The organism is Parasphingorhabdus flavimaris, from assembly GCF_013371215.1.
GTDB classification, from domain to species: domain Bacteria; phylum Pseudomonadota; class Alphaproteobacteria; order Sphingomonadales; family Sphingomonadaceae; genus Parasphingorhabdus; species Parasphingorhabdus flavimaris.
The window spans coordinates 57672-280676 of record NZ_JABWMH010000005.1 but is presented as its reverse complement, the minus strand read 5'-3'; the positions used below and the strand labels follow the sequence as shown (position 1 = coordinate 280676).

The following is a 223005-nucleotide window of genomic DNA, read 5'->3' as shown; positions in this document are numbered from 1 at the left end:
CGTGCCAAAATGGAGCAAATGGCGCGAATAAAGGGGATTGGATTGCAGCGCTGGCGCAATCCGCAGGATTTCTCTAGGGACTGCAATTGTTATGACAGATAGAATCAACGGAAATTTTCAGCTCGGTGACGATCTGACGGGAAAGCGCATCGTCGTTGCCATGTCGGGCGGCGTCGATTCGAGCGTGGTCGCAGCTCTCGCGGCGCGAACCGGTGCGGAAACCATCGGCATCACCCTGCAGCTATATGACCATGGTGAAGCGGTCGGCCGCGTCGGAAGCTGCTGTGCCGGACAGGATATCCGCGATGCGCGTGCCGTGGCCGACCGGCTTGGCATCGCGCATTATGTTTTTGACCATGCCAGCCGGTTCAAGGATTCGGTGATGGATGTCTTCGCCGACGAATATATGGCCGGCCGGACACCGATCCCCTGCGTGCAGTGCAATATGGGAGTCAAATTCACCGACCTGCTGCAATTGTCCCGCGAGCTGGGTGCCGACTGTCTGGCGACCGGGCATTATGTCCGCCGCGTCGCGACTCCGGAAGGATCAGAATTGCACCGGGCCCATGATCCTGCGCGTGACCAGAGCTACTTCCTGTTTGCGACCACCCAGGATCAGCTGGACTATCTGCGATTCCCCCTCGGCGACATGCCCAAGACACAGGTTCGCGAAATCGCCGAAGACATGGGGCTGGCGGTGGCATTCAAACCCGACAGCCAGGATATCTGTTTCGTTCCCAATGGTGATTATGCCAGCGTCGTCCGGAAATTGCGGCCGGACGCCGACGATGACGGGGAGATTGTCCATATCGACGGCACCGTGATGGGGCGGCACAAGGGGCTCATCCATTATACAGTCGGACAGCGCAAGGGACTGGAGATTGGCGGGCAGGCCGAGCCGCTCTATGTCATCCGGCTGGAACCAGATGCAAAACGCGTCATTGTCGGGCCGAAAGCGGCGCTGGCGGTTGCGTCGGCTTCTCTTCGCGACATCAACTGGATCGGCGGTGACTATGCCGGACCGGTCGAGGTAAAGGTCCGTTCAATGTCCAAGCCGACCCTGGCGCGTCTGGAGGGCCAAAAACTGGAATTCCACAATCCGGAATTCGGAGTGGCGCCAGGCCAGGCTGCGGTTTTCTATCACAAGGAACGGGTTCTGGGTGGTGGCTGGATCGAATCGACCGATGCGGTCGAGCAGCAATGGCTGGCGGGCGTGGAAGTCTAGGTTCAATCGGCCTGCAGCGCGGCCTCGGTCAGCATCACGCAGCCCCAGCCTTCTCGAAATTCAGCCGTGGCCGAGGCAATCATTAGCGCGGACGCCGTCACCCTTTTGCGCTCGTCATCCAGCGACAGGCCGACGACTTCCATGCCGGGCTCAAAATCCTTGCGACAGTCCTCGATATCCCGTCCGCCGACATAATGGCAGGAACAAGCTACGCGGGCACCATAAGCGGTGCCGACTCTCATCTGGCCTTTGATGAAGCTGAAATTATACGCCAATAGCGCGATCAGGATGAGCAGGAACAGGCTACCGACATATAATGCGATGCGTTTCCTGGTGAGGGGTGCGCGCGAAGTGCCTTTTACAGTTGCCATAGCGGCTTCTATTGGTGCAACGTCGCAAAATGCACAAGATTAAAGTCGCTTTCATACCATCCCTGATGCTTGCCCTCTCCGCGTGCGGAGCGACCGGCGAACCCGAGGCGGCGCCCCAAAAAACTGCGGCGGAACTTGCCTATATCTCCGATGAGACACCGATCCCGAAATCACGGCTGGATGCCGCAATCGCCCCGCTTTTCGACGACCCGGCAATGGCCGAGACGCGAGCGTTGCTGGTGATGTATCGCGGGCGGGTCATCGCTGAACGCTACGGCGAAGGATATGACGAGGACACAAGGTTCATCAGCTGGTCGATGGCCAAAAGTTTCACCGGTGCATTGATCGGGTTTCTGGTTGCCGACGGCCGGCTGGTGCTGGACGACCCCGCGCCGGTGCCCGCCTGGCAGAGGCCCGGCGATCCGCGCGGCGATATCACGCTACGGCATTTGCTGCACATGTCTTCCGGGCTCGATCATACCGAGGGACCCGAGGAAGACGGGAAGACTGTGTTCGAGGCGGATACCAACCGGATGCTGTTCATGGATGGCGCGCAAGACACCGCGGCTTATGCCGAGGCCCGCCCGATGGAGGCCAAGCCCGGCGAGAAGTTCGAATATAGCAGCGCCACCAGCATCATTCTTGCCGACATCATTACCCGCACCCTGACCGAGAGCACCGACCCGCTGGTCCGGCGTGACGTGACATTGCGCTTTATCCGCGGGCGACTGCTCGAGCCGCTGGGGATGGACGGCACTTACCCGGAATTCGATCAGAATGGCACATTTCTGGGTGGCAGCTTCGTTCATGCGACCGCGCGCGACTATGCGACATTCGGCGAATTTCTGCGCCACAATGGCGCCAAGAAAGGCGCGCAGCATTTGCCGGTCAGCTGGGTCAGGTTCATGAAAAAATCATCGCCAAACGATCCGGCCTATGGCGGTCATATCTGGCTCAACAACCAGCGACCCGAAGGCCGGAACACGGTGCTGTTCCCCGACAATGGTCCGGACACCATCTTCGCCGCCCTGGGCCATCTCGGTCAGCAGATCGTGGTCTCACCCGAGCAACAGTTGACGGTGGTCCGGCTCGGTAAGACCCAGGATGATGTTCTCGCGCCGATGCGCGCCCAGATCGGCAAGATCATGGCGCTGTTTCCGATCAGGGGTTAGGCGCCCGCCGGGGGTAGCCGAAATATCCCTTCAACCACCGTCACGCATCGCCCGCCGAGCCACGCCCGGTCACCGTCGAGACGGCAATTGACATAACCCCCGCGTTGGCTTGCCTGATAGGCGGTGAAATTGTCCCGACCCAATTTGCTGGCCCAAAAAGGCGTCAGCACCGCATGGGCCGATCCGGTCACACTGTCTTCGTCGACGCCGCCGCCCGGCACGAAAACCCGGCTCAGCACATCGGTGTCCTTGCCCGGCGCGGTGCAGATAAACTGCGCATTGCCAAGCGCGGCGAGGGCCTTCAGGTCCGGCCTGAGGGCCAGCACCTCATCTGCGCTAGCATAGCGAAGGACATGATAGCGCCCTTCATGAAACTGGGTTTCGACCGGGCTGCCGCCGAGCAGGGCGACGATTTCCGGCATGGCTTTCGGCGCGGGCGGATAGGCCGGCAGGTCGAGCGCATAGCCTTCACCGTCCCGTTTGACCGTCAATGTGCCGGCCTGGCGAGTCCGGAAGGTCACTTGCTGCCGTTCCGGATCTTGCGACAGGATGATATGCCCGCTGGCAAGCGTGGCATGACCGCAAAGGGCGATTTCCACCGTCGGCGTGAACCAGCGCAGTTCGTAATCCGCGTCGCCGCTGTCATCGGGCAGGTAAAATGCGGTTTCGGCGAAATTATTCTCCTCGCCAATCGCTTGCAGGACCGCATCATCCGGCCAGCTGTCGAGCGGCATTACCGCTGCCTGATTGCCGGTAAAGGGGCGGTCGGCAAATGCGTCGACGTGATAATAAGGCAGGTTTGTCATGGGTAGAGCAGTCCTTCTGTCCAGGCATCACCATCAGGTGAAAATATCCGGCGCTCGTGCAGGCGGTGCGCCTGGTCTTGCCAGAATTCAAAATGTGCCGGTGTGAGGCGATAGCCCGACCAGTGCGGCGGACGCGGTACTTCGCCGCCTTCAAAGCGCTTGGTCATTTCCGCAAAACGGGCTTCGAAGGTTGCGCGACTGTCGAGCGGGCTGGATTGGTCTGATGCCCATGCTCCCAGCTGGGAATCGCGGCCGCGGGTCGCAAAATAGGCATCCGCGGTGGCGTCCGGCACGCGGGAAAGAGACCCTTCGATCCGGATCTGGCGGCGCAGGCTTTTCCAGTGGAACAATATCGCCGCCTTGGGGTTTTCCGCTATATCGCCTGCCTTGCGGCTTCGCTGGTTGGTATAGAAAATGAAACCGTCAGGGCCATGACCTTTCAGCAATACCATTCGCGCGGACGGCTGCCCGTCGGCGTCGGCGGTGGCAATCGTCATCGCATTGCTATCATTGATCTCGGTTTTGCGCGCTTCGGCAAACCAGTTATCGAACAGGGAAAAGGGATCGGTCATGGCATGGCTCTAACATTCCGCGATGCGCTCGCAAACAAACAAAATTTTGCCCGGCGACAAGAGCGCATTATCTGCTAGGATCGTCGCAAACAGGGGGCGTTATGAACTGGGATCTGATTTTCACAATTACCAATAATTATGCGTTGCTGATGTGGCTGATACTTGCCTTCGCGCCACGTCGCACCCCGATCATGACGGCTATATTCTATGGCGGTGTGGGGCTTCTGGCCGGCGCCTATGCGGTGATTGTCATTCCCATGATGACAGGCCTGATCGACGGCGGCAGTGGTGGCATCCCTGACTTTTCCACCCTCGCCGGCGTCCAGCAACTGCTCTCGAGTCCGGGCGGCGCGACCATAGGGTGGATCCATTATCTCGCCTTTGATCTGTTCGTCGGTCTCTGGGTCGCACGCAATGCGGACAAATACGGGTTTGCGCGTTGGCTTCAGGTCCCTATCCTGTTCTTCGTGCTGATGCTCGGGCCGTTGGGGCTGGTTCTCTACCTGCTTTTACGTTTCACCCGGCATAACAAGGTTGCGGATGCCGTTATACCCGAATAAAACACTGGAGTTGAAAATTGGCGGGAAATACCAATCTCGGCATGGTAAGGATTTGAAAAAGGTTAGATAATGATAGATCCCTATCAAGCATTGGGAGTTGCCAAAGGCGCGGACGAGAAGGAGATCAAATCCGCCTATCGCAAGCTCGCCAAGGAACTGCACCCCGACAAGAACAAGGACAACCCCAAGGCGACGGAACGTTTTTCCGACGTCACCAAGGCCTATGACCTGTTGTTGGACAAGGACAAGCGCGCGCAATATGATCGTGGCGAGATAGACGGGGAAGGAAATCCAACCTCGCCATTCGGCTATGGTAGCGGAGGCGGCTATCAGCGGGGGCCGGGCGGCCAGCAGCATGATTTCGGCAATGGCGGCGCGGATTTCGGCGATATTTTTGAAGGTCTTTTTGGCGGCGGCGGTCGCAGCGGCGGCTCGCCGTTCGGTGGCCATCAGCGCAGCGCGCCGCCACCCAAAGGCGCGAATGTCGCTTATCGGCTGAAAGTCGAATTTATCTCGGCAGCCACGCTGCAAAAACAACGGATCACGCTTGAAGATGGCAAGACCATTGACCTCAGCCTCCCCAAGGGTGTCGAGGAAGGCACGCAAATGCGGCTCAGCGGCAAGGGCCGCCCCGGCCCGGGTGGCAATGGTGATGCGATTGTCACCATTCACATCAATCCCCATCCCTTTTATGATCGTGATGGCGACAATATTAGGCTGGAACTGCCGATCAGTCTCAAGGAAGCGGTGGAGGGAGCCAAGATCAAGGTTCCTACGGTTGACGGGCCGGTCATGCTTTCGATCCCGGCCGGATCGGATTCGGGCAAGACATTGCGGCTGAAGAACAGGGGCTTTCACAACAAATCCGGCGTGCGGGGCAATCAGCTGGTGACTTTGATGATCACCCTGCCGAAAAAGGATGAAAAACTCGAAGCCTTCGTGAAAGACTGGGCCCCCAAAGACAATCCGCGCGCCAGCATGGGTGTATAGGCTTGGCCCGGATCCGCCATGTCTGAACTATCGCCCGAGGCGCGGCGCCGCGACAGGGGCGGCCGAAGCATACTAGGCATTCGAGCCAGCGAGCCGCTGGCGGATGAAAGTCTGGCACGCCGTGCCTTCATGGTTCTCGAACGCACCGCAGTGGGCGTCTATTATGACGGCTTCACCTTTGCCGGAAATTTCGCCTATCTGTCGCTGCTTGCCGTCTTCTCTTTCTTCATCGTTGCCGCTGCCGTCGTCGGCGGTTTTGGCCAGACCGCTGTCGGTATTGAAATTGTGGAAGCTTTCCTCGTGACCGTCCCGCCGTCGGTCGCGCGTGCGCTTCACGATCCGATCAATGACGCGATGACTGCGCGGACCGGGCCGTTGCTCTGGTTCAGCGCGATCGTCGGGCTGTGGACGACCACCAGCCTGATCGAAACGATCCGGGAAATTCTCCATCGCGCCTATGGGGTGCAGGCGCAGCGATCATTCTGGGAATATCGACTGACATCCACCATACTCATTCTTTTCTCCGTCTTTTTCGCGATGCTGGCGCTCAGCGCGCAATTTATCGTTGCCGGTATCACGGGGTTCCTCGGAACTTTTTTCCCTGCGGTCGAGACCGATGCCTTGTGGCTTTCGCTATCCAATGCAATTCCGTTTCTGGTACTGTTTGCAACGCTCTATCTTCTGTTCCGCCTGCTCACGCCGCGCCAGTATCGGCCGCGCCAATATCCCAAATGGCCGGGAGCGGTGTTCATCAGCGGCTGGTGGCTGTTGATCACCGGTTTGTTGCCGGTTTTCCTCAAATATGCCGCGAACTATCAGCTGACCTATGGCAGCCTTGCCGGGGTCATGATCACGCTGATCTTTTTCTATCTGGTCGGCCTTGGCATGGTGATCGGAGCAGAAATCAATGCCGCCCTCGCCGACCGTCCTGCGAGCAAGGAAGTTAGCGAATGATCCGCTGGAAAATCATCCGGATACAGTTTATTGGCGACAACAATCGGAATTCAGGAGATATCGGCAATGAGTGATTTAATGAAGGGCAAGCGAGGCTTGATCATGGGGCTTGCCAATAACAAGTCACTGGCATGGGGTATCGCACAGCGCCTGGCGGCCGATGGCGCCGAACTGGCGATCAGCTATCAGGGTGAAGTCATGGCCAAGCGGGTCAGGCCGCTGGCCGAACAGCTGGACTGCGATTTCCTGATCGACTGCGACGTCAGCGATATGGACCAGCTCGATTCCGCATTTGCGGAAATCGAAAAGCGCTGGGGAAAGCTGGATTTTGTCGTCCATGCGATCGGCTTCACCAACAAGGAAGCGTTGCGCGGCAAATATTACGACGTGACTCTCGATGATTTCCTGATGACCATGAACATCAGTGTCTACAGCTTTACCGCGGTTGCAAAGCGCGCCGCTGCGCTGATGAGCGCAGGAGGATCGATGCTGACCTTGTCCTATTATGGTGCCGAGAAGGTGATCCCGCACTATAATGTCATGGGCGTAGCCAAATCCGCGCTTGAAACCTCGGTCAAATATCTCGCGAATGATGTCGGTCCTGACGGCATCCGCGTGAACGCTATTTCTGCCGGGCCGATCAAGACCCTGGCCGCTTCCGGAATCGGTGACTTCCGCTACATATTGAAATGGAACGAGCTGAATTCGCCACTGCGGCGCAATGTCACGATCGATGACGTGGGTGCATCGGCTCTCTATTTCCTCTCCGATCTCTCTGCTGGCGTCACCGGCGAGACCCATCATGTCGATGCCGGCTATCATACGGTGGGCATGAAGCAGGAAGACGCGCCCGACATAGCGCTGGATTGATCATTTCCGTTTTTTGGTGAATGATCGTTTTACACATAGAATTGAACCTATCAACGCGGAGAGCGGGTCTTGAGTTTTAACGTCTTTGGTCACGCCTTCCGCTTTTCCACCTGGGGAGAAAGCCACGGACCTGCGCTTGGCGCAGTGGTCGACGGCTGTCCTCCCGGGCTGCCGTTGAGCGAGGCCGATATCCAGCCGTTTCTCGATGCGCGGCGGCCCGGCCAGTCGAAATATACGACCCAGCGGCAAGAGCCTGATCAGGTCAGAATCCTCTCGGGTGTGTTCGAGGGCAAGACCACCGGTACACCGGTCTCGTTGATGATCGAAAATGTCGATCAACGGTCCAAGGATTATAGCGAGGTCGCCAAAGCCTATCGTCCCGGCCATGCCGACTATGCCTATGACCAGAAATACGGCTTTCGGGATTATCGCGGCGGTGGACGGTCGAGCGCCCGCGAAACCGCGGCCCGTGTCGCTGCTGGCGCTGTTGCCCGGCTGGTGATTCCGGAAGTGACGGTCCGGGCATGGGTTGCCGAAATCGGTGGCGATGCCATCGATCCTGCGAATTTTGATGCCGGTGAGATCGGCAACAACCCGTTTTTCTGCCCCGATCCGGTGGCGGCGAAGCGATGGGAAGCGCTGGTCGACAGCGCGCGCAAGGATGGCAGCAGCATCGGCGCGATTATCGCGTGCGAAGCGACCGGCGTCCCCGCCGGATGGGGCGCGCCCGTTTATGCCAAGATGGATAGCGAAATCGCCGCTGCAATGATGACCATAAATGCTACCAAGGGTGTCGAAATTGGCGACGGCTTTGCCGCCGCCCGTCTGCGCGGCGAAGACAATGCCGACGCGATGCGACCCGGTAAAAGCGGGCCCGAATTTCTCGCCAACCATAGCGGTGGCACAGCTGGCGGGATATCAACCGGCCAACCGATTTTCTGCCGGGTTGCGTTCAAGCCGACCAGTTCGATCCTGACTCCGGTTCCGACCATCACGCCCGATGGCGAGGCGACCGAAATATCGACGAAAGGCCGCCACGATCCTTGTGTCGGTATTCGCGGGGTTCCCGTCGTCGAGGCAATGATGGCGCTGGTTCTCGCGGACCAGAAACTGATGCACCGGGCGCAATGTGGATGAACGGGATGTTGAAACCGGCCGTCGCGGTTATCTGGCCCGGCGAACTTTATAGAAGGTTGTTCCTGATCAATGGTTGACCTCATTCTCCATATTCTCAACGAATATATCCAGGCCCACAAGGCGATCATCGGGCTCGTCATTCTCGGCTTCATGTTCGCCGGTTTCGTGATGGAGCGCTTTCCGGCTGCAGTGGTCGCGGTGCTTGGCGCATGTATGTTCTTGTTCCTCGGCATCATCGATTCTGACGGACTGTTCTCGGTCTTTTCCAACACCGCACCGATCACCATCGCGGCCATGTTCATCCTTTCGGGAGCCTTGCTCAGGACCGGGACGATTGACGCGATCGCCGGGTTCATCATCAAACGGGCCAAGCAACACCCCAAATTGGCGGTCGCGGAGATGTTTCTGGGCGCCTTTGTCGCCTCCGCCTTCATGAACAACACGCCGGTTGTGATCGTCCTGATTCCGATCATCATCCGCCTGTCGCGGGCGACCGGCTTCTCGTCCAAGAAATTGCTGATCCCGCTGAGCTTCATCTGCATATTGGGCGGTACGACCACCCTGATAGGAACCTCGACCAACCTGATTGTCGATGCGGTTGCCCGCGATCAGGGGCTCGCCGGGTTCGGGATTTTCGAGATCACGCCTTATGGCCTGATTGCCGCGACCGCCGGCACCGTCATGATGGTCCTGTTCAGCAGCTGGCTGCTTCCCGGCGGCCAAGTGCAGGGCGAGTTCGACAGCAACGACGAAAGCGCCTTCCTGACCGAACTGACGGTCCGCCGCAAGGCCACCATAATCGACAGGCAGCTCTCCACCGTTCCCGAATTGCGCCGGGCTGGTCTGGAGGTCACTGCGGTGAAAAGATTGAGCAGCTATATTCGTCATGACCTTGATTCCCACATATTGCGGGCGGGTGACCGGGTGGTGGTGCAGCTCGATCTTGCCGAACTGATCTCGCTGCGAAAATCGGAAGATTTCAAGATCGGAATCGTCCACAAGGGTGATGTCGGGGCGCTGGGCGAAGAGCTGGTCGAGGCGACGGTGGCCCCCAGCCATCCCAGCATCGGCAACCGGCTCTATGACATTCCCTTTCTGTCGCAGCTGAACGTCCGCGTTCTCGGGATGACCCGCTATCGCAACCTGCCGCGGTCCGATCTGACCAATGCCCGTATCCACGCGGCCGACCGCTTGCTGGTGACCGGTTCCAGCGAAGATATCCGCCGCATGTATCAGAACCCCAATCTGTTCGGGGTCGGGCAGACCAAAATCCGTGCCTTTCGCCGGGACCGTGCGCCGATTGCGATCGGTGCACTGGTCGCGGTGGTGGTTCTTGCTGCGCTCAACGTCATTCCGCTTGCGGTCGCCGCCATATTGGCGGTGGGCGCAATCCTGTTGGCCCGTTGTATCGATGCGGAAGAAGCATGGGGTTCGATCGACGGCAATGTTCTCGTCCTGATATTCGGGATGCTGGCCGTGGGTCTTGGTCTGGAACAGGCCGGCAGCGTCAACCTGCTGGTTGCCGAACTGACACCGTTTCTCCGCGAGGTGCCGCCCTGGGGGCTGGTATTTGCAATCTATATCCTGTCGGTGATCATGACCGAAATCGTGACGAACAACGCGGTCGCGATCATCATCACGCCGATAGCGATAGCGCTGGGCACTGATCTGGGCGTCGATCCACGGCCGCTGGTGATCGCGGTGATGTTTGCCGCTTCGGCCAGCTTTGCGACGCCAATCGGCTATCAAACCAACACATTGGTCTATGCGGCCGGCAATTACCGGTTCACCGATTTCTTCAAGGCCGGTATTCCGCTCACCTTCGGGGTTGGCCTGTCAACCTGCCTGGCGATTAGCTTCTGGATGTAGCACGGCTCTAAACGCTTGCCGCCCTCTGTTGCGGAGGATAGATATGCGCAGGGACAAAGGGGAATAATTCAATATGCTGGCTTTCTGGTTCAAGATTCCGCTTTGGCAGCGGGTCATCGCGGCGCTCATACTCGGTGTTGTCACCGGACTAATCTGGGGGCCCGAGTCAGAAACCATCAAATGGATCGGCGATTTCTTCATCAAGGCGATCAAGATGCTGGTCGTCCCCCTGATCTTCTTCTCGCTGGTTGCCGGCGTCGCGGCGCTCGGCGATCTCAAGAAACTGGGCAGCGTGGGTGGACGGGCGATGCTCCTGTTCGTGATAACCGGACAGATTGCCGCCTGGCTGGGGCTGGCGCTCGGGACATTCTTCCAGCCCGGAAAGGGCGTCGATACCGACGCCATCGAAATGGGCGATACGCCTGCGCCCAATGATACCACCGCCGTCGACATGATTCTCTCGATCGTTCCCGACAGCCCTGTTCAGGTTATGGCCGATGTTCGCGTATTGCCGCTGATCGTCTTCGCCCTGCTGATCGGCATCGGCATACTGATGGCTAAGGAAGATGGAAAGCCGCTGGCCAGGATCTTCGATAGCGGTGCCATCGTGATGCAGAAGGTCACGATGATCGTGATGGAACTGACGCCTTTTGGTGTGTTCGCGCTGATGGCCTGGGTCGCCGGCACATTGGGCATAGATGCGCTGCTCTCGCTGGCGCAGCTGGTCGGGCTCAATTATCTCGGCTGCCTGCTGATCATCGGCATCGTCTATTCGGGAATGATCAAATTCGTCGCGAAACTGCCGGTAATCGATTTCTTCCGCGGCATCGTCGATGCGATAGCGGTCAGCTATTCTACCGCCTCCTCCAACGCGACCCTGCCGGTCACGCTGCGCTGCGTCGAACGCAATCTGGGTGTCCGCAATTCCGTGGCGAGCTTCGTCGTTTCCCTTGGGGCGACGATCAACATGAATGGCACCGCCATGTATCTCGGTCTCGCGACCCTGTTCGGCGCGCAGATTTTTGGCGTCGATCTCAGCTTTGGCGATTATGTCCTGATCTCGATCACTTCAACTCTCGGCGCGATCGGCGCAGCGGGCATCCCGGGAGCGGGCCTGATCATGATGGCGCTGGTCTTTGGCAGCGTCGGCGTGCCGCTCGAAACCATCGCCTTTGTCGCCGGCGTCGACCGGATCATGGACATGATGCGCACGACCACCAATGTCTCGGGAGATGCCGCAGTCGCGGTGACGGTCGCCTCGATGACCGGAGAGATCGACCGGGCGGAAATGATCTCCGCGGACGACGTCTAGGATATTAGTAGGGAGGGTCTTTTCTGGAGCGCTGGGCCTTGGCGGCTTCGGCCCACCACCTCAGATCGTCCGCAAATTTTGGAAAATTGCGGGCGAGCCGATCTCCGTCACTGCCCGTGGGTGCCCCCGTTTCGTCGAAGGCCTTGTGGACGCCGCCCAGTGCCAGGGGCATCGACGTCACAACCATTCCCATTTCGCCCAATATCGCGCGCCAGTGCATCATGGAGCGAACACCGGCAAACGGGCCCGCAGAATAGCTGGCAATCGCTGCAGGCCGCCAGAACCATTCTTCCAGAAAATGGTCCGTAAGATTCTTCAGTCCCGGCTGGACACCCCAATTATATTCGCCTGCGACAAACACAAATCCGTCGGCATTTCGAATGACGGATGCGACTTTCTCCATCGATTCCGGGGCTTCGCCCGCCGGATATTCCTTGTACATCCGGTCAAGCATGGGGAGGTCAACCTCCTGCGCATCGACCAGGTCAACGCTGTCTCCGCCCTCGGCAAAGCTTCGGGCAAGATATTGAGCATAGGCAATGCCATTGCGATCTCGTCGATATGAACCGTAAAAAACCGCAATTTGCATATCAATGTCCTTATGCTTTTAATCCGCAAACGGATCGGTCACCAATATCGTATCTTCACGCTCCGGCGAAGTGCTCACCAAAGCCACCGGACACTGGATCAATTCCTCGACCCGCTTGATATATTTGATCGCCTGCGCCGGCAAATCAGCCCAGCTGCGCGCGCCTGCGGTGGATTCGCTCCAGCCTTGCATGGTCTCGTAAATCGGTTTGACCGCGGCCTGATCCTGATGGTGCGGCGGCAGATAGTCATAGGTCATGCCATTCAGATCATAGCCGACACAGATTTTCAGTTCCTTGAAGCCGTCGAGCACGTCGAGTTTGGTCAGGGCGATGCCATGGACACCGGACACGGCCAGAGCCTGCCGGACCAGTACCGCATCGAACCAGCCGCAACGCCGCTGCCTGCCGGTAACCGTTCCGAATTCATGGCCACGTTCGCCAAGCCGCTGGCCGATATCGTCGTCCAGCTCGGTCGGGAAGGGGCCGGAACCGACGCGGGTCGTGTAAGCCTTGGTGATACCGAGGACATAGCCGGTACCGGATGGTCCGATGCCGGAGCCGCCAGCCGCCGTGCCCGAAATGGTATTGGAGCTGGTGACAAAGGGATAGGTGCCGTGGTCGACATCCAGCAGCACGCCCTGCGCGCCCTCGAACAATATGCGCTTGCCGTCGCGCCGCGCTTCGTTGAGCCGTTTCCAGACCGGCTGGGCATATTGCAATACGCTGTCGGCAATTTCCTTCAGGTCGTTCAGCAGACGCTCGCGGTCAACCGGCGGTTCGCCAAAGCCGGCGCGCAACGCGTCATGATGGGCGCAGAGCCGGTCGAGCTGCGGGCCGAGATCGTCGAGATGGGCGAGATCGCACACCCGGATCGCCCGGCGGCCGACCTTGTCTTCATAGGCCGGGCCAATGCCGCGCCGGGTCGTGCCTATCTTGCCCTTGCCGCTGGCGTCCTCGCGCATGGCATCGAGATCGCGGTGGATCGGCAGGATCAGCGGGCAGGTTTCGGCAATGCCGAAATTGTCTGTATTGATAGCGACGCCCTGGCTTTCCAGCTTCGCAATTTCCTCCCGCAAATGCCACGGGTCGAGGACCACGCCATTGCCGATGATCGACAACGCGCCGCGCACGATACCCGAGGGCAGCAGCGACAATTTGTAGACGGCACCATCGACAACCAGCGTGTGGCCGGCATTATGTCCACCCTGGAAGCGGACGACAACGTCGGCGCGTTCGGACAGCCAGTCGACAATCTTGCCCTTGCCCTCATCGCCCCATTGCGCGCCGATTACCGTTACATTGGCCATGGATTCACTTTCCTATAATGGTTCCGGCTGATCGCCGTTCAAGATATGCGTACAACCAAGCGCCTGCGCCTGATCCTTGTCGGACAGAGCCGCGACCGTGCGCCAGCCAGCGTCACGCAGGCGGGCTGCCGCTGCGCGGTCATGTCCGACAGGCAAGAATATCTGGTCGCGGAGCTGCGCTCCGAAGCCGGCGTCGATCAGCGGATTGGGGTAAAGCGAAAAGCCGACTGCAGCTTCGGTGTTGCCATCGGGACGATTGATCTGATAGCTGCCGCCGCGTCCCAGCGCGCCTATAAAAGTATCGGCATAGAGCGTGAAGCCGAACCAGTTCTGATATTCAAATCCGTGTCGTTCGGTCGGGTCCAGCGTGAGGCTCGCCTTGCCCTTGATGCTTGCCGCGATCTGCGAAACACCGTCCAGCCGCGTGTCGAGCAGTCCATCGGTATCAAACGCGCGCAATCTGGCCATCGCCTCGTCAAACGGGCCGGTTGCTTCAATCAGCGGCAGATAGCCGGTTGCGCCGATCGCGCTGAGGCCGCCGGCATCTTTCATGTCCAGTTCGCTGCGTACCTCGTCGATCTGGGTCTGGTTCAGCGGCAACGGGCCCGCCGCCAATATGTCAATCAGGTCGGGCAGGGTGAAATCAACCGTGATGCCGGTGACACCCGCTCGTTCCAGCGCTTCGATCGCGACCGAGACAATCTCGCTGGCGGCGATGACGCTGTCGTTGCCGATCAGCTCTGCCCCGATTTGCAAACGGCTGCGTTCCGGCTGCAACTGGCCGGAGCGCAGTTTCAGAACCTGGCCCGAATAGCTCAGTCTCAGCGGGCGGGGCCGGTCGGCAAGGCTTGTGGTCGCAATCCGGCCGATCTGTACCGTCATGTCCGGCCGCAATGCCAGCGTGCGTTGCGAAATCGGATCGACAAAACGCATCAGGTCGCTGCTCGACGCACCCTGCATCCGCTCGGCCAGGCCGTCCTCATATTCCGCGAGTGGCGGCGACACACGGGCATAGCCATGGCTGGCCAGCGTATCGAGTACATCGCGCTCCAGTCGCGATGCCGCCTCGGCAAAAGGCGGCAACGCGTCATGGAATCCTTCGGGCAAGAGATTGGATGGCGTTCTCATGGCCTGCTCCATAGCCCAAGCAAAGGCTCAGGCCATCCTTTTTCTTGGCTTTTGGCCGTTCAATCTAAAAGCGCAGGGCCTTGACCGTTTTGACGCCTTCCAGCTGACAAACGGACCAGAGCACTGGCTCTTCAACCGGCGAATCGATCGAAAGCAGCAACACCGCTTCGCCACCCGGCGCATCGCTGCGACGGCCGAGGTGGAAGGTACCGATATTGACGCCGGCTGCGCCAAGCGTCGAACCGACGCTGCCGATAAAGCCGGGCTGATCCTGGTTGACGACATAGAGCATGTCGCCTTCGAGATCGGCTTCGACCTTGATGCCGAACATCTCGACCAGCCGCGGGCCGGAAGATCCGAACAGGGTGCCGGCAACCGATTTTTCGCCTTCGTCGGTGGTCACGGAAACGCGGACCAACGTGTGATAGTCGCCTTCACGCTCGTGGCGGATTTCGCGAACGTCAAGGCCGCGTTCTTTCGCCAGATAGGGCGCGTTGACCATGTTGACCGTGTCGCTATAGGCGCGCATCAGGCCGGCCAGCACCGCTGCCGTAATCGGCTTCTGGTCCAGTTCGGCGGCCGCGCCTTCCACTTCGACGGAGACACCCTTGATCTGGTCAGCGGCGAGCTGGCCGACAAGCGAACCCAATTGGGTGGCAAGCGTCATATAGGGTTTCAGCTTCGGAGCCTGTTCGGCGGAAAGGCTGGGCATGTTGAGCGCGTTTTCGACGCCGCCGTTGACCAGATAATCGGCCATCTGCTCGGCCACCTGGATTGCGACATTGACCTGGGCTTCGCTGGTGGAAGCACCCAGATGCGGCGTACAAATAAGGTTTGGCGCGCCGAACAACGGGTTTTCCTTCGCCGGCTCCTGGGCGAACACATCGAGCGCAGCGCCCGCGACATGGCCTGATTCCAGAGCATCCTTCAACGCCGCTTCGTCGATCAATCCGCCGCGCGCGCAGTTGATGATACGAACGCCCGGCTTGGTCTTGGCCAGCGCTTCGGCAGACAGGATATTGCGCGTCTGGTCGGTGAGCGGGGTGTGCATGGTGATAAAGTCGGCGCGGGCGAGCAGATCGTCCAGCGAGACTTTTTCGACACCCATTTCAACGGCCCGCTCTTCGGTCAGGAACGGGTCATAGGCCACAACCTTCATCCGCAGGCCAATGGCGCGTTCGGCGACGATCGAGCCGATATTGCCGGCACCGATCAGGCCAAGCGTCTTGCTGGTCAGCTCGACGCCCATGAATTTGGACTTTTCCCATTTGCCGGCTTGGGTCGACGCGTCGGCGGAGGGAAGCTGGCGCGCGAGAGCGAACATCAGGGCGATGGCATGTTCTGCCGTGGTGATGCTGTTGCCGAACGGGGTGTTCATGACCACAACGCCCTTGGCGGAGGCGGCAGGAATATCGACATTGTCGACACCGATTCCGGCGCGTCCAACCACTTTCAGATTGGTTGCCGCTTCCAGTATTTCAGGCGTGACCGTGGTCGAGGAGCGAATGGCAAGGCCGTCATATTCGCCGATGATCTTCATCAGCTCTTCTGGCGTCTGGCCGGTGATTTCGTCAACTTCGCAGCCACGCTCGCGGAAAATCTCGGCGGCTTTCGGGTCCATTTTGTCGGATATAAGTACTTTTGGCATGATAATGTTCCTTGTCGGAATGATCGCACCGGCACGGGCCGGCTTAAAGACCAATGGCGCTATCGCAGGACATTGGTCTGGCCCCGGCTCTCGCCGGGGCGACACAAGTTCAGGAAAGTTCGGCTTTCACCTGAGCATAAGCCCATTCGATCCACAGCAGCAGACGGCGAATGTCTTCCTGCTCGACCGTCGAACCGCACCAGATGCGCAGCGACGGCGGTGCATCACGATAGCCGTTGAAGTCGTAGGCAATGTCCATTTTCTCGAGCATTGCGGCGATCTTCTTGGGCACGGAGGCCTTGGCATCGTCGTCGAGACCGTCATACCAGTTGCCCTGGAACACCATGCAGACGCCGGTGTTGGTCCATTTTGCCGGATCGCTGACCATGTTGCGCATCCACGGCGTGGCTTCGATCCAGTCGTGAACGGTTTTCGCGTTGCGGTCCGCGCGGGCATGCAGTTCGGGCAGGCCGCCGATCGACTTGGCCCATTCGAGCGAAGCGATATAGTCTTCGGTGGCAAGCAGCGATGGCGTGTTGATCGTCGCGCCTTCAAAGATCGCGGTATTGAGCTTGTCGCCCTTTTTCACCCGGAAGATTTTCGGCAGCGGCCAGGACGGGCTGTAGCTTTCGATCCGTTCGACGGCGCGCGGGCTGAGGATCAGCATGCCGTGACCGGCTTCCGATCCCATGACCTTCTGCCAGCTGTAGGTGGTGGCATCGAGCTTGGACCAGTCCATCGGCTGGGCAAAGACGGCGCTGGTTGCGTCGTTGATCGTGACACCTTCGCGGTCGTCGGCGATCCAGTCGGTGTTTGGAATTTTCGCGCCCGAGGTCGTGCCGTTCCAGGTGAAGACAATATCGTCACCCTTGTCGATCGAGGTCAGGTCGGGAATTTCGCCATAATCGGCTTCAAGGACGGTCAGATTGGCAGGTTTGAGCTGCTTGACGGCGTCCTGAATCCAGACATTGCCGAAGCTTTCCCATGCGGCAACGGTCACCGGGCGGGCGCCCAGCATGTTCCACATCGCCAGTTCGACGGCGCCGGTATCGGAGGCCGGCACGATGCCGATCAGATAGTCGTCGGGGATGCCGAGCAGCTCGCGACTAAGGTCGATCGCATATTTCAGACGCGCCTTGCCGGTCGCGGAACGGTGCGAACGACCCATGGCGATGGTGTTGATCTTGTCGAGGGACCAGCCGGGGAATTTGGCTGTCGGACCCGAAGAAAAATTCGGGCAGTCAGGACGCAATTCTGGCGTCGGTACATTGGTATCAGTCATTTAAACGCTTCTCCTTACAGAGAGCTCGCGCGGCGTTGGGACCGCGTGGCCCGGCGCCGCTTTGTATGGTGCGGCGCAGCATGTCAAGCGCGATCTTGGTTGCGAATGATACCGTCTATTGCTTGCGGAAAAGAATCTCGCCGCGGCGTGAAACCAGCAGTTTTTCGAGCGATACAGGGTGGAAATAGGCTTCTACGCGGTCACCTTCGGGGGTGGTGCCATAGACTTCGTAGCAGCCGCCATCGATCTTCGATTTTTTGATCGTCCAGCCTTTTTTGACCAGATCGGCTTTCAGCTCGTCCTGCGTTTTCCAACCGGATTGCGGACCCGCTTCGCAGCTCATCTTGCCGGTCGCAAGGGCAGGGGAGGACAGGCCTGCGGTGGCGATCAAGGCAGTCGCAGCAGCGGTGATTACAGAATATTTCATTGTCAGTTTCTCCAGATCAATTCGGTCTACAGCGATTCGCGCTGCGTCAGTCCATTATTTCTTCTGCCATATATGATAATGACTCTCAATAGCTCCAATAGCAGAAGCGGAATAAAATGTGCCAGGGCCCCGCCTACGCCATCGTGGATTAACAGCCAATGAGCAAGCGTCAGCAGCGCGGCGATATAGACCAGTCGTTGCAAATGCTTCCAACTTTGTTTCAGGCGCCGCATCGACAGGTTGTTGCTGGTCACAGCCAGCGGCACAAAGACTAACAGGGCCGCCCAGCCGGTCCAGATGCCCGGCGCCCAGAATTCGGCCAATATGGGCTCGAGAGCCTCCATGTCGATGATGTAGAATATCAGGTGGAGCATGCCATATCCAAAGGCAGCAAGTCCGAAGGACCGGCGTCGCTTCATCATCCATGCGATCCACTGCCGGTTCCCGAATATAACGGATAGCGGTGTGATGATCATGGCGACGATCATGAACCGGGCCGAGAATTCTCCCGTCGGATGGAGCATGTCCATCGCGATGATATCGCCGGCCAAATATCCGCGGACCATCAGAATTGCCGGTATCGACAATAATATCCAGAAGACCGGCAGGCTGTTCAATTTCCGCAAAATTTTCATGCCATTGTCTTGGATATTGCGGGCCGGATGGTCCAGTATAAAATTGTCGCAACTTGTCGCCTGGCCGGTGTGACGCCGTGGAAGGAAAAAATTAACCACGGCCATCAGGCTAAAATTAACCATCTTGTGCCATAGATAAGAACATGAAATTCACCTTAGACGACAAACGCCGAGGGCGAACAATCGCGACTCTGGGACTGGTCTCGCTGTTGCTCAGCGCCTGTGGAGCGATACCCTCCGGAAACGGAAGCGGGTCGCAACGGCCTCAGGCCTCCGCCGGTCTCGGCTCTTTCGATCCATCGCCTTCCGCGCGGCAATGTTTCAGTGACCTCGGAAAGGCAAATGTCCGCTTTTCACCGCTGCCCAATCGGCAGTTCAGCGGCGGATGCAGCCAGATCGACAGTATCAAGCTGCTCGATGTCGGGGCGGATGTGACCAATCTCGGTCCGGTCAAATGCGAGCTGGCAAGCAAATTTGCCGCATGGACCGAATATGCCGTCAAACGCGCAGCCCGCCAGTATCTCGGCAGCGATCTGCAGCGTATCGAAACCATGGGCAGCTACAGTTGCCGGAACATCGCTGGCTCGGGTAAATTGTCGCAACATGCGCATGCCAATGCGATTGACGTATCCGCCTTCGTGCTGACCGACGGGCGGCGAATCACGGTTGAAAACAACTGGCAGAGCGGACGCCGCGAAATGCAGTTTCTCGCGGCGATCCACGACAGCGCCTGCAAGCGTTTCGGTACCGTGCTCAGCCCCGATTATAACGCCGCCCATCGCAACCATTTCCATCTCGACATGAGCGGCAACGGATATTGTCGTTAGGCTCGACAAGGCCACTGGCCAGTCGTTAATCTATGCGTTAGGGCTGGCCGATGACAAATAAAGATCTCCACGACCACCGTTTTCACCACGCCAAGCAGGAAGCCGAATTCGCCGAAAAGGCAGCGGTCAGCACGGCTCAGACCCGGGACCCGGCCTATCGGCTGGCCTTTCAGGATACCGAGTTTCTGCTCCGCGAAGAATTGCGTCCGGTCCGGTTCCAGCTCGAACTGCTAAAGCCCGAAATGCTGCTTGACGAAGCGAACATCGGATCGACACTGGTGATGTACGGTTCCGCGCGCATCCCCGAGCCCGACAAGGCCGATGCGCTGATCGAGGCGGCGCCGGACGAGGAATCCCGCAGGATCGCCGTGCGCCTCAAAGAAAAAGCCAAATATTATGACGAAGCCCGCAATCTTGCTCGCTTGGCCAGCGCCTGCGGCATTTCCAGCGACGGCAAGCGCGACTTCGTCGTCTGCTCCGGCGGCGGGCCGTCGATCATGGAGGCGGCCAATCGCGGCGCTGCCGATGTCGGCAAAGAGTCGATCGGTCTCAACATTGTCTTGCCGCACGAGCAAGCGCCCAATGAATATGTGACGCCTTCGCTCAGCTTCCAGTTCCACTATTTCGCTCTGAGGAAGATGCACTTCCTGCTCCGGGCGAGAGCGGTAGCCGTGTTTCCGGGCGGATTTGGCACGCTGGATGAGTTTCTCGAACTGGTTACGCTGGTCCAGACCGGCAAGATGGAACCGCTTCCGATATTATTGTTCGGCAAGGACTTCTGGAACCGGGTGGTCAACTTCGACGCCCTGGCCGACGAGGGCACGATCAGCCGCAAGGATCTCGAGCTGTTCCAGTTTGTCGAAACCGCGGACGAGGCCTGGGATGTTATCCAGAAATTTTACGAACTGGACTGCGGCTAGAGCAATAAAGGCGGCCTGCGTTTGGGCCGCCTTATTCCTTGCCAGCTATTCTGCGGTTGCCGCTGCGTCTGCTTCTACCGCTTCAACGGCTTCGGCGTCCGTGCCAGCTTCCGCTTCGGCGGCTTCTTCCGCCGGTGCTTCTTCGATCACCGGTGCGGCTGGCAGGGCTATGTTCGATCCCTGCGCGTTCAGATAGACCATCAAATTGGCGCGATCTTCCGCCTTGCCGAGACCGGCGAAGGTCATCTTTGTGCCATCGGCATATTTGCGAGGCGACTTCAGCCACGCATCCATATTCGTCCAGTCCCAATTGCCTTCTTTGCTTTTCAAAGCGTCGCTATAGGCAAAGCCGGCGACATGGGCGTGCGGCTTGCCCATGGTGTCCCAGAGATTCGGACCGATGCCATTGGCACCGCCCTGGTTGATCGTGTGGCATGCTGCGCATTTGGCGAAAACTTTTTCGCCTGCGGCGGCATCGGCGGTTTGCAGCAAGGTCTCGATCGACGGACCGGCATCAGCAGCGCCACCTGAGGATTCAACGCCTTCGATTTCGAAACCCATGACTTCTGGGCGCTCGTGCTTTCCGGCGTGAAAATATTTTCCGCTAACGATGGAAAATCCGAGGGCGGCGATGCCGCCAGCCAGTACCCAGCCTGCGATGGTGTTGCTGTTGCTCATATATTCTCTCAAACCCCTGAGTGAGCGGCGGCCGAGGGCCTGCCAAATTTGTGCTGTCTGTAAAGAGGCCTACGAACCAAAGCAAGGCCTCAATTGCCGCCAAACATGCAATTGTGGGTGTAAAATATCGATCGTCACATTCATCGGGCCAGTAATTTCTTGCCCCGCGCGGTCCCGTTCGACTATCGCTTCGCTGCAAAAGAGGGGCATGATGGACAGCTTTCCGAAAAACGCATTGGGCATGGTCAGGAAAATGACCGAAAAAGGCGCTGAAATGCCGGAAAAGGCGATTGCCTTTCAGGGCGCGCCCGGTGCCAATTCCCATCTCGCTGCGCTCGATTATGCGGCTGACGGCCTCCCGGTTCCCTGCTTCTCCTTCGAGGACGCCATCGATGCGGTCAAACAGGGCACCGCAGGCTGCGCGATCATCCCGATTGAAAATTCGCTCCACGGCCGGGTTGCCGACATTCACTTCCTGCTGCCCGAATCGGGCCTCCATATTGTCGACGAATATTTCATGCCGATCGCACATTGTCTGATGGCGAAATCTGCCGATGCCGAAATCAGGACGGCGATGAGCCATCCCCAGGCGCTCGGCCAGTGCCGCCATTATCTGCGCAAGCGCGGGATCATTCCGGTAGCCTATGCCGACACGGCTGCGGCGGCAGCATTTGTGGCCCAGTCCGACGACCCCCATGCCGCGGCTATCGCGCCCCGGCTCGCCGCGCAAATTTACGGCCTGCAACCGCTCGAGGATGCGATCGAGGATTCGCCGGACAATATCACCCGCTTTGTCATATTGGCGCCCGAGGCGACAATGCCCGAAGCCGATGGTCCGTTGATGACGACCTTTGTGTTCGAGGTAAAAAATATTCCGGCCGCCCTGTATAAGGCGATGGGCAGCTTTGCGACCAACGGCGTCAACATGACCAAGCTGGAAAGCTATCAGCAGGGCAGCAGTTTTGCGGCGACTGAATTCTACACCGATATCGAAGGCGCTCCCGGCGATCCGGCGGTCGATCGGGCGCTTGAGGAACTCGGCTTTCACTGCAATAGCGTACGGATATTGGGAACCTACCGGCAGGCCCGGCCCCGGACGGTGGCAGGCTAGCGTCCAGCCAGTTTCTTCGCTTCTGCCAGATGGGTCCGACCGATACGGATTTCCGTGTCACATTTGAGACAGGCGATCCACACGCCGCCGCCGTCATGGCGCAGGCCGGCAATCCAGTCGCGCCGGACCAGATGCGAGCGGTGGAGACGGATGAATTCTTCCGGATTGAGCCTTTCTTCCAGGCCGGTGATCGTCTGGTGCAGCAGATAGCTGACGGGGCCGACGTGCAGCCGCATATAGTCGCGCTCGGCCTCGACCCGGTCGATTTCGGTGGCGACGATGCGTCGCAGTTCGGATTTATACGGTACCCAGAATTCTTCCGCCCAGGGTGAATCTTCCGCCTCGTCGTTGCGGGGTTCGGCGGTGCGTTCCCTTACCCGCGAGATCGCCAGGGTCAGCCGCTCGTTCTCGACCGGTTTCAGGACATAGTCGATGGCCGCAACATCAAACGCCTCGACCGCAAAACGATCAAAAGCTGTTACGAATATGATTGCCGGAGCATCGCTCTTGCCGGACAATGCCCGTGCGACATCCAGCCCGTCCTTGCCCGGCATGGCGATGTCGAGCAGCAGCAGATCCGGTTGCAACTGTTCGGTCAGGCGCAGCGCCGCTTCGCCATCGCTGGCGGTGCCGATCAGGTCTATGTCGGCTTGCCGCGCGCAAAGCAGCTGCAGCCGTTCGATCGCAAGCGGTTCATCGTCGACAATCAGGGTCTTGAGCGGGCGGGCTTCGATATCGTCCATCATGGGTTATCCAGCATCAGTGGCAAGGTTAATTGGGCAATATAGCCGCCTTTTTCCGGACGGACAGTCTGCAGGCTGGCCTGTCGGCCAAAGCGGGTTTCCAGACGATCGCGGACATTGGCGAGGCCGATTCCGCTGCTGGGACCATTGTCATCCAGATCGACCGGACGCCGGTCCCCGTCATCGGCAACCGTCAGGATCAGATTGTCACCCTCGGACCGCGCGCTGATCGAAATGGTCACCGGGCGCTTGCTGTGGGCGACGCTGTGCTTGATCGCATTTTCGACCAGCGGCTGGAGGATCAGGCCGGGTACCAGCACGCCGAGCAGTTCGTCGGGAATGCTGACGCTTGTTCTGAGCCGTTTGGGAAAGCGGACCGCCTCGATATCGAGATAGAGATTTTGCAGGTGCACCTCTTCCGACAAGGGCACATCCTCGAGCGGGTCGCCCGACAGGCTGGTGCGATAGAATTTCGACAGGTTGAGGATCATTTCCTCCGCCTCTTCCGGCTGACTGCGCATCACCAGTGTGCTCAGGCTGTTGAGGGTGTTGAACAGGAAATGCGGATTGACCTGATAGCGCAGCGACCGCAGTTCGGCATCCTGGGCTGCCTGGGCAAAACGTGCCGCCTTGCGCTCCACCTGCCGGACTTCCCCGGCATAGCTCAGGGTCAGATACAGGGACGCCCAGCTGATGACGAAGAAAAAGCGCGAGGTGGCATCTTCGGAAATGGATTTCAGCGCAAAATTGTCCTGCGCGAGATATTCCCGCATCTTCTCGACATGGGCCTCGTCCCACAGGTTCTCCGGATAATAGATATTGAAGACATAATGGTTCATCGAAGCGATGATGATGGCGCAGGGAATGGATGCGGCGAATGCCGTGATGATCCGGGTCGATAGCGCCTTGTCCTCGAATTGCCGGAGAAACAAGTACAGCAGATAGGTGATGCCAATCCCGAAGATCGTCACGATGACCCTTCGTGACGCCATTTCACCCTGGGCCGGCCAATCACCGATTGAGACCCGCAACGTCAGGATGATCACATAGAAAAGCCAGAATCCCAGAATCGACAGGATAGCAACCTGATGTCCGACCGACGGCTTGTGGCTTCCAAGTTCAAATTTTCTCATATGCATTCAGTTCATGGTTCGTACGCAGCTTAGGACAATATGGTATCAATTGTCTCTAGGGGAATCGTGACCGGTCGAAACAGGCTTGCGGTTGGTCGAAACTTTCTAAGCCTGGCGCGCAATATTCCAATTTTTGCCGCCTCCCGCCAAATAAAGGCGCGGGATTTTAATCAATTGCTAACCATATTTTGGTCAAGTGTCGGGGTGGGATGATCCAGAGGGAGTCGAGCCGACATGACCAAGGAAATACAACCCGTTCCCGGAGCGATGACTCTGGCGGAGATGAAAGAATTCGCGAGCTTCAGCTCGGCAACCCAACGCTATATCCGGCGTTCGCTTGATGTCGGGCTTGATCGCTCGGATGCCGTCGAGACATGGTCGCGTGATACGGTCGAAGAAGCGGGTATCAAGGTCCAGATGTCCTTGTACCGCCGCCTCGATGCTATTCGCCGGGACATTCCGGAAGATTGCGCCATCGACAGTATCGAGGCTTTCATGCCATCGCTGATCTCGCTGGCCGCCTTCGATCTCGGCCAGGGCCGTATCCACAGCTTTCCGGCCTTTCGCTTTCTCTACGAGCGCCTGCTCGGCCCGGAATCGCGCCCGTGGTTGCCCGGAGCCTTTTGTGCGGCGGCATCGCTACCGCATCTTCATCCGAAAACCCGCAAGGGCTTGCTGCAATCGATCAGCGAAGCGGCCGCAACCGCCCCCGGCTGGTCCAACCGCGAACCCAGTTTCTTCCCCGAATGGGTAGAAAAAGTCGATGTAAGCAAAGCGGCGCACTGACCGCCAATATCTGAAAACGCTATCTAGGCGGTCGCCGGTCGTCCGGTTATCGCCGCTTCATATTCGCTTTCGGCCCGCTGGATCAAATGCCGGTCATCCTCGTTCCACGGATGGAATCCGGGCAGGAAGAATTTGAACCAGGGGATGATGATCGCTCGCGCAATACCGGGCTTGAACAGCAGAAATTTCAGCAGCTTCAATTTTACCCGCCATCCGCTAATGCCGTCCTGCGCAAGCAGGTCGAGCGTGTCGCGCCAGCGGTTGCCCCAGAAATTGCGGGTGATGAGCAGCATCATCAGCGCTTTTACCTGCCAGCGTTTCCGGCGGCTCCAGTCCCTGGTTGCATATAGCCAGGTGTCATAGGCGACGCCCTTGTGCTCAATCTCTTCCAGAGCATGCCAGCACCAAAGGTCGGTGGTTTCCGGATCAGAGCCCTCCCAATGTTTGGGATTGGCGAGAAATTGCTGCGCCATGATCGCGGTGAAATGCTCGAGAATCATCGTTGCCGCCAGATTGGTGATCTTGGGCCGGTCCTTGGTCATTGCCAGCGATTCGGTGATCCGCTTCTCGATCCGGCTCGTGTCATATCCATTTTCCTCGACCCGGCGGTTGAGCGCCAGATGTTCCCGGCTATGGATGATTTCCTGTTTCACAAAGGCGCGGATTTCATTTTGCAATTTGGCGGGCGTACAATCCCGAAATTCCTTGACGCTCTCGATGAAAAAAGCCTCGCCGCGCGGAAAGGTGAGCGACAGGCAATTGTAGAAGGCGGTCGCAACCGGATCGCCATTTTGCCAATATTTTCCCGGCTTATAGTCCGCATCCCGTCCGAAACGGCGGTCCCGCGGAGTAATATCATGGCCCGCCGGTGTCGGCGTGTGAATGGTTTCCGGTTCGGAGCTAAGGGAGCTAAGCATATTCATCAGATGTTTCCATAATGGGAAATGCGGCTTATAGCCGATTGAAGAATAATGAAGGTTACTTACATAAATGTCAATAGCAAAGAGACGTCTATCACCGGAAGCAAGTCGTGGCATGGCGCTCGCGGCCGCCCGCGATTTGCTGATTGAATCCGGCCCGCAATCGGTCACTCTGAAGGCGGTCGCCGGACGGATCGGGCGTACCCATGCTAATTTATTGCACCATTTTGGGTCGGCCTCGGGCCTGCAAAAGGCGCTCGCGGCCTATTTGTCCGACGAAGTATGCGGCGTGATTGCGCAGGCGATCATGAAAACCCGCAGCGGAGAGGGGACCGTGCGAGACATTGTCGACCTCACCTTCGACGCTTTTGACAAACAGGGAGCCGCGGCGCTCTGGTCCTGGATGATGCTGACCGGCAACGAAGACGCGCTCGATCCGATTGTCGATGCGATTCACGCTCTGGTCGACGATATCGGCGAAGGTGGGCACGAAGACCACGAAATGCATGAAGACACGCTGGCGCTGGTTCTGATGGCGCTGGGTGATGCGCTGATCGGTGAGCGCCTGTCCGGTTCGCTGGACCTGGCACGCAATTCCGCCCGTGATATGGCTGAACGCCAGTTGGGGCACGCCCTCGAACGCTGGCAGCAGGAGCATGAAGCCTAGGCTTCAATCACCGGTCTAGTCTTTTGCGAATAGCTGATCGTCGCTGGCAAAGGCCTTGAACTCGAGCGCGTTGCCGCTGGGATCACAAAAGAACATCGTCGCCTGCTCGCCGGCCTGTCCCCTGAAGCGGACCGTCGGGGCGATGACAAAGTCGGTGTCTTTCGCGATCAGCCGGTCGGCCAGCGCCTGCCAGTCGGGCATCGTCAACACGACTCCGAAATGGGGAACCGGTACCTGTTCGCCATCGACCGGGTTGAGCAGTTGGCGGCCATCCATATGCTCGTCGAGATGGGTGACGATCTGGTGTCCGTAGAGGCTGAAATCAACCCAGTGACTGTCGCTGCGGCCTTCCGGGCACCGCAGCAGGTCGCCATAAAATGCGCGCGCTTCGGCAATGTCACGTACCGGGAAGGCGAGGTGGAAGGGGCGTAGCGGACTCGACGGTTCAGTGCTCATATTTGCGGCCTTTGTCTTCGGGTGCGGCGAGGGTGAAACAATGATCATAATCGAGGTCGGAACCCTGGCCGAGCGCCTCCTGTTGCCTGGCATCGGCCAGCATCGTTTCGCGCTCCTGCGTCAGCAGGATATCGCTTTCCTGACCGCTGAGCCCTTCCGCGCGCATCTTGTCGCGGGCGCGACTGTCGAGAACTGCGGCGAGAGTCTTGAGATCCTGCGCCGTCTTGGACAGACCTTCGCGGCTGTGAACCTCTTCATATGCCAGTTGCAGCATCCCGGCGCACTGGTTGAGGTCGGGCTTGGGCCTGGGCGGTATCGCGATATCGAGCAAGGGCAGGCATTGCGCCATTTCCGTTTCGAAGACCTCGTCTGCGGCGGCACCATTGCCGCCCTTGGCTTGTTGCGCCGCGACCGCGGCCACAATCTCCTGCCGGACCTCTTCTCTGCTCCTGCCCGTCTCGCTCATGATCCGTTCCCCGACCAGCCCGGCATAGGTCGCGCCGCGTTCGATAAGCAGTGGATAGTCGAGAGCGCTGGCAACGCCGCGCTCCTGTTCGGATGCGATGATCGCGAGGACGGCGACACAGGTGAGGTCGCGGCTCTGCGTTTCGGTGAGCGGCGTCGCTTGCGCCGTGGCCGGTTGCGAGAGGGCGAGCATCAGGAGAGCGATCAGGTTCATCGGCATGCAATAGCAATGAAATCCATGTTCCGGCAATTAGCAATTGAATGGCGACACCGAACACGGCAAAAGCCGCCGGTGTCAAAACTTCAAGATATGATCACCCGCCATCCTTACGGAATTTCGCTGCTTGCCGGCGGAATCAGCGCGACCGGCTTTGCGCCGCTGAACCTGTGGCCGCTGACGCTGCTGATGCTGGCTCTGTGGATCGCCATATTGATCCAGGCGCAGAGTCGCAAAGCCGCCTTTTTCGCCGGCTGGCTTTTCGGCCTCGGCCATTTCATCATCGGCCTCAACTGGATCGCCAAGGCCTTCACCTTTCAAGCAGCGATGCCGGGATGGATGGGCTATGTCGCGGTGGTGCTATTGTCGCTCTATCTGGCGGTGTTCCCGGCCTTGGCTGCTATTATGGCATGGTCGCTCGGCAGGAAGAGCCCGTGGGCCTTCATCCTCGCCCTGGCCGGAGCATGGATCGTCACCGAATGGTTGCGTAGCTGGGTGTTCAGCGGGTTTATTTGGAATCCCCTGTCCGTGACATTGCCTTCTGGCCTGTGGGCCGGCTCTGCCCTTGTCGGTACATATGGTCTCGCGGCGGTCGCTATAATCGTTGCGGGGCTCTGTTTGCAGATCGCCGTCGCTGCGAGCGGCCGGCGCTGGCGGCAGGCGTCGATCATGGCGCTGCCCGTCATTGTCATTCTTTCGCTGGCAGCAGTTATGTCGCCCCGTGCGGGCGCGGGCAAAGCGCAGGATGGTTCCCCCATCACCATCGTCCAGCCCAATATCGGCCAGCAGGACAAATGGAAGGCAGGCTATGAGGCCGAAAATCTTGCAAAACTTGCTGGACTGACAACAAGAAAAGATAGCGAACCGCGCATCCTGTTCTGGCCGGAAGCAGCAATCCCCGATTATCTCGAGACCGGATATCCGGCCCGCTATTATTACGGCCGCCCGCCCGAAATGGTGCGCCAGCAACTGGGTGCGTTGATGAAGCCCGGCGACGTGCTGGTGCTGGGTGCGCTCAAACTCGAATTTGACGAAGCCGAAGGCCGAGCGGTCGGCGCGCGCAACAGCGTCTTTGCGATGGATCAGCAGGGCGAACTATTGGGACGCTATGACAAGAGCCATCTGGTGCCTTATGGCGAATATCTGCCGATGCGGCCGCTGTTGTCGGCGATCGGCCTGTCCCGTCTGGTGCCCGGTGATTTTGATTTCTGGCCGGGGCCCGGACCCCGTTCGCTCGATCTCGGCAAATTTGGCAAGGCCGGGCTTCAGGTCTGTTACGAGATCATATTCTCGGGACAGGTCGTCGATCGCGACAATCGGCCGGACTTCATCTTTAATCCCTCGAATGATGCCTGGTTCGGAGAATGGGGACCGCCGCAGCATCTGGCGCAGGCGCGATTGCGGGCGATCGAGGAAGGCTTGCCGGTCATCCGCTCGACCCCGACCGGCATTTCAGCCCTGATCAATGCCGACGGCGCCATCGTGGCGAGTGTGCCGATGGGTCAGGCGGGCAGGATCGATGCAAATCTGCCGCCGGCCAAGTCACCCACGGTTTTCGCGCGCTACGGACAGATATTGCCGCTGGCTCTGGCGATATTTTTGCTGTTGTCTGCCATTGCCATAAGGGTTCGCGGTCGCTAAAGCACATATAAACTTTTCCTTATGTCCCATAGGTCGACCCCATTTGCGACCATAATTCAGGATTTAGCTATGCGCTCAGAATTTATTTTCACGTCCGAATCGGTCTCTGAAGGCCATCCTGACAAAGTATCCGACCAGATTTCAGACACCATCGTTGATCTGTTCCTGTCCAGGGACCCCGAAGCGCGGGTGGCTTGCGAAACCCTGACCACCACCGACCGGGTGATTCTCGCGGGAGAGGTTCGCGGCGAGGGCATGATCGATACCGACGGCAATTGGGCGCCGGGCGCTCTGGAAGAAATCGAGAATGCTGTCCGGCAGACGGTCAAGAAAATCGGCTATGAGCAAGACGGCTTTCACTGGCAGAACCTGACCTTCGAAAACCATTTGCACCCGCAATCCGCCCATATCGCCCAGGGCGTTGACGAAAGCGGCAACAAGGATGAAGGCGCCGGCGATCAGGGGATCATGTTCGGCTATGCCAGCGACGAAACACCGGATCTCATGCCCGCGACATTGCAATATTCGCATCAGATATTGAAACAGATGGCCAACGACCGCCACAGCGGCAAGGCGCCGTTCCTCGAGCCTGACAGCAAAAGCCAGGTAACCCTGCGCTATGTCAACGAAGTGCCGGTAGAGGCGATTGCCCTGGTGGTGTCGACCCAGCACGCGCCAGGCTATTTCAAGGACAGCGACAATCCTGCACTTTATCAGGAATTGCGCGACTATGTGATGGGCGTGTTCCACTCGGTGTTGCCCGAGGGCTTCATCACCGACAAGACCGTGATCCACGTCAACCCGACCGGCCGCTTTGAAATCGGCGGGCCCGACGGCGACGCCGGCCTCACCGGTCGCAAGATCATCGTCGACACCTATGGCGGCGCGAGCCCGCATGGCGGCGGCGCTTTCTCCGGCAAGGATCCGACCAAGGTCGATCGCTCCGCAGCCTATATTACCCGCTATATGGCGAAGAATATCGTCGCAGCCGGCCTTGCCAAGCGTTGCGCGATCCAGCTTTCCTACGCCATCGGCGTCGCCGAACCGCTGTCGATCAACGTAGATCTGCACGGCACCGGGACGGTCAGCGAAGAGAAGCTCGAGGAAATCTTGCCAAAGCTCGTTCGCCTCACGCCCAAGGGCATCCGCACCCATCTTGGCCTGAACAAGCCGATCTATAGCCCGACCGCCGCTTACGGCCATTTCGGTCGCAAGGCAGAAGGTGATCTGTTTACCTGGGAACGGACCGACCTGGTGGACGCGCTCAAAGCCGCGGTCTGAACAAGCTCTTGTCGGCAGAAATCTCAGCGTCATGACCGCAAATAACGAAGGTGATCCGACCACGATCCGCCAGCTATATGGCCGCCGTCAGGGTCATGCGCTGCGCGACCAGCAGGTCGAGCTGATCGAGAAACTGCTGCCGCAAATCGCTGTCCCGGTCGAAGGTCCGGTGTCATCGAAAACGTTATTCGACGGCGATCGGCCGATGCATTTCGAAATCGGTTTTGGCGCCGGGGAGCATCTGGCCACCCGTGCGGACATGCTTCCCGATCACGGCTTTATCGGTTGCGAGCCCTATCTAAACGGCGTGGTCGGCGCATTGCAGCATATTCGCGATAAACGCTTGGCCAATGTTCGCCTGCACATGGGCAATGCGCTGGATGTGCTGGAAAGAATTCCGGACGGCTCGCTGAGTTTTGTCTATCTGCTCCATCCCGATCCATGGCCAAAGGCGCGCCACGCCAAGCGGCGATTCATGAATCACGGGCCGGTCGACATGATTGCCGCAAAGCTGAAGCCGGGCGGGGAATTTCGGTTCGGCACCGATCATCCGGTCTATCTGGAATGGGCCTGCATGATCATGAACCAGCGCAGCGAGTTCGAATGGCTGTGCGACGGTCCGGAAAGCTGGACGAACCGCCCGGGTGGCTGGCCGGAGACACGTTATGAAGCCAAGGCCCGGCGTCAGGGTCACGATGTCTGGTATTTCCGCTACCGTCGCATGTAAACCAATGGGTTTCAATCTGCACCTTATCAGATGCTTGAAATTCCGCCATTTCCGGCTGTGGTAACCAATTTTCAACCATGATCGTTAGGCATGTTGCCATGCCGAACCTTAACCTTCCTTGTCTAGAAAACGCTTAACCAGAACCATCGGTTGGGTCGCTACCAATCAAGACAAGAGGTTTAAAAACATATGGACAGAATTCCAGCGACGGCCAAATCACCGACCGATGCCGAGCGCCCCCAAGAAACCGACGCCCGAAAAAACCCGACGCCGATCGATCTCAATATCCAATGTCGCAACCGGCATTTTGCCAGCGCGGTGATCGAACGCCGCCGCTGGATCGGTGGTGACCCCTATGCGTCGGCATTTTTTAATTGCCTGTCGGCGATCTTCCCCAAGGGTGAGGCGCTGTTTATCGAGGTGCTGAAGAAATATCGCGACCGTACGCCACCCAAGTTGCAGGGCGAGATTCGTTCCTTCATCCAGCAGGAAGCAACCCACAGTCGCGAGCATCATTTTTTCAACCAGCATCTGGCTAGTTGCGATCTGGATATCTCGCGGCTTGAAGAGTCGATCAGCAACGTTGTGTCATATATCAGGGCGCAGCCGGAGATAATCCATCTCGTCGCGACCATGTGTATCGAACATATCACGGCGATTCTGGCCGCCGAGGTGATTGCCAATCCGCGGCATTTCGAACATGCCGACGAGGAGCAACGCAAGCTCTGGCTGTGGCATTCCTCGGAAGAGGTCGAGCACAAGGGCGTGGCCTATGACACCTGGCTTCACATAACCAGGGACTGGAATCCGCTGAAACGCTGGTATGTACGCAGCGCGTTTATGGCCAAGATCTCCCTCGGCTTTACGATAAACCGGACCAGGGGCGTGATCGATCTGCTGCGCCAGGATGGCATCACCGGATTCCGCGCATGGATCGGGCTTGCCCATTATGCGCTGGTCGGCCCCGCTCCTCTGCGGCGGACGATATGGCCGTGGTTGCAGTTTTTCAAACCCGGCTTCCATCCGTGGGACATCGATGATCGCCACCTCATTCAGCTCGCCGAGAGCGAATATGAAGCGGCGATCATGGATCAACCGCCGGTGACTGTCGCCGCCCTGGTCCCCAAAGATGCGCCGGTCGAGGAATATGTTAAAAAAGTAGCCTGACCGGCTCTGATGGAATCAGGCTGCCATCGGTCGCATGATGTCGCTATCGTCATCCGCGGCCAATTGCAGCCTGAACTGGACCGCGTCCACTTTTTCGCCCCGTCCCTTCGAATAGCGCGGCGCAATCTGGCCAGTGGGCCTGAAACCGAGCTTTCTCAAGACTTTTCCGGACCCGGGATTGTCGACAAAATGCTCCGCCAGCATGTCGCGATGACCAACAGCCCGGGCAATTTCTATCGCTGCACGGCCCGCCTCGGTTGCATAGCCGCGTCCCCAATGACCGCGGGCAATCCAGTAGCCGATTTCAAGCTCTCCGGCACCCAGATCGCCAAATCCGATCGACCCGACCAGCTGCGGTGATCCGGCAGTCCGCCGGAAAATAAGGAAATTGGGTTGAAGGACAGGCCTTTCCATGGACAGGAACTGCTCGGCATCCTCGCGTTCATAGGGCCAGGGGGCCGACCCGAGGTTGCGGACGACCGCCTGATCGTTGATCGCGGCATGAACGGCGGGCGCGTCTTCGGGCCAGCCTGGTCTCAATAATAATCTTTCGGTCCGTGCAAACATTTCGACTCTCCACAGTCTGCTATCGTCTGCCCCTATGTCGTGACCGGCCACTAGGAGGGAACGGTTACAGCATGGAGACATTCTTACAGGGAGAGACAAAAAAAGGGAGAGGATGACCCTCTCCCTGAAATTGGTGGTTCCTTGGAACCTGCCGGGTCATCCTGCTGGAGGACAACCCTTTATCGATTGTCCGGTTATTCTGCGGCTTCCGCCATAAGGTCGACGGACACATATTTGCGACCGAGCTTGCCCTTGTGGAATTCCACTTTGCCGTCAACGAGCGCAAACAGGGTATGGTCCTTGCCCATACCGACATTGCGACCCGCATGGGTCTGGGTTCCGCGTTGGCGGATGATAATATTTCCGGCGACAACAGCTTCGCTGCCGAATTTCTTTACGCCCAGACGACGACCTGCTGAGTCGCGTCCGTTGCGGGATGAACCACCTGCTTTTTTATGTGCCATGGTTTAGTCCTCTTTCTTCGCAGCCGGCTTTTTGGCTGCTGGCTTTTTAGCTGGAGCCTTCTTGGCAGCAGCTGGTTTGGTTTCTGTCTTTGCAGCAGCCTTTTTGGCTGGTGCCTTCTTGGCCGGAGCAGCTTTCGCTTCTGCGGCTGGCTTTTCAGCAGCAGGAGCAGCTTCTTTCTTCGCTGCAGCCTTGGCCGGAGCCTTTTCGGAACCGATCGCGCTGATCTTCAGCACGGTATGCTGCTGGCGATGGCCGTTTTTGCGGCGATAATTGTGCCGGCGACGCTTCTTGAAGATGATGACCTTCTCGCCTTTTTCCTGGGCGATAATTTCAGCCGCAACGGTCAGGCCCTTGAGGTCCTTCATGTCGCCACCGTCTCCGGCCAGCAAAACGTCGTCCAGAGTGATCGAATCACCAGCTTCACCGGCTAGTTTTTCGACTGCGATAATATCTCCTGCGGCAACCCGATATTGTTTGCCGCCGGTGCGCACAATTGCGAACATGGCTTTTTTTCCGTTTCAAATTTGTGGTTCCAGCGCACAAGCCCGTTGACGCGAGTCTCTCGGCCCACGCTGGAAAGAGTGGGCAGCTAACCGATGAGGCTGGCGCTGTCAACCGGCTTAAGGCGATTTTGGCTATTCGGCGGACCTGGCAATGTTCCGTTCGATCCTCGGATATTCGCCGTTGCAGAGGGGATAAGCCTAACCTAAAGACAGAGCAATGAAAAAACTCTCAGCTTCGATGACGATTATCGCTGTTACGCTGTCCGGTTGCGCGATGAGCGAGGGCGATTTTCCATCGCTTCAGAAACGGCCCTATGAAGATGGTGCTGCCATAGCTGAATCGGAGACGCTTCCTGCCGTCGAGATCGCACTGCCCGCTGACGTCCAAAGCGATCTGAACGCCGCAGTGGCGCGAAGCGGGGCGGCGCACAGCCAGTTTCAGTCCCGACTTCCAGCCGTCAAGCGGCGAGTCGATGCCGCGCGCAATGCCGCGGTATCCAGCGAATCATGGGTCGCCGCGCATGTGGAACTGGCCGCGCTCGAGGGCGACCGGAGCCCGTCGGTCGAGGCCTTGGCCGATATAGACGCGCTTTTTCGGGGCCAGCTCGAGCGGGAAACGGTTGCAGGCGAATCGGGTGGTACGACCATCATCGCCCGGCAGCGCGATGTCGTGCAGGCGCAGGTGGACCGCCAGCAAACCGAAATCGACGCCATGATGAACCGGCTGCGCTGATTCGAAACTGATCTGCAGCCGATTCGCCCTGCAAGCGATGTGCTGCTTCTGTCAGCCGCTTACCTCCAGCACCATATTGGTCGGGGTTTCGGTTGCGCGCCGTACGGATGAAAAGCCGGCTTGATCGAGAACTTCCGTCAAACGCTTTTGCCCGGCCTGTGCTCCGAGGCCCAAGCCGACTTCTTGCGCCAGTGAAGCCGGGGTGCAGATGGTCGTCGAGAAAGCGTAGAAAATTTGGCCAAGGGGATGGAGATTGTCTTCCATCCGGTCTCCTGCGAGCGGCTCGACCAGCATGAACGTGCCGTCCGGCCGCAGCGCCTTGCGAATATGCGCGGCCGCACCCACTGGATCTCCCATGTCATGCAAGGCATCGAAAATACAGGCGAAGTCAAAACCATCTCCTGTGAAATCCTGCGCCTTGGCGACCTGGAATTCGACATTGGTCACACCCGCCGCTTTGGCTTTTGCCCTTGCCTCGATGATCGACGGTTCATGAAAGTCGATGCCGTGGATCACCGAATCGGGATAGGCCTGCGCCATCAGCACTGTCGATGAACCGTGGCCGCAGGCGATGTCGGCAACCTTGGCTCCGGCCTTTAACTTGGCCTCGACGCCGTCCAGAGCAGGAATCCACTGATCGATCAGGCAGGCTTCATAACCGGGCCGGAAAAACCGGTCGGTGCCGCAGAAGCAGCATGTCGAATGATCCCCCCAGGGCCTGCCTTCGCCGGACTTGAACGTTTCGACCGCTTTTGCCTGGGTTTCAAACTGGGATACGACACTCTGGAAAAATCCCTGCATGCAGGCCGGTTGGCCTTCGCGGGAAAGGACCAGAGCCTGTTCGGGGCTTAACGAAAAAAGATCACCGTCCGAATGATGGGTGACATAGCCTGCCGCCGCATTGGAACCGAGCCATTGGTATAGATATTTCGGGTTCAGGCCTGTTTTTGCGGCCAGCGCGTCGACGGACAGGGGGCCGGCGCCATCCATCGCTTCATATACGCCCGCCTGATCGCCGAGATAGGACATGAAAATCGCCATCGCACCGGCGACGTCACCAATGACTTTGCCCGCCAGCTGCTCGACTTTGTTTGTATCTATATGTTCAGTCATCTCGCCGTCTCCCAAAAACAGCGACCCGGTCAGAGGACTAACATATTAGGTCAGCAACTTACAGGGCGTCGATGGCTGCCTTGTGCGCCTTGGCATTCTCGACATAATGGGCAACGCCCATGCGCATGCCGGCAATCGCCGGTTCGGTCAGATCGCGCATATATTTGGCTGGCGAACCGGCCCATAGCTGCCCCGCAGGGATGCGCTTGTTGGGGGTCAGTATCGCACCGGCGGCGAGCATCGCGTCGCCTTCTATTACACAGCCGTCCATGACCGTCGTGCTCAGGCCGACGAAAGCGCGGTCTTCCAGCGTCGCGCCGTGCAGCATCACCATATGACCGACCAGTACGTCATCGCCGATGATCGTCGGGTTGCCATTGGGCGTGGCTGGCGTCGCGCTGTCGCAATGGATGGTGGTGCCGTCCTGGATATTGCTGCGCGCACCGATGCGGATGAAATTCACGTCGGCGCGAATCACGCAATTATACCAGACGCTCGATTCGGGACCGATTTCGACATCGCCGATAATCTTGCAGCCCGGTGCAATAAAGGCGCTGGGATGGATTCTGGGAGTTTTGCCATTGAACGGCAGGATGAGGGGGGCTGTCATATTCCGGAGTTCCATTCGTCAGCTGTGATTTTGTAGACAATAGTCGGATTCAGCTCTGGGCCATAATTGGGATCGTGAAAATCCAGTTCGGGATGGTGTCGCATGCCGAGGCGCTTCATCAACCCCCGGCTCGGCTCGTTGCCCGAGACCGTCAGCGCGACGACATAGGGCGCGTTCCAGCGGGTAAAGGCGGCGTCCATGCAGGCGGTGGCGGCTTCCTTGGCATAGCCTTTGCCCCAGGCATCTTCACGCAGGCGCCAGCCGATTTCATGGGCGCCGGTCAGCTTCGGCTGCGGCGCGTTGACGCGTTTCAGGCCGCAAAAGCCGAGAATTTCCTGATCGGACTTGCGCTCGATGATCCAGAATGTGTGCCCGAAGTCGCGATCATAGCCCTGCAGCCGTTCCATCGCTGCGTCGAATGTTTCCCGGTCCTGCACGCCACCCAGCCACCGCATCACGTTGCGGGTATTGAGATGTTCCATGAACGGATCAATGTCGCTCTTGCGCCATTTGCGCAGCAGCAGCCGTTCGGTTTCCAGAACAATATCGGCGGCTTTGTCAGCCATTGAGCAAGCGCGCGGCATCGGCCGCAAAATAGGTGAGGATACCGGAGCATCCTGCGCGTTTGAACGCGATCAGTTTCTCCATCATCAGCGCGTCATGATCGCCGACTCCGGCTGCGGCACCGACCTTGATCAGCGCATATTCGCCGGACACCTGATAGGCGAAGACCGGCACATTGAATTGCGATTTCGCGCGATAGATGATGTCGAGATAGGCAAGGCCCGGCTTGACCATGATGCTGTCGGCGCCTTCGGCAATATCAAAGGCGATTTCGCGAATCGCCTCGTCGCTGTTGGCCGGATCCATCTGGTAGGTCTTCTTGTCGCCTTTCAGCAGCCCGCCGGAACCCACGGCATCGCGGAACGGGCCGTAGAAGGCGCTGGCATATTTGGCGGAGTAGGCCATGATCTGGACATTGTGATGATGGGCCAGTTCGAGCACGTCGCGGATCGCGCCGACCCTTCCATCCATCATGTCCGACGGCGCGATGATATCGGCCCCGGCATTGGCCTGGTTCAGCGCCTGCTTGGTCAGCATGTCGAGCGTGCGGTCATTTGCGACATAGCCCTTGTCGTCGAGCAATCCGTCCTGGCCGTGGCTGGTATAGGGATCGAGCGCGACGTCGGTAAGAATGCCGATATCCTCGCCCAGCGCGTCCTTCACCGCTCTGGTGGCGCGGCACATCAGATTGTCGGGGTTGAGCGCTTCCTTGCCGTCATCGCTGCGCTTGTCCGCTGCTGTGTTGGGAAATAGAGCAAGGCAGGGAATGCCCAGGTCGCGGGCTTCCCGCGCCCGCTCTACGATGCCGTCGACCGACCAGCGCGAAACGCCGGGCAGGGCGGCGACCGGTTCCTCGACGCCCTTGCCTTCGGTGATGAACAGGGGCCAGATCAGATCGGATGGCGACAGATGCGTCTCCCGGACCATCGAGCGGCTCCAGCCATGGGTGCGGGTACGGCGCAACCGGCTGTGCGGGAAGGAGGCTTGCTGTGACATGGGCAATGCTTAGCTTAGCAGGCAGCGGCGCTCAACTCTTCTGTGCAACTGTTTGGAAGCCCGCTGCCGGGCCTAGCTCTTGAGCGGCTTGTTGAGCCGGTTGATCTCGCGTTCGGGCGCGGCTTGTGCCGTGGTACTTTTCAGCGTGCCCAATGCGGCGCCCGGCACGACAAGTTTCAACTTCTGCAACTCGCCCTTGAAGCGGCGCAATTCCCGTCCGCCCAGCTGGGCGCGTTCGACAAATTTGACCGAGCTGGGATTGATCGCCCGCCCACCGCGATAGAGTTCATAGTGGAGGTGCGGGCCGGTCGACAGGCCCGTCGAACCGATATAGCCTAGGATCTGGCCCTTGCGGACCCGCCGTCCGTTGCTCACCGCAATCCGGCTCATATGGGCATAGCCCGAGGCCAGCCCGCCGCTATGTTGCACTTTGACAAAATTGCCGAAGCCGCCCTTGCGTCCGGCATAGGTGACGGTTCCGTCGGTCACGGCATAGATGGGAGCGCCATAGCCGCCGCCAAAATCCATTCCGCTGTGCATGCGCTTATAGCGCAGGATCGGATGGCGGCGCATGCCATAGCTGGAGGTGATCCGTCCGTTGGTTGGCCGGGCCAGTTCGCCATTCGACTGGCCGACGCCTGATGCCTCGAACCAGTTGGTCCGGCCACCGCTTTGCCATTTCAGCATCTGCGCCGCGGGCTTGCCGTCACGGTCGAGGCCGGCATAGACCAGGTCACCCACCTCGACCTCGCCGGTTTCGGCGCGGCGATAGGATATGATGATGTCAAATTCGTCCGTCGCGCGGATATCGCGGGACACGGACATTTTCGAGCCGATGACCTGGAGATATTTCTGGACCGCATCGGCGGGGGCTCCGGCGGCACGCGCCGAGCGATAGAGGCTCGATCCGACCGTGCCCTTGATCCGCAGCGGTGTATCATCGACCAGTATCGGCTTGCGGTTGAGTTTCAGCCGGGCGTTATCGCGGAGTATCTCGAGATTGAGGTCGAAGCGCGCGCGAAATGCCAGTTGGTCGAGTGGCCGGGCCTGATTTTTCGCTGGGCGACGGCCAAGAATGATATCGATCTTGGTGCCCGGCTTGATGTCGCCGAGCGAAACGGCACCGCTGACCAGATCATTGACCTGAGCAGCTTCGTCGCTGGCGACACCGGCGCGTTGCAGCACCCGGCGCAGGCTGTCGCCCCGGCCGAGCGTGGCGACCAGTTCGACCGAAGGTCGTTCGGGGCTTTCCGCCAGCGGCCGGACCGCATCGGTCGCGGCCATCCGGATGCCGGTGTCGGACCCGTATGCCAGCGGCGCGATCATCTGCGACCGGGCCTGGTCGGCGCGAAACCCGCTTAGCGGATCGGCGCGATGTCCGGCAATCGGTCCAAAATCGGGAAGCGCGCTGATTGCAAAGCCGCTCAACGCCACCAGTGTGACAAGACCGCGGAACCAGGACGGGCTGCCGATGTCGACGCCAAGATCGGGGACCCAGTCGACTTCTGCAAAATATTCACGCGCCTGGGCGAATTTTTCCCTGAAAGAAGGCAAGGGGGGCAGCGACGAGCCAAGGGAATCTGCCGCGATGGTTGCAGATCCCTGACCTTGGATGTCGATATCGTCGATACTCTTGAACAAACGAACCCCTTGGCGATACAATATAGCCTTGCATCTTATATATGAGCAACCTCTGTGCAGGAACTTGGTTAAAGTCAAATTAACCCGCCGTGCAGGCCGTTTACATGCGGCGAGTCGTGCAAAATCGCGGCTGTCCGGTCCGCGTTTGCGAAATTTTATACCATGGCGCTTGCAACTCTGTGTCTGATCGTCTGTTGTGCTGGCAATGTCCCGGTTATCCCAGTCGTCCCTTGTCGCCGTTCTCGGCCCGACCAATACCGGCAAAACCCATCTTGCCATCGAACGCATGTGTGCCCATTCGAGCGGTATGATCGGCTTCCCGCTCCGCTTGCTGGCGCGGGAAGTCTACGACCGTGTGGTTGCGCTCAAGGGGGCCAACCGGGTGGCGCTGGTCACCGGCGAAGAGAAAATCATCCCGAAGCAGGCGCAATGGTTTCTGTGCACCGCCGAAGCCATGCCGATGGACCGCGAATTTGCCTTTGTCGCGATCGACGAGGCGCAGATCGGTATCGATCCGGAGCGTGGCCATATATTTACCGACCGGATGCTTCATGCCCGCGGCCGGGAAGAAACCATGATCCTCGGGTCGGAAAGCCTGCGCCCGCTGATCGAGACCTTGCTGCCCGATGCCGAGATCATCACCCGGCCCCGCTTCTCCACCCTGAGCTATGCCGGATCGCGCAAGCTGTCCCGGCTGCCGCGCCGCTCGGCGATCGTGGCCTTCTCGCTGGAGGATGTTTACGCGATTGCCGAAATGCTCCGGCGCCAGCATGGCGGGGCGGCGATCGTCATGGGATCGCTGTCGCCGCAAACCCGCAACGCGCAGGTCAAAATGTATCAGGACGGCGAGGTCGACTATCTCGTCGCCACCGATGCCATCGGCATGGGGCTCAACCTCGACGTCACCCATGTCGCCTTTGCCGCGCTGCGCAAATTTGACGGCCGCCGCAGGCGGCGGCTGACCCTCGCTGAGATCGGGCAGATTGCCGGGCGCGCAGGTCGGCACCAGAAGGACGGGAGCTTCGGCACATTGTCCGGGCTGGATTCCTCCGACGAATTGCAGGCCGAGGATATCGAACGGCTGGAAGAGCATCGCTTCCCCGGGCTCGAGTGGTTATACTGGCGCAATGCCGAACCCGATTTCGGATCGCTCGACTGGCTGATCGGCTCGCTTGAGCAAAAGCCGCGACGCCAGCGCCTGCATCCCGCGCCGGAAGCCGTGGACCTCGCGGTGTTGAAGAAACTCGGACAGGACCCTGTGGTTGCCCGGCACGTCCGGTCGCCGGAGATGGTGCGGCTGCTCTGGGAAGCGGCCTGCATCCCAGATTTTCGCAAGGTCGGCGCGGACCATCAGGCCCGTTTCGTTGCTTCGCTCTGGCCACATCTCGCCAGCGGTTCGGGCCGAATTCCGCACGCCCGGATGGCGCAGGAAATTGCGCGGCTGGAAAATGTCCAGGGCGATATCGCCACGCTCGGCGCGCGCATCGCCGCTGCCCGCAGCTGGAGCTATATCGCCCAGAAAGCCCGTTGGGTGGAGCAGCCCGAGGTGATGGTCGAGCGCACCCGGGCGCTGGAATCGCGGCTCAGCGATGCGATGCACAGCCAGCTTACCCAGCGCTTTGTCGACAAGCGGACGCGGATTTTGATGCGCGGCCTGCTCAAGGACACGCTATCTCAGGATGTCAGTATCGACGGAGACGGTATGGTGCTGGTCGAGGGGCAGGAAATAGGAACACTCAAGGGCTTCCAATTTGTCGTGCCTTCCGATAGCCGGAGCGAGGACCGCAAGATGCTGCTTGCGGCAGCAGAAAGATATTTGGGACGTATTATGACGGAAAATGCAGACGCTCTAGCCAAGGCACCGGACAGCGTATTGACGCTGGAACCCGACGCGACCGGAACGCCAGCCATACTCTGGGGCGAATCCCGGCTCGCGATGCTGACCAAGGGCAAGTCTCTTTTGCAACCCGAGATCAAATTCGACCACGCGATCAAGGACATGACCCCCGAAGACGGTCAGAAAGTGATGGATCGCGTCAAGCTCTGGGTCGACGCGATGAAAGCCAAGCATCTTGACGGCCTGGTGAAAATAGACGCGCTGGCCAACCAGCCGGAAACGCCCGCAGCGGTGCGCGCGCTGTTCGCGCAGATTGTCGATGCCGGCGGCATATTGTCGCGGCGCGAGATCGATCAGGCGGTCCGTGCACTCGATAATGATATGCGCGGCCATGCCCGCCGCGCCGGTCTCGTGTTCGGCGCGCTGGATATTTTTCACCATGCGCTGATGAAGCCCGGTGCCGTGCTATGGCGTACCGCACTGTTCGCCGCATATGACGCGCAACCAATGATCGAGCGGACCCCCGACAATGCGGTGCATCTCAAGCAGGACGCCTTTGCCGCAGCGGACAATGCACCGCGGCTCGGCTTTCGCAGGATTGGCGGAGAATATATCCGCGTTGACATGGTCGAACGGTTAATCAAACAGGCCCATGAAGCCCGGCAGAAAGGGGCTGTATTCGCCATCGATCCTGCGCTGGCGACCTCCCTGGGCCTGTCGCAAAGCTGCCACGAAGCGTTGCTCGATCTTGCCGGTTTTGTTAAAACCAGTGACAAGCCTGCACTAGTGGAGCCGACCATTGTCGCCGAAGGTGCGGCGCCGGCGGCCGCTGCCGACAAGGCAAAAGCCGAAGCCGAACAGCCTGTTGTGCCGGACGCTGCGCCGGCGGCGGAAGCGCCGCCTGCACCAGAAACGGACGACAAGCCGGCGGAAGCAACGGCAAACAGCAATCCGACAGTGGAAGAAACCACCGCCGTCCAATATTGGCGGTGGAAGGGCATGGCGCGGAAGAATAATCGCGATCATGGAAAAAACCGTGGAAAACCGCAAAAACATGCCAAGGGCGCGCCCGCCAAACGCAATGCCGAGCCGGTGCTTGCGACCGCCGGCGGTGCCTTTGCCGAACTGGCTGCGCTCAGGGACAGTATGAAAAAATAGGATAGCGGCCTGGGCGGCAACGCCATCCTGGCGCAATCCGGTTATGAATTATCGCAAACCGACAATCGAAACAGCGGCTAAACCAACTGTTGACGTGTCAGAAATTGCACAATAGCTAGGGTCGGATTGACGACCTAAAATAGCCCACTGGTATAGGGGAGTTCGCGACCAGATGACTTATGTTGTTACCGAAGCCTGCATCAAATGCAAATATATGGACTGTGTCGAAGTCTGCCCCGTGGATTGCTTCTACGAAGGTGATAACATGCTGGTCATCAACCCCAGCGAATGCATCGATTGCGGTGTCTGTGAACCCGAATGTCCGGCTGAAGCGATTCTTCCCGACACCGAAGACGGGCTGGAAAAATGGCTTGAGGTCAACACCAAATATTCCGAGGAATGGCCGAATATTACGGTTTGCCGCGAACCACCGGCCGACGCCGACGAGTTCAAGGGCATGGAGGGCAAGTTCGAAGCGTTCTTCTCCGAGAAACCCGGCAAGGGCGACTAGTCTTGCATCTGACCCGGAGGGACTTGATCGTCCGTCCGGATCAACTGGTACGCCGCGCCTGAGTCATGAAATCCTGAAAACCGGCCGCCAGAGACAGGCGTTTCCGGTCAGGATCAGTTGTGCACTGCAACGAAAAATTGCTTTTTCGTTCCGAATCTGTTACACAATAGTTGCAATCGACTGAACACCTGAGCGTGCGGGTGGTGTTCGGTCGTTAAATATATGCACGAAAGGGTTATTTCGTCAGGCTATTACGAAATTCGAACGTGACCAGCGTTCTTTTCCATTGATTCAAGAAAGGCTATTTATGGCTGCTAATGTGCTGTCCTTTGATGTGGGCGATTATGTCGTTTATCCGAAACATGGTGTTGGCCGGGTTATTGAACTGCAAAATGAAGAAATTGCAGGCATGCAGCTCGAACTCTATGTTTTGCGTTTTGAGAAAGAGCGGATGACCTTGCGGGTTCCGACCAACAAGGCAGAAGGCGTAGGAATGCGCAAATTGTCTTCCGACAAGACGCTTCGTGAAGCGCTCGAAACCCTGAAAGCCAAGCCCAAGGTCAAGCGTTCCATGTGGTCGCGCCGGGCGCAGGAATATGAAGCGAAGATCAATTCGGGCGATCTGGTCTCGATTGCCGAAGTGACCCGCGATCTGTTCCGGGCCGACGACCAGCCGGAACAAAGCTATTCCGAACGGCAGATTTTCGAAGCGGCATCCAGCCGCCTTGCCCGCGAGCTCGCGGCCATGGAAGAAACAGACGAGCCGACCGCTCTGACAAAAATCCTCGAGATACTCAATATTGCTGCACCGCAATATTACGAAGTCAAGGAAGACTGATCGATAGATCAACGCCGTTTGTCGAAACAGGAAAGGGGTTGCCGCAACGATGTGGCAGCCCCTTTTTTTTTGTCCGTGCGGGAGGCAGAAGATTTGGGTTGATCTCCGTCGGAGGAGGGCGTATTAGTGCATTAATACAGCAACGGAGGTTTGGATGAAAAATATAGTGTTCTTGGCGCCACTACTGGCTCTTGCAGCTTGCGAAGGCTCTATCATTGACGCTGTCGGCGATGCCGCGTCCAGCACCAGCAGTTTTACGGACGGTAATCCGATCGGGACCAGTGCCAGCGACCCCGGCCCGTTCGAGGGCATAACGCTCGCCGGACCTGACAATATCGTCTTCACCACCGGAACGGAATTTTCCATCCGGGCCGAAGGGGATTCCGAGGCAATAGAGCAATTGCGCTACAGCATTTCCGGCGGCCATATTAAAATCGGCCGGGAAGGCAAGGGCATGTCGTCGAGCGATGGCGGCAAGGCGACGGTATTTGTCAGCGCTCCCTCTCTGCAAAGCGCGAAGCTCGCCGGTTCGGGCGACATGGAAATTGACTCGATGACCTCCGCCTCGACCAGGCTGAGCATCGCCGGATCCGGCAATATCCGGGTCGCCAATATCGAAACCGACTCGCTCGAATCCAAAATAGCAGGATCGGGCGATCTCGATCTGGCGGGAAGCGCCGAATCCGTGGACATATCGATCGCCGGTTCGGGTCATATCAGCGGCAAGGATCTGAAGGCCGCGAGCGCAAGCATATCGGTCGCCGGCAGCGGTGATGTCGAGCTGTCATCCGACGGATCGGTGGATGCCAAGGTGATGGGTTCGGGAGATGTCCGGATCCATGGCAATGCCAAGTGCACGTCACGCGCGATGGGGTCCGGCGATATAAGCTGCGGCTAGCCGCCACGGCAACATGCTGAAATCGCTTGGCGATCTGCCTGTGCTGTGGCAGATTTGCATGCGATGGCAAATCTCTGGGAAAAATACGCGGTTCCGAAGCTGATCCGCGCGGCATGCTCGCAGCCCGCGGTGATGAAAGACCGCAGCAAAATCGTCCCAAGGGCCGAGGGCGAGGTGCTCGAACTCGGCTGCGGTGGCGGGATTAATCTGCAATTTTACGACCGGTCGAAGGTCACCAGCCTGACCGGCCTCGATCCGTCTGCCGAATTGCTCGACTATACCCGCAAGGAAGCTGGCGATCGCGGGTTCAAGATGACGATTGATGCCGGCATCGGCGAGGCCATGCCCTATGCCGACGGCAGTTTTGACACCGTGCTGACCACTTTCACGCTCTGCTCTGTCCAGGATGGCAAGCAGGTGCTGTCGGAAATGCGCCGCGTGCTCAAGCCGGGCGGGAAAATCCTGTTTCTCGAACATGGCCGGGCGCCCGACAAGGGGCCCGAAAAATGGCAGCGGCGGATCGAGCCGGTCTGGAAACATATTGCCGGCGGATGCCACCTTCATCGACCGGTTTCGACCCTGATTGAAGCAAATGGGTATCAATTGGTCGAAAATGGGGGCCATTATGCACCAAAAACGCCGCGCTGGCTCGGCTGGATGGAATTTGGAGAGGCGCGACCGATATGAGAAATTTTTCCCTCTTGCTGCTTTCGGCAACGCTGCTGCTTTCATCCGCAGCCCAGGCGGCGGAACGCAAATTCTCGATATTCGGATTTGACGATATCCGGATCGGCAACGGGGTCAATGTTGTCCTGACCTCGGGCAAGGGGCCATCCGCCCGCGCGGAAGGCGAAACCCGCGAATTGCTGGACAGGGTTTCGCTGCAGAAAAATGGCAAACAGCTGACCGTTTCGGTGCAGAACAAATCGCTCAGTGGCGACAATTACGAGGCAGACGCGCCGGTCACGCTTTACCTCAGCAGCTATGCCATCACCAATATCACCCATCTCGGCTCGGGTTTGGTGACACTCGACAAATTGTCCGGCCGCATCCCGCGCGTGCGGCTCGGCGGCTTCGGGACTCTGCGGATCGATTCGGTCGATGCCGACCGGCTCGATGTCTCGATGGCCGGCGGTGGCCAGATCGTCATGTCCGGAAAGGCCCGCGACGCGGTCCTCCAGCTGCAGGGCGCCAGTATTTTTGAAAGCCCCGGTCTCACCGCGGAAAAACTCACTTTGGCCCAGCGCGGCCCGGCGCGCAGTCAGCTGGCCGTGAAGCGCGAAGCGGTGATCACCAACCATGGGGCTGGCCAGATCGACATAGCCGGCAAGCCCAATTGCATGGTCCGGACCGACGGTGCCGCCGATATCATCTGCAATCCCGACCGCTAGAAGAGACCGTCAGATCAGTGGACGGTCCCGATCGACTGATCGATCGAAAGCAATACGCATAGCCGTTCCACCTGCCGCCATTTGCAATAGTGGAGATGATTGCCGACCGATCGGCTCTTGTCCGCGCGATTGGCCGCTTCCAGACCGGCTTCTTCGCCATAGTTGGAAATCAGCGTCTCTGCGTCGTTATAATGGGTAGAGTCTATAAATACGGGTAGTTGCATCTTAAGGCTCCTGTTTCAGGAAGCGACCCTGCCTCCGTTCTGAACCTTGGACAGTAGGATTGACGAGTGGAAATATCTTGAAAAGCTGAGGTTAACAGCGAGTTGACCATATCTTGAACGGGAATCTCTGGCCATGGGCCCCATCGTCGTTTAAGGCCTTTTTCATGAACCCCGAGACACCAAAACATGCTTCCAATTCTTCCAGTGACGGATCGGAAAACCGTCTGGGCGGAGGCGTGTTCATCGCGATTGGCGCGATCGTCGGCGTATTTGCCGGAGGCTTTCTGGGCCAGCCTTCAGCCGGTCTGCTAGCCGGCCTGGCACTGGGCGCAGCCGCTGCGCTGCTTGTCTGGCTCAAAGGCCGCTGAACCTTACAGACCGCGCTTGTCAGGACCTTTGACGCCATCTATTATCGCGTCATGTTGAAACATATCAGAAATGTCGCGATTCTGCTGATCGTCCTTGGCGTCGGCGCAGGATATTATTTCACGCGTGGCGATACCGCTCGCTTGCCGCTGGAGGCAACCACCGGGGTTGAACCGACGTTAAGCGATGTCCGTTCGGAAAACTTTCCAACCATCAATATTGCGAAGGCCGAACCCTGGGGCGAAGGCGAAGGTCCAGTCGCCGCGGAAGGGTTGGTCGTAGAACGCTTTGCCGAGGGTCTGGATCATCCGCGGAGCATGTTCCGCTTGCCCAATGGTGATCTTCTGGTCGCCGAGACCAACAGCCCGCCACGGACCAACAAAGGTATCGAAGGCTGGGTCATGCGCAATCTGATGAGCAAGGCCGGGGCAGGCACCGAATCGGCGAACCGGATAGTCCTGCTACGCGACAGCGATAAGGACGGTAAGGTCGACGAGCGTTTCCCGTTTCTTGAAAATCTCAATTCTCCGTTCGGCATGGCGTTGATCGAAGACACGCTTTACGTCGCCAATACCGACGCGGTCTATGCCTATCCTTATGTCGAGGGCGAAACCGCAATCACCGCCGAAGGACGCAAGGTTGCCAACCTCAATGCAAAGGCACCGAATAACCACTGGACCCGCGATTTGCTTGCCAGCCAGGACGGTAAATATCTCTATGTTTCGGTCGGATCGAACAGCAATATCGGCGAAAACGGCATGGACACCGAAAAACAGCGCGCCGCCATATTGCAGGTCGAACTCGCGACCAACAAGAAGGCGATCTACGCCGCCGGGATGCGCAATCCGGTGGGCATGGCATATCTGCCCGGCACCGACAAATTCTACACCGTGGTCAACGAGCGCGACATGCTCGGCAGCGACATGGTCCCGGATTATCTCACCGAGGTGCGCTGGGGCGCCCATTATGGCTGGCCGTGGCATTTTTGGGGCGGCTATGTCGATCCGAGGGTCGACCCGAAGAATCTCGACCACCGGCAATATGAGCGGCGTCCGGACTATGCGCTGGGTGCCCATGTCGCACCGCTTGGCCTTGCCTTTTCGCATGGTCAGGCGCTGGGCAAGCCATTTGCCAGCGGTGCGATAGTCGCACGCCACGGCTCGTGGAACCGCAAACCGCTGGCGGGCTATGACGTGGTCTATGTCAATTTCAACCTGCGCGGCGAGCCGGAAGGCAAGCCGGTCACGATTCTGAGCGGCTTCACCAGTGAGGATGACGTGGCGCGGGGTCGTCCGACGATGGTGGCTTTTGACCAGACCGGTGCATTGCTGGTCAGTGACGATGTCGGCGGGATCATCTGGCGGGTGTCGCGCAAGGACGCAGCCAAAGCAGACGCCAAGGCAGCGCAATAGGCTAGGTCAGAGGCTTTCCGGTTCGTCCGGCCAGTTCAACGATATATTGCCACGCGACACGGCCCGACCGGCTGCCATGCTGTTTCGCCCACAGAAGGGCGTCTTCGCGTTCGAGGCTCAGGCCATGGGCCGCGGCATATCGGGTGATGATCGCCAGATAGTCCTCCTGAGACGCGGCATGGAAGCCGAGCCGCAAGCCGAAGCGATCAGACAGCGCCAACTGGTCATCGACCGCGTCGCGCGGGTTGATCGGATCATCCTGCTCGCTCATCTGGCGTGGAACAATGTGGCGACGGTTCGAGGTCACATATAGTCGAACATTGGCTGGACGCTGGCTCGCGCCGCCCTCGAGCATGGATCGGAGAATGCGCGGCTCGCTGCTGCCTTCGACAAATCCGATGTCGTCGACGAACAATATGAACCGGCGCTTTTCGCGTGCCAGAAGGTCAAATAGCGCAGGCAGACTTGCGAGTTGGTCGGATGCGGCCTCGACCAGAGCAATATCGTGCCCTTGCTGCTGCAGCGCCCGGACCACCGCCTTTGACAATGCCGACTTGCCCATGCCACGCGAACCCCAGAGCAGCACGTCATGGGCTGCGTGGCCGTTGGCGTGGCGGCTGCTATTGTCTAGCAGACGGGCTTTCTGGGAATCGATGCCGGTGAGCAGATCGATGTCGGTCGGTTCAAATGGTTCGATCTCTCTGGCCCCGGCAGTATCCCAGAAAAAGGCATCACCGGATGCCCAGTCAGCCGGTCGGGCAGGTGGCGGCGCAAGCCGTTCCAGCGCATCGGCAATGCGCTCCAGAACGGCCTTGTTGCCCTGTTCGGTCACGATCAGCCAGCCAGTTCGGCGCTGCTGAGGCGATAGAGAATATCCGCTCCGCCCATCGCAGCAGCCTTGAGGCCCAATGCTTCCGGAACGATATGGTCGAGATAATAGCGGGTCGTCACCAGCTTGGCCTTGAGGAACGGGTCATCGCCGCTTGCCAGTTCGGCACTTGCAATCCGGTGCTGTTTCTTCATCAGCATGCCGCATGTCGCGGTCGCCAGCATGGTCATGAATGCATAGCTGCCGGCCAAACGGTCGTCGATGGATGCGTCGCCGCTTGCCATCCAGCGCATTATATCCTCGCAGGCGTTTGCCAGTGCCAGCAGATTCTCGTCTTCCCTGGCTTCGGACCGGATATCGGCAATCAGCGTGGCCATCGCCTCGCCACCATCGAGGCCCAGTTTACGGCCCACGAGGTCGGCGGCCTGAATGCCATTGGTACCTTCATAGATCGGTGCAATCCGGGCATCGCGGAAGTGCTGGCCGGCTCCGGTTTCCTCGATGAAGCCCATGCCGCCGTGCACTTGCACACCGATAGACGCGACTTCATTGCCGATGTCGGTGCCATAGCCCTTGATCAGCGGCGTGAGGATTTCGGCGCGGGATTTGGCGCCTTCGATGCCCAGGGTCGCGCGATCGACGCTCGACGTTGCATAATAAAGCAATGCCCGTGCTGCCTGTGTCAGCGCCTTGGACCGCAGCAACATACGGCGTACGTCGGGATGCTCGATTATCGCGACAGGGGCCTTGTCGCCACTGCCTGCACGGGCGGATTGTATGCGTTCTGCCGCGAACTGGCTGGCCTGCTGGGTTGCCCGCTCGGCAATCTGCACGCCTTGCGAGCCGACATTGATGCGGGCATTGTTCATCATCGTGAACATCGCCCTCATGCCGCCAAATTCGCCGCCGATCATCTCGCCAATACACTCGTCCTGCTCGCCGTAAGCCATGACGCAGGTTGGTGAGGCGTGGATGCCGATCTTGTGTTCGATCGAAACGCAGGTCACGTCATTGGGGGCACCGGGCTTGCCGTCCGCATCAAGATGATATTTGGGCACGATGAACAAGGAAATGCCTCTTGTCCCTTCCGGAGCGTCCGGTGTCCGTGCAAGCACGAGATGGACAATATTGTCGGTCAGATCATGTTCGCCAAAGGTGATATAGATTTTCTGACCCTTGATCCGGTATTTGCCGGCATGTTCGCCCTCAGTAATCGGCTCTGCGGTAGAGCGCAGGGCCCCGACATCGGAACCAGCCTGCGGCTCGGTCAGATTCATCGTGCCGGTCCAGGCGCCGGAAATCAGGTTTGGCAGATAATGCGCTTTCTGTTCGTCCGACCCGTGCACATGGATCGCCTCGATCGCGCCAAAGCTGAGCATCGGGCAAAGGGTGAAGGCGAAATTGGCGGCGCCGCAGGTTTCGAGGATCAATGCTGACAGCGAGTAAGGCAGGCCCTGACCGCCAAAATCTTCCGCTCCGTCAATCGACGCCCAGCCGCCTTCGACAAATTGCGCATAGGCCTGTTTGAACCCCTCGGGCATCGTGACCTTGCCGTCATCCCATTTGGCGCCGACGGTGTCGCCAATCCGGTTGATCGGCGCAAATTCACCTGCTGCAAACTGGCCGATGCCTTCGACAATGGCTTCGACCATATCGTCGCTCGCACCGGCAAAGCGCTCATGTTCAGCCAGCTCGCCAATTTCGGCAATATGTTTGAGGACAAAATTTTGTTCGCGACCGGGGGCTGTAAAACTCATGAATTTGCTATCCGTTGTTGCCTGATTTTCCGCAGCGCTATAGCGCAGGGTCATGTCTGGCTCAAATGATCATATTGGTGAACAGGCGCGCCGCTACGGCACCGCGACGATCGGCGAAGCTGTGGCGCGTTTGCGCGAAGGAGGGCTGGTCGCCGTTCCGACCGAAACCGTCTACGGTCTGGCTGCCGATTCGACCAATGCAGCCGCTGTTGCGGAGATATACCGGACCAAGGGCCGCCCGGATTTCAATCCGCTGATCGTCCACGCGGCCGATCTGGATTCAGCGAGGACGCTCGGACAATTTGGTGATCTCGCGACCCGGTTCGCGGAGGCTCTGTGGCCAGGGCCTTTGACACTTGTCGTCCCCAGAAACGAAAATTGTCCGGTTGCCGCGGCGGTGACTGCCGGGCTTGATACGATAGCCTTGCGCTGTCCGGCGCATCCGGTGATGCGCGAATTGCTGATGGAATCGGGCCTGTTTCTCGCGGCGCCATCGGCCAACCGCAGCGGCGGGATCAGCCCGACCACGGCGGATCATGTTGAACGCAGTCTGGGCGATAGCGCGCCGTTGATCTTGGATGGAGGTGCCTGTGAAACGGGCATTGAATCCACGATCGTTGCCGTTGATAATGGGAATTACCGGATATTACGACCGGGGCCGGTTACGCAGGCGGAACTTGAGCAAATCGCAGGTAAACCACCCACTATCGCGGATGGGGGTAAAATCGAAGCGCCTGGTCAGTTGGCGTCGCATTATGCACCCGAGAAACCGCTTCGCCTCAATGCAGCGACGGTTGACGATGATGAATATCACATCGGCTTTGGGCCAATCGCGGGCAACCGCAATCTGTCGCCGCATTCGGATTTGGCGGAAGCCGCCAGTCTTTTGTTCGCCGCGCTGCACGACGCTGACGCGAGTGGCAAAGCCAGGATCGCGGTGGCTCCCATCCCTGACAATGGTATCGGTGTCGCCTTGAATGACCGCCTCCGTCGTGCGGCTACGCCCGTATAATAGCCAGTTTACATACTATTACAGGTCCTCATCTTGGAGGTAATGTCCGTTTACTGTACAGTGAATATGGGTAGCACAGAAAATCTCCGTGCGAGACACGGAGCGGGAGGGATATTATGACAACTGTACAAAAATCATTAGCAGAATTTCTCGGGACATTTTGGCTTGTATTTGGCGGGTGTGGCAGTGCGGTAATATCCGCAGCTTTCCCCGAAGTCGGAATTGGGCTTCTAGGCGTTTCTCTGGCTTTTGGTCTTACGGTTGTCACAATGGCTTATGCCATTGGTCATATCAGCGGATGCCACCTCAACCCGGCCGTAACCGTCGGCCTGTGGGTGGGGGGACGTTTCCCGGCCAATGAAATCCCAGTCTATATTATAGCCCAGGTTTTCGGTGCGATTGCAGCCGCAGCGGCGCTTTACTGGATTGCATCAGGCAATCCGGAATTCGATCTTGCCGTGAACGGACTGGCCGCGAACGGATTCGGTGACAAATCACCTGGAGGCTATGCGATGGGAGCCGGGATCGCGATCGAGGTTTTGCTGACATTCTTCTTCCTGCTGATCATATTGGGTGCAACCGATGGTCGTGCTCCGGTCGGTTTCGCCCCGCTCGCGATCGGCCTGGGACTGACGCTGATTCATCTGATCAGCATTCCGGTGACCAACACTTCGGTCAACCCCGCAAGAAGTACCGGCCCTGCGCTGATCGAAGGCGGCATTGCATTGTCACAGCTCTGGGTTTTCTGGATTGCGCCGATCGGCGGTGCCATATTGGCTGGTATCGTATACAAGATCGTCGGCGGGTCGGGTCAAGATATTGTCGGCACGGAAGGCTGATACTGAATCTTTTATGGCACAATAACGGGGTCGGGTTTCACAATCCGGCCCTTTTTGGTTTCATTTCACAATTTTCTATTTGTCATGCCCGGATAGCCACCTAAGAAGACCATAGGGGTGGTGGTTCGCGATATGAGGCTTGGTAGAACGATAATATCGATTTCCGTCGGTCTGGTTTTGTTGTCGGGATGTGGCGTCAGTGAACCGGAGGCCAAGCCGCAATCCACCGATGCCATTCCGGTGGCCGTTTCCATTGTCCAGCCGGCCAGCGAAAATGAATTGATTGTCTCCGCGGGCACCGTTCGGCTGCGCCGCGAAACATCACTAGGTTTTACGACCGGCGGCCAAGTCGCTTCGGTCCGGTTCGAGGAAGGGGACAGGGTGAAGCGCGGCGCGGTTCTCGCCGCTCTCGACAATAGCAATGTTGCAGCGGACCTTGGCGCAGCGCGAGCGGAACGTGATCGCGCCGAATCCGAATTCGGTCGTATCGAGAAATTGTTCAAGGACGGCTGGGTAACCAAAGCCCGGCTTGAGCAATCGGAAGCGGCTCTGCGCGCCGCCCGGGCGAAGGTCCAGTCAACAGAATTTGCCAGCCGCACTGCGTCCATCATTGCGCCGGGAAATGGCATAATCCTCACCCGCAATATCGATGCAGGGCAGATTGTCGCCGCTGGCACCACCGCACTGGTGATCGGCGAAGTCGACAAGGGTTTTGTCCTGCGCGTTCCGATGACCGACGCTGATGCTGCTCGGGTTAACCCCGGCATGCGTGCCAAAGTTTTCGTTTCTGCTATTTCGGATCTGCCGATTGATGCGGTGGTAAGCGAAAAAGACGCGCGTGCTGACGAGCGTACCGGAACCTTCGAAGTCAGCTTCTTGCTGCCCGGCAACGACCGCCTGCGTTCGGGGCAATTGGGCAAGGTAGAAGTTGAGGTGTCGCGTAACTCTTCGGCAAGCCTGGCGATTCCCGCCAATGCGATATTCGGTATTCGGACCGGCGAAGGCCTGGTGTTCGTTGTCGATAGCAAGAACCGGGTGAGGCAGCGCAATGTCAGCATTGGCGAGCTGACCGACAGGAATCTCGAAATCCTGACAGGATTGAAGGAAGGCGACGTCATCGTGACGCGCGGCGTCGAGAAATTGCGGGACGGCGACTTGATCAAGCCTATTCGAGCCGCGGAATGACCGGCGCCTTGCATCACAGGGACTCACCCGCCTGATATGCTTGCCAAGTTCGTCATCTCGCGCTGGCAACTCAGCCTCGTACTTTTTACGCTCCTTGTGGTTCTGGGCATTAGCGCACTGGTGAATATTCCCAAGGCCGTCGACGCGCATTTTCCTATCCCGGCGGTCAACATCATTGCGATCCAGCCTGGAGCCGATGCCCAGGAGATGGAAGAGACGGTCGCCAAGCCGATTGAAGAGGTCGTTCAGGGGCTTGATGATATAGTCGAGGTCCAATCGACAAGCACCGATGGGGGGACGGTGATCAACGTCGAATTCAGCGAATGGTCGGGTGATGTTGACGGTTATTACGACGATGTCGTGCGAGCGGTATCCGCGATCCGCGACCAGCTTCCCGAAGATTTGCAGCGACTCGAATATCGCAAGATCCGGACCACCGAAGCCGCCGTCATGCAGGTGGCCTTGATCAGTGAAACCGCTTCGTGGCGACGGATGGAAAAATATGCTGATGACATGGTCGATGTCTTCACCCGCAATCCGGGCACGCGCGAAGCGCGGATATTCGGTCTTCCGCAACCGGAGGTCAGCGTTGCGGTCGATGCTGATCGCTTGTCCGAACTACGGGTTCCGGCCAGTGCGATTGCCGATGTGGTTCGCCAGGGCGGAGCTGACTTGCCCGGGGGCGCTGTGCAGAGCGGGGAACGGAGGCTGAACGTCGAAGCCGGTGGCGCCTTTCGGAATCTCGATGCCATCCGCGGATTGCCGCTGCGGGCTTCCGACGGGTCGCTTTTGACGGTTGGCGATGTCGCGACGGTCGACTGGGGGGCCGGGGAACAGATATACAGGACTCGCCACAATGGCCAGCGCGCGGTGTTTCTTACCGTGACCCAGAAGGATGGCGTCGATGTCACCCGCCTGAAGGAACAGCTGGATATCGAACTCGAACGGCAGCGGACTATTTTGCCGCCGGATATCAAGCTGGTTATGCAATTCGACCAGAGTCGTGATGTGAAGCGGCGGTTGAACGAACTGGCCCGCGACTTCACGATTGCGATTGCCTTGGTCATTTTCACGCTATTGCCACTGGGTTTTCGGTCTTCGGCAATCGTCATGATTTCGATCCCGCTCTCGCTCGCATCGGGCCTGCTGGTTCTTTACGCGATGGGATATAATCTCAGCCAGCTCTCGATTGCCGGTTTCATCGTTTCGCTGGGCTTGCTGGTTGACGATAGTATCGTGGTGACAGAGAATATCGCCAGGCATTTGCGAATGGGCAAGACCCGAACCCGAGCGGCGATCGAGGCCAGCCTGGAAATCCGTGCGGCGGTCATCGGCTCTACCGCCGTTCTGGTGCTGGCTTTTGTGCCACTGCTGTTTCTTCCCGGTGGCGCCGGTTCCTATACCCGGTCTTTCTTCATCGCCATTATCGCGACGGTGCTCGCCTCGTTGCTCATTTCCCTGTCGGTCATCCCGTTTCTCGCCAGTCGCCTTCTGCGACGGGACGAGGATCCGGAAGGCAATCCAGCGCTCCGCTGGGTGAATAACAAGATTCAGCGATTCTACCGTCCTTTTCTGCACATCGCTCTCGGGGCGCCGGTCAAGACGGTAGTGCTGGCCATGGCCTTGTGCCTGTCGGCCTTCGCGCTCGTCCCGGTCCTGGGATTTTCGCTTTTCCCGTTTGCCGACGCACCCTATTTCCGGGTCTCTGTCGAGGCAGAACAGGGTAGCAGCCTTGAGCGCACCGACAAGATCGTAGCTGAAGTCACAAAGGTGCTCGAAACCGAACCGAGCATAAAAGTGCGGGCGGAAAATATCGGGAACGGTAACCCCCAGGTTTTCTATAATGTTGGCCCGAGGGCAGAGCGGACCAACTATGGCGAAGTACTGGCAGTGATGGATGAATGGGACACAAGCGAAGGTCCCGAGATGATCAACAGGTTGCGGAAACAACTTGATCAGATTGCCGGAGCGCGGGTGAAGATTGAGCTTTTCCAGAACGGGACCCCGGTGGAAGCTCCGATTGTCATCCGGGTGGCAGGCCCAGAACTGGACAAGCTCAAGCAATTGTCCGGAAAGGTCGCGGATGTCCTGCGGGAGACACCGGGGGCGCGTGATATCGTCAATCCGGTGGATACCGACAAGATCGACCTGAATATTGGTCTCGATGAACAGAAAGCGGCGTTGCTCGATATTCCATCGGGCGGACCGCGACGGGCGATCCGGCTGGCGATCAGTGGAGAACGCGCAGCATCTTTCCGCGATCAGGAAGGGGATAATTATCCGGTGATCGTTCGCTATCCCTTTGTCGACAATCTTCCGATATCGGTGCTCGACAAGATCTATGTGGCGACCCGGTCGGGTGATCCTGTGCCATTGTCGCAGATAACCGACCCCAAGCTGACCAACGTGACGCCGCAAATCCAGCGCTACCAGCTGCAAAGAACGGTGCTGGTCACTGCCCAGGTCGATTTCGGTGAAGTGCCGTCGACGATCAATGACCGCGCGGTCGAGAAGCTGGAGCAGATCGATTTCCCCGAAGGATATGAGTGGTCGATCGGCGGCGAATCGGAAGCTATCGGCGAGACATTCGGCAATTTCGGTCCGCTGATCATCACGGCGATCATGCTGATTTTTGCGATTCTGGTCGCCGAATTTCGGCGGTTCCGCGAGACGATTGTGGTTGCAGGCGTCATTCCGCTTGGAACGTTCGGAGGCATTCTCGCCCTGTTCATCACCGGCAATTCGCTCAGCGTCATGGCCATCATCGGTTTTATTGCGCTGATCGGGATTGAAATCAAAAATTCGATACTGCTGGTCGATTTCACCACCCAGTTGCGCGAGCAGGGCATGGGCCTGCGGGCTGCCATCGAAAAGGCCGGAGAGGTCCGCTTCCTTCCCGTTCTGCTGACGTCGATCACCGCCATCGGTGGATTGACCCCGCTCGCCTTCTGGGGTGGTGCGCTATACGGTCCGCTGGCGGTTATCATCATCGGGGGCTTGATTAGCTCGACCCTCTTGTCTCGGGTGGTCACACCCGCCATGTATCTGTTGGTCGCCATGCGCGATGAAGAGAGTAAAGACAGTAATGGCAGGGGCGTCACCGCCACTGCGTAAAAGGAGTTTATATGGCACAGCAGGAAGCCATTTTGGCCGGCGGTTGCTTCTGGTGCACCGAAGCGGTGTTCAATGACATCGCCGGGGTGAATTCCGTCGAGAGCGGCTATATCGGAGGCGAGCAGCCCAATCCTACCTATCGCGAGGTTTGTTCGGGTACCACCGGTCACGCCGAAGCGATCAAGCTCGGATTTGACGATGCGCTGGTAAGCTATTCCGATCTGCTGGATATTTTCTTTGCGACCCATGATCCGACCCAGCTCAATCGGCAGGGCAATGACATTGGCACCCAGTATCGCTCGGCAATTTTTCCGCTGGACGATGAACAGCGCGCCGAGGCGGAAAACGCTATCAAACGCGCCGGAGAGGGGCGCTCCGAAACGATTGTGACGACAATTGAAGGGCCGGCACCATGGTATGTGGCGGAAGACTATCATCAGCAATATTGGGCGGACGAAGGACGCAGCAATCCTTATTGTGTCGCTACCATTCCTCCGAAATTGCAGAAATTGCGCACCAGTTTCGCCGATAAATTGAAGAACTAGGACAGACCTATGAAACCGATCAGAAAAGCCGTCTTTCCCGTTGCCGGCATGGGAACCCGCTTCCTGCCGGCGACCAAGGTCATGCCCAAAGAACTTTTTCCGATCGTCGACCGGCCGCTCCTCCAATATGCTGTCGATGAAGCACTCGAAGCTGGAATCGAGCAGATGATCTTCGTCAACGGCCGCGGCAAGGGCATGATCGAGGATCATTTCGACATGGCCTATGAACTGGAGCACACGATGGCCGATCGATCAAAAGACCGGTCGGTCCTCGAAGGAACCCGTCTCCGGCCGGGCGACTGTGTTTTCGTTCGGCAACAGGAACCGCTTGGCCTTGGCCACGCTATCTGGTGCGCCCGGGACATCATCGGCGACGAGCCGTTCGCGATTTTCCTGCCCGACGAGTTCATGGTCGGTTCGCCCGGCTGCATGAGTCAGATGGTCGGCGCTTACGAAAAGCTCGGTGGCAATATCGTCTGCGCGCTGGAAATTCCGTTCGAGGACACGCCGTCTTATGGTGTGATCGATCCCGGCAAACGCGACGGGCCGATAACCGAGGTCAAAGGTCTAGTGGAGAAGCCCCCTGCAGGCACCGCGCCATCCAATCTGATCCTGCCGGGCCGCTATATCCTGCAGCCCGAAGTGATGCGGATATTGGAAACCCAGGCCGCCGGGGCTGGCGGGGAAATCCAGTTGACCGACGCGATGGCGCAGATGATCGGCCAGCAGCCGTTTCACGGCATGACCTTTGACGGCAAACGTTATGATTGCGGGTCGAAACAGGGCTATGTCGAGGCCAATCTGGCGCTGGCGCTGGCTCATCCCGAAATCGGCAGCGATATCCGGACGATTGCCGAGAAGTTGCTGGCCGAGTGATACTCCGCCCGGCCATTCATCCGGACTTCAGCCTATCGACTGTAGGAAACATCTGAGGAGTTTTGCATGCGCCTATTTCCAATCCTGTCGGTCGCTCTGGTCCCCGTACTGTTATCCGGCTGCGTCGCGAGCAAGATCGTCACAGCGCCGTTCCGTGCGGCTGGTACGGTGGTCGAGACGGCCGTTGACGCGACCACCCAGACCCAGTCCGAGCGGGAAGAGGATCTGGGCCGCAAGGTGCTCGCCGAGCGGAAGAAACAGCGCGATCTTTGCCTGGACGAAGCACAAAACAAGCAAGAGCGCCGCAATTGCAAAGAAGCCTACGAGCGGGACGATTGAGTCAGTCTGCCTTGGTCAGCAGCGGTGGCGGAAATTTGCCATCAACGGGTTCAATCTTCGCCATTTTTGCCAATTCTTCTTCGAATAATTCCACCCGCTTTTTCCAGCGATAATGGGTCGAGGCAGAGAAAATCCCCTTGCCATGTTCCTTGCCATAACGGGTCCAGAAGCGGATTGCCGCTTGCGGGTCATAGCCCGCATTGGCCATCAGCCAGACCGATAGCCGGTCGGCCTCGATCTCGGCGGCCTTGATCCGGCTGGCGCTCTCCCCAAATTGTCCGAAAAATCCGCGATTGACCTGTTGGGCATCAAGCCGGTCTCGATGCTTCAGCAGATTATGGGCGAGTTCGTGGGCGACCACGGCGGCGAATTCATCGTCTGCCAGAAAATATTCGGCGAGGCGCGACGAGACGCTGACCAGCTTGCCGTCAGCGCTTGCACTCCTGTCGGCGCTGACCCGAATCTGGAACTGCCCTGGGCATGTCAGGGTCGCCGCGACCGGAATGGTCTGATTGATACCGCCTCGCGAAATCGTCAAATCGACATTGCCTTCGGCCAGCGCCCGTTCAATCGTCCGGTTGATCGCGGCGACTCTGCGATAGGGGGGAGGCTCTTTCGCCAGCTCGGGGCCGTCGACCGCGATGTCCTCGATGGCCATTGTATTGATGGCGAGCAGCGTATCGCCCGGCAGTAAATTGGCTCTGTCGGTCGGACTGTCTGGCGCCACTGCAGTAATCCCGACGGAACCGCTGAACCCGAGGGCGAAACTTGCTGTCTCCTGATCGGCATATTGGGCGACATCGTTCAGCAGGAGTCCGGTTCTGGCAGTTTTCTGCTCGCAATAGGGTGCATTGGCATCAACCAGCTTATACCCGATGCTGTTCATTCGCTGGTCAAGCAGCTGCAGGTTTTTCAGTGCCAGAATCGTGCCGGAATCGAACCCGTTGCCGGGTTCCTGCTGTGCGGAAAGCGGCGCGGCAAGAGTCAGGGCCAACAGACTGAACCATATTCTGATCATGATTTCCATCTAGCCCATCGCTCCTGTCGGCAAGTTGAACGCAGTCTCGACGGCTTCGTCAGAGAGATTCCACCACGCCAATATCAGCGCTGCACCGATTAGCACGATCGCGGCAATTTTCTGAAACAGGATTTGTGCCTGGTCGGCTTTGCCGAGATTTCGCGCTCTGGATGCCAGTGCGGCGTAGAAAGTGAGGCCGGATGTTTCCGTAAAAATGGTCAATATCGCCAATATCAGGAATTGCAGCATCAGATTTCCCGACGGGTCGATAAACGGCGGGATGATGGCGGTATAGAAGAGCAAGGCCTTGGGGTTGGACATGTGCACCGCCAAGCCGTTGAGAAATCCTCTTTTGAAGCTGGCGCTCCTGGCCGATTGTTTGGCAAGTCTGCTGGCTCCGCCCCTGAGCATCTGCAATCCCATCCATGCGAGATAGGCGACGCCGACCCAGCGGAGCGTTGCATAGGCGGCCGGAAGAGCCTGTATCAGGGCGATGAGCCCGAAAGCGGTCAGCGCATACCAGATAAAATTCCCGACATTAATACCGACAATCGGTCCAAGCGCGCCGCGCATCCCGCCCCTGGGTCCGAGCGGCAGAGCATGGCTGACGGTAACCATCGTGGCCGGCCCCGGAGTGAAGCAAAACATCAGGTCCGCTATCACGAACAGAAATATGGTCTCCAGCGGCATTAATATTCGGACCTGTTTTGCTGACGAACTTTACACAGTTTACAGTGTAGAGAAAAAACCTGTTCCGCGATTCTAGACGCAAACATGCTGCCCGACCATCCAGAATGTTCCTCGGTTGGCAGCATTTTCCCATCAGCCTTGATCCGAGCTTCGCTGGTCATGAGGACAAGATAGAGAATCGGGCTGATGTAGGACAGGGAAATGATGCAGCGACGCGCAACGCGCACCCGGCTAACGCAGATTGTCTTTCAGAAAGTCAACCAGCGCATCGACGCGTGCCGGCCGCAATCGGGAAGGGGGCATTACAATATTGAGCGCGATCTCTCCCATGTGCCAGTCCGGCAGAATATTGATCAGATCGCCTGCATCCAGCGCTTTCTGACACAGAAAATCAGGCAAATATCCGATGCCCCGTCCAGCGATGAGGGCAGGCAGCATGACATCACCGTTGTTGCTGCGGAATCTGGCCTTGGGCCGAACGTTCGTTATCTCGCCACTCTTGTCCGAGATGGACCAGACTTCGGGGCTGGGGGTGTTGGAATATATGAAGCAGTCGTGCTCGCCAAGATCAGTCGGCGTTTCGGGCTGGCCCTTGCGTTCGATATAGCTCGGGGCGGCAATGAAATAGCCGCTCATATTGCGCAGCTTGATCGCTCTCAGGCTGCTGTCGGGGAGGGCGCCAATGCGGATGGCGCAATCGAAACCTTCCTCGATCAGATCGACCCGCGCATCGTTCAGCTGGAGATCGACAGTGATCTCCGGATATGCGCACATGAAATCGGCGATCACCGGCGCCAGATGCGAAAGTCCATAGCTTAGGGGTGCAGCCAGGCTGACCCGGCCGTTGAGTAAATGGGTGGTGTCGCGCGCTGCTTCCATCGCGGCCTCGCCATCATAAGAGATTTGCTGGGCATGGGGGAGCAGCGAGCGCCCGGCGGTGGACAGGGATATTTTGCGGGAAGTGCGATGAAACAGGACCGTGCCTAGGCTTTGCTCGAGCCGGGTGATTGCTTTTGAAATGGTCGGCTTTGACAGATTCAGCTCTTTGGCCGCCGCGGTAAAACTGCCGCGTCGCGCTACCGCTGCAAATATCGCCCAGGCTTCGTAATCGGGTAGTGTCATGGCTTTGACATTAGGGAAGAACCGGAAACAATCAATTTCTATCTTGTCTATTTTGGATACAAACCTTCGCGCTTATCTGGAGATCAAGACGAGCGGGAAAGAGCCGCTCCAGCAGGAGAAAGACAATGATCGAGAAACGCACGTTCAAGGATCTGGCCCATGTTAACCACGAATGGCTACAGGCCCGCCATCATTTTTCCTTCGGCAAATATTGGGACCCCGCCCGCATGGGCTTTGGCCCGATCCGGGTGTGGAATGATGACGAGATCAAACCGAAAACCGGATTTCCGATGCACGGCCATCAGAACATGGAAATCATCACCTATGTCCGCGAAGGGGCGATTACCCATCGCGACAATATGGGCAATGAGGGCCGCACAGAGGCAGGCGATGTTCAGGTGATGAGCGCCGGCACCGGCGTGATGCACAGCGAATATAATCTGGAGGACGAGCAAACCCGGCTGTTCCAGATATGGATCGAACCGCGTGCGCCGGGCGGTGCACCGCGCTGGGACGCGAAAGCCTTCCCCAAGGGCGAACGGGCCGGACAGCTGGAAATACTCGCCAGCGGTTTTGACGAAGACATCAGCAAGGGTGCGTTGAAAATCGGGGCGGATGCGCGACTTTACGGCGCGACGCTCTCGACCGGGACCAGGGTCGAGCACCGGATTGCTGATGGCGCCCATGTCTATCTGGTCGGTTCCGCCGGTCAGGTGGAAGTCAATGGCGAGATTGTCAGCGCGCGGGATTCTCTGGCGATCAGGGATATATCGTCGCTGCAGATCGAAGCCATCGAAGATGCAGAATTCGTCTTCGTCGAAGCTTGGGAGCCGCAGAACTGACTCTCCCTGGTGAAGGGGCGCTCTCTCGTCCCCCTAGAGCGAGCGTCCCTTCCATCCCTATCACCAACCCTGACACTAGGAAAATATCATGACCAGCATAAAAAACATCCTCCGTATCGATGCAAGCGCCCGCAAGGCCGGATCATCGTCCCGTGCCTTGACGGATGCCCTTATCGAAAGACTCGATCCGGACAATATCGTCACCCGCGATCTTGCCGAGGCTTTGCCTTTTGTGACCGAAGACTGGGTTGGTGCGAACTTTACCGACGAAGCGGAACGGAACGACGGGCAAAAAGCGGAGCTCGCCGTCTCCGATACGCTGGTGGCGGAATTATTCGCAGCCGACATATTGGTAATCGGCACGCCGATCTATAATTTTGCTATTCCGGCAGCATTGAAGGCGTGGATCGATATGGTGGCCAGGGCGCGCAAAACGTTCCACTATACCGCCAATGGTCCGGAAGGACTGCTTACGGGCAAGAAAGCCTATATTCTGGTCGCATCGGGCGGTACGGAAATAGGCAGCGAGATTGACTTTGCTACCGGCTATCTGCGCCATGTGCTCGGGTTCATCGGCATTGATGACGTGACTATCGTGGCCGCTGACCAGCAGATGGTGAGGGGCGAAGAAGCTCTGACGCAAGCGCTCGATGAAGTTGCTGCCGTCTGATCGGCTTTCCATTGGCTCAGATCGAAAAACCCGCCGGCAAATTGCCGGCGGGTTTTTGTGTTTATAATAAAGAGACTTGTTGCCTACACCGGTTCTGTGCCAACCTTCCCCCGGGTCGCGCAAAAGAAAATGGGGAACACATGAAATTATTGAACAAAGCAGTGGCTATGAGTCTGACCGTGGCCTTGCTTGGAACGACATCTCTGGTCTTTTCAGAAGCAGCGCTGGCCCAGCGTCGGCAGCAGGGTGTAAACGGATATAATGTATGGGAAGTCCGGTTCAATGGTGGACTGTTTCGTGAAACCGGCCGTGGTCACTGGACCGAATATGGTGCTGATGGCCGTGTAAAATACACGTTCAGCGAGACCGGTCGCGATGACTGGTCGGTCTATCTCAATGATTCTTCGCGCAATGTGCAGTTGCAAATCGATATCCACCGCAACTGGATCAGACTTGGCGACAGGGGTGGGCCCAAGCGCGACTTCTACCCGATAACCAGTGCGTATCGCAACGAGGGCAGAATGCGTCCAGCGCCGCCAACGCGGAGCGTGGAGACCGATGGCCGCAATGTTCAGCAGGTCTTTTTCTCCGGTGGCAGTTTCAGAAAAACCGGTCCGGGACGCTGGACGGAATATAACGCGCAAGGCCGTGCGATGTTCAATTTTACCGAAACCGGACGCGATAAATGGTCGGTTTATCTGAACGACCGGTCACGTAATGTGCGGCTACAACTGGATCTTTATCGAAAATGGGTCGGCTATGCCGATAATGGCGGTGCGATGAGCGACCTGTACCAGATCCAGTCCGCATCGCGGCGGAGAGGCGCTTCGCCATCGCAGCGCCCAACGCCCCGGCCAGCACCCAGGCCCTCACCCCGGCCATCGGGCAATACCCGCGATGTGAACGCTGGTCCGATCTGGAGCCGAGAGGATGCGAAAACAAAATGCCCGGTCGTCGCTGCCTCGCAGGGCGGACAATGGACGGGGGAGTGGCGGACCACGGTGCAGGGCAAGATGTCGGTTTGCGAAATCCGCTTCTAAGCCGAAATCGCGCGGACTGATATTACAGAGTATAAAAAAGCCCCGCTGGATCATCTCCAGCGGGGCTTTTTTGATTGGTTCCAGACGGAGAAGCTTATGCTTCTTTGTCGTCGTCGGTCTGAGCGGCTTCGGTGTCGCTTTCCTCGATGCCTTCACCCATGGTTTTCGCCATGTGTGAATCGCCGGTTGCGGCTTCATCACCTTGCGCCAATTCGGCTTCATGCTGTTCTTCGGAACTATCCGCAGCAATCAGGGCTTCCTCGACCGGTGTCTCGCCGAACACGTCAGCAGCGGTTGGCTCTGCTTCGGCAGCCGGAGCGGCAGCCGCAGCACTAGCCACTTCTTCCGCTTTCAGATCTGCCGCAGCCTGGATCGCATCGAGCATTTTCTGCTGTTGCGCCCGCAAGGCTGCATCGCGGCTGGTTGCCGCGATACGCGCACGGTTCATGCCCGCTCCGGTACCAGCCGGGATCAAGCGACCAACGATCACGTTCTCCTTGAGACCGATCAGCTGATCCTTCTTGCCCTCGACCGCCGCCTGGGTCAGCACCCGGGTGGTTTCCTGGAACGACGCGGCAGAGATGAAGCTGCGCGTCTGCAGGCTGGCCTTGGTGATGCCGAGAAGAACGGGCTTACCTTCCGCAGGAACCTGCTTCTTGGTCAGCTTGGCGTTATATTCCAGCATTTCTTCGAGATCGAGCTGCTCGCCCGGAAGAAGCGTGGTGTCACCGCCATTGGTGATTTCAACTTTCTGCAGCATCTGACGAACGATCGTCTCGATATGCTTGTCGTTGATTTTCACGCCCTGCAGACGGTAGACTTCCTGAATTTCCGAAACGAGATATTCGGCCAGAGCTTCTACCCCGAGAACTTCAAGAATGTCATGCGGATCCGGAGAACCGGAGACCAGATTGTCGCCCTTCTTGACGAGATCGCCTTCCTGAACGTCGATGACCTTGGTCTTCGGCACCAGATATTCGATTGGCTCGCCTTCTTCCGGCACAATCGCAATCTTGCGCTTCGCCTTATAGTCGCGAACAAATTCGATCCGGCCATCGATTTTCGCGATGATCGAATTGTCCTTCGGAATACGCGCTTCGAACAGTTCGGCCACACGTGGCAGACCACCCGTGATGTCACGGGTCTTCGCAGCTTCGCGCGAAACACGTGCGAGCACGTCACCGGCGACAACCTTCTGGCCATCTTCGACCGAAAGCGTAGCGCCATTGGCCAGCAGATAGCGACCGGTCTCGCCGCTGTTCTCGTCGAGCAAAGTCATGCGCGGACGCAGGTCTTCCTTGTTCGCGCCGCGACCCGAAGCCCGGTATTCGGTGATCACACGCTGTGCGATACCGGTGGCTTCATCGGTCTGTTCGGTCATCGTCTTGCCTTCGATGACGTCCTGATATTTGATGACACCCGGTTTTTCGGTGATCATCGGCATGGTGAACGGATCCCATTCGGCGAGACGATCGCCGAGTTTCACCTTCGCGCCATCCTTGATCAGCACGCTGGTACCGTAAGGCACCTTGTCGGCAGAACGTTCGCGACCGTCATTGTCGATCACGGCGATGATACCGCTACGCGCAAGCGACAGGAAGCGGCCGTTCTTGTCTTCGATGACTGGCATGTCGCGATATTCGACCTTGCCTTCAGCAACCGATTCCAGATTGGACTGCTCGTTGAGCTGCGCCGCGCCGCCGATGTGGAAGGTCCGCATCGTCAGCTGCGTGCCTGGCTCACCGATCGACTGAGCCGCGATAACGCCAACCGCTTCACCGATATTCACTGGTGTACCGCGAGCAAGATCACGACCGTAGCAGGTACCGCATACGCCCATCTTGGATTCGCAAACCAGCGGCGAACGAATGCGCGCGGACTGGATGCCGAGCTCTTCGATCACGACGATCGCTGCTTCGTCCAGCAACGTGCCGGACTTGATCACGACGCTGTCGTCTTTGCTGTCGACAATATCTTCAGCCATGGTGCGGCCGAGGATACGTTCGCCAAGCGATGCGATGACCGAACCGCCCTGGACGATGGCTTTCATCTCCAGCGCATTTTCGGTGCCGCAATCATTTTCGACAATCGTACAATCCTGCGAAACGTCAACCAGACGACGCGTCAGATAACCCGAGTTAGCCGTTTTCAACGCCGTATCCGCGAGACCCTTACGGGCACCGTGGGTGGAGTTGAAATATTCGAGAACCGTCAGGCCTTCCTTAAAGTTCGAGATAATCGGTGTTTCAATAATCTCGCCCGAAGGTTTCGCCATCAGACCGCGCATACCGCCCAGCTGTTTCATCTGTGCTGGCGAACCACGCGCACCGGAGTGGCTCATCATGTAGATCGCGTTGATCTCGCGTTCGCGGCCATCCTCGTCGAGCGGGGTTGCCGCCAGCTCGTCCATCATTGCGTTCGCGACCGTGTCACCACAGCGGGACCAGGCGTCGATCACCTTGTTGTATTTTTCCTGCTGGGTGATCAGACCGTCTTGGTACTGCTGTTCATAGTCAGCAACCAGGGTGCGGGTCTCTTCAACCGTCTTGTCCTTCGAATCCGGAATGATCATGTCATCCTTGCCGAAGGAAATGCCGGCACGGCAAGCGTGACGGAAACCAAGACCCATGATCGCATCGGCGAACAGGACCGTGTCCTTCTGACCGGTGTGACGATAGACTTGGTCAATCACGTCACCGACCTCTTTCTTGGTCAGCAAGCGGTTGACGATGTCGAACGGCACCAGGTGCGATTTCGGCAGACATTCGGCGATAAGCAGACGGCCTGGCGTGGTTTCGAAACGCTTGAGAATGGGGTTGCCGTCCTCGTCGGTCTGCGGAACCCGGGTGGTGATCTTGGAGTGCAGGGTCACCGCGCCAATTTCCAGCGCCTGATGGACTTCGGCCATATCGGCGAGCAACATGCCTTCGCCCGGCTCGCCTTTGCGATCCATTGTCAGATAATAGATGCCGAGAACCATATCCTGCGAAGGAACGATGATCGGCTTACCATTTGCTGGCGAGAGGATGTTGTTGGTCGACATCATCAGCACGCGGGCTTCCAGCTGGGCCTCGAGGCTCAGGGGAACGTGGACAGCCATCTGGTCACCGTCAAAGTCGGCGTTGAAGGCGGAGCAGACCAGCGGGTGAAGCTGGATCGCCTTGCCTTCGATCAATACCGGTTCAAATGCCTGGATGCCGAGACGGTGAAGCGTCGGCGCGCGGTTCAGCATCACGGGATGCTCGCGGATAACGTCTTCGAGAATGTCCCAGACTTCCTTGCGCTCTTTTTCGACCCATTTCTTGGCCTGTTTGAGTGTCATCGAAAGGCCCTTGGCGTCAAGGCGCGCGTAGATGAATGGCTTGAACAGTTCCAGGGCCATTTTCTTCGGCAGACCGCACTGATGCAATTTCAGTTCGGGACCGGTCACGATAACCGAACGACCGGAATAATCGACGCGCTTTCCGAGCAGGTTCTGACGGAAACGGCCCTGCTTGCCCTTGAGCATGTCGGACAGCGATTTCAGCGGACGCTTGTTGGCACCGGTGATGGTCCGGCCACGACGGCCATTGTCAAACAATGCATCGACGGATTCCTGAAGCATACGCTTCTCGTTACGAACGATGATGTCCGGTGCGCGCAATTCCATCAGGCGCTTCAAACGGTTGTTCCGGTTGATCACGCGGCGATAGAGATCGTTGAGATCGGAGGTCGCGAAGCGGCCGCCATCCAGAGGCACCAGCGGGCGCAGCTCGGGTGGAATCACGGGAATGATTTCAAGGATCATCCATTCCGGCTTGTTGCCGGAATCGATGAAGCTTTCGACCACTTTCAGGCGCTTGATGATCTTCTTGGGTTTCAGGGTCGACTTGGTCGTCCGCAGATCTTCCATCAGATCGTCGCGTTCCTGCTTCAGGTCGAGGTCCTGCAGCATGATCTTGACCGCTTCTGCACCGATGCCGGCAGAGAAAGCGTCTTCGCCATATTCGTCCTGCGCTTCGAGCATTTCGTCTTCGGTCAGCAACTGGAATTTTTCCAGAGCCGTCAAGCCGGGCTCGATGACCACATAGCTTTCAAAATAGAGCACACGCTCGAGCTGCTTGAGCTGCATGTCGAGCAGAAGGCCGATGCGCGATGGCAACGATTTCAGGAACCAGATATGGGCAACCGGAGCGGCGAGGTCGATGTGACCCATGCGCTCGCGGCGGACCTTGGTTACCGTGACTTCGACACCGCATTTTTCGCAGACGATGCCCTTGTATTTCATGCGCTTGTACTTGCCGCACAGGCATTCGTAATCCTTTACCGGACCAAAGATGCGCGCGCAGAACAGACCGTCGCGTTCCGGCTTGAAGGTCCGGTAGTTGATGGTTTCCGGCTTCTTGATTTCACCGAAAGACCAGCTGCGAATCCGCTCTGGCGATGCAAGGCCGATCTGGATCTGGTCAAATGTTTCCGGTTTTGCGATCGGATTTGCAAAATTTGATACTTGATTCATGTCTTAATTCCTCTTGGGCTTTCGCCCCAAATTTGAAATGCTGCGTGGCGTGAAGTCAGGACTTCACTCCGCCGCTATCGCAATCCCGTCGTCGTCCCCGTCTTCATCTTCATCACCAAAGCTGGAGAGCTGGATGTTGAGGCCGAGCGACCGCATTTCCTTGACCAGAACGTTGAAGCTTTCCGGAACGCCGGCTTCGAACGTGTCGTCGCCCTTGACGATCGCTTCGTAAACCTTGGTCCGGCCGATCACGTCATCGGATTTGACCGTCAGCATTTCCTGGAGAGTGTAAGCCGCGCCATAAGCCTGCAGTGCCCAGACTTCCATTTCCCCGAAACGCTGTCCGCCGAACTGGGCTTTACCGCCGAGAGGCTGTTGCGTGACAAGACTGTAGGGCCCGATTGAACGCGCGTGGATCTTGTCGTCGACCAGATGGTGCAGCTTGAGCATGTAGATATAGCCCACGGTCACCTTGCGATCGAACTTGTCACCGGTACGGCCATCATAGAGATTGACCTGACCGCTGCGATCCAGACCTGCCAGTTCGAGCATGTCGGAAATGTCGCTTTCATGCGCACCATCAAATACCGGCGTTCCCATCGGGACACCGTGACGCAGATGGCCCACCATCTCGACGATATCAGCCGTATCGCGGCTATCGATATCTTCGTGATATTGTTCGCCGTAAATGACCTTGAGCCGTTCCTTGACCGCATCCGGTGGAGGCGCAGCCTGTGGATCGGGGTTGGCCAGTTTCCACTCTTCGAGCGCTTCGGTAACCTGTTGACCCAGTCCACGTGCGGCCCAGCCAAGATGGGTTTCGAAAATCTGCCCGACGTTCATTCGCGAAGGCACACCCAGCGGGTTGAGCACGATGTCAACCGGCGTACCGTCTTCGAGGAACGGCATGTCTTCCTGCGGAAGAATGCGCGAGATAACGCCCTTGTTTCCGTGACGGCCAGCCATTTTGTCGCCTGGTTGCAGCTTGCGCTTCACCGCGACAAAGACCTTGACCATTTTCAGGACGCCAGGTGCGAGTTCGTCACCGCGTTCCAGCTTCTCGCGACGATCTTCGAACCGTTCGTTGATCAGCTTGATTGCTTCGTCATATTGTTGACGGGTCGCTTCGAAATCGGCCTGAACCTGATCGTCCTTGACGGCAATCTTCCACCAGTCGACCTGCTCCAGTTCGGACAGGCTTTCTTCGGTGATCTCTGCACCCTTTTTCATCGGCTTCGGCGCGGAAGTCGCGGTCTGACCGACCAACATGTCCTTGAGCGCGTTGAACGTCGCACGGTTCAGAATGGCGCGTTCGTCATCCCTATCCTTGGTGAAGCGCGAGATTTCTTCGCGTTCAATCGCAAGGGCGCGTTCGTCCTTGTCGATGCCGTGGCGGTTGAACACCCGGACTTCGACAACCGTACCGGCAACACCGGGAGGCAGACGCAAGGAGGTGTCACGAACATCGGAAGCCTTTTCACCAAAGATCGCGCGGAGAAGTTTTTCTTCCGGCGTCATTGGGGATTCGCCCTTGGGGGTGATCTTGCCGACGAGAATATCGCCCGGTTCGATTTCCGCACCAATATAGACAATGCCGGCTTCGTCGAGGTTGCGCAGCGCTTCCTCGCCGACGTTCGGTATGTCGCGGGTGATGTCTTCAGGTCCGAGCTTGGTATCGCGGGCCATGACTTCAAATTCTTCGATATGGATCGAGGTGAAGACGTCGTCTTTCACGATCCGTTCGGAGATCAGGATACTATCCTCGTAGTTGTAGCCATTCCAGGGCATGAAGGCGACGAGGCTGTTCTTGCCCAGCGCCAGTTCACCCATGTCGGTGGATGGACCATCGGCAATCGTGTCGCCCTGCTGGACGATTTCGCCAACCTTCACCAGCGGACGCTGGTTGATGCAGGTGTTCTGGTTGGACCGCTGGAATTTCTGCAGCGTGTAGATGTCGACGCCGGATTTTCCGGCTTCGACAGCACCCGATGCGCGGATGACGATACGGGTGGCGTCCACCTGATCGACGATACCGGCGCGGCGGGCGGCGATTGCAGCGCCAGAGTCGCGGGCCACGGTTTCTTCCATGCCGGTGCCGACAAACGGTGCTTCGGCTTTCACCAGAGGCACGGCCTGACGTTGCATGTTCGATCCCATGAGGGCGCGGTTGGCGTCATCATTTTCCAGGAACGGAATGAGCGAGGCGGCAACCGACACCAGCTGTTTCGGACTGACGTCCATCAGCGTGATGATGTCGCGTGGCGCCATCAGGAATTCGCCAGCCTGACGCGAGGAAACGATTTCCTCGACGAAGCTGCCGTCTTCGGTCAGTTCGGCGTTGGCCTGTGCGACCGTGTGCTTCTGCTCTTCCATCGCGGAGAGATAGACAACATCGTCGGTGACCTTGTTGTCGACTACTTTCCGATATGGCGTTTCGATAAAGCCGTACTGGTTGACGCGGCTGAACGATGCCAGCGAGTTGATCAGACCGATGTTCGGGCCTTCAGGCGTTTCAATCGGGCAGATACGGCCATAATGGGTAGGGTGAACGTCGCGGACTTCAAAGCCAGCACGTTCGCGGGTCAGACCACCGGGGCCCAACGCTGACACGCGGCGTTTATGGGTGACTTCCGAAAGCGGGTTGGTCTGATCCATGAACTGCGACAGCTGCGAGGAGCCGAAGAATTCGCGAACGGTAGCAACCGCAGGCTTCGCATTGATCAGATCGTTCGGCATCACGGTGGATACATCGACGCTGCTCATGCGCTCCTTGACGGCGCGCTCCATGCGGAGAAGACCGACGCGATACTGGTTTTCGAGCAATTCGCCCACGGAACGGACACGGCGATTGCCGAGGTTGTCGATATCATCGACTTCGCCCTTGCCGTCCTTCAGGTCGACGAGGGTTTTGACAACCGCGAGAATGTCTTCCTTGCGCAGGATTGTATAGTCGGCCGGCGCATCGAGTTCGAGACGCATGTTGAGTTTGACGCGGCCAACAGCGGAAAGGTCATAGCGTTCCGGATCGAAGAAAAGGCCTTCGAACAGAGCTTCTGCGGTTTCGCGCGTTGGCGGTTCGCCGGGGCGCATGACGCGGTAGATGTCGGACAGGGCGCCGTCACGGTCTTCGGCCTTGTCGACCTTCAGCGTGTTGCGGATCCATGGGCCGGTGGTGACGTGGTCGATGTCGAGCAGTTCGAGCGCATCGATGCCGGCAGTGTCAATCTTCTCGAGATTTTCTGCGGTCACTTCGTCACCGGCTTCGATGTAGATTTCGCCGGTTTTCTCGTTGATCAGATCGAACGCGCTATAACGGCCGAAAATTTCTTCGGTCGGAATGACGATATTCTGCATGCCATCGGATTCGGCCTTTTTCGCGGCACGAGGGGTGATCTTGGTGGCTGCTTCAAAGACAACTTCGCCGCTCTGCGCGTCGACAATGTCAAAGGTCGGCTTGATGCCGCGCCATTGTTCGGCGACGAAAGGAATGGTCCAGCCGTCTTTGGCGCGCTTGTAGACAATGCGGCCGTAGAACAGGTTGAGGATGTCTTCTTCCGAATAGCCCTGCTTGACGATCTTGACGAGTTGCGCGCTCTTGGTGCGGCCTTCGTCTTCGATCTTGCCCTGTACGTCGATCGCACCCATTGGCTCACGGATGGTGATCAGGTTGCCGTCGACTTCGAGAATTTCGGCAGGCTGCTTCATGCCCGCGACGCGGACCATCTCGCCGGCCTTGAAATCGGGCTTCTTTTCTTTAACTTCGAGGATCGCGTCACCGAGCGAACGCAAAAGCGCGGTCACCGGCAGCTTGCGCTTGCGATCGATACGGACGTTGACGATGTCCTTGGCGTCAAATTCAAAGTCGAGCCAGCTGCCGCGGTAAGGAATGACGCGGGCGGCGAACAGGAATTTGCCGGACGAGTGGGTCTTGCCGCGGTCATGGTCAAACAATACGCCGGGCGAACGGTGCATCTGGCTGACAATGACGCGCTCTGTGCCGTTGATGACGAACGTGCCGTTCTTTGTCATCAGGGGCATGTCGCCCATATAAACGTCTTGCTCTTTGATATCGAGAACCGAGCGCGCTTCTGTTTCGGGATCGACTTCGAACACGATCAGTCGGAGGGTGACCTTCATCGGCGCGGCATAGGTGATACCCCGCTGGCGACATTCCTCGACATTATATTTCGGATCTTCGAGCTGATAGTTGACGAAGTCCATTTCGGCGGTGCCGGCAAAATCGCGGATCGGGAAAACGCTGCGCAGCGTCTTCTCGAGGCCGGAAACATATCCGATCGAGGGGTCCGAACGCAGAAACTGCTCATATGATTCGCGCTGAACCTCGATGAGATTCGGCATTTCGATGACTTCGTGAATGTCGCCGAAAATCTTGCGAATACGTTTCTTGCGGGTGGGGGTCGGAGCCGTCGTTTTGACCGAAGCTGCTTGGGTAGCCATATAGTTTTGCCTTCTCGCCATCGCCGGAAAACCGGCGGAAAATCAAAATGTGGAGACGCATCAAGACGACAAAAGCCGCATGTCCCCAAAGCATGGAAACTGCAGCTTTTTAGCGTCCTGAAAACCGTGCAAATTTCATTTCTTCTGGCGCGCCGCGCGACTGCACGCCCTGTCTCGAAATCTGTGGTGAGCGCGGGATATAGGGAAATACCGGCTTTCGGTCAAGTGGCTGGCCGGCGAGAAATGGAAGAATTGGAAGCATGTTTGGGGATGCCCGGCCGTATTTATTGAAAAACAATAAATATCTTGACGATATTCGATAATCTGTTATTGTTAAACGATAAAAACGGAGATTCGAACATGGAATATAACGTGAAACCGGGTACGGAACCCAACGATCTTGTGCTGAAGTCGGCGCGCGGCATTTTGATTTTGTCGAAATGGCTTTCGCTGTTCGCGATTGCGGCGGTCACTCTTGGCCTGGCGACCTTGCCCTTCACCTACCAGGCCGGGCTGGCTGAACTTTCCAAGGTCTTTGTCAATCCACCCGCGCCCGAAGCTGCAGGTCTGATCGCTCTCATCATGGCAATGGGCATCGTCATTCTGCTGCTGACGCTTTTCGCGATCAATCGCCTGCGCAGGATCGTCGATTCGGTGGGGGCCGGCAACCCGTTTACGCGGATCAACGGTACCCGCTTGCGTGGCATCGGTATCGCGGCTTTGGCCATCCAGATCGTGACATTTTTCGGCAGCCTGCTCGGTGACGGCTTGCTGACCATGCTCGGTGACGTGAAGCCGGGCGTGGATTTCGCGATGTCGATCGATGCCAGCATCTCGCTTTCCGGCATCTTGCTGGTCCTGCTGCTGATCATCCTTGCGAGAGTGTTCGATCGCGGGGCAGAAATGCGTGAAGAGCTGGAAGGGACGATTTGATGGCGATCACCGTCAAACTCGACGACCTGCTTCATGATAACCGGATGACGCTGACCGAATTGGCCGAGCGGGTGGATATCACGCTCGCCAATCTGTCGATCCTGAAAACCGGCAAGGCAAAGGCGATGCGGTTTACCACGCTCGAAGCCATCTGCCGCGAATTGCAATGCCAGCCAGGGGACCTGCTGGTATTCGACCAGGATTAGCCGGCGCTGAAATCCGTCATCAGCACAACCTTGCGGACCATCGCCGGATCATAGGCCACCTGGCCATCGAGAATGAGCATGGCCAGTCCATGGACCAGAGACCATGCGTGGAGCGCGGCGGCAGCGCGCTGATCCCTGGACATTTCGTCCGGCATGGTGGCGGCGATGCCGGCGCGCAGCTGGTAAAAGGCCTCGCCCATCGCGCTCGGGTCGTCGGTGGCCAGATCGACCTGGCCGACCCGGTTGTAGATCAGCCGCAGCAAGGCCGGGTTTTCGACCGCCCATTTGACATAGGTGACACCGACCTCGGCGAAACCGTCCCGCCCGCCCCCGGCTTGTGCAGCCGCTGCGGCCTGATGCGCGCCCAGACGGGTCAGGCCCTCCAGCGCCAGGGCATCCAGCAAGGCATCCTTGTTGGGGAAATGGCGATATAGGGCAGTGGCGGAGACTCCCAGATCGCGGGCCAATGCGCGCAATCCGAGATCCGGTTGCTCCTGGCTCTCCAGACGCTCCATGCCCATTTGCAGCGCCGACGCGCGAAGGTCCCCGTGATGATAAGGCGCGTTCACAGGGGAATCCGGCGCCACGATCCGCCTCGGGAAAGAGTTATGTTGACACTGTTATCATTGACTGGCATGTTAACATCATAAACATCGCGAGTCGATTTGCCAAGTCGGAAGGGACCGCTGCCAATGTTAGTTTACGCAATCATCGTCGCCGTGCTTGGACTGGTCGTCGCGGTGGCCCATTCGGTGCTTGGCGAAAAGGTCATTCTCGGCCCACTCTATCGCGAGCAGACTAGCGGTCTATTGGCGGCGCGGGCGACGCGTGACGTTATCCGGGCGGTGTTCCACGTTCCGTCACTGGCCTGGGCAGGACTCGGCATAGCGGTGCTGCTCAACCGGCTGCAGTCGGGCAGCGATCTCTTGCCGGTCACTGCAGCGATCATTTTTGCGCTGTCCGGCATCGGCAATCTTGCCGCGCTCCGCCGTCCGCATCCCGGCGGATTGATATTGCTGGCAATGGCTATCGCTACAATCGCCGACATCAGATTCAACTAGAAGGAATTTTCAACATGGCTTCAGTAATCGAAAAAACCATCCGCGCTGCGGTCACGCCTGTTCTGGGTGCAGTCTCCAAATATAACCGCAAGCGGATGAAGGCGCCGACCGGCGGGCATCCCTATCTGACCGGCGTCCACAAGCCGATGACCGAAGAAGTCACGCTGGCTGATCTGAAAATCGATGGCGATATTCCCGCACAGCTCGACGGACGGTATCTGCGCATCGGTCCCAATCCGGTGACCGCGCCCGATGAAGCGAGCTATCACTGGTTTACCGGCGACGGCATGGCCCACGGCATTCGCATTCAGGACGGCAAGGCGAAATGGTATCGCAACCGCTGGATCCGCAGCAATGCCGTCAGCGATGCGCTGGGCGAACCGCGCAAGCCGGGCACCCGCAAGCCACGCACCGACACCGCCAATACCAATATCGTCAGCATCGCCGGCAAGACCTTTGCGATTGTCGAAGCTGGCGGCTTTCCGGTCGAGTTGACCGACGATCTCGAGACGGTGAAGCATAATCCCTTCGACGGCACCCTGGTCAACGCCTTTTCCGCTCACCCGCATCTCGATCCCGAAACCGGCGAGATGCATGCGATCTGCTATGATGCGCCGGTCATGGACAAGGTGTGGCACGTCGTGCTTGGTGCCGACGGCAAGGTGAAACGCGAAGAACCGATCGCGGTCAAGGACGGCCCGTCGATCCATGACTGCCAGATTACCGAAAATTATGTGCTGGTGTTCGACCTTCCCGCGACATTCTCGATGAAGCGGATGCTGGGCGGATTCACTTTTCCCTACGACTGGAATCCCGCCCATGGCGCGCGCGTCGGTCTTTGTCCGCGTGACGGATCGGGTGCCGATACCCTGTGGTGCGATGTCGAGCCCTGCTATGTCTATCATCCGGCCAATGCCTACGAGACCGATGACGGCAGCGTGATCGTCGACGTGGTGGTGCACGAAAGCACTTATGCCCGCACCACTTTCGGTCCGGGCGGCGAATGGTCGCGGCTGGAACGCTGGACCGTCGATCCGGTGACCAAGACCGTCGATCGAAAGGTCATTGATGACCGGGCGCAGGAATTCCCGCGCTATGACGAACGGCAGACCTCCAGACCCTATCGCTATATCTATGATATCGCATTGGCCGGGCGGCCCGACGAGCTCGACATGGCGGGAACCGAATTGTTCAAACATGATCTCCAGAGCGGTGACAAGCTGGTTAGGGATTTTGGCCCGGGACGTCATCCGGGCGAATTCGTGTTTGTTCCCCGGTCACCGGATTCGGCGGAAAATGGCGGTTGGCTGATCGGCCTGGTGATCGACGCCGAACATGAGACAAGCGAACTGCAGATTCTCAACGCCGACGATTTTCTCGGCGAGCCCCAGGCGGTGATCCATCTGCCCCACCGGATACCGCCAGGTTTCCACGGCAACTGGATGGCGAATTAGGCAGCCCGGTGTTCCGGTGCAGGTGAAAGCGACGGGGCGGGTCTGACGATGCAGGCATGCGACTTTCTCTGGTCACGCTGCTTCTAACCTGCCTTCCGGAAAAGCGAGACAGGGGCTTCGACCGGTTCGGGTTCGGCGCTTTGTTCGCCGATCTCGCGAAGCTGGACCGGTCGCTCGACCGTTGGTGCAATCCGCCCGACCACGCTGGCAGCAGGCATCGCCTTGCTGAACAAATATCCCTGGACCTGAATGCAGCCTTCCAGTTTCAGCTGGCTGAGCTGGTCGCTGCGCTCGACCCCTTCGGCGGTCGTCACCATGCCAAGGCTGGTCGCAAGACCGGTGACAGCACGGATGATCGCCCGGCAATCCTCACGGCTGTCGACCCCGTCGACAAAGCAGCGATCGATCTTGATCTTGTCGAACGGAAAGCTGCGCAAATAATTGAGCGAGCTGTAGCCGGTGCCGAAATCGTCGAGCGCGATGCGCACGCCGAGCGACCGGATTTTGTGCAGCAATTCCACGTTGGACTGATTGTCGTTCATCAGCACGGATTCGGTGATTTCGAGCTCCAGCCGCTGCGGGGCGATGCCGGTCGCGGCCAGAGCATTGATAATCGTCGGCATCAGATTGGGGCTGCGCATCTGGGCCGGCGAGAGATTGACGGCTACGGTCAGATGCTCGGGCCAGTTGGCGACCTCGTGCAACGCCGATCGCACGACCCATTCGCCGAGCTGGACGATCAGGCCGGTATCTTCGGCCACCGGGATGAAGACATCCGGCATGATCATCCCTTTTTCGCTATGGTTCCAGCGCAGCAGCGCTTCATAACCGATGATCTCGCTGGTCTCGATACTGACCAACGGCTGGTAAAAAAGCTCCAGTTCGTTGCGTTTCAACGCGGCGCGCAGGTCCACTTCGATATTGCGCCGTTCCTGCACCGCTTCGTGCATCGACGTTTCGAAAAGCGCGGCACATCTGCGCCCGTTTTGCTTGGCATGGTAGAGCGCAATATCGGAATATTTGACCAGTTCCTCGCATCCCGTGCCGGCCTCGGGGGCGATTGCGATGCCGATGCTGACGCCGGTCGTGATGCGATGTCCGTCCACTATCAACGGTTTCGAGACATTTTTGATAATCTCGTTCGCGATCCTCATGACATCGTCATTCGAACCACAGTTGCGCAAGGAAATCGCGAATTCATCGCCGCCGAGACGAGCGACCATCCCCTGGATACCGATCGTCTGTTCGAGCCGGCTTGCGACCGATTTCAGAACCGTGTCGCCTGCGCCATGTCCCAATGTATCGTTGATCGTCTTGAAATCATCGAGATCGAGATAGAGCACCGCCAGTTTCTGGTCGTCCCGCATCCGGCTGACCGAGCGTTTCAGCGATTGATTGAACAGGGCCCGGTTGGGAAGATTGGTAAGACTATCGAAATGGGCAAGATGGGCAACCTTTGCCTCGGCTATCCGGGCGCTGGTAATATCCGCAGCAACGCCGCGCATATGTTTGCTCATGCCATCCCTGGTCTTGATCCGTCTGCCGGACAGTCTCCACCAGCGCAATTCTCCGCGAATCTTTATCGGAGCGTGGATGTCGCGAAATGGCTCGCCTGCGGCCAGACTTTGAATCAGCTGGTTGCGCTCGGCTGAATCCTCGAACAGGTCTTCCAGCGGCATATTGCGCAATTCGCGTATTTCCTTGTCGACTGCGATCGCGAAGCGTGCCGACGGATTGACGATCAAATGACGGTCATTGATTTCCCACAGCCAGTCAGAACTTTGTTCGGCATAATCATGGAGCAAAAGCCGGACGGTTTCCGCCGCATCCTTCTTCTTGGACGCGTGGATATGACGCTGGACGAAATTGAAGAAGAACATCCGGAAAATATAGTCGATACACAGAGCGAAAAAGACCAGCAGAACCGCCGCGCTGATACCGGCATATCCCTCTGCCGCGATGAACGAGAGCGCGTGGATTGTCGTGGTAATCAGCAGATAATAGGTTTGCGCCCGGGGTATGCTGCCATAGACAAAACCGCCCAGGGCCAGACCGCCCATCGCCAATATGGCGATGTCCAGGCTGAAAGGAATCTGTCCAAAAGCAAAGGGAATGCTCAATATGCTGGAAAAGGCGATGCCGGTGATGATGCTTTCAAGAACGATGCTTTTGGTCACCGCCTTATAGTCCGCCGTATCGGGGTCGAGGGCGACCTGGCGAAAATAGTTTCGACCGCCCATGAAACCGGCAATGACCAGAAAGAAACTGGACACGGCAATATAGTCCGGCCCGGCAAAGGCAAACAGCATGACGAGAGCATAAATGCCCAGCGGCAAGGTGACCAGGATACCGATGCGGGAAAGCTGGCCGAAGGATTTAAGCTGTTCGCGGGCGACGAGTTCGGCGGTCTCAGGATCAACACTGATCTTGAAATTCCAAATCTTTTTCTGCATTTCCAGCAATCGCTGAAGCGTAATTCTCTCGCCCATGCGCACCCCGAGTTACTCAATTTTACTATTAGCTGGCAGCCAATATAGAATTAGAGTTTTCACATCGTTAATTACGGTAGGTGGGGCGCGAACTGAAGGTCTTCGCCGACAGCAAGCTCAAAAGCGTCTTAAATCCGGCTGATAAATTCTGCGGCAGCGTCCGCGGCGCGCCTGGCGGCTGCGGAAAGATTGGCATGAAAATCACCCGAACTGTCGCTGTTCGCGCCATCGGTAACAGCCTTGATTCCGGCCCAGGGCAGATCCAGCATCGCGGCAATCTGCGCCACCGCCGCGGTCTCCATATCGACCAGATCGGCCATGAGCGTGTCGCGCAGATAGGCCGAGCGTTCGGGACATTTGACGAAACAGTCGGCGGTCGCGATCCGCGCCCGGGGCAGGGCGAGAGCGTCGGGCATGGGATGCGATGTGAACGGGTTCCAGTCGGCCGGACCAATCGGCCATGTGCCGGCGTCATAATGGGTAAAGCCGTCATGCTCGCCGAATTTCTCCAGCGTCCCGTAATCGGCCTGCAGGGATTCGTGGAGATAGAAACAGTCGCCCTGGATGGTGCTGACATGACCAGCGGTGCCGATCACCAGAAACAGGTCGGGGCAGAAATGGCCGTGCATATAGAGAGCGGCGGCACCGGCATGGACCTTGCCGATACCGGAACAGAGAATGGCTACCCTTTTCCCGCCATGATCGAGCTGGCGGATTGCGCCAAAAGGGCTGTCCAGCCTGGTTGCGGGCTGATCGTGAAGCAAGGCGTCCGCTTCGTCCTGAACGCCGGTGATGACCGCTACATGCTCAATCACCGGCAAAGGCCATCAATGCGAGCGGCTTGACCCCGGCTGCGGACAGCTTTTGCGCGCCGCCGAGATCGGGCAGGTCGACGATGAACAGCGCCTGGGAAACAATCGCCCCCTGGCCACGCAGTAATTCGACTCCGGCCATCGCCGTCCCGCCGGTCGCGAGCAGATCGTCTACCAGCAAGACCCGCTGGCCCGGCTGGATCGCGTCGACATGCATTTCGATCCGGTCGCTGCCATATTCCAGCGCATAGTCGATGCTGACCGCCTTGCCGGGCAATTTGCCCGGTTTGCGCAGCATGACCTTGCCCTTTTCCAGAGCATAGGACATCGCCGCCGAAACGATGAAACCGCGCGCCTCGATCCCCGCAATCACGTCGAAACTGTCCGGATCGACCAGTGCAATCATCCGGTCAATGGTCCGGCGAAAGGCCGGCCCGTCGAGCAGCAGGGTTGATACGTCGCGGAACTGGATTCCCGGCTTGGGATAGTCCGGGATCGTCCGCACGAGATCGATCAGGTCTTGATTGTCGGTCATATAGTCCCCCGGAAATGCCAGCTGCCCTAGTCGCGCAGCGGCCCGGCCATGTCAATCATTGTGCCCAGACGGCCAGCGGAGGGACGAGGGGGTGCCATGCTGGCCACCATGAAAAGGGCAAAAAAAGGGGCGGCTTCCAAACCGGAAGCCACCCCAAATTTTTTCAATAAACCGTTAGGCTTATTTGAGTTCGACGGTACCGCCGGCAGCTTCGATCTTGGTCTTGATTTCTTCTGCTTCAGCTTTGCTGACGCCTTCCTTGATCGCCTTAGGCGCGCCTTCGACGAGGGCTTTGGCATCGGTGAGGCCAAGAGCCGTGATCGCACGGACTTCTTTAATCACCTGGATTTTCTTGCCGCCGTCGCCGGTCAGGATTACGTCAAATTCGGTCTGCTCTTCAGCAGCTTCGCCACCGCCTGCAGCAGCAGGTCCGGCAACAGCAACAGCAGCAGCAGCGGAAACGCCCCACTCTTCTTCCAGTGCCTTGGACAGTTCAGCCGCTTCCATGACGGTGAGTTTCGAAAGTTCTTCAACCAGTTTTGCAATATCAGCCATTTTAAATACGCTCCAATTTTCTAAATATTTGAAAAGTTAAATTCATTCACCGGTAGCGGCATAAGCGCCAACTACACGGGCAAGGGCTCCAGCTGGTTCTTTGACAATCCGGGCGATTTTCGTTTGTGGTGCGACAAGCAGACCAACAATCGTTCCGCGCAGTTCATCAAGAGATGGCATGGAGGCCAGAGATTTTACGCCAGCTTCGTCAAGAAGGGTGTCGCCCATTGCGCCGCCAACGATTTCCAAATTCTCGTTGGTTTTTGCAAATGCCACTGCGATTTTTGCAGCGGCCACCGGATCATCCGATGTAGCGAGCGCGACCGGACCCGTCAGCATATCTGCTATCGGGGCATAGTCGGTGCCTTCCAGAGCCAGTTTGGCAAGGCGGTTTTTAGAGACTTTGAAGCTTGCGCCTTCGTCCCGCATTTTCGTCCGCAGCTCGGTAGACTGAGCCACAGTCAGGCCCAGGTTGCGTGTTACCACGACCACCCCGGCCTGCTTGAAAATAGCGTTCAGAGCGACAACCGCTTCGGTCTTTTGACCACGATCCATATTTTGCTCCTTCACGTGGACTGCGTTTTTGACGCGCAATCCAATTCTAGTAACCGTCACCCCGGCGAAGGGATGACGAGCGAAAGGACTGACCGAAATCAATCCTGTATAATCCGAAGGGGGGTTTTGGCCGTTCTGCCGCGTTGGAAAACGCTGGCTGCGTACCCGTGTGTTGCCACACGAAAAAACTGATCCCCGTCTAGGCTGGAAATTAAGAGGGGCATATTCCCCTCACCGGCTGTCTCGGACGGAAATTGCGATTCTTTTGACGGAAGCACAATTTGTAGGAGAGCCATTAGCGGGTGGGGCGGGGATGTCAAGGGGTAGGGGGTACCCTCATGCAACTGCGCCTAATCCGCTGCGCGAATAAGGCTTCATATCCTTCTCCCTCACGGGAGAAGGTTTACTGATCCTTCTGCAGCACCCCCGGCTCAATCTCGTAATAATCCCCCTTGTCGCCGACAAAGATATGGCTCCAGATTTTCGTGCCGGTCGGCTGGTCGAAACAGCCCATGGCGATGGCGATCTTGTCGTGGTGGATCGGGTCCCAGAACAGGAAAGACCCGCAGGTCTGGCAGAAGCCGCGGCGGACTTTTTCGGAGGACTGGTACCAGCGGACCTGGTCCCCGCCGCGGATCGTGACGGCGCTGGTCGGGACGTCGATCGAGGCCCAGTAATGGCCGGACTGCTTGCGGCACTGGCTGCAGTGGCAGGCGTCGGCTTCGGGCAGGTCGCCGGTAACTTCAATCTGGATCGCGCCGCAGAGGCAGGAACCCTTGTGCATATATTCCTCCCGATAATTCTTCGGCGCCAAGTCTAACGGAAAAGCCCCGCGCTTTGAAAGCCGGAATTTGTCGGCGGTCTTTTCAGGCGCGGGTCACGGCCACCCGCTGCTCGACCATATTCATCCTGCCAAAGGCGGTGAGGAAGGAGACGTCGGTGGCGTCGCGGCCGATGCCGATCACCGCCATGTCGGATGGCTGGGCCATGCCCGTCGGGTCGATCAGGTGCCACCGGTCGTCCAGAAAAACTTCGGGCACGGCGTGGAAATCCTGGGGCTGGACATCGGGCGCATAAGTGCTGGCAAAGCGCGCCGGAATATTGGCGCATCGGGCCATGCTGATCATTATATGGGCATAGTCGCGGCAAACGCCCTTGCGCGCGGCAAGGCTCTGTTCGGCGTTGCACTGGACATTGTCCGCATCCGAACCATAGGTCATGGTCTGTTTGATATAGTCGGCCATCGCGGCGACCAGCGGGCCGCCCTCGAGGCCGGGAAACTCGCCGGTGACAACAGAATCAAAAGCGTTGACCGAGCAATAGAGCGAGTTGAACAGATAGGGAACGGTATGACCGGGCAAGTCGTTGAGAGCGGTCGCGGGCAGGGTGGCAAAATCGGGATTGGCGCGGTCGATAGTCACCAGCGCATCATAAGAGATATCGAGCCGATCCTGCTGGCTGGTCCACAGCCGGGTGCCGATACCGTCATGGGCCGCGACGCTGGTCTTGTCACCGGTCGGGCCGATATCGATATTTGCCTGCGCAACGATCTGGTCGGGGGTCTCCGCCGCCTCGACCTGGACCAATATCGTGCACGGCATCGGGAGGCGGTAGGATAATTTCGCGCTGATCTGCAATCTGGTCATATCGTCCGCCTCTCACGGTCATAAGAAAAAGGCCGGGATTGCGCCCGGCCTTTTCCAAATCAGTTCATGTATCGTACCCGCTTTTGCGAGTCCGACACGCAATGGATCAAATCCCTTCAATCTCTCCGAGATTGATTTTGAGACCCGGGCCCATGGTCGTGCTCAGGCCGACCTTGCGGACATATCTGCCCTTGGCGCCGGCTGGCTTTGCCTTGATCACAGCATTGACGAGCGCATCGAAATTCTTGCGCAGATCGGCTTCCTTGAAGCTGGTCTTGCCGATGCCGTTATGGATGATGCCGGCTTTTTCGACGCGATATTCGATCTGTCCGCCCTTGGCGTCCTTGACCGCTTGCGCGACATTCGGGGTAACCGTGCCGAGTTTCGGGTTCGGCATCAGACCCTTGGGGCCGAGCACCTTACCGAGACGGCCAACAACACCCATCATGTCCGGGGTTGCGATAACGCGATCATAGTTGAGGTCGCCGCCCTGCATGGCTTCGAGCAGATCTTCTGCACCAACCGTATCGGCGCCGGCTGCCTTGGCTTCGTCTGCTTTCGCATCCTTGGCAAAAACGGCAACGCGTGCTGTTTTGCCGGTTCCGGCAGGCAGCGAGATCACGCCGCGGACCATCTGGTCAGCGTGGCGAGGATCGACACCAAGATTGATCACAACATCAAGCGTTTCGTCAAATTTCGAAGTCGATGCGAGACCTTTCAGGGTCTTGATCGCTTCGTCGATGCCGTACAGCTTTTCGCGATCAACTTCAGCGTTGATCTTCTGCATTTTTTTGGAGAGTTTCGCCATGTTCTTATCCCTCCACCACGTCTACGCCCATCGAGCGCGCGCTGCCTGCGATGATTTTCATTGCCTGTTCGATGCTGTTGGCATTGAGGTCGGCCATTTTGGTTTCGGCGATTTCCTTGATCTGCGAAGTCTTGATCGACCCGCCAGAAACCTTGCCCGGTTCGCTTGAACCTTTTTTCAGCTTGGCGACCTTCTTGATCAGATAGCTGGCTGGTGGTGTCTTGGTTTCAAAGGTGAAGCTGCGATCCGAATAGACGGTAATCTTCGTCGGGATCGGCGTGCCTTTTTCAAGCTTGTCTGTTGCGGCGTTGAACGCTTTACAGAAATCCATGATGTTGACGCCGCGCTGACCCAATGCTGGGCCGATCGGCGGGGATGGATTTGCAGTACCGGCGGGCACTTGCAAATTGATATAGCCATCAATTTTTTTAGCCATTTGGCTGTCCTTTCATTCTTTTGGGATTGGCGACATTGCCGCTCCCGCAAATTAAGTGGTCAAGCGGAGAGTAAACTCTCCTCCCACAGTGGTATTCGAAACCGGAGTTTCAAATTCTGTCTGTTCCGGACATGATCCGGAACATGAAACTAGCTGATCAGGTCGACTTCGCCGAAGTCCAGTTCGACCGGGGTTGCGCGGCCAAAGATGGACACGGAAACCTTGACCTTGTTCTTGTCGAAATCGAGTTCCTCGACAATGCCGTTGAAGCTGTTGAACGGGCCGCTCTTGACCTTGACCTCGTCGCCGATTTCGTAGCTGACCGTGATCCGTTCTTTCGGAGCGTTGGCTGCTTCTTCCTTGGTATTGAGAATGCGCGCGGCTTCGGATTCGCTGATCGCCTGCGGCTTGCCGCTGCTGCCGAGGAAGCCGGTGACCTTGGGCTGGTTCTTGACCAGGTGATAGACATCATCGGTCATTTCCAGCTTCGCCAGAACATAGCCGGGGAAGAATTTCCGTTCGGACTGGATTTTCTTCCCGCGTTTGACTTCGGTAATGGTTTCGGTCGGGACTTCGATATCCTCGACCAGCTCGGTCAGGCCGAGACGCTTGGCGTCAGCCTCGATCGCTTCCTTGACCTTGTGTTCAAAGCCCGAATAAGCGTGAATGATATACCAGCGTGCCATGCGAATAACCTAAAAATCTGTTGGGATTAAGCGAGGCTCAAGAGCCAGGCGACAAGCCCGTTAAAAACCGAATCAACGCCCAGAAAAAACAATCCGAGAATAGTCGTCATGATCAGCACGAGGATCGCCGTACGGACGGTCTCGGGCCATGTCGGCCAGACGACCTTGTTGGTCTCGGCCTTGACCTGATTCATGAATTCGCCTGGATTGACTTTCGCCATGCTTGATTCCTTAAATTCGCTTCCCGGTTTCCGCATAAACTCCGGGTGTCAGTCGTTTGACCGTGGTCGGATATATGCATGATTTCGGAAAGAACCAGCCCTTTAACCGCAGATTCCCGGATTCGCAAGAAAAGAGTGGGATTTTACGCGACTTTGCCCGCTTCGATCAGCGACCGTATCCACGGAAGATGTTCGCGGCCAACGAAGAGCTGGTCGGCAATGACATAGGAGGGTGATTCGAAAACGCCCAATTCTTCCGCTTCGCTTCGAATCGAAACCAGTCTTTCGCCCGCCGATTGCGGGTCGGGCAGGGATGTTTGCACCGAAGAGAGCAGGGCCGCCACGACCGCTTCATCGCCAAGATCTGCCTGTTCTGTCCAGTAAGCGGCAAAGGCAGCCCGGATGAACGGGACGGGATCGCCATCAAGGCCGGCCATTGCCGCAAGGGCGACTTCACTGCCGGCAGGTGTTTGGGAAAAGTGCATCTCGCGGCCCTGAACCTTTGCATAATGCAAATGCGTGTCGCGCTGGGCGATGGCGCGGACGCGGCGGTGCCGCTCGCCCACGGTTTCGTCCGCTTTCTCTTCGGGAATCGAAAAGGGCCGGACCGAAAAGGGAAGCCATTTGATATGGACGCCCGTTTCGCCTGCCAGCGCCAGTGTCGGGTCGAGCGCAAGGAAAGAAGCCGGTGACTTGAAATCGATGAAGACGCTCAGCATGGCTGTGGCTCCCGGTCATCAATCTCGTAGGCAATATCCGGGGCCGGGGCTTCGCGGCCCTGAAGGTGCCAGCGAACAAAGGGGAGATGCTCGCGGCCGAACAGGATTGTGCCGTCAAAGACATAGGTCGGGACGCCGTAGATTCCGCTCGGGTGAAGCTGTTTCTGGAGCGCGTCATGTTGCGCGCGACCCTCACCCGCGACGAAGGCGGCAAAGTCTTTTGAATCGATTCCGGCCTGCTCCAGACAGGCTTCGACCACCGCGATATCCTCAATATCCAGTTCCCGCCGCCAGAAGGGCGGATAGACCGCTTCGAAATAATCGCCGAGCCGGTCGCGGTCGGTCTGCATGACCCAGGAAATAGCGATATTGGCGATCGACGAGTCCCATATTTTCTCGGTCCCCTTGAGGATCATGCCCTGACGCTCGACATAGCGGCGGGCATCGCGATAGCCATATTTGATCCCCGTCCACTGGCTGGCGCTGCGCGTGCTTTCGACGACCTTGCCCTTGCTCTTGCGCGCAGAACCCAGATAGCTGGGAATATCGAGCGTCAGCGGCCGCCAGTCAAAACGGATGCCGAGCGACTTCTCCAGCGCCAGCGTCGGCCGGATGGCGACAAAGGCGTAGGGGCTTTTGATGTCGACATAGACGATCAGCGGGGCGTCGCTCTCCAAGGCTTTCATGCATTATCTCTCCTGCAAAGCAGATGGTTGGCGCGGCAGGGTCCGCGGTCAGTCGCTCTTGGGCGTCAAAATCCTGCTCGGGTGCATGCCGTCGACATAGCCCATGAACGGCGGGTGGATATTATAGCCCAGCAGTTCCTGCACCCGTTTCGGGAGACGTGCCACTTTTTCCGGCGGCACCGCCAGCAATTGCTGCTCCAGCGGCCGGCACCAGCCCTTGCAAAATTGCGGTGTGACGATCAGGCGCTGGGTATCGGAGCTGTTGCCACCGCCGCGATGCCATAATGTGCCTTTTGCCAGCATCAGCGAGCCGGCGGGCATGACTGCCTTGATCATGTCGGGATGGTCATCCGTGCTGTCGCTCTTTTTGTCCGTGACACCGGTCTGGAAATCGGAGCCGCGATTGGCGCCTGAAGGCTGCTCATTGCCCCATTTGTGGCTGCCGGGGATGATCTCGGTGGCGCCATTGGTTGCGGTGGTGTCGCTGATCGACCAGAAGGTCGACAGGCTGAGCGGGTCGCGCGGCCGGGCCAGGCCGCAATGGCTGTCATCGAAATGCCAGGGCTGGACGGTTTCTCCGGGATGCAGGTTGATCGCGAGGCAGGCATAGAGCAGGCAGCTTTGGCCGAGCTCCTTTTCGGCAAAGGCCAGTTGCAGCGGATGGGAAATCAGGTCGGCGAAGACCGGATCCTTGTCGAGCATCCCGTAAATGCGGTTGGACCGGTCGCCTTCGAAATTGTTGCGGCCGCGGATGTCGGCGTCGATCCAGGGCTTGAGCGCCGCGCGCTGCTGTTTCAGCTGTTCGGGGCTCAGAACGTCGGTGAAGATGACATAGCCTTCTTCCTGAAACTGGTCCCAGGCGTCGTCAAAACTGCGACCGTGCAAATAGGGGGCGAGGTCCGCCGCTGCTGTTTCAATCTTGCTCGCCAGGTTCATGGGGCCGCTCCGTAATCTGTTTATATCGTCTGCCTACCCAATATTTGAATTGAATTCAATTCAAATATTGGGTAGGGCGTTTTGTTTCAGGATTGCAAGGGAGGCGGGCCGTGGCCGGTCAAAGCAAAACAAGCGAAAGCTCCGACCGCAAGATCATGCGCGCCGCGAAAATATTGGCCGCTGCGGAAATGATCCTGCGTGAAGGGGATGGCGAGCTGGAAATGGGGCAGGTCGCCAAGCGGGCCGGCGTCTCGGTCGGGCTTGCCTATCATTATTTCGGTTCCAAATCCGGTATGCTCGGAGCGATAATTCATGCCTTTTACGATCGCTATAATCAGGTGGCGAACCAGTATATCGATCCGGATATCGAATGGGGCGTGCGCGAAAAACGCCGTTTAATGGCGGTCGTCGAATTTCTTTACCATGATCCGATGGCGCCGGTCATCCTCGGGAAAATGGCGCGGACCAATCAGGTCGCGGCGGTCGAATCTGCCCGTCATGAAGAAATGATCGAAATGGCGATCCGCAATATCAATTCGGGCATCAGGCGGGGGGATATCGGCTCCCATATTGATCCGACCATTGCAGGCGCAGCCATTACCGGAGCAATTCGCAGCGGCATCATGCACGCCATGGCGAGGGATCCGCAGCCGGATCCGGCGAAGCTCACGCATCAGATATGGGGGATGATCGCAGGTGCGCTCGATATCGCGCGATAGGCGTCAATATCGTTCGATGAGGTCCCATTTGTTGCCGAACGGATCGACCCATTTCACGACCATGCCATAGGATTCTTCCCGTGGTTCTTCGAGGAACAGGACTCCGGCGCGCTGCATGATCGCATAGTCGGTTTCGAAATCATAGGTTTCCAGAAACAGCAAGACGCGGTCTCCGGCCTGTTCGCCGATCACCTCTTCCTGCGCCTCGTTCGCGGCACGGGCCAGCAACAACCGGGTTTCGGTGCTGCCCGGCGGCGCCACCAATACCCAGCGCTTGTCTTCGGAAATCTCGGTATCCTCGATCAGTTCGAAGCCCATGAGTCCGACGTAAAACTCTATCGCCGGATCATAATCGGGAACGATCAGACTGATTGCGGAAATGAACTGGGGCATGAAGATTTCAGTTTATGGAGGAGAGAAATGGCAGGAGTGCACGGACTCGAACCGTGGGCCCTCGGTTTTGGAGACCGATGCTCTACCAACTGAGCTACACTCCTGCACGGGCCGTATCGCCCTTGCGAAACAGCCGGTTCGCGCGCCTTAGCGTCCCCTGATGGTTTCGGCAAGCGTGATTGTAACCCGAAGCCGCAAATCGCATGATGGTTAATTATGTGTGGACGCCTGTTTACCTCGAGAGGAAAGGACGGATTCACGGATTGATGTGATTATAGTCGCGTCGCTAACCGGGCATAGGCGTGCGCGGCTCTAGCCGAAGTTCAATTTACGTGCAGGAGACTGATATGGCAGACTCAATCGTTCGGAAACCTTCGGAAATTGCGAATGACGATGAACAGCTGATGTCCTACGGGATCGCGCCTCATGAAAATCGATGCGCCCCGCGCTATCGCCTGTCTATCCCGGCGAAAATGCGTTTTTCCTGTTCGAGCAGCTTCCCGGTGGAAGTGACCGACATGTCGCTCGCAGGATTTGCCTGTGACGCTCTGACCGCATCGCCTGCAGGCACTTTGTGCTGGCTGACGCTGCCCGGCCTTGGTGCGCTGGAGGCCGAAGTGGTCCGGCACGATAATGATGGCATAGGTTGTGCCTTCAAGAACCTGCTCAACCTGGCAGTGTTCAACCACTATGTGAGAAAATATCCGGTCAAGAACAAGGTGGGATAACAATATCCGCAAATCCCGGTGCGCTGATCCTGAACTTTTTCAGCTACTCCATACTGCCGGCTTTCCGGATATATTTCGAGGACGCGAACATCCGATTCGGAGGCAATGAAGATTATTCTTTATGCGCAGGGATGCGCTCGGCAAGTTTCCCGGGATCGGGCTCGTTGCGGGTCCATATCCAGCTTCCGCTGATCAGCGCTGCTACAATCGGAATGAGATTCCATGGCAGTTTGACAAATAGCAAGGCCAGCACGCAGCTGACCGCAAAAGCTACTGTGGCCGCCCATTTGCCGCGCCGGGTAATCGCCCGCCGCTCGCGCCAGTTGATGATGTGGACGCCAAAGACGTGATGCTCGACCAGCCAGGATTCCAGGCGTGGCGAGCTGTTGGCGAAACAGAAAGCTGCCAGAATGACGAAGGGCACCGTGGGCAGCAGTGGCAATATGACGCCGATGCCGCCGAGCCCGAGCGAAACAAGTCCCGCTGCCAGATAGAGTTGCCGTTTCATCCGGTTGCCCTATCACGGATCGAGGCGAACGCCGATAGTGTCCATGCGCTATCTTGCGACAAACGGATTCCGGCAGCAGCTGACCGAGCCGATCTGGTTCTCTGGGGTTCGACCCGAATATCAGGCCGGTCGCACTGGCGACGTCATCGGAGCCCATCGCAAGAAACAAAATCCCAACAGTCCCGAAACCAGCGACCCGCTCATCACGCCGAGCTTGACCGTTTCGATCTGCTCCGGTTCAGCAAAGGCAAGGTTGCCGATAAACAGGCTCATGGTGAAACCGATGCCGGTCAGACAGGCTAGCCCGTATAGCTGGAACCAGCTGACTCCGTCCGGGCGTTTCACGAGGCCGATCCTGGTCGCCAGAAAGATGAACCCGAACACGCCGATCTGCTTGCCGACGACCAGTCCGGCGGCCACGCCCAGTGCGAGCGGGGCCGCCAGGTCGTCAAGCCGCAGCCCGGCGAGCGACACGCCTGCATTGGCAAAGGCGAACAAGGGAAGAATCAGGAAGGCCGCCCACGGATGCAATATATGCTCGAGATGCTTTAGCGGAGAACTGCCGTCTTTTGCGTTCAGCGGAATAGCGAGCGCCGCGATCACCCCGGCGAGGGTGGCATGGACACCCGATTTCAATACGCAGATCCACAGGAATATACCCACCAATATATAGGGTGCGGTGCGAATCACGCCCAGTCTGTTCATCACGAATAACAATATCGTCCCGCCCCCGGCGAGCAAAAGCGAGACGCCGGACACTTCGCTTGTGTAAAACAGGGCGATGATGAGTATCGCGCCGATATCGTCGATGATCGCGATCGCGAGCAGCAATATCTTCAGCGATACCGGCGCATGTTTGCCGAGCAACGCGAGTACGCCCAGGGCAAAGGCAATGTCGGTAGCGGCCGGAATAGCCCAGCCGTTGAAATTTTCCGGCATGTTCCAGTTGAAATAGACAAATATCAGAGCCGGAATGGCCATGCCGCCAATCGCCGCGATGGCCGGGAGCGATGCCTGTTCAATGGTCGAAAGCTGTCCTTCGAGCAACTCGCGTTTGACTTCCAGCCCGATCAGAAAGAAGAAGATCGCCATCAGCCCGTCATTGATCCACAGCGCCAGCGGTTTGGCGATTTCCAGTCCTCCGAACTGTACGGCAACCGGGATGTCGAGGAAGCCGAGATAATAAGGGCTGAACATGCTGTTGATAGCGACCATCGCCAGCAAGGCCGCGCCAAATAATATGATGCCCGCGCTCGATTCCAGGGCGATGAATTCCTGAAGGGCTGTGCGCATTTTTTTTACCATCGAGACATCATCCTGCTGCTAAAATTCGGGGCGGCCAGTATTTGCAGAGATACTACCGCCCCGAGGTGGGGGAAAAGCCACGCGAGCCATGGCGATCATCCTCCTTCTGATATCGCGTGCCGGCGCCGATATGGTTGATATGGTGAAAAACTAATGATAAAACCAATCAAATGAAATCGCATTAAACGATAGATGATGTCTATAATTGGGGGTTCCGCCATGCCGACTTTTCGTCAATTTGAATATCTGGTTGCCGTCGCCGACCACAGCCATTTCGGCAAGGCGGCCCAGGCTGCTGGCGCTTCGCAGCCGACATTGAGCCATCAGTTGCGGGCGCTCGAGCAGAGACTGGGGGTGACGCTGGTGGAGCGGCGAACGCATGGCGCGGAACTCACCCCCGTGGGACGTGAGATCGCCGATCGCGCGCGGCAGGTATTGATCCAGGTGAAGGACATCCGTGATCTGGCGGAGCGGGCGAGCGACAGTCTGGCGGGGATATTGCGGTTCGGCGTATCACCCACCCTCGGTCCCTATCTGATGCCGCCGGTGATTGCCGCCTTGCACCGCACCCGACCGGACCTGCGCTTTTACATGCGTGAAGGAATTCCCGATCTGCAGGCGATGGAGCTGACCAAAGGCTCGATCGACATGCTGCTGGGGCCGTTGCCGATCGAAGGTGACAACCTGCAGATCGAGCCGCTGTTTCGCGAACCGCTGATTCTGGTTGCGCCGCCCGATCATCCGCTTGCAGCACGCGAGGATCTTGCCCTTGCCGATCTCGGGGGGCTGCCGGTGCTCAGTCTCGACCGCCGGCATCATCTGCACCGCGATGTGGCGCGCCAGTGCCAGCTGCATGACATGAACCTGCTGCGCGACTATGAGGGCACCAGTCTGGACAGCGTTCGGCAAATGGTTGCGTCAGGGCTGGGGCTGGCGATTCTGCCGGAGCTTTACGTGCGTTCCGAACTGAACCGCGGCGGCGACGTTGCCTTGCTGGATGTCGAAGGCTGGTCCGCTACCCGGAGTATCGGTGCTGCCTGGCGCACCAACGCAGGCTTTGCCCAGGAATATGCCGCAATCGCCGAGAAAATTGCCGAAGAAGCACGGGTGTTGATGTCTGCATGACCGGCGGCAATATCAGACGATTTCTGACTGTCCGAATGGAGTTGATCGGGTTATTCAGTGTCCATGGCCATTGATCTCGACCTGCTGCTGAAAGCTTATGCGTCGGGCATATTCCCGATGGCGGACGCGCGTGACGATCCCGATGTTTTCTGGGTGGAACCAAAAGCCAGGGCGGTCATTCCGCTGGACAATTTCCAGATGTCGCGTTCGCTCCGCAAGACCATCAGGTCCGACCGCATTCGGGTCACCGCCGATACCGCCTTTGCCGATGTGATCGATATTTGCGCCACGCAAGCCGCCGATCGCCAAGAAACCTGGATAAATGCCGAAATCGAGGAGGCGTTCAACCAACTGCACCAGCTTGGCCATGCCCATAGTGTCGAGTGCTGGCAGGCGGATGAAGCAACCGGTGAGGCGAGGCTGGTCGGCGGTCTCTACGGTTTGGCGATTGGTGGTGCCTTCTGCGGTGAAAGCATGTTCTCCCGCAGCCGCGACGCGTCCAAAGTTGCATTGGCGTGGCTGGTGGCCCGCTTGAACGTCGGCGGATTCGAGCTGCTGGATTGCCAGTTCATGACCGACCATCTGGCATCATTGGGAGCGATTGAAATCAGCCAGGACGAATATGTCGACAAGCTCAGAAAGGTCAGGGGCTATGCGCCGTCGTCCGTGGTTTCGGCAATAAGGTCGCCGATCGGGTCTGCCGGCGCTCTGGTCGCCGGAGGCGCCGGTCGCGGTGCAGCGGGCGCTGGCGTAGCAGGAGCCGCGGTTTCCGGCGCTGTTTCATTTGGAGCGCTCGACGCGCTGTTGGCGAGATTTGACGAAGACCTTCTCGGCGCTGTCGGATCTGCCGAATCTCCCGGCGTCTCCTCTTCTCCGGGGAAGCTCATCGCGCAGCTTTTGACCCAGACATCGTAAATCGGATGCTCGACCACATTCAGGGACGGTGACTCGCGGAACAGCCAGCCGGAGAAAACGCGTTTCCATTGATCGTCACCGGCCCGGTTGGGCGGGCGTTCATTGACCAGCAACTGGACAAAAGCACCCTGTTCCGGGCTCAATTCCCAGGGGGCGCTTTTTTCGCAGGCCCGCAGCCGGACGATCGCGCGCCCGATCCGGATCGACTGGCCGGGTTTCAGTTCGAGATCGCGCGTCAGGCCATTGCGCTTGTTGAGGAAACCAAGCGTCGCGACGCGTTCCGCCATCGGTGTCCCGATTTGTTCGGTGACCGGCGTGACCAGATCACCGTCGGTCGCCGCAACCACGGCTTTCTCGGCCGCCTGACCGGTAGCATTTTCATCAACATTGTCGCCGCCGAGCCAGCCGCAGCCGGACAGCAGGATCGTCGCCAGAATCGCGAATGAAATGGAGTGGCGCGTCATGCCTGTCATTCCGCTTCGGCGGGGTTCCAGGATTCGTAGTCGCCGGTGGCTGCTGCGCGGCGACCGCCTTCTTCCAGAGCGCCAGCCGGCCGATAGGCTTGCGCCGTACCGGTAAGATTTCCGCTCGGTTCCTTTTCCCAGATACGCGCTTGCGGCAGATGGCTTTCGGGAATCTCGTCGTAGCTGTGATGGAGCCAGCCATGCCATTCGGGCGGCACGCGGCTGGCATCATTGGCACCATTGTAGATGACCCAACGGCGTCGTGAAGGATGGCCGGAGCTCTCCTTCTTCGACTGAAAATATTTGTTGCCGAACACATCTTCACCGACGCGTTGGCCATTGCGGGCGCTGAACAGGGCGGTGCCGATCGTTGCGCCGTTCCACCAAGTGAATATGTTCGCCAATATGTTCATGCCGTTCGCTTAGCCCCGCAGACAGGCGGTCCGCAATGAAAAAATGTCAAACAGGAAGGATGTTTGCCGATGCGGGGAGGTTCATCGCCAGGTGACGGTGTCGCCCGGCCCGATACCGAGTTCAGCGGCGCGGCCCGCCGCAATTTCCAGCACCGTGGCAACCGGCTCGTTAGACCGAACCGAGTCGAGCGAATAAGGCGTGGTATTGGCGGCGACCGATTCGATTGTTCCGTCGCGCCGGATGAAGATGATATCCAGCGGGATCACCGTATTCTTCATCCAGAAACTCGCGACCCGATCCTCTGGAAACGGAAAAATCATGCCCTTGTCCGACGGAATTTCGGTCCGGAACATCAGGCCCCTGGCCTGTTGAGCGCTGGTTTCTGCCACTTCGACGACAAAGTCATGCACTGCGTCCGAGGTTTGAATACTGAGCGGAACCAGCCTGAGACCCGCTTCGGACAAGGTTGTTTCGGACTGCTGGTTGCTCGTTGCGGTTTCGCCGGTCCGGGCATAGCAGCCGGACAGGCTGAAGGCGGGAAGCAGCATCAGGGTAAGCGCGATCGCTTGTAATATCTTGTTCATCGATATGGGTATCTGCTTCAGATTGAGGAGGGCAAGCTGACTTGCGCAGCCATGTGGCCACGCTCGCCGTCTTTTATGAGGGCCAGTAATTGCTGGCCCGGAACGACATCTGCAATTCCTGCATCGCGGAGCGTTTCCATATGGAGGAAAATATCGCCCGCGAGATCGTTGCTGACCAGAAAGCCATAGCCTTTGGCGCGATTGAACCACTTTACTTCCGCTGCAATGAATTCGGAAAGATCCTCGACCGCGCGGAGCACTGGCTGTGCGGATGATGGCGCTGCCCCCGAGCTCGTTTCCGCGCAGGCGGACAAGTCTATGTCGAGAATTTTTGTTGCCTGCAATCCTTTGGGGGCGGCAACATATTCGCAGGTAACCATCGCCATTTCGGGTAATTCCCGCGTGCCCAGCGTTTCGAGCAGGCTCCAGTGAATCAATATATCCGATTGTGATGTCGCGTTTTTTGCGCCGGAATCTTCATTTTCCGGGACGATGAAACCGAATCCGCGATGACTGTCGAACCATTTGACACGACCTTTTGTACGCAATGGTTCCACGTCCGAGGAACTATGTTCGTCATCGTTGGCCTGGGCCATGTGACTATCCGCAGGATTTGGTTCCGCAAATAAGATTGCCACGATGCATCTCCGCACAAAACTAAGCTAAATCAAGAGTCTGATAAACTTTTCGACTCGGCATAGAGCTTATATCATAATAATTGTAAACTGGCGATTCCCGACCTTCATGACGTCAAACCCTTCGCGATCCGCACCAGGCCGCCGTCTATCAGCTGTCCTCCGATATCTCCGCGCCCGGCCTGGCAAAGACAAAGCGCGAGGCGACGTCAAAATCATGGCCGGCCCGCAGAAAGGCCTGCAGTTGCTTGCGGCATTTATCGCTGTCCTGCTGCGACTCGGCATAAGGACCAATGCGGCGCTTGCGGGCAAATTTGTCGGCTGCGGCCCATTTGTTCGATTCGCTGGTCTGGTAGGCTTCGCGGCCGTCCGCCTCGCTGATCCCCGCCTCATATAGCGCGTGCGAGACCCGGCGGGTTCCGTAGCCGCGTCTGGTCAGGGCGGCGGCCTTGCTTTGAGCGTAAGTTGCGTCATCGACATAGCCCAATGCGGCTATATGCTCTACCAGTTCCTCGACCGCTGGAGGCTTGGCGTCATCCCACTCTCTTTCCCCGATTTTTCGCTGCAGATATCGCGCCAGTTTTTTGCGGCTCGTTGCATAACGCTCGACATAGCGTATAGCGAGCCGATTCAAGCTCTCCCGATCTAACGTTTTAACGCTATTTTTCAACGGCTTGACCTTCTGGTTTGACGTTTGCCCTTTTTGTGCCACAGTCGGGCCGGAATTTAAACGCCAGAGCTTATCAATGACAATGGCAGATTAGGTTAAAGGGACGTATAAAAAGCCACTTGGCACCCTTACCGATAGAAATAGATTGGTTTTTAGGAAGGCTGGACCTTCCGGGAATGGATATTGGATGACCGAAATGACTGCAACCCCGACTGTGGACGAACTTCCGCGCCGCTTTTCCGATTTTGACACGTTGGGAGATGCGCTGGACTATGCGGCCCAGGGCCAGAGGGGATTTAATTTTCACGACGCCCGTGCCGCGCTCGTCCGCGCCTATCCGTTTAGCGAATTGCGCGACGACGCATTGGCTGCTGCGAAAAGACTGGTTGCATTCGGTATAAAACCGGGCGACCGGGTCGCGCTGATTGCCGATACCGAGCCACAATTCTGCGCGTTGTTCTTCGGCGCCGTCTATGCCGGTGCCCTGCCGGTGCCATTGCCATTGCCAACCTCATTCGGCGGCAAGGACAGCTATATCGAACAGATCGGCGTGCAGCTTGATAGCTGCGAGCCTGCGCTATTGCTGTTTCCAGACGAAATCGAGGAACTGGCGGGCGCTGCGGGCCAGTCGCGCAATATCCCGGTTTCCGGATGGGATGTTTTCGCTGCCAAGGATGCTCCCGAGGTGGAATTGCCTGCGGCGGACAGCAGCGACATTGCCTATCTGCAATATTCCAGCGGGTCGACCCGGTTCCCGCATGGTGTTGCGGTTTCGCACAAGGCGTTGCTGCACAATCTTGGTTCGCATGCCCATGGTATGCTGATCGGCGACACCGATCGCTGCATTTCCTGGCTGCCTTTCTATCATGATATGGGTCTGGTCGGATGCTTCCTGTCGATGGTCGCAAACCAGGTTTCGACCGATTATCTCAAGACTTCGGACTTCGCCAGGCGGCCATTGTCCTGGCTTGACCTGATCACCCGCAACGAGGGGACCTCCTGCAGTTTCTCGCCGACCTTCGGCTATGAAATTTGCGCCCGGCGCATCGGCAGCCAGTCCAATGTCAAGGAACGTTTCGACCTGTCGCGCTGGCGGCTGGCGGGCAATGGCGCGGACATGATCCGTCCGGACGTGATGCAGCGGTTTACCGACGCTTTTGCGCCGGCAGGGTTTGACGCCAAGGCGTTTTTGCCGAGCTACGGGCTTGCGGAAGCAACGCTAGCGGTAACCCTGATGCCATCGGGTGAGGGCATGGAAGTGGAACTGGTCGAGGAGACCGAGCTTTCGGGTGAAAAACAGAGCGACGGCAAGCGCCCGAAACGCTTCCGCGCGATCGTCAACTGCGGGAAGCCGGTTCGCGATACCGTGCTGGAAATCCGTCAGGAAAACGGCGCCGTGCTGGCGGAAAAAACCGTCGGCAAGGTCTGGATGAAGGGCCCGGCGGTGATGGAATGCTATTATGGTGACCAGGAGGCAACCGATGCCTGTCTGGTCGACGGGTGGCTCGATACCGGCGATATGGGCTATCTATCCGAAGGCTATCTCTACATTGTCGGTCGCGCCAAGGACATGATCATCATCAACGGCAAGAACCACTGGCCGCAGGATATTGAATGGGCGGTCGAACAACTGCCCGGTTTCAAGGCCGGCGATATTGCCGCTTTCGCGATCACCACTCCTGGCGGAGAAGAAACGCCGGCAGTGCTGGTCCAGTGCCGGACCTCGGATGAGATCGAACGTTTGCGCCTGCGCAACGAAATCAAGGAAAAGGTCAGGGCCATCACCGGAATGAATTGTGTGATCGAACTGGTCCCGCCGCGCACCTTGCCGCGCACCAGTTCCGGCAAGCTAAGCCGCGCAAAAGCCCGAAATCTGTATCTTTCAGGCGATATCCAGCCTTATGCTGTCGCCGCCTGACCGCGGTTAATTTCCGGCAACCAGATATCGCAAGAAAATTTAAGCAGATGCTTACGTTTCGCTAACATTTTCGGCGTAATGGTCGGGCGTGGAAAAAATCATCGCACCTTCCGGTTTGCCGCGGGATATCCCGCTGAGCGTCTTACTTGGCCTGTCCAACCCTGAAGGGGTTGACTGGGGGCGTATTCGTGCGCTGCAATTCAACGGCATCCAGCAGCATGGTTTGCTGAAAATTATTGCTGCGATTGTGTGCGGCCTGCTGACTCTGCAATGGGGCATCGGCCAGATCAATATGATGTTCCTCGGCCTGTGGTTTTCGGCATTGGCGATGCTGAGCATCTATTCCCATCTATGGTCCCGCAAAAAGCTGGCATGGCAGCGGAAAACCGTTGATCGCGCGGAGACGCGGATGGTCAATTTCCTGTCGCTTGTCGACGGGTTGATCTGGGGTGCCGGATTTCTGCTATTTGCATTCGAGGCGGATCTGATGACGGTGCATTCGCTCTGGGCGATGATGATCTGTCTGATGGTGGGGTCGGCCATGATATTTTCGGCAATCCCGCTCAGCAGCATATTGTTCATTTCAGCCTTGAGCGCAGCGCTGAGCTTCGGCTGGTTTCACGTTGGCAGTCTCGACCTGGCGGTTGCGTCACTGGCAATTGCGGTATTGCTGATCTCGGCCTGCCTCAAGACCGGGCGTTCGTTCATCGAGCGAAGGGTCTCGGAAGCAAGCCTCAACGAGAAAAGCGAGGTGGTCAGTCTGCTGCTCAAGGAATTCGAGGATACGGGGGCCGACTGGCTCTGGCAGACAGATACTTCGCGCCGCATAACCCATGTCTCGCCGCGCTTTGCCCATGCCATAGGACAGCGGCCGGAGGAGATCGAAGGCAAGCCGTTCCTGCAACTGGTGGCTGGAGAATCCTGGGAAAGCGGAAAATTCTCGACCGCGTTGCACGAGCTGGCAGACAAGCTGAAGCGTCGCGACAGCTTCAGCAATATGCTGGTGCCTGTCCAGATCAACGGGGAAAGTCGCTGGTGGGAATTGTCCGCTTCGCCAAAGCTTGATGATAGCGGAGTGTTCCACGGATTTCGCGGGGTCGGGTCGGACATAACTTTGCAGCGTGAATCGGCGGACAAAATTTCGCAATTGGCCAGATTTGACACGCTCACTCGCCTGCCAAACCGCTTGCAGATGACCGAAACGCTCGGGAAAGCGCTCGAGACGGCCGAGCAATGGAACGGACGCTGCGGCTTCATGATGATCGATCTCGATCGTTTCAAGGCGGTGAACGATACGCTCGGGCATCCGGTAGGTGATCGTTTGCTGGCACGCGTGTCCGACCGGTTGCGGTCGATCATGACCGACAATGAACTATGCTGTCGCCTGGGCGGTGATGAATTTGCCATTGTGATCAAGGATGCGCGGGACGTCGAATATATCGAAATCCTGGCGCAGAAAATCATCGACACATTGTCGCAAATATATGAGATCGACCAGCATCCCCTTTATATTGGAGCCAGCATAGGGACCGCGCTCGGTCCGCGTGACGGACGCACCGTCGAGATGCTGATGCGCAGCGCCGACCTCGCCCTGTATCGCTCCAAGGACCAGGGCGGCGGCGTATATCACCACTACCAGCCGAAGTTGCATGTCCAGGCAGAAGAGCGGCGGGTCATGGAAATTGCCTTGCGCAAGGCGCTGGAGAATGATGAGCTGTTGCTCAACTATCAGCCTGTGGTCAGCGCTGATACGGGCAGTGTTGTCGCTTTCGAGGCGCTTTTGCGCTGGAACAGCCCCAAATTCGGCAATGTTTCTCCGGTTAAATTCATTCCAATTGCAGAAGATGCGCGGCTGATCATCCCGATCGGCGAATGGGTCTTGCGGACGGCCTGCGAGGAAGCCATGAACTGGCCTTCCACCGTCAAGGTCGCGGTGAATGTTTCCGCCGACCAGCTAACCGAACCGGATTTTCTCGAAACGGTGGTGTCGGCGCTTCAGGATAGCGGGCTGCCCCCGCATCGCCTGGAGATAGAAGTGACCGAGAGCATCTTCATGCGCGAGGGTGCCGGCGCGGCTCAAATGCTTGACGAAATCATTGCACTGGGGATCAACCTCTCGCTCGATGACTTCGGTACCGGCTATTCCTCGCTCGGTTATCTGCGCAAGACGCGCTTCACGACGATCAAGGTCGATCGCAGTTTTGTGCAAGGGGCAGCGAAAAATGTCCCCGAAAGCCTTGCCATAATCCGCGCAGTCGTGGCGATGGCGGATAGTCTCGGGATGGCGACGACCGCCGAAGGTGCGGAGACCCAGGAAGAGGTGCAGATGATCCAGAAACTGGGTTGCACCAAGATCCAGGGCTATTATTTCGGCCGGCCAATGGTCACCGAGGATGCCAGAAAATTGTTCAGCACGTTCGATGCCGAGACGCTGGAGTATAGCAGAAAGTCCGCATAGCCCCCCGGTCGCGCCTAATTTTTCGCCAGCCGCTTTTCAATCCCGCGCCAGATTCTTGCATAAGCCTGGGCGGCAGGGCTGCGCGGCGCGAAGCTGCCGACCGGCATCTGCAATTGCGTCATATGCTCGACCGCGCTGGACATCGGGATGACCGGCCATTTCGGTTTTCTGATCAGGCCCTGATTGTGGATCGATCGCCGTCGATCGACCATCGTATAGACCGGTAGCAATGGTGCGTGTTTTTTCCCGGCAGCATTGAGGAACATCTGGACATCGGTCAGCGCGCGTTCGGACAGTGGTGAGGGGATCGTGGGAACTATGACAATATCGGCGTTGCGCAGGATCTGCTCGCTGGTCTCTGTAAGACCGGGCGGGCAATCCAGAATGATCCGGTCGTAATCCTTGCCCATTTCCTTGAGCAATTTTCCGAGATGCCGCTTCTTGCCGATCTGGAAAAACAGCCGGTCGAGACCGCGCAGCGACACATCCGCTGCCAGGAGATCGAGATTTTCGATTTCGGTCGGCTTGATCAGCTTGGCCGGCTTGATGTTGCCGGCAACCAACGCACGCGCGCGATCTTTCTCCGCCTTGTCGCCCTTCAGGATGAACGACGCCGAAGCTTGCGGGTCGAGGTCCCAGAGCAATGTCCGCCGCGAACTGCCGATCGCGCTGTTCCATGCAAGATTCACGGCAGTACAGCTTTTGCCGACCCCGCCCTTCATGCTGTAAACTGCGACTACCGCCATTTTCTTTCCCGGTCTGTTTTACTCAAATCCGCCGAAAGCGCATGATATCAGAGTATCTCTTGTACGATGTCCTGCGGACGACATAATCTGACCCCTATTTCGGTCTCAACCAACGGCCGGTTGATCAACATCGGTTCCTCGGCCATGGCGTCCAGAATCTGATCCGCCGTCGCATCGGCTTTCGTCAATCCTAGCTCCTCGGCGGGGGAGCCACGGACTCTTAAGCCTTCCTGCGGGGTGATGCCAGCATCGCCGAACAGCTGTTCCAGCTTGGCACGCGTGGGCGGGTTTTTCAGATATTCGACCACCGCGAGATCAACGCCGGGCGTTTCTTGCAATATCGCCAGGGTCTTGCGGGACGTGCCGCATTTCGGATTATGCCAGATGGTTGCCTTCATGTTTCTCGCTCCTTTTGCGTCGCAGTCACTCCCTAACCACAAGAGCAAGGGTTGTTTCAAAGAAAAACTCGGGACAGGCAAGATTCTTTCGTTGCATTTGATAACCATTATCATTAGCGGAAGCGACTGTTGAGAATAGTTCTCAAGTCAGGGAGTTTATCTGTGAATCATCTTTCGCATCGTTCGTTGCGCTTCTTTGCCTCTGCCAGCCTGGTCGCAATCGCTACAAGTCCGGCGCAGGCATCGGCTCAGGAGCTGTGGGAAGAGGGTTTTGTCGACGATCAGGAGATCATCGTTACCGGTGAAAAAGAAGGCTATGTCGCGATCAGCAGCGCGGGCCTGAAAACCGCCACGCCGCTTGTCGATACGCCCCAGACCGTTTCGGTTGTCACCCGCGAACAGCTTGATGACCAGGCGCTTCAGGATATTGGCGATATTCTCCGCTACACGCCCGGCGCATCGATCGGGCAGGGTGAGGGCAATCGGGACCAGATTACCATCAGGGGGCAGAATACCACCGCCGATTTCTTCGTCGACGGTATCCGCGACGACGTCCAGTATTTCCGGCCGCTCTATAATATCGAGCGGGTCGAGATCCACAAAGGCCCCAATGCGATGATCTTTGGCCGTGGCGGCGGCGGCGGGATCATCAACCGGGTGACCAAATCCCCGATCGCCGATCGTCAGTTTGGCGAAGCGACCGCAAGCGTCGACAGCTTTGGTGCTTTTTATCTCTCGGGTGACCTTAATCTGCCCGTCGCTGATTCGGCTGCTTTCCGGCTCAATGGTCTCTACGAAGAATTCAACAATCATCGCAATTTCTACGATGGCCGGCGCATCGCGGTAAACCCGACATTCGGCGCCGAGCTGGACGACAATAACCGGATTTTGCTGTCCTACGAATATGTGGATGATGACCGCGCAGTAGACCGCGGCAATCCGGCCGAGCTGCGCGCAGCCGGCGATGCCTGTTCCTTCGCCGATCCCTGCGGCCCGCTCACCGGATATCGCGATACATTGTTCGGCCAGCCCGGAACCAACCGCACGACGTTGCAGGCCCATATCGTCAAGCTGCGCGTCGAGCATGATTTCAGCGACGAGCTGAGCTTCAGCTCGACCACCCAATATGGCGATTATGACAAGCTCTATCGCAACGTCTATCCGGTTGATGCCCGCAGCAATGACATCCGGCTGACGCCGGCTGTCGATTCGGTTACGCTCGACGGTTATGTCGACACCACCGATCGCGAGAATTTCATCACACAGGGCAATTTGCTGTGGACGGGCGAGACTGGCGCTTTGGGTCATAGCCTGTTGCTCGGTTATGAAATCGGCCAGCAGCAATCGGCCAATGCACGGCGCGACATATTATTCGCCGCCAGCAATGATGACCAGATCGTGATTCCGCTCACCGACCCCATCGCGGTGCCGGCCTTTACCTTCCCTGCCTTCAGCCGCAGCACCGTGTCCGACCTCAAGTTCCTGTCGCTGTACGTGCAGGACCAGATCAGCATCGGCGACCATTTCGATATTATCGGCGGCGTCCGCTTTGATCGTTTCGATCTGGATGTGAATGATATCCAGAACGGCTTGTTGCTCAGCCGGACGGACGAGAAATTCTCGCCGCGCTTCGGTGCGATCTACAAGCCGCAGGAGAATGTCTCGTTCTATGCGAGCTATGCCAAAAGCTTCCTGCCGCGTTCGGGCGACCAGTTTCTGACGCTCTCTCCTAGCGATGCCAATCTCGCACCGGAAACATTCGAAAATTACGAAATAGGTGTGAAATACGACCTGACATCGGGGCTCAGCCTGACCGCTGCGCTGTTCCGCCTCGACCGCGATGACCAGTCAATCCTGCTCGACAATCAGGGCAACAGCACGCTGTCGGGTTCGCGGACCGAAGGTGTCGAGTTCCAGCTCGTCGGCAAGCTTACCGACCAGTTGCAGATCAACGCCGGCTATAGCTATCTCGACGGACAGCAACGCAATGCGGCCAGCGTCGGCGGGCAGGACTTGCGGCTGTTCCAGGTACCCGAGCATATGATTTCATTGTGGACCAAATATGATTTCACCGATCAATTTGCGGCCGGTGTCGGGGTGACCCATCAGTCCAGCCAGTTCGCCACCAATGACAATACGGTCCGCATCCCGGCCTTCACCCGGGTCGATGCCGCGCTCTATTATGATGTGAGCGAGCAGATACAGCTGCAACTCAATGTCGAAAATCTGTTCGACGAGACTTATTATCCGTCGGTCCACAATAATGACAATATTTCGACCGGCGAACCGCTCAATGCGCGGTTTACCGTGAAATTCGGTTTCTAGCGGACATGTGTCCCGGCGCAGGCCGGGGAACAGCTATTTTCCGGGCGTCAGCGCAGGTACCGCCTTGGCGGCATCATCGGGATCGATGCCCGGAGGCGGTGCGGCGCTGAGCACCGCTTCGCCGCGCGCGACGCGTCCCGCGCGCTGGATCGCCTCGCGGATACGCGGATAGGTGCCGCAGCGGCAGATATTGGTGATCGCCTCGTCAATCGCGGCTTTCGAAGGGTTGGAATTTTTCTTCAGCAATACCGCCGCCGCCATGATCATGCCGGACTGGCAGAAACCGCATTGCGGGACATTTTCCGCTGCCCAGGCCTGTTGCACCGGATGGCTGCGATCGCGTGACAGCGCTTCGATGGTGGTGACGAACCGGCCCTCCATCTCGCCGATGGTGACCAGGCAGGAGCGGATCGCTTCGCCGTCGACCTCGACCATGCAGGCCCCGCAATCGCCGGTGCCGCAGCCATATTTGGTGCCGGTCAGGTTGGACGCATCGCGCAGCGCCCAGAGCAACGGCGTTTCCGGATCCATCCGGTACTGGACCGGACGGTCATTGACGGTGAATTTGGTCAATTTTCCTCCCTTGGCAAACTAGCCGTGATGACTGGCGTACAGAAACCGGGCATAGCCGATTTCTGAAGCGTTCTTGGTCAATTCCACTGTAGACCAAGCGACCACATCCGCAAGAGGCCGGTCCTGGAAAGGCCAATTGGCCTTGTCGCTGGACAACAGGTCCGCTTCATCCAGCTTCTCCATGCGTGCCCTCCACTGGCCTTCCAGATCATCAATCCAGTCCACGGTCCGATCCGCATCGCCCGGCCAGAATATGGTTTCTCGCCGCTGCAATGCCGATCCGAACGAATGGTCGAGAACCATGGTCAGCCAATAGCCGATATGCCAGGTGATCCAAGATATTGTCGGCGGCCCGATGGCATAATCTTCCCGATCGGGCCAGTCGGCGATCCACTTTCCGTCGGGCCGGGCATGAACCCCCGGGCCGCGGGGAGCGGGACGCCAGAGACACTCATCCGTGGTCAGGCCCTCGAGATGGAAATGCATCAGCTTTGCAGCCATGTCATATTGTCTGGTCAGGGTTTCCCGCAACATGTTCTGGTCGGATGGATCTGGCCGTTCTGGCGATCTGCCGTCTTTTACTCCCGCCAGCTTCTGTCTTCGCGATCGATCAGCCGCACCATGGCATCAAATTCCGGCACGCCCTGTTGCAGCGGATCGATTGATGCCTGCGAGAGATTGTCGAGATGTTTCTGGATCACCTCTTCGCCGATCATTACCGGCTTGCCCATGGACAGCGTCTGCATCTGGATTTCGCAGGCACGTTGTAACACCCAGTGGTTGAGGAACGCCTGTTCCAGCGTCCGGCCCATAACCACCGGCCCGTGATTTTCGAGCATCATCATCCGTTTCTTGCCCAGGCTGGCGAGGAAGCGCGGGCCTTCGTCCTCGTGCACGGTGATGCCTTCAAACTTGTGATAGGCAAGGCGCGGGACGATTGCGGCGGCGTAGAAATTGATCGGCTGCAGGCCGCCTTCGACCGAGGATACCGCCATGGTTGCGGTAGTATGGGTGTGGATGATCGCGTGGACATCGGGCAGTTCGCGGTGGAACAGGCTGTGCTGGGTAAAGCCGGCCTTGTTGACCGGGTAGGTCGAGCCGTCCAGCGTGTTGCCGTCGATGTCGATCTTGACCAGAGTAGAGGCGGTGACCTCGCTGAAATGCAGGCCGTAAGGATTGATCAGAAAAGCATCGTCCTCTCCGGGCACCTTGAGGGTGATATGATTGAAGATCATCTCGTCCCAGCCGAGATAGGCGAAAATCCGGTAGCAGGCGGCAAGCCGCTGGCGGGCCTGCCATTCTTCTTCGCTGCAACTCGATTTCACATTGATTGCGGTGGCCATTTTTCTCTCCTCGAATCGACTTTCATGGTCTCTGTGCATCAATCTATAGCAAAGGCTCGAAAAGACGAATCCAAAGCTCTCGCCATTTGCGCATTGAATCGCGTAAAAGCTTGCCTCGGTGCCGAGAAATTGATAGGCGACCCGAGATTGAAGCAGGTTGATTCTGCTGCAAACCCTTTTTTATGGCTTTTACACTAATATAGGCCGGAAGAAATTGCTTCTGGTCCGCTACGAAATTTGAACGGAGTTACTCAGTCTTATGCAAATCATGGTTCGCGACAATAATGTTGATCAGGCGCTCCGGGCGCTCAAGAAAAAATTACAGCGCGAAGGCGTCTATCGCGAAATGAAGCTTCGTCGCCACTATGAAAAGCCATCCGAAAAGCGCGCCCGCGAAAAGGCTGCTGCCGTTCGCCGCGCCCGCAAGATGGACCGCAAGCGTATGGAACGCGACGGCCTGATTTAAGCACTTCGGCTCCACGACAATAAGGTAGCCTGCCCATGTCTGTCACGACAGTTCCGATTCAACCCATCCAAAAGGGTTTGCTGGCCAAGATCTGGATCGGCGTCTTGCTGATTGCAGGCGCCGCTCTGCTTCTCGCTTATACGGGAACCCGAAGCGTTGTCAGCGACGGCGCAAGCAACGAGCAATTTCTTGCCGCCAATGCAGATGAGGATGGTGTTGTAACCACCGAATCGGGCTTGCAATATAAAGTGATAAAGCCGGGCGAGGGGCCATCCCCCACTGCTACCGATACCGCGCTGGTCAAATATGAAGGCCGTCTGCGCGACGATACGATCTTCGACGCCAACGAACAGGCACCGATGCCGGTTGGCGGCGTTGTTCCCGGTTTCTCCGAAGCGCTGCAGCTGATGCAGAGGGGCGGAGAATATCGGATATGGATTCCGTCGGACCTTGCTTATGGCGAAGCATCTCCGGGCGACCAGATTCCGCCAAATAGTCTGCTTATCTTTGATGTGACGCTGCTGGACTATATTTCCGCAGCGCAGATGGAAGAATTGCGACAGCAGATGCAGGCGCAGGGCGGCATGCCCGGTGGTCCGCCACCCCAGGGCATGGGCCAATAAAACGCGGCTTCTTTGCCGGTGGAGACTAGTCCGTGAGTGAAATCGGCCAATCCAGGACAAGCAGCGAGCCATCATCGCGGATCAAACCCTTTTTGACGGGGCTTTTGCTCGGCATCATATTGATGGCGGCGCTTGCTGCTGCGATACCGGAGAAAACCAGCCCGACCGAATTTGCCAAAGCAGGATGGGAAAAGCTCTTCCCGCCACCGAGCAACGCCGATTTCCTGAAGGACAATGCGAAAGAGGCCGGGGTCAAACAGACCAAGTCCGGTCTTCAGTATAAAATCATCAAGCCGGGCAAGGGCCCGAAGCCAGTGGTTACCGATACCGCGCTCGTCAAATATGAAGGCCGCCTGCGCGACGACACGATTTTTGATGCCAATGAACAGGCGCCGATGCCGGTTGGCGGTGTTGTTCCCGGTTTCTCCGAAGCGCTGCAACTGATGCAGAAGGGTGGAGAATATCGGATATGGATTCCTTCGGACCTTGCCTATGGCGAGGCATCACCCGGCGAACTGGTTCCGCCAAACAGCCTGCTGATCTTTGATGTGACCTTGCTGGACTTTATATCTGCCGAGCAGATGGAAGAATTGCGCCAGCAAATGCAGGCAGGATCCGGTGGACCACCGCCCGCACCTTGAGCTTTTCAATTCCTGTGCCGGACAGGTCTGTGCACTAGGAACGTTCGGCCTGGGCGACCGCTTCGGATGCACGCAGGGCAGATAATATCCGCATCAAATGGTGGACATTGTGCACTTCCAGATCAACGTCGAATGTATGGAACGGACCGTCGCGATGCGACAGCCGCAGGTTGAGGATATTGGCATTGTGAAAGCCGAAAATCCCGGCCATTTCGGAGAGCGTTCCCGGCTTGTTGTGCAGGACGACGCATAGCCGCGCCGCCGCTCCGTCGCTTTCATTGCCCCAGCTCAGGTCGACCCAGTCGGCGTCCACACCATCGGCCAGGCTCGGGCAATCGATCGTATGGACTTCGACATTCTTGCCGCTTCGCCGCAGGCCGACGATGCGGTCTCCGGGTACCGGATGACAGCATTCAGCCAGATTGAAAGCGACGCCGGGCGTCAGCCCCTTGATCGAAATGGCGCGATCCTGTTCGGGCCACTGGCGTTCGTCATCATTGTCGTTGACGCTGCCGGGAATGAGTGCTTCCATCACTTCACGGTCGCTGAGCTGGCGGGTGCCGATCGCCATCATCAGCTCGTCGGGGTCTTTCATTTCCAGTCTTTTCAGCGCCGCTTTGATCGCGCGCGGACCGACTTTTCCGGGCAGGCGTTCGATAATTTCCTCATATAGCTCGGTGCCCATCGCGATTATTTCGTCGCGTTCCTTGTATCGGACATTGCGGCGGATCGCCGACCGGGCCTTTCCGGTGATGACAAAGGACAGCCATCCGGGCTGCGGTTCCTGCCCCTTGGATTTCAGGATTTCGACGACATCGCCATTCTGCAACTGGGTGCGCAATGGCACGTGACGACCATTGAGCTTGGCCCCGACCGCCTGGTTGCCGAGATCGGTGTGGACGGCATAAGCGAAATCGACTGTGGTCGAACCCCTCGGCAGTTGCAGCAACGTACCCTTGGGCGTGAAGGCAAAGATACGGTCCTGATACATGGCCAGACGGGCGTGTTCGAGCAGTTCCTCGGCGTCTTCCGCCTGGTCAAGAATTTCGATCAGGTCGCGAATCCAGCCGGCCTGGCCATCGGGACGGTTGCCCTGCTTGTAGGCCCAGTGCGCTGCGAGGCCATATTCATTGTCCTCGTGCATGCGCTGCGAGCGGATTTGTATCTCCACCCGCATATTATTGCCGTGCATCAACGTCGTGTGGATCGATTGATAGCCGTTGCGCTTGGGAGTGGAAATATAATCCTTGAACCGGCCAGGAACCATTTTCCATTTTTCGTGCAGGATGCCGAGCGCGCGATAGCATTCCGCGCTATTGTCGGTGACCACCCGAAAAGCCATGATATCGGTCAGCTGTTCAAAGCTGACATGCCGTTCCTGCATCTTGCGCCAGATTGAATAAGGATGTTTCTCGCGTCCGCTGACCTCCGCTACCAGTCCGCCATTTTTGAGCGCTTTCTGAATTGAATCGGAGATTTTCTCGACCTGGCCTTCGTCGCCTTCCTTGATCGCCTGCAACCGCTTGGTGATGGTTTCATAGGCTTCCGGCTCCATATGGCGAAACGCGAGCAACTGCATTTCGCGCATATATTCGTACATGCCGATTCGCTCGGCGAGCGGCGCATAGATATCCATGGTTTCATGGGCGATCCGCCGCCGCTTTTCTTCGCTCTTGATGAAATGGAGGGTCCGCATATTGTGTAGGCGGTCGGCAAGCTTGACGAGCAGAACACGAATGTCGTCGGACATGGCCAGGAAGAACTTGCGCAGATTTTCAGCCGCGCGCTCGTTGTCGGTCTGCGCTTCGATCTTGGACAATTTGGTTACGCCATCGACCAATCGGGCGATTTCGTCGCCGAACAATTTTGCAATTTCTTCGGACGTAGTGAGCGTATCTTCGACGGTGTCGTGAAGGAGGGCGGTGACGATGGTCTGCTGGTCCAGCTTGAGATCGGTCATCAGACCGGCGACCTCGATCGGATGGCTGAAATAGGGATCGCCGCTGGCGCGCTTCTGGCTGCCGTGCCTCTGCACCGAAAAAACATAGGCGCGGTTGATCAAGTCCTCATCCGCATCGGGATCATAGGATCGAACCCGTTCCACCAATTCATATTGCCTGAGCATCAAATGAGGATGTAGCGCTTTCGCGGCCGGGGCAACAAAAAAAGAGCGCCGAAGCCCGCTCTCATGTCCGGGGAAGGAACCAGAGCATTGGCTTCGGCGCTAAATCTGACCGGGGGGAGCCAGCGAGCTGGCTGCTGTTCGGAGCGAGAGACCGGTCAGAGGGGATAGGCAAATCAATCGTTGCACTTCGCCAGCGCATCGGCGTCAAAGGCTTCGCCTTTATATGCGAAACTGGCGACAGGACCGAATTTGTCGGCGATTTTGGCGCAGACCGTACGGGGCGAAGAGCTGCTTTTGCCGCCGATACACTCGGTGCCATCGCAGCGAATGACAGTGCCCTTGATAATTTCCCGGCCGGCTTCCACCGGGGCCTGCAGTTCGGCAGTATAGGCGACTGCGGTGCTGCGGGCCTCGGCTGTCGTGGCGGTGAACAGGGTCAGCGACGTCATCGCGGCAATGCTGAATATGATCGATGCGCGGAGAGGGCTTTGGGAGAGAAGCATTTTATATCCTTTCTTGTCTGTCGTTTCTGGGCCGTCTTGCGATGGCCAAGGGGGAGAAAATTGTTGTTGCAATATCAGTTGCGAATCAGTACCTATATTAATAGGTTTTAAGTTGCAACTAAAAACTTATATTTTTTTCGCACTCATCGTCAAACTGGTTTAGGAACAAGACCATGGACAAAATCAGAGAAGATCTATCGAGTCTGGCCGGCGGTGAATGCAGTCTGCCCATGGCGCTGGAGGTTATTGGCGAACGTTGGTGCTTCATGATATTGCGCGCCGCGCTTAACGGTGTCGGGCATTTTGAAGATTTTCTGTCCGAAATCGGTATTGCCCGGAACATTCTGGCCAACCGGCTTACCCGCATGGTCGAAGCGGGGATCATGACCCGCCGCCCCTGTGATCACGACAAGCGCAAGGTTGAATATCGATTGACCGCCAAGGGACAGGATTTGCTGCCGACCATGATCGCTCTCCGCCAATGGGGCGAAAAATGGCAAACGGGTGTCCCGTCCAATCCGATATTATGCGACTCGCGAGACCGTCAACCGATCGGCCAGATCAGCATGCGGGCGCATGATGACCGGGTTCTGGAGATGAAAGATCTCTGCTGGATCGATGAATCCGAATTGAAGCAGGATTCGGACGGTTCGGGCCGCGACGACATGGTGGTGCGCCACCTGAAGGAAATTGGTGAGTCCTCGGCTGCTTAAGCGCTGACCGCGGCGGCCGCTATTCGGTCGCGTAAATGCTGTTCTTGGGGCGCGCCATGACCCGCCGGACCATCGGCTCGAAAAATTCCAGAGGCGCCGTGTCATAAGTCGCATCAAAGGCGGTCTGGTCATATTTTGCGCAGAATTCGGCACAATCTTCAAAATGTTCATGGCCGCGGAACTGTTCGCGCATGTCGCGATCCTGGCCGAGATAATGGAAAAAATAATAGCCTTGAAAAATGCCGTGCTGCTGCGCGATCCAGTGGTTCTTGGCGCTGACAAAGGGTTTCAGGATCGCTGCGGCAACATCGGGGTGATTATAAGTGCCGAGCGTGTCTCCGACATCGTGCAGCAAGGCCATCACGACATATTCCTCATCCCGGCCGTCGCGGTGGGCGCGGGTGGCAGTCTGCAGGCTGTGCTGCATCCGGTCGATCGGAAAACCGCCAAAATCGCCGTCGAGCAGTTTCAGATGGTCCAGCACCCGGTCGGCGACCTTGCTCGCAAAATCACCAAAATGACTGCCGATAATCTGCCAGTCTTCCTGCGTTCCTTCTTCCATGGAAGGGAATTTCGCTCTGACTTCGTTGGGACCACCCATGTCGCTCTCCTCTATCTTTCCTCTCTTATCCAGCCGCATTACCGCCCCCGAAAATGCATGTTTTGCAGCATTTCCATGAAAAGCGGTGCCGGTCGAGACCTTTATTTGCGCAAATGATAGGCGATTCTTCCCCAACCGGCAATGCCCCGCTATAGATAGGGAAATGGCCGTCATAGAAATCCGCCCCCAGCCGTTTTTTGGCAACAAGAACCGGGCATTCTGGAACCTGCAATCGGCGGGCTGGGCCGGCGCGCTCATCTTGCGCGCGATCGGCGGAATATCCAACGGACTGCCTTTGAGTTTCCTGGTGCCGGTCATTATTTCCACGATAACCGGCTATTCGATCTCCCTGTTGCTGTCGGTGGTCTACAAAAATCTGATTCACCGCCGCCCGATCGTGACATGGAGCAGCACCGCCGTCATTCTGACAATTGCAGCGGCGCTCTATGCGTTCATTGATGCCTGGGTTTTTCTGATCCAGAACCCGACGACGGAAACCGCGTTTATCACCCTGTTCCTCGGATCACTGTTCCTCGGTATCATGTTGCTGGGCGCGTGGTCGGCGCTCTATTACGCGATCAACTTCTTCCTGCGCGTCGAGGAGCAAAATGATCAGCTGCTACAGCTCGAGGCCCAGGCCACCCGCGCCCAGCTCGCGATGCTGCGCTATCAGCTCAATCCGCATTTTCTGTTCAACACGCTGAACAGCATCTCGACCCTTGTGCTCCTGCGGCAGACGGAACCGGCCAATGCCATGTTGTCGCGGCTGTCGTCGTTCCTCCGCCATACTCTGGTCAACGAAGTCCACAGTCGCGTGACTCTGGCACAGGAAGTGGAAACGCTGCATCTATATCTCGATATCGAGAAAATGCGTTTCGAGGAACGGCTGCGATCCCATTTTGATATCGATCCGGCCGTGCGTGATGCATTACTGCCATCCTTGCTGCTCCAGCCGCTGGTCGAAAACGCCATCAAATATGCGGTGACACCACAGGAAGAGGGCGCGGATATTTCGGTTTCGGCGCATCTTGACCGCGGCAAGCTGCGGATTACGGTGTCGGATACCGGGCCCGGGAAAACGGGTACGACTGCCGCCAAAAATGATTCAACCGGTGTCGGCCTGGGCAATATTCAGGAGCGGTTAAACCAGGCTTATGGAGAGTCCGCGATATTCGAAACGCGCTCGGCTCCGGGTGAAGGATTTACTGTAATCATCGCTCTGCCATTTGAAACGAGAGAACAGATCGACCGGGAGGCTGCCGATGATTCGGCGACCGACGAGCAAGTGAGAAACGAAACGATTTTTGGGGAGCATGCATATAGCGATGCCGATCAGCGGGAGCCGGTCAACACACCGGCGATGGCATCCTTTCAGCATAAGGATTTAAAAACATGACGATCAAAACGATATTAGTCGATGACGAAAAGCTCGCGATTCAGGGTCTGCAGATCCGGCTCGAAAAATTCGATGATATCGAAATAGTCGATACCTGCCGCAATGGCCGGGAAGCGATCCGCAAGATCAAGACCTTGAAGCCCGATCTGGTGTTTCTCGATATCCAGATGCCGGGGTTTGACGGGTTTTCGGTGGTGCGTGGCATCATGGAGATCGAACCGCCCCTGTTCATATTCGTCACCGCCTATTCCGAACATGCAGTCCGTGCGTTCGAAGCCGAGGCGATCGATTATCTGGTAAAGCCGGTCGAGGAAGACCGGCTGGCCGACGCGATTGACCGGGTGCGCAAGCGTCTCTCGGAAAAACGCGGTGCCGACGAAATCGAGAAGCTGAAGTCGGTGCTCAGCGAAGTAGCCCCCGATGCCATGGCCAATATGGACGATTCGGAAGAACCGGCCTCCGCCGACCGTTACGAGAAGCTGATCAATGTGAAAGACCGCGGCCAGATTTTCCGGGTTGATGTCGATTCGATCGAACGCATTGACGCGGCCGGGGATTATATGTGCATCTACACCGCCGACAACAGCCTGATTTTGCGTGAAACGATGAAGGATCTCGAGAAACGTCTCGACCCCCGCCATTTCCAGCGGGTGCACCGTTCAACCATCGTCAACCTGAGCCAGGTCCGCGAGGTGAAGCCGCACACCAATGGCGAATGTTTCCTGGTGTTGGGATCGGGCGCACAGGTGAAAGTCTCGCGCAGTTACCGCGATGTCGTCGCGCGGTTCGTGCACTAAAGGCTAGTCCCGCCGACTCCGGAAAAAATCCTTCAGCAACGCGGCTGATATTTCTTCGTCCATTCCGGCATAGACTTCCGGCTGGTGATGGCAGGTCGGGGCATTGAAAAACCGAACGCCGCTGTCTACCGCTCCGCCCTTCGCATCGCTGGCTCCATAATAGAGCCGGCCGATGCGGGCATGGGCAATGGCCCCGGCGCACATGGTGCAGGGTTCCAGCGTAACCCAGAGGTCGCAATCTTCCAGCCGGTCAGTGCCGAGAAATCGTGCGGCTTCGCGAATCGCAACGATTTCGGCATGGGCGGTCGGGTCATGGTCGATTCGGGTGCGATTATGGCCGCGCCCGATGATTTCCCCCTTTTGGACAACCACCGCGCCCACCGGCACTTCGCCCACGGTCAAGGCGGTTTTCGCGAGGTCCACGGCGGAGTCCATGAAGGATATATGTTTTGACGGCGCCATCGGCTGCGCCTAGCGGGAAAGCAGATGGATTGCCAGACAGGCTGTGGTGCAAGGAAATGCGCCGTAATGCTTGACGACCTTCTGCTTTGTGGTTATCCGGACCCACTTTCCCGCTGGGAATCACTCAATAACAAGAAATTGGACTTATACGATGTCGCGGATTTGCGAACTGACAGGTAAGACTCGGCTGGTAGGCAATAATGTGTCACACGCCAAAAACCGGACCAAGAAGACATTTTTGCCCAACCTGCAAAATGTAACGCTTCTGTCCGACACGCTCGGCAAGGGCGTCAAACTGCGGGTATCGACCCATGGTCTGCGTTCCGTGGAACATGTTGGCGGTCTCGACAATTGGTTGTTGAAAACCAAGGACGAAAAATTGAGCCTGCGTGTCAAACGCCTCAAAAAAGAAATCGCGAAAAAACAGGTTGCTACCGCTTAAGCGATCAATCTGATTCGAACGTTGAAAAGCCGGGGCTCGCTCCGGCTTTTTCAGTTTGGCGTTCGCCTGCGGGTTTTTTCAAGGCCTTTTTGCCCTTCAGCAGGCGGAACTTGAACAGCAGGCTTTCCTGAAACGCATTGAAATTGTCGTCGGAAGCCATCCAGACAATCACATTGTCGCCGTCCCGGGTGACGGCCAGTGCCTCCATATTGTCGACCTTCAGCGGTGGTTTTATAGTTGCGATCGGGCGAGACGTCGCGACCTTGCCCGGCTGGAAATCTGACAGTTGCGCGATGGACACTATAGCCGAGACCCCGTCGAGCGGCGTGAATCGCCGGTGCAGCAACAGGGCAGACTTGTCGTCGATCAGAGCTGCATCGGTGAGATTGTAGCCCTTCGGAGGTCGATGCCCGAACAGCACGGCTTCGCTACCCGGTTCGGCAGGATCGTCCTCGAACATCAGCGCCTGATAGCCGCCCTTGGCATAAAGCGCCGATTCGGAAAAAACCAGAAACCTGCCATCCGGCAGTCGAAGCATTGCCTCGGCACCTCCATTTTCTGGCCATTGCTGCGTGGCTTTCGGATAATGCGCGGCTTCCTTGCGGGCGAGGGACGGGCCGTAGCGCCAGATGCTGTGCTGATGCTCATAGCCGACCCAGAACTGGCCGGTCCCGGGATTATAGAGCAATGATTCTGCGTCCCAATTCCGTCTGGCAAATTCATTGGGCTTGTCCGGCCCGTCGGGCAAGGGCGCGATGAACGGACGTATCGCGCGGTTGCCGTCTTCATCCAGGGTAAAGCCGGCCAGCGTTCCGTTGTCGCTGAGCATCAGGAAGCGGTTATCCGGCAGGGCCACCATCGATGATATGCCGCCGAACGCGGGATTGTCGCTGCCGATTTTCCAGCCGCCGAGAAATTCGAGACGGCCAACTCGGGAACGGGCTGCGCCGTCGGGGGCGATTGCTATCGGCTCGAGCGCGATATACTGGCTGTCATTTGCCGGGGGCGCCGGTCCTCGCACATAAGTGACCGGCACGAGAAAGAAAAAGAGGGACAAGCAGGCAAGCAATCGGGTCATGGCCCCGCGCATAACCGATTCATTGTCTCAAACATATTCTATTCTGGACGCTCGGGCAGCACCTGGGCTAGATGCCAATCAATCAGTCAGGAAAGCGCGATTATGAAGAAAATCTATCCCGATGCGGCGGCCGCACTCGAAGGTCTTTTGTTCGACGGCATGCATTTATGTGTCGGCGGTTTTGGCCTCTGCGGGATCCCCGAACGTCTGATCGATGCGATCCAGAAGAACGGCGTTTCGGGCCTCACGATCGCGTCGAACAATGCGGGCATTGACAATGAAGGCCTGGGCAAGCTGCTCCGCTCGCATCAGGTAAAGAAGATGATCGCATCCTATGTCGGGGAGAACAAGGAATTTGAACGGCAATTCCTGTCCGGCGAGCTGGAGGTCGAATTCTGCCCCCAGGGGACGCTTGCCGAACGGTGCCGCGCCGGTGGTGCCGGTATTCCGGGCTTCTACACCAAGACGGGTGTCGGGACGCAGGTGGCCGAGGGCAAGGAGCACAAGGATTTCAATGGCGAGACCTTCATTCTCGAGCACGGCATTTTTGCGGACCTATGCCTGATCAAGGGCTGGAAAGCGGACAAGGCAGGCAATCTGATCTTCCGCAAAACCGCGCGCAACTTCAACGCTCCGATGGCAACCGCAGGCAAGATCTGCGTCGCCGAGGTCGAAGAAATTGTCGAAGTCGGAGAACTGGATCCGGATTGCATCCATCTGCCGGGCATCTATGTCAAACGCCTGATCAGTGGCGCGCCTTATGACAAGAAGATCGAATTCCGGATGACGCGGGAGCGCGAAAAGGCCTGATGGTTGAAGAGAATAAATCCCAGGGGCGGTTCGCCAACGCGATTGCAGTCGATGACTATGATTTTCTGGATCAATCCTGTGAAGTTGCGCGACTCTGGGTGGAAGATAATGGTCCTGCAACTTGTCTGATCCAGCCTGACAGGCTTGCGCAACCGGAGATGTTCGGAATGTTGATGGTCGATGCCATTCGGCACGGGGCCAGAGCATTCGCACAGGCTCATGATATTCGCGAAACCGAAGCCTTGCAAAGAATTTGGTCTGGGCTGGAAGCCGAACGAGATCGCAACACTACCAACCTTGATACTGTTCAGGATTTCGAGAAGCCGAACTGATGTCGAGAATTGGCCCTATATTCCTGACTTTGTCTGTTTCTACGCTGCTTTCCGGCTGCGTCGCAGCGCTATTGCCGCTGGCCGCCGTGGGGGGGTTAGCCAAAAACCAGATTGATCGGACCAAGGCGAAACGGGAACTGGTCGCATCCGGTGCCATCGACCTGGCGCGCAAGTCTGGCTCCGTGACGGTCGGGCCTGGTCGATCGGCTGGCGAGCCATCCCCTGTTGCGGGGAAGATATTCTCCGGAAAAGGCGGTGCCTATGAAATGGCAGAAGTGGATCTCGATGGCGATGCAGCAAATTATATCTCCCGGTTTTTCCAGCCGGTCGGGCCCGATGGTTCGCCCTATGCCGCCTTTGCGGCTTATGCCCTGACACAATCGGCGAAACTGGAAGCAGGAGAGGGCGTTGAATCGGTGGTCCTGGTTCCGCGCGTCGATATCTTCAAGCCACAAACAATCGGATGTGCGGGCAAGCCATTGGCCGTGGCGATTGATCTGGATGACATGACCGGTCGTGACTGGACGGAATCGGAGACGCTCTACCGGCAAAATGGTCTGATCGAAGTGCTGACGAGCTTGCGGGCTGCGGAAATCAGCGTGATCTGGCTATCCGATCAACCGGCGTCGGCATCCGCGACAATTTCGGCCATTCTCGGCGATGCCGGTTTTTCCCAACCGGAATCGGATGATTTTCTTTTTCTTGACCGCGGCGGAGAAGACCGCAAACAGGTTCGGCGCTGGGATGCGGCCCGCAACTATTGCATTGTCGCGATGGCCGGCGACGACCGCGCCGATTTTGACGAGCTTTATGATTATTTGCGGGATCCCGACGGGGCGATCACGCTGGAAAATATGTTTGATAACGGCTGGTTTCTGACACCACCTCCTCTAGTGGAAGCGAACGAACCTGCAAACGCAACACCGGTTGAGAAAGAAGGATAAATATGCCCTGGACTCGCGACGAAATGGCCGCTCGGGCGGCACAGGAGCTGCAAGACGGCTATTATGTGAACCTGGGGATCGGTATTCCGACACTTGTGGCCAACCATATCCCCCCGGGAGTAGAGGTCACGTTGCAGAGTGAAAACGGGATGCTCGGTATCGGACCGTTCCCTTTCGAGGACGAGATCGATGCGGATCTGATCAATGCCGGCAAGCAGACGATCAGCGAGCTGCCGTCGTCGAGCTATTTCAGCTCCTCCGACAGCTTCGCGATGATTCGCGGCGGCCATATCGATCTGACCGTTCTGGGTGCGATGGAAATTGCCCAGAATGGCGATATCGCCAACTGGATGATTCCGGGCAAGATGATCAAGGGCATGGGCGGCGCGATGGATCTGGTCGCGGGGGTGAAGAAAATCATCGTCGTGATGGACCATTGCGCGAAAGACGGCAGCCCCAAGTTTATCCCGGCGTGTACCCTGCCGCTGACGGGAACCGATGTCGTCGACATGATCATTACCGATCTCGCCGTGTTCAAGCGGGAGGATCATGACAGTCCGTTCAAGCTGATCGAGCTGGCACCGGGCGTCAGCGCCGAGGATGTTGCAGCGAAAACAACCGCCGCATTTGAAGTCGCGTTATAATATTTGAACGTGCCTAGACATCTCCCGCTATTGTTCGGGCTGGCCGCTGCCTTGCTGGTTGGCTGGTACGGCTATCGTGCCCTCGTTGGGCAGCAGGTCGGCTTCCCGCTGGAAGCCGTCGTCGAAGCGGAAGCGCAGGTTCCGCTGCCGACCGAACCCGATGACTGGAAAGGCGGGATCGACTATCGCGGCCTCGACCGGGATTTCGCAGCGCTAGCGGCGAGGCCCGAAATGGCGGGCATGGCGGTTGCCATTATCGAGGATGGCGATATCCGCTTTGTCCGCACCTATGGTGTGACCAACAAGGACAGCGGTGAACTGGTGAGCCCGGAGACCGTGTTCCGCTGGGCTTCGCTATCCAAGGGCGTCGCGGGTTCGCTTGCCGCGAAATTGTCGGCCGATGGAAAGCTCGACCTCGATGCTCCGCTGAGCAAGTGGCAATCTTCACTCAGACTGCCCGGCGGCGCCGAGTCCCGGATCAGCCTGGCGCAGCTTCTTTCACACCAGACCGGCTTGACCAAAAATGCCTATGACACGAAGCTTGAGGACGGACAAAGCCCCGGCCTGCTTCGCGCACAGCTGGTTACGGCACCGCTGCAATGCGTGCCGGGAACCTGTCACAGCTATCAGAATATCGCCTTCGATACGGCCAGCGAGATTTTGGGGCAGGCGGCGGGAACATTATATTCCGACGCGGTGCAAAAGCAGCTGTTTGAGCCGCTTGGCATGAAGAGCGCACGATTCGGGATGGAGGGGCTGACCGGCGCGCAAAGCTGGGCGCGGCCCCATCGCGATGATGAGGTGCGCACCTTGTCCGAATCCTACTGGCGGGTGCCCGCTGCCGCTGGCGTTAGCAGCAACATTGTCGATCTGGCGCGCTGGCTTCGTGCGCAGATGGGCGAGAATGAGGATGTGCTTTCGCCTGCCACGCTGACGATGGCCCATGCGCAGTTGATCAGAACCGGACGGGTCTACAGCGGCGATCTCGCCCGCGCTCTCGGCGAGCCGTCCTATGGATTGGGCTGGCGCAGTTTCAACTATAGCGGACGACATCTGGTCGGGCACAGCGGCGCGGTCGATGGCTTTCGGGCAACGATGATATTCGATCCCGCGACCCGCACCGGCGTGGCGGTGATGTGGAACAGCGGATGGGGACGACCGTTCCGGATGCCTTTTGCGGTATTTGACAGCTATTATGGTCAGGTTGGCAATGACTGGCTCGATCTGTCGGACCTGCCATTGCCGGACCCTGCGCCGCCACTCGTCCCGGTGCAAAAATGACGCGGAAGCAGTTTGCGTGCATGCCCATGGTGCGCCGAGCTTGTTTGCCGTAACAAACTTCCAAATACAGGAGAATGCATGACCAATAATATCAGCGCCGAGGCGCATGACCTCGCCGAACGGGTCGAGACTTTCGTTCGCGATAAAATCTTTGCTTATGAAAAAGACGAGCGCTGCGAAGACCATGGCCCGACCGATGGGCTGGTGCAGGAAATGCGCGCGCTGGCCAGGGAAGCCGGTGTGTTGACGCCGCATATCCGCGAGGACGGCAGCCATCTGACTCATCTCGAGACAGCCCTGGTGTTGCGTAAATCGGGGCTCTCGCCGCTGGGGCCGCTGGCCGTCAACACTTTCGCGCCGGATGAGGGCAATATGTATCTGCTCGGCAAATGTGCCTCGGCGGAACAGAAGCAACGCTTCCTCGAACCGCTGGTCTCCGGCAGGGAGCGTTCGGCCTTCTTCATGACCGAGCCAGCCAGTGAAAATGGCGCCGGTTCCGATCCGATGATGATGCAGACGACTGCCGAACCCGATGGCAATCACTGGGTAATCAACGGCCGCAAGACCTTCATTACCGGAGCCAAGGGCGCGAAGGTTGGCATCATCATGGCCAAATCCGCAGAAGGTGCGACCATGTTTCTCGTCGACCTACCCGATCCCGCGATCCGGATCGAACGGGTGCTGGATACGATCGACAGCTCGATGCCGGGCAGCCATTCGGTGGTGATGATCGACAATCTCCGCGTCCCGGCTGACCAGATGCTGGGCGAAAGCGGTGAAGGGTTCAAATATGCGCAGGTGCGCTTGTCACCGGCCCGCCTGACCCATTGCATGCGCTGGCTGGGCAGCTGCGACCGGGCGCAGGAAATTGCGGTCGATTATGCCTGCAGACGCCAGGCATTCGGAAAGCCGCTGATCGATCACGAAGGCGTCGGCTTCATGCTGGCGCAGAACCAGATCGATCTGAAGCAGTCAGAATTGATGATCGACTGGTGCGCGTCCGTTCTCGATACCGGAGCATTGGGGACCAGCGAGAGCTCGATGGTCAAGGTTTCTGTCTCCGAAGCGCTGTTTCGGATCGCCGACAATTGTGTCCAGGTGATGGGCGGCACGGGTCTCAGCCGCGATACGGTTGTGGAACAGGTGTTCCGCGAAGTGCGGGCATTCCGGGTCTATGACGGTCCGACCGAAGTCCACAAATGGTCGCTCGCCAAGAAAATCAAGAAAGCGCACACGCTGGCGCACGAAAACTAGGGGTGGTCAGGGGGCGGCCCATTGGCGCTGCCCGTTGATCGACCGCTCGGGCGAAGGTTGGCGTTTCGCCATCCTTCGCCTCATGGAGTCGATTAAACGTCCAGATTGGCCACGTTCAGCGCATTGTCGACGATGAACTCGCGTCGCGGTTCAACCACTTCGCCCATCAGCTTGGTGAAGATGTCATCGGTAACATCAGCCTGTTCGACGGTGACCTGAAGCAGCGACCGGACCTCGGGATCGAGCGTGGTTTCCCACAGCTGTTCGGCATTCATTTCGCCTAGGCCTTTGTAGCGGGAAATCGCCAGACCCTTGCGGCCTGCGGCCATTACCGTATCGAGCAATTCGGACGGACGGGTGATCAGCGTGCCGTCGGAGCCGATGACATCTTCATCACTGGCTTCCCCGTCGCCTGCGGCCGATTTAACGAGACGGCTGCTGCTGCCATAGGTTGCGGTTTCTTCCGACGCGAGCCGGTGCAACTTGCGGCCTTCGGCGCTCTCGAGAAATTTTGCCTCAATGATATGGTGATCGGTGACGCCGCGCCAGAAACGCTGGAACAGATAGCCGCCTTCTTCCGAAACCTGGCCGGACCAGCGTCCTTCCTCGTCAACCTTGTCCATCCAGGCGGCGGTCGCATCGACGGCGGCTTGCCGTTCTGCATGGCCATGATCGGGGTTGAGTGCGCCGGTGAGAGCCATGCCCTCGACAATCGTGCTGTCATAACGTCGTGGCACATAAGTCATCAGGCTGCGCATGCGCCGCGCATGTTCGATCAGACCGCGAAGATCTTCGCCACTGCGTGCGCCTTCTCCGGTTTGCAGGACCATGCCCTTGAGACCGGCCTCGACCAGATATTGGTCGAGCGCATTGTCGTCCTTGAGATAGACCTCGCTCTTGCCCTTGCCGACTTTGTAGAGCGGTGGCTGGGCAATGTAGAGATGGCCATTGAGAATGATCTCGGGCATCTGGCGATAGAAGAAGGTCAGCAGCAGGGTGCGGATATGCGCGCCGTCGACGTCAGCATCGGTCATGATGACGATCTTGTGATAACGCAGCTTTTCCAGATTGAAATCCTCGCGCCCGATGCCGGTGCCCATCGCCTGGATCAGCGTGCCGACTTCCTTGGACGAGAGCATCCGGTCAAAGCGCGCGCGTTCGACGTTGAGGATCTTGCCCTTGAGCGGCAGGATCGCCTGATACATGCTGTCGCGACCCTGCTTGGCCGATCCGCCAGCGGAGTCCCCTTCCACCAGGAAGAGTTCGCATTTGCTCGCGTCTTTCTCGCGGCAATCGGCGAGCTTGCCGGGCAGCGAGGCAATGTCCATCGCGCCCTTGCGGCGAGTCAGTTCGCGCGCCTTTTTCGCGGCTTCGCGGGCGGCGGCGGCGTCGATCACCTTCTGGATGACCATGGCGGCATTTTGCGGATTTTCTTCCAGCCATTCGGCGAGCTTGTCGGCCATCAGACTTTCCAGCGGCTGGCGCACTTCGGAAGAAACCAGCTTGTCCTTGGTCTGCGAGCTGAATTTCGGATCGGGCAGTTTTACCGACACGATCGCCGACAGGCCTTCGCGCATGTCGTCGCCGGTCAACTTGACCTTCTCTTTTTTGAGTGCGCCGGAGCTTTCGGCATAATTGTTGAGCGTCCGGGTCAGCGCCGAGCGGAAGGCGGCGAGATGGGTGCCGCCATCGCGCTGCGGGATATTGTTGGTGAAGCAGAGGACATTTTCATAATAGCTGTCGTTCCACTCCAGCGCGACGTCGATGATGACATCGTCGCGGTCGCCGTGGATGGCGATCGGTTCGGGTACCAGCGGCGTCTTGTTGCGGTCGAGATATTGCACGAAAGCGGCAATTCCGCCCTCGTAATAGAGATCTATTTCTTTCGCTTCCTCATGCCGCGCGTCGCGCAGGATGATGTGTACGCCGCTGTTGAGAAAGGCGAGCTCGCGGTAGCGGTGCTCGAGCTTCTCGAAGTCGAATTCGGTGATCTTGAAGGTCGCGGGCGAGGGGAAGAAGGTGACTTTCGTACCCTTTTTCACACCGGTCTTGTTGTCCGCCGGCGGGGCATCGCCGACCACTTCCAGCGCGCGGACGGCATCGCCGAACTCGAAGCGCATGTTGTGCTGCTTGCCGTCGCGCCAGATGTCCAGCTCCAGCCATTCGGACAGGGCATTGACCACCGATACGCCGACGCCGTGCAGACCGCCGGAGACCTTGTAGGCATTGTCGTCAGAGGTGTTCTCGAACTTGCCGCCGGCGTGGAGCTGGGTCATGATGACCTCGGCTGCCGACACGCCTTCCTCGCTGTGCATTCCCGTGGGAATACCGCGACCATTGTCCTCGACCGATACGCTGCCGTCGGGGTTGAGGGTGATGAGGATCAGGTCGCAATGACCGGCGAGAGCCTCGTCGATCGCGTTATCCGATACTTCGAAAACCATATGATGCAGGCCGCTGCCGTCATCGGTGTCGCCGATATACATGCCGGGGCGTTTGCGAACCGCATCCAGGCCCTTGAGAACCTTGATGGAATCGGCGCCATATTCGTTTTGATTGGAAGACTTGGAAGCATCTTCCGGGGTTTCGTTCTGGGTAATATCGTTCATCGCGAGACCATAGCCGCTGGGGCCGGTAAACCCAAGGAAAATGTTGGATTTGGCGATATTAAAAGCATTTAAAATCAATAATTTATGCTGATTTTGGATTGGCAATGAAATTCTCGCGCGAAGCCGCAAAGGTCACGGAGAATCGGAGCTGAAAACGGAGGACGGAAAGGCTGTTTTGACAACCTGTTGAAAGCGCTTTGTGACCCTGTGGCTTTGTGCGACATCTGTCGTGTCTTCGCGTGTACGAGAACCAAAAAGGACCCGATTCATGACCAATCCTGCCGATATGATTCCTTTTGCCAAAACTATGGGCATAATCATCACTTCCATGGACAAGGAAAAGGTGAGCGGTGAAATGCTCGTACGACCGGAGCTCTGTACCGCCGGCAACGGGCGGGGCACGCCGAGTATCCACGGCGGCGCGGTGATGACCTTTGCCGATGTGCTGGGCGCCTTTGGCGGCTTTGCCAATCTGCCCGAAGGGTCGAACGGCACGACGACTTCCGAAAGCAAGACCAACTTCCTCAACGCGGCGCCCGAAGGTTCGATCGTCTATGGCGAAGCCACCCCGTTCAAGATCGGCCGGCGCCAGTCGGTCTGGCAGACCAGGATCACGCTGGAGGTTGGGACCCTGGTGGCGGTGGTGACCCAGACCCAGATCGTGTTGTGAAGGCTCAGGACGAACGTCAGGATATGAGCTCAGCAGCCCCGACGAACATCGGCAGCCGCCGCAATTTATTCGCAGCTTCCCAAAGGCCCCGCTTTTGCGCTAAACCTCTGTCATGAACAGAACACTGCTCGCCGCTTCCATATTGTGTCTCGCCGTCACAGGCTGCTCCGAATCCACCAAGGTCAGCGATGATCTGGCCGACAGCAGCGACTATCTCGACAATCCCACCGGCCGTGCCGAGCGGGTTGTGACCGGGCCATCGGCCAAGCCGGTGCGGATCGGCGAAGGCGGCCCCCGTTTCGATGCCTGCCAGTCGGTCGGCGAGGTCGGCGGCCATGTCAGCGGCTCGCTGCCGGTGCTGAGCGCTCCGTTTGATTCGGCAGAGAAAATCGACAGCCTATCACCCGGCCAGACCGTCTATGTCTGTACCCGCAGCCACGACCAGCAATGGTTCGGTATTGTCTATGACAAGCAATCCGCCGGGGCGACCGAGGCAGACAGCTCCGTCGATTGCGGCGTATCCTCTCCGGTCCGCGCCAAGCGCAATTATGACGGACCGTGCAAGAGCGGATGGGTGGAGAGCCTGTTCGTCGTGCTGGTGGCGGGATAGGTTCGCACTCCGGTCTCGATCATTTTCTTCTCGCTTGCCTTCATTCACAACACCATCCCGGCGCCGGCTGGAATTCAGGCATAATTGCGGGATATGCCGGAGCTTGATCTAGGCCCCAGCCTGCGCTGGGGCGACCATTTTCGCGGGAGAGGAGACCGCACTTACCGAGGTTCCTTGATTTTAATTCGATATCGAACTATAAGGAACGCTATCGAATGGATCTGGAGATTCGGATATGGTCAGTCGCAGAATGGTATTGGGCGCAGGCTTCGGGGGTCTCGCTCTCATCAGCGCGGGTGGAGTCTGGCGGGTCACCAGAATGCCGCAGTCGGCTTTTGCACCATGGAATCTCGATAGTCCGCCGCCGGACGATATCCGGCTCGATGCATTCCGCCACGCCATCCTGGCCCCCAATCCGCACAACCTGCAGCCTTGGCTGATTCGACTGGTCGGGGACGACGCGGCCGAGATCAGCTGCGATCTTGCCAGGCGACTGCCCGCCACAGACCCGTTTGACCGGCAGACCACCATCGGCTTCGGCACGTTTCTGGAGACTGCCCGGATCGCGGCGTCCGAGCGTGGCTATGCGATGGAGACAGAGCTGTTCGCGGACGGAGATGCGCAGCCCCGGTTCGACGAGCGTCCTGTGGCCCGCGTGAAATTTGTCAGGACCGAGGGTGCCGAACGGGACCATCTATTTTCCGCGATCACCCGGCGTCGTTCCAACAGGGAGGTCTATGATCTTTCGAGAAAGGTCCGGGATATCCAGCTCGAAACGATCACCCTGGACGGCGGTGCCTTTTCCGCAGACCCCGAATTTGTCGAGCGGTTGCGAAAGCAGATTGTTGCGGCGATCGATATCGAATTGATGACCGAGGCACCCTATCAGGAAAGCGTCGACCTGATGCGGATCGGCCATCGGCAGATTGACGCCAGTCCTGACGGCATCTCGCTCTCCGGACCGATGATCGAGGCCGGTATCGTGACCGGCCAGATCAATCGCGAGCAGCTCGCCGACACCAGCAGCCAGGCTTTCTCGTTCGGCCGCGAGCAAATGCGCGAGACCTACGGCTCGGTGCCGGCGCTGATCTGGATTACCACGCCCGGCAATAGGCGCGCTGACCAGATCGAGGCGGGTCGCCAATATGTCCGCGCCAATCTCCAGGCAACGATATTGGGGCTGGCGATGCACCCGATGAGCCAGAGCCTGCAGGAATATGAAGAGGTCGCCGGCCCTTATCGCGCCGTGCACAAGCTGCTCGGCGCAACCGGTGACGAGCGGGTCCAGATGCTCGCGCGGGTCGGCTATGGTCCGCCCATCGGACCAAGCCCGCGCTGGCCGCTCAACAGCCATATGGCATAGGCGTACCGACGATGAGCAATAAGGGGCCTCCGGTCTTTCAGCTGTTTACCGAGATCGCTATCATCAACCAGCTGGCCCAGGCGGGTTTTGCTTCTGTATTGCCAAAGGGGATGACGATCGCGCAATTCACCGTGCTCAATCATTTTGTCCGGCTCGGTCATGACCAGCAATCGCCGGCACAGCTGGCCAGCGCCTTCCAGATCACCCGCCCGACCGTGACCAGCACCTTGGCGCGGATGGAAAAGGCGGGGCTGGTGGCGATCAGACCGGACCCGGAGGACGGCCGGGCCAAGCTGGTCTCGGTGACGGCGGCGGGCGTGAAAATGCGCGAGCTATGTCTGCAGCGGCTGGCGGGGCCGCTTGCGGATGCGGATGCTGTATTGTCGCGCGAGACTTTGGCGCAGCTATTGCCGCTGCTGCAGGACGTTCGCGCGAAGCTGGACCGGTTGCGAGATTGACCGGAAGGGTCAATCGGAGATGGAGGCAAGTCGCCAATTTTCTGCTAAGGATGATCTGGGACTAATTTTATCACGCGAAGACGCTAAGGCGCGAAGAGGCCGGTGATTGGGGCAACAGATTGAATATTTGGCGACCGTCGCGATTGACTGCGGGTTCCGGATTCACAAGGAGCTGGGCCCCGGTTTGCTGGAGATGGTTTATGAACGGGTTTTGGCCAGAAGCATCGAGCGCCGTGGTTTGAAAATAGACCGGCAAAAGCCGGTCGAGATCCGGTTCGACGGATTGGTGATCAAAGATGCATTCCGCTACGATCTTCTTGTCGAAGACAAGCTTCTGATCGAACTCAAATCCTCGGAAAACATGATGCCGGTTCACGGCAAACAACTGTTAACCTACCTGCGGCTCATGCATCTGCCCCTTGGTCTGCTGATGAATTTCGGTGCTCCGACTTTCAAACTGGGACTCAAACGGATCGTCAATAACCATCATCCTTAGCGTCTTCGCGTGAAAATTCATCTCGGCTTGTTGAAAACAACTTCGCCATCGTGTGGATTTTATCCACGTCATGTAATCTACTAGTAAGTGTGCTGCTAACGGCGATCTGGGTGTAATTTTGTCACGCGAAGACGCTAAGGCGCGAAGGGGTCGGTGATTGGGGCAGTGAAGGTCAAGGACGTCATTGCGAGCGTAGCGTGGTAAACCAGGGCGGCACGCGCTGATGATTCCGGCAAGACGCTCTGGATTGCCGCGTCGCTGCGCTCCTCGCAATGACGGTGATTTGTCTACAGGGTTGAATTTCGACGCTCCGACTTTCAAACTGGGTCTCCGACGGATCGTCAATAATGATCGCTCTTGGCGGCTTCGCGTCTTCGCGTGAAAATTTTCCCTACCTGTTCAAAAGAACAAACCGCTCGGATAGCCATTGCATTTCAAACCGATATGCGGAATTAATCGCTTGATGAAACATATAGACCCCGCCCGCTATCTCGAGCAGCCCTTTGGCCAGATCGCAGATCTCATCAACGCCCATGCGGTCAACCAGCCCGACCGGATCGCGCTGGACGACAGCGCGGAAAAGCTGAGCTGGGCGGAGACGGCGGCGCTGGTCAACCGGATTGCGGCGCAACTGCAGGCGGACGGGCTGCAGAAGGGGCAGGCGGTTGCGATTTTGGGGACGACCACGGTGCGTTACGCGCTGGCCTATCTCGGCGCGATTGTCGCGGGCGGTTGTGCCGCTCCGCTGACGACTTCGGCGACGCCGAAGCAGCTGGCCAACATGATGCGCGACAGTGGCGCGATGCATCTGTTTATCGACAGCGCCAAGCGGGTGGAGCTTCTCGAGAGCGGGGAAGAATTGCCGCCGCTCAAACATGTCATGCTCGATCAGGCGGCGGATGACGCGCCGATGATCTTTGACTGGATGGCGGATGAGGGCGCGAGGCCAGCGGAAACGGGCGTCGGCCCGAAAGACCCCTATAATATCATCTATTCCAGCGGCACCACCGGGACGCCGAAGGGCATTGTCCACAGCCGCCAGATGCGCTGGTATCAGGCGGCCGTCGGTGAGGGCACCGGCTACGGCAAGCCCGGGCAGGTGACCCTGCTGTCGACGCCGCTTTATTCGAACACGACGCTGGCGCTGTTCACCCCGACCATTGCCTATGGCGGGACGATCGTGATGATGGGCAAGTTCGATTGCCAGCGCTGGCTGGAACTGGCGCAGGAGCACCGGGCCAGCCACACCATGCTGGTGCCGGTCCAATATCAGCGGCTGATGGATTATGAAGGTTTTGACGATTATGATCTGGGCGCGATGACCCATAAATATTGCACCAGCGCGCCTTTTTCGGCGGAGCTCAAGGCGGAAGTGCTGGAGCGCATGCCGGGCGGGCTGATCGAGATATATTCGATGACCGAGGGCGGGGTGGTCTGTCTGTTGCTCGCCCACGAGCATCCGGACAAGTTGCACACGGTCGGCATCGCCTGGGGCGGCAGCGAGGTGATCACCGTCGACGAGCGGCTCAACCGGCTGCCCGCAGGCGAAATGGGCGAGCTGGTCGGCCGGTCTCAGACGATGATGTCGGGCTATCAGAATCAGCCGGAGAAGACCGCGGAAGCCAGCTGGTATGACGAAAATGGCGACCGCTGGCAGCGGATGGGGGATATCGGCAAGGTCGACGCGGACGGCTTCATCACGCTGATGGGCCGGTCGAAGGACATGATCATCTCGGGCGGCTTCAATATCTATCCGCGCGATCTGGAAGAAGCTTTGATGGCGCAGCCGGGCGTGGCGGATGCGGCGGTTATCGGGGTGGCTTCGCGGCAATGGGGCGAGACGCCGGTCGGCTTTGTCGTCGCCGAAGCCGGGGTGACGCTCGATCTCGACGCGCTGAAGGCGGCAACCAATGCGGATCTCGGCAAGACCCAGCGGCTGTCGGAACTGCGCCTGATCGACGAATTGCCGCGCAGCCATATCGGCAAGATCCTGAAAACCGAATTGCGGGATTTGGTCGAGGCAAGCTAGTTTGCGGAAAGGCGTTGTCAGGCAATGTTGATGACCGTATTTGTCGTGGTGGTGGTTTCGGCGGCGCTGATCGCGGGCGCGCTCTGGGGCATTTACGGAAAGATATCGGGCAAGACCGAGGGCTTTGTCATTGCCCTGGCGGGCGGCGCGCTGGTGGTGTCACTGGTGAGCGAGATGATCCAGCCGGCCATTGCGCAAAGCAATCTCTGGGTCGGGCTGGGCTCGGTCGCGGCCGGCGCGGTGGTGTTTTCCGTTGTCGACTTCTGGATTGACGAAAAATGGGGACCGGAAGGCGGTGGCGGTTTGCTCGCCGCGATCACGCTCGACGGGGTGCCGGAGAATCTGGCGCTCGGGGTGGCGCTGATCGGGGCGGCGCCGATCGAAGTGACGGCGCTGGCCGGAGCGATCCTGCTGTCCAACCTGCCGGAAGCCGCTGGCGGGGCCAAGCAGATGGTTGGAAACGGGCTGTCGAAGGGCAAGACGCTGGGCCTGTGGACGCTGACGGCGCTGATATTATCCGCCGCAGCGATCATCGGATATTTCGCACTCGACGGCGTCTCTCCGCATGTGCTGGCCGCGACCCGCTGTTTTGCCGCCGGTGCGGTGGTTGCCTCGCTGGCGACCGAGGTCTTTCCCAAGGCCTATCAGGAGGACCATCATTTGGCCGGAATCGCGACCGCAATCGGCGTGATTCTCGCGGTTTTTCTCGGCGAGCTGGCGATGGCCTGAGCCGGTCCGCAAATTGTCGCGACAAGAGACAAAGGCACTAGACTCGAATGGGGCGGCCCACTAAGCGGCTAAGCCATGTCCATAGCTCATGAAGAAACCATTCTGATCGTCGATTTCGGCTCTCAGGTCACGCAGCTTATCGCCCGCCGGGTGCGCGAGGCGGGGGTCTATTCGGAGATCGCTCCGTTCAACATGGCGGAAGAGGCCTTTCACCGGCTGAAACCCAAGGGGATCATCCTCTCCGGTTCGCCCGCCGGGGTACCGGACGAAGGCAGCCCGCGCGCGCCGGAAGTGATTTTCGAAAGCGGCCTGCCGATCCTCGGCATCTGCTATGGCCAGCAGGTGATGACGCACCAGCTCGGCGGCACGGTGGAATCGGGTTCCGGCGGTGACTTTGGCGGCGAATTCGGTCGCGCCTTTATCGAGATCAGCGAAGAATGCGTGCTGTTTGATGGCCTGTGGCAGGTCGGGGAGAAGCATCAGGTGTGGATGAGCCACGGCGACAAGGTCACCGAATTCGCGCCCGGCTTCCGGATCGTCGCGACCACCGAAGGCGCGCCCTTTGCGCTGATCGCGGACGACGAGCGGCGCTATTATGGCACGCAATTCCACCCCGAGGTCGTGCACACGCCCGACGGCGGCAAGATGATCGGCAATTTCGTTCGCCATGTCTGCGGCTGTGCCGGCGACTGGACGATGGCGGAGTACAAGGACGCCAAGATCGCCGAGATCCGCGAGCAGGTCGGCGACAAGAAAGTGATCTGCGGCCTGTCCGGCGGTGTCGACAGTTCGGTGGCGGCGATCCTGATCCACGAAGCGATCGGCGACCAGCTGACCTGTGTCTTTGTCGACCATGGCCTGTTGCGGATGAACGAGCGCGAGCAGGTCGAGACATTGTTCCGCGACCATTATAATATCCCGCTGGTGGTGGTCGATGCCGAGGCGCGCTTCATGAAGGGGCTGGCCGGCGTGACCGACCCCGAGAAGAAGCGCAAATTTATCGGCGGCGAATTTATCGAGGTGTTCGACGAGGAATCGGGTCGGGTTGGCGGCGCCGATTTCCTCGCCCAGGGCACGCTCTATCCCGATGTGATTGAGAGCGTCAGCTTTACTGGCGGGCCGAGCGTAACGATCAAGTCGCACCATAATGTTGGCGGTTTGCCGGAACGCATGAACATGAAGCTGGTCGAACCATTGCGCGAACTGTTCAAGGATGAAGTGCGCGATCTCGGGCGCGAGCTCGGGTTGAACGATCAGTTCGTCGGTCGCCACCCGTTCCCCGGGCCGGGTCTGGCGATCCGTATTCCCGGCGAAGTGACCAAGGAACGCTGCGACATATTGCGCAAGGCCGATGCGATCTATCTCGAGGAAATCCGCAACGCAGGACTGTATGATGCGATCTGGCAGGCCTTTGCGGTGCTGTTGCCGGTCAAGACGGTCGGGGTGATGGGCGACCAGCGCACCTATGACAATGTCTGCGGCCTGCGCGCCGTGACCAGCACCGACGGCATGACCGCCGACGTCTACCCCTTCGACGCCAGCTTCCTGACCCGTGTCTCGACCCGGATCGTCAACGAGGTGAAGGGGATTAACCGGGTGGTTTACGATTATACGAGCAAGCCGCCGGGGACGATTGAGTGGGAATAAATCGGAAGGAGCAAACAGCCGGGGGCTGTTTGTCCGATTTATTCGGCATCGCAAGATGCCGCATGGCGGAGAGTGATGGCTCGGTTCACTCGGCGACGTAAGGAGCCGCGCGTAAAATGTATCGTGCGTTAAGATTTTTCGGGATTGTCTTTCCGATCGGTTACCTGATCGCGATATCAATCATGGTGGAAAATATGTTTCCCGGCTGGGCTTCGCATTATTTTTCGTGGGAGGATCAGAGCATTGGCGAGCGGCTTTTCCTGATCCCGACAGTTGTTTTCATGTTCGTTGTCTGGAAATCACCTCGTCAGTGGTTGTTATATTTGCTGATTGTGGAACTGTTGATTTTGGGACCGACCCTATTCGAAGTCTTTCGAATGTTCGGAAGGGATCATGCACATCCATGGCTTGGGCTTGCCGGACTGAATCAATTGGTCTGGATGTCAGGGGCTCTTGTTATTGGATTGCTTGGTCGATGGCTCTGGCGGACTTTCAAAGGACAAGGTTCATAATTTGTGCACAATAGTTACGGTCATGCTGAACTTGTTTCAGCATCCATCGTGATACCATCACAGCCTGCGAGGTCGGAGAAATAGACCCTGAAACAAGTTCAGGGTGACGGGTTTATTTAGTTAAAGGCCTCGGTCCTTCGACAGGCTCAGGACGAACGAAGATTTTTTGCGGTTTTGCGTTTTCGGCCCCGCTGCCACGGAAAAGGTCGGTCGACCGGCAACCATGGCAATCAGTTGGCAAGACGGCTTTCGCGCATAATCGTGTCGTTGCGCAGCCCCACGCCGAGGCTCTCTGCCTTGCGCCCTGAAAAGAATTTGTGCTGTTCGACCGTGCCGGATCGGGCGGCGTCAAGCAGACGGTCGATAGAGGTTTCCTGTTCTCCGGCACCCACCGAGCGTCTCATCAGTTCCGCCTCTCGGTCGACGGTTTCCATGCCCTTATCTTCATTCGTGACCATCTTTTTCATAGGATCAAAATGGCGTCAAGGTAACCGATTTTCAAGATGGGCGGCACCGTCTCTGGATGCATGATCCGGCAATTGTTGACCACCCGCCACCGCCATACTAGACCATATTTTAATCAGACAATTAAAATCAGGAGAGCCCCGCCATGAAAGCCATCCAACTCCACGCCCCCGCATCGCTCGACAATCTCAAGCTGGTCGACCTGCCGGAACCGGCAGCGCCCGGTTCCGGCGAAATCGCGGTGCGGCTGCGGGCGTCCAGCCTCAACTATCATGATTATGCGGTGGTCAAGGGGATGATCCCTACCGGCGAAAACCGCATCCCCATGTCCGATGGCGCGGGTGAAGTCACCGCCGTGGGCGAGGGGGTCAGCGAATTTAAAGTCGGCGATCTGGTGGTCTCGACCTTCTTCCCCGAGTGGATCGATGGGGCGCCGCCCGAAGGCGGGTTCAAGCGGGTGCCCGGCGACGGGATCGACGGCTATGCGGTCGAGCAGGCGGTTGGCCCGACGACCGCGTGGACCCGCGCGCCCGCAGGCTATAGCGCCGCCGAGGCCGCGACCCTGACCTGCGCGGGACTGACCGCCTGGCGCGCGCTGTTTGTCGATGGCTGCGTGAAGCCCGGCGATACGGTGCTGGTGCAGGGCACCGGCGGCGTATCGATCTTCGCGCTGCAATTTGCCAAGGCGGCGGGCGCGACGGTGATCGCGACATCCTCTTCCAACGCCAAGCTGGAGCGGTTGAAGGAACTCGGCGCGGATCATCTGATCAATTACAAGCAAGTCGAGGCCTGGGGGCCAAAGGTGCTCGAACTGACCGGTGGTAAGGGCGTGGATTGCGTTGTCGAGATCGGCGGGCCGGGGACGCTCGACCAGTCGATGATGGCGACCCGGATCGGCGGTCACATCGCCCTGATCGGCGTGCTCACCGGCTTTGCCGGGCCGGTGCAGACCGGCCTGCTGATGGGCAAGAACCTGCGCGTTCAGGGCCTGACCGTCGGCAGCCGGTCGCAACAGCAGGACATGATCGCGGCGATCGAGGCCAATGGCCTGAAACCGGTGCTCGACAAGCACTTCCCGCTCGCCGATCTGGGCGATGCGTTCCGTCACCAGGAATCGGGGCAGCATTTCGGCAAGATCATCGTCGATATCTGAAGCCATCGGGCGCGCGAAAGGAAGTGGTAATGATCAGGGGAAGCTGTCTGTGCGGATCTGTCACCTATGAAGCGGATTGCGACAACGGGCCGATCATTCACTGCCACTGCCAGACATGCCGCAAAGCCCATAGCGCGGCCTTTTCCAGTGTCATGCCGATAGCCTATGACGCGTTCAAATGGACCAGCGGTGCAGACGTTCTGAATAGCTATGAATCATCGCCCGGGAAGAAGCGCTATTTCTGCACGGCTGTGGATCGCAGCTGATCGCCGAGCGGCGGGAAGCGAATATGATATTGCTCAGAATGGGCTGCGTGGACACCGAAATAACCCAAAAGCCCGACGCCCATATCTGGCGTTCGGACGGCGCGCCCTGGTATGATCCGGATGACAAAATCCGCCAGTTGGCGGAAGGCTATGTAAAGGCTTAGCATCGATATGCAGATTTCCTCCGCCAAAGAGTCCGACAGGGACGAGGTCATCGCGCTCTGGGAAGCCTGTGGTCTCACCCGCCCGTGGAACGATCCGTCGGCGGATTATAATCTCGCTTTGGCGAACGAGACATCAGCAATATTGCTGGCACATATAGAAGGTGAACTGGCCGCCAGCGTCCTGACCGGTTTTGACGGCCATCGCGGCTGGGTCTATTATCTGGCAGTCACGCCGGATTTCCAGAAGCAGGGCCTTGGCAGAAGGATGATGGTGGCCGCCGAGCTTTGGCTGCGCGAACGAAACGCGCCGAAAATACAGTTGATGGTGCGTGACGATAATGAAGCGGCGATCGGTTTCTACAAGGCGCTGGGCTATGATGTGCAGCCGGTTGTGACCATTGGTCGCCGGCTGGACTGACCGGTCGATGGCTGCGGGGCGCATAGTCTTGCTACCGGTCCTCAGCTCGGCCATATTCCGCTGATGCAACTCGACCTGGGACCCGATCACCGCACCGAGATTTTGCGCCGGATGCACGGCAGGCTGATCGAGCGGTTTGGCCGGGTGATGCCGGTCGACGACCAGCGCCGCGATCCGATGTGGGTCCTGGTCCAGGGCGTGATTGGCGCGCGCGCGAAAACCGCGGTGTCCAACGCCAATACCGATCGATTGATCGCCGAATATGGATCGTGGGAGCGCGTCGCCGAGGCTCCTGTCGAGCAATTGCGCGCCCATCTGCAGACCGCCACTTTCCCGGCAATGGCGGCGGAGCGTCTCAAGGCCTGCCTCAGCGAAATTATTGCGCGCTGCGGCAAGGCCAGCCTGGAGCATCTTGAACCGATGGAAACGGCAGAAGCGATGGATTGGCTGGAGACCTTGCCCGGGGTGGCGCGCAAGATCAGCGCCGGGATCATGAACACCAGCCATTTCAATCGCAGGGCGCTGGTGCTCGATTCCGGCCACCGGCGCGTGGTGCAGCGCATGGGGCTGGTGCCGGCCAAGGCCGATACCACGCGCGCTTATGAAGAGCTGATGCCACCAATCCCGCCCGAATGGTCGGCGGGAGATCTGGACGAGCATCATCTGCTCGGAAAGCGCCTTGCCCAGACTATTTGCCGGCCGAAACGACCGGATTGTCCGTTCTGTCCGGTGCGCGCCGATTGCGAGACGCGGGCAGCCTCATGCTGAACGGGCAGCAGGTTGAAACCGTTTATCGCCGTCTGTCGGAAGCCATGCCGGGACGCACCAAAGACGCCAAGGGCCCGAAGGGCCAGCCGGATGCCTTTCGGTCCTGTATTTCCTGCATGCTGTCGGCCCAGTCGCTGGACCGCAAGACCGCGAGGGCTGCGCGCGCTCTATTCGACCTCGCGCAAACGCCAGAGGCTATGCTGGAACTGGATGACCGGGATATCGCCGCAGCCATCAAACCGTGCGGACTATATAATATGAAAACCCGCAATATCCGGAAATTCTGTGAATATCTGCTGGCCGAGCATGGCGGTGTCGTGCCGGACACGCGCGAAGGCCTGTTGTCGATGCCGGGCATTGGCCGGAAATGCGCGGATATCGTGATGTGCTTTACCTTTGGTGCCGATGTCATTGCCGTGGACACGCACGTGCACCGTGTCTGCAACCGAATCGGCCTGACCGATGCCCGGACCGCGGACAAGACCGCGCACCAGCTGGAAGAGCGCAGTCCCGATTGGGCCTTGCGCGACGGCCATTTCTGGCTAATCCAGTTCGGGAAGAGAATCTGCACTTCCCGGAGCCCCAAATGTGACCGATGTCCGGTCAACGACATCTGTCTCTGGCTTAAAGCGCAGCAGAAACAGGATCAGACTCATGAGTAACGAAACCAAAATGTACGGCATTTCCAGTTGCGACACGATCAAGAAGGCGCGCAACTGGATGGAGAAAAACGGCATCAACTATGTTTTTCACGATTATAAAAAGTCGGGTATCAGCAAGGAAAAGCTGGAAATGTGGGTTATGCAGGTCGGTTGGGAGGCGCTGGTCAACAAGCGCGGCACAACCTTCCGCAAACTGCCCGACATGGTGAAGGAAAATATCGGCGACGATACGGCAGTGATGGTGATGGCGGAAAATCCCAGCATGATCAAACGACCGGTGCTGGAACATGGCGACGAGCTGGTCGTCGGGTTCAAGGCGTCGGATTATGAAGCAGCAGGTCTGACCGCGCGTAACAGCTGATGCCGACGATCATGTCCCATGCGATTGTGCCGCTGGCCGGTGGGTTGATTCTGGGACGAAGCCGGCTTTCCGTGCCGGTGATCGCAACCGGTCTCGTTTTCGCGATGCTACCCGATGCCGATGTTGTCGGCTTCGGTCTGGGCGTTGAATATAGCGACAGCTGGGGCCATCGCGGCGCGAGCCACAGCCTGGTTTTCGCGGCAGCGGCAGCCTTGTTGGCAACCGCGATTCTGCGACCCGACCGCTATTATGCCGCGGCCATTTTCCTGTTCCTGTCGATGGCCTCGCACGGGCTGCTCGACATGCTGACCAATGGCGGGCTGGGGGTCGCGCTGTGGTGGCCGTTTGACGAGGCTCGTCATTTTGCGCCGCTTACCCCGATTGCCGTATCGCCAATCGGCCTTTCTGATTTTATCAGCGCTCGTGGTATCGCAGTGCTATATTCCGAATTCGTCTGGATTTGGATGCCGATTATGCTGGTCGTTGCCGCAGGTGTCGCAATCAGAAAAAGGACAGACAAATGGTGCAAGCAAAATGGAATGGCGCGGTCATCGCCGAGAGTGAGGATACGGTGATCGTCGAGGGCAATCATTATTTCCCGCGCGACTCGGTCTGGTCGAAATATCTGCTGCACAGCGACGCCACCAGCCATTGTCCGTGGAAAGGCGACGCATGTTATCATAGCCTGATCGTCGACGGCGAAACCAATGAGGATGCGGCCTGGTATTATCCCGAACCCAAGGATGCTGCTGCCGAAATTGCCGGACGGATTGCATTCTGGAAAGGCGTGGAGGTCGGTTGATGCGTATGCGGCTTGCTCCGATAATGATATTGCCGCTGGTTCTGGCCGGATGCAGCGCGCAGACCGAACCGCCCGGAGAAGCCAGCATGAACGTCAAGACACTGACCGGAGAAGCGCCGGTAATCATTGCGCACCGCGGTGCCAGCGGCGAGCGTCCGGAACATACGCTGGCCGCCTATCAGCTGGGAATCGAACAGGGTGCGGATTACATCGAACCCGATCTTGTGCTGACCAAGGACGGCGTGCTGGTCGCCCGGCACGAGAACGAGATTGGCGAGACCACGGATGTGGCGGACAGGCCGGAATTTGCGGCGCGCAGGACCAGCAAGATCATTGACGGGCAAGAATATTCCGGCTGGTTCACCGAAGATTTCACCCTCGCCGAGCTGAAGACATTGCGCGCCAGGGAACGGCTTCCCGAATTGCGGGCTGCGAATATGCAATATGATGGCCGGTTCGAAGTGCCGACCTTCGAAGAAGTGCTGCAATTGCTGAGCGCCCATGCGGACAAAAGCGGCAAGCGGATCGGCGTCTATCCGGAAACCAAACATCCAAGCCATTTCAAGGCTCTGGGTTTGAGCCATGGCGGCCAATTGCTCAAATTGCTGAAGAAATATGGTTATGAGGGCAAGGATGATCCGGTCTTCATCCAGTCGTTCGAGGTTGGCAATCTGCAGGCGCTCAACAAGCAGACCGAGATACGGCTGGTGCAACTGGTCGGTGGCGAAGGTGGTCCGCCGGACCTCGCAGACCGGAGTTTTGCATCGATGCTCACGGCGGATGGCCTGAAGGAAATTGCAACCTATGCCGACGGGATAGGGCCACCCAAGGATCTGGTGATAAGCCGCAATGCCATTGGTCAGCTGAACACGGCGACCGGCCTGGTGGACGCAGCGCACAAGATTGGCCTGACTGTTCATCCCTGGACTTTCCGGCGCGAGAACCATTTTCTCCCGACCGATTTCAAAAGCGGCATCGATCCGCGCGAATCCGGCGACCTTGCAGGCGAAGTGCGGGCATTTATAGCCGCTGGCGTGGATGGCCTGTTCAGCGATAACCCCCGGGAGGCCGTGTCAGCCGCAAAGCGATGACCGCCAAGCTGGCCTTATCCTGCGTCCTCGCTTATTGAGGCCAGTCCAACAACGCTATTGCTGAGGATTGCCATGTCCACGACCTTCAAGCTCGATACTTCCACCAGCCGCGCCACGCCGCGACCGCAGCCGATGCGCCGGCTGTCGGTTCCCAAAATACAGGGCCGCAAGGTCGACGGGGTGACGGCAGAGCCGGTGGTGATGCTGACCGCCTATACCGCACGGACGGCGCAACTGCTCGATGCGCATTGTGACATGCTGCTGGTCGGTGATTCGCTGGCGCAGGTGATTTACGGGCTCGATTCGACGATACCGGTGACGCTCGAGATGATGTGCAACCATGGCGCGGCGGTCGTCCGCGGCAGCTATCACAGCGTTGTCGTCGTCGACATGCCCTTTGGTTCCTATGAAGCATCGCCAGAGAAAGCCTATGAAAGCGCCGCCCGGTTATTGAAAGAAACCGGGGCTGCCGCGGTCAAGCTGGAAGGCGGCGAAGTGATGGCTGAAACCGTCGCCTTTCTGGTTCAGCGGGGGATTCCGGTGGTTGGTCATGTCGGTCTGACGCCACAGGCGATCAACGTGCTTGGCGGCTATGCGGCGCGCGGGCGCAGCGACGCGGAAGCGAAGAAAATCGTTGGCGACGCGGTCGCGCTCGACAAGGCCGGCGCCTTTGCGATCGTGCTGGAAGGCGTGCTCGAACCGATTGCAATCGAAGCGACCAAGGCGGTGGATGCGATCACCATCGGTATCGGCGCATCGGCGCAATGCGACGGCCAGGTGCTGGTCACCGAAGACATGCTGGGCATGTTTGATCGCACCGCACGCTTTGTAAAACGCTATCATAATATAGCCGAGCAAATCGATCAGGCCGCGGAGCAATATGCCGGAGAGGTCAGGGAGCGCAGCTTTCCTGGGCCGGACCAGCTTTATCAGCCGAAAAAATAACGAGATTCCGACTTTTGGCCGATCTGCCGTTCAGCCTGTGGAAATGGTCAATAGACTTTTACATTTGCTATTGCGGACGCTAAAGGACAGCCGATTGCCATGCGCACCCGTCTGACCGGCGAAACAGGCATGTGAAACAGATTTGAGGAAGCCACATTGGCCAAAGACGAAGACAAAGCACCAGAAGAGAAGCCAGACCGTCAGGAACAAGTGTTTCTGCGCGAAGTCGATGAAGCGGTCCGTGAGGATCAGCTGAAGAGTTTTGCTGCGCGGTACGGGTTGTGGATAGTCGTGGCGCTCGTCGTCGGTCTCGGATCGCTGGCGGGCTGGATATTCTGGCAGAATAGCCAGAATGAGGAATCCGGTCTCCGCAGCGAGGAATATGTCGCTGCCATAGACAGCGTCCGTCAGAACAATCTCGACGGCGCGGCGACCGCGCTGGAGCCGTTGATAGAGGCGGACCAGGAAGGCTATCGCGCAGCAGCGATACTGATGCAGGCCAATATTGCGCTGGAGAAAAGCGAGCCGAAAAAGGCGATCGCCGGCTATGCCAAGGTCGCAGGTGACGACAGTCTGCCGAAACCTTTTCGTGATCTTGCGTTGATCCGCCAGACTGCCGCCGAATTTGATACGCTCGAGCCACAGGCCGTGGTCGACAGGCTGAAGCCGCTTGCGGTGCCCGGCAACCCCTGGTTCGGCAGCGCCGGCGAAATGGTCGCATTATCCTATCTGAACATGAAAAAATCCGACCTCGCCGGTCCGCTGTTCGCGCAGCTTGCAAAAGACGAGACCGTCCCTCCGACGATACGATCGCGCGCTCTGCAGATGGCAGGCGTCGAAGGCGTTGACGCGGTGGATGTGGACGGCGATGACAAAAAAGCGACACCGCTCAAGGCGGGCGCGGCTAAGGGAGAAGCTAAGGAATGATTTCCGGAACGAAACTGATCGCCAGCGTGCTGGCTCTGTCTTTGCTTTCTGGCTGCGGCATATTGGGCGGCGGCAATGGTGACGACAAGAAGAACACCCCGACGCTCGGCAAACGCACCTCGATCCTGAGCGGTGAAAGCGGCGCGGAGGTCGATCCGGCCCTCGCATCGATATCGGTGATCCTGCCGGCCCCGGTAGCCAATAGCGAATGGGCACAATCGGGCGGCAACGCCAGCAAATCAATCGGTCATGTCGCGCTTGACGGCAGTCTCGCCCGCGCCTGGACCGCCAATGTCAGCGGAACCACCAAAAGACAGCGGCTCGCCGCGGCTCCGGTGGTCTCTGGTGGACGGCTGTTCGTGATTGATACCGAAGCCATGGTTCATGCCTTTGATGCGGCGACCGGCGCTAAGGTCTGGACCACGCAGATCGAAGTCAAGGGCGACGGAGAATCGTCGCGCTTTGGCGGCGGTGCCAGCGTATTCAACAATGTCGTCTATGCCACGAACGGTGTCGGCGATGTCGTCGCGCTGAACGTGGCAGATGGCAGCGAGATCTGGAAAGTCCGTCCGGCGGGACCGCTGCGCGGTGCTCCGACGATTTCCAACGGCAATGTCTATGTGATGACCCAGGACAATCAGATCTATGCGCTCAATATGGTCGACGGATCGGTGCAGTGGAACGAGGCGGGTACGCTCGGCCTTGCCGGCATTTTCGGTGTCGCCGCTCCGGCAGCCGGACAGGGAACGATTGTCGCCGGCTATTCGTCGGGCGAATTGACTGCCTATCGTTATGAAAATGGCCGCAATCTGTGGAATGACGCGCTTGCGCGGACCAGCATCACCACATCGGTGGCAACATTGTCCGATATCGATGCCGATCCGGTCATTGATCGCGGCCGCGTGTTTGCGCTGGGGCAGGGCGGCCGGATGGCAGCCTATGAACTGGTTACCGGCCAGCGCATCTGGGAATTGAATATTGCCGGAATCGCCACACCGGTGGTCGCCGGTGAATGGGTATTCGTGTTGACCGATGATGCGAAGCTGCTCTGCATTGCGCGACCGAATGGCAAGGTCCGGTGGATGAGCCAGCTTGCAGCGTTCAAAAACGACAAGAAGAAGAAAAATCCCATCAACTGGACGGGACCCATATTGGCTGGCAATCGACTGATCGTCGCCAGCACCGAGGGTGACGTCGTGTCGATTTCGCCGGCGGACGGCGCCAGCCAGACTTTGTTCGAGCTGGACGATGGCGTGTCGCTGCCACCGATTGTGGCGGGCGGTATGCTGTATGTTCTCGACGACAGTGGCCGGATTTCAGCGTTCCGCTGAGGATCTAAACCAAAAGGACGGGACTAGCGCAATGCTGCCCAATATTGCAATTATCGGCCGACCGAATGTCGGAAAATCCACGTTGTTCAACCGCCTGGTTGGCAAGAAGCTGGCGCTTGTCGACGACATGCCGGGTGTCACGCGTGACCGGCGGGAGGGCGCTGCCAATCTTCTGGGCCTCGAATTCAACATTGTTGATACCGCTGGCTATGAAGACGAAGATGCCAAGAGCCTGCCCGGACGGATGCGCAAGCAAACCGAAATGGCGGTTGCGGGGGCGGAGCTGGCGATATTCGTGATCGATGGTCGCGCCGGCCTTACCCCGCTCGACGAGGAAATCGCGCGCTGGCTGAGAAGCGCAAAAACGCCGGTCGTGTTGCTGGTCAACAAGGCCGAGGGCAAGGCGGCGGAATCCGGAATATTGGAAAGCTATGCGCTCGGTTTTGGCGATCCCATACCGTTCAGCGCGGAACATGGCGACGGCATGGCCGACCTGTTTCAGGCGATCCTGCCCTATGTCGAGAATTTCAAGGCGGCGGCAAGCGAAGAACCGACCGATGAATCGGCACCGCTGAAACTGGCGATTGTCGGTCGCCCCAATGCCGGCAAGTCGACGCTGATCAACAAGATGCTCGATGAAGACCGGCTGATTACCGGTCCGGAAGCCGGTATCACCCGGGACAGTATCACGGTCGAATGGGTCTGGCATGACGATGCGCTGACCGAGGAAGAGAAGCTGGACGGGATCGAACCCGACCGCCGGGTCCGCCTGATCGACACTGCCGGCATGCGCAAGCGGGCCAAGGTGAACGACAAGCTGGAGAAGCTGGCGGTTGCCGACGCGCGGCATGCGGTTGATTTCGCCGAAGTGGTCGTGCTGCTGCTGGATGCGACCAAGGGGCTCGAAGCGCAGGATCTGCGGATTGCCGATCACGCGATCCAGGAAGGCCGCTGCGTCATTATCGGCATCAATAAATGGGATGTTGCCGAAGGACCGAGCAAATTGTTCAACGGAATCCGCGCCGCTCTCGATGACGGGCTGGCACAGGTTCGCGATGTACCGCTGGTCCCTGTTTCCGCCTTTACCGGCAAGGGTATCGACCAGTTGATGAAGGCCGCTTTTCAGGCCCGCCGGATATGGTCCCAGCGGGTGTCGACCGGCAAGCTCAACCGCTGGTTCGAAGACGCGATCACCGAAAATCCGCCACCGGCACCTGGTGGCAAGCGGATCAAATTACGCTATATCACCCAGGCCAAAACCCGGCCGCCGTCCTTTGTCATCTTTGGCACACGGGTCGATGATCTGCCCGAAAGCTATCGCCGCTATTTGATCAACGGCATCCGGCGCGAGCTGGGCTTTGGTGGTGTTCCCGTGCGGCTGATCATCCGGGCTCCCAAGAACCCCTATCACGACAAAGAGTGATCTTCCGCAACAAGACGCTGACCAGGTCCGTTTATTGTTGGATTTTTATCGCCGTGGGTAATGAAGTTTTCACCGGTTCTGCCGTAAACAATCCCGGAGTAGCGACTCGCCGCTATATATTACCGGGAGCATTTGGTGCCGCCATTGGAAGATGAATTTATGGACTGGACCGTCTTCGCCGAGACACGCTTGGCGCTGGGGCCCAATTTTGTCCGGATACTCGGCTATTTCCGTGAAGACGGCACCCGGTCTGTCCGCAAGATCGAAGAAGCCATGCGCGTGAACGATCCCGTGCCCATGGTGGATGCAGCGCACAGCCTGAAGGGAGAATCGCTGCAATTTGGCGCTCTGCGACTGAGCGATACGGCCGAGCGGATCGAAATGACCGCCCGCGCTTGTGTCGAGCGCCACGACACGCCCGATGATGTGCTCGAGCTGGTCGTGGCATTAGGCCCGATGTTCGAGGAAACGCTGGCCCTCCTAGAAGAGGATTCCAGCCCGCTGATCGAGCGCCAACCAAGCCGCCCGCCGCATCGGCGGTTTGGCTGACTGGTCCGCTATCGGTCTATTCGGCGGGTTTCGACTGTAGCTGGATATAATTCTCGATCCCCATCCGCTCGATCATGTCAAATTGCTGTTCGAGCGTATCGACATGATCCTCTTCGCTTTCGAGGATTTCGGCAAACAGATCGCGGCTGACATAGTCCCGCACGCTCTCGCAATGTTCGATCGCGTCCTTGAGCATCGGCAGCGCCTCATATTCCAGTTCCAGATCGGCCTTGAGGATTTCCTCGACCGTTTCGCCGATTTTCAAGCGGCCCAGCAACTGGAAATTGGGTAATCCGTCGAGGAAGAAAATCCGTTCGGCCAGTTTGTCCGCATGCTTCATTTCGTCGATGGATTCATGCCGCTCGAATTCGGCGAGTTTGGTCACGCCCCAATTGTCGAGCATGCGATAATGCAGCCAATATTGGTTGATCGCGGTGAGTTCGTTTTTGAGAGCCTCGTTGAGAAACTCGATGACTTTTGTATCGCCCTTCATGGCAGATTCCTTCCCGCTAGACTGAATATTGATTGCCTGCTCCTATACAGCATTCCGCCCCGAAGCGAAAGGGTTGCTGCTATAGAAAACGCAGTTATTTCAATGATTTGCTAACGAGAATGCTAAGCGGTCGCAAGTTGTGATTTAATGATGGTCTGGGCAAAAGCGAGGCATTGCCCGCATTTGGGCTTGCGGCCGAGCTGGGCATAGACTTGCGACGGCCTGTCCGCACCGCTGCGTACAGCGGCTCTCAGGTCTTTTTCCTTGATCGCATTACAAACACAAACAACCATATCGGCTCCTTACAACGACTCGTATATCGCTAATGAGAATAGATCGCAATAGCAAAATGGCTCGCGCCGATCGTTCAGGTCAGGCGCATGGGTTGCACTTGTCCTTTAGCCAGGCTGCGCCACAGCCATTCCAGCGGCCCGTAGCGAAAGCGCATCAGCCAGGGGCGGGACCAGAGCAGCATGAGAAGCCATGCGCCCAGAACGAACAGCTGCAGCTCGAACCGGCCGAACTGTTCGAAATATCCCAGACCCCAGCCGTAGAAGATGAAGGTCATGACGATGCTGGTTCCGAGATAGTTGGAAAAGGCTGCCCGGCCCGCCGCCGCAACGCGCTGCAACAGCCTGCTGTCGCGAAAGCGCTGGATTACCAGAATAAGCAGGGCGACATAGCCGATGATCATCAGCAGTCGCGGCAGGCTCGACCAGGCCTGGGTGATGTTCATCATCCAGATCGTGTTAAAGTCCCGGGCATAGGCGATTCCGGCCAGAGCGATGAAACAGGGCAGGCTGACGGCCATCATCCATCCGGCTATTTTGCCGTAAGCGGCGCGGCTCTCCTGACCGAGGATGAAGCCGTTTTTATATAATCCCATGCCGATCATCATCAGCGGGATGGTCTCGATCGGGCCGAGCATGAGATTCTCTAAGGGTGTCGACCATTGTTCGGAGAGCTTATAGTTCAACAGGCCGGAAAAGCCGCCTTGCAGCCGCGCCGTTTCCGCCGCCACATCGGCGGGCAGGGTTCCCAGCTCGGCATAGATTTCGCTGATCCTGTCCAGCACCTCCCGCGGCGGATTGGCCTGTGCTGCCTGCTCGAGCAGCGATAGCATCGATGCCAGGCTTGTAATCAGCAGGATCGCGCCGACCACATAGGCGATAACGCCCCACCTGATCAGCCGTTCGGCGCTCCAGTTGCGAAACAGGAACAGCACGCAACCCGATCCGGCGTAGAGAAACAAAATGTCGCCTATCCACAGAAAGAAAAAATGGAAGAGTCCGAATATCGCCAGCCAGAACATGCGCGAAAAATGGACTTTTGTTGCCGACTGGCCGCTGGCGATTGCGCGTTCGATCACCAGAGCGGTGCTGGCGCCGAACAATATCGAGAACAGCCCGCGCATCTTGCCGTCGAACAGGATGAAATTTGCGGCCCAGCTGCCGAGGTCGAGACCGGAGACCTGGCTCGAGACCAGCGGGTTGACGAAAGCCATTTCCGGCTGGGCGAAAGCGGCGATGTTGATCGCCAATATCCCCATAACGGCGAAACCGCGCAGCGCGTCCATTTCCAAATAGCGTTGTGACGCGCTCATCGCCGATACTCCTACTGTATTATTTGGCTACTACAGCCAAGAGGAAGTCGCGTCCAGCGGTTTCTTGATCGTCGCGTGGACCGGGATTGTGGCGTCTGCCGCCGGTTTTCCGACCACCAGAACCATCATCGGCTTCTCGTTATTGGGCCGGTCGCAGAGCCGGTTGAGAAATTTCATCGGATTGGGCGTGTGGGTGAGGGTGGCGAGGCCGGCGTCGTGGAGCGCGGTGATCAGCATGCCGGTGGCGATGCCGACGCTTTCGTTGACATAATAATTCTGCTTCATCTCGCCCGGGTTCATGCCGCCCTTGCGCTGGCCGAAAATGACAATGAGATAGGGCGCGGTCTCCAGAAATGGCTTGTCGGCATCGGTGCCCAGCGGTGCCAGCGCCTCGAGCCATTCTTCGCTGCCCTTGCTCTGGTAAAAGGCGCGCTCCTCCTCTTCGGCGGCGGCACGCAGAGCTTTCTTCTTTTCCGGCGACTGGATCACCGCAAAATGCCACGGCTGGTGATTGGCGCCATTGGGCGCGGTGCCCGCGGCCAGGATCGCATTCTCGATCACCGCGCGGGGGATCGCTTCATCGCTGAAATAGCGGCAGGTGCGGCGGGTCTTGATCGCTTCGTAAAAGGCCTGCGACCGCGCAATCCGTTCTGCGTCGGAATATTCCGGCAAATCGGTGTAGGGCAGGGTTTCATGCGGTTTCAAATGTCAGTCTCCCGCGTTCGGATGTGGGCAAAGTTTGTCAAAGTTCGGGCCAAGGAAGCCTTTTTTACAGGGCGGAACCGGCTTTCTGGCTGGATAGCCGAGCAGCGACCGGTAGGAAAGTCGAAACGGTATTGACATTAATGTTAGTAAGCAATATCCAGGTCTCATGAAAATAGATCATGACTTTTCCGCGCCGGGCGATTCGCAAGCCCCGTTCATCCATCCCGACCGCCCTGCTGCGCGTTTCCGCCCGCTCAAGGCGCTCCATCATTTCCGCGAGCTGATCAAGGACAAGGAAGATACCGAACAGGTCTTCCATATCTTTGAATCGCTACCGCGCCCCGGATTCCGCAAGGATGCCAAGGCCTTTGTCGAGAGCGACAAGGGCAAGGCGCTGCTCGAAAGCGAACCGGCGCTGGCCGATATTCTCGACGATCACGAGCGGTTGCGCAAAATGCCTGCGGGCAGTCTCGCGCACGCCTATTGCGATTTCATGGAGAATGAAGGCCTGAGCGCGGCCGGTCTGATTGCCGAATATGACCGGTTCAGTCCGCAAAAATATGGCGATCTGATCGAATGGTACGGTTTCCGCCAGCGCGACACCCATGATCTGCTGCACGTATTGACCGGTTATGGCCGCGATGCGCTGGGCGAGGCCTGTGTGCTGGCCTTTACCTATGGCCAGAATCCTTCGCTGGGCAATGTCTTCATCGCCTATGCCGCGGGTCTGAACATGAAAAAACAGGTCAAGAGCGACGCGCCGATCTTCAAGGCGATCCGCGAAGGCCAGAAAATGGGCAAGGCCTGTCCCAAGATCAACGAGGAATCGATCATCGATCTGCTGGCCCAGCCGCTCGAGGCGCTGCGCGAGCGGCTCCATATCCACACACCGCATTTCTATCACGAGGCGCATGCCCGGTTCCGCGCGGGCAATGTCGACCCATATGATATGCTGGCGCAGGCGGCCTGAATATTTTTCCTCCCTGTGCTCCGGGCATGGGGAGGTGGCATCTGCCGAAGCCCTGACACAGGTGGATGACGGAGGGCCACTTGAGTCAATACCCCTCCACCATCCTTCGGATGGTCCCCCTCCCCGAAGCTTTGCTTCAGGGAGGATTTGTCATCGCAATTCCTTGCGGATAACTAGCTTCAGACCGGACCAGACGGCGTCCACCGCGCAGACCTTGATGTCGACAAGGCCCATCGGCAGGGCAACTTCGCGGATCGTGTCCTCGGTGATGTCGGTATCGACTTTCGAAGCCTTTTTCGGCCAGCTCACCCATACCTGACCGGCGGGATCGATCATTTCGCGCAGGGTTGCGAGATGTTGTTTCATTGTGTCCCGATCGGTCACGAAGATATGGGCGGCGTGCAGGCCGGGAGCGGGGACTTCGTCCTCGGACAAGGTCAAGTCGGACCCCTCAATCTCTGACCGGACGCTATCCGGCATGTCAAGAAACCAGACGCGCATGCCGTCCTTGAGGGACAGTTTTTTCGCAAGCGGGGTGCCAGAATATCCTGCAGTCATGATGCTTCTCCTGTCCTTTCATCATCAACGACCGGGGGCGGGAGGGGTTCCCTTTTCTGTGGGGGGAGGTGGTCTTTTCGGTTGGTCTGGGCGTGGCCCCTCCACCACGCTACGCGCGGTCCCCCTCCCCATGCCTGCGGCACAGGGAGGAAGAAATTGACATAACTATTTCCTCCCTGTTGCGCAGCAATGGGGAGGTGGCGTCCGCCGAAGCCTTGGCGTAGGTGGATGACGGAGGGGCCTAGCGCAAACCCTGAATATATCGCAATATCCGGTCGGCGACATCTGTCGGGTCATGCAGAACATCCTGTGCGGCTATCCGGATGACCTCGACCCCGATGCCAAATAAATCCCATTCTCGCCGCTCATCGCGTTCCGGGCGGTCGCCCATATCGTGCGCCATGCCGTCGACTTCGATAGCCAGTTTCGCAGAAGGGCAATAGAAATCCACGATATATGACCCGATCGGATGCTGGCGCCGGAACTTGATACCGAGCGGCTTTTTGCGGAGCTGCTGCCACAACATGATTTCAGGTTTGCTCATCGTCTTGCGCAATTGCCTTGCTTTCAGGACGGTTTGTCTGGTTGTTCGTGCCATAGCCCCTCCGACCTGCTGCGCAGGCCACCTCCCCATTGCTTCGCAACAAGGAGGAAAGATGTATCACAATCAGCGCAATTTTGTCAGCGTCGGGCCAAAACTGTCAAACCGCTTTTCCTCCCTGTGCCTCAGGCATGGGGAGGGGGACCGCGCGAAGCATGGTGGAGGGGCCGGGGCCTAGTCTTCCATCCAGTCGCGGAAGAAACTCTCATGCGCTTCGCGGAGGTCGCTCACGGCAACCGGATTGCCGTTGAGGACAAGCTTGTCGCCCTTCACCTGACCGATTTTCTCGAACGGCACTTTTGCGCGATCAAGATCATTCTCGTTGCGATAGGTGATGACATAGCGGCCCTGCGCCTCGCTGAAGGCGAAGGCGCTGGTCATATTGTCGATCTCTGCGCCGAGATTGCCGGCCAGCGCCATTTCAGCCAGCGTTACCGCCAGGCCGCCGTCGCTGATATCGTGCACGGCGGTGACCTTGCCGGCGGCGATCAGTTCGCGGACGGTCCGACCGGCCCATTCTTCATCGGCCAGATCGACCTTGGGTGGCGGGCCGTCGGTGCGGCCGTGGATTTCGCGGAGCCAGGTCGACTGGCCGAGCTCCTCGTGATGGAAGCCGATGGTGGCGATAAGATCGCCTTCCTGCTTGAATCCGATGGTCATCATCTTGTCGAGATCGTCGATCAGCCCGACCGCGCCAATCGCCGGGGTCGGCAGGATCGCGTGGCTGATGCCGTCGGCGCCGGTGGTTTCGTTGTAGAGGCTGACATTGCCCGAGACGATCGGCATGTCGAGCGCCTTGCAGGCTTCGCCCATGCCTTCGATCGTGCCGACAAATTGCGCCATGATATGCGGCTTTTCGGGATTGCCGAAGTTCATGCAGTCGGTGGTCGCCAGAGGCCTGGCGCCGACCGCGCAGAGATTGCGATAGGCTTCGGCGATCGCCTGCTTGCCGCCTTCATAGGGGTCGGCCTTGCAATAGCGCGGGGTGCAGTCGGTGGTGATCGCGAGGCCCTTGTTGGTGCCGTGGACGCGGACGACAGCGGCGTCGCCGCCGGAGCGTTGCGCGGTGTCGGCGCCGACCTGGCTGTCATATTGTTCCCAGATCCAGCGGCGCGAGGCGAGCGCGGGGCTGGCCATCATCTTCAGAAGATCGGCACCGATATCGGGGCTTTCGGGCAGATCGCCGATCGGCTGTACATTGATATGCGCGGCATATTCCTCGCGGGTCAGATGCGGGCGGTCGTAAAGCGGCGCATCGTCGGCGAGCGGGCCGAGCGGGATGTCGCAGACGGTTTCGCCCTTGTGGGTGAGAACCATGCGGCGGCTGTCGGTGACTTCGCCGATCACCGCGAAATCCAGTTCCCATTTGGTGAAAATAGCCTCGGCCATTTCTTCGCGGCCGGGTTTGAGGACCATCAGCATGCGTTCCTGACTTTCGCTGAGCATCATCTCGTAGGCGGTCATGCCGGTTTCGCGGCAGGGCACCTTGTCCATGTCGAGGATGATGCCGACTTCGCCATTGGTCGCCATCTCGACGCTGGAGCTGGTCAGACCGGCTGCGCCCATGTCCTGGATCGCGACAATCGCGTCGCTGGCCATCAGTTCGAGACAGGCCTCGATCAGCAGTTTCTCGGTGAACGGATCGCCAACCTGCACGGTGGGGCGCTTTTCATCGCTGTCATCGTCAAATTCGGCGCTTGCCATGGTCGCGCCGTGGATGCCGTCGCGGCCGGTCTTGGAGCCGACATAGACGATCGGATTGCCGACACCGCTGGCGGCCGAATAGAAAATCTTGTCCGCGTCCGCCACGCCGACGGTCATCGCGTTGACGATGATATTGCCATCATAGGCCGGATCGAAGTTGGTCTCGCCGCCGACCGTCGGCACGCCGACGCAATTGCCATAGCCGCCGATGCCCGCAACCACGCCCTTGACCAGATGCTTCATCTTCGGATGGTCGGGCCGTCCGAAACGCAATGCGTTGAGATTGGCCACTGGCCGCGCGCCCATGGTGAAGACGTCGCGGAGGATGCCTCCGACGCCGGTCGCAGCGCCCTGATAGGGTTCGATATAGGACGGATGGTTGTGGCTCTCCATCTTGAAAATCGCCGCCTGACCATCGCCAATATCGATCACACCGGCATTTTCGCCGGGACCGCAAATGACCTGCGGGCCGGTGGTCGGCAGTTTCTTCAGATGCAGGCGCGATGACTTGTAGGAGCAATGTTCCGACCACATCACCGAGAAGATACCGAGTTCGGTAATATTCGGCTCGCGGCCGAGCGCGTTCAATATGCGCTGATATTCCTCCGCGTTGAGGCCATGCTCGCGCACGGTTTCGGTGGAGATCTGGGGCTCGGCAATCATCGTGTCTGAGGTCATGCAGACCCTTTAACGAGGCGGGACAATTTCGCCTAGAGGGAATTGATGTTTCGCTGTGCTGCTTTAAGGATAGGTTCGAAGGAGCAACCTATGTCCAAGACCATCGAGCTGATTTTCGATTTCGTCAGTCCCAACGCCTATCTCATCTGGCAACCGCTGAAAGACCTGGCCGAAAAACATGGCGCGACCATCGCAATCACCCCGGCCTTTCTCGGCGGCATGCACAAGCTGACCGGCAATGCGCCGCCGTTCATCCGCGATGCGGAGGTGAAGGGCAAGAATGAATATGCAATGCTCGAGCTGGGCCGATTTGTGAAAAAGCACGGGCTCTCCAAATTCAAGATGAACCCGCATTTCCCGTTCAACACGATCACGCTGTTGCGGATGCTGGTTGCGCTGGATCCTGCAAAACGCGCAGAGTTTATTGAAACGCTCTTGCCGCCGATCTGGGAGCAGGGACTGGATGTCACCGATGGCGAAACGCTTGGCAAGATCTTGCAGGATGATGGGTTTGATGCGGCTGACCTCCTGGCGCAGACCCAGGACCCGGCGGTCAAACAGGCGTTGATCGACAATACGGAAAATGCGGTCGAGCGCGGAGCCTTCGGCATCCCGACCATCTATATTGATGGCGAGATGTATTTCGGCAAGGAACGGCTGGACCAGATCGACGATCAACTATCCACGTGAAATCGCCCTGCAACGATATTTGCACCATTGATCGTCCGAGCGGTCTGTGTGTGGGCTGTGGGCGCAGTCTGTCGGAGATAGGCGAGTGGGGATCGGCTTCACCGGGCCGGAAGCGCGAGATATTTTCCCTGCTGCCGGAGCGAATGCAGGCGCTAGCCGCGAAGCAGAAGGGCCGCCACGAAGGCGATTAAGCCTTCACGAATTTCAGCACCAGGAAAGCAGTCAGCGCTGCGGTCACGCCGGTGGCAAAGGTGCCCCAGGCGATGTCGTACAGGCTGATCTTGGTCGACCAGACCTTGAGCACGGCCTGGCTGGTGAGGTCATAGGTCGCATAGGCGATCCCGCCGAACAGCGCGCCGTTGAGCAGGGCGGTGGTCCACTGGCCGCTGGCCAGCGCCGGCTTGATCCCGAACCATACGATGCCGAACAGGTAGATTGCATAGAATATCATCGCCGGAGCCTTGCGGAACTCGTCGGCCATGATCTCGCCGATGACCGGCCGGTAGAGGGTCCCCGCCATATTGCTGAGCCAAAGATAGTCGAGGATGCCGAAGACGATGGCGGCGATGAAATAGGCGGCAATATATTGGGTCATGATCGATCCTGTTCTAGCGTTGCTTCAATAAGCGGGTCCGTCCCGCCCACCATGCGGCCAGAGCGGCGACCGAAAAGGCGAACAGACCGGTGAGCTTCATCGCCGTGTCGGCGGTTTCTGGCTCTGGTCCAAACCAGTTGATCCATTGGAAGGCCAGCAGCAATACGGCCAAAAGGCCAAGGGCATATTTTGACTGGCTGGAAACCGCCCTTGTCCGGATGACGAAAAAGGCGAGCGCGCCAAAGGTGATCGCCAGTTCCAGCGGCATTTCAATCATCGGATGGTTCCACAGCGCGAAACCCATTTTCGGCGGCGCGCCTGCCAGCGTCAGATCGGGCGCATGGACCAGCAGGTCGAGGAACCAGTGCGAGAGCACCACCGCGCCGCCGATAAGCGCGCCCGTCCGGTTGCGGGTGAACAGCCAGATCAGCAGGGCAAAAGCTGCGGCCCAGATCGCGCTGCCGAGCAGGCTGTGGGTATAGGGCATGTCGTAGAGATCGAGCGGCACCATTTTGGTGATTCCCGGGGTGATCCGGAAATTCTCTATTCCGGCCAGCGCGAGACCGAAAAAGCCGAAATCCAGCAACTGCCCCGCGACAAATAACGCGCCGAGCCCCGGTGCCCTGGGATGGGTTGCGGCAACCATTGCGGGCGCAAAATGACCGATGAACATGTTTCTTCTCCCAGCTTTTCTCGCAAGGGCTACACTGGAAGTTGAGGATAGTGAAGCCCAAGCCCTTGACCGCAGCGCAAAGGCTCGTCATTGAATTTCGCCATGAGCGAAACCAATGAAGACCTGTCTGAACTGAACTTCGAGGATGCGCTGAAGCGTCTCGAGGATATCGTCCGCAAACTGGAAAGCGGCGACGTGCCGCTCGACCAGTCGATTGCGCTCTATAGCGAAGGCGAGAAACTGCGTGGCCTGTGCCAGAAACGGCTGGAAGCTGCGCAGGCCAAAATCGAGAAGATCACGCTCGATCGGGATGGCAAGCCCAAGGCCACTGTCCCGTTTGACGCGGACTGAACCCGTGGCGGCCAACAATAATTCCGATCTCTCGATGGAAATTGCACGGGTCGCCGCCGCTGTCGATCGCCAGTTTGATACGCTGCTGCAAGTGCCGGATGATCCGCGCCGCGAACTTTACGAAGCGATGCGCCACGCCGCGATCGGCGGTGGCAAGCGGCTGAGACCATTGCTGGTGATGGCGACGTCGCGGTTGTTCAACGTCGATGAATCCTGCGCCATCCGGGCCGCGACCGCGGTCGAGGCGCTGCACGTCTATTCGCTGATCCACGATGACCTGCCGTGCATGGACGATGACGACCTGCGGCGCGGCAAGCCGACCACCCACGTCGCTTTCGGGGAAGCGACCGCGGTTCTGGCCGGCGATGCGCTGCACGCGCTGGCGTTCGGCCTGCTCGCCGACGAGCGCACCCATAGCGATCCTTTTGTTCGTGCGGAAATGACCGCCTGTCTCGCCAAAGCCGCCGGGCCGGCGGGCATGGCCGGGGGGCAGATGATGGATCTGGTGGCAGAAAACTCCACCTTTGACCTGCCGACCGTGACCCGGCTGCAGCAGCTGAAAACCGGTGCCCTGATCACCGCCTGCGTCGAAATTGGCGCGATACTGGGAAAGGTGACCAGCGAGGGCCGCACCAGCCTGCGCGGCTATGCCCATGATCTTGGCCTCGCGTTCCAGATTGCCGACGACATTCTGGATGTCGAGGGCGACGAGGAAAAGGCCGGCAAGGCGCTGCACAAGGATGCCAAGGCCGGCAAGGAAACCTTCCTGAGCCTGATGGGTCTGGAGCGGGCGAGAGAGCAGGCGCAGATGCTCGTCGATCAGGCAAAGTCGCATTTGAACGGCTATGGCGGCGAGGCGGACGTGCTGCGCGCCATCGCCGAATATACAATCGCAAGAGACCGCTAGTCGGGAAGGACGAGACATGAGAATCGGCGTTTATCCGGGGACTTTCGACCCCATCACATTGGGCCATATGGATATTATCAGGCGCGGCATGCGGCTGGTCGACAAGCTGGTCATCGGCGTCACCACCAATCCCTCGAAATCGCCGATGTTTTCCGATGAAGAGCGGCTGGACATGGTGCGCCGCGAAACCGCGGAACTGGGCGACGGCGTGGTGGTCGTGGGTTTCAACTCGCTGCTGATGAAATTTGCCGAAAAACAGGGCGCGGGCGTGATCGTGCGCGGACTGCGCGCGGTCGCCGATTTTGAATATGAATATCAGATGGCGGGCATGAACCAGCAGCTCAACGGCGATATCGAAACGGTGTTTCTGATGGCCGATGTCTCGCTGCAGCCGATTGCCTCGCGTCTGGTCAAGGAAATCGCGATGTTCGGCGGCGAAATTCACAAATTTGTGACACCGCTGGTTGCCGAAGAAATTTCTGCCAGGGTTCTCAAGCTCGGACTCAAGGGCGACCAATAGTCTTGTCGAGCAATTCATTGCAGCGAAAGCTATAATCGTCCAAAGGCAGGTTGCTTTTCCATTCCGCTTTGCCAAATGAGTATGTCATGCTGCACAAATTTTTCCTGACCCTATCCGCTCTGCTTCTGGTGTCCGCTTCCGCGCATGCACAGGAAACCGAAGAACAGGCTCCGGTTGCTGCCTCCGTGCCGGTCGAAGAAAATATCCTGCATCTCGACCTGTCCACCGGCGGCCGGGTCACGATCCAGCTGTTCCCGACGATGGCGCCCAATCATGTCGAACGGATCAAGACGCTGGCGCGCCAGGGCTTTTACGACGGCATTGTCTTTCACCGGGTGATCGAAGGTTTCATGGCGCAGACCGGTGATCCTACCGGCACCGGGACCGGCAGTTCGGAACTGCCCGACCTCAAGGCGGAGTTCGGCAAGTTTCCCCATCTGCGCGGTGTCGTCTCGATGGCGCGGGCGAATAGCGAAGACAGCGCCAACAGCCAGTTTTTCATCGTTTTCTATCCGCGCTTTGCTCTCGATGGCAAATATACGGTGTTCGGCCGGGTGACATCGGGCATGGAATATGTCGACGCGATCGAACGCGGCGAGCCCCCGGTAAACCCCAGCCGCATTGTGCAGGCATCGATAGCCGCCGACAACAAGCCGCCGGTTCTGCCCGGTGCCCGGCCCAATTTTTCCGAAGCACCGATTACGCTCGATGACCTGAACGCGCCGATCAATCCCTAGGCCAGGTCGTGCGCGTTGATCTTTTCGATTTTGCGCTGCCGCAGGACAATATCGCGTTGCGGCCGGCGGTCCCCCGCGACAGCGCCAAGCTGCTGAACGTCTCGGGCGACCGGCTGTCCGACCATATCGTCAGCGGTCTGCCGCAATTGCTGGGACCGAAGGACATATTGGTGTTCAACGACACCAGGGTCATTCCTGCCCAGTTGCAGGGCACCCGCGGCGAGGCCAAGATTGGCGCGACATTGCACAAGCGTGTGGATCTGCGGCGCTGGCAGGCGTTCATTCGCAACGCCAAGCGGTTGCGCGTCGGCGAGACCGTCGATTTCGGCATGGACGTGCTTGCCGAGGCCGAAGCCAGGCTCGACGATGGCAGCTTCATTCTGCATTTTCTCGGCGACGAGCCGGTCGAACTGCTGCTCGAGCGCGCCGGCACCATGCCGCTGCCGCCCTATATCGCCAGCAAGCGGGCGATCGATGAACGCGATGCCGATGACTATCAGACCATGTTTGCGCGCGAAAAGGGAGCGGTCGCCGCGCCGACGGCGGCGCTGCATTTCACCGATGAGCTGATGGCCGCGCTGGCCGAGGCGGGTGTGGGGCGCGAAATATTGACGCTGCACGTCGGCGCGGGGACCTTCCTGCCGGTCAAGGTCGACGAAACCGACGAGCACCAGATGCACAGCGAATGGGGCCGGATCGATGCCGCCACCGCCGACCGTCTCAACGCCGCACGGCAAGCGGGAGGCCGGGTGATCGCGGTCGGCACCACCAGCCTGCGCCTGCTGGAAAGCGCGACCGGCGAAGACGGAATCATCCGCCCGTTCGAGGGCGACACCGATATTTTCATCACACCGGGCTATAAATTCCGCGCGATCGACGGCCTGATGACCAATTTCCACCTGCCCAAATCAACCCTGTTCATGCTGGTCAGCGCGCTGATGGGGATGGAGACGATGCAGGCGGTTTACACCCATGCGATTGCGGGTGGATACCGGTTTTATAGCTATGGCGATTCCAGCCTGTTGCTGCCGGAAGGCTGAGAAATCACAATCTAGCTGCAGCTAAAGTCCGGATCCTGGGGTTCGCTGTGGAACCAAAAGCGGCTATTTCATCTGCAATAGCTGCCATTCCGCTAACGCCCCATGTGTGGACGTTCACTCCAGCCTGACGCTAAGTCCGCTTTCGGCAGGAAGCGGATACCCCTTACGAAATGTCCGTGCCGCTGCACCGACCAGCAATGCTATCGCGCCGACCGCGAAATGGATCAGTCCAATCGGATGCAGCTCGGTCAAGCCGCTGCCTTATCGCGCAACATGATAGTTCCAAGCCAGATAAACCAGACGATTTGGCTCAGCCCAAAAATCTCGATAAAAATTTCCCAGGAAGGAGCAACGGACAGGACGCCCGCACATCCTATGATAATTCCAAAACAGTTAAGAAATTTCGGATAAATACCGCTCTTCAAACCAGTCCAGCTAATGATGAGAATCCACACGCCTCCCAGGAGCTCGATTCCACCGCCCAATCCGTCTTGAACAATGCCAACCGCCATCCAAAGTGTAGCAGCTCGTTCAGGATCATTTGCATATATACTGATCACGCTTTCCGCGCCGACATTGAAAATCATCCCGCTGGCTACAACCACGCCAGCCCAAATGAGGCCCACCGATGTTGCGACTTGCATCGCTTTGGGCGATTTTTCCTTCAATTGGTCATGCAGTGCCAACACCAGAACAACCAAAACCAACGCGGCAAATATATAGATTATCGACATGGTGGACATGATGAGAATTCTATTCTCGATGAGAAACTCTACATTCTTGACAGGGCTGGAATTGCCTGGAAAATCGAGGAAAAAGACAAATATCGCGAACCCGATAATATAGCACAGCGCCTCCGCCAAAGCCGCAAGGCCGCCCATTTTCTGATAGTTTTCCAACATTGGCCATTTCTCCCTGTTTCCCAACGAACTGATGCTCCGAAGTGAAAAGAATGTGGCACATGCCATATTGATAATCAATAATTTTATTGCCATATATCAATATGCAGATTATTGAAGGACAATAAATTACGGAGACTCGGTGATGGAATCGAATATGAAAAAGGATTCAGAATCAAATGATATCGTGCTCAAATCAGCACGTGGAATATTGGCTTTTAGCAAGTGGGTTTTGTTGGTTGGAATAGGCGTTGTCACAATCTGCTTGCTGGCAATGCCATTCACCTATCAATATCTGCTGGCGGAAATGGCAAAGGCATTTGTGAGCCCGCCTGAACCAGAGATTTTCGGGATGATCGCATTGATAATGGCACTGGCGGTTGTCTTGCTGTTGCTGACGCTTTTTGCGGTCGATCGTTTGCGTCGGATCGTGCGCTCGGTTGGTGAGGGCAACCCCTTTACCCATATCAACGGCACCCGGCTGCGCGGTATTGGCATTGCAGCCGTCGGAATCCAGATTGTAACATTTTGCGCAAGCCTGCTTGCTACGGGCGTTGTCACAATGCTCGGTGATCCGAAACCGGGGGTAGATTTTGAAATGTCGCCTGATGCCAGTATATCAATTTCCGGTATTTTGCTCGTCTTGCTCCTCATAATCCTCGCGCGGGTTTTTGATCGTGGGGCGGAGATGCAGGAAGAGCTGGATGGGACGGTTTAATGGCTATCACCGTTAAACTTGATGACCTGCTGCACGATAATCGCATGACCTTGACCGAACTGGCCGAGCGGGTGGATATCACGCTTGCCAACCTCTCCATCCTGAAAACGGGTAAGGCAAAGGCAATGCGTTTTACTACGCTTGAGGCGATTTGCCGGGAGTTGAAATGCCAACCCGGTGATTTGTTGCGCTACGAACCGGTAGAAGAAGATTGAACACCGCAACGATTTTCGGAGTATCAGTACCACGATCTGGGATAGTCGCGACCGATAGTGCATCCAGTTTCCATGGAGGACGGCCTGGTTTTGGAAAAATGAAACAGCAAATACTGATGCACTTAAATGAGCATCTAGTGGCCCCCTTCGGGATTTAGCGGACATAATCTAGAAGAAGAGTCAATGTCCGGTTCCCACCCAAATGCTGTAGCCAAAATCGACCAGCACCAACGTCGGCTTTCGGGATGCATCAGCCCTCTCCCAACAAAAAAGGGCGGTCCAAACGAACCGCCCTTTCTAAATATCTTGTGCTTTAGGTCTAGCCTTCGGCAGGAGCCGCTATCGGTGCAACCGGGGGATCATTGTCGGCGACTTCGGTGAGCGAGCCGCCCATGGCTTCGCATTCGCCCGCTTCGGTATATTTCCAGGCATTGCCCTGATAATCGAGAACCGATGTGCCGGCACAGCTGGTGCCTTCACCCGCGGCGCAGTCATTCTTGCCCGCTTCGGCGATGCCGTAGCATTTTTCCTTTTCCGCCGCGGCGACTTCGGTCACTTCGCTGCCGGTTGCTTCAGCGCTTTCGCCGGTGGCTTCGCTGGCTCCGCCGGAACAGGCGGAAAGGGCGGCTGCGGCGATCAATGCGGTTGCTGCCGAACCCAGTTTTGTCGCTTTTGTCATAAAATACTCCCGATTTAGCTCTTTGAAAATCCGTTGCCATCCTGCACAGATGCCGAGCAATTCGAACAGGACGGGCCATTGGTTACACCATCGACAGACAAATACAAAATTGAAGCCGTAAAATCTGGTCTCCAAGCGGGAATCGGGCAGGTCCATGGCTGAGCGTTTTTCCTTTTCCATCGCCGCGACCGACGGCAAGGCGCGGACCGGCACGATCCGGATGATGCGCGGGGATATCCGCACGCCGGCTTTCATGCCGGTCGGCACGGCGGCGACGGTCAAGGCGATGAAGCCGGAGACAGTGCGTGCGACCGGCGCGGATATCATCCTGGGCAATACCTATCATCTGATGCTGCGGCCCGGAGCGGAGCGGGTGGCGCGGCTCGGCGGTCTGCACAAGTTCATGAACTGGAATCGTCCGATCCTGACCGACAGCGGCGGCTATCAGGTGATGAGCCTGTCGGAGCTGACCAAGATGAGCGAGGACGGGGTCGAGTTCCAGAGCCATCTCGACGGCTCGCGGCACATGCTGACGCCGGAACGGTCGATGGAAATCCAGCGGCTGCTCGGTAGTGATATCGTCATGGCCTTTGACGAATGTACCAAGAATGGCGCCACCCGCGAGGAAGCGCAGGCGTCTATGGAGCGTTCGATGCGCTGGGCCAGGCGCTCACGCGACGGCTTTGACAGCGGCAAGGACCATGCGGCGAGAGCGGCGCTGTTCGGTATCCAGCAGGGATCGCTGGACAAGGACATGCGCGCGGCGTCGGCAAAGGCGCTGATCGAGATCGGATTTGACGGCTATGCAATCGGCGGCCTCGCGGTCGGCGAGGGGCAGGAGGCGATGTTCGACGTGCTCGATTATGCGCCGGGTCAATTGCCCGCCGACAAGCCGCGCTATCTGATGGGTGTCGGCAAGCCCGACGATCTGGTCGGGGCGGTCGAGCGCGGCGTGGACATGTTCGACTGCGTATTGCCGAGCCGCTCGGGCCGCAACGGGCAGGCGTTTACCGCGCAGGGCGCGCTCAACATCCGCAACGCCAAATTTGCCGAGGATCTGGCACCGCTGGACGAAAATTGTGCCTGTGCGGTCTGCAAGAACCACAGCCGCGCCTATCTTCACCATCTCATCCGGGCGAAGGAGATATTGGGCGCGATGCTGATGACCGAGCATAATATCGCCTATTATCAATCGCTGATGGCGGGCATGCGCGGCGCGATTGCCGAGGGCCGGTTCGCGGACTTTGCCGCCCGATTCCGCGCCGATTATCTTGGTAGTAACGGGGCGGATTGATTCTCGTATTCACTGCTATTATTGTCGGGCGATGCCCGAGACGATAGCCCAGGGGACCGTCCACCAGCTGGCGGATGATATGCAAACTGCCATCGCGGCGGATGGCGAGGCTTTCAGTCTGTGGCAAAGCCTCACCCCTCTCGGACGCAACGAGTTTATCTGCTGGGTGGAAGATGCCAAGCAGGCGAAAACGCGCGAGAAACGAATCGCGCGAACCATCGAGGAACTGCTCGAGGGCAAGCGCAGGCCGTGTTGCTGGGCAGGCTGTATTCATCGAACGGACAAGGCACCCGGCGCCTGGCAGCAGGCTGTGTTGATCGACAAAAAGAAACAATAGCCGATTCCTGTAAATCGACGCTGGCGGGCGTGACAAATGCGATTGAGGGCTTAAAGCTCGTCGGATGAATATAGTTCCGTTGCCTCCCGTATCTTCGCTTGCCGAAACGCTCACGCGGGCAAAGGAAAACGCTCCTTATCTCAAAATGTTGCTCGAGGTGCAGCCGGAACTTGCCGATTTGCTGGCATCGGAAAATCTGGAAGCGGCGTTGGAATATTGCGCGGGTGCGGGCGAAAAGGCCGAAAATGTCCGGCAGAAACTGCGCCGCGAAAAGCGGGCGCTGGCGCTGACCCTGGCGATTGGTGATCTGGCCGGGCGATTGTCGCTGACCGATGTCATCACGCGATTGTCGGATTTCGCCGACCGGGCGCTGGATGAGGCTCTGGCCGATATTTATGCGACCCGCTATCCCGATGCGCCGGTGGAAGGGTTCTCGGTCATCGGGCTGGGCAAGCACGGCAGCCGGGAGCTCAACTATTCGTCGGATATCGATCCGATTTTCCTGTATGATCCCGATAAAATCCCGGTGCGCGGAAGGGAAGAGCCGAGCGATGCGTCCCGGCGAATCGGACAACAACTGGTCGAAGCGCTCAACGCCCGCGATGCCGACGGCTATGTTTTCCGGGTCGATATGCGGCTGCGGCCATCGCCCGAGGTAAGCCCGGTGGCACTGCCGGTCGAGGCGGCGATCAGCTATTATGAATCGAGCGCGCTAACCTGGGAGCAGTCGGCCTATATCCGGTCGCGCGCGGCTGCCGGTGACACCAAGCTGGGTCAATATTTTCTCGAAACGATAAACCCCTTCATCTGGCGGCGGTCGCTCGATTACGGGGCTATCAAGAATATCGGTTCGGTCACTGCCCAGATCCGCGATCATTATGCCGCCGGACAGAAATTCGGACCCGGCTATGATCTCAAGCGCGGACGCGGCGGGATAAGGGAAACCGAATTTTACGCCCAGATGCACCAGCTGATATTTGGCGGGCGCCAGCCGGTCTTGCGGGCGCCGGCGACCCGTGATGCGCTGGCGGCACTGGCCGAGGCAGGGCGGATCGACGGTGAAAAGGCGAGGCTGCTGAGCGAGTCCTACGAATATTACCGGGTGATCGAGCACCGGCTGCAGATGGTCAATGACCAGCAGACCCACAGCCTGCCCGATGATGCCGAGGGGCTCGACCGGGTCGCGCGGCTGCACGGGCTGGACAATGGCCAGATATTGCTCGATCAGCTGGCGCCCCGGGTCGATGCGGTCGGCAAAATCTATGATGACCTGATCGAACCGGAAGACGACAGGCGGTTGCCGATCGACGAAGAGAAGCTGACTGCCGTGCTGGTCGACAAAAACCTGCTGGAATCGGGTGCGTTTCTGATCGCGATCCGGCGCTGGCGCAGCGGCAAGGTGACCGCCCTGCGGTCCAACGCAGCGCAGGAATCCTTCGAAGAGATATTGCCCGATCTGGTCGACGCGATCGCGACCGCACCCAATCCGGCGCAGGCGCTGGCGCGGCTCGACAGCCTGATCGAGAAATTGCCGACCGCGATCAATTTCTTCCGGATATTGGAGGCGCGGCCCGCCCTGCTCGAAATGCTGGGCAATATTCTCAGCCACGCGCCGGTGCTCGCCAATGCGCTGGCGCGGCGAGCGGAACTGTTCGACGGCCTGATCGATGCGACCGCTCTCGATCTGCCGCCATCGGTCGAAGAACTGGCCGAACAATTTGCCCGTACCGAAACGGGCGACGATTATCAGATATTGCTCGACCGCGTGCGCGCGCGGGTCGGTGAAAAACGCTTTGCGCTCGGCGTCCAGCTGATCGAGGGCCGGCACGACGCGCTGGAGATTTCTGCGGGCTATGCCCGGGTCGCCGAAGCGGCCATCCAGGTGCTGGCCAACGCGACGATTGCCGAATTTCAGGCGACCCATGGCAGGGTCCCGGGCTGCGCGCTGCTGATACTGGCGCTGGGCCGGCTGGGCGGGGAGGCGCTGACCCATGCCTCGGACCTCGATCTGATCTTCCTGTTCACCGGTGACCATAGCGCCGAGTCCGACGGCGCGCGTCCTCTGGGCGCGACCCAATATTATAACCGGCTGACCGCCCGGATCGTCACCGCGCTGTCGGTGCCGACCGCCGCCGGGCCGCTCTACGAGGTCGATACAAGATTGCGCCCGTCCGGCACCCAGGGCCCGCTGGCCGTGACCTTCGAGAGCTTTCGCAAATATCAGCGGGAGAGCGCCTGGACCTGGGAGCATATGGCTCTGTCCCGTGCGCGTCCGGTCTATGGCAGCACGGAAGACCGTACGCAGTTGAAGGACGAGATCTGCTCGATCCTGAAGACGGAGCGCGAACCCGAGGTGCTGCGCAAGGCGGTCCGGAAAATGCGCCTCGATATTGTCGAGCACAAGCCGCCCAAGGGGCCGCTGGATACCAAGATGATGGAAGGCGGGCTGGTCGACTGGGAGTTCATCATCCACTTTCTGCAACTGAAAACCGGCGATGCGCTCTATCCGCAACTGGGCAAGGCGGTCCGCGCTCTGGTGGCGCAAGGCCATCTCGGCGAGGACATGGTCGCCGCCTACGAGCTGATGGCGCGTCTGCTGGTGGCTTTGCGGCTGATGTCGCCGGATTGCGACTTTCCGCCGGAAACCAGCCGCGCCCTGATCGCCAAGGCGGCAGGGCAGGAGAATTGGGATGCGTTGCTCGACGGCTATGACCGGGCGCGGCAATGCGTTATTGACGAGTGGAACCGGCACCTGCGGCCGGACCCCGATGAAATATTAGGAGATATCATATGATCGATGTGGGCGATAAAATACCGGATATGGAACTGGTGGCACCCGATGGCAGTCCGGTGAAGATATCCGACTATGCGGGCAAGAAGCTGGTGCTGTTTTTCTACCCGAAATCCAGCACGCCCGGCTGTACGACGGAATCGAAAGAATTTTCGGCATTGTTGCCGGAGTTTGAAAAAGCCGGCGCTGCGGTGCTGGGCATGTCGGCCGATTCACCGAAAAGGCAGCAGAATTTTATCACCAAACAGGAGTTGACCGTCGATATTGCTTCCGACGAAAGCACGGAATTTCTGGAGAAAATCGGCGTCTGGGCAGAAAAGAAAATGTACGGCAAGACCTTCATGGGTATCATCCGCTCGACCTTTCTGATCGGGCCCGACGGCACGGTTCTCAAGGCCTGGCCGAAGGTCAGGGTCAAGGGGCATGCCGAGGAAGTATTGGCCGCGGTGCAGGCGGCGTAGAATAGCCGGCATGAGCGAACAGCCCAAGGTCGGCGCTGCGGTTTTGCGGGTGCTGCAAAGCGCGGACCCCGCCACCAAGGTGATGGCCGCGCGCCGCGCTGCGCGCGAATGGCGACTGGGGCGGCTGGCCCACGAATTTGACGAAACCATGCCGGACATGCCGGCGCGACCCGATCGTCCGCTATTGCTCGATCCGCGGGAGATGCCGCGCCGTGGTACCGGCACGTCGATCCCCAGGCGGATCGCCCTAATCCACGCGCTCGCCCATATCGAATTTGTCGCGATTGATCTCGCCTTTGACATGATCGGTCGTTTCGGTTCCCAGTTCCCGCGGGAATTTACCGACGACTGGATGCGTGTCGGCGCAGACGAAGCGATGCATTTTGTCCTGCTCGACCGCCGCCTGCGTGCACTGGACAGTTCTTATGGCGCTCTTCCCGCCCATGACGGCCTGTGGGATGCAGCAAAGCAGACCGCTTATGACGCGTCGGCGCGGCTGGCGATTGTTCCGATGGTGCTCGAGGCGCGCGGTCTTGATATCACTTTGCAGACGGTCGAACGGTTCCGGCGACAGGGCGATCTGATGACCGCCAAGGTCCTGAACCGGATTTTCCATGATGAAATCAATCACGTGTCATTCGGAACAAAATGGTTCGAATTTGCCTGCGAGAGAATCAACTTGCCGCCACACGCCCATTGGCGACAGCTTGTAAAAACCCACTTTAAAGGCGGGTTGAAGCCTCCATTTAACGACTCAGCGCGCCGAGCAGCCGGTCTAACCCATGAATATTATTCGGGTATTGAATTGTTAACCAATATGAATTTACACCTGTCACAACGAAGAACGGGGGAAAAGGTTCCACCAAAAAGTTCAACGCCGTGATTTTTTTCACGGGTCGCCAGTAAAGGTTCGATCATTCTATGACCGACAACATATTAGTTTTGTTTAAAAAATCTGTGAGAAAGATCACAGCAGTTGCTTTTCTCGGATCAGCGATGATTTTTTCCACCGCAGCAACGGCGGACGCCGGCGCAGATGCCAGCATTCCGGTGGACGTTTTGAAAAGCCAGGCAGCCGAAAGCGCTCTCGGCGAAGCAGATCCTGCTTTCAAGATGATTTTCAACAATTGGGCCGGTCAGGGCAAGCAGGAACAGGTCAAGCTGACCATTCCTTCGCGCAAACCTGTCAAAGACTTCACCTTGACCAGCGCTTATGGTCTGCGTTCCGACCCATTCAAAGGCCGTCGCGCCAGCCACAAGGGTCTTGATATGGCAGGGCCGATCGGCACGCCGATCTATGCGACCGCAGACGGCATCGTCGGCCGCGCTCAATGGCTGGGCGGCTATGGCAAATATATCGAAATCAACCACGGCAACGGCATCCAGACCCGCTATGGTCACATGTCACGGCTCAACGTCGACGCGAATGCGCGCGTGAAGAGCGGTGATCTGATCGGTTTCATGGGCTCCACCGGTCGCTCCACCGGCAGCCATCTCCATTATGAAGTGCGGATTGCCGGCGAAGCGGTCAATCCGATCCCGTTCATGCAATCCAATGATTTTCTGGTCGCGCAAAAGCTGAATTCCGGCGTTGCATTGGGCGGTCCAGCCGAATAAGACAGTTTCACACCTTTGGGAGAGGGTGCATCAGGGAGCGGTTTGAGCCTTAAGGCTTGCCGCTCCTTTTGATTCTCCCTATCTTGATATCATGAACCAGACAGCAGCAACCACCGAACAGGATATCATCCTGACCCCCAATGCCGCAAAGCGCGTGGCTGCTATTGCCGAAAAGCAAGGCAAAGCGGCGATTTTGCGGCTCGCGGTCGAAGGCGGGGGATGTTCCGGCTTCCAATATCGTTTCGGTCTTTCCGACAGTATCGAAGCCGATGATATCGCGGTTGAAGAATCCGGTGTGACCCTGGTCGTCGACGAAATCAGCCTCGATCTGGTGCGCGGCAGTGCGGTCGACTTTGTCGAGTCGCTCGGCGGCAGTGCTTTTCAGGTCACCAATCCCAATGCGGCCTCCGGTTGCGGCTGCGGTTCAAGCTTTTCCATTTGATCGCTTTGTAGTGGTCCGTTAGCACAGGGCTTGTCGAGGTTCGCCTATTCTTGAGGCGATTGTCGGCAGGCTGGGAACTAACGGAAAGACGCTGATCATGCGCATCGCAAGCTATAATATCAACGGTATCAAGGCACGCTTGCCGCGTTTGCTGGAATGGCTCGAAGAGACCAGACCGGATGTTGCCTGCCTGCAGGAAATAAAAACGCAGGATGCCGGCTTTCCCGCCGACGAATTTGAGAAAATCGGCTATGGCGCGATCTGGCACGGCCAGAAGAGTTTCAACGGCGTCGCCATATTGGCCCGCGACCAGGCGCCCGAAGAGATCAAACGCGGTCTGGATGGCGAGCCGGAAGATGAGCATAGTCGCTATCTCGAAGCCAATATCACCGGCAAGGACGGCAAGAAGGTAAGAGTTTCCAGCATTTACCTGCCCAATGGAAATCCCCATCCGGGTCCCAAGTTCGATTTCAAACTGCGCTGGATGAAGAGATTGCGCGAGCGTGCGGCGGAAATCTGGGCCGAAGAAGTCCCGGCGGTACTGGCTGGCGATTATAATGTGATTCCGCGCGACAATGATGTCTATTCGGTCAAAGCGATGGAAAGTGACGCTTTGATGCAGCCGGAAAGCCGTCAGGGTTACCGGCGGATGCTCAATGACGGCTGGACCGATGCTTTGGGTGTCACTTATCCCGAAGGCCAGATATGGACCTATTGGGACTATCGCAGCGGCGGCTGGCAACGCGACCAGGGTTTTCGCATCGATCATCTCTTGCTCAGCCCGCTTGCGGCCGACCGCTTGAAAAGCTGTGGCGTCGACAAGGAACATCGCGGCCGCGAAAAGGCCAGTGATCATACGCCGGCCTGGGTTGATCTCGATCTTTGATCTGCCCATTCGCGTCTGATCGCGGCTCTGTTCAGGTGATCGGCTTCTCGTAGATCAGATATTCCCGGTTGATCGTCGCTTCGATCGCTTCGGCAATCGCCACCATCCCCTGGTTGTCTTCCAATATCCAGCCGATTTCGGCGTGTTTGGTTCCGAAATGGAGCTTTGCGTCGCGGCGGATAAATTCGATCAGCATGAACACCATCTGGCTGGCCAGCCGGCTGTTCTGCAGTTCCTTTTTGACGCCCATCAGCGGGACACGCATCGAATTGGATTTCGGGAATTTCAGCCACCAGAGCAGCTTGGCCCAGCCGAACGGCCATAGCGATCCGTTCATGTTCTTGAGCACTTCGTTCATATTAGGCAGTGTCATCATGAACGCGACAGGCTCTCCTTCGAGTTCGGCAATCCGGATCAGATGTTCGTGGACAATCGGCTTCAGGCTCTTGCCGGCATGGGCAATCTCGCGGTCGGTCATCGGGACAAATCCCCAGTTTTTCGACCAGGCATCGTTCAGCAGATTCATGATGATCGCGGCATCGCGGTCAAAATGTTTCTTGTCCACCCGGCGGATGGTCAGTCTCTTGTTGCGCTCGCCCGAGGCAACGATCCGCTTGACCAGTTCGGGAAAGCCGTCTTCGACCGGTAAATGATAGGTCACCAGCCGCTTGGCTACCTTATAGCCGAGATTCTCGATCCAGCCCTGGTAGGCGGCGTTGTGGTGGCCCATCAGGATCATCGGGCTATGATCGTGCCCCCGGGTCAGCAGCCCCGGTTCTTCCCAGACCGACATGCTGATTGGCGCAAGAACCCGGGTCATGCCTTCATCTTTCAACCAGTTCTCGGCGGCGCGGATCAGGGCGTGCATCACCGCTTCGTCGCCGGCTTCCATCCAGCCCCAGTTGCCGGTTCCCGGCCCCATGCCCTGTTCCGGAGGCTGTTGCAGGGCCAGTTCGTCGATATGGGCGCTGATTCGTCCGACCACCTTGCCTTGCCGGCGAGCGAGAAAAAACTGCACCCTCGCATGGTCGAAAAAGGGGTTTTTTCCGGGCGTAATCAGATTGGCCATTTCGGTCCGCAGCGGCGGAACCCAATGCGGGTCCGAGGCGTTGAGCTTATAGGCGATGTCGATAAACTCTTTGGTCTGGGCCTTGGTACGGACCGGCTGAATGACTATATCTTGACCGACCACCATAGTTTATCCTTCTGTATTTGCGGCTGGCTGTGGCGTTAATTGTGGCGCAATGTCAAGGGCACCGGGGCCATAACCGTCTTGCCCTTGCCATGATGTCGCCACGATATGTTGCTCTAGGCCGTCCAACAATCATGCAGGTATTTATGAGTTCGACAACCATCTCTCCCCAAAATGTGCCGAAGGCCGCGCTGGATCCAAACCCGGCTGCTGCGGGCGTCCGCATTCCCGAGGATAATGAACTGATCCGCACGGCTGCCAAGGTGACTCGCGATCTCAATGCGGCCAGGCCGGCGATTTACTGGACGGATTTTCTGGCGTCGGTCGCAATCGGCTATGGGTCGTTGCTCGGCGCGATCATCAGCCAGTCCACAGGACTTGCCGTCTTTTTCGGTCTGGTTGCGATATTGGCATTATACCGGGCCGGCAGCTTCATCCATGAACTGACCCATATCCGGCGCAATGCACTGCCCGGTTTCCATTTCGCCTGGAACGCCCTGTTCGGCGTGCCGATGCTGATTCCCTCCTTCATGTACGAAGGCATTCACAGCATCCATCACCGGACCAAGAAATATGGCACGGCGGAAGACCCGGAATATTTGCCGCTCGCGTTGATGAAACCCTGGTCGGTCCCCCTGTTCGTGATCGTCGCGGCGCTGGCACCGGTCGCGCTGCTGTTCCGCTATGCCATATTGTCACCGCTTTCGGCGGTCATCCCGCCGCTGCGCCGGATTGTGGTCGAACGCTATTCCGGCCTGATCATCAACCCGGATTTTCGCCGCAAGGCACCGGAGGGCGATCTCAAACGCCGCTGGCTGGCCTGTGAAATCGGGGCCAGCATCTGGGCGATTGCCTTGCTGACCATGGTCGCGACCAACATCATTCCGATGGGCGCCTTTCTGATCTTTCTGGCTGTCATGTCGGGTAGCGTTGTTCTCAACCAGATCCGGACACTGGTCGCGCATCTGTGGGAAAATGACGGCCACGAGATGAGCGTAACCGCGCAATATCTCGACAGTGTCAACGTGCCACCGCCAGCGACCTTGCCCGCGTTATGGGCGCCGGTAGGCCTGCGCTATCATGCGTTGCATCATCTGTTGCCGGGTATTCCCTATCATAGTCTGGGCGAGGCCCACCGGCGTCTGGCGGCCGAATTGCCGAAAACGTCCAATTTCTATCGTGCGGACCATGACAGTCTGTGGACCTTGATCACCGGTCTCGTGCGCGGCAGCGCCGGAAGAAACTGAGCCGTTATTCCTCGGTCCGGATCAGCACGGTTTCGCCGATCAGGAAGAAGAGCAGAAACGGTGCCCAGGCTGCCAGTATCGGTGGATAGGCGCCGATAGTGCCCATCGCGAGAGCGAAATTGTCGGCGACAAAATAGGCAAAGCCCAGCGCCATGCCGATCACGGCTCTCAGGAACAGCTGCCCCGACCGGGCCAGACCAAAAGCGGCAATCGCGCCCAGCAAGGGCATCAGGATGGAAGACATCGGACCGGAAATCTTGTGCCACCAGCCGGACTTCAGGCTCATCGTCGGGCGACCGGCCTGTTCCAGCTCACCAATGGCGGTATGCAAAGCGAAAATAGACAGGCTGTCGGCGCTGACGTTGGTCAGGGTGAACTGGTCCGGCCGGATCGAATCGCCGACCACCAGTTCCGCTTTTTTTACCTCGGTTCCGGTACTGACGTCGAACTGGGTAACATCGGTCAGCAGCCAGGCGGAGCCTGTGAACCGGGCCTCTTCGCCCTGGAGCAGGTTTTTGAGGCCGTTTTCGGTCCGGTTGTAAATCGTTATATCCCGCAGCACGACTTCCGCACCCCGGCCGGTCACCGATTGTGCGTTGATCAGATTATTGCCGTCCCTCACCCAGACATTGGTGCGGATGTTGCTCTCCGCCGGGATCGGGCCAAATTCGACCTTCTCCCATTGCGACAAGCGGGCGGTCGACGGCGCGACGATGGTTTCGTTGAATATGAACGCGAATAAAGCGACGCCCATGCTGGCCACGATCAGTGGCGCCAGTATCTGGTGCGCGGACAGGCCGCCGGCCTTCATCGAGACGACTTCACTATTCTGGTTCAGCGTCGCCAGCGTGATGATGGTCCCGAGCAGTACGGAAAAGGGCAGAAAGCGCGCGACAAGTTGCGGCGCGCGCAATGAGACATAGGTCCAGAGTTCGGCTTCGCCATTGCCTTCATAGGCGAGAATCTTGCCGCTTTCGCCCAGCAGATCGAGCGCCTGCAGCACCAGCACCAGCAAGGCCAGCACCGCGAGCGTGCGGACAATGAACATTTTTGCCATATAGATGGCGAGGGTCCGGGAAGGGAAGAAATCCATGTCCGGCTATTCCTTGATCAAAGCGCGTTTGCGATTAAAATTGAGCAGGCCCTTGAACACGCCGCCGAATTTGGAGAAAGCCTTTTCCAGCGCGCCAATCGGCTGACCGCCCGGTACGTGGGCGGCGACATGATACATCCAGATGATCAAGGCGGCGAACAGGGCAAAGGGCAACCACAGGGCGATGATGGGATCGACAAGGCCCAGGGCGCCGACATCCTCGCCATATTCGTTGACCTTGTGATAGGTCACGATCATCACGATCGACAGAAACACGCCCAGCGCCGATGTCGATCGTTTCGGCGGCACCGCGAGGGCCACCGCCAGCAGCGGCATCAGCAGCATCATCACCACTTCGACCATGCGGAAATGGAAATTGGAACGGCTCTCGTTGCGTTCGGCCAGCGGCCGTTTTTCGTCCATCCCGACCCGGACAAGTTCGGGAATAGTATATTCCAGATCCTTGCCGCCGCGAGAGCGGAAAGTCTCGATGTCGGGCAGATCGATCGGCAGGTCGTGGTTGGAGAAGCTGAGAATTCTCGGTTTCTTGTAATTGGGCGCATCGTGGACCAGCACCCCGTCGGTCAGACGCAGGATGATCGTGTCGGGATCGTCGGTCGCCAGAAACTGACCGCTTTTCGCGGTGACCGATACGGTCTGTTCCTTCTTGTTTTCGGCGCGAACGAATATGCCACTCAACTTGGTGCCATTGTCGCGGCTTTCCTCGATCCGCAGGGTCATGCGGTTGCCGAGATTGGTGAACTCCCCGACCTTGATCGAGGCGCCAAGCGCGCCCGAACGCAATTCGAAACGCAGTTCTTCATAATAATAGCGCGAAAGCGGCTGGATGAACCCGACCAGCGTCAGATTGACGAGCATCAGGCCAATTGCGAATAAATAGGGCACTCGGAGCAGTCGCCCGTAACCCTGGCCGACCGCTCTGAAAACATCGAGTTCGGAACTCAGGGCAAGCCGGCGGAAAGCGAGCAGGATGCCGAGCAGCAGGCCGATCGGTATCCCGAGCGACAGATATTCCGGAATCAAATTGGCCAGCATCCGCCAGACCACGCTGACCGGGCCGCCTTCGGCCGCGACAAAGTCGAACAGACGGAGCATTTTTTCGAGCACCAGAAGCATCGCGGCGATCACCAGCGTGCTGAATAACGGCAATGCTATCAATTTCGCCAAGTAGCGATCGGTGGAAGTCAGCAGTTTCAACTTGTTGTCGCCCTCTCACCATGTTTTCGCCGCAAATCAAATCCATAGCCATAGGCAGATCGGGGGCTGATTCTTGTCCGAGCCGGAGTAATGGCGCGGGTATAACGACTAGGAGTTACTACGTCATGTTGAAATTTGCAGCATCCATCGCATTGTCGACCACAATTTTGCTATCTTCTGCCCCGGCATTGGCGGGCGGGCAGGTGATTTCCAATGATCTTGGCAGATGCAAGGCGGGCGCTGGCCCGGCCGTTCTGGTCAATGTCAGCGGCGTCAAGGAATCGAGCGGCAAGATGCGGGTGCAGACCTATCCCGGTACGTCGTCAGAGTGGCTGAAGACCGGCGCATGGCTCCACCGGGTCGAGGCTCCCGCCAAGGCCGGGAACATGCAATTCTGTCTGCCGGTACCTTCTTCCGGAACTTATGCGGTTGCGATCCGCCACGACATTAACGGCAATGGCAAGACCGACATATTTGGCGATGGCGGCGGCATGTCGAACAACCCGAGCATCAATATCTTCAATCTCGGCAAACCGAGCTACAAGAAAACCGCGTTCAACGTCGGCAATGAAGTCAAGTCAATCAACATCAGCATGAAATACAGATGATGCAAATCTGTTCGCGGGGATAGGGCCCAATAATGGCAAATGTCGCACTTCTTTCAAATCCCAACTCAACCGGGAACCGGGCGATATTGCCGGACGTTCGGTCTTACTGCGTCAAAAACAGCGATGTTTTCCATTATGAAGTCGACCATGTCGACGAAATTGCCAAGGCTCTGGAAACCATTGCCCGGGTGAAGCCGAAGGTGCTGGTCATCAATGGCGGTGACGGCACGGTGCAGGCAGCGCTGACCGAATTATACCAGGGCGGCCATTTCGGGGACAATCCCCCGCCGGTTGCCGTTCTGCCCAACGGCAAGACCAATTTGATCGCGCTCGACCTCGGATCGGAAGGCAATCCGCTCAAGGCGCTCGAGCGGATCGTCGAGCTGGCCAAACATGATTTGCACGAACATCTGGTCGACCGCGAGCTGATCGCCCTGTCCGATGGCGGCAAGGACAGCAAGGTCGTGCTCGGCATGTTTCTCGGCGGCGCGGGCTTGTCGGAGTTCATTCTCTATTGCCGGCACAAGATCTATCCGCTCGGATTGCCCAATGCGGCGGCCCATGTGCTGACGGTCTTCGCGGCGCTCGCGTCGGTGCTATTTGGCATCAAGGCGAAATTTTTGCCCAAGCGGTCGACACCGATCAAGATATCGCTGATCCGCGATGGCCAGTTCCAAGGCAATTTTGCCGTGCTTATCGTGACGACGCTCGAACGGCTTTTGCTGATGAAACGGTCGATGCGGAACAAGAATGCGATCGGGCGAATGCAGTTTCTCGCGATTGATCAGCAAGCCGGCGCCATCGTGCGGTTTCTGCTGTCGGTCATTTTCGGCCGGCTGGGCAAGAATGTCCAGAAGGGCATCCATCTGGAACGCGGTGACATGATCCGGATCGAGGGCGAGGGCAGCAACGTGCTGATGGACGGGGAGCTATTCTCCGCCCAGCCCGGCCATCCGATCGTGCTGAAATCGACCAAACCAGTGTCCTTCCTTCGGCTCGCCGCTTGAGCTAGGACGTGTCGCGTGAGCGAACTCAAGTCATTAATTGCACAAGAGCTGGCCCAGCCCGTCGATAAACGGGTTGCGGCTTTTGCCGCATCCATTGCAGCGCAATATGGTGAGGCGTCACGGTCGGTATTATTTTACGGCTCCTGCCTGCGGACCACCGAACTCGACGGACAGATGCTCGATTTCTATCTGATCGTTTCCGGTTACGAGGCCGCTTATGGCAAGAGCTGGCTGGTGGGTGCGAACAGGCGGTTGCCGCCGAATGTGTTCCCGGCGGAGCATGACGGGCTGATCGCCAAGGTGGCGGTGCTGAGCGAGGACGACTTTTACAGGCTGAACCGGATTACCGCCAGCGCGGTCAGCGTATGGGCGCGCTTTGCGCAGCCCTCGCGTCTGGTCTGGCAGGCGGACGAGACCGCGCAGAATCAAGCGGTCGAGGCGATCGAAGGCGCCGCGATCACCCTGTTCGACATGAGCTTCCCGATGATGGATATCGGCGCGGAACATAGTATCGAGGATCTCTGGAAACGGGGCTTTGAACTGACCTATGGCGCCGAATTGCGCGCCGAGCGCAAGGACCGCTCCGATTCCGTCGTCGATGCCGATCCCGAACGATATGCGCGATTTGGACCCGTTGTGGTGGCGGCAATCGCCGAGCGCAACAGGACGCAGGGCAAGCCACTCAAGATAATCGCCTCGCGCGACGCGGTCGAGAAAAGATGGCGGCAATTGCGGCGCAATGGCAAATTGCTCACCCTTGCCAGACTGGCCAAGGCTTCGGCCACCTATGCCGGCGGCATCGATTATCTGGCGTGGAAAATCAACCGGCACGCCGGGACCGATTACGAGATCAGGCCGTGGCAACGCAAATGGCCGATCCTGGGGGCTTTGACGATGTTGCCGCGGTTGATTGCCGGTGGGGCGATCAAGTGAGCCAGTCGTCCAAATGAGTCCGTCATTCTGAGCCGAAGACAAGCGCAGCTAACTTGTTTCAGGATGACGAACTGCTACCGATCCTTGTAGTCGGGTTTCCTCTTGGCAAAAAACGCCTTGGCCGCCTCGCGACTGTCTTCGGTCATCGACAGCATCACCTGCTGCCGGTCCTCGATGGCGAGCGCCGCCTCGAAGCTCTGCGCATCGATATTGCGGTTCAACGCATCCTTCGACAGGCGCAGGCCCATCGGCGCCGTGTCGAGCATTTCTTCCGCCAGTGACAGGCCGGTAGAGAGCAGTTTGCTCTCTTCGACGACTTCGCTGATCAGGCCGTGTTTTTCTGCCCGCTCGGCATGGATGAAACGGCCGGTCAGAATGAGTTCCGACGCAATCGATGCGCCGACCATGCGCGGGAGGAAATAGCTCGATCCCATATCGCAGCCACCGAGACCGATCTTGATATAGGCCGCATTCATCTTCAGCGACGGCGCGCCAAAGCGCACGTCACTGGCGAGCAACAGCGAGAAACCGCCGCCGCAAGCAGCCCCTTGCGCCAGCGCAATAATCGGCTGCGGGCATTGCCGCATCAGCTGCATCACCGTGGCGATCGAACGCTGGGTGTTCCAGACATGCTGGACCTGCCCCCGAGAACCATCATTTTTCCAGCCGCCGATATCGAGGCCCGCGCAAAAGGCGCGGCCTTCGGCGCGGAACAGGACCACGCGGATATCGTGGCGTTTCTGCAGGCCGCGGAAATAGTCCTGCAGCGCGAAGATCATCTCCTCGTTCATCGTGTTGAGCTTGTCGGGGCGGTTGAGCGTCAATATTTCAATCGCGCCGCGCTGTTCGATGAGAATAGAGTTGGTCATAGATATGTTCCGCTATTGACAAATTGCTCGTAGTTACATATTTGTAGTTACAAATGGAGTGGCGCTGGGATCAACGCAAGGCGGTTGCCAACAAGGCGAAACATGGTGTTTCGTTTGAACTGGCGGTTCTGGTTTTTGCTGATCCGCTGCACCTGAGTCAACCGGACTCCCATCCTGATGGCAACCGCTGGCTAACAATCGGCCGGGTGAGCACCGCAACGCTGCTGGTGGCCCATACTTATTTCGACGATGAAAGCGGTGGCAGGATTATCAGTGCCAGAAAAGCGACCGCATTTGAGAGACATGTTTATGAAGAAGATATCTGAAAAACCCGCCTCCAAGCTGGAGAAGGAACTGGTCGCACTGGAAGCGATGCGGGATGAGGATATCGATCTTTCCGATGCCCCCGAAGAGACCGACTGGTCTGCTGCCGAGAGGGGCAAATTTTACCGACCTGTCAAGGAACAGGTGACCTTGCGGCTCGATGCCGACGTGCTGCACTGGTTCAAGCAGTCGGGCAAAGGGTACCAAACCCGGATCAACGCTGCGCTGCGGCGATTTGTGGAAGCTGATGATCGCAATGCGCGATAAATTGTCAGCCGCCTTAGCTAACGGAAGCATAAGTAGAAATCGCAACCAGTCCTGCCAGTAGAAAAGCGATGACCGCAAATACGATATAAACCAATATCGCCAGCATCAGGAATGTACCGGACTGATTGTCAAAACGCCACGCCAGCCACAAGGGCCAGGGGAGCATTATTATCGCTGCGCTACGTTGTCCGAGAACCAATCCCGCGAGCAATGCAAGTGCTGGCAAGAATATGACCGCTATAATCCAGTGCCATCGCAAAGGATTAAGCGGCGGCATCCCTAAATAGCCCCGACCGCTTTCCCGGCCGCTTCGAACATGCCCAATATCTGGTCGACCTGCTCGCTCGTATGTTCCGCGCAAAGCGAACAGCGGAGCAGGGTCATGTTGGCCGGTGTCGCTGGCGGTCTGGCGAGATTGACATAAAGCCCTTCTGCCAGCAGTGCCTGCCACATCATCGCGCCTTTTTCGAGATCGGGCATGATCACCGCGATGATCGCGCTTTGCGCTTCGGGTGTGCCGAGGGTGAAGCCGAGATCGCGCAGGCCCTGGTGGAGCTTCTTGCTATTTTCCCAGAGATGGGCGCGCTTGTTGCCGCTGTGCATCAGCTTGCGGATCGAGGTGCTTGCCGTTGCCATCACGCTGGGCGGCAGGCTGGCGGTGAACACATAGGGGCGGCAGACCAGCCGCAATATTTCGGTTTTCGGATGGTTGGAGACGCAGAAGCCGCCGACCGTGCCGACGCTCTTGCTGAACGTGCCGATGATGAAATCGACATCGTCGATCACGCCCTGCGCTTCGCAGACGCCGCGGCCGTTTTCACCGATAAAGCCCATCGAGTGGGCTTCGTCGACCAGCACCATCGCGCCGTTTTCCTTGCAGATGCGGACCATTTCCTTGAGCGGCGCAACATCGCCCAGCATCGAATAGACGCCTTCCAGGACAACCAGTTTCCCGGCTTCGGGCGGCAGGCGCTTCAGGCGTTTTTCCAGCGCTTCGACATCATTGTGACGAAAGGCGACAATTTCGGCATTGCCCATCGCGCAGCCGTCGTAGATCGAGGCATGGCTGTCGATGTCGAGGATCACATAATCCCCCTTGCCGGCGAGCGTCGAGATGATCCCCAGATTGGCCTGATAGCCGGTGGAGAAGACCATCGCGTGGTCCATGTCGTAAAATTCCTTGAGCGCTTCCTCGCAATCGCGGTGCAGGCTGTAGGTTCCGTTGAGCACGCGGCTGCCGGTGGTGCCCGACCCGAATTCTTCGAGCGCTTTCAGGCCGGCCTGGCGAACGTCATCGTCAAAGGTCATGCCCATATAATTATAGGTGCCGAGCAAAATGGTTTCCCTGCCTTCGCAGATCGCGACGGTCGGCGAGATCACCTCTTCCATGACCAGCGAGAAGGGGTCCTTGACGCCGGTGGCCAGAAGCGTCTCGCGCTCGTGAATCAGCGGGTCGAATTTACTGAGTAGATCGGTCATTCTTTGTTTCCGTTAGTCCTGAGCCTGTCGAAATGCGAACCACCCGCTCGTGCGACCCTTAGACAAGCTCAGGGCGAACGGGTGTCGGGCTCTAGTTTTCCATCAACTTTGCGACAGCGTCGGAGAGCTGGCCGACGGATTCAATATCGGCCTGCATGTTCATCGTAATGATGATGTCGAATTCATCTTCGACAGCGGCGACAAAATCCATGACCGTCAGGCTGTCCCATTCGAGATCGCCCTGAAAGGTCGTTTCCGGCGTCAAGGCGACGCCCTTGTTGTTGAACGGGCCAATCAGTTCGCTGATCTTTGCCATGATGTCTTCGCGATTTGCCATAATATGCTTTCAAATTTGCTGTTCCCGACCTTTGCCAAGACATGAGCACCATTGGCAAGCGAATAAGGCGCAAAAGCGGCACAATGCGTGCCTTGTCTTGCCCGATTGCAAGCTTTCTGCCACTCTTCCGCCATATCGTGTTTTTCTTTTCGGAGAGTAGTTTATGGATGACGGCAACAAATGGCCGGACGAAGTCGTTTATGCGCTCGGCACCACTCAGCGCCACCATGTGCAGTTGAGTGTAATGGCCGATAACAAGGCGAATATGCTGATTGGTGCGACATTTGTGGTGTTCACCCTTGCCGTTGGTCAAAGTCAGGCCGGCAATATGTCCTTGCCGCTCCTCATCCTCGCCATCTCCGCGTTCGGATCTGCCGGACTTGCTGCTCTGGCGGTGATGCCGTCGGTCACGCCGTGGAAGGACAATTCGCCAAATATGCTGTTTTTCGGGGGATTTTCGAAGCTCAGCGAAGACGAATTCATCGATCATCTGCTGGAGAAGGAATTGCTCAGTCAGGAATCAACCTATCGCGCGATGCTTCGTGATATCTATCAAATGGGTCTGGTTCTCGAACGCAAGAAATACCGGTTTCTGGGCTGGGCCTATCGGGTTTTTCTTTCCGGATTAACGCTCACCTTCATAGCCTATATATTCGAACAATTGGCCGGGCCGGTCATGTGAACAAACTTACAGCCAGTCGTTCTGGCGATACCATTTTGCGGTATTCTTGAGCCCTTCACGGGTTTCTATCTGTGGACGCCAGAGTTTTTTAGGCAGGCTTTTTTGCGGATCGACCGTCCAGTCGTCATGGCAAAAATAGTTGACCCGATCATCGGTCAGCTTGGCCTTGTCGCGGCGGATCAGACAATCGGCTCTGGCACCAAGGCGCAACAGCATTTTTGGCAAACCGATGGTGGTGATGCGCTTGCCGATTGCCCAGCCGATCGCCTTGGCAAAGCTGGCCTGGGTCCAGCCACCGGTCTTGCCGTCATCGACTTCATAGGTCTGGGCGGTCAATTCTTCCTGTTCCGGCAACAGCGCGAGCAGCGCACGGCACAGGTCTTCGACATGGATGACCGACAACCTGCCATCGGCATCGGGCGGCAGGGTGACAAAGCCCAAGCGCGCCATTTTGAACAGTTCCAGCATCTCGCCGTCGCCGGGGCCATAGACGGCGGGCGGGCGGATGATCGTCCAGTCGAGCCCGCTGGTGGCGACAAGCTTTTCCGCCGTTGCTTTGGTCTCGCCGTAGACCGAAAGCTTCGGCTGGGTCGCCGCCAGCGATGAGACATGGATGAAACGCTTGGTTCCGGCCTGTTTGGCGGCTTCAATCACCGCCAATGTGCCGGCGACATTTCCGGCCTCGAATCCGGCCCGGTCCGGGGCGTTGACGACTCCGGCGATATGCAGGATTATATCGGCGCTGTCGCACAGGCTGGCGAGGCTAGCTCGATCATCGAGCGCCCCGCGTACCCAGGTGACATTGGGCCGATCATCCTGTTTGCGGCGGGTCAATGCGCGGACTACATATCCTTCGCGGACCACCAGATCGAGCATCCGGCCGCCGACAAAACCGGTCGCGCCGGTAATAGCGATTGTTTTCTGGTCAGTGCCGGCCACGGTGACTAAACCAGCACCATCTGGTTGCGGTGGACTACCGCGCTGCGCGGCGCGTAGCCGAGCAGGGTCTCGAGTTCCGAACTGCGGCGGCCAATGATCCGGGCGCAATCCATCGCGCCATATTCCGAGAGACCACGCGCGATCGTCTGGCCGTTCTCGTCCTTGATTTCGACCACGTCGCTGCGTTCAAACTGGCCGTCGATGGTGATGATACCGGCCGCCAGCAGGCTGCCGCCCGACTGCAGGGCGGCGACCGCGCCGGTGTCGATGGTGATCGTGCCTGCGGAGGTCAATCGTCCGCCCAGCCATGACTTGCGGGCGCCTGCGCCATCGCCTGCCTTGAACAGGGTCCCGACATTGGTCAGCGCATAACGTTCCAGCGGATGGTCTTCCCGGCCCGAGATGATCGACAGTTCGATCCCGGCGAGATTGGCAATCTTGGCGGCTTCCAGCTTGGACGTCATCCCGCCGGACCCGAGTCCGGAGGACGAACTGCCGTCGGCCATTGCCATGATATTGTCGTCGACCGTTTCGACCATGCCGATGAATTGCCCGTTGGTTTCGCTGTCCGGTCGGCGATCGTACAGCCCGTCTATGTCTGATAGCAGCAGTACCCGGTCCGCCGATGCCGCCTGGCCGACCCGCGCTGCCAGCCGGTCATTGTCGCCAAAGCGGATTTCGTCGGTCGCGACGCTGTCATTTTCGTTGATTACCGCAATGGCACGATGTTCGAGCAATTTTTCCAGTGTTGCCGTCGCGTTGAGGTAGCGCTTGCGATCTTCCATGTCGTCGAGCGTCAGCAACATCTGGGCAGCGGCGATCTGATGCTCCGCAAGCAATTCCGACCACAGGCTGCTCAACGCGATCTGTCCAACCGATGCCGCGGCCTGTGCTTCGGCGAGGCTGGCTCGACCGCCTTTGTCCAGGCCGAGCTTGCGCGCGCCCAGAGCGATCGATCCCGACGAAACGATGATGATATTGTCGCCCGCCCGATGGCGTTTGGCGATGTCCGAAACCAGCGTTTTCAACCAGTCCCGCCGCGCCTGTCCGTCCTCACCGACGAGCAGGGAAGAACCGACCTTGACGACGATCGTATCCCCGGTTGTGGTGTTCACAGTGGTGACCATTCCTTGGCATCGTCCTCGTCATCCAGGCCAGGCGTTGTCTGGCCCTTGTTCTCGATCGAGCTATTCGCACCAACCGCCTCGAGAATCTTGTCGAGCGCGGCATCAAGCCCTTCGCCGGTTGCTCCGGAGACCGGCAGAACATGCTCCGCTCCGGCAGCCCGCAATTGATTGGCGACGTCGGCCATCAGCTCTTCATCGAGCAGATCTGCCTTGTTGAGCGCCAGTATCTGGGGCTTTTCAGCAAGTCCGCCGCCATATTTTTCCAGTTCCTTGCTGACCGTTTTCCAGGCCTTCACCGGATCATCGCCGGTGGCATCGACGAGATGGAGCAATATCCGGCACCGTTCGATATGACCGAGAAAACGATCGCCGATGCCGGCGCCGTCGGCCGCGCCTTCGATCAGGCCCGGAATGTCGGCGAGTACGAATTCACGGCTTTTATGCCGGACTACGCCGAGCTGTGGATGAATGGTCGTAAACGGATAGGCGCCGACTTTCGCGCCCGCGTTGGTCACTTTATTGATCAGTGTCGATTTGCCAGCGTTGGGCAGCCCGACAAGACCAGCGTCCGCAATCAGCTTGAGCCGCAGCCACAGGGCCGCTTCCTCGCCCATTTCGCCTGGCTGGTGCTGGCGGGGAGCGCGGTTGGTCGAGCTTTTGTAACTGGCATTGCCACGGCCGCCGATACCGCCTTCGAGGAATGTCGCGCGCTGGCCCTCGCGGGTGAAGTCGAGCAGGACATGTTCCTTGTCTTCCGACAATATCTGCGTGCCGACCGGTACCTTGATGATCAGATCTTCTCCGCCCGCGCCGGTCTTGTTGCGGCCTGCGCCGCCTTTGCCGCGCGGGGCTTTGAAATGCTGGGCATAGCGAAAGTCGATCAACGTGTTGAGGCCTTCGACCGCAAGGAAGACAATGTCGCCGCCTTTGCCGCCATTGCCGCCATCGGGGCCGCCATATTGAATATATTTCTCACGCCGGAATCCGACGGCACCAGGGCCGCCCTGACCCGAGCTGACATATATTTTCGCTTGATCCAAAAAATGCATGGTTGGCATTTAGGGATTTGGTGCGGGAAAGGCTAGGCTTTGCTGCAATATAAAGACATTGCCGTCACCAGAGCCGTGAATCAGCCGCTATTGCGCAGTGCGGTGGCGATCGCGTTGAGCGACAACTGGATTCCTTCTCCGATGCGCGGGTCGTCTTCGCCGGCGCGCAGGCGTTTCATCAGCTCGATCTGGAGATGATTGAGCGGCTCGATATAGGGCAACCGCAACTCGATGCTGTTGAACAAAGACGGATTTTTCGCCAGCAAATGCGGCTGGTCGGTAATCTCGAGCAATATGTCGCGCGTCTGGTACCAGCTGGAGCGAATGCGGCCGAAAAACGCCTGTCCCATGTCCTGATCCTCGACCAGCCCGGCATAACGGGCGGCGATGCCCATGTCGGATTTGGCCAGCACCATTTCCATGTTGGAGAGCGAGGCCTGAAAGAACGGCCAGCTTTGCGCCATGTCTTTCAACTTTTCCTTGTCATCAAACGCGGTCAGCGCCTGTCCGACGCCATACCAGCCGGGCAGCATGACCCGGGCCTGGGCCCAGCTGAAGACCCACGGGATCGCGCGCAGATCCTCGATCTTGTCGCTTTTCGTCCGGCTGGCGGGGCGCGAGCCGATCTTGAGCTTGGCGATTTCGGTCAGTGGAGTCATCTGGCGGAAAAATGTACGAAACGCATCGTCGCCGTACACCAGATCGCGATATTCGGTGAACGCGATTTGCGAAATCTGGTCCATCGCCACGCCAAACTCTGCCTGGACCCTGGCGTCCCTGTGATCGGGCTCCAACGAATTGATCAGCACCGCCGATGTCATCGCTTCCAGATTGGCTTCTGCGACATCCTCCGTGCCATATTTGGCGGCGATCACTTCGCCCTGTTCGGTGATCCGGATGCGACCGGCGACTGTTCCCTTGGGCTGGGCCTTGATGGCTCCGAACGCCGAACCACCGCCGCGCCCCACGGCACCGCCACGTCCGTGGAAGAGCTGCATCCTGATTCCGGCTTTCTCGAATATCGGAATCAAGGCGTCGCTCGCCTTGAACAGACTCCAGGTCGAAGTAAGATAGCCGCCGTCCTTGTTGCTGTCCGAATAGCCGATCATCACTTCCTGATGACCGCGTCCCTTGGTCAGCGCATACATTTCCGGAATGGCGAAGAAATCGGTCATCACGGCGGGTGCGTTTTCCAGATCGGCAACCGTCTCGAACAACGGCACCGCCATCACCGGGCAGGTCGGCGGCTTGCCGTTTTCTGTCGGTGCGCGATAGAGGCCGGTCTCCATCAACAGGACATAGACTTCCAATATGTCGGAAACGCTCTCGCCGTTGCTGATGTTATAATTGGTAATGACCTCGGGGCCATATTTGCGATGCGCCTCGGCAGCGGCGCGGATGATTTGCAATTCCTTCGTGGTTTCTTCGGAATATTCGGTCCACGGGCTGAACAGCGGCCGGTTGTTCGCCAGTTCCGCGCGCAGCCTTTCGACCCTGGCCGGTTCGTCCAGAGCCAGATAATCGTCCTCCACCCCGGCGCGTTTCAGCAGTTCCGCAACCACTCGTTCGTGGATCTTGCTGTTCTGCCGCATGTCGAGAGTGGCGAGGTGAAATCCGAACAGTTCGACCGTCCGGATCAGCCGGCCCAGCGCTCCGGAAGTGGCGAAAACGCCTTTGCCGGCGGACTTGAGCCCGCGCGCCAGTATGACAAGGTCCGCTCGCAACTGTTGCGGGTTGTCATAAGCCTTGGCGGCAATCGGAGACATGCGGCCCGGGACGTGATCGCACAGTTTGAGATGGGTCGCCGACAGCCGGGCGTAAATGCCCGACAGCGCGCGGCGGTAGGGCTCGTCCTTGCGGCTCAGCGAATCATCACCGCTTGCGTCGGCGAGTGCAAGGACGGCTTCGGGGACGTCCGCAAGTTCGGTGGAAATCGAAAGCTCTGCGCCCAATGCGTGAACGCGCATCAGATAATAGCCGATGACGGTTTCGGCCGCCCGCGAAAGCGCTTCTTCCATGGCACCGGCGTCGACAAAGGGATTGCCGTCCCGGTCGCCGCCAATCCAGCTGTTGAGCTTGAGGAAACTGGGCAGGCGCGCGCCCAGAATCGATTCCCATTTTGCATAGAGCCGGGGAAGCACCGGAAGGAATACATCCTTCATGTAGCTTTGCGAAATCTGGACTTCGTCGGTGACGAACAAGCGCTCGCGGCGCAGCGGGCGGGTCTGCCAGAGCAGGGCGATCTGGCGCATGATCGCAGCGTCCAGCATGTCGCCTTGCGGGGTTTCGGTTTCGCCGTCGTCTTTCATCAGCAACAGTTCGGCGATGCGGGATTTATGATCGATGATGCTCTTGCGCCGCACCTCGGTCGGGTGCGCGGTCAGTACCGGCGCGATCAGCGCCTCGTCGAGCAATTTCAGCACCGCTTGCTTGTCTACACCCTCGCTGGCGAGCAATTCTATCGCCTCGACCACGGTCGCGCCTTCTTCGGCTGCGACGCCCTGACGATCTTCGGCCAGATTGGCGAGCAGCGAAAACAGCATGAATCCGCGCACAAAGGCCAGCGTTTCGTCGAGCGACAGGGCATCCAGACCGGGATCTATCGCATCCGCATCGGCGAGACCGCGGTGGCGATCGACGCTGGTCGACCGGATATATTCGGTGCGTCGGTACAGCTCCTCGCCGCCATAAGAACGAATGACATCGCCGAGCAATTTGCCGAGATATTTGATGTCAGGATTTTGGCGGACGATGAGGGATTCTGTCATGGGCCTGTGCTGCACCGCGACAGGGTTTTGGTCAAGAAATTCTGCGCGCTTGCAAGAATAATGTCTGGTGTTATATGTGGATAATACACCTAAGATGAGGGCGGGGGCATATGTCAGGCATTTCTGAATCGGATGGGACGCCAACAAAGCAGGCGGGCCGCTTCGACCCGGGCGCTTTGCTCGACCTGCTGATAATTCTGGCGGTGCTGGTCATCGTCAAGCAATCAGTGCTGCCCTATAGCTATCTTTACGCAGGGCCTGCTTCGACGGTTTCGGCGATGATTATCGGTACCATCCTGCTGCGACGCAGGGGATTGGGATGGAAAGATCTCGGGTTCCGCTGGCCGGAAAACTGGTGGAGGACGGTCGGTCTGACGTTGGTTTCGATGATCGCCTTCATTGCCGCAACGCAGATAATGCAGCTGTTTGCCGATGCGTTTTTCGAAGATGTCGGCGCGAGCGGGCGATTTGATCATATCGAAGGCAATCTGGCGGCCTATATTGGGATCATGCTGCTGGTCTGGACTCACGGTTCCTTTTTCGAGGAACTATTGTTCCGCGCTTTTGTTATCGATCGGACGAGCGTTGCCTTCGGCGGCGGCATCAAGGCGGACCTTGCCGCCGCGCTTTTCTCCTCGATATTTTTTGGATATCGCCATTATTATTATCAAGGCATGCACGGCGCCCTGATCACCGGCGCGGGTGGTTTCGCCTTTGCGTTGATGTATCTCTGGTTCGGAAGAAAAAACATCATGCCGCTGATATTCGCGCACGGGATTTTCAACAGTCTCGGCCAGACATTCCGGTTTCTTGCCATCGAGGATTGAGAAAGCCTGGGCGAGTCAGCTCTCCAGCTCGATATCCCAGTAGAGCCAGTCGTGCCAAGTATCGTGGAGGAAATTGGGCGGGAAAGCCCGGCCATGTTCCTGCAGATGCCAGCTGGTCGGTTTGATCGGCCGGTTGGCGAGCTGCATGTGCGCCTCTTTCGGTGTCCGGCCGCCTTTCTTGAGGTTGCAGGGCAGGCAGGCGGTGGCGACATTTTCCCAGGTCGTGCGGCCATTCTGGCGGCGCGGGATGACGTGATCGAAGGTCAGATTATTGGGTGATCCGCAATATTGGCATTCGAACTTGTCGCGCAGGAACAGGTTGAACCGGGTAAAGGCCGGATATTCGGACGGCTTGATATATTTCTTCAGCGCAATCACCGACGGGATTTTCATGTCGAGATTGGGGCTGTGTACCTCGCGCTCATAGCTGGAGACGATATCGACCCGGTCGAGAAACACCGCTTTTATCGCAGTTTGCCAAGGCCACAGACTGAGCGGATAATAAGAAAGAGGCGTATAGTCGGCGTTGAGGACGAGCGAAGGGCAGCTTTCCGGATGCCTCAGCAAGTCGGGGTGATACATAAGCGCTGTCTCCCTTGTCCTTTACTGCCCGTTCTTTATCCCTAAGAACATGACATGACGATGACACAAAGAACAATATCCTCATCATGACGTCAAGTGGTCAATTAAATCGAGATATTGTGGTGCGTTTCGCTCCCAGCCCCAACGGATTGTTGCATTTGGGTCACGCCTATGCCGCGATGGTGGCGCATGATTTCGCTCGCGAGCGCGGTGGCCGTTTCCTGCTTCGAATCGAAGATATCGACCAAGGGCGCAGCCGCCCCGAATTTGTCGACGCGATCCTCGCCGATTTGCGCTGGCTCGGGCTGCTCTGGGACGGGGCGGTGATTTTCCAGTCCGATCGCTGGGACAGCTATGCTGCCGCGGTGGAGCGACTGAAGTCCATGGATATGCTTTACCGCTGTTTCTGTACCCGTGCCAGCATGCGCCAGATTCAGGAGGGCGGCTCGCCGGCCGAAGGGCCGGATGGCCCGATTTATGCCGGCACCTGCCGTCATCTCGACCGCGCCCTCGCCGAACAACGGGCACGGACCGAGCCGCATAGCTGGCGCCTCGATATCGCAAAGGCAATGGCCAGGACCGGGCCGCTTGACTGGGTGGACGAACGGCACGGCAAGCAGATCGTTGATGCCGGAAAGCTTGGTGATGTCGTCATTGTCCCGAAGGATATGCCGGTCGCCTATCATCTGGCGGTGACGCTGGACGATGCCCGCGATGGCATCAGCCATGTCGTGCGCGGTGATGATCTCTTTGCGTCGACCGATGTCCATCGCGTGCTGCAGGCGCTGCTGGACCTGCCGACGCCGGTTTATTTCCACCATCCCCTGTTGCTTGACGAAAGCGGTGCAAAGCTCTCGAAAAGTCGCGATTCTGCCTCTTTGTCCGTATTGCGGATGGCGGGCCACGACGGTTATGAACTGGTCCAGCAACTCCGCCGGAACATCTTCCCGGTTGGAATCTCGCTTTCATAGGTTTAAGGTGAACACATGAGCTATATTTTGATATTGATGATCCTCGCAGCCGCTGGCGCCGCTGTTTTTGCACTCGCGCGCGGGCTGATTGCCTTTGCCAATATGAAGCCGGACGATGTCGACGCTGACGGCATCACCGCATCGCATAAAAAGCAGAACGAGATGATGTTTGCGCGGGTCAAATATCAGGCGATTGCCATCGTATTGGTGGTCGTGTTGCTGGTTCTGGCCGGTGGCCAGAGCTAGTCGGCTCGCCCGGTGGTAAAACTCAACAAGATTTACACAAAGACCGGCGACGACGGCACGACGGGACTGGTTGACGGATCCCGGCTGGCGAAAAATGATCCGCGCATGGCGGCCATTGGCGACGTCGATGAACTGAACAGTTCGCTCGGTCTGGCGATTTGCGAAATTGCCGACGACGATGCGCTGGTCCGGACATTGCGGGTCATCCAGAACGATCTGTTCGATCTTGGCGCTGATCTGGCGACACCGGCGGTCGAGGGCGACGATTTTGCCCCTTCGCAAATGGTGCTTCGGGTCGTGCCGTCTCAAGTCGAGCGTCTGGAAACGGAAATCGATACGGTCAATGCCGATCTGGATCCGCTGACCAGCTTCATTCTTCCAGGCGGTTCGAAGGCCGCTGCAGCCATCCATTGCACGCGGGCGATTGCCCGCAGGGCCGAACGGACCTGCGTCGCCGCTGCCCGGGAAATGGCGATCAATCCGCAGGCTCTGGCTTATGTAAACCGCCTTTCGGATTATCTGTTCGTGCTCGGCCGGGCGCTGAATAATGGCGGCAAAGATGATATTCTCTGGGTGCCGGGGGCATCGCGCTAGCCCGCATTCCCGGAACGCGCGATGAATTCTTGCAACCATCCCGCGCAAATATGCGTTGTTGACCTAATCATCGTTCGCGCTATGTTCCAGAACGAGCCCGAGCATCCACCGGAGTAGGACCGATCGCCAGCCAACCGCACTCTCCCTGTCCGCCTTCATCCGACGCAAAAAATATTCCCCGATCGGGTGAACTGCTGGAGCGGTTCAGACAGGTCAGAACCCATTCGCTGCGGCTCGCTGAAGGACTGAGCGACGCCGACGCGACCGCGCAATCGATGGACGATGCTTCACCGACCAAATGGCATCTCGCGCACATCAGCTGGTTTTTCGAAACCTTTCTGCTGCGCGACCATGTGCCTGGCTATCGGCTTTTCGACGAAGCCTTTCCCTATCTGTTCAACAGCTATTATGAAGCCGAAGGCGCAAGGCACGCGCGGCCGGAACGTGGCCTGCTGACCCGCCCGTCGATCGATCAAGTGTTGGCCTATCGCAGCCATGTCGATGGCGCGATGGCCGAGGCGATGGCAGGATTTCCGGAGGAATTGCTCGATCTCGTCGAACTGGGCCTCAATCACGAACAGCAGCATCAGGAATTGCTGCTCACCGACATATTGCATCTCTTCTCCCGCAATCCTCTCAAGCCCGCTTATTCGGCCAAGCCGACCGCACGCGCTGCCGATCCCGGGCCAGTGCAATGGATCGAGGGCAGGACCGGAATCCAGCAGATCGGTCATGACGGTCCGGCTTTTGCTTTTGATTGCGAAGGGCCGCGCCACGATGTGCTGCTAAACCCGCATGCGATCGCCAATCGTCCGGTGACCAATGGCGAATGGCTCGGGTTCCTCGAAGACGGCGGCTATCGCGACGCCCGTCTCTGGCTGTCCGACGGCTGGGCCTGGGTGCAGGCAGAGGCTATCGAGGCGCCGCTATACTGGAGCCGCACGTCTGATCAGCGATGGTCCGAATTTGGTCTGTCCGGGACGCTCGATGTTGATCCGTCGGCACCGGTCAAACATGTCAGCCATTATGAAGCCGACGCCTTTGCAACATGGGCCGGCGCGCGCCTGCCGACCGAAGCGGAGTGGGAAGTTGCTGCCAGTGATGGCTTGCCCAACAGCGGAGCGGTCTGGGAATGGACCGGCAGCGCCTATCTACCCTATCCGGGCTTCGCACCCGCCGATGGGGCGGTGGGTGAATATAATGGCAAGTTCATGTCGGGACAGGCGGTGCTCAAGGGTGGCAGCATCGCCACGCCGCCCGGCCATGTCCGGACCAGTTACCGCAATTTCTTCTACCCCCACCAGCGCTGGCAGTTCTGCGGACTGCGGCTTGCCAAAAATATCTGACGCAAAGGACACCCCCATGGATATGACCACTACGCTTGTCGATCATACCTTTCGCAAGGACGTGAGACGGTGTTTTGAAAGGCAGACCTTTGCGATTCCGGCGCGCTGGCTATACGACCGGCGCGGATCGGAGCTGTTCGAGGAGATTACCGAACTTCCCGAATATTATCCGACCCGGACCGAGACAAAGCTGCTGGAGGCCAACGGTGACGCTTTTGCAGCAGCCGTGGGACCGAAGCGGGCGGTGATTGAATTTGGCTCCGGCAGTTCCACCAAGACCCCCCATCTGCTGAAGGCGATCGATCCGGCGGCCTATGTCCCGATCGACATCAGCGGCGAGTTTCTCGAGCATAGCGCATCACAGCTGCAAGACGAATTTCCGGATCTGCCGATACTCCCGGTCGAGGCAGATTTCATGAAGCGGGTTGAACTGCCAGAAGCGGTGGCGGACATGCCCAAGCTCGGCTTTTTCCCCGGCTCGACGATTGGCAATATGATCGCCCGCACCTCGGTCGACCTGCTCCGTTTCATGCGCGAAACCCTGGGCGAAGGCGCGCAACTGCTGATCGGCTTTGACCGGATCAAGGACGAGCAGATACTGGTCAACGCCTATGACGATAGCGCTGGCGTGACCGCGCAATTTTCGCTCAATCTGCTCGACCGGATCAACCGCGAACTGGACGGCAATATTCCCGTGGACAAATTCCGGCATGTTGCTGTCTGGAGCGACATTTATGCCCGGATCGAGATTTATCTTGAAGCGCAGGAGGATGTGGAATTTTCAATCGACGGGGCGGCCCACGCGCTGGTCGAGGGCCAGCGACTGCATATCGAGAATAGTCACAAATATGGCTTGCGCGATGCCCGTCTGATGCTGCGGGCCGGCGGCTGGACGCCGTTGCACGAATGGAGCGACGAGCGCGATTATTTCACCCTGATGCTGGTGGAAGCCCACCCATACAAGCACGCGCCCTGAGGACTATTTCCCGGTCGTCGCAGCCTGGTCCGCTTTGCGATACTGGGCGCGCCAGACGGTGATCCACTGATAGGCTCCACGGCATTCATGCATCGCGCTGGCATCGATCAGGCGGAATATTTCTCCATCCCAGACGTAATTTTCGGCGCTGCCGCAGTCACCAAGACCGCGGCCCTTGCCAAAGCTGCTGAGCGTCTGGTCCTGCTCGTCCCAGCCCACGTTGACCAGCAGCGGCTGGTTGCCTTCTCCGCCCCATGATGGCTGGCGGTCAAATCTGGCAGGGGTGAAGGTCCAGCCAGCGCTATCGTCTTTTTGATATTCGCCGACATAAGGCGCGCTGGTAAAATTATAGGCGCCGGAGCCGCAGGAAATCAGCACCAGTGCGCGATATACATCTCCACGCTTGCCGAGTGGAAAGGCCTGATCCTCGACCAGCCCGTAGCGGTCTTCCTTGCATTTCGAATCCTCGGCAAGGGCAACCAGAGCGCCGGCCTCGGGAACCAGCTTCGAGGTCTCCCACTGGTCGACGGCGATCATTGGCAGTTCGGCCTTCGCGGGCTGGAATGCCCGCTTGCCCCTGGCGACCAGAGCGGTGGCCGTACCGGCGCGACCCTGTTTCTGGTCGATGTAGCGCAGTGCCGCGGACGAGCCGGCCAGCGAAATCCGGGTGATATTTTCTCCCGTGGGTCCCTGCACGACCAGCCGCTTGCCCTTGATGATCGCGTCAGCGACTTTCTTGGCGTCCTCGCCAACAATCTCGATCGGATAGTCGCTTTCGACGATCGGACCGGTGTCGACCAGCTTGTCGTCGACCATCATTTTATAGCGGTCGAATCCCTTGCCATCGAACAGGACACGGATTTTGAAAATATCGTCATCGCCCGCAGTACGGATGATCGAGATCGGACCACCCCAGTCGTCGAAACCGCCGCCTTCCTCTTCGGCCAGCAGCGATACCGCCTCGCAATTGCCGATATTGTCGCAGCCGACGGCCCAGTCCCTGAAGGTCGGGATTTCACCCGGCTGTGGCACCGGCAAGGCGGCGGTTGTGGCGACGGCGGCAAACAGGCCAGCTATGAATATGATCGGGGGCATATTTGCAATCTAGCCAGTTTGCCCGACAATCGCTAGTGGCTTGTGATATCACGAGGAACAGCGCGAAAGGCATGGAATGAAAGCAATTGGCATAATCGGATCGGGACAAATGGGTGCCGGTATCGCACAGGTTTCGGCACAGGCAGGCTATCATGTCTATCTGTCGGACGTCAGCCTCGAGATTGCCGAACGCGGCAAGGCCGGCATCGCCAAGCAGCTGACGCGACTGGTCGACAAGGAAAAGATCGACCGGCAGACAGCCGACACGGCCTTGTCCCGTATCGAGCCGATCGTGCAGCTGGACCCGATGGCCAGTGCCGATATCATTATCGAGGCCGCCACCGAGCGCGAGGAGATCAAGCGACAGATTTTTGCCGCCGCTTCCGAAGTGCTTGGCCATCAGGCGATACTGGCGAGCAATACGTCCTCGATTTCGATCACCAGGCTGGCGCAGTCGGTGAAAGATCCTTCGCGGTTCGTCGGCGTGCACTTTTTCAATCCGGTTCCGTTGATGGGGCTGGTCGAAGTCATCCGCGGTCTCGCGACCAGCGATCAGACCGCCGCAATGGCGAGTGATTTTGCCAAAGCGGTGGGCAAGTCGCCGGTCATGGCGAAGGATTCGCCCTGCTTCGTCGTCAACCGCATCCTGCTGCCGATGCTTAACGAAGCATTCTTCGCGCTCGGTGAAGGCACCGCTTCGATGGAAGATATCGACCGCGGCGTGCAACTGGGCCTCGGCCATCCGATGGGGCCGATCACTTTGGCCGACCTGATCGGACTCGACACGCTGCTTGAAATCCTGCGGGTGCTGCAGAATGATTTCGGCGACCCCAAATATCGTCCCGCGCCAATCCTGACCAAATATGTCGAGGCCGGCTGGCTGGGCCGCAAGACCGGCAAGGGCTTTTATGATTATTCGGGCGAGGTTCCGGTCCCGACGATGTAGCATATATTCGTTCACCCCGAGTTTCTCGCGGAATGAGGAAGTTAACAGAGCAACCCTCCGTCAACAGGTATGGGTGCCGATTTAGGATGATAAGCCGATGAGCGACGAAATCAGAGACTTTAGCGTTGATATCCCGAAGACCGCACTGGATGATCTGGAGATAAGGTTGCGCCATGTCCGCTGGCCCGATCCGGAACCGGTGGATGACTGGTCGCAGGGTATCCCGCTTGATTATGTCAAAACCGTCGTCGAACATTGGCGGACCAGCTACGACTGGCGGCGTTGTCAGGACGAGCTCAACCAATATGACCATCATCTGACCGAGATCGACGGGGTCGATATCCACTTCATGCATATCCGTTCGCCCGAAGCGAACGCGCGGCCGGTGATCATGACCCACGGCTGGCCCGGTTCGATTATCGAATTCATGGATGTCATCGGGCCACTGACCGATCCGGTGGCCTTTGGTGGCGAGGCAAAGGATGCCTATCATCTGGTGATTCCGACCCTGCCGGGTTTCGGCTTTTCGGGAAAACCGGTCGCGACCGGCTGGGGCATGGAGAAAATTGCCCGGGCGTGGGACGTGCTGATGGCCCGGCTCGGCTATGACCGCTATTTTGCCCAGGGCGGCGATTGGGGCGGCATGGTGACATCGGTTATCGGCGCGCAGAATCTCGGCCATTGTGCGGGGATCCATGTCAATTTCGTGGTCACCGGACCGCCGTCTGACGAAATGATGGCCAATCCGACTCCGCAAGAGCAGGCGGCGCTCGCGCGCTATATGGACTATCAGTCGCAGGGTTCGGGCTATGCCGAGATCCAGCGGACCAGGCCACAGACGCTCGGCTATGGCCTGGCCGATTCGCCGGTTGGCCAGATGGCGTGGATCATGGAAAAATTCCAGGGCTGGTCCGATGACGCGAAAGCGCCGGATGATAATTTCGACTGTGACCGGCTGCTCGACAATGTCATGATCTATTGGCTCAACAATGCTGGAGCCTCCTCGGCCCGCCTGTACCGGGAAAGCTTTGGCTCAATCAATATCGATCCCGTCGACATTCCATCGGGGTGCAGTATTTTCCCGAATGAAATCGTCACGCCCTCGCGCCGCTGGGCGGAGCAGCGGTTCAAGGACTTGCGCTATTGGGGCGAGGCGGAACAAGGCGGGCATTTTGCCGCCATGGAAGTGCCTGAACTGTTCGTGCAGGAAGTCCGGAGCTGTTTCGGCGCGATGGAACTCTAGCAGCAGGTGTTTGGCCTGATCACCCGGCGGCTGTTGACGGCAATCCCGACGCTGCTGGTGATCATATTGGCCTCTTTCTTTCTGATGCGGCTGGCACCCGGCGGTCCGTTTGACGGCGAGCGCCCGCTCGATCCGGCGACGCAGGCGGCGTTGCAACAGGCTTATGGTCTGGACCGGCCCTTGTGGGACCAGGCGTGGCTTTATGTCTCGCGGCTGGTGCAGGGTGATTTCGGGCCGTCTCTGGTCTACCGCGATTTTACCGTATCTGAACTGATCGCGCAGGGTCTGCCGATTTCCCTGATGCTCGGGGGACTGGCGATCGTGATGGCCCTGGCCATCGGTGTGACCGCTGGCCTGTTTGCTGCTGTGCGAGCCGGAAAGGCCGCCGACAAGGTGATCATGATGCTGGCGACCGTCGCCACCGCGCTGCCGACCTTTGTTACCGGACCGGCGCTGGCGCTGCTGTTTGGATTGTGGCTGGGTTTGCTGCCAGTGTCCGGAACCGGCGATGGTGTCGCATGGCTCATCATGCCCGTGGTCGCGCTGGCGCTGCCAGTATCGGGAGCGATTGCCAAGCTGACCCGTGCCGGACTGGCGAGCGTGCTCAAGCAGGATCACATTCGCACGGCGAGAGCGCGGGGTCTTTCCGAAACGAAAATCCTGTTCAAGCACGGGCTGCGGCCGGCTCTGGTGCCGGTTGCCAGCTATCTGGGACCTGCTGCGGCAGGGCTTCTGACCGGGGCGGTGGTGGTCGAGACGGTCTTCGGACTGCCGGGTCTCGGACGCTATTTTGTCCAGGGCGCGCTCAACCGCGACTATCCGCTCGTGCTCGGAGTGGTCACGCTCTACGCCGCGCTGATCATCCTGTTCAACCTTTTTGCCGACCTGATCTACGGCTGGCTCGATCCCAGAATGCGGGAAGGATGAGGCGATGCTGACACGCCATTTCCCGCTGGTCATTGTTCTGGTGATAGTCGCGCTGGCTTTGTTGCTGCCGTGGCTAATGCCGTGGACCTATGACCAGATCGACTGGGATGCGGTCCGCGCGCCGGCGTTCAGTGGATCACATATATTCGGCACCGATGAAATCGGCCGCGACCGGCTGGCCAGACTGGCGGCGGGAACCCGGATCACGCTGATGGTCGCTATCGCTGCGGCGCTGGTTTCGCTGATCGTCGGCATCGCCTGGGGCGCGACTGCGGGCTGGGTTGGCGGCCGGGTCGACGAGGTGATGATGCGGATTGTCGATGGCCTGTACGCGCTGCCGTTCATGTTCATCGTGATTCTGCTGATGGTGGTCTTCGGGCGATCGATTTTGCTGGTCTTCGTCGGCATCGGGCTGGTCGAATGGCTGACCATGGCGCGGGTTGTCCGCGGGCAGGTGATGGCGCTGAAGCAGCGACCGTTCATCCTGGCGGCGGAGGCGGCGGGGACGCCGCCGATCACCATTCTCTGGAAGCATATCCTGCCCAATATCGCCGGTGTCGCGCTTGCCTATCTGATGCTCACCGTGCCGCAGGTGGTGATGGTGGAGAGCTTTCTCTCCTTTCTCGGGCTGGGCGTTCAGGAGCCGCTGACCTCGCTCGGAATATTGGTCAAGGAGGGCGCCGACGACATGGACATGACGCCGCTTGGTCTGTTGCTGCCCGGCGCTGTGCTGGTGGTGCTACTGGTCTGCCTGACGGTCGAGGGCGAACGCTTGCGGGACCGCTTCTCGTGAGCCTGTACGAAATTCGCGATCTGGCGGTGGATATAGCGGGCAACCGGCTCGTCGATAAGGTCAGCCTCGCCGTTGACGCGGGCCAGTGCACCGCGATCATCGGTGCGTCCGGTTCGGGAAAAAGCCTGACCTGCCTGACGCCGTTCGGATTGACGCCGGGCGTAGCCAGCGGATTGATACGGCTGGATGGTATCGATCTTGCCAGCGCCGATGTCGGTCAGTTGAGCGACGCCCGTCGCAAGCTCGCCGGCTTTGTTTTCCAGCAGCCACTGACGGCGCTGACCCCGCATCTGACGGTCGGGGCGCAATTGCAGGAAGCCACCATGCAGGCCGGATCGGCCCGGCCGACGCGGGCTGAACTGGTGCGACAGCTCGAGCGGGTCGGTCTTTCCCGGCCCGACGAGCGGCTCGATCAGTTCCCGCACCGGTTGTCCGGCGGGGAACGCCAGCGGGTGATGATCGCCGCCGCGATTGCCCATGGGCCCAGATTGCTGATCGCCGACGAACCGACCAGCGCGCTGGATGCCTCGTTGCGGGCAGAGATCATGACGCTTCTCGACCAGCTGCGCGCAGAGCAGGGGCTGGCAATGCTTCTGGTCAGCCATGATCTTGCTTCGGTCGAGGGCCATGCCGATCAGCTGGTGGTGATGGACAAGGGAAGGGTGGTCGAGAGCGGGCCGGCCGCGGATATCATTGCAAATCCGGCGGAAGAATATACGCGACGCCTTATCGCTGCCACGCCGCGCCTCGACGAGCCAGCGCCGGAGCTGAGCCAGCCCGGCGATATCCTGCTCGGGACTCGGGATGTCGCTGTCGAATTCCAGCGGCCCGGCTGGCGTCGCGGAAGAATCTCCGCCGTGGTTGATGCCAGCATTACGGTGCGGCAGGGCGAGTCCCTTGCCCTGGTCGGCGGCTCGGGTTCGGGCAAGTCGACGCTCGGGCGCGCTATTGCCGGTATCGGTCCGGTGACCCAGGGCAAAATCCTGTGGCAAGCCAGCGCGCTTCCGCAGCGCCGCAATCGCACTCTCGAAATGCGCCGGTCGATCCAGCCGGTGTTTCAGGACCCGGTGGCGAGTCTCGATCCCCAGTGGACGGTGATCGACATCGTCACCGAACCGCTTCGCAATCTGCGGCCCGATCTGGACAGGGCCGAGTGCAACGATAGCGCGCGACAGGCCTTGTCCGATGTCGATCTGCCTGAAGAGTTTCTGACCCGCATGCCGGCGAGTCTGTCCGGTGGTCAGGCGCAGCGGGTGGCGATTGCGCGGGCGATGATCGCTTCGCCACAATTATTGGTGCTCGACGAGGCGACGTCCGCGCTCGATCCGCTGGTGGGCGCAGAAATTCTGGCGCTGCTTGCCAGGTTGCAGCGGGAGAATGGCCTGAGCCTGCTGTTCATCACCCACGATATCGCCGCTGCCCGCCGGTTGTGCCACCGGATTGCGGTGATGGATGACGGCTGCATTGTCGAGACCGGTGATATACAGGCGGTGATCGATCATCCCCGCCATCCGGCGACGCAAAGGCTGGTCGCCGCCAGTTAAAAAAAAGAGGCTGCCCGGTTGTCCGGGCAGCCCCCTTTTCCAGCGCTATTTTTGTGAATTTAGAACGAGACGCCGAGGGTGAATACGATCGCGCTGTCAGTGAAATTGTTGACCGCTGGCGCATCGGTATCGGTATAGGCCAGGGTTGCGGTCAGATTGTCGGTAACCGCCCAATCCACACCGAGCATCCAGTCGACATAATCACTGTCGCCAAGAACGCCGGTTGGATTGCCCAACGAACCGTCATTGATCCCGATATTGGCATTCAAGGTAATCGGCGTATTCGGAATTCCTGCCGATGCGCCGGTATAGATGTAGACATTGTCGGAATTTCCGAGGCTGTCCTGGCTCCAGGCATATGCGATTCCGCTTGTGAGCTCGACCGGACCGATGGAGCCGGCAACCGAAGCATAGGGCTCGAAATAGTCGCTCGGGCCAGCGATGCCGCCTTCACCATTGGGGTAGATGAAGTAAAGCAGTCCGACATCGAGGGTCAGGCCGGATGTCACTTCACCCGACCAGCCGCCGTAAACGTCCAGCTCGGTGTGGCCATATGTGGCGCTGTCTTCGATGGAAGAACCCCAGGTCCCTATATAGAAGCCGCTTTCATGGGCGACATCGATGCCGCCCTGGATGGCGATATCGCCGTCGGAAAAGGACAGGCCGCGGAAACGGTAATCTGAGGTGACCGCTGCATTTCCTGAAATTGTGATCGCGCTGGGCGCGTCGGCGTCCTGAGCGAAGGCCGGCGCCGCTGTGCTGGCCAGCAGGATGGCCGAAAGGCCGGCGAGGTTCAGTTTGGCTTTTTTGCCAAGGCTATTCATATTGGACGTGCGCATGGAAATCCCTTTCTCGTTGATGCGAATCGCCCCTCCTGTATTCTGCTTCGGCTGTCTTTTTATTGCGCCAGATGCCCCGAACGCGAACAGTCTCCAAACATGTAAGGTAAAACTGGTCCAAATTATTGCGCCGCACAAGAAAGAAAACGACAGAATTGGTGACATAAATTGAAAATGTTGCCGATGCGCCACAAAATGTTTTGCGGTCGCTTAAAATTTAGGCGGATATGATTCAGAGTGGCTAATAATGCGTCACTTCATGTCCCGGGCGGTCATTGCCAGCTCCCGGTTTGATCGAAACGTTTATTTGGTTGCGGTCGATTCTGGGTTGCTCACCGTCGGTTTCGAGCCGGCTTCAAGTTTGATAATCCCGCCCTCCGGCAAGGATTTGATATGGACGTCGCGCTGCGGGAACGGAATTTCGACGTCATGTTCCTTGAACAGGTCCCAGACCCGCTTCAGGATCGCGGCCTTGAAATTGCCGACGCCCGACTGCGGATCCTTGATCCAGCAGCGGATTTCGAAATTGACGCTATTGTCTCCGAATTCGAGCATCCACACGACCGGCTTGGGATGGTTCAATACGCGCGGTACATCGACACAGGCCTGTTTCATCAACTCGATCGCCTGATCCATGTCGGTATTATAGGAAACCCCCACCGGTATGCTGATCCGGACATTGGGGCTGGAGTAGGACCAGTTTTCGACTTCGCGGGTCATCAGATCCTCGTTCGGAATCAGATGCTCCTTGCCTTCGCGGGTCAGGACCGAGACCGCGCGCACGCCGATCTTGTTGACCCAGCCATAGGTATCGCCGACCGCGATCACGTCGCCTGGCTTGATCGAACGGTCCATCAGCAGGATGATGCCGGCGATCAGGTTGCCGATGGTTTTCTGCATGCCGAAGCCGATGGCGAGGCCGAATGCGCCGGAGAAGACCGCCAGCGCGGTCAGGTCAATACCGAGGATGTCGAGGCCGAGTACGAAAGCACCGGTGAAAATCGCGACAATAGCAAGCTTCTGGCCCAGGACTTTCTGCGCACCATCCAGCTGGCTGTTGCCAATGACATGCGTGACTATTTTCATCAGGGCGCGGGCCACTGCGAACAGCATGACGGCGGTCATCGCCCCGGTTACGATCCACCACAGGGATATCCGGCGGGAGCCGAGGTCAAAGCCGACCCGTTCCATTGCCTCGGCGATCGGCGCGATGCCGCCAACCAGACCGGAGCCGATGGTGACGAAAAGAGCCAGGCCGATCGCGGTGCCCAGCCAGTCCGGCATCCGTACCCCGCGGATCAGGTCATTGGCAAACAGGCCGACGGTGATCGCGATGGTTAGGGAAAAGACGACCTGCGCGATCAGATGCCAGGGATAGGCGGCCAGAAATATGCCGCACAGGATGAACGTGGTCGCCCGGCGGGTCATGTCGCGAATGCGACGGCCGGCAAGTTCGCTTTCATAGCCGGCGCGCGCTTCCCAGAGGTGGCGCAATTTGGGCCCGATATATTTGCTGAGATACCAGCCCGCCGTCAAGGCGATGGCAGCCAGTCCGGCGGCAACGATACCTTCAATATACTGGATGTTGCGCGGCGTATCGGGAGCCAGGGCTTCCAGATATTTGAGGGCGTTTTCGATCATGATTGCGCACTTTGGTAATGTTCAAAGCCTTTGGCAATGTCCGCCATCAAATCGTCGGGATCCTCCAGTCCGATGTTCAGCCGCACCAGCGGGCCTGTTCCGGCCCATTGCGTTGCCGTGCGATGCTTCGCCGGATCAACCGGCAGGGCGAGGCTTTCAAAACCGCCCCAGCTATAACCGATGCCGAACAGCGTCAGCGCATCGATGAAGGCGGCGCGGCTCTGGTCGTCGCCGTCTGACAGTTCGAAAGAAAAAAGACCCGAAGCACCCTTGAAATCCCGCTTCCAGATTTCATGCCCCGGGCAATCGGGCAGGGCAGGGTGGAGGACCAGGCCGACTTCTGGTCGTTGCTTCAGCCAGCGGGCGATTTGCAGCGCGCTCGCTTCATGCTGGCGCAGCCGGACGTCGAGCGTTCTGAGGCCGCGTGCGGCAAGATAGGCGTCGTCGGGTGATACCACCTGGCCCAGTTGCTGGGCGATGCGGCGGAGCCGGGTCCAATATTTGTCATGGGTGGTGACCGCGCCCATCATGACGTCGCTATGACCGACGATATATTTGGTCGCCGCAACTATGGTGATATCAACGCCATGTTCCAGCGCCGGAAAGAATCGCGAGGTCGCCCATGTGTTGTCGAGCAGGGTGACAATGCCGGCGGCCTGCGCCGCCCGGCAGATCGCCGGGACGTCCTGAACCTCGAAGGTCAGGCTTCCCGGGCTTTCCATCAGGATTGCCTTGGTATTCGGACCGAAAAGAGTGGCGACGTCCGCACCAATCAATGGATCATAATAGCGCGCGCTGATCCCCATTCGTTTGAGGAAAACATCGGCAAAGCTGCGGCTGGGGTCATAGCTGCTGTCGGTAAGAAGGACCTCGTCACCCGGCTGTAACACCGCCAGCAGCGCACAGGAAATGGCGGCGACACCAGAAGGGTAGAGCATTGTCCCGGCTGCACCGGGCTCCATTTCCGTCAGTGCCTCGGCCAGCGACCACTGGGTCGGCGAGCCACGGCGGCCATAGAAAAAACGGCCGTCGTCGTTCGATTTCAGGCCTTCCCTGAGATGGGCTACATCGTCATAAAGATGCGTGCTGCCGCGCCAGACCGGCGGATTGACCACGGCCCCGGTCCAGATTTTCCGTCGACCGCCGGTAACCACCTGCGTCGCAGGCTTTTTTGAACCAGGGTCGTGATCGGCCAACTATAGTTCCAGCAGCGTCGTCATCTTCAAGCGGTTTCTTTCGGAGTGTCTGCGTCGGCACCCCATTCGGCCCAGCTGCCATCATAAAGGGCGGTTTTTTCCGCGCCGGCGAGCGCCGCTGCAAAGGAAACCACCGCAGCGGTCATTCCCGAACCACAGGTCGTGACCAGCGGTTTGGCAAGATCGATACCAGCGTCGCTGAAGATAGTCTTGATTTCGTCGGCGCTTTTCCATGTTCCATCAGCGTTGAAGAAGCTGCTGTGAGGGATATTGGTCGAGCCCGGGATATGGCCGGAAGCTGTGTCGCCGCGAGGATCGGGGGTTTCGCCGCTGAACCGGTCGGCAGGGCGTGCGTCGACAACCTGTTCGTCCTTGCTGTGCAGATTGGCGAGTAGATCGGCCTTGGTGCGGACGTCCTTTTCGTCTTTCCAGACGGTGAAATGGCGGTGGCGCAGAGCTTCCTTGCCGGTTTCCAATGGCCGGCCTTCGGCTTTCCATTTGGCGATGCCGCCATCGAGAATGGCGACTTCATGGGCGCCGAAAATCGTCAGCATCCACCAGGCGCGGGCTGCGCTCTTGAGCGGGCTGTCGTCATAGAGAACCACGCGGCTGCCGTCGCCGAGGCCGAGCGACTGCATGCGGCTGGCAAATTTCTCGGCCGGCGGCAGCATATTATCGATCGGGTTGCCTGAATCCGTCAATTCGCTCAGGTCCATGAATACTGCACCGGGGATGTGGCCCGCCTCATATTCCGCTGCAGGATTGCGTCCGGCATCGGCCATGAATTTCGTCGCGTCGACGATTCGCAGATCGGACGCACCCAATTCATTGGCCAGCCACTCGGTCGTTACCAGCAATTCCATATTAAACTCCTCATGCCCGCAAATATTTGCGCGTTTCGACCCGCCGTCTAGCGATTCGATTTCCTGACGTCGAGGCTATATCGCATTGCTCCGCGAATCCACCGCTTATGTGGACTTTTTACATGGAAAACCGAGGCCGTGATCTGTGACCTCGGCCACAATCATTTCTGGCTGCTGGCGGGGCCTGAATATCTCATCCCTCGGCGAGCCGGCGGTGACCAAGCGGGGCAAAGCTGCGGGGGCCCAAGTCCAGCCGGAACGGTGCCATTTTCGGGCGCTGTGGCTGATGCTCCTGGCCGACCAGATAGGCGGCCGTCTGAAAATGTTCGAAGCCTGCGCCATCGGTATATTTAATCGAAATTTGCACCAATGGAACGAACAGGGCTTGCGAACGGAATTTGATCGGATCGATGCTGGTCAGGGGGATCCGCAATTCGGAGATGACCGTTTCGGTCTCGCCGGCCCGCAGGCTGGGAATGACCTGCAATGGCGCGAGATCGCCCGACAAGGGAGCGCCGCTGCCATTTTTTGCCGCCTGAACCATGGCGCCGTCAACCCTGATGTCCGTCAGAGCGTCATCGCCCTGATTGGAGAGTGTCAGCTCGAATCCCACCACTGCATTGAACAGGGTCGCATTGGCCTTTCGGGGCTCAAAGCCTATCGCGATGACCGGCGCCATTGGGGCAGGTGCCGGCTGAATTTCAGCTGGAACAGCCGGGCCGGCTTTGAGGGCATCAATCCGGACAGCCTTCGTAACCCTGGAGCGCGCGCGATATGTGCGCCACAGATATATCCCGCTCAGCATCGCAAAAAACAGTGCTGCGACCAGCAACAGCAGCCAGTCATTCGCCCGGTCAGGCGGATCGGGCGCTTCAGGCTTTGCCAGAGCTTCGGGCGGCGCCGGATTTGCTTCGGTCTCCGTGATTGTCCGGTCGGGCGCTGAGGGCCGCTCTGCTGTTGCCGCTGCGGGTTCCTCGCGCGCCGGTTGCGGTTCCATCGGCGTCACCGCTTCGGTGGTCCCGGGGCGGGGCGGGGCCTGTCTGACCGGTGTCCGCGCTGGACTGCTTTCGCTGTCTGCAGGGCCGGAATTTTCACTATCGGATCGCGCTGGCGCTCTGGCTGGCGCTCTGGCTGGGGCTGGGGCTGGGCCTGGCGCAACAACAGGTGGGCGGGCCAGCGGAATTTCCTCGTCAACTGGTCCCTGCAGGACATTCTGGTCCGATGTCTGATCCGGGCCGGGCGGTAGCGAATAATTCTCCAGCGAAGACCGGGGTCGGGGATTGGGCAGCGGGTCTTCGCTGGACACCTGCGCGATAGCGGTCGCGCTCGGGAACAGTGCCGCTGCCGCGCCCGCCAAAATCATCCTCAAGCCAATATGTGCGACCGTCTGAAAAACAACCATATCCCTGTTCATCTCTCGGCGATTTGCGGCCCGATGCGCTGAACCGTCGATGAATGCACCAGGGGTGATGACATGAAGCGCCCCGTGCATTAGATGATCGGAATGACAAATGACCCCTCCTCACCATCTGCCCCGAAATTTCTGGGCCAGGTCAGCGCTATGCCCTCTTCTCCGGAAGAGGCGATTCTCGATTATGTGCCCAATCCCCGCGCAGGCGAACTCTATCTGACACGCTTCGCCGTGCCGGAATTTACCTCGCTTTGCCCGGTGACCGGCCAGCCGGACTTTGCCCATCTGGTGATCGACTATGCCCCGGCGGAAACCATCGTCGAATCCAAGTCGCTCAAGCTGTTTCTCGGCTCGTTCCGCAATCATGCCGCCTTTCATGAAGACTGCACGGTGGGGATAGGCAAACGGCTGTTCGACGAGATGAAACCGAAATGGCTGCGGATCGGCGGTTACTGGTATCCGCGTGGTGGCATACCGATTGATGTGTTCTGGCAATCGGACGAGCCGCCCAAAGGATTGTGGATACCCGATCAGGGCGTTGCATCCTATCGCGGACGCGGCTGATGGCCCATAAATTATACGCGGCGCCGCTGTCCCTCTATTCCGGCAAGGCCCGGGCCTATCTCGACTGGAAGGGCGTGGATTACGAAGAAATCCTGAGTTCCACCGATGTCTACAAGAGGATCATCGTTCCCAAGGTCGGGCGGCCGGTGATCCCGGTGATGGAAACCGAAGAGGGTGAAACGCTTCAGGACACGACGTTGATCATCGACCATTACGAGGCGACGATCGGCGGCCCTTCGGTCTATCCCGAGACGCCGAAACAGCGGCTGGCGGCATTGCTGCTGGAGCTGTTCGGTGATGAATGGCTGGTGATACCGGCGATGCACTACCGGTGGAATTATAACGAAGAATGGGTCTATGGCGAATTTGGCGCGACCGCGGCGCCGGATGCCAGCAAGGAAGAGCAGCTGGCAATCGGTCGCGAGCGGGGCGCCAATTTCAAGGGATTTTGCCCGGTTCTGGGCATTAATCCGCAAACCATTCCGGCCATTGAAGCCGGTTATGAAGCATTGCTCGCCGATCTCGACGCGCATTTTTCGGTCCATGATTATCTGTTCGGCTCGCGTCCGTCGATCGGCGACTATGGCCTGATCGGACCGCTATACGCCCATCTCTACCGGGATCCTGCGTCGGGCGCGATCATGAAGCGCCTGGCCCCGCGGGTTGCCGCCTGGGTCGAACGGATGGTCGATGTCCAGGCGCCGCTATCGGGAGAATTTCTGCCGAATGACGAAGTGCCGGAGACATTGATCCCCGTGCTCGAGCGGATGATGGACGAGCAGATGCCGTTTCTCCAGACCACCGCGGACATGCTGGCGAGCTGGTCCGAAGCCAATCCGGAAACCGAATTGCCGCGTGCCGTCGGCATGGCTGAATTTACGATCGAAGGCGTCAGCGGCCAGCGGATCGCGGCACCGTTCAGCCTGTGGATGTTGCAGCGCGCTCTCGACTATTATCGGGGCCTGGAAGGCGGCGACAAATCTGCGGCAGATGAATTTCTATCAACGGTCAATGGCGCATCGACCTTCCGGAATTTCACAATGGAACGGCCATTGCGGTTCGAGAATTTCCGGCTTTCGCTGGGTTGAAACTGGGAACCGTCCGGGAATTTGCAACAATAATCCAGTTTACCCTATCAATCGGCCTCCGCAATTCTTATTGTCAGGTTCATGAGCAGCATTCCGCACCATCACAGCATTGCGATTCAGCCCGGCGATATCGATTTCATGGGCCATGTGAACAATGCCAATTATCTGACCTGGGTGCAGGATGCCGTGATCGCGCACTGGCAGAAAATCGCGCCGTCAGAAGCGGTGACTGCCCATTTGTGGGTCGCCCTCAAACACGAGATTACCTACCGCAAGCCGGCTTTTCTCGAGGATGATGTAATTGCCGAAGTGCTGCTGGAGAAAGTCCACGGTGCCCGCGCCTTCTACAGCACTGTCATCCGTCGCGGCGAAGAAGTGCTCGCGGAAGTGCAGTCGAGCTGGTGCTGTATCGATGCCGACACCCTGCGCCCGACCCGTCTCGCGAAAGATATTGTCGCGAAATTCTTCGGCTAGAAAATGCCAGCCCTTGCGCCGCGCATTTGTAGCGCAGCGCGGCGGCGGCTAACGCATCAACCCGCCGATCAGGTTGCGAACGAAGCGTCCGGCAACCGGCCCGGCAAGGTCCGTAACCACCGAACCCACCGCAGACGTAACGCCGGTCCGCATCGGATTGGCCCGGGATTTCTTGCCGAGCATTGTCGACGCGGCCATGCCCGCCGCTGAACCCATCGCGACCTTTGCGCCGCGGCTGAAGGCCTTTTCCCAGATACTCTTGGTCTTGCGCGACCGCTTGCCGACCTCGGCTTCGCCCTTTTCCTCGACCTCCTTCGCCGTCTCCGTGGCGTCGATGACCTTTTGCGCCAGGATTTCCTCGGCGCTATTCCTGTCGACCTCTACGTCATATTTGCCGTCATAAGGTGAAATGGAACCGATGATCGCGCGTTCCTTGGCGGTGACCGGTCCGAGGCGGGAGCGCGGCGGCTTGATCAGGGTGCGCTGGACTATCGAGGGAGCACCGTCCTCCAGCAGGGTCGAGACCAGCGCCTCGCCGACCCGCAATTCGGTGATCGCCTCCTCGACGTCGAGATCGGGGTTGATCCGGAACGTGTCGGCAGCGGCCTTGATCGCCTTCTTGTCGCGGGGGGTGAAGGCACGCAAAGCATGCTGCACGCGGTTGCCCAGCTGGCCGGCTATTTTCTGTGGAATGTCGATCGGGTTCTGGGTGACGAAGAAGACACCGACGCCCTTGGACCGGATCAGACGGACGACCTGCTCGATCTTGTCTTCCAGCGCCTTGGGCGCATCGTCGAAAAGCAGGTGGGCTTCGTCGAAGAAGAAAACCAGCTTCGGCTTGGTTGGATCGCCGACCTCCGGCAGGGTCTCGAACAATTCGGCCAGCAACCAGAGCAGGAATGTCGCGTAGAGTTTCGGGCTGCGCATCAGCTGATCGGCAGCGAGCACGTTGATATAGCCGCGCCCCTGGTCGTCGCATCTGATGAAATCATCGATTTCCAGAGCGGGTTCGCCAAAAAACTGGCCGGCACCCTGGCTGTCGAGTTGCAGCAACTGGCGCTGGATCGCGCCGACACTGGCCTTGCTGACATTGCCATATTTGGCCGATAGCTGCTTTGCGTTCTCTGCGGTATAAGCCAGCATCGACTGCAGATCGTCGAGGTTGAGCAGCAGCAGGCCTTGCTCATCGGCAAAACGGAACACGATATTGAGCACGCCTTCCTGGGTGTCGTTCAAATCCATCAGACGAGCGAGCAGGAGTGGCCCCATCTCCGTGATGGTGGTGCGGATCGGATGGCCCTGTTTGCCATAAAGGTCCCAGAAAACGGCAGGATTGTCGGAATAGGCATAATCGCTCATGCCGAGCTCCGTCGCGCGTTCCTCAAGCTTGTCGGCATGTTTGAATTGCGGGGAACCCGACATCGAGACGCCGGACAGATCGCCTTTGACATCGGCGACAAAGACCGGGACGCCGTTGGCGGAAAAACTTTCCGCGAGCCCCTGCAGCGTGACGGTTTTGCCGGTACCGGTGGCGCCGGCGATCAGGCCGTGCCGGTTGGCGCGGGAGAGGGCGAGGCTTTGCCGCTCACCGCCACCCAGTCCGAGAAAAATATCTGTTGCAGCGGTCATTGGCGGATTCCCTCAATCGGTTTGTAAACTTGCGGCCAGCTTGACGCAAAAAAAAGGCCGGCGTCAAGCACCGGCCTTTTTCAGTTACATTTGTTTAGAAGTGCCTAGTCATCCTGCAGACGGACCGCGACAAATTGCGGATCGCGGGCGCCGCGCCGGATTTGCAGCAGCACAGCTTCGCGATTCGAGCTTTTCGCCGTGTTGATCGCCTTGTCCAGGTCGGCCGCGGTTTCAACCGGCTGACGGTTGACGCTGGTGATCAGAAAACCGCGCCTGATGCCCTTTTGAGCGGCATCGCTGTTCGGGTTGACCGTCGATACGACGACACCCTTTTGGGTCGATGGGACACCGATCTGGCGCGCGATTGTCGGTGTCAGGTCGACAACCGACAGTCCGAGTGCGTCGGCGGTCGCCTGCGCGCTGGCGCCATCGTCATTCTGGCCCATCGCATTGTCTTCCGCATCGGGATCGAACGTGCTGCCGGCCAGTTCTTCTTCGGACGGACGTTTGCCAAGCTTGGCATTGACCTTGATTGTCTTGCCGCCGCGCATCAGTTCGATCGGAACGTCGGTACCGACCGGAAGATTCGCCACCAGATAGGACAGGGTCTGATCCGGGGTAACGGTCTTGCCGTTCACCTTGGTGATCACGTCACCTGCCTGAATACCGGCTTTCTGCGCTGCTTCGCCCGGTTCGACGCGCTGGACAAATTCTCCGCGATTCTTTTCGAGGCCAAGCGAGTCGGCCAGGTCTTCCGAAAGGGCGCTGATCTGGACGCCGAGATAGCCGCGTTCGATTGACTGGCCCTTTTTCAAGGTTTCGACAATCGGCACCGCGACTTCGGCGGGGATGGCAAAGCCGATACCGACATTGCCGCCGGTCGGCGAAATGATCGCGTTGTTGATGCCGATGACATTACCGTTGAGATCGAACATCGGTCCGCCGCTATTGCCGCGGTTGATCGAGGCGTCGGTCTGCAGGAAACGGTCATAGGCGCCGCCCTGGCCGGTGTTCCGGTGGATGGCAGATATGATACCGGTGGTAACGGTCCCGCCCAGCCCGAAAGGATTGCCGATCGCAATCACCCAGTCACCGACGCGGGTTGCGTTGCTGTCACCGAACTTGACGAACGGCAGCGGCCTGGATGACTTGATCTTCAGGACAGCAATATCCGAAGCGGCATCGCGTCCGACCAGCTCGGCTTCATATTCGGTGCGGTCCGGCATGATCACCTTGATCGATTCAATCGTTGCATTTCGGTTGCCCGGCGCAACGACATGGTTGTTGGTGACGACATAGCCATCGGCTGAAATGATGAAGCCGGAACCCAGCGACTGGGCTTCGCGGGTCTGTGCACCGCCGTTGCCGCCCTGGGGGTTGCCGAACAGGCTGCCGAAAGGAGTGCCGGCGAAAGGATTGCTGTTGTTCACCCGGACGCGCTGGGTGGTCGAGATATTGACCACAGCGGGCTGCAACTGTTCGGTCAGATCTGCAAAGCTCATCGGTGCATTGGCACGCGGTGCCACATTGCGCATCACCGAGCTGTCGTTGGCGGCGGTCTGGGCACCCGCCGGAACGACGCCGGTCAAGGTTGCTGCACTGCCGGCCAAAAGCAAAGCTGTTGAAATTCCGTAAGCGTAACGCACTGATATTTTCCTCTCAAAATTCTGGCGGGAGAAATAGATGTCTGCCGCCAAATCCGTTCAAAATCACAAAAACAATGGCGCGATTTTCATGAACGGAAATTGAATATTAGCATATTTGTTCGCCGATCTTAAGCGCAGAGCGGCGAGGCACTTCCGATGACAACCTATTTGGGTGCGTCAAAGCCTTTTCGCAACCCGCGAATCGTCCCTGGTCGAAAAAATCCGACTCTGTGCAGAAAAGACGACAAATGTAGTCGATCGCCTTCCGGCGGCGACTATTGTCCCCGGAACTGACGCAGATATTCATTGTCCGGCGACAGGACGAACGAGCTTTGCGGACCGTCCGAATTGCTCGGCAGGAAGGTCGTTTCATAGCTTTTCATGGCGCGGTAGAAATCATAGAATTGCGGGTCCTTGCCAAAGCTTTCCGCATAGGTCCGGGCGGCGCTCGCATCGGCTTCCGCGCGGATGATCTGCGCCTGCTTTGCGCCCTGGGCACGGATGGTCCGGGCTTCCTGGTCACGCGCGGTCCGCATTCTTTCGTAAGCGCTGTCCAGCGGCGTGCCGTCGGGCAGATCGGCGCGCTTGATCCGCACGTCGACAATCTCCGCACCATATTGCCGCGCAACCCGGTTGAGACCGGCCTGGATATTGTCCATCACCTGACCGCGTTCCGGGCTAAGCAAGGCGGCGAACGGACGTTTGCCGAGTTCGTTTCTGAGGGCAGAACCGAGAATAGGTCTCAGTTCGTCCGAAACCCGCTCTTCGCTACCAGCCGCGATATACATGCGCAGCGGATCGGTGATCCGGAAGCGGGCAAAGGCGTCGACCTGCAGACGAAGCTGGTCGGTCGACAGCACTTGCTGCTGTTCCATCTCGACGTCGCGGATACGCTTGTCGATCCAGACGACCTGTTCGATGAACGGTATTTTGGGCAACAGGCCGGCACCGGTCTGTCCGAAAGGGACGCCATTCTGGTAACGGTTGATGATGCGCACCGGTTCACCGAAACGGACGACCACGCCCTGGCGGGTTTCCGGCACGATGATAAGCGTATTCAGCAAGGTGAACAGGGCTGCGATAACGATCACGCCGAGCGCGACTGGGTTCTGGAAAATCCGGTTCATCATTTGCCCTCCACGGTTGTAATGGGCTGTTGCTGCGACCGTTTCTTCAATTCCGGCAACGCCAGATAAGGGGTAACGCCTCGTGCTTCGACCACCGTCTTGTCGACCTTGGACAGAACGCGCTCCATCGTTTCATAATACATGCGCTGTCTCGTCACCGTCGGGGCCAGCCGATATTCCTCGTAAACCTTGTCAAAGGCCGCAGATTCGCCTTGCGCCTGAGCGGTCAGCTGCTGCGCATAGGCGCGGGCTTCGTTGAGATAGGTTTGCGCGGTCTGCTGGGCAGCGGACACTTCCTTGAAGGCATCATTGACCTTGGCGGGAGGATCGGCCTTCTTGATAGCGATACCGCGAATGACGACACCGGCACCATAGCCGTCGAGCAATTGCTGCATATTGCGTTCGACCTGCTGTTCGATTTCGGTCCGTTCGGATCCGATCGTGTCATCAAGAGTGAAATTGGCAACCGACGCGCGCATCGCTGCTTCGGCCACTTCCCGAATGGTTTCTTCCGGTTCGGCGATCTGGAAAAGGAACAGTTCGGGTGCCTTGATGTTCCAGCGCACCGAATATGCTAGATCGACGATATTCTGGTCGCCGGTCAGGATCAGCTTTTCGGTTTCACCTTCCGGTATGTCGATGGTCCGGATGTCTTCGACATCAAGCTTGGTAACCTGTTCGACCGGACTGGGGAGCGAGAAGTGCAGGCCGGGCTGCATGGTCCGGGAATAGGAACCCAGGAATGTCACGACGCCGCGTTCCTGCGGGCTGATCCGGTGGATGCTGCTCAGCAGGACCCAGAGGATGATAAAGCCGATCAGCAGGACAGGCCACCAGGGGCGTCCGCCCGGACGTGATGGCATGCCGCCCTTGAAACCGCCGCCGGTTCCTTTCTTGAACAATTCCTCTAGCGAGCCGGCGCCCTTGCGCCCGCCGCCGGAAGAACCGCCGGGAGGATTGCCCCACGGATTGCGGGGGCCGCCGCCATTGCCGTTGCCGCCATCATTGCCGCCACCGTCGTTGCCCCAGGGGCCGGCCATGTTCAAAATTGAGCCCAAAATCGATCTGCGGCGCGCTTCACCGTTAATATTATCATTCATAGCTTCTTTATAGGTAGCACGCCGCCAGAAAAACAGTGTCAATCCGAGAAAAGTGTAACTATGTCGATCGGATGACCGATATTTCCACAATCGAGGCAGCGCTGGACGCTGTCGCCAAGGGCCGTTTCAGCGCGGTAAAATTTTCCGAAGGGCGTGTTACCCTCGTGCTTAATGTCGGCGGACTGGATGTGCGGGAGCGCGGCCAGATCGAGATTGCGGTGAAAGGCAAGTTGCTGGATTTGGACGGCGTCGCAAAGGTCGATGTCGCAATGACCGCCGAAAAAGTCGAGCGGCGTCTGATCGCCGTCGCCAGTGGCAAGGGCGGTGTCGGCAAATCTACCCTGTCCACCAATCTGGCGATCGCGATGCAGCGGCTGGGCCGCAAGGTCGGGATGGTCGACGCCGATATATATGGTCCCTCGCAACCGCGGCTGCTCCATTGTGAGGGAAAGCGGCCCGAAGCGGAGGGCAAGCAGCTGATCCCGGTGCCGAATGACTATGACGTACCGGTCCTGTCGATGGGGCATCTCGCAAAACCGGGGCAGGCGATTGCCTGGCGCGGGCCGATGGCGGGCAAGGCGCTGGAACAGTTGATCGACGCCCACTGGGGCGATGTCGAGGAGCTGATCGTCGACATGCCGCCCGGTACCGGCGATGTGCAATTGTCGATGATGCAGAATCACAAACCGGTGGGGGCGGTGATTGTCTCGACGCCGCAGGATCTGGCTTTGATGGACGCAACCCGCGCGGTTGACCTGTTCAACCAGGCCAAGATCCCGATCATCGGCATGGTCGAGAATATGGCCGGCTATCAATGTCCGCATTGCGGAGAAGTGAGCGATCCATTCGGGGCAGGCGGGGCGGAAGCCGCGGCCAAAACGATGGGCATGCCGTTTCTCGGCAGAATCCCGCTCGACATCGAAATTCGCAAGTCGAGCGATGGCGGCACGCCGCCGGCTTGTACCGACGACGTCCACGGACAAGCGTTCCGCGATGTTGCCAAAAAGCTCGCGACATGGTTGGATAATCAGTAAACGACAGGAATGGCATCATGCTGCTGCAAAGCGATCAGGAAATAACCGAACTGCTGGCCTCGACAAGGCGCATCGCACTGGTCGGCGCCTCCGATAAACCGGAACGCGCGAGCAACGAGGTTCTCAAATTTCTGCTTGGACAGGGCTATGATGTGGTTCCGGTCAACCCGCTTCTTGCCGGACAGTCTCTCCATGGCGTGATCGTGGTTGAATCCCTGTCGCATATCGAGGGCGCGATCGACATGGTCGATATCTTCCGCAATTCCGAGGCTGCCGGTGATGTCGTCGACGAGGCGATTGCAGCGGATGCCAAATCGGTGTGGATGCAGCTTGCCGTGATCAACGAAGCAGCAGCGGCGCGGGCGACCGCTGCCGGTCTCAAGGTGGTCATGGACCGATGTCCGAAAATCGAATTACCGCGTCTGGGCCTGTTGAAGGAACCCCATGGCGGCTGATCCAGAGAGCGAACCGGTCGAAAAATCCCCATCCGGATTGACTCGCCGCAAATTCCTGATCGGCGGCGCTGCCGGGGCGGGGCTGGTGGTAGCATGGGCGGTCTGGCCGCGCAGCTACGAGCCCAATGTCGCGGCCACTGAGAATGAACAGGTTTTCGGTGCTTTTCTGAAAATATCCGAAGATGGCCAGGTCATCGTCGTCGTTCCGCAAAGCGAAATGGGCCAGGGCGTCTATACCGTGCTGCCGCAAATATTGGCCGACGAACTCGGCGCGGACTGGCGCACGGTTGCCGTGGAACCTGCGCCGATCAATCCGCTGTACAGCAACAGTCTGCTGGCCGGGCAATGGGCGGAATCCCTGATGCCGTCCGGTGTCGGGAAGCTCGCCAACAACGCCGCGCTGCAATGGATCACCCAGAATGTTACCCTCCGCGACCAATTCATGGTGACGGCGGATTCAACCTCGATTCCCGGTTTTGCGGCAAGCTTTCGCGAAGCAGGAGCCGCGGCAAGAGTATTGCTGACCAAAGCGGCAGCGGCCCGGTGGGATGTGGCCTGGGAAACCTGCACGGTTGAAAATGGCGTGATCTCCAGTGGCGACAAAAAATTGCGGTTCGGGGAATTGGTCCGCGAGGCGGCTCAGGAATCCCTGCCCGATCCCGTGCCGCTCCGCCCGGCCGGCGAAGGCAATCTGACCGGACAGGATGTGCCGCGTCTCGATCTGCCGAGCAAACTTGACGGTTCTGCCAATTTCGCCGGGGACATCCGGCTGCCCGACATGGTTTTTGCCGCGATCCGGCAAGGGCCGATTGGTGAAACCCGGTTGAAGTCGTTCAACCGGGCTGGCGCTAGCAAGATCACCGGTTTTATCGACGTGGTTGAAGGCGGGAAATGGATTGCGGCTGTGGCCACCAACTGGTGGGCCGCCAATCGGGCTCTCGACAAGATGAGTCCGGTATTCGAGACCAGGGGCTTCATGGCCGACAGCGACAAGATCGACACGGCCCTGCGCGAGGCGCTGGAAGAAGGTCCCGGGACACGCTTTATCTCGCGCGGCGATACCAGGGGCGTGTTTGCCGAGGATAATATTCACCGTGCCCGTTATCACGCCGAGGCCGCGCTGCATGCGCCAATCGAGACGCGGACCGCGACGGCGGAATATAAGGATGGCGGGCTGGAGCTCTGGATGGCCACCCAGGCGCCGGTTGCAGCGGTCCAGTCTGCTGCGCGGGCGCTGAATATCGGCCAGGACCGGGTGACGCTCTATCCGATGCTGAGCGGCGGGTCGTTCGACCGCAACCTCGACAATGACATCGCTGCACAGGTCGCGCTGATCGCCAGAAAAATGGATCGACCGGTCCAGCTGGTTTGGTCGCGTGCCGAAGAGATAATGCACGACCATTATCGGGCCCCGAGCCAGGCGCGGCTCGATGCGGCGATGGCAAAGGCCGGACGGGTAGAAGCGTTGCAGATCAAGATCGCCGCTCCGCCATCGTCGCGGGAACAGGTCAAGCGGCTGTTTGATGGAATGGGTCCGGTCGAAGCGATGCACGAGACGCTCGGCGAGGCTGATATCAAGGCGGTGGCCGGTCTCGAAGTGCCCTATGATATTCCCAATCTGACCGTCGATCACCATAGCGCTTTCGTCGGTGTGCCGACCGGCAACTGGCGCAGCAATGCCCATAGCAGCAACATATTCTATCTCGAATCCTTCATCGATGAACTGGCGGCCAAAGCCGGTATCGAGCCCTTGTCTTTCCGCATGCAGATGATGAACAGTGCGCCGCGCCTGACCCGGTGTCTGACCAGCGTGGCGGCGATGGCCGGATGGGACGGTGGTCTCGACAACAGCGGTCAGGGCATGGCCTGCCACAGCATGCGCGGCGGGCATATTGCCGTTATAGCGAGCGCGAGCAGGGCGAGTAGCGGCATGGAGGTTCGCCGTATTTCGGCAACGGTCGACATCGGACGGATCATTCACCCCGATATCGCGAGGCAGCAGATCGAGGGCGGCATCGTGTTCGGACTGGCAATGGCGCTGGGCAGCGCGACCCGGTTTCAGGATGGACTGCCGACGGCGAGGCGGTTGCGCGATCTGTCGCTGCCCCGACTGGCGGAAATACCTCCGATCCAGATTGAATTCATCCGCAGCGATGAAGAGCCGGCCGGCTACGAAGAACTCGGCGTACCGGCGGTCGCGCCGGCCGTGGCCAACGCATTATTCTCGGCAACCGGCACCCGGTTCCGGCAGCTGCCATTATTCGGGGAAATATCATGAGAGCCATTGGACCATTGCCAGCGGATCATCCGCCGGTGGCGGCGAAGAAGATCGGTGTGTTGCTGGTCAATCTCGGCACGCCCGATGCGCCCGAGAAGAAAGCGGTCAAACGCTATCTCAAGGAATTTCTGTCGGACAAGCGAGTGGTCGAGATACCATCGATTATCTGGCAGCCGATATTGCGCGGGATCATTCTCAACACCAGGCCTGCGAAATCGGCCGAGGCCTATAGTCTGGTCTGGACCGAAGACGGTTCGCCGCTGGCCTCCTACACCCGAAAGCAGGCTGAAAAGCTTGCCGGTAAAATGGACGGCGTGATGGTTGACTGGGCGATGCGTTACGGCAATCCGAGCGTGAAAAGCCGGCTGGATATGATGAAGGCGGCGGGATGCGACCGCATTTTGATCGCGCCGCTCTATCCCCAATATAGCGGAGCCACCACCGCCAGCGTGCATGATGCGGTGTTTGACGCGATCGCCGCCATGCGCTGGCAACCGGCGATCCGTCTGCTGCCCGCCTATCACGACGACCCCGCCTATATCGATGCGCTGGCGACCAGTCTCGAGCGCGATATTTCGGCGCTCGAATTTGTCCCCGACGCGATTGTCGCAAGTTTTCACGGCATGCCGCAGCGGACGCTGGAACTGGGCGACCCCTATCATTGCCACTGCCGAAAAACCGCGCGATTATTGTCCGAAAAGATGGGCCGCGAACTGGTGGTGGCGTTTCAGTCACGCTTTGGCCGGGCGAAATGGCTCGAACCGGCGACCGACACGACGCTGGAAGCGCTCGCCGGGCAGGGGAAGAAGAATATCGCGATCTTCGCGCCGGGTTTTTCGAGCGATTGTCTGGAAACCTGCGAGGAACTGGCGATCAGGGGCAAGGAGCAGTTCGAAGCCGGGGGCGGCGAGAAATTTGCCTATCTGCCCTGCCTCAATGACAGCGACATCGGAATCGACATGCTCGATATACTGGTGCGGCGGGAATTGTCCGGGTGGATCTAGAAAAGCCCGAAATTTTCCACCCGCCGGTCAAGCGCAGCATCACCATCGCAGCGCATCAGACGTCGATTTCCCTGGAGCCGCTGTTCTGGGATCTGCTCAAAGATGCTGCCGAACAGCGCGGTCTGCCGCTCAACGCATTGGTCGCGCGGATCGACGTCGAACGGATTGCCGCAGCGCAGCCGCCGGGGCTCGCCACCGCCATCCGCTTGTGGCTGACCAATGATCTGCTTGGAAAAATCACCCAAGCCGACTAAGGGACGCCCATGAACGCTACCCTTCTTGTCATGGCAGGCGGTGCGATGGGTGCGGCGGGACGCTATCATCTCGGCCGACTTGTCTTCCATCTTGCTCCCTTGGGTTATCCCATCGGTACCCTGGTGGCCAATTTGACCGGCGGTCTGTTGATGGGTGTGTTGGCGGGGGTTTTGGCCCGCAGTAATTTTATCGACGAGCCGTGGCGGCTATTGCTTGGCGTTGGCCTGCTGGGCGGTTTCACAACTTTTTCGGCCTTTAGTTTGGAAGTTCTCAATATGATTGAGCGAAATGAATGGGGCATGGCTGTCGGTTACGCCCTGCTCTCGGTTATCGGCTCGGTGCTCGCATTATTTGCGGGCCTGATGGCCGTGCGAGCAGTGGCATGAGCGGTTTTGATCCCACAGCCGAAAGCGGCTCCGAGGAAGAATCGCCCCAGGGCTCGCCCAAGGAGCAGATGCAGGCGCTGAAGACGCTTGATGTCCGGCAATTCACGGTTTCTCCCGATGATGACGATATCCGGGTCGACCGCTGGTTCAAACGCCATATGGAAGATGTGCCGTTCAACGTGGTGTCGCGCTGGGCGCGGACCGGTCAGTTGCGGCTTGATGGCAAGAGAGTGGCGCCGGGCGATCGGGTCCAGGCCGGGCAGGTGTTGCGCGTACCGCCACAGGAAATCGAACGGCCGGGCCGGGTTGCCAAGGCCAAGACCGACCTGTCGCAGGATCAGATCGATTTTGTCCGCGAACTGGTGATCCACAAGGACAAGTCCGCAATCGTGGTCAACAAACCTCCGGGCCTGGCTACCCAGGGTGGCAGCAAGACCACGACCCATCTCGATGGTCTGCTTGACGGGCTGACCTATGATGCGAAATCGCGGCCCAAGCTGGTCCACCGGCTCGACAAGGATACCAGTGGCGTGATCCTGCTGGCGCGCTCGCCGGGCGCGGCATCCTTTTTCTCCAAACGTTTTGCCGGTCGCGATGTCCGCAAGGTCTATTGGGCGATTGTCATGGGCGTGCCGGAAATCGCCGATGGCGTGATCGACCTGCCGCTTTCGAAACAGCCGGGTTCCGGCGGCGAGAAAATGCATGTCGACGAAGAAAACGGCCAGTCGGCCAAGTCGCGCTACCGGATTATCGAACGCGCCGGCAACCGCGCCTGCTGGGTCGAATTACAGCCCTATAGCGGTCGCACCCACCAGCTGCGCGTGCATATGGCAGCGATTGGCCACCCGATCGTCGGCGACGGCAAATATGGCGGCAAGGACGCCTTTCTGACCGGCACGATCAGCCGCAAGATGCACTTGCACGCGCGACGTCTGCGGATCGAGCATCCCGACGGCCACAATCTCGATGTGACCGCCGATCTGCCAACCCATTTCGCCGAAACGATCGACAATCTGGGCCTCGACCTGATCCTCGGCGATCTGCCGCTCGACGAGAAGAAGCCCGGCGGAAAAATGGTCCGCAAACAACAGGCCAAGGCGCACGCCAAGATGATCCGCAAGGACAAGCGCGGCGAACGTCGTGGCCGCGGCGAGAGCGACGGCAAGCCGACCAAGGCGGGCAAGCCGACCAAGCGCGAACGGCCGAATGCCGGCAAGGCAACCCACAAGAAGAACATGCCGCACAAGGCAAAGGTCAAACAGGCTCTCCACAAGAAACCCAAATAATGCATCCCGATCCCGCCTTCCGATGGCCCAAATCTGCCAATGATCATCAGGACGCCGACGAGCGGGCCGCGCTCGAGGCGATGATTGTCGACATCGGGTTCGGGATGGTCTTTGCCGAAACGCCGGATGGCCCGCGGGTCGCTCATGTACCGGTGTTTTCCACCGGCGACGGCGCGCTGCAATTCCATCTGTCGCGCGGCAATGCCCTGGCCAACCATATTGCCAATGGCAAGGCGCTCTGCGTGATCAACGGCCCCGATGCCTATATCAGTCCCGACTGGTACGGAATCGAAGATCAGGTGCCGACCTGGAATTATCTGGCACTGGAGCTGGAAGGCCCGGTTCGCAAGATGGAGCGCGAAGGGTTGATCAGCCTGCTCGACGATCTGTCCGCGCAGAATGAAGCGAAGCTGGCACCGAAGAAACCGTGGCATCGGGACAAGATGGATGCGGAAAAATTCGACAAGATGGTCAACGCGATTGTCGGTTTTGAAATGGAAATACTGGCCTGGCGTCCGACCGCCAAGCTGGGCCAGAACAAACCGGATGCGGTGCGGGAAAAAGCCGCTGCTGCGCTGGATGCTACCGGTCGCCGGGCGATGGCGCATTTGATGAAGGAATTCGGGACAAGATGACCAACAAGCTCGCCCTGTTCGATTGCGACGGCACGATGGTCGACAGTCAGGCCAATATCTGCGCTTCGATGGACCAGGCGTTCACGAAACACGGTCTCGTCCCGCCCGACCATCATCTGGTGCGCCGGATCGTCGGCCTCAGCCTGACGGAAGCGGTGGCCCAGCTCCACCCCGAAGGCGATCACGAGATTGTCGCTGCGGTCACCCAGTCCTACAAGGACGGGTTCGTGGAACTGCGCCAGGCGGGCGGGCTTCACGAGCCGCTTTATGACGGTTTGCTCGAAATACTGGAAACGTTGGAAGCATCCGGCTGGGTTCTGGGCGTGGCCACGGGCAAGTCCGATCGGGGTCTTCGCCATGTGCTGGAAACCCACGGTCTGTCGGACCGTTTTGTCACGCTGCAGACCGCCGACCGCCATCCGTCAAAGCCGCATCCGGCGATGGTGGAGCTAGCGATTCTTGAGGCTGGCGCAGCGCCCGAGACCACCGCGATGATCGGCGATACCAGCTTTGATATGGAAATGGCGGTCAACGCCAGGGTGCGCGCGGTGGGGGTCGACTGGGGCTATCATGACGAGCATGAATTGATCAGCGCGGGCGCGGAAGTGGTTGCCGCAACCATGAGCGACTTGAACGGAATATTGAACCGATGAGCGACCCTATTGACGACGAACCGGAATATATTCCTGACCCGATAAAGGAAAAACAGGCCAGAGCTGTGCATTTTCTGGTCAGTTTTGTGCGTTTGCTCGGGGTGATTCTGGTGATGCTCGGACTGGCTATCGTGCTGGATCGCCTGCCGCCGGTTCCTCCGCTTTCGGGCTATCCGCTGATCTTTTTGGGTCTGGCCCAGATGTGGGCCGCGCCGGTCTGGATCATCCGCAAATATATTCGCGCCCGGGTGGCCGAGGAAGAAATGGCCAGGGCGGCGGAAGGCACGGACGAACAGTGAAACGCTTTTATAAAGAGGCATCGGTTTCACCGGTCGGCGACGCCTTTGCCATTCTGCTCGACGACCGCCCGGTAAAGACGCCGCAGCGCAACCCGCTTGCCCTTCCCACGGCCCGTCTCGCCGAAGCGATTGCCGCCGAATGGGCGGCGCAAGGCGAGGATATCAATCCCGCGACAATGCCACTGACCGGTCTGGCGCAGGGGGCGCTGGACCAGGTCGCCAACGAGCGCGGCAGGATTGTCGATCGTATCGCGGCCTTTGCCGATAGCGACATGCTCTATTATCGCGCCGATGCCGGGCAACAGGCGCTGGTCGATCATCAGGCAGACCGCTGGGACCCTTTGCTCGACTGGGCGCGGCAACGTTATGATGTCGATTTCAATCTGATCTACGGCATCCGCTATGAAGCCCAGCCGGAGCAGACGATCGAGCGACTTGCCGAGGCCGTCGAGGCGCAGGATGGCTTTGCCGTCGCCGCGATGTTGTCTCTGGTCGGCCTGTCCGGTTCGCTGATCGCGACGCTGGCGCTGGTCGAGAAGGCCTATGATGCCACGAAGCTCTGGCCATTGGTCAATCTGGAAGAGCTCTGGCAGGAGCAGCAATGGGGCCGCGACGATGTGGCGGTGGCCATGCGCAACCTGAAACAGGCCGAATTCGAGGCTGCGACGCGTTTTCTCGACCTGTCGCGTACTTAGCTTTTCCCTTTATGCGATTTTTCCGTTAGAGGACTGAAACTGTAACGGAGACTGCATGACAACCGATTCCACTCTTTGCGCCACGCCCGCCGAAGCGGTCGCGCTGCTCGAAAAGCTCTACGCCGAACAAATTGAGATCACGGCGGCCCGGTTCCGCCGCTATGCGACATCCGCACTGGCCTATGATGACCGCCAGCAGGGTCTCTACCCGCAGATCAGCGTCGAGATTCCGGCCGATCAGGCGACCGAAACCAGCCATTTGGCGGCGGGCCATCTTGCCGATATCAACATCTATCGGACGACGATAACCGAACCGAAATTATACCGGCTCTATCTGCTCGACCAGCTGCAACGGATCGACGCGACCTTTACCGCGAAAATATGGGTCGGATTGTCCGACACGCCGATTCCGCTCGCCTTTGCGCTCGAGGATGCCGGTGCCGGTCTCGATCGCGCGAAGAAGGAAAAGCTGCCCAATTATTTCCACACGCCCAATCTGGTCAAGACCAATGACGAGATCGTCGATGGCGGCCAGATTTTCCAGGGCGAGGAAGCCTCGGCGCTCGCCCTGTTCACCGCCGAGCGGGTCGATTATTCACTCCACCGTATCCGCCATTATTGCGCAACCGATCCGGAGCATTTCCAGCCCTTCATCCTGTTCACCAACTATCAGCGCTATGTCGACGAATTCATCGAATATGGCCTGAAGGAAGTGACTTCGGGTAATGCGACCATGCTGGTCGAACCGGGCAACCGGATCACCGGCAAGGACGGCAAGCCCTCCGCTCCGCCGATCGCCAAGCCGCCGCAAATGCCGGCCTATCATCTGGTTCGCAGCAACGGTCGTCCCGGCGTGACCCTGGTCAATATCGGCGTCGGTCCCAGCAATGCCAAGACGATCACCGACCATCTGGCGGTGCTCCGCCCGCATGTCTGGCTGATGATCGGCCATTGCGGTGCGCTGCGCCGGACCCAGCGGCTCGGCGACTATGTCCTCGCCCACGCCTATTTGCGCGACGACAATGTGCTCGACGATGTGTTGCCACCGAGCATCCCGCTGCCGACCATTGCCGAAGTGCAGCTTGCGCTCACCGAGGCGGTTCAGGCGGAAACCGGAATCGACAAGTCAAAACTCAAGCAGCAGTTGCGCACCGGTACGGTGGTTACCACCGGCGATCGCAACTGGGAGCTGCGCTTCGAACAGATCGCCCGGCGCCTCAACCAGTCCCGCGCCATCGCCATCGACATGGAATCGGCGACGGTTGCGGCCAACGGCTATCGCTACCGCGTGCCCTACGGAACATTGCTCTGCGCTTCCGACAAGCCGCTGCACGGCGAGATCAAGCTGCCGGGCATGGCCGATGCTTTCTATCAGGAACGGGTGGGCCAGCATCTGGCGATCGGCCTGCGCGCGATCGATCTGCTCGCAGAGGAGGCGGATGCCGGGACGTTGCACAGCCGCAAACTGCGGAGCTTCGGCGAGCCGTTATTCCGGTAGGAAGATATCCTCTCCCTCAAGGGGAGTGGATAGCAAAGCCGTGGCAGTTTGCTGTCTGGTCGACGCTGTAGAGGGGGACTGCAGCAAGAGTCACACTCATCGAACCCGGCCACCCGCCCTCGCTACAGCCCAGATGCTCGCTTCGCCTCTGTGCTAACCGAACACATCTCGCCGCGAACTTGCCAGACCGTCTGCCAGCCGCCGTTGATTGCCAGCGCCACCAAATCTACTGGTTAAAATCTTCGCGATATTGCGCCATGATGTTCAGCAATTCCCGGTTGCCGTCGGATGTGATCGTCGCGCTGCCATCATTGACTTCCACCAGGCCTTTGCCGACCATCAGGTTGAGATATCTGACCGTTATCGAGCCGCTGCTGGAGATATATTCCGACAGGCTGTCCATATCCATCGGCGTGTCGCCACTGGCATATAATGCGAACAGAATATCGAGGCACGGCGCGGCCGGGAGCTTCAGAGTGTCGAAAAAATGCCTGGATATCTGTCGACGCGTATGGGCGACGGTCCGCACAAAGCGGTCAAGCTGTTGGTCGGCCATATCAGTCAAGGGGCTTCACCGGTCGCTGGTTCTATGATCGTCATAATCGATTTCATATCTGCCACTTCGTTATCATGTACCAATGCTCGGGGGTAGAGCGAAAACGCGATAATCGCGTCATTCGGGCCGGTCGATATAGCATAGCTGCTGCTACCGAAAGGCGTCACCCGTAAAATCGTGTATTATGGGCCGGAACGGACCTTGCCGCGATTCTGCTGTTGGCTTAACAGGCTGCCGATTCAAAAGAACGTTCGGATTGGCTTTTCCATTTGAATTTAAAGCGAATTTCCAGAACTATATGGGCTAGAGAGAGTTTATGCGGGTCGACCAGAGAGACGAGATATCCGATATGGTTGATGCGCTAAGTCTGATGCTCCGTCGGCTGGACGAGGCAGGAGAGATGATCGCGGCGCTGAGAATAGCCGAGGCCATAGAGGCTCTGCAGCTGTCAGATGATCGCGCTGATAGCGACAGGGCCGGTTAGGCTGCCACGACCCCGGGACCGATTGCTTCCCGTCACGCCGTTGGCCGATTACCCGATGTTTCTATAGACGCCTGTCTCTGCGCTAAACACCCAGAGCCGCTGCCGCTTCCCGGATGCGCTTCGCTTCGGCTCCGTCATTCCTGAACGCTTTCAAGCCGCGCTCCAGCGCCTGTTTGGCCTGAACCGTCTGGCCCAGTTGCATGCGGCTGCGGATCAGCATGATCCAGCCATTGGCGTCATTGGGATTGGCCGTCAGGCGTTTGTCCAGACCGTCCACCATGCCCGCGATCATGGCTTCCTGCTGACCGGCGGGCAGGGCGGCTGCTTCCTTCATCTGCTGGCGGCTGGGGCCGGGAATCGCGGCGGTGGCGACGGCGGGGCCGCTGGTGCTAATGCCGCCGGTTGGCGCGGCCGGTGCTGCCTTGGCGAGGCGGGCGGCAACATCAATTCCTTCATTCTCGGCGACCTGCCCGATCACCCGGCGGATATCGGCGGCATAAGGGGCGTCGGCGGGCGTGTCTTCGAGCAGGGTGAACCAGTCATCGATCGCGCCTCTATGGTCGCCGGAAATGTCCTTCTGGACCGCCAGAAAATAACGCGCGCGCGGATCCTTTGGATCGTGTTTCAGGGCATTGCGAAAGGCCTGGGCCGCATCAGCCGGTACCTGCTGCCCGTCGCTCGACATGACCAGGGCCTCGCCCAGCATCGACCAATATTCGGGATTGTCCGGATCAAGCGTGGTTGCCCGTTTCATCGCGGTCGCCGATTCGGGGAATTTGCCGGTCTCGAAATAGCTCCACCCCAGCATCCGCCAGCTTTCGGCGTCATCGGGGCTTTCCTGCAGCTTCTTTTCCAGCCCGGCGATCACTTCACCGACGCTTGGCGCTTCCTCGCCTTCGCCCGTGCTGCCGGCGAGCGTCATGTCCTCGCCCGAACCGTCGTTCATGCTGCGATAGACCTGGACGGCGATCGCGCCGAGCGCGAGTAAAGCCGCTATTATCAGAGCGATACGGTTGACGTTCATCGATGAACCAGTTTCTGCCATGATCAATCCCCAAGCTGTTTTCTTGTCGTCACATATGCGCGCAGGGATACGGAGCCGTTCGCTGCCTGACAAGCGCGGAGATGGCTGATTTATTTTGCACTGGCAATGGAGAGCCATTTTGGTAAGGTACTGCCAAAGTTCAATCTTTTGGGTCGCGCTAAAGCCGGACAGATAGCTGAACCGGATCGCAATGATGTATGAGGGTGCATCGGTCGGGGAAAGCATAAGGGGGGTAGCAAGCGCGTGGCGGACAAATTTCGAGTAGTGATTGTCGGGTCCGGACCGGCGGGGATGAGCGCTGCCGGACGCGCTGCCCAGCTGAAGCTGAAACACGTGCTGCTCGAAAAGACCGACCATCTCTCCGATACCATCTACAAATATCAGAAGGGCAAGCATGTCATGGCGACGCCGAGCCAGCTGGTGTTGCGCTCGGACATGGATTTCGACGCGGGCAAGCGCGAGGCGATACTCGGCACCTGGGACGAGCAGACCGCCGAGCGCGGCGTCAATGTCATGTATAATGCCGAACCGGTGAAGATCGAAGGCGACGAAGGCAATTTCACCATCAGCCTGAAAAACGGCGATACGGTGCAGGCCGAAACGATCGTCATGGCGATCGGTACCCAGGGCAATCCCAATCTGATGCGCTGCCCCGGCGGTGACAACAAGCTGGTACAATATCAGCTCGACGATCCCG

Annotated in this window: 240 protein-coding genes, 1 tRNA gene and 1 pseudogene (1 of these 242 cut by a window edge); 138 read left to right on the top strand and 104 right to left on the bottom strand. The window is 58.5% G+C overall.

What is annotated here, in order from left to right; genetic code table 11:
• The first annotated feature begins 91 nt into the window (after positions 1-91).
• On the top strand, positions 92-1225 hold the full coding sequence (gene mnmA, locus HUO14_RS16025) for a tRNA 2-thiouridine(34) synthase MnmA (RefSeq protein WP_176280833.1): 1134 nt from the start codon (positions 92-94) through the stop codon (positions 1223-1225).
• A gap of 2 nt (positions 1226-1227) precedes the next feature.
• On the opposite strand, the gene HUO14_RS16020 is transcribed toward mnmA, so the two are convergent.
• Positions 1228-1596, bottom strand: coding sequence for a hypothetical protein (locus HUO14_RS16020; protein ID WP_246255730.1), 369 nt, complete (start codon positions 1594-1596; stop codon positions 1228-1230).
• A 29-nt stretch (positions 1597-1625) separates the two neighbouring features.
• On the opposite strand from HUO14_RS16020, the gene HUO14_RS16015 reads away from it, so the two are divergent.
• Entirely contained in the window at positions 1626-2768 is a 1143-nt protein-coding gene (locus HUO14_RS16015; RefSeq protein WP_176280832.1) for a serine hydrolase domain-containing protein, read from the top strand.
• On the opposite strand, the gene HUO14_RS16010 is transcribed toward HUO14_RS16015, so the two are convergent.
• Both HUO14_RS16010 and pdxH read right to left on the bottom strand, forming a co-directional pair.
• Positions 2765-3574 (bottom strand): PhzF family phenazine biosynthesis protein, encoded by an 810-nt coding sequence (locus HUO14_RS16010; RefSeq protein ID WP_176280831.1) that lies wholly within the window; start codon positions 3572-3574, stop codon positions 2765-2767. The two genes, HUO14_RS16015 and HUO14_RS16010, sit on opposite strands and share 4 nt — an antisense overlap.
• Positions 3571-4146, bottom strand: coding sequence for a pyridoxamine 5'-phosphate oxidase (gene pdxH / locus HUO14_RS16005; RefSeq protein ID WP_176280830.1), 576 nt, complete (start codon positions 4144-4146; stop codon positions 3571-3573). The genes HUO14_RS16010 and pdxH overlap by 4 nt, the downstream gene beginning before the upstream one ends.
• A 101-nt stretch (positions 4147-4247) precedes the next feature.
• On the opposite strand from pdxH, the gene HUO14_RS16000 reads away from it, so the two are divergent.
• The 7 genes from HUO14_RS16000 to HUO14_RS15970 all read left to right on the top strand — a co-directional run bounded on the left by HUO14_RS16000 (position 4248) and on the right by HUO14_RS15970 (position 11838).
• Positions 4248-4706: an ABA4-like family protein gene (locus tag HUO14_RS16000; protein WP_176280829.1), complete on the top strand. Its 459-nt coding sequence runs from the start codon at positions 4248-4250 to the stop codon at positions 4704-4706.
• A 69-nt stretch (positions 4707-4775) separates the two neighbouring features.
• Positions 4776-5696, top strand: coding sequence for a DnaJ C-terminal domain-containing protein (locus HUO14_RS15995; RefSeq protein ID WP_176280828.1), 921 nt, complete (start codon positions 4776-4778; stop codon positions 5694-5696).
• 18 nt (positions 5697-5714) lie between these two features.
• On the top strand, positions 5715-6650 hold the full coding sequence (locus HUO14_RS15990) for a YihY/virulence factor BrkB family protein (RefSeq protein WP_176280827.1): 936 nt from the start codon (positions 5715-5717) through the stop codon (positions 6648-6650).
• Between the two features lie 66 nt (positions 6651-6716).
• Positions 6717-7520 (top strand): enoyl-ACP reductase FabI, encoded by an 804-nt coding sequence (fabI, locus tag HUO14_RS15985; protein ID WP_176280826.1) that lies wholly within the window; start codon positions 6717-6719, stop codon positions 7518-7520.
• 69 nt (positions 7521-7589) lie between these two features.
• A complete protein-coding gene (gene aroC / locus HUO14_RS15980; RefSeq protein ID WP_176280825.1) occupies positions 7590-8657 on the top strand; it encodes a chorismate synthase in 1068 nt (355 codons plus the stop codon).
• Between the two features lie 69 nt (positions 8658-8726).
• Positions 8727-10526 (top strand): SLC13 family permease, encoded by a 1800-nt coding sequence (locus HUO14_RS15975; protein ID WP_176280824.1) that lies wholly within the window; start codon positions 8727-8729, stop codon positions 10524-10526.
• Positions 10527-10599: 73 nt separating this feature from the next.
• Entirely contained in the window at positions 10600-11838 is a 1239-nt protein-coding gene (locus tag HUO14_RS15970; protein WP_176280823.1) for a dicarboxylate/amino acid:cation symporter, read from the top strand.
• Positions 11839-11842: 4 nt separating this feature from the next.
• On the opposite strand, the gene HUO14_RS15965 is transcribed toward HUO14_RS15970, so the two are convergent.
• The 7 genes from HUO14_RS15965 to HUO14_RS15935 all read right to left on the bottom strand — a co-directional run bounded on the left by HUO14_RS15965 (position 11843) and on the right by HUO14_RS15935 (position 18855).
• Positions 11843-12427: an NADPH-dependent FMN reductase gene (locus HUO14_RS15965; RefSeq protein WP_217908049.1), complete on the bottom strand. Its 585-nt coding sequence runs from the start codon at positions 12425-12427 to the stop codon at positions 11843-11845.
• Between the two features lie 18 nt (positions 12428-12445).
• Entirely contained in the window at positions 12446-13735 is a 1290-nt protein-coding gene (locus HUO14_RS15960; RefSeq protein WP_176280822.1) for an adenylosuccinate synthase, read from the bottom strand.
• Positions 13736-13747: 12 nt separating this feature from the next.
• Positions 13748-14863: an ATP phosphoribosyltransferase regulatory subunit gene (locus HUO14_RS15955; RefSeq protein ID WP_176280821.1), complete on the bottom strand. Its 1116-nt coding sequence runs from the start codon at positions 14861-14863 to the stop codon at positions 13748-13750.
• A gap of 64 nt (positions 14864-14927) precedes the next feature.
• A complete protein-coding gene (serA, locus tag HUO14_RS15950; protein WP_176280820.1) occupies positions 14928-16511 on the bottom strand; it encodes a phosphoglycerate dehydrogenase in 1584 nt (527 codons plus the stop codon).
• Between the two features lie 109 nt (positions 16512-16620).
• The gene (locus HUO14_RS15945; RefSeq protein ID WP_176280819.1) at positions 16621-17793 is read right to left on the bottom strand and encodes a phosphoserine transaminase; all 1173 of its coding nucleotides are present in this window, start codon (positions 17791-17793) and stop codon (positions 16621-16623) included.
• Between the two features lie 115 nt (positions 17794-17908).
• On the bottom strand, positions 17909-18220 hold the full coding sequence (locus HUO14_RS15940; RefSeq protein ID WP_089133429.1) for a PepSY domain-containing protein: 312 nt from the start codon (positions 18218-18220) through the stop codon (positions 17909-17911).
• A gap of 26 nt (positions 18221-18246) precedes the next feature.
• A complete protein-coding gene (locus HUO14_RS15935; protein WP_176280818.1) occupies positions 18247-18855 on the bottom strand; it encodes a protein-methionine-sulfoxide reductase heme-binding subunit MsrQ in 609 nt (202 codons plus the stop codon).
• A gap of 143 nt (positions 18856-18998) precedes the next feature.
• Here HUO14_RS15935 and HUO14_RS15930 point away from each other — a divergent pair, with 143 nt between their 5' ends.
• On the top strand, positions 18999-19682 hold the full coding sequence (locus HUO14_RS15930; protein ID WP_176280817.1) for an extensin-like domain-containing protein: 684 nt from the start codon (positions 18999-19001) through the stop codon (positions 19680-19682).
• A gap of 50 nt (positions 19683-19732) precedes the next feature.
• Complete coding sequence (locus HUO14_RS15925) at positions 19733-20602, top strand: LOG family protein (RefSeq protein WP_176280816.1); 870 nt, start codon at positions 19733-19735, stop codon at positions 20600-20602.
• Between the two features lie 45 nt (positions 20603-20647).
• Here the strand turns inward: HUO14_RS15925 and HUO14_RS15920 are convergent, their stop codons facing one another.
• The gene (locus tag HUO14_RS15920) at positions 20648-21280 is read right to left on the bottom strand and encodes a c-type cytochrome (protein WP_176280815.1); all 633 of its coding nucleotides are present in this window, start codon (positions 21278-21280) and stop codon (positions 20648-20650) included.
• 211 nt (positions 21281-21491) lie between these two features.
• Here HUO14_RS15920 and HUO14_RS15915 point away from each other — a divergent pair, with 211 nt between their 5' ends.
• Positions 21492-22391: a prephenate dehydratase gene (locus HUO14_RS15915; RefSeq protein ID WP_176280875.1), complete on the top strand. Its 900-nt coding sequence runs from the start codon at positions 21492-21494 to the stop codon at positions 22389-22391.
• On the opposite strand, the gene HUO14_RS15910 is transcribed toward HUO14_RS15915, so the two are convergent.
• Together HUO14_RS15910 and HUO14_RS15905 are read right to left on the bottom strand one after the other, a co-directional pair.
• A complete protein-coding gene (locus HUO14_RS15910; RefSeq protein ID WP_246255729.1) occupies positions 22388-23137 on the bottom strand; it encodes a LytR/AlgR family response regulator transcription factor in 750 nt (249 codons plus the stop codon). The two genes, HUO14_RS15915 and HUO14_RS15910, sit on opposite strands and share 4 nt — an antisense overlap.
• Positions 23134-24267 carry a sensor histidine kinase gene (locus HUO14_RS15905; protein ID WP_176280814.1) on the bottom strand — a complete coding sequence of 378 codons (1134 nt, stop codon included), beginning with the start codon at positions 24265-24267 and terminating at the stop codon, positions 23134-23136. Before HUO14_RS15905 ends, HUO14_RS15910 begins: the two co-directional genes overlap by 4 nt.
• 234 nt (positions 24268-24501) lie before the next feature.
• Here HUO14_RS15905 and HUO14_RS15900 point away from each other — a divergent pair, with 234 nt between their 5' ends.
• Positions 24502-25053: a hypothetical protein gene (locus HUO14_RS15900; RefSeq protein WP_176280813.1), complete on the top strand. Its 552-nt coding sequence runs from the start codon at positions 24502-24504 to the stop codon at positions 25051-25053.
• 23 nt (positions 25054-25076) lie between these two features.
• Here the strand turns inward: HUO14_RS15900 and HUO14_RS15895 are convergent, their stop codons facing one another.
• Positions 25077-25976: a metal-dependent hydrolase gene (locus HUO14_RS15895; protein WP_176280812.1), complete on the bottom strand. Its 900-nt coding sequence runs from the start codon at positions 25974-25976 to the stop codon at positions 25077-25079.
• A gap of 112 nt (positions 25977-26088) precedes the next feature.
• On the opposite strand from HUO14_RS15895, the gene HUO14_RS15890 reads away from it, so the two are divergent.
• Entirely contained in the window at positions 26089-26640 is a 552-nt protein-coding gene (locus HUO14_RS15890) for a TetR/AcrR family transcriptional regulator (RefSeq protein WP_246255727.1), read from the top strand.
• Positions 26641-26655: 15 nt separating this feature from the next.
• Here the strand turns inward: HUO14_RS15890 and HUO14_RS15885 are convergent, their stop codons facing one another.
• A complete protein-coding gene (locus HUO14_RS15885; protein WP_176280810.1) occupies positions 26656-27096 on the bottom strand; it encodes a VOC family protein in 441 nt (146 codons plus the stop codon).
• On the bottom strand, positions 27086-27781 hold the full coding sequence (locus tag HUO14_RS15880) for a hypothetical protein (RefSeq protein WP_176280809.1): 696 nt from the start codon (positions 27779-27781) through the stop codon (positions 27086-27088). Before HUO14_RS15880 ends, HUO14_RS15885 begins: the two co-directional genes overlap by 11 nt.
• A gap of 90 nt (positions 27782-27871) precedes the next feature.
• Here HUO14_RS15880 and lnt point away from each other — a divergent pair, with 90 nt between their 5' ends.
• The 4 genes from lnt (at position 27872) to HUO14_RS15860 (ending at position 32594) form a co-directional block, all read left to right on the top strand.
• Positions 27872-29419, top strand: coding sequence for an apolipoprotein N-acyltransferase (gene lnt / locus HUO14_RS15875; RefSeq protein WP_176280873.1), 1548 nt, complete (start codon positions 27872-27874; stop codon positions 29417-29419).
• 69 nt (positions 29420-29488) lie between these two features.
• On the top strand, positions 29489-30700 hold the full coding sequence (gene metK / locus HUO14_RS15870; protein WP_176280808.1) for a methionine adenosyltransferase: 1212 nt from the start codon (positions 29489-29491) through the stop codon (positions 30698-30700).
• A 31-nt stretch (positions 30701-30731) separates the two neighbouring features.
• Entirely contained in the window at positions 30732-31427 is a 696-nt protein-coding gene (trmB, locus tag HUO14_RS15865) for a tRNA (guanine(46)-N(7))-methyltransferase TrmB (RefSeq protein ID WP_176280807.1), read from the top strand.
• A 189-nt stretch (positions 31428-31616) separates the two neighbouring features.
• Positions 31617-32594 carry a metal-dependent hydrolase gene (locus tag HUO14_RS15860; RefSeq protein ID WP_176280806.1) on the top strand — a complete coding sequence of 326 codons (978 nt, stop codon included), beginning with the start codon at positions 31617-31619 and terminating at the stop codon, positions 32592-32594.
• A gap of 15 nt (positions 32595-32609) precedes the next feature.
• On the opposite strand, the gene HUO14_RS15855 is transcribed toward HUO14_RS15860, so the two are convergent.
• The 3 genes from HUO14_RS15855 to rplU form a co-directional block, all read right to left on the bottom strand.
• A complete protein-coding gene (locus tag HUO14_RS15855) occupies positions 32610-33161 on the bottom strand; it encodes a GNAT family N-acetyltransferase (protein ID WP_176280805.1) in 552 nt (183 codons plus the stop codon).
• A gap of 194 nt (positions 33162-33355) precedes the next feature.
• A complete protein-coding gene (gene rpmA / locus HUO14_RS15850) occupies positions 33356-33625 on the bottom strand; it encodes a 50S ribosomal protein L27 (protein ID WP_067197476.1) in 270 nt (89 codons plus the stop codon).
• Between the two features lie 3 nt (positions 33626-33628).
• The gene (rplU, locus tag HUO14_RS15845) at positions 33629-34129 is read right to left on the bottom strand and encodes a 50S ribosomal protein L21 (RefSeq protein ID WP_176280804.1); all 501 of its coding nucleotides are present in this window, start codon (positions 34127-34129) and stop codon (positions 33629-33631) included.
• Positions 34130-34346: 217 nt separating this feature from the next.
• Between rplU and HUO14_RS15840 the strand changes: the two genes are divergently transcribed.
• Positions 34347-34862, top strand: a complete 516-nt coding sequence (locus HUO14_RS15840; protein WP_176280803.1) for a hypothetical protein — start codon at positions 34347-34349, stop codon at positions 34860-34862.
• A gap of 51 nt (positions 34863-34913) precedes the next feature.
• On the opposite strand, the gene HUO14_RS15835 is transcribed toward HUO14_RS15840, so the two are convergent.
• From HUO14_RS15835 to HUO14_RS15815, 5 genes are all read right to left on the bottom strand, one after another.
• Positions 34914-35975 carry a class I SAM-dependent methyltransferase gene (locus tag HUO14_RS15835; protein ID WP_176280802.1) on the bottom strand — a complete coding sequence of 354 codons (1062 nt, stop codon included), beginning with the start codon at positions 35973-35975 and terminating at the stop codon, positions 34914-34916.
• A gap of 58 nt (positions 35976-36033) precedes the next feature.
• Positions 36034-36585: a gamma carbonic anhydrase family protein gene (locus tag HUO14_RS15830; RefSeq protein ID WP_176280801.1), complete on the bottom strand. Its 552-nt coding sequence runs from the start codon at positions 36583-36585 to the stop codon at positions 36034-36036.
• On the bottom strand, positions 36582-37151 hold the full coding sequence (locus HUO14_RS15825) for a GNAT family N-acetyltransferase (protein ID WP_176280800.1): 570 nt from the start codon (positions 37149-37151) through the stop codon (positions 36582-36584). The genes HUO14_RS15830 and HUO14_RS15825 overlap by 4 nt, the downstream gene beginning before the upstream one ends.
• Entirely contained in the window at positions 37144-38145 is a 1002-nt protein-coding gene (gene hemB, locus HUO14_RS15820; protein ID WP_176280799.1) for a porphobilinogen synthase, read from the bottom strand. The genes HUO14_RS15825 and hemB overlap by 8 nt, the downstream gene beginning before the upstream one ends.
• A 72-nt stretch (positions 38146-38217) precedes the next feature.
• A complete protein-coding gene (locus tag HUO14_RS15815; RefSeq protein ID WP_246255725.1) occupies positions 38218-39786 on the bottom strand; it encodes a M23 family metallopeptidase in 1569 nt (522 codons plus the stop codon).
• A gap of 205 nt (positions 39787-39991) precedes the next feature.
• Here HUO14_RS15815 and HUO14_RS15810 point away from each other — a divergent pair, with 205 nt between their 5' ends.
• The 6 genes from HUO14_RS15810 (at position 39992) to HUO14_RS15785 (ending at position 46419) form a co-directional block, all read left to right on the top strand.
• A complete protein-coding gene (locus HUO14_RS15810) occupies positions 39992-42781 on the top strand; it encodes a helicase-related protein (protein ID WP_176280797.1) in 2790 nt (929 codons plus the stop codon).
• A 172-nt stretch (positions 42782-42953) separates the two neighbouring features.
• Entirely contained in the window at positions 42954-43292 is a 339-nt protein-coding gene (gene fdxA, locus HUO14_RS15805) for a ferredoxin FdxA (RefSeq protein ID WP_176280796.1), read from the top strand.
• Between the two features lie 307 nt (positions 43293-43599).
• The gene (locus HUO14_RS15800; protein ID WP_176280795.1) at positions 43600-44130 is read left to right on the top strand and encodes a CarD family transcriptional regulator; all 531 of its coding nucleotides are present in this window, start codon (positions 43600-43602) and stop codon (positions 44128-44130) included.
• A gap of 154 nt (positions 44131-44284) precedes the next feature.
• Positions 44285-45028 carry a head GIN domain-containing protein gene (locus tag HUO14_RS15795; protein ID WP_176280794.1) on the top strand — a complete coding sequence of 248 codons (744 nt, stop codon included), beginning with the start codon at positions 44285-44287 and terminating at the stop codon, positions 45026-45028.
• A gap of 45 nt (positions 45029-45073) precedes the next feature.
• Complete coding sequence (locus tag HUO14_RS15790) at positions 45074-45715, top strand: class I SAM-dependent methyltransferase (RefSeq protein WP_343046117.1); 642 nt, start codon at positions 45074-45076, stop codon at positions 45713-45715.
• Complete coding sequence (locus HUO14_RS15785) at positions 45712-46419, top strand: GIN domain-containing protein (protein ID WP_176280793.1); 708 nt, start codon at positions 45712-45714, stop codon at positions 46417-46419. Before HUO14_RS15790 ends, HUO14_RS15785 begins: the two co-directional genes overlap by 4 nt.
• A 14-nt stretch (positions 46420-46433) precedes the next feature.
• Here HUO14_RS15785 and HUO14_RS15780 read toward each other — a convergent pair whose 3' ends face one another.
• Positions 46434-46643 carry a hypothetical protein gene (locus HUO14_RS15780; protein WP_176280792.1) on the bottom strand — a complete coding sequence of 70 codons (210 nt, stop codon included), beginning with the start codon at positions 46641-46643 and terminating at the stop codon, positions 46434-46436.
• A gap of 164 nt (positions 46644-46807) precedes the next feature.
• Between HUO14_RS15780 and HUO14_RS15775 the strand changes: the two genes are divergently transcribed.
• Both HUO14_RS15775 and HUO14_RS15770 read left to right on the top strand, forming a co-directional pair.
• On the top strand, positions 46808-47011 hold the full coding sequence (locus tag HUO14_RS15775) for a hypothetical protein (RefSeq protein ID WP_176280585.1): 204 nt from the start codon (positions 46808-46810) through the stop codon (positions 47009-47011).
• A gap of 51 nt (positions 47012-47062) precedes the next feature.
• On the top strand, positions 47063-48421 hold the full coding sequence (locus HUO14_RS15770; RefSeq protein ID WP_176280791.1) for a PQQ-dependent sugar dehydrogenase: 1359 nt from the start codon (positions 47063-47065) through the stop codon (positions 48419-48421).
• Position 48422: 1 nt separating this feature from the next.
• Here the strand turns inward: HUO14_RS15770 and HUO14_RS15765 are convergent, their stop codons facing one another.
• On the bottom strand, positions 48423-49253 hold the full coding sequence (locus tag HUO14_RS15765) for a DUF815 domain-containing protein (RefSeq protein WP_176280790.1): 831 nt from the start codon (positions 49251-49253) through the stop codon (positions 48423-48425).
• 2 nt (positions 49254-49255) lie between these two features.
• The gene (locus HUO14_RS15760; protein WP_176280789.1) at positions 49256-51007 is read right to left on the bottom strand and encodes an acyl-CoA dehydrogenase family protein; all 1752 of its coding nucleotides are present in this window, start codon (positions 51005-51007) and stop codon (positions 49256-49258) included.
• 52 nt (positions 51008-51059) lie between these two features.
• On the opposite strand from HUO14_RS15760, the gene HUO14_RS15755 reads away from it, so the two are divergent.
• The 7 genes from HUO14_RS15755 to HUO14_RS15725 all read left to right on the top strand — a co-directional run bounded on the left by HUO14_RS15755 (position 51060) and on the right by HUO14_RS15725 (position 58917).
• The gene (locus HUO14_RS15755; protein WP_176280788.1) at positions 51060-52019 is read left to right on the top strand and encodes an L-threonylcarbamoyladenylate synthase; all 960 of its coding nucleotides are present in this window, start codon (positions 51060-51062) and stop codon (positions 52017-52019) included.
• A gap of 116 nt (positions 52020-52135) precedes the next feature.
• On the top strand, positions 52136-52858 hold the full coding sequence (gene aqpZ / locus HUO14_RS15750; protein ID WP_176280787.1) for an aquaporin Z: 723 nt from the start codon (positions 52136-52138) through the stop codon (positions 52856-52858).
• A gap of 132 nt (positions 52859-52990) precedes the next feature.
• Positions 52991-54043 carry an efflux RND transporter periplasmic adaptor subunit gene (locus tag HUO14_RS15745; RefSeq protein ID WP_176280786.1) on the top strand — a complete coding sequence of 351 codons (1053 nt, stop codon included), beginning with the start codon at positions 52991-52993 and terminating at the stop codon, positions 54041-54043.
• Positions 54044-54079: 36 nt separating this feature from the next.
• Positions 54080-57157: an efflux RND transporter permease subunit gene (locus tag HUO14_RS15740; RefSeq protein WP_176280785.1), complete on the top strand. Its 3078-nt coding sequence runs from the start codon at positions 54080-54082 to the stop codon at positions 57155-57157.
• An 11-nt stretch (positions 57158-57168) separates the two neighbouring features.
• Positions 57169-57702, top strand: a complete 534-nt coding sequence (gene msrA, locus HUO14_RS15735; protein WP_176280784.1) for a peptide-methionine (S)-S-oxide reductase MsrA — start codon at positions 57169-57171, stop codon at positions 57700-57702.
• A 9-nt stretch (positions 57703-57711) separates the two neighbouring features.
• The gene (locus tag HUO14_RS15730) at positions 57712-58578 is read left to right on the top strand and encodes a UTP--glucose-1-phosphate uridylyltransferase (protein ID WP_176280783.1); all 867 of its coding nucleotides are present in this window, start codon (positions 57712-57714) and stop codon (positions 58576-58578) included.
• A gap of 66 nt (positions 58579-58644) precedes the next feature.
• Positions 58645-58917, top strand: a complete 273-nt coding sequence (locus tag HUO14_RS15725; RefSeq protein ID WP_176280782.1) for a DUF6726 family protein — start codon at positions 58645-58647, stop codon at positions 58915-58917.
• Position 58918: 1 nt separating this feature from the next.
• On the opposite strand, the gene HUO14_RS15720 is transcribed toward HUO14_RS15725, so the two are convergent.
• The 3 genes from HUO14_RS15720 to HUO14_RS15710 all read right to left on the bottom strand — a co-directional run bounded on the left by HUO14_RS15720 (position 58919) and on the right by HUO14_RS15710 (position 61747).
• Positions 58919-59944, bottom strand: coding sequence for a M48 family metallopeptidase (locus HUO14_RS15720; protein WP_176280781.1), 1026 nt, complete (start codon positions 59942-59944; stop codon positions 58919-58921).
• Positions 59945-60625: a LysE family translocator gene (locus HUO14_RS15715; protein ID WP_176280780.1), complete on the bottom strand. Its 681-nt coding sequence runs from the start codon at positions 60623-60625 to the stop codon at positions 59945-59947.
• Between the two features lie 231 nt (positions 60626-60856).
• Positions 60857-61747, bottom strand: a complete 891-nt coding sequence (locus HUO14_RS15710; RefSeq protein WP_176280779.1) for a LysR family transcriptional regulator — start codon at positions 61745-61747, stop codon at positions 60857-60859.
• A gap of 125 nt (positions 61748-61872) precedes the next feature.
• Here HUO14_RS15710 and HUO14_RS15705 point away from each other — a divergent pair, with 125 nt between their 5' ends.
• The 3 genes from HUO14_RS15705 to HUO14_RS16200 all read left to right on the top strand — a co-directional run bounded on the left by HUO14_RS15705 (position 61873) and on the right by HUO14_RS16200 (position 64299).
• Positions 61873-62589: a pirin family protein gene (locus HUO14_RS15705; protein WP_176280778.1), complete on the top strand. Its 717-nt coding sequence runs from the start codon at positions 61873-61875 to the stop codon at positions 62587-62589.
• Positions 62590-62677: 88 nt separating this feature from the next.
• The gene (locus HUO14_RS15700; protein ID WP_176280777.1) at positions 62678-63259 is read left to right on the top strand and encodes an FMN-dependent NADH-azoreductase; all 582 of its coding nucleotides are present in this window, start codon (positions 62678-62680) and stop codon (positions 63257-63259) included.
• 140 nt (positions 63260-63399) lie between these two features.
• Positions 63400-64299, top strand: a complete 900-nt coding sequence (locus HUO14_RS16200; protein ID WP_217908048.1) for a mannan-binding lectin — start codon at positions 63400-63402, stop codon at positions 64297-64299.
• Positions 64300-64393: 94 nt separating this feature from the next.
• Here HUO14_RS16200 and rpoC read toward each other — a convergent pair whose 3' ends face one another.
• Together rpoC and rpoB are read right to left on the bottom strand one after the other, a co-directional pair.
• Positions 64394-68797 carry a DNA-directed RNA polymerase subunit beta' gene (gene rpoC / locus HUO14_RS15690; protein WP_176280776.1) on the bottom strand — a complete coding sequence of 1468 codons (4404 nt, stop codon included), beginning with the start codon at positions 68795-68797 and terminating at the stop codon, positions 64394-64396.
• Positions 68798-68860: 63 nt separating this feature from the next.
• Positions 68861-73255 carry a DNA-directed RNA polymerase subunit beta gene (rpoB, locus tag HUO14_RS15685; protein WP_176280775.1) on the bottom strand — a complete coding sequence of 1465 codons (4395 nt, stop codon included), beginning with the start codon at positions 73253-73255 and terminating at the stop codon, positions 68861-68863.
• A 360-nt stretch (positions 73256-73615) separates the two neighbouring features.
• On the opposite strand from rpoB, the gene HUO14_RS15680 reads away from it, so the two are divergent.
• Together HUO14_RS15680 and HUO14_RS15675 are read left to right on the top strand one after the other, a co-directional pair.
• Entirely contained in the window at positions 73616-74188 is a 573-nt protein-coding gene (locus HUO14_RS15680) for a DUF2975 domain-containing protein (protein ID WP_176280774.1), read from the top strand.
• On the top strand, positions 74188-74394 hold the full coding sequence (locus HUO14_RS15675; RefSeq protein ID WP_176280773.1) for a helix-turn-helix domain-containing protein: 207 nt from the start codon (positions 74188-74190) through the stop codon (positions 74392-74394). The genes HUO14_RS15680 and HUO14_RS15675 overlap by 1 nt, the downstream gene beginning before the upstream one ends.
• On the opposite strand, the gene HUO14_RS16450 is transcribed toward HUO14_RS15675, so the two are convergent.
• A complete protein-coding gene (locus HUO14_RS16450; protein WP_343046116.1) occupies positions 74391-74963 on the bottom strand; it encodes a TetR/AcrR family transcriptional regulator in 573 nt (190 codons plus the stop codon). The two genes, HUO14_RS15675 and HUO14_RS16450, sit on opposite strands and share 4 nt — an antisense overlap.
• Before the next feature lie 123 nt (positions 74964-75086).
• Here HUO14_RS16450 and HUO14_RS15665 point away from each other — a divergent pair, with 123 nt between their 5' ends.
• Together HUO14_RS15665 and HUO14_RS15660 are read left to right on the top strand one after the other, a co-directional pair.
• Positions 75087-75455 carry a hypothetical protein gene (locus HUO14_RS15665; RefSeq protein ID WP_176280772.1) on the top strand — a complete coding sequence of 123 codons (369 nt, stop codon included), beginning with the start codon at positions 75087-75089 and terminating at the stop codon, positions 75453-75455.
• Positions 75456-75469: 14 nt separating this feature from the next.
• On the top strand, positions 75470-76909 hold the full coding sequence (locus HUO14_RS15660; protein WP_176280771.1) for an 8'-apo-carotenoid 13,14-cleaving dioxygenase: 1440 nt from the start codon (positions 75470-75472) through the stop codon (positions 76907-76909).
• Positions 76910-76992: 83 nt separating this feature from the next.
• Here HUO14_RS15660 and HUO14_RS15655 read toward each other — a convergent pair whose 3' ends face one another.
• From HUO14_RS15655 to HUO14_RS15590, 14 genes are all read right to left on the bottom strand, one after another.
• On the bottom strand, positions 76993-79398 hold the full coding sequence (locus HUO14_RS15655; protein ID WP_176280770.1) for a putative bifunctional diguanylate cyclase/phosphodiesterase: 2406 nt from the start codon (positions 79396-79398) through the stop codon (positions 76993-76995).
• A gap of 128 nt (positions 79399-79526) precedes the next feature.
• Positions 79527-80213, bottom strand: coding sequence for a phosphorylase family protein (locus tag HUO14_RS15650; protein ID WP_176280769.1), 687 nt, complete (start codon positions 80211-80213; stop codon positions 79527-79529).
• Positions 80206-80745: an adenine phosphoribosyltransferase gene (locus tag HUO14_RS15645; protein ID WP_176280768.1), complete on the bottom strand. Its 540-nt coding sequence runs from the start codon at positions 80743-80745 to the stop codon at positions 80206-80208. The genes HUO14_RS15650 and HUO14_RS15645 overlap by 8 nt, the downstream gene beginning before the upstream one ends.
• 180 nt (positions 80746-80925) lie before the next feature.
• Entirely contained in the window at positions 80926-81300 is a 375-nt protein-coding gene (gene rplL / locus HUO14_RS15640; RefSeq protein WP_176280767.1) for a 50S ribosomal protein L7/L12, read from the bottom strand.
• Between the two features lie 42 nt (positions 81301-81342).
• The gene (gene rplJ / locus HUO14_RS15635) at positions 81343-81855 is read right to left on the bottom strand and encodes a 50S ribosomal protein L10 (RefSeq protein ID WP_176280766.1); all 513 of its coding nucleotides are present in this window, start codon (positions 81853-81855) and stop codon (positions 81343-81345) included.
• 403 nt (positions 81856-82258) lie between these two features.
• Positions 82259-82639, bottom strand: coding sequence for a GFA family protein (locus HUO14_RS15630; protein ID WP_176280765.1), 381 nt, complete (start codon positions 82637-82639; stop codon positions 82259-82261).
• Between the two features lie 82 nt (positions 82640-82721).
• Positions 82722-83501: a transglutaminase-like domain-containing protein gene (locus tag HUO14_RS15625; RefSeq protein WP_176280764.1), complete on the bottom strand. Its 780-nt coding sequence runs from the start codon at positions 83499-83501 to the stop codon at positions 82722-82724.
• Between the two features lie 106 nt (positions 83502-83607).
• Positions 83608-84309 carry a 50S ribosomal protein L1 gene (gene rplA, locus HUO14_RS15620; RefSeq protein WP_176280763.1) on the bottom strand — a complete coding sequence of 234 codons (702 nt, stop codon included), beginning with the start codon at positions 84307-84309 and terminating at the stop codon, positions 83608-83610.
• Positions 84310-84313: 4 nt separating this feature from the next.
• The gene (gene rplK / locus HUO14_RS15615; protein ID WP_176280762.1) at positions 84314-84745 is read right to left on the bottom strand and encodes a 50S ribosomal protein L11; all 432 of its coding nucleotides are present in this window, start codon (positions 84743-84745) and stop codon (positions 84314-84316) included.
• A gap of 149 nt (positions 84746-84894) precedes the next feature.
• The gene (nusG, locus tag HUO14_RS15610; protein WP_176280761.1) at positions 84895-85431 is read right to left on the bottom strand and encodes a transcription termination/antitermination protein NusG; all 537 of its coding nucleotides are present in this window, start codon (positions 85429-85431) and stop codon (positions 84895-84897) included.
• A gap of 26 nt (positions 85432-85457) precedes the next feature.
• Positions 85458-85652 carry a preprotein translocase subunit SecE gene (gene secE / locus HUO14_RS15605; RefSeq protein WP_176280760.1) on the bottom strand — a complete coding sequence of 65 codons (195 nt, stop codon included), beginning with the start codon at positions 85650-85652 and terminating at the stop codon, positions 85458-85460.
• Between the two features lie 143 nt (positions 85653-85795).
• On the bottom strand, positions 85796-86371 hold the full coding sequence (locus tag HUO14_RS15600; RefSeq protein WP_176280759.1) for a DsbA family protein: 576 nt from the start codon (positions 86369-86371) through the stop codon (positions 85796-85798).
• On the bottom strand, positions 86365-87057 hold the full coding sequence (locus HUO14_RS15595; protein ID WP_176280758.1) for a DsbA family protein: 693 nt from the start codon (positions 87055-87057) through the stop codon (positions 86365-86367). The genes HUO14_RS15600 and HUO14_RS15595 overlap by 7 nt, the downstream gene beginning before the upstream one ends.
• Positions 87058-87105: 48 nt before the next feature.
• A complete protein-coding gene (locus HUO14_RS15590; protein WP_246255723.1) occupies positions 87106-87993 on the bottom strand; it encodes a phytanoyl-CoA dioxygenase family protein in 888 nt (295 codons plus the stop codon).
• A 110-nt stretch (positions 87994-88103) separates the two neighbouring features.
• On the opposite strand from HUO14_RS15590, the gene HUO14_RS15585 reads away from it, so the two are divergent.
• On the top strand, positions 88104-88712 hold the full coding sequence (locus HUO14_RS15585) for a TetR family transcriptional regulator (protein ID WP_176280757.1): 609 nt from the start codon (positions 88104-88106) through the stop codon (positions 88710-88712).
• A 3-nt stretch (positions 88713-88715) separates the two neighbouring features.
• Here the strand turns inward: HUO14_RS15585 and HUO14_RS15580 are convergent, their stop codons facing one another.
• Positions 88716-89105: a VOC family protein gene (locus tag HUO14_RS15580; RefSeq protein ID WP_176280756.1), complete on the bottom strand. Its 390-nt coding sequence runs from the start codon at positions 89103-89105 to the stop codon at positions 88716-88718.
• Between the two features lie 28 nt (positions 89106-89133).
• Positions 89134-89209, bottom strand: a tRNA-Trp gene (locus HUO14_RS15575).
• A 243-nt stretch (positions 89210-89452) separates the two neighbouring features.
• Between HUO14_RS15575 and HUO14_RS15570 the strand changes: the two genes are divergently transcribed.
• On the top strand, positions 89453-89833 hold the full coding sequence (locus tag HUO14_RS15570; RefSeq protein ID WP_246255721.1) for a PilZ domain-containing protein: 381 nt from the start codon (positions 89453-89455) through the stop codon (positions 89831-89833).
• A 112-nt stretch (positions 89834-89945) separates the two neighbouring features.
• On the opposite strand, the gene HUO14_RS15565 is transcribed toward HUO14_RS15570, so the two are convergent.
• The gene (locus HUO14_RS15565; protein WP_176280755.1) at positions 89946-90341 is read right to left on the bottom strand and encodes a YbaN family protein; all 396 of its coding nucleotides are present in this window, start codon (positions 90339-90341) and stop codon (positions 89946-89948) included.
• 120 nt (positions 90342-90461) lie between these two features.
• On the bottom strand, positions 90462-91634 hold the full coding sequence (gene nhaA / locus HUO14_RS15560) for a Na+/H+ antiporter NhaA (protein ID WP_217908047.1): 1173 nt from the start codon (positions 91632-91634) through the stop codon (positions 90462-90464).
• A 231-nt stretch (positions 91635-91865) separates the two neighbouring features.
• Here nhaA and HUO14_RS15555 point away from each other — a divergent pair, with 231 nt between their 5' ends.
• Both HUO14_RS15555 and aat read left to right on the top strand, forming a co-directional pair.
• Positions 91866-92771, top strand: a complete 906-nt coding sequence (locus HUO14_RS15555; RefSeq protein ID WP_176280753.1) for a hydrogen peroxide-inducible genes activator — start codon at positions 91866-91868, stop codon at positions 92769-92771.
• Positions 92772-92834: 63 nt separating this feature from the next.
• Positions 92835-93686: a leucyl/phenylalanyl-tRNA--protein transferase gene (gene aat / locus HUO14_RS15550; RefSeq protein WP_176280867.1), complete on the top strand. Its 852-nt coding sequence runs from the start codon at positions 92835-92837 to the stop codon at positions 93684-93686.
• Positions 93687-93721: 35 nt separating this feature from the next.
• On the opposite strand, the pseudogene HUO14_RS16335 reads toward aat, so the two are convergent.
• From HUO14_RS16335 to HUO14_RS15525, 5 genes and pseudogenes are all read right to left on the bottom strand, one after another.
• Positions 93722-93973: pseudogene (locus HUO14_RS16335) on the bottom strand (DUF2155 domain-containing protein); the annotation flags it as partial.
• A 182-nt stretch (positions 93974-94155) separates the two neighbouring features.
• The gene (locus HUO14_RS15540) at positions 94156-94563 is read right to left on the bottom strand and encodes an NADH:ubiquinone oxidoreductase subunit NDUFA12 (RefSeq protein ID WP_176280752.1); all 408 of its coding nucleotides are present in this window, start codon (positions 94561-94563) and stop codon (positions 94156-94158) included.
• Between the two features lie 81 nt (positions 94564-94644).
• Positions 94645-95148 carry a DUF192 domain-containing protein gene (locus HUO14_RS15535; protein WP_176280751.1) on the bottom strand — a complete coding sequence of 168 codons (504 nt, stop codon included), beginning with the start codon at positions 95146-95148 and terminating at the stop codon, positions 94645-94647.
• A gap of 17 nt (positions 95149-95165) precedes the next feature.
• Positions 95166-95786, bottom strand: coding sequence for a cold shock domain-containing protein (locus HUO14_RS15530; protein WP_176280750.1), 621 nt, complete (start codon positions 95784-95786; stop codon positions 95166-95168).
• Between the two features lie 148 nt (positions 95787-95934).
• Positions 95935-96417, bottom strand: a complete 483-nt coding sequence (locus tag HUO14_RS15525) for a regulatory protein RecX (protein WP_246255719.1) — start codon at positions 96415-96417, stop codon at positions 95935-95937.
• 223 nt (positions 96418-96640) lie between these two features.
• Here HUO14_RS15525 and HUO14_RS15520 point away from each other — a divergent pair, with 223 nt between their 5' ends.
• Both HUO14_RS15520 and HUO14_RS15515 read left to right on the top strand, forming a co-directional pair.
• Positions 96641-98371 carry a fatty acyl-AMP ligase gene (locus tag HUO14_RS15520; protein WP_246255717.1) on the top strand — a complete coding sequence of 577 codons (1731 nt, stop codon included), beginning with the start codon at positions 96641-96643 and terminating at the stop codon, positions 98369-98371.
• Positions 98372-98459: 88 nt separating this feature from the next.
• A complete protein-coding gene (locus tag HUO14_RS15515; RefSeq protein ID WP_343046115.1) occupies positions 98460-100829 on the top strand; it encodes a putative bifunctional diguanylate cyclase/phosphodiesterase in 2370 nt (789 codons plus the stop codon).
• Positions 100830-100843: 14 nt separating this feature from the next.
• Here HUO14_RS15515 and HUO14_RS15510 read toward each other — a convergent pair whose 3' ends face one another.
• Together HUO14_RS15510 and arsC are read right to left on the bottom strand one after the other, a co-directional pair.
• Positions 100844-101575 (bottom strand): ParA family protein, encoded by a 732-nt coding sequence (locus HUO14_RS15510; RefSeq protein ID WP_176280748.1) that lies wholly within the window; start codon positions 101573-101575, stop codon positions 100844-100846.
• Between the two features lie 47 nt (positions 101576-101622).
• Positions 101623-101973, bottom strand: a complete 351-nt coding sequence (arsC, locus tag HUO14_RS15505) for an arsenate reductase (glutaredoxin) (protein ID WP_176280747.1) — start codon at positions 101971-101973, stop codon at positions 101623-101625.
• 162 nt (positions 101974-102135) lie between these two features.
• On the opposite strand from arsC, the gene HUO14_RS15500 reads away from it, so the two are divergent.
• Entirely contained in the window at positions 102136-104298 is a 2163-nt protein-coding gene (locus tag HUO14_RS15500) for a TonB-dependent siderophore receptor (protein WP_176280746.1), read from the top strand.
• A gap of 33 nt (positions 104299-104331) precedes the next feature.
• Here the strand turns inward: HUO14_RS15500 and HUO14_RS15495 are convergent, their stop codons facing one another.
• Genes HUO14_RS15495 through HUO14_RS15485 form a run of 3 tightly spaced genes read right to left on the bottom strand, consistent with a single transcriptional unit; the run spans position 104332 to position 106214 of the window.
• On the bottom strand, positions 104332-104871 hold the full coding sequence (locus HUO14_RS15495; protein WP_176280745.1) for a (2Fe-2S)-binding protein: 540 nt from the start codon (positions 104869-104871) through the stop codon (positions 104332-104334).
• Between the two features lie 18 nt (positions 104872-104889).
• On the bottom strand, positions 104890-105405 hold the full coding sequence (locus HUO14_RS15490; RefSeq protein ID WP_176280744.1) for a DinB family protein: 516 nt from the start codon (positions 105403-105405) through the stop codon (positions 104890-104892).
• 44 nt (positions 105406-105449) lie between these two features.
• The gene (locus HUO14_RS15485; RefSeq protein ID WP_176280743.1) at positions 105450-106214 is read right to left on the bottom strand and encodes a class II aldolase/adducin family protein; all 765 of its coding nucleotides are present in this window, start codon (positions 106212-106214) and stop codon (positions 105450-105452) included.
• A 259-nt stretch (positions 106215-106473) separates the two neighbouring features.
• On the opposite strand from HUO14_RS15485, the gene rpsU reads away from it, so the two are divergent.
• Genes rpsU through HUO14_RS15470 form a run of 3 tightly spaced genes read left to right on the top strand, consistent with a single transcriptional unit; the run spans position 106474 to position 107944 of the window.
• Complete coding sequence (gene rpsU / locus HUO14_RS15480) at positions 106474-106680, top strand: 30S ribosomal protein S21 (RefSeq protein WP_067197663.1); 207 nt, start codon at positions 106474-106476, stop codon at positions 106678-106680.
• Between the two features lie 35 nt (positions 106681-106715).
• Positions 106716-107303: an FKBP-type peptidyl-prolyl cis-trans isomerase gene (locus HUO14_RS15475; protein WP_176280742.1), complete on the top strand. Its 588-nt coding sequence runs from the start codon at positions 106716-106718 to the stop codon at positions 107301-107303.
• A 32-nt stretch (positions 107304-107335) separates the two neighbouring features.
• A complete protein-coding gene (locus tag HUO14_RS15470; RefSeq protein WP_176280741.1) occupies positions 107336-107944 on the top strand; it encodes an FKBP-type peptidyl-prolyl cis-trans isomerase in 609 nt (202 codons plus the stop codon).
• Between the two features lie 34 nt (positions 107945-107978).
• Here the strand turns inward: HUO14_RS15470 and HUO14_RS15465 are convergent, their stop codons facing one another.
• Together HUO14_RS15465 and HUO14_RS15460 are read right to left on the bottom strand one after the other, a co-directional pair.
• Positions 107979-110069 carry a RelA/SpoT family protein gene (locus HUO14_RS15465; RefSeq protein ID WP_176280864.1) on the bottom strand — a complete coding sequence of 697 codons (2091 nt, stop codon included), beginning with the start codon at positions 110067-110069 and terminating at the stop codon, positions 107979-107981.
• 173 nt (positions 110070-110242) lie between these two features.
• Positions 110243-110572: a CC_3452 family protein gene (locus HUO14_RS15460; RefSeq protein ID WP_176280740.1), complete on the bottom strand. Its 330-nt coding sequence runs from the start codon at positions 110570-110572 to the stop codon at positions 110243-110245.
• 173 nt (positions 110573-110745) lie between these two features.
• On the opposite strand from HUO14_RS15460, the gene HUO14_RS15455 reads away from it, so the two are divergent.
• Positions 110746-111285, top strand: a complete 540-nt coding sequence (locus tag HUO14_RS15455) for a winged helix-turn-helix transcriptional regulator (protein WP_176280739.1) — start codon at positions 110746-110748, stop codon at positions 111283-111285.
• Positions 111286-111304: 19 nt separating this feature from the next.
• On the opposite strand, the gene HUO14_RS15450 is transcribed toward HUO14_RS15455, so the two are convergent.
• A complete protein-coding gene (locus HUO14_RS15450) occupies positions 111305-111886 on the bottom strand; it encodes an HD domain-containing protein (protein ID WP_176280738.1) in 582 nt (193 codons plus the stop codon).
• A 163-nt stretch (positions 111887-112049) separates the two neighbouring features.
• Between HUO14_RS15450 and HUO14_RS15445 the strand changes: the two genes are divergently transcribed.
• Positions 112050-113282 carry a sensor histidine kinase gene (locus HUO14_RS15445; protein WP_176280737.1) on the top strand — a complete coding sequence of 411 codons (1233 nt, stop codon included), beginning with the start codon at positions 112050-112052 and terminating at the stop codon, positions 113280-113282.
• Positions 113279-114079 (top strand): LytR/AlgR family response regulator transcription factor, encoded by an 801-nt coding sequence (locus HUO14_RS15440; protein WP_176280736.1) that lies wholly within the window; start codon positions 113279-113281, stop codon positions 114077-114079. The genes HUO14_RS15445 and HUO14_RS15440 overlap by 4 nt, the downstream gene beginning before the upstream one ends.
• Before the next feature lie 3 nt (positions 114080-114082).
• Here the strand turns inward: HUO14_RS15440 and tadA are convergent, their stop codons facing one another.
• Positions 114083-114541: a tRNA adenosine(34) deaminase TadA gene (tadA, locus tag HUO14_RS15435; protein WP_176280735.1), complete on the bottom strand. Its 459-nt coding sequence runs from the start codon at positions 114539-114541 to the stop codon at positions 114083-114085.
• Positions 114542-114692: 151 nt separating this feature from the next.
• On the opposite strand from tadA, the gene rpmB reads away from it, so the two are divergent.
• Entirely contained in the window at positions 114693-114983 is a 291-nt protein-coding gene (rpmB, locus tag HUO14_RS15430) for a 50S ribosomal protein L28 (protein WP_176280734.1), read from the top strand.
• Between the two features lie 4 nt (positions 114984-114987).
• On the opposite strand, the gene HUO14_RS15425 is transcribed toward rpmB, so the two are convergent.
• Positions 114988-116061, bottom strand: a complete 1074-nt coding sequence (locus tag HUO14_RS15425) for an esterase-like activity of phytase family protein (RefSeq protein ID WP_176280733.1) — start codon at positions 116059-116061, stop codon at positions 114988-114990.
• 99 nt (positions 116062-116160) lie between these two features.
• On the opposite strand from HUO14_RS15425, the gene HUO14_RS15420 reads away from it, so the two are divergent.
• From HUO14_RS15420 to HUO14_RS15395, 6 genes are all read left to right on the top strand, one after another.
• Entirely contained in the window at positions 116161-116871 is a 711-nt protein-coding gene (locus HUO14_RS15420) for a CoA transferase subunit A (protein ID WP_176280863.1), read from the top strand.
• Positions 116871-117203, top strand: coding sequence for a DUF5076 domain-containing protein (locus HUO14_RS15415; RefSeq protein ID WP_176280732.1), 333 nt, complete (start codon positions 116871-116873; stop codon positions 117201-117203). The genes HUO14_RS15420 and HUO14_RS15415 overlap by 1 nt, the downstream gene beginning before the upstream one ends.
• On the top strand, positions 117203-118147 hold the full coding sequence (locus HUO14_RS15410) for an HAD family hydrolase (protein ID WP_176280731.1): 945 nt from the start codon (positions 117203-117205) through the stop codon (positions 118145-118147). The genes HUO14_RS15415 and HUO14_RS15410 overlap by 1 nt, the downstream gene beginning before the upstream one ends.
• Before the next feature lie 2 nt (positions 118148-118149).
• The gene (locus HUO14_RS15405; RefSeq protein ID WP_176280730.1) at positions 118150-118791 is read left to right on the top strand and encodes a 3-oxoacid CoA-transferase subunit B; all 642 of its coding nucleotides are present in this window, start codon (positions 118150-118152) and stop codon (positions 118789-118791) included.
• 9 nt (positions 118792-118800) lie between these two features.
• Positions 118801-120072: a serine hydrolase domain-containing protein gene (locus tag HUO14_RS15400; protein ID WP_176280729.1), complete on the top strand. Its 1272-nt coding sequence runs from the start codon at positions 118801-118803 to the stop codon at positions 120070-120072.
• A gap of 78 nt (positions 120073-120150) precedes the next feature.
• Positions 120151-121326, top strand: coding sequence for an acyl-CoA dehydrogenase family protein (locus HUO14_RS15395; RefSeq protein ID WP_176280728.1), 1176 nt, complete (start codon positions 120151-120153; stop codon positions 121324-121326).
• A 92-nt stretch (positions 121327-121418) separates the two neighbouring features.
• Here HUO14_RS15395 and gyrB read toward each other — a convergent pair whose 3' ends face one another.
• Positions 121419-123935 carry a DNA topoisomerase (ATP-hydrolyzing) subunit B gene (gyrB, locus tag HUO14_RS15390; RefSeq protein ID WP_176280862.1) on the bottom strand — a complete coding sequence of 839 codons (2517 nt, stop codon included), beginning with the start codon at positions 123933-123935 and terminating at the stop codon, positions 121419-121421.
• Between the two features lie 268 nt (positions 123936-124203).
• Between gyrB and HUO14_RS15385 the strand changes: the two genes are divergently transcribed.
• The 9 genes from HUO14_RS15385 (at position 124204) to HUO14_RS15345 (ending at position 132449) form a co-directional block, all read left to right on the top strand.
• The gene (locus HUO14_RS15385; protein WP_176280727.1) at positions 124204-124605 is read left to right on the top strand and encodes a PaaI family thioesterase; all 402 of its coding nucleotides are present in this window, start codon (positions 124204-124206) and stop codon (positions 124603-124605) included.
• A gap of 112 nt (positions 124606-124717) precedes the next feature.
• On the top strand, positions 124718-125215 hold the full coding sequence (locus HUO14_RS15380) for a hypothetical protein (RefSeq protein ID WP_176280726.1): 498 nt from the start codon (positions 124718-124720) through the stop codon (positions 125213-125215).
• Positions 125216-125450: 235 nt separating this feature from the next.
• Positions 125451-126578 carry an Acg family FMN-binding oxidoreductase gene (locus HUO14_RS15375; RefSeq protein WP_176280725.1) on the top strand — a complete coding sequence of 376 codons (1128 nt, stop codon included), beginning with the start codon at positions 125451-125453 and terminating at the stop codon, positions 126576-126578.
• A gap of 11 nt (positions 126579-126589) precedes the next feature.
• Positions 126590-127036, top strand: coding sequence for a MarR family winged helix-turn-helix transcriptional regulator (locus HUO14_RS15370; RefSeq protein WP_176280724.1), 447 nt, complete (start codon positions 126590-126592; stop codon positions 127034-127036).
• A gap of 127 nt (positions 127037-127163) precedes the next feature.
• Positions 127164-127532 carry a GxxExxY protein gene (locus tag HUO14_RS15365; protein WP_246255715.1) on the top strand — a complete coding sequence of 123 codons (369 nt, stop codon included), beginning with the start codon at positions 127164-127166 and terminating at the stop codon, positions 127530-127532.
• A 463-nt stretch (positions 127533-127995) separates the two neighbouring features.
• Positions 127996-129561, top strand: a complete 1566-nt coding sequence (locus tag HUO14_RS15360; RefSeq protein WP_176280722.1) for a class I adenylate-forming enzyme family protein — start codon at positions 127996-127998, stop codon at positions 129559-129561.
• A 30-nt stretch (positions 129562-129591) separates the two neighbouring features.
• Entirely contained in the window at positions 129592-130290 is a 699-nt protein-coding gene (locus HUO14_RS15355) for a ZIP family metal transporter (RefSeq protein WP_246255713.1), read from the top strand.
• Between the two features lie 75 nt (positions 130291-130365).
• Complete coding sequence (gene guaA, locus HUO14_RS15350) at positions 130366-131937, top strand: glutamine-hydrolyzing GMP synthase (RefSeq protein ID WP_176280720.1); 1572 nt, start codon at positions 130366-130368, stop codon at positions 131935-131937.
• A gap of 116 nt (positions 131938-132053) precedes the next feature.
• Positions 132054-132449, top strand: coding sequence for a hypothetical protein (locus tag HUO14_RS15345; protein ID WP_176280719.1), 396 nt, complete (start codon positions 132054-132056; stop codon positions 132447-132449).
• 230 nt (positions 132450-132679) lie between these two features.
• Here the strand turns inward: HUO14_RS15345 and HUO14_RS15340 are convergent, their stop codons facing one another.
• Positions 132680-132853 (bottom strand): hypothetical protein, encoded by a 174-nt coding sequence (locus HUO14_RS15340; protein ID WP_176280718.1) that lies wholly within the window; start codon positions 132851-132853, stop codon positions 132680-132682.
• Positions 132854-133059: 206 nt separating this feature from the next.
• Here HUO14_RS15340 and HUO14_RS15335 point away from each other — a divergent pair, with 206 nt between their 5' ends.
• The 15 genes from HUO14_RS15335 to HUO14_RS15270 all read left to right on the top strand — a co-directional run bounded on the left by HUO14_RS15335 (position 133060) and on the right by HUO14_RS15270 (position 143774).
• A complete protein-coding gene (locus HUO14_RS15335) occupies positions 133060-134067 on the top strand; it encodes a zinc-dependent alcohol dehydrogenase family protein (RefSeq protein ID WP_176280717.1) in 1008 nt (335 codons plus the stop codon).
• 29 nt (positions 134068-134096) lie between these two features.
• Entirely contained in the window at positions 134097-134333 is a 237-nt protein-coding gene (locus HUO14_RS16195; RefSeq protein ID WP_217908045.1) for a GFA family protein, read from the top strand.
• Between the two features lie 23 nt (positions 134334-134356).
• On the top strand, positions 134357-134497 hold the full coding sequence (locus HUO14_RS16190; RefSeq protein WP_217908044.1) for a GFA family protein: 141 nt from the start codon (positions 134357-134359) through the stop codon (positions 134495-134497).
• A 7-nt stretch (positions 134498-134504) separates the two neighbouring features.
• Positions 134505-134915, top strand: a complete 411-nt coding sequence (locus tag HUO14_RS15325; protein ID WP_176280716.1) for a GNAT family acetyltransferase — start codon at positions 134505-134507, stop codon at positions 134913-134915.
• 63 nt (positions 134916-134978) lie between these two features.
• Entirely contained in the window at positions 134979-135683 is a 705-nt protein-coding gene (locus HUO14_RS15320) for an endonuclease III domain-containing protein (RefSeq protein ID WP_176280715.1), read from the top strand.
• A complete protein-coding gene (locus HUO14_RS15315; protein ID WP_176280714.1) occupies positions 135677-136345 on the top strand; it encodes an endonuclease III domain-containing protein in 669 nt (222 codons plus the stop codon). Before HUO14_RS15320 ends, HUO14_RS15315 begins: the two co-directional genes overlap by 7 nt.
• Positions 136338-136706: an ArsC family reductase gene (locus tag HUO14_RS15310; RefSeq protein WP_176280713.1), complete on the top strand. Its 369-nt coding sequence runs from the start codon at positions 136338-136340 to the stop codon at positions 136704-136706. Before HUO14_RS15315 ends, HUO14_RS15310 begins: the two co-directional genes overlap by 8 nt.
• Positions 136707-136717: 11 nt before the next feature.
• A complete protein-coding gene (locus HUO14_RS15305; protein WP_217908043.1) occupies positions 136718-137281 on the top strand; it encodes a metal-dependent hydrolase in 564 nt (187 codons plus the stop codon).
• Positions 137227-137508 (top strand): DUF427 domain-containing protein, encoded by a 282-nt coding sequence (locus HUO14_RS15300; protein ID WP_176280711.1) that lies wholly within the window; start codon positions 137227-137229, stop codon positions 137506-137508. The genes HUO14_RS15305 and HUO14_RS15300 overlap by 55 nt, the downstream gene beginning before the upstream one ends.
• 86 nt (positions 137509-137594) lie before the next feature.
• Positions 137595-138599 carry a glycerophosphodiester phosphodiesterase gene (locus tag HUO14_RS15295; protein ID WP_217908064.1) on the top strand — a complete coding sequence of 335 codons (1005 nt, stop codon included), beginning with the start codon at positions 137595-137597 and terminating at the stop codon, positions 138597-138599.
• Positions 138600-138671: 72 nt separating this feature from the next.
• A complete protein-coding gene (panB, locus tag HUO14_RS15290) occupies positions 138672-139544 on the top strand; it encodes a 3-methyl-2-oxobutanoate hydroxymethyltransferase (protein ID WP_176280709.1) in 873 nt (290 codons plus the stop codon).
• A 156-nt stretch (positions 139545-139700) separates the two neighbouring features.
• On the top strand, positions 139701-140471 hold the full coding sequence (locus HUO14_RS15285; RefSeq protein WP_176280708.1) for a tetratricopeptide repeat protein: 771 nt from the start codon (positions 139701-139703) through the stop codon (positions 140469-140471).
• A complete protein-coding gene (locus HUO14_RS15280) occupies positions 140468-141802 on the top strand; it encodes an outer membrane protein assembly factor BamB family protein (protein ID WP_176280707.1) in 1335 nt (444 codons plus the stop codon). Before HUO14_RS15285 ends, HUO14_RS15280 begins: the two co-directional genes overlap by 4 nt.
• A gap of 31 nt (positions 141803-141833) precedes the next feature.
• The gene (gene der, locus HUO14_RS15275) at positions 141834-143225 is read left to right on the top strand and encodes a ribosome biogenesis GTPase Der (protein ID WP_176280706.1); all 1392 of its coding nucleotides are present in this window, start codon (positions 141834-141836) and stop codon (positions 143223-143225) included.
• 135 nt (positions 143226-143360) lie between these two features.
• Positions 143361-143774 carry an Hpt domain-containing protein gene (locus HUO14_RS15270; RefSeq protein WP_335646205.1) on the top strand — a complete coding sequence of 138 codons (414 nt, stop codon included), beginning with the start codon at positions 143361-143363 and terminating at the stop codon, positions 143772-143774.
• Between the two features lie 16 nt (positions 143775-143790).
• Here the strand turns inward: HUO14_RS15270 and bfr are convergent, their stop codons facing one another.
• From bfr to HUO14_RS15250, 4 genes are all read right to left on the bottom strand, one after another.
• The gene (bfr, locus tag HUO14_RS15265) at positions 143791-144267 is read right to left on the bottom strand and encodes a bacterioferritin (protein WP_176280705.1); all 477 of its coding nucleotides are present in this window, start codon (positions 144265-144267) and stop codon (positions 143791-143793) included.
• Between the two features lie 122 nt (positions 144268-144389).
• On the bottom strand, positions 144390-144560 hold the full coding sequence (locus HUO14_RS15260) for a (2Fe-2S)-binding protein (RefSeq protein WP_082788199.1): 171 nt from the start codon (positions 144558-144560) through the stop codon (positions 144390-144392).
• Between the two features lie 74 nt (positions 144561-144634).
• A complete protein-coding gene (locus tag HUO14_RS15255; RefSeq protein ID WP_176280704.1) occupies positions 144635-145870 on the bottom strand; it encodes a DUF418 domain-containing protein in 1236 nt (411 codons plus the stop codon).
• A 30-nt stretch (positions 145871-145900) separates the two neighbouring features.
• Positions 145901-146575 (bottom strand): nitroreductase family protein, encoded by a 675-nt coding sequence (locus HUO14_RS15250; RefSeq protein ID WP_176280703.1) that lies wholly within the window; start codon positions 146573-146575, stop codon positions 145901-145903.
• Between the two features lie 166 nt (positions 146576-146741).
• Here HUO14_RS15250 and HUO14_RS15245 point away from each other — a divergent pair, with 166 nt between their 5' ends.
• On the top strand, positions 146742-147545 hold the full coding sequence (locus HUO14_RS15245) for a Coq4 family protein (protein WP_176280702.1): 804 nt from the start codon (positions 146742-146744) through the stop codon (positions 147543-147545).
• A 150-nt stretch (positions 147546-147695) separates the two neighbouring features.
• On the opposite strand, the gene HUO14_RS15240 is transcribed toward HUO14_RS15245, so the two are convergent.
• The 3 genes from HUO14_RS15240 to purL all read right to left on the bottom strand — a co-directional run bounded on the left by HUO14_RS15240 (position 147696) and on the right by purL (position 151086).
• The gene (locus tag HUO14_RS15240; protein WP_176280701.1) at positions 147696-148103 is read right to left on the bottom strand and encodes a DUF3052 family protein; all 408 of its coding nucleotides are present in this window, start codon (positions 148101-148103) and stop codon (positions 147696-147698) included.
• Positions 148104-148344: 241 nt separating this feature from the next.
• Positions 148345-148701, bottom strand: a complete 357-nt coding sequence (locus HUO14_RS15235; RefSeq protein WP_176280700.1) for an endonuclease domain-containing protein — start codon at positions 148699-148701, stop codon at positions 148345-148347.
• A gap of 177 nt (positions 148702-148878) precedes the next feature.
• Positions 148879-151086, bottom strand: a complete 2208-nt coding sequence (purL, locus tag HUO14_RS15230) for a phosphoribosylformylglycinamidine synthase subunit PurL (protein ID WP_176280699.1) — start codon at positions 151084-151086, stop codon at positions 148879-148881.
• Positions 151087-151176: 90 nt separating this feature from the next.
• On the opposite strand from purL, the gene HUO14_RS15225 reads away from it, so the two are divergent.
• Positions 151177-151776 (top strand): 2-hydroxychromene-2-carboxylate isomerase, encoded by a 600-nt coding sequence (locus HUO14_RS15225; protein ID WP_176280698.1) that lies wholly within the window; start codon positions 151177-151179, stop codon positions 151774-151776.
• Positions 151773-151967, top strand: a complete 195-nt coding sequence (locus HUO14_RS15220; protein ID WP_176280697.1) for a DUF1289 domain-containing protein — start codon at positions 151773-151775, stop codon at positions 151965-151967. The genes HUO14_RS15225 and HUO14_RS15220 overlap by 4 nt, the downstream gene beginning before the upstream one ends.
• Here the strand turns inward: HUO14_RS15220 and HUO14_RS15215 are convergent.
• Complete coding sequence (locus HUO14_RS15215; RefSeq protein WP_176280696.1) at positions 151964-152371, bottom strand: DUF2177 family protein; 408 nt, start codon at positions 152369-152371, stop codon at positions 151964-151966. The genes HUO14_RS15220 and HUO14_RS15215 overlap by 4 nt on opposite strands.
• 13 nt (positions 152372-152384) lie before the next feature.
• Complete coding sequence (locus HUO14_RS15210) at positions 152385-153044, bottom strand: metal-dependent hydrolase (RefSeq protein WP_176280695.1); 660 nt, start codon at positions 153042-153044, stop codon at positions 152385-152387.
• 102 nt (positions 153045-153146) lie between these two features.
• On the opposite strand from HUO14_RS15210, the gene HUO14_RS15205 reads away from it, so the two are divergent.
• The 5 genes from HUO14_RS15205 (at position 153147) to queA (ending at position 156599) form a co-directional block, all read left to right on the top strand.
• The gene (locus HUO14_RS15205) at positions 153147-153395 is read left to right on the top strand and encodes an exodeoxyribonuclease VII small subunit (RefSeq protein WP_176280694.1); all 249 of its coding nucleotides are present in this window, start codon (positions 153147-153149) and stop codon (positions 153393-153395) included.
• Positions 153396-153429: 34 nt separating this feature from the next.
• Complete coding sequence (locus HUO14_RS15200) at positions 153430-154302, top strand: polyprenyl synthetase family protein (protein ID WP_176280860.1); 873 nt, start codon at positions 153430-153432, stop codon at positions 154300-154302.
• A 16-nt stretch (positions 154303-154318) separates the two neighbouring features.
• On the top strand, positions 154319-154822 hold the full coding sequence (gene coaD / locus HUO14_RS15195) for a pantetheine-phosphate adenylyltransferase (RefSeq protein ID WP_176280693.1): 504 nt from the start codon (positions 154319-154321) through the stop codon (positions 154820-154822).
• 86 nt (positions 154823-154908) lie between these two features.
• On the top strand, positions 154909-155559 hold the full coding sequence (locus tag HUO14_RS15190) for a peptidylprolyl isomerase (RefSeq protein WP_176280692.1): 651 nt from the start codon (positions 154909-154911) through the stop codon (positions 155557-155559).
• Positions 155560-155567: 8 nt separating this feature from the next.
• On the top strand, positions 155568-156599 hold the full coding sequence (queA, locus tag HUO14_RS15185; RefSeq protein ID WP_176280691.1) for a tRNA preQ1(34) S-adenosylmethionine ribosyltransferase-isomerase QueA: 1032 nt from the start codon (positions 155568-155570) through the stop codon (positions 156597-156599).
• 114 nt (positions 156600-156713) lie between these two features.
• On the opposite strand, the gene HUO14_RS15180 is transcribed toward queA, so the two are convergent.
• Both HUO14_RS15180 and HUO14_RS15175 read right to left on the bottom strand, forming a co-directional pair.
• Complete coding sequence (locus HUO14_RS15180; RefSeq protein ID WP_176280690.1) at positions 156714-156851, bottom strand: hypothetical protein; 138 nt, start codon at positions 156849-156851, stop codon at positions 156714-156716.
• Positions 156848-157501, bottom strand: a complete 654-nt coding sequence (locus tag HUO14_RS15175; RefSeq protein ID WP_176280689.1) for a DUF4386 family protein — start codon at positions 157499-157501, stop codon at positions 156848-156850. The genes HUO14_RS15180 and HUO14_RS15175 overlap by 4 nt, the downstream gene beginning before the upstream one ends.
• A gap of 142 nt (positions 157502-157643) precedes the next feature.
• Between HUO14_RS15175 and HUO14_RS15170 the strand changes: the two genes are divergently transcribed.
• Together HUO14_RS15170 and HUO14_RS15165 are read left to right on the top strand one after the other, a co-directional pair.
• Positions 157644-158216: a DUF2975 domain-containing protein gene (locus HUO14_RS15170; protein WP_176280688.1), complete on the top strand. Its 573-nt coding sequence runs from the start codon at positions 157644-157646 to the stop codon at positions 158214-158216.
• Entirely contained in the window at positions 158216-158431 is a 216-nt protein-coding gene (locus tag HUO14_RS15165) for a helix-turn-helix domain-containing protein (protein ID WP_176280687.1), read from the top strand. Before HUO14_RS15170 ends, HUO14_RS15165 begins: the two co-directional genes overlap by 1 nt.
• 319 nt (positions 158432-158750) lie before the next feature.
• Here HUO14_RS15165 and HUO14_RS15160 read toward each other — a convergent pair whose 3' ends face one another.
• Positions 158751-159110, bottom strand: a complete 360-nt coding sequence (locus HUO14_RS15160; RefSeq protein WP_176280686.1) for a BufA1 family periplasmic bufferin-type metallophore — start codon at positions 159108-159110, stop codon at positions 158751-158753.
• A 154-nt stretch (positions 159111-159264) separates the two neighbouring features.
• Here HUO14_RS15160 and tgt point away from each other — a divergent pair, with 154 nt between their 5' ends.
• The 8 genes from tgt (at position 159265) to xth (ending at position 166938) form a co-directional block, all read left to right on the top strand.
• Entirely contained in the window at positions 159265-160404 is a 1140-nt protein-coding gene (gene tgt, locus HUO14_RS15155; protein WP_176280685.1) for a tRNA guanosine(34) transglycosylase Tgt, read from the top strand.
• Between the two features lie 79 nt (positions 160405-160483).
• Positions 160484-160741 (top strand): YdeI/OmpD-associated family protein, encoded by a 258-nt coding sequence (locus tag HUO14_RS15150; protein ID WP_246255711.1) that lies wholly within the window; start codon positions 160484-160486, stop codon positions 160739-160741.
• A 64-nt stretch (positions 160742-160805) separates the two neighbouring features.
• Positions 160806-163535 (top strand): bifunctional [glutamine synthetase] adenylyltransferase/[glutamine synthetase]-adenylyl-L-tyrosine phosphorylase, encoded by a 2730-nt coding sequence (locus HUO14_RS15145; protein WP_176280683.1) that lies wholly within the window; start codon positions 160806-160808, stop codon positions 163533-163535.
• The gene (locus HUO14_RS15140; RefSeq protein ID WP_176280682.1) at positions 163532-163993 is read left to right on the top strand and encodes a peroxiredoxin; all 462 of its coding nucleotides are present in this window, start codon (positions 163532-163534) and stop codon (positions 163991-163993) included. Before HUO14_RS15145 ends, HUO14_RS15140 begins: the two co-directional genes overlap by 4 nt.
• Positions 163994-164003: 10 nt before the next feature.
• Positions 164004-164876 carry a ferritin-like domain-containing protein gene (locus HUO14_RS15135; RefSeq protein WP_176280681.1) on the top strand — a complete coding sequence of 291 codons (873 nt, stop codon included), beginning with the start codon at positions 164004-164006 and terminating at the stop codon, positions 164874-164876.
• Between the two features lie 113 nt (positions 164877-164989).
• Positions 164990-165610: a M23 family metallopeptidase gene (locus tag HUO14_RS15130; protein ID WP_176280680.1), complete on the top strand. Its 621-nt coding sequence runs from the start codon at positions 164990-164992 to the stop codon at positions 165608-165610.
• Between the two features lie 91 nt (positions 165611-165701).
• Positions 165702-166052 (top strand): iron-sulfur cluster insertion protein ErpA, encoded by a 351-nt coding sequence (erpA, locus tag HUO14_RS15125; RefSeq protein WP_176280679.1) that lies wholly within the window; start codon positions 165702-165704, stop codon positions 166050-166052.
• Positions 166053-166149: 97 nt separating this feature from the next.
• On the top strand, positions 166150-166938 hold the full coding sequence (gene xth, locus HUO14_RS15120) for an exodeoxyribonuclease III (protein ID WP_176280678.1): 789 nt from the start codon (positions 166150-166152) through the stop codon (positions 166936-166938).
• 31 nt (positions 166939-166969) lie between these two features.
• Here xth and HUO14_RS15115 read toward each other — a convergent pair whose 3' ends face one another.
• Entirely contained in the window at positions 166970-168133 is a 1164-nt protein-coding gene (locus tag HUO14_RS15115) for an N-acetyltransferase (RefSeq protein ID WP_217908042.1), read from the bottom strand.
• 143 nt (positions 168134-168276) lie between these two features.
• On the opposite strand from HUO14_RS15115, the gene HUO14_RS15110 reads away from it, so the two are divergent.
• Positions 168277-169377 (top strand): fatty acid desaturase family protein, encoded by a 1101-nt coding sequence (locus HUO14_RS15110; RefSeq protein ID WP_176280677.1) that lies wholly within the window; start codon positions 168277-168279, stop codon positions 169375-169377.
• A gap of 4 nt (positions 169378-169381) precedes the next feature.
• Here HUO14_RS15110 and lptG read toward each other — a convergent pair whose 3' ends face one another.
• Positions 169382-170470: an LPS export ABC transporter permease LptG gene (gene lptG, locus HUO14_RS15105; RefSeq protein WP_246255710.1), complete on the bottom strand. Its 1089-nt coding sequence runs from the start codon at positions 170468-170470 to the stop codon at positions 169382-169384.
• Positions 170471-170476: 6 nt separating this feature from the next.
• Complete coding sequence (gene lptF / locus HUO14_RS15100; protein ID WP_176280857.1) at positions 170477-171682, bottom strand: LPS export ABC transporter permease LptF; 1206 nt, start codon at positions 171680-171682, stop codon at positions 170477-170479.
• A 131-nt stretch (positions 171683-171813) separates the two neighbouring features.
• Here lptF and HUO14_RS15095 point away from each other — a divergent pair, with 131 nt between their 5' ends.
• The 3 genes from HUO14_RS15095 to HUO14_RS15085 are packed head-to-tail and all read left to right on the top strand — an operon-like array spanning position 171814 to position 174236.
• On the top strand, positions 171814-172296 hold the full coding sequence (locus tag HUO14_RS15095; protein WP_176280676.1) for a DUF2141 domain-containing protein: 483 nt from the start codon (positions 171814-171816) through the stop codon (positions 172294-172296).
• Positions 172297-172328: 32 nt separating this feature from the next.
• Positions 172329-173303: a diacylglycerol/lipid kinase family protein gene (locus HUO14_RS15090; protein ID WP_176280675.1), complete on the top strand. Its 975-nt coding sequence runs from the start codon at positions 172329-172331 to the stop codon at positions 173301-173303.
• Between the two features lie 15 nt (positions 173304-173318).
• Entirely contained in the window at positions 173319-174236 is a 918-nt protein-coding gene (locus HUO14_RS15085) for a hypothetical protein (RefSeq protein WP_176280674.1), read from the top strand.
• Positions 174237-174310: 74 nt separating this feature from the next.
• Here the strand turns inward: HUO14_RS15085 and HUO14_RS15080 are convergent, their stop codons facing one another.
• Positions 174311-175105, bottom strand: a complete 795-nt coding sequence (locus tag HUO14_RS15080) for an enoyl-CoA hydratase/isomerase family protein (RefSeq protein WP_176280673.1) — start codon at positions 175103-175105, stop codon at positions 174311-174313.
• 53 nt (positions 175106-175158) lie between these two features.
• Here HUO14_RS15080 and HUO14_RS15075 point away from each other — a divergent pair, with 53 nt between their 5' ends.
• Together HUO14_RS15075 and HUO14_RS15070 are read left to right on the top strand one after the other, a co-directional pair.
• Positions 175159-175431 (top strand): BrnT family toxin, encoded by a 273-nt coding sequence (locus HUO14_RS15075; RefSeq protein ID WP_176280672.1) that lies wholly within the window; start codon positions 175159-175161, stop codon positions 175429-175431.
• Positions 175415-175696, top strand: coding sequence for a BrnA antitoxin family protein (locus tag HUO14_RS15070; RefSeq protein WP_176280671.1), 282 nt, complete (start codon positions 175415-175417; stop codon positions 175694-175696). Before HUO14_RS15075 ends, HUO14_RS15070 begins: the two co-directional genes overlap by 17 nt.
• Positions 175697-175709: 13 nt before the next feature.
• Here HUO14_RS15070 and HUO14_RS15065 read toward each other — a convergent pair whose 3' ends face one another.
• The 3 genes from HUO14_RS15065 to HUO14_RS15055 all read right to left on the bottom strand — a co-directional run bounded on the left by HUO14_RS15065 (position 175710) and on the right by HUO14_RS15055 (position 177512).
• The gene (locus HUO14_RS15065; protein ID WP_176280670.1) at positions 175710-175862 is read right to left on the bottom strand and encodes a hypothetical protein; all 153 of its coding nucleotides are present in this window, start codon (positions 175860-175862) and stop codon (positions 175710-175712) included.
• 113 nt (positions 175863-175975) lie between these two features.
• Entirely contained in the window at positions 175976-177175 is a 1200-nt protein-coding gene (gene spt, locus HUO14_RS15060; RefSeq protein ID WP_176280669.1) for a serine palmitoyltransferase, read from the bottom strand.
• A gap of 91 nt (positions 177176-177266) precedes the next feature.
• Positions 177267-177512, bottom strand: coding sequence for an acyl carrier protein (locus HUO14_RS15055; protein WP_176280668.1), 246 nt, complete (start codon positions 177510-177512; stop codon positions 177267-177269).
• 163 nt (positions 177513-177675) lie between these two features.
• Between HUO14_RS15055 and HUO14_RS15050 the strand changes: the two genes are divergently transcribed.
• Complete coding sequence (locus tag HUO14_RS15050; protein WP_176280667.1) at positions 177676-178194, top strand: Pycsar system effector family protein; 519 nt, start codon at positions 177676-177678, stop codon at positions 178192-178194.
• Between the two features lie 6 nt (positions 178195-178200).
• Here the strand turns inward: HUO14_RS15050 and HUO14_RS15045 are convergent, their stop codons facing one another.
• The 4 genes from HUO14_RS15045 to ppc all read right to left on the bottom strand — a co-directional run bounded on the left by HUO14_RS15045 (position 178201) and on the right by ppc (position 184077).
• On the bottom strand, positions 178201-179133 hold the full coding sequence (locus tag HUO14_RS15045) for an NAD-dependent epimerase/dehydratase family protein (protein WP_343046114.1): 933 nt from the start codon (positions 179131-179133) through the stop codon (positions 178201-178203).
• A gap of 5 nt (positions 179134-179138) precedes the next feature.
• Positions 179139-180260 (bottom strand): glutamate 5-kinase, encoded by a 1122-nt coding sequence (gene proB / locus HUO14_RS15040; RefSeq protein ID WP_176280666.1) that lies wholly within the window; start codon positions 180258-180260, stop codon positions 179139-179141.
• Positions 180245-181309 (bottom strand): GTPase ObgE, encoded by a 1065-nt coding sequence (gene obgE / locus HUO14_RS15035; protein WP_176280665.1) that lies wholly within the window; start codon positions 181307-181309, stop codon positions 180245-180247. The genes proB and obgE overlap by 16 nt, the downstream gene beginning before the upstream one ends.
• An 80-nt stretch (positions 181310-181389) precedes the next feature.
• Entirely contained in the window at positions 181390-184077 is a 2688-nt protein-coding gene (gene ppc, locus HUO14_RS15030) for a phosphoenolpyruvate carboxylase (RefSeq protein WP_176280664.1), read from the bottom strand.
• Positions 184078-184187: 110 nt separating this feature from the next.
• Here ppc and HUO14_RS15025 point away from each other — a divergent pair, with 110 nt between their 5' ends.
• Positions 184188-184904, top strand: a complete 717-nt coding sequence (locus HUO14_RS15025; protein ID WP_176280663.1) for a CPBP family intramembrane glutamic endopeptidase — start codon at positions 184188-184190, stop codon at positions 184902-184904.
• Between the two features lie 15 nt (positions 184905-184919).
• Here HUO14_RS15025 and HUO14_RS15020 read toward each other — a convergent pair whose 3' ends face one another.
• Positions 184920-185486: an HNH endonuclease gene (locus HUO14_RS15020; protein ID WP_176280662.1), complete on the bottom strand. Its 567-nt coding sequence runs from the start codon at positions 185484-185486 to the stop codon at positions 184920-184922.
• Between the two features lie 86 nt (positions 185487-185572).
• Here HUO14_RS15020 and gluQRS point away from each other — a divergent pair, with 86 nt between their 5' ends.
• From gluQRS to egtD, 5 genes are all read left to right on the top strand, one after another.
• The gene (gene gluQRS, locus HUO14_RS15015; protein WP_176280661.1) at positions 185573-186457 is read left to right on the top strand and encodes a tRNA glutamyl-Q(34) synthetase GluQRS; all 885 of its coding nucleotides are present in this window, start codon (positions 185573-185575) and stop codon (positions 186455-186457) included.
• A gap of 15 nt (positions 186458-186472) precedes the next feature.
• Positions 186473-186703: an HIG1 domain-containing protein gene (locus HUO14_RS15010; protein ID WP_176280660.1), complete on the top strand. Its 231-nt coding sequence runs from the start codon at positions 186473-186475 to the stop codon at positions 186701-186703.
• Positions 186704-186715: 12 nt separating this feature from the next.
• On the top strand, positions 186716-187297 hold the full coding sequence (locus tag HUO14_RS15005; protein WP_176280659.1) for a cob(I)yrinic acid a,c-diamide adenosyltransferase: 582 nt from the start codon (positions 186716-186718) through the stop codon (positions 187295-187297).
• Positions 187298-187470: 173 nt separating this feature from the next.
• Positions 187471-188643 carry an ergothioneine biosynthesis protein EgtB gene (egtB, locus tag HUO14_RS15000; protein ID WP_176280855.1) on the top strand — a complete coding sequence of 391 codons (1173 nt, stop codon included), beginning with the start codon at positions 187471-187473 and terminating at the stop codon, positions 188641-188643.
• Between the two features lie 16 nt (positions 188644-188659).
• A complete protein-coding gene (gene egtD, locus HUO14_RS14995; protein ID WP_176280658.1) occupies positions 188660-189619 on the top strand; it encodes an L-histidine N(alpha)-methyltransferase in 960 nt (319 codons plus the stop codon).
• A gap of 3 nt (positions 189620-189622) precedes the next feature.
• Here the strand turns inward: egtD and HUO14_RS14990 are convergent, their stop codons facing one another.
• Positions 189623-190714, bottom strand: coding sequence for a DUF1176 domain-containing protein (locus tag HUO14_RS14990; RefSeq protein ID WP_176280657.1), 1092 nt, complete (start codon positions 190712-190714; stop codon positions 189623-189625).
• Between the two features lie 76 nt (positions 190715-190790).
• Here HUO14_RS14990 and HUO14_RS14985 point away from each other — a divergent pair, with 76 nt between their 5' ends.
• From HUO14_RS14985 to nikE, 5 genes are all read left to right on the top strand, one after another.
• On the top strand, positions 190791-191660 hold the full coding sequence (locus HUO14_RS14985) for a 3-hydroxyacyl-CoA dehydrogenase family protein (protein WP_176280656.1): 870 nt from the start codon (positions 190791-190793) through the stop codon (positions 191658-191660).
• Positions 191661-191757: 97 nt separating this feature from the next.
• Positions 191758-192903, top strand: a complete 1146-nt coding sequence (locus HUO14_RS14980) for an epoxide hydrolase family protein (RefSeq protein ID WP_176280655.1) — start codon at positions 191758-191760, stop codon at positions 192901-192903.
• A 6-nt stretch (positions 192904-192909) separates the two neighbouring features.
• A complete protein-coding gene (locus HUO14_RS14975) occupies positions 192910-193830 on the top strand; it encodes an ABC transporter permease subunit (protein WP_176280654.1) in 921 nt (306 codons plus the stop codon).
• Positions 193831-193834: 4 nt separating this feature from the next.
• Positions 193835-194623, top strand: coding sequence for an ABC transporter permease (locus HUO14_RS14970; RefSeq protein ID WP_176280653.1), 789 nt, complete (start codon positions 193835-193837; stop codon positions 194621-194623).
• Positions 194620-196167, top strand: a complete 1548-nt coding sequence (gene nikE / locus HUO14_RS14965) for a nickel ABC transporter ATP-binding protein NikE (RefSeq protein WP_176280652.1) — start codon at positions 194620-194622, stop codon at positions 196165-196167. The genes HUO14_RS14970 and nikE overlap by 4 nt, the downstream gene beginning before the upstream one ends.
• A 59-nt stretch (positions 196168-196226) precedes the next feature.
• Here the strand turns inward: nikE and HUO14_RS14960 are convergent, their stop codons facing one another.
• The 5 genes from HUO14_RS14960 to HUO14_RS14940 form a co-directional block, all read right to left on the bottom strand.
• Positions 196227-197006: a TorF family putative porin gene (locus HUO14_RS14960; protein ID WP_246255708.1), complete on the bottom strand. Its 780-nt coding sequence runs from the start codon at positions 197004-197006 to the stop codon at positions 196227-196229.
• 303 nt (positions 197007-197309) lie between these two features.
• Positions 197310-198647, bottom strand: coding sequence for a mechanosensitive ion channel family protein (locus HUO14_RS14955; RefSeq protein WP_176280651.1), 1338 nt, complete (start codon positions 198645-198647; stop codon positions 197310-197312).
• Positions 198644-199843 carry a cystathionine beta-lyase gene (metC, locus tag HUO14_RS14950; protein ID WP_176280650.1) on the bottom strand — a complete coding sequence of 400 codons (1200 nt, stop codon included), beginning with the start codon at positions 199841-199843 and terminating at the stop codon, positions 198644-198646. The genes HUO14_RS14955 and metC overlap by 4 nt, the downstream gene beginning before the upstream one ends.
• 26 nt (positions 199844-199869) lie before the next feature.
• Positions 199870-200706, bottom strand: coding sequence for a 3-mercaptopyruvate sulfurtransferase (sseA, locus tag HUO14_RS14945; protein ID WP_176280649.1), 837 nt, complete (start codon positions 200704-200706; stop codon positions 199870-199872).
• A 193-nt stretch (positions 200707-200899) separates the two neighbouring features.
• Positions 200900-202069 carry a hypothetical protein gene (locus tag HUO14_RS14940; RefSeq protein WP_176280648.1) on the bottom strand — a complete coding sequence of 390 codons (1170 nt, stop codon included), beginning with the start codon at positions 202067-202069 and terminating at the stop codon, positions 200900-200902.
• A 141-nt stretch (positions 202070-202210) separates the two neighbouring features.
• Here HUO14_RS14940 and queF point away from each other — a divergent pair, with 141 nt between their 5' ends.
• The 3 genes from queF (at position 202211) to HUO14_RS14925 (ending at position 204243) form a co-directional block, all read left to right on the top strand.
• Positions 202211-202681 carry a preQ(1) synthase gene (gene queF, locus HUO14_RS14935; protein WP_176280647.1) on the top strand — a complete coding sequence of 157 codons (471 nt, stop codon included), beginning with the start codon at positions 202211-202213 and terminating at the stop codon, positions 202679-202681.
• The gene (locus tag HUO14_RS14930; protein ID WP_176280646.1) at positions 202681-203769 is read left to right on the top strand and encodes a glutathione S-transferase family protein; all 1089 of its coding nucleotides are present in this window, start codon (positions 202681-202683) and stop codon (positions 203767-203769) included. Before queF ends, HUO14_RS14930 begins: the two co-directional genes overlap by 1 nt.
• Positions 203770-203850: 81 nt before the next feature.
• The gene (locus HUO14_RS14925) at positions 203851-204243 is read left to right on the top strand and encodes an acyl-CoA thioesterase (RefSeq protein ID WP_176280645.1); all 393 of its coding nucleotides are present in this window, start codon (positions 203851-203853) and stop codon (positions 204241-204243) included.
• Positions 204244-204291: 48 nt separating this feature from the next.
• Here HUO14_RS14925 and HUO14_RS14920 read toward each other — a convergent pair whose 3' ends face one another.
• The 4 genes from HUO14_RS14920 to hflK form a co-directional block, all read right to left on the bottom strand.
• Positions 204292-205872, bottom strand: a complete 1581-nt coding sequence (locus tag HUO14_RS14920; protein WP_176280644.1) for a helicase HerA-like domain-containing protein — start codon at positions 205870-205872, stop codon at positions 204292-204294.
• A 104-nt stretch (positions 205873-205976) separates the two neighbouring features.
• A complete protein-coding gene (locus HUO14_RS14915) occupies positions 205977-207518 on the bottom strand; it encodes a Do family serine endopeptidase (protein ID WP_176280643.1) in 1542 nt (513 codons plus the stop codon).
• 275 nt (positions 207519-207793) lie between these two features.
• Complete coding sequence (hflC, locus tag HUO14_RS14910) at positions 207794-208645, bottom strand: protease modulator HflC (RefSeq protein ID WP_176280853.1); 852 nt, start codon at positions 208643-208645, stop codon at positions 207794-207796.
• Positions 208645-209685: an FtsH protease activity modulator HflK gene (gene hflK, locus HUO14_RS14905; RefSeq protein ID WP_176280852.1), complete on the bottom strand. Its 1041-nt coding sequence runs from the start codon at positions 209683-209685 to the stop codon at positions 208645-208647. The genes hflC and hflK overlap by 1 nt, the downstream gene beginning before the upstream one ends.
• Before the next feature lie 131 nt (positions 209686-209816).
• On the opposite strand from hflK, the gene HUO14_RS14900 reads away from it, so the two are divergent.
• The 12 genes from HUO14_RS14900 (at position 209817) to HUO14_RS14845 (ending at position 220223) form a co-directional block, all read left to right on the top strand.
• Positions 209817-210779 carry an Mrp/NBP35 family ATP-binding protein gene (locus tag HUO14_RS14900; protein WP_176280642.1) on the top strand — a complete coding sequence of 321 codons (963 nt, stop codon included), beginning with the start codon at positions 209817-209819 and terminating at the stop codon, positions 210777-210779.
• Between the two features lie 17 nt (positions 210780-210796).
• Complete coding sequence (locus HUO14_RS14895; protein WP_176280641.1) at positions 210797-211234, top strand: CoA-binding protein; 438 nt, start codon at positions 210797-210799, stop codon at positions 211232-211234.
• A complete protein-coding gene (locus HUO14_RS14890) occupies positions 211224-213512 on the top strand; it encodes a xanthine dehydrogenase family protein molybdopterin-binding subunit (protein ID WP_176280640.1) in 2289 nt (762 codons plus the stop codon). The genes HUO14_RS14895 and HUO14_RS14890 overlap by 11 nt, the downstream gene beginning before the upstream one ends.
• Complete coding sequence (gene hemH / locus HUO14_RS14885) at positions 213509-214516, top strand: ferrochelatase (protein WP_176280639.1); 1008 nt, start codon at positions 213509-213511, stop codon at positions 214514-214516. Before HUO14_RS14890 ends, hemH begins: the two co-directional genes overlap by 4 nt.
• On the top strand, positions 214507-214770 hold the full coding sequence (locus HUO14_RS14880; protein WP_176280638.1) for a ribbon-helix-helix domain-containing protein: 264 nt from the start codon (positions 214507-214509) through the stop codon (positions 214768-214770). The genes hemH and HUO14_RS14880 overlap by 10 nt, the downstream gene beginning before the upstream one ends.
• A 9-nt stretch (positions 214771-214779) precedes the next feature.
• Positions 214780-215157 carry a fluoride efflux transporter CrcB gene (gene crcB / locus HUO14_RS14875; protein ID WP_176280637.1) on the top strand — a complete coding sequence of 126 codons (378 nt, stop codon included), beginning with the start codon at positions 214780-214782 and terminating at the stop codon, positions 215155-215157.
• Between the two features lie 68 nt (positions 215158-215225).
• Positions 215226-216443 (top strand): RluA family pseudouridine synthase, encoded by a 1218-nt coding sequence (locus tag HUO14_RS14870; protein ID WP_246255737.1) that lies wholly within the window; start codon positions 215226-215228, stop codon positions 216441-216443.
• A complete protein-coding gene (locus HUO14_RS14865) occupies positions 216443-217078 on the top strand; it encodes an FMN-binding negative transcriptional regulator (protein WP_176280635.1) in 636 nt (211 codons plus the stop codon). Before HUO14_RS14870 ends, HUO14_RS14865 begins: the two co-directional genes overlap by 1 nt.
• Positions 217075-217731, top strand: a complete 657-nt coding sequence (locus HUO14_RS14860) for an HAD-IA family hydrolase (protein ID WP_176280634.1) — start codon at positions 217075-217077, stop codon at positions 217729-217731. The genes HUO14_RS14865 and HUO14_RS14860 overlap by 4 nt, the downstream gene beginning before the upstream one ends.
• Positions 217728-218030: a hypothetical protein gene (locus tag HUO14_RS14855; protein ID WP_176280633.1), complete on the top strand. Its 303-nt coding sequence runs from the start codon at positions 217728-217730 to the stop codon at positions 218028-218030. The genes HUO14_RS14860 and HUO14_RS14855 overlap by 4 nt, the downstream gene beginning before the upstream one ends.
• Complete coding sequence (locus HUO14_RS14850) at positions 218027-218725, top strand: ATP12 family protein (RefSeq protein WP_176280632.1); 699 nt, start codon at positions 218027-218029, stop codon at positions 218723-218725. The genes HUO14_RS14855 and HUO14_RS14850 overlap by 4 nt, the downstream gene beginning before the upstream one ends.
• 55 nt (positions 218726-218780) lie before the next feature.
• A complete protein-coding gene (locus HUO14_RS14845; RefSeq protein WP_176280631.1) occupies positions 218781-220223 on the top strand; it encodes an AMP nucleosidase in 1443 nt (480 codons plus the stop codon).
• Positions 220224-220449: 226 nt separating this feature from the next.
• On the opposite strand, the gene HUO14_RS14840 is transcribed toward HUO14_RS14845, so the two are convergent.
• Entirely contained in the window at positions 220450-220788 is a 339-nt protein-coding gene (locus HUO14_RS14840) for a helix-turn-helix domain-containing protein (RefSeq protein WP_176280630.1), read from the bottom strand.
• A 307-nt stretch (positions 220789-221095) separates the two neighbouring features.
• Between HUO14_RS14840 and HUO14_RS14835 the strand changes: the two genes are divergently transcribed.
• Positions 221096-221263 carry a hypothetical protein gene (locus HUO14_RS14835; RefSeq protein ID WP_176280629.1) on the top strand — a complete coding sequence of 56 codons (168 nt, stop codon included), beginning with the start codon at positions 221096-221098 and terminating at the stop codon, positions 221261-221263.
• A gap of 82 nt (positions 221264-221345) precedes the next feature.
• On the opposite strand, the gene HUO14_RS14830 is transcribed toward HUO14_RS14835, so the two are convergent.
• Entirely contained in the window at positions 221346-222308 is a 963-nt protein-coding gene (locus tag HUO14_RS14830; protein ID WP_176280628.1) for a tetratricopeptide repeat protein, read from the bottom strand.
• A 243-nt stretch (positions 222309-222551) separates the two neighbouring features.
• Between HUO14_RS14830 and HUO14_RS14825 the strand changes: the two genes are divergently transcribed.
• A protein-coding gene (locus tag HUO14_RS14825) for a cyclic nucleotide-binding domain-containing protein (protein WP_176280627.1) crosses the window boundary here: on the top strand, positions 222552-223005 show its 5' portion. It continues 1997 nt past the right edge of the window; 454 of the gene's 2451 nt are visible here — the first part of the coding sequence; it begins with the start codon at positions 222552-222554; the stop codon falls past the right edge of the window.

Excerpts from the sequence above, each read along its gene's own strand:
- mnmA (WP_176280833.1), top strand. The coding sequence starts at position 92 with ATGACAGATAGAATCAACGGAAATTTTCAGCTCGGTGACGATCTGACG.
- HUO14_RS16020 (WP_246255730.1), bottom strand. The coding sequence starts at position 1,596 with ATGGCAACTGTAAAAGGCACTTCGCGCGCACCCCTCACCAGGAAACGC.
- HUO14_RS16015 (WP_176280832.1), top strand. The coding sequence starts at position 1,626 with ATGCACAAGATTAAAGTCGCTTTCATACCATCCCTGATGCTTGCCCTC.
- HUO14_RS16010 (WP_176280831.1), bottom strand. The coding sequence starts at position 3,574 with ATGACAAACCTGCCTTATTATCACGTCGACGCATTTGCCGACCGCCCC.
- pdxH (WP_176280830.1), bottom strand. The coding sequence starts at position 4,146 with ATGACCGATCCCTTTTCCCTGTTCGATAACTGGTTTGCCGAAGCGCGC.
- HUO14_RS16000 (WP_176280829.1), top strand. The coding sequence starts at position 4,248 with ATGAACTGGGATCTGATTTTCACAATTACCAATAATTATGCGTTGCTG.
- HUO14_RS15995 (WP_176280828.1), top strand. The coding sequence starts at position 4,776 with ATGATAGATCCCTATCAAGCATTGGGAGTTGCCAAAGGCGCGGACGAG.
- HUO14_RS15990 (WP_176280827.1), top strand. The coding sequence starts at position 5,715 with ATGTCTGAACTATCGCCCGAGGCGCGGCGCCGCGACAGGGGCGGCCGA.
- fabI (WP_176280826.1), top strand. The coding sequence starts at position 6,717 with ATGAGTGATTTAATGAAGGGCAAGCGAGGCTTGATCATGGGGCTTGCC.
- HUO14_RS15975 (WP_176280824.1), top strand. The coding sequence starts at position 8,727 with ATGGTTGACCTCATTCTCCATATTCTCAACGAATATATCCAGGCCCAC.
- HUO14_RS15970 (WP_176280823.1), top strand. The coding sequence starts at position 10,600 with ATGCTGGCTTTCTGGTTCAAGATTCCGCTTTGGCAGCGGGTCATCGCG.
- HUO14_RS15965 (WP_217908049.1), bottom strand. The coding sequence starts at position 12,427 with ATGCAAATTGCGGTTTTTTACGGTTCATATCGACGAGATCGCAATGGC.
- HUO14_RS15960 (WP_176280822.1), bottom strand. The coding sequence starts at position 13,735 with ATGGCCAATGTAACGGTAATCGGCGCGCAATGGGGCGATGAGGGCAAG.
- HUO14_RS15955 (WP_176280821.1), bottom strand. The coding sequence starts at position 14,863 with ATGAGAACGCCATCCAATCTCTTGCCCGAAGGATTCCATGACGCGTTG.
- serA (WP_176280820.1), bottom strand. The coding sequence starts at position 16,511 with ATGCCAAAAGTACTTATATCCGACAAAATGGACCCGAAAGCCGCCGAG.
- HUO14_RS15945 (WP_176280819.1), bottom strand. The coding sequence starts at position 17,793 with ATGACTGATACCAATGTACCGACGCCAGAATTGCGTCCTGACTGCCCG.
- HUO14_RS15940 (WP_089133429.1), bottom strand. The coding sequence starts at position 18,220 with ATGAAATATTCTGTAATCACCGCTGCTGCGACTGCCTTGATCGCCACC.
- HUO14_RS15935 (WP_176280818.1), bottom strand. The coding sequence starts at position 18,855 with ATGAAAATTTTGCGGAAATTGAACAGCCTGCCGGTCTTCTGGATATTA.
- HUO14_RS15930 (WP_176280817.1), top strand. The coding sequence starts at position 18,999 with ATGAAATTCACCTTAGACGACAAACGCCGAGGGCGAACAATCGCGACT.
- HUO14_RS15925 (WP_176280816.1), top strand. The coding sequence starts at position 19,733 with ATGACAAATAAAGATCTCCACGACCACCGTTTTCACCACGCCAAGCAG.
- HUO14_RS15920 (WP_176280815.1), bottom strand. The coding sequence starts at position 21,280 with ATGAGCAACAGCAACACCATCGCAGGCTGGGTACTGGCTGGCGGCATC.
- HUO14_RS15915 (WP_176280875.1), top strand. The coding sequence starts at position 21,492 with ATGGACAGCTTTCCGAAAAACGCATTGGGCATGGTCAGGAAAATGACC.
- HUO14_RS15910 (WP_246255729.1), bottom strand. The coding sequence starts at position 23,137 with ATGATGGACGATATCGAAGCCCGCCCGCTCAAGACCCTGATTGTCGAC.
- HUO14_RS15905 (WP_176280814.1), bottom strand. The coding sequence starts at position 24,267 with ATGAGAAAATTTGAACTTGGAAGCCACAAGCCGTCGGTCGGACATCAG.
- HUO14_RS15900 (WP_176280813.1), top strand. The coding sequence starts at position 24,502 with ATGACCAAGGAAATACAACCCGTTCCCGGAGCGATGACTCTGGCGGAG.
- HUO14_RS15895 (WP_176280812.1), bottom strand. The coding sequence starts at position 25,976 with ATGAATATGCTTAGCTCCCTTAGCTCCGAACCGGAAACCATTCACACG.
- HUO14_RS15890 (WP_246255727.1), top strand. The coding sequence starts at position 26,089 with ATGGCGCTCGCGGCCGCCCGCGATTTGCTGATTGAATCCGGCCCGCAA.
- HUO14_RS15885 (WP_176280810.1), bottom strand. The coding sequence starts at position 27,096 with ATGAGCACTGAACCGTCGAGTCCGCTACGCCCCTTCCACCTCGCCTTC.
- HUO14_RS15880 (WP_176280809.1), bottom strand. The coding sequence starts at position 27,781 with ATGCCGATGAACCTGATCGCTCTCCTGATGCTCGCCCTCTCGCAACCG.
- lnt (WP_176280873.1), top strand. The coding sequence starts at position 27,872 with ATGATCACCCGCCATCCTTACGGAATTTCGCTGCTTGCCGGCGGAATC.
- metK (WP_176280808.1), top strand. The coding sequence starts at position 29,489 with ATGCGCTCAGAATTTATTTTCACGTCCGAATCGGTCTCTGAAGGCCAT.
- trmB (WP_176280807.1), top strand. The coding sequence starts at position 30,732 with ATGACCGCAAATAACGAAGGTGATCCGACCACGATCCGCCAGCTATAT.
- HUO14_RS15860 (WP_176280806.1), top strand. The coding sequence starts at position 31,617 with ATGGACAGAATTCCAGCGACGGCCAAATCACCGACCGATGCCGAGCGC.
- HUO14_RS15855 (WP_176280805.1), bottom strand. The coding sequence starts at position 33,161 with ATGTTTGCACGGACCGAAAGATTATTATTGAGACCAGGCTGGCCCGAA.
- rpmA (WP_067197476.1), bottom strand. The coding sequence starts at position 33,625 with ATGGCACATAAAAAAGCAGGTGGTTCATCCCGCAACGGACGCGACTCA.
- rplU (WP_176280804.1), bottom strand. The coding sequence starts at position 34,129 with ATGTTCGCAATTGTGCGCACCGGCGGCAAACAATATCGGGTTGCCGCA.
- HUO14_RS15840 (WP_176280803.1), top strand. The coding sequence starts at position 34,347 with ATGAAAAAACTCTCAGCTTCGATGACGATTATCGCTGTTACGCTGTCC.
- HUO14_RS15835 (WP_176280802.1), bottom strand. The coding sequence starts at position 35,975 with ATGACTGAACATATAGATACAAACAAAGTCGAGCAGCTGGCGGGCAAA.
- HUO14_RS15830 (WP_176280801.1), bottom strand. The coding sequence starts at position 36,585 with ATGACAGCCCCCCTCATCCTGCCGTTCAATGGCAAAACTCCCAGAATC.
- HUO14_RS15825 (WP_176280800.1), bottom strand. The coding sequence starts at position 37,151 with ATGGCTGACAAAGCCGCCGATATTGTTCTGGAAACCGAACGGCTGCTG.
- hemB (WP_176280799.1), bottom strand. The coding sequence starts at position 38,145 with ATGTCACAGCAAGCCTCCTTCCCGCACAGCCGGTTGCGCCGTACCCGC.
- HUO14_RS15810 (WP_176280797.1), top strand. The coding sequence starts at position 39,992 with ATGTCCCGGTTATCCCAGTCGTCCCTTGTCGCCGTTCTCGGCCCGACC.
- fdxA (WP_176280796.1), top strand. The coding sequence starts at position 42,954 with ATGACTTATGTTGTTACCGAAGCCTGCATCAAATGCAAATATATGGAC.
- HUO14_RS15800 (WP_176280795.1), top strand. The coding sequence starts at position 43,600 with ATGGCTGCTAATGTGCTGTCCTTTGATGTGGGCGATTATGTCGTTTAT.
- HUO14_RS15795 (WP_176280794.1), top strand. The coding sequence starts at position 44,285 with ATGAAAAATATAGTGTTCTTGGCGCCACTACTGGCTCTTGCAGCTTGC.
- HUO14_RS15785 (WP_176280793.1), top strand. The coding sequence starts at position 45,712 with ATGAGAAATTTTTCCCTCTTGCTGCTTTCGGCAACGCTGCTGCTTTCA.
- HUO14_RS15780 (WP_176280792.1), bottom strand. The coding sequence starts at position 46,643 with ATGCAACTACCCGTATTTATAGACTCTACCCATTATAACGACGCAGAG.
- HUO14_RS15775 (WP_176280585.1), top strand. The coding sequence starts at position 46,808 with ATGAACCCCGAGACACCAAAACATGCTTCCAATTCTTCCAGTGACGGA.
- HUO14_RS15770 (WP_176280791.1), top strand. The coding sequence starts at position 47,063 with ATGTTGAAACATATCAGAAATGTCGCGATTCTGCTGATCGTCCTTGGC.
- HUO14_RS15760 (WP_176280789.1), bottom strand. The coding sequence starts at position 51,007 with ATGAGTTTTACAGCCCCCGGTCGCGAACAAAATTTTGTCCTCAAACAT.
- HUO14_RS15755 (WP_176280788.1), top strand. The coding sequence starts at position 51,060 with ATGTCTGGCTCAAATGATCATATTGGTGAACAGGCGCGCCGCTACGGC.
- aqpZ (WP_176280787.1), top strand. The coding sequence starts at position 52,136 with ATGACAACTGTACAAAAATCATTAGCAGAATTTCTCGGGACATTTTGG.
- HUO14_RS15745 (WP_176280786.1), top strand. The coding sequence starts at position 52,991 with ATGAGGCTTGGTAGAACGATAATATCGATTTCCGTCGGTCTGGTTTTG.
- HUO14_RS15740 (WP_176280785.1), top strand. The coding sequence starts at position 54,080 with ATGCTTGCCAAGTTCGTCATCTCGCGCTGGCAACTCAGCCTCGTACTT.
- msrA (WP_176280784.1), top strand. The coding sequence starts at position 57,169 with ATGGCACAGCAGGAAGCCATTTTGGCCGGCGGTTGCTTCTGGTGCACC.
- HUO14_RS15730 (WP_176280783.1), top strand. The coding sequence starts at position 57,712 with ATGAAACCGATCAGAAAAGCCGTCTTTCCCGTTGCCGGCATGGGAACC.
- HUO14_RS15725 (WP_176280782.1), top strand. The coding sequence starts at position 58,645 with ATGCGCCTATTTCCAATCCTGTCGGTCGCTCTGGTCCCCGTACTGTTA.
- HUO14_RS15720 (WP_176280781.1), bottom strand. The coding sequence starts at position 59,944 with ATGGAAATCATGATCAGAATATGGTTCAGTCTGTTGGCCCTGACTCTT.
- HUO14_RS15715 (WP_176280780.1), bottom strand. The coding sequence starts at position 60,625 with ATGCCGCTGGAGACCATATTTCTGTTCGTGATAGCGGACCTGATGTTT.
- HUO14_RS15710 (WP_176280779.1), bottom strand. The coding sequence starts at position 61,747 with ATGACACTACCCGATTACGAAGCCTGGGCGATATTTGCAGCGGTAGCG.
- HUO14_RS15705 (WP_176280778.1), top strand. The coding sequence starts at position 61,873 with ATGATCGAGAAACGCACGTTCAAGGATCTGGCCCATGTTAACCACGAA.
- HUO14_RS15700 (WP_176280777.1), top strand. The coding sequence starts at position 62,678 with ATGACCAGCATAAAAAACATCCTCCGTATCGATGCAAGCGCCCGCAAG.
- HUO14_RS16200 (WP_217908048.1), top strand. The coding sequence starts at position 63,400 with ATGAAATTATTGAACAAAGCAGTGGCTATGAGTCTGACCGTGGCCTTG.
- rpoC (WP_176280776.1), bottom strand. The coding sequence starts at position 68,797 with ATGAATCAAGTATCAAATTTTGCAAATCCGATCGCAAAACCGGAAACA.
- rpoB (WP_176280775.1), bottom strand. The coding sequence starts at position 73,255 with ATGGCTACCCAAGCAGCTTCGGTCAAAACGACGGCTCCGACCCCCACC.
- HUO14_RS15680 (WP_176280774.1), top strand. The coding sequence starts at position 73,616 with ATGGAATATAACGTGAAACCGGGTACGGAACCCAACGATCTTGTGCTG.
- HUO14_RS15675 (WP_176280773.1), top strand. The coding sequence starts at position 74,188 with ATGGCGATCACCGTCAAACTCGACGACCTGCTTCATGATAACCGGATG.
- HUO14_RS15665 (WP_176280772.1), top strand. The coding sequence starts at position 75,087 with ATGTTAGTTTACGCAATCATCGTCGCCGTGCTTGGACTGGTCGTCGCG.
- HUO14_RS15660 (WP_176280771.1), top strand. The coding sequence starts at position 75,470 with ATGGCTTCAGTAATCGAAAAAACCATCCGCGCTGCGGTCACGCCTGTT.
- HUO14_RS15655 (WP_176280770.1), bottom strand. The coding sequence starts at position 79,398 with ATGGGCGAGAGAATTACGCTTCAGCGATTGCTGGAAATGCAGAAAAAG.
- HUO14_RS15645 (WP_176280768.1), bottom strand. The coding sequence starts at position 80,745 with ATGACCGACAATCAAGACCTGATCGATCTCGTGCGGACGATCCCGGAC.
- rplL (WP_176280767.1), bottom strand. The coding sequence starts at position 81,300 with ATGGCTGATATTGCAAAACTGGTTGAAGAACTTTCGAAACTCACCGTC.
- rplJ (WP_176280766.1), bottom strand. The coding sequence starts at position 81,855 with ATGGATCGTGGTCAAAAGACCGAAGCGGTTGTCGCTCTGAACGCTATT.
- HUO14_RS15630 (WP_176280765.1), bottom strand. The coding sequence starts at position 82,639 with ATGCACAAGGGTTCCTGCCTCTGCGGCGCGATCCAGATTGAAGTTACC.
- HUO14_RS15625 (WP_176280764.1), bottom strand. The coding sequence starts at position 83,501 with ATGACCAGATTGCAGATCAGCGCGAAATTATCCTACCGCCTCCCGATG.
- rplA (WP_176280763.1), bottom strand. The coding sequence starts at position 84,309 with ATGGCGAAACTCTCCAAAAAAATGCAGAAGATCAACGCTGAAGTTGAT.
- rplK (WP_176280762.1), bottom strand. The coding sequence starts at position 84,745 with ATGGCTAAAAAAATTGATGGCTATATCAATTTGCAAGTGCCCGCCGGT.
- nusG (WP_176280761.1), bottom strand. The coding sequence starts at position 85,431 with ATGGCACGCTGGTATATCATTCACGCTTATTCGGGCTTTGAACACAAG.
- secE (WP_176280760.1), bottom strand. The coding sequence starts at position 85,652 with ATGGCGAAAGTCAATCCAGGCGAATTCATGAATCAGGTCAAGGCCGAG.
- HUO14_RS15600 (WP_176280759.1), bottom strand. The coding sequence starts at position 86,371 with ATGCTGAGCGTCTTCATCGATTTCAAGTCACCGGCTTCTTTCCTTGCG.
- HUO14_RS15595 (WP_176280758.1), bottom strand. The coding sequence starts at position 87,057 with ATGAAAGCCTTGGAGAGCGACGCCCCGCTGATCGTCTATGTCGACATC.
- HUO14_RS15590 (WP_246255723.1), bottom strand. The coding sequence starts at position 87,993 with ATGAACCTGGCGAGCAAGATTGAAACAGCAGCGGCGGACCTCGCCCCC.
- HUO14_RS15580 (WP_176280756.1), bottom strand. The coding sequence starts at position 89,105 with ATGCCCCAGTTCATTTCCGCAATCAGTCTGATCGTTCCCGATTATGAT.
- HUO14_RS15570 (WP_246255721.1), top strand. The coding sequence starts at position 89,453 with ATGGCAGACTCAATCGTTCGGAAACCTTCGGAAATTGCGAATGACGAT.
- HUO14_RS15565 (WP_176280755.1), bottom strand. The coding sequence starts at position 90,341 with ATGAAACGGCAACTCTATCTGGCAGCGGGACTTGTTTCGCTCGGGCTC.
- nhaA (WP_217908047.1), bottom strand. The coding sequence starts at position 91,634 with ATGCGCACAGCCCTTCAGGAATTCATCGCCCTGGAATCGAGCGCGGGC.
- HUO14_RS15555 (WP_176280753.1), top strand. The coding sequence starts at position 91,866 with ATGCCGACTTTTCGTCAATTTGAATATCTGGTTGCCGTCGCCGACCAC.
- aat (WP_176280867.1), top strand. The coding sequence starts at position 92,835 with ATGGCCATTGATCTCGACCTGCTGCTGAAAGCTTATGCGTCGGGCATA.
- HUO14_RS15540 (WP_176280752.1), bottom strand. The coding sequence starts at position 94,563 with ATGAACATATTGGCGAACATATTCACTTGGTGGAACGGCGCAACGATC.
- HUO14_RS15535 (WP_176280751.1), bottom strand. The coding sequence starts at position 95,148 with ATGAACAAGATATTACAAGCGATCGCGCTTACCCTGATGCTGCTTCCC.
- HUO14_RS15520 (WP_246255717.1), top strand. The coding sequence starts at position 96,641 with ATGACCGAAATGACTGCAACCCCGACTGTGGACGAACTTCCGCGCCGC.
- HUO14_RS15510 (WP_176280748.1), bottom strand. The coding sequence starts at position 101,575 with ATGGCGGTAGTCGCAGTTTACAGCATGAAGGGCGGGGTCGGCAAAAGC.
- arsC (WP_176280747.1), bottom strand. The coding sequence starts at position 101,973 with ATGAAGGCAACCATCTGGCATAATCCGAAATGCGGCACGTCCCGCAAG.
- HUO14_RS15490 (WP_176280744.1), bottom strand. The coding sequence starts at position 105,405 with ATGTTGCGGGAAACCCTGACCAGACAATATGACATGGCTGCAAAGCTG.
- HUO14_RS15485 (WP_176280743.1), bottom strand. The coding sequence starts at position 106,214 with ATGGCCACCGCAATCAATGTGAAATCGAGTTGCAGCGAAGAAGAATGG.
- rpsU (WP_067197663.1), top strand. The coding sequence starts at position 106,474 with ATGCAAATCATGGTTCGCGACAATAATGTTGATCAGGCGCTCCGGGCG.
- HUO14_RS15475 (WP_176280742.1), top strand. The coding sequence starts at position 106,716 with ATGTCTGTCACGACAGTTCCGATTCAACCCATCCAAAAGGGTTTGCTG.
- HUO14_RS15465 (WP_176280864.1), bottom strand. The coding sequence starts at position 110,069 with ATGCTCAGGCAATATGAATTGGTGGAACGGGTTCGATCCTATGATCCC.
- HUO14_RS15460 (WP_176280740.1), bottom strand. The coding sequence starts at position 110,572 with ATGCTTCTCTCCCAAAGCCCTCTCCGCGCATCGATCATATTCAGCATT.
- HUO14_RS15455 (WP_176280739.1), top strand. The coding sequence starts at position 110,746 with ATGGACAAAATCAGAGAAGATCTATCGAGTCTGGCCGGCGGTGAATGC.
- HUO14_RS15450 (WP_176280738.1), bottom strand. The coding sequence starts at position 111,886 with ATGGGTGGTCCCAACGAAGTCAGAGCGAAATTCCCTTCCATGGAAGAA.
- HUO14_RS15445 (WP_176280737.1), top strand. The coding sequence starts at position 112,050 with ATGGCCGTCATAGAAATCCGCCCCCAGCCGTTTTTTGGCAACAAGAAC.
- HUO14_RS15440 (WP_176280736.1), top strand. The coding sequence starts at position 113,279 with ATGACGATCAAAACGATATTAGTCGATGACGAAAAGCTCGCGATTCAG.
- tadA (WP_176280735.1), bottom strand. The coding sequence starts at position 114,541 with ATGGCGCCGTCAAAACATATATCCTTCATGGACTCCGCCGTGGACCTC.
- rpmB (WP_176280734.1), top strand. The coding sequence starts at position 114,693 with ATGTCGCGGATTTGCGAACTGACAGGTAAGACTCGGCTGGTAGGCAAT.
- HUO14_RS15425 (WP_176280733.1), bottom strand. The coding sequence starts at position 116,061 with ATGACCCGATTGCTTGCCTGCTTGTCCCTCTTTTTCTTTCTCGTGCCG.
- HUO14_RS15415 (WP_176280732.1), top strand. The coding sequence starts at position 116,871 with ATGGTTGAAGAGAATAAATCCCAGGGGCGGTTCGCCAACGCGATTGCA.
- HUO14_RS15410 (WP_176280731.1), top strand. The coding sequence starts at position 117,203 with ATGTCGAGAATTGGCCCTATATTCCTGACTTTGTCTGTTTCTACGCTG.
- HUO14_RS15405 (WP_176280730.1), top strand. The coding sequence starts at position 118,150 with ATGCCCTGGACTCGCGACGAAATGGCCGCTCGGGCGGCACAGGAGCTG.
- HUO14_RS15395 (WP_176280728.1), top strand. The coding sequence starts at position 120,151 with ATGACCAATAATATCAGCGCCGAGGCGCATGACCTCGCCGAACGGGTC.
- gyrB (WP_176280862.1), bottom strand. The coding sequence starts at position 123,935 with ATGAACGATATTACCCAGAACGAAACCCCGGAAGATGCTTCCAAGTCT.
- HUO14_RS15385 (WP_176280727.1), top strand. The coding sequence starts at position 124,204 with ATGACCAATCCTGCCGATATGATTCCTTTTGCCAAAACTATGGGCATA.
- HUO14_RS15380 (WP_176280726.1), top strand. The coding sequence starts at position 124,718 with ATGAACAGAACACTGCTCGCCGCTTCCATATTGTGTCTCGCCGTCACA.
- HUO14_RS15375 (WP_176280725.1), top strand. The coding sequence starts at position 125,451 with ATGGTCAGTCGCAGAATGGTATTGGGCGCAGGCTTCGGGGGTCTCGCT.
- HUO14_RS15370 (WP_176280724.1), top strand. The coding sequence starts at position 126,590 with ATGAGCAATAAGGGGCCTCCGGTCTTTCAGCTGTTTACCGAGATCGCT.
- HUO14_RS15360 (WP_176280722.1), top strand. The coding sequence starts at position 127,996 with ATGAAACATATAGACCCCGCCCGCTATCTCGAGCAGCCCTTTGGCCAG.
- HUO14_RS15355 (WP_246255713.1), top strand. The coding sequence starts at position 129,592 with ATGACCGTATTTGTCGTGGTGGTGGTTTCGGCGGCGCTGATCGCGGGC.
- guaA (WP_176280720.1), top strand. The coding sequence starts at position 130,366 with ATGTCCATAGCTCATGAAGAAACCATTCTGATCGTCGATTTCGGCTCT.
- HUO14_RS15345 (WP_176280719.1), top strand. The coding sequence starts at position 132,054 with ATGTATCGTGCGTTAAGATTTTTCGGGATTGTCTTTCCGATCGGTTAC.
- HUO14_RS15340 (WP_176280718.1), bottom strand. The coding sequence starts at position 132,853 with ATGAGACGCTCGGTGGGTGCCGGAGAACAGGAAACCTCTATCGACCGT.
- HUO14_RS15335 (WP_176280717.1), top strand. The coding sequence starts at position 133,060 with ATGAAAGCCATCCAACTCCACGCCCCCGCATCGCTCGACAATCTCAAG.
- HUO14_RS16195 (WP_217908045.1), top strand. The coding sequence starts at position 134,097 with ATGATCAGGGGAAGCTGTCTGTGCGGATCTGTCACCTATGAAGCGGAT.
- HUO14_RS16190 (WP_217908044.1), top strand. The coding sequence starts at position 134,357 with ATGATATTGCTCAGAATGGGCTGCGTGGACACCGAAATAACCCAAAAG.
- HUO14_RS15325 (WP_176280716.1), top strand. The coding sequence starts at position 134,505 with ATGCAGATTTCCTCCGCCAAAGAGTCCGACAGGGACGAGGTCATCGCG.
- HUO14_RS15320 (WP_176280715.1), top strand. The coding sequence starts at position 134,979 with ATGCAACTCGACCTGGGACCCGATCACCGCACCGAGATTTTGCGCCGG.
- HUO14_RS15315 (WP_176280714.1), top strand. The coding sequence starts at position 135,677 with ATGCTGAACGGGCAGCAGGTTGAAACCGTTTATCGCCGTCTGTCGGAA.
- HUO14_RS15310 (WP_176280713.1), top strand. The coding sequence starts at position 136,338 with ATGAGTAACGAAACCAAAATGTACGGCATTTCCAGTTGCGACACGATC.
- HUO14_RS15305 (WP_217908043.1), top strand. The coding sequence starts at position 136,718 with ATGTCCCATGCGATTGTGCCGCTGGCCGGTGGGTTGATTCTGGGACGA.
- HUO14_RS15300 (WP_176280711.1), top strand. The coding sequence starts at position 137,227 with ATGGTGCAAGCAAAATGGAATGGCGCGGTCATCGCCGAGAGTGAGGAT.
- HUO14_RS15295 (WP_217908064.1), top strand. The coding sequence starts at position 137,595 with ATGAACGTCAAGACACTGACCGGAGAAGCGCCGGTAATCATTGCGCAC.
- panB (WP_176280709.1), top strand. The coding sequence starts at position 138,672 with ATGTCCACGACCTTCAAGCTCGATACTTCCACCAGCCGCGCCACGCCG.
- HUO14_RS15280 (WP_176280707.1), top strand. The coding sequence starts at position 140,468 with ATGATTTCCGGAACGAAACTGATCGCCAGCGTGCTGGCTCTGTCTTTG.
- der (WP_176280706.1), top strand. The coding sequence starts at position 141,834 with ATGCTGCCCAATATTGCAATTATCGGCCGACCGAATGTCGGAAAATCC.
- bfr (WP_176280705.1), bottom strand. The coding sequence starts at position 144,267 with ATGAAGGGCGATACAAAAGTCATCGAGTTTCTCAACGAGGCTCTCAAA.
- HUO14_RS15260 (WP_082788199.1), bottom strand. The coding sequence starts at position 144,560 with ATGGTTGTTTGTGTTTGTAATGCGATCAAGGAAAAAGACCTGAGAGCC.
- HUO14_RS15255 (WP_176280704.1), bottom strand. The coding sequence starts at position 145,870 with ATGAGCGCGTCACAACGCTATTTGGAAATGGACGCGCTGCGCGGTTTC.
- HUO14_RS15245 (WP_176280702.1), top strand. The coding sequence starts at position 146,742 with ATGAAAATAGATCATGACTTTTCCGCGCCGGGCGATTCGCAAGCCCCG.
- HUO14_RS15240 (WP_176280701.1), bottom strand. The coding sequence starts at position 148,103 with ATGACTGCAGGATATTCTGGCACCCCGCTTGCGAAAAAACTGTCCCTC.
- HUO14_RS15235 (WP_176280700.1), bottom strand. The coding sequence starts at position 148,701 with ATGGCACGAACAACCAGACAAACCGTCCTGAAAGCAAGGCAATTGCGC.
- purL (WP_176280699.1), bottom strand. The coding sequence starts at position 151,086 with ATGACCTCAGACACGATGATTGCCGAGCCCCAGATCTCCACCGAAACC.
- HUO14_RS15225 (WP_176280698.1), top strand. The coding sequence starts at position 151,177 with ATGTCCAAGACCATCGAGCTGATTTTCGATTTCGTCAGTCCCAACGCC.
- HUO14_RS15215 (WP_176280696.1), bottom strand. The coding sequence starts at position 152,371 with ATGACCCAATATATTGCCGCCTATTTCATCGCCGCCATCGTCTTCGGC.
- HUO14_RS15210 (WP_176280695.1), bottom strand. The coding sequence starts at position 153,044 with ATGTTCATCGGTCATTTTGCGCCCGCAATGGTTGCCGCAACCCATCCC.
- HUO14_RS15205 (WP_176280694.1), top strand. The coding sequence starts at position 153,147 with ATGAGCGAAACCAATGAAGACCTGTCTGAACTGAACTTCGAGGATGCG.
- HUO14_RS15200 (WP_176280860.1), top strand. The coding sequence starts at position 153,430 with ATGGAAATTGCACGGGTCGCCGCCGCTGTCGATCGCCAGTTTGATACG.
- coaD (WP_176280693.1), top strand. The coding sequence starts at position 154,319 with ATGAGAATCGGCGTTTATCCGGGGACTTTCGACCCCATCACATTGGGC.
- HUO14_RS15190 (WP_176280692.1), top strand. The coding sequence starts at position 154,909 with ATGCTGCACAAATTTTTCCTGACCCTATCCGCTCTGCTTCTGGTGTCC.
- HUO14_RS15175 (WP_176280689.1), bottom strand. The coding sequence starts at position 157,501 with ATGTTGGAAAACTATCAGAAAATGGGCGGCCTTGCGGCTTTGGCGGAG.
- HUO14_RS15170 (WP_176280688.1), top strand. The coding sequence starts at position 157,644 with ATGGAATCGAATATGAAAAAGGATTCAGAATCAAATGATATCGTGCTC.
- HUO14_RS15165 (WP_176280687.1), top strand. The coding sequence starts at position 158,216 with ATGGCTATCACCGTTAAACTTGATGACCTGCTGCACGATAATCGCATG.
- HUO14_RS15160 (WP_176280686.1), bottom strand. The coding sequence starts at position 159,110 with ATGACAAAAGCGACAAAACTGGGTTCGGCAGCAACCGCATTGATCGCC.
- tgt (WP_176280685.1), top strand. The coding sequence starts at position 159,265 with ATGGCTGAGCGTTTTTCCTTTTCCATCGCCGCGACCGACGGCAAGGCG.
- HUO14_RS15150 (WP_246255711.1), top strand. The coding sequence starts at position 160,484 with ATGCAAACTGCCATCGCGGCGGATGGCGAGGCTTTCAGTCTGTGGCAA.
- HUO14_RS15145 (WP_176280683.1), top strand. The coding sequence starts at position 160,806 with ATGAATATAGTTCCGTTGCCTCCCGTATCTTCGCTTGCCGAAACGCTC.
- HUO14_RS15140 (WP_176280682.1), top strand. The coding sequence starts at position 163,532 with ATGATCGATGTGGGCGATAAAATACCGGATATGGAACTGGTGGCACCC.
- HUO14_RS15135 (WP_176280681.1), top strand. The coding sequence starts at position 164,004 with ATGAGCGAACAGCCCAAGGTCGGCGCTGCGGTTTTGCGGGTGCTGCAA.
- HUO14_RS15130 (WP_176280680.1), top strand. The coding sequence starts at position 164,990 with ATGATTTTTTCCACCGCAGCAACGGCGGACGCCGGCGCAGATGCCAGC.
- erpA (WP_176280679.1), top strand. The coding sequence starts at position 165,702 with ATGAACCAGACAGCAGCAACCACCGAACAGGATATCATCCTGACCCCC.
- xth (WP_176280678.1), top strand. The coding sequence starts at position 166,150 with ATGCGCATCGCAAGCTATAATATCAACGGTATCAAGGCACGCTTGCCG.
- HUO14_RS15115 (WP_217908042.1), bottom strand. The coding sequence starts at position 168,133 with ATGGTGGTCGGTCAAGATATAGTCATTCAGCCGGTCCGTACCAAGGCC.
- HUO14_RS15110 (WP_176280677.1), top strand. The coding sequence starts at position 168,277 with ATGAGTTCGACAACCATCTCTCCCCAAAATGTGCCGAAGGCCGCGCTG.
- lptG (WP_246255710.1), bottom strand. The coding sequence starts at position 170,470 with ATGGATTTCTTCCCTTCCCGGACCCTCGCCATCTATATGGCAAAAATG.
- HUO14_RS15095 (WP_176280676.1), top strand. The coding sequence starts at position 171,814 with ATGTTGAAATTTGCAGCATCCATCGCATTGTCGACCACAATTTTGCTA.
- HUO14_RS15090 (WP_176280675.1), top strand. The coding sequence starts at position 172,329 with ATGGCAAATGTCGCACTTCTTTCAAATCCCAACTCAACCGGGAACCGG.
- HUO14_RS15080 (WP_176280673.1), bottom strand. The coding sequence starts at position 175,105 with ATGACCAACTCTATTCTCATCGAACAGCGCGGCGCGATTGAAATATTG.
- HUO14_RS15075 (WP_176280672.1), top strand. The coding sequence starts at position 175,159 with ATGGAGTGGCGCTGGGATCAACGCAAGGCGGTTGCCAACAAGGCGAAA.
- HUO14_RS15070 (WP_176280671.1), top strand. The coding sequence starts at position 175,415 with ATGAAGAAGATATCTGAAAAACCCGCCTCCAAGCTGGAGAAGGAACTG.
- HUO14_RS15065 (WP_176280670.1), bottom strand. The coding sequence starts at position 175,862 with ATGCTCCCCTGGCCCTTGTGGCTGGCGTGGCGTTTTGACAATCAGTCC.
- spt (WP_176280669.1), bottom strand. The coding sequence starts at position 177,175 with ATGACCGATCTACTCAGTAAATTCGACCCGCTGATTCACGAGCGCGAG.
- HUO14_RS15055 (WP_176280668.1), bottom strand. The coding sequence starts at position 177,512 with ATGGCAAATCGCGAAGACATCATGGCAAAGATCAGCGAACTGATTGGC.
- HUO14_RS15050 (WP_176280667.1), top strand. The coding sequence starts at position 177,676 with ATGGATGACGGCAACAAATGGCCGGACGAAGTCGTTTATGCGCTCGGC.
- proB (WP_176280666.1), bottom strand. The coding sequence starts at position 180,260 with ATGGTCACCACTGTGAACACCACAACCGGGGATACGATCGTCGTCAAG.
- obgE (WP_176280665.1), bottom strand. The coding sequence starts at position 181,309 with ATGCATTTTTTGGATCAAGCGAAAATATATGTCAGCTCGGGTCAGGGC.
- ppc (WP_176280664.1), bottom strand. The coding sequence starts at position 184,077 with ATGACAGAATCCCTCATCGTCCGCCAAAATCCTGACATCAAATATCTC.
- HUO14_RS15025 (WP_176280663.1), top strand. The coding sequence starts at position 184,188 with ATGTCAGGCATTTCTGAATCGGATGGGACGCCAACAAAGCAGGCGGGC.
- HUO14_RS15020 (WP_176280662.1), bottom strand. The coding sequence starts at position 185,486 with ATGTATCACCCCGACTTGCTGAGGCATCCGGAAAGCTGCCCTTCGCTC.
- gluQRS (WP_176280661.1), top strand. The coding sequence starts at position 185,573 with ATGACGTCAAGTGGTCAATTAAATCGAGATATTGTGGTGCGTTTCGCT.
- HUO14_RS15010 (WP_176280660.1), top strand. The coding sequence starts at position 186,473 with ATGAGCTATATTTTGATATTGATGATCCTCGCAGCCGCTGGCGCCGCT.
- egtD (WP_176280658.1), top strand. The coding sequence starts at position 188,660 with ATGGATATGACCACTACGCTTGTCGATCATACCTTTCGCAAGGACGTG.
- HUO14_RS14990 (WP_176280657.1), bottom strand. The coding sequence starts at position 190,714 with ATGCCCCCGATCATATTCATAGCTGGCCTGTTTGCCGCCGTCGCCACA.
- HUO14_RS14985 (WP_176280656.1), top strand. The coding sequence starts at position 190,791 with ATGAAAGCAATTGGCATAATCGGATCGGGACAAATGGGTGCCGGTATC.
- HUO14_RS14980 (WP_176280655.1), top strand. The coding sequence starts at position 191,758 with ATGAGCGACGAAATCAGAGACTTTAGCGTTGATATCCCGAAGACCGCA.
- HUO14_RS14970 (WP_176280653.1), top strand. The coding sequence starts at position 193,835 with ATGCTGACACGCCATTTCCCGCTGGTCATTGTTCTGGTGATAGTCGCG.
- HUO14_RS14960 (WP_246255708.1), bottom strand. The coding sequence starts at position 197,006 with ATGCGCACGTCCAATATGAATAGCCTTGGCAAAAAAGCCAAACTGAAC.
- HUO14_RS14955 (WP_176280651.1), bottom strand. The coding sequence starts at position 198,647 with ATGATCGAAAACGCCCTCAAATATCTGGAAGCCCTGGCTCCCGATACG.
- sseA (WP_176280649.1), bottom strand. The coding sequence starts at position 200,706 with ATGGAATTGCTGGTAACGACCGAGTGGCTGGCCAATGAATTGGGTGCG.
- HUO14_RS14940 (WP_176280648.1), bottom strand. The coding sequence starts at position 202,069 with ATGATTTTGGCGGGCGCGGCAGCGGCACTGTTCCCGAGCGCGACCGCT.
- queF (WP_176280647.1), top strand. The coding sequence starts at position 202,211 with ATGACAAATGACCCCTCCTCACCATCTGCCCCGAAATTTCTGGGCCAG.
- HUO14_RS14930 (WP_176280646.1), top strand. The coding sequence starts at position 202,681 with ATGGCCCATAAATTATACGCGGCGCCGCTGTCCCTCTATTCCGGCAAG.
- HUO14_RS14925 (WP_176280645.1), top strand. The coding sequence starts at position 203,851 with ATGAGCAGCATTCCGCACCATCACAGCATTGCGATTCAGCCCGGCGAT.
- HUO14_RS14920 (WP_176280644.1), bottom strand. The coding sequence starts at position 205,872 with ATGACCGCTGCAACAGATATTTTTCTCGGACTGGGTGGCGGTGAGCGG.
- hflC (WP_176280853.1), bottom strand. The coding sequence starts at position 208,645 with ATGAACCGGATTTTCCAGAACCCAGTCGCGCTCGGCGTGATCGTTATC.
- hflK (WP_176280852.1), bottom strand. The coding sequence starts at position 209,685 with ATGGCCGGCCCCTGGGGCAACGACGGTGGCGGCAATGATGGCGGCAAC.
- HUO14_RS14900 (WP_176280642.1), top strand. The coding sequence starts at position 209,817 with ATGACCGATATTTCCACAATCGAGGCAGCGCTGGACGCTGTCGCCAAG.
- HUO14_RS14895 (WP_176280641.1), top strand. The coding sequence starts at position 210,797 with ATGCTGCTGCAAAGCGATCAGGAAATAACCGAACTGCTGGCCTCGACA.
- HUO14_RS14890 (WP_176280640.1), top strand. The coding sequence starts at position 211,224 with ATGGCGGCTGATCCAGAGAGCGAACCGGTCGAAAAATCCCCATCCGGA.
- hemH (WP_176280639.1), top strand. The coding sequence starts at position 213,509 with ATGAGAGCCATTGGACCATTGCCAGCGGATCATCCGCCGGTGGCGGCG.
- crcB (WP_176280637.1), top strand. The coding sequence starts at position 214,780 with ATGAACGCTACCCTTCTTGTCATGGCAGGCGGTGCGATGGGTGCGGCG.
- HUO14_RS14870 (WP_246255737.1), top strand. The coding sequence starts at position 215,226 with ATGCAGGCGCTGAAGACGCTTGATGTCCGGCAATTCACGGTTTCTCCC.
- HUO14_RS14865 (WP_176280635.1), top strand. The coding sequence starts at position 216,443 with ATGCATCCCGATCCCGCCTTCCGATGGCCCAAATCTGCCAATGATCAT.
- HUO14_RS14860 (WP_176280634.1), top strand. The coding sequence starts at position 217,075 with ATGACCAACAAGCTCGCCCTGTTCGATTGCGACGGCACGATGGTCGAC.
- HUO14_RS14855 (WP_176280633.1), top strand. The coding sequence starts at position 217,728 with ATGAGCGACCCTATTGACGACGAACCGGAATATATTCCTGACCCGATA.
- HUO14_RS14845 (WP_176280631.1), top strand. The coding sequence starts at position 218,781 with ATGACAACCGATTCCACTCTTTGCGCCACGCCCGCCGAAGCGGTCGCG.
- HUO14_RS14835 (WP_176280629.1), top strand. The coding sequence starts at position 221,096 with ATGCGGGTCGACCAGAGAGACGAGATATCCGATATGGTTGATGCGCTA.
- HUO14_RS14830 (WP_176280628.1), bottom strand. The coding sequence starts at position 222,308 with ATGGCAGAAACTGGTTCATCGATGAACGTCAACCGTATCGCTCTGATA.